Raw genomic sequence first — 230,686 nt, forward strand, 5'->3', positions numbered from 1 at the left:
GACTACTACAGACAGGACACGCGGCATCTTGGCGATAGCCCATCAGCCGTTGCTGCATCTGGCTACCATCCCATACTAATAGCTTATTTGTCAGTGGATTTTTGGTTAATCCCAAATACTGCAGGGCAGCATTCGCTTGCAAATTACCCATGATAGCAGTGGTACTCGCTAGCACACCTGAGTTGGCACACGTACGCTCATCAGCCGCTGCATCAAGTACTACCGAACCAAACACGCAATGATAACAACCAGTGTTTAGTTGCGGCTCATATAAGGCTAACTGACCTTGCATCGCAATCGCTGAGGCAGATAATAGCGGGATTTTATAGTGCACGCTAATACGATTGATGACATCACGCGTAGCAAAATTATCGGTGCAATCTAAAAGCAAATCAGGCTTGCCTGTCGCCATATCGAGCAATTCATAAGCATTATCTTCACTCAATCTTGCAACTGTACCGCGAGCGGTAATGAAAGGGTTAATACGCTCTAACATGTGCGCCGCTGTTAGCGCCTTAGTTTGACCGATATCCTCAGGTAAAAACAGCGTTTGGCGCTGCAAGTTGCTGGCTTCAATAATGTCATCATCTATCAGATGAATTTGCCCAAGTCCTGCACGCACCAGCGTCTCAGAAGCAGGACAACCAAGCCCGCCTGCCCCTATCATAACCACCCGAGCTGATTTTAAGCGTAGTTGAGCGTCAATATCCCAACCGTCTAATAATATCTGCCTTGCATAACGCAGCAGCTCTTCATCCAACAACTGCCCTTCATCTGATGTGTGCGCCATATTTATTACCAATAACCTATTATTAAAAAAGTTTACTAACAAAAATCTGATGACTTAATTTGACCCAGCGTAACACGATCATTACCACATAATCTTGTACTGTACGCACAGATTCGAAGCCACTGTCTACAAACAACTTGCGAACGGCATCACCTTGGTCAAAACCATGTTCGATAGCCAGTAGCCCACCGACACGCAAGTATTTCGGTGACTGTCCTACGATATGCTCTATATCGGCAAGCCCATGATTGGAAGCACTTAAGGCACTAATAGGTTCGGCTACAAGGCGTGCTAAATGCTCATCTTCCTCATCGATATAAGGAGGATTGGACACAATCACATCAAATAATAGCTCGCCATGACTGGGCAGCTCGTCATACCAACTGCTTTGTATAAACTCAATATCAGCAACATCATTGATAACTGCATTGTGCTGAGCAACCTTGAGCGCTTCTGGCGACATATCCACCGCAACGACTTGCCAACTTTCTGCCTCACTGTCTGAACGCTGCGTATTTAACTCATGTGCAAGACTAATCGCAATACAACCTGAACCCGTCCCTAAATCCAATAACCGTTTTGGGCTGCTGACACTGTTTGGCTGATATTTTATCCAAGTTAATACTTGCTCAATCAGTATCTCAGTATCAGGTCGCGGAATTAAAGTGTGCTCATTAACAGTAAATATCAGCGACCAGAACTCTTGCTGACCAGTCAAATACGCAAGTGGCATTCCTTGCTGCATCTTTTTTACACCTGCATTGAATTGCTCAAATTCACTATCAGTTAATTGGTAATCTTCATCCGTTATTAAAAATATCGCAGGCTTCTCGACGACATACAACAGCCAATCTGTTAGCCAAAATGACGGTAGCTTGCTATTTGCAGTCTCATTCGTCAATTGCTGAATGTGCTGCTTTATTTGACGAATACTTGATGCTGTCATATATAGTTCATCACCTATTAAAATTGATTACTCAAGTTTGGTAGAAAGTTCAACTGGATCGTCATTGCTACCAATAACCACATGCTTGTCTACCAAATAAATAAGTATCAAGACAGGTATCCCAATCAAGAATGTGATTAAGAAAAAGTTGGCAAATCCAATGTTGTCTGAAATGCCACCTGAATACCCACCCAGTACTTTTGGAAACAGAGTCATGAGTGATGAAAATATAGCGTACGGTACAGCGGTAAACTAAACTGAAGTAAGCGATGATAAAAATGCAATAAAAACAGCAGTCGCAAAACCTGCTGCCAAATTATCAACAACCACTGCTAGGTACATATAATTCATATCACCAGGATGATAGGTCAATAGAATAAATAGAAGATTGGTTGTACTCGATGCTATAGCACCAATCAACATGACATGCATCATCTTCATTTTTTGAGCAACAAGGCCACCTAAAAATCCACCTGCAATCGTCATAAACAATCCCAGAAATTTGACCGCGTCAGCAATCTGAATTTTAGTAAAACCCATCTTAGCGTAGAAAACGTTTGATAGATTGCCTGCGACAATATCTGACACACGATAAAAACCTATCAACAATAGCAACAGTATTGCCTGCTTACCATAGCGACGGAAAAAATCAGCAATAGGCTCTACCCACAATCTTTTTGCCACCTCTTTTTTTGCCAGCCCGACTGATATAAGCGCATATCCCACAACCATAGCCACAGCCACACTACCCAACAATCTCACTACTTCTATCAAAAACTTTAGAAAAACACTGTCATCAGGAGCTTGGAATATTTTACCTATAAATACAAAAGCGCCTATAAACGCAAAAACTGACAAGATAAATAAGAATAATATTCTAATATTGTCATCACGAGACTGTACAACTGAGTCAATTTTGTTCACTATTTTGGGTTGATTTAAAATAAAAAATATCAGTAAGAAAGGTGCGCATGCCATTACCATCAAGAAATACATATTAATCGCTGGCAAGTACTCAATAGGTATTAACGTTAAAGGCCTACTCAATACTCTGGTTGCAAAGGTGCTGACGAATACTGGCAATCCATAAATCACACCAGGGATAAGGAGAAAAGCCGCGTATATGGAAAATATTTTTAAATTTCTTTTTTGTTTATATATTTCTAATGACTGTGCTGCTGGCTCATAAATAGCAAACGTCGTTAATAAACCGACTGACATGACACCCATCATCGTATAGTAAGTATTGCGCCATGCTTCATAATTATAAAGCTCTTCAGAAGAGCCAAAATAACTTGCTAAATAAAGTGCGCCTGCGCCTGCGACAATCATGCCAATACGATAACCAGCGACATATACTGAAGACAACGTAGGTTGCAATTCAAACCCTGCCAACTCAATACGATAAGAATCAACAACGATATCCTGAGTAGCTGATGAAAAACCAAGCAAAACAGCACCAAGCGCCATAACCCAAAGGACGTTTTCAGCAACAGGGTTAACACTAGCCATCGTAAAAATAGCAACCAGTATCATCAGTTGTGACATAAACATCCATGCCCGACGCCTACCTAGCCATTTAGTTAAGAAAGGAAGTGGCATTGAGTCAATCAACGGCGCCCAAATAAACTTAAACGAATAACCAAGACCTGCCCAACCAAACATTGTTATCACACCGGTTTCTAAACCCGCTTCACTAAGCCATAGTGATAGACTTGAAAAAACCAACAGAATAGGTACACCTGCTGAAAATCCAAGAAATAACATAATCATCACACGAATATCTGAAAAAGATTTCAATGCATCAGACCATGATTTTTTGACAGCTGATTGATTGGGTGGCACAGATTTGACAGCAGACATAATCGCTCACTAGCACTTAAGAAAAAGAACACAACCGCGCACAATTTTTATCAATCATTAGTATCATCTATCGGTAACTGATACTGATAAATAGCACTGATAAACGGGATCGATAAAAATTGCTTAACGTTGCACAAATACAGCCATTACAACAAAATTGAATTATGGTACTTGAGAACGCTGACCTTGACTAGACATTCTAACGATATTTTTGCATTAACCTTTCTTTCTACTAGTGAATAAAACCTAACTTATAGACTAGGGTTTACTTTCATATTAAGAATGGGTATAAAAATAAGGAAAATATCGCATTTTGCATCACAACCCTTTTATATAAACCCCTTTCTCTTGTGATTAGCCAATCATTATCCTGATAAGTTATTAATAATTCATGCTTTAATAACCAGAAATTCTTGCTACATTCTTACTTTTATATATTCATAAATTAAAACATTATTTGATATACCATTTATTTTATAAAACAATATGTTTGTATAAATTAGTTCCCTGAATCAATCATTCTTCTATATGCTAGAGATGACAAATGATTTTTGCAAACAATAGTAAATAACACACTCGATTGCCTTTTATCTGATTACTGCCTAGGAGCCACATGATGACTAACTCAAACTCAACATCAGATGCTGCAAGTAACACCACTTATGATAAAGGAGATGGTCATGGACCAACCATTCATAGTGAAAATGTAGATACTTCGCACGAGCCACAACGTCCAAGCATGGGTGGCTGTCCTGTCATGCACCAAGCGCATACTACGAACGCCTCGGCAGCAACCGACTGGTGGCCGAATAGCTTAAATTTAGATATCTTGCATCAGCAGGATCACAAAACCAATCCAATGGATCCTGACTTTGATTATGCAGAAGCCTTTAAGCAATTAGATTTAGAAGCCGTCAAGCAAGATTTAAAAAATCTAATGACTGAGTCACAACCATGGTGGCCAGCAGATTGGGGTCATTATGGTGGGTTGATGATTCGTATGGCTTGGCATTCTGCTGGTACTTATCGACGCTCTGACGGCCGCGGTGGTTCTAACACTGGTAATCAACGCTTTGCGCCATTAAGCAGTTGGCCAGACAATGTCAACTTGGACAAAGCACGTCGTCTATTATGGCCAATCAAGAAAAAGTATGGTAACAAACTTTCTTGGGCAGATTTGATGATACTAGCGGGTAATATGGCTTATGAATCTATGGGCTTTAAGACGTTAGGTTTCGCTGGTGGACGTACCGATATTTGGCATCCAGAAAAGGATATCTATTGGGGTTCCGAGCGTGAATGGCTGGCGGCTACCAAAAATCGTTATGAAGATGATAATCAGCGTGAATCACTAGAAAACCCTTTAGCAGCGGTACAGATGGGCTTGATTTATGTCAACCCTGAAGGCGTCGACGGCAACCCCGATCCTATTAAAACGGCACAAGATATTCGTACAACTTTTGCTCGTATGTCAATGAATGATGAAGAAACGGTCGCCTTGACTGCTGGCGGTCACACGGTTGGTAAATGTCATGGTAATGGTGACGCTACCTTATTAGAAGATGAGCCAGAAGCTCATCTTCTAATAAGGTAGCGTCACCAGGTCTAGGTTGGCGCAACCCTAAAGGTACAGGCAATGCTGGCGACACCGTCTCAAGTGGTATCGAAGGTGCATGGACGACGCATCCAACCCAATGGGATTATGAGTATTTTGAGTTATTGCTAAATCATGAGTGGGCACTGACTAAGAGTCCTGCTGGTGCTTGGCAGTGGGAGCCTATCGATATCAAGGAAGAGGATCGGCCTTTAGATGCACATGATCCAAGTGTACGCCGCAACCCAATCATGACCGATGCTGATATGGCAATGTTTAAAGACCCTGCTTATCGTAAAATTTCAGAGAACTTTCATCAAAATCCAGAATATTTCGATGAAGTATTTGCAAAAGCTTGGTTTAAGCTTACCCATCGTGATTTGGGGCCAAAATCTCGCTATTTAGGGGCGGATGTGCCAAGCGAGGACTTCACTTGGCAGGATCCAATTCCACAAGGCAATGTTAATCTGAGCGCTGATGATATTGCAATCTTAAAAGCACAGATACTAGGCAGTGGTATCGACCATCGCGAATTTATTATTACCGCTTGGGATAGCGCTCGTACATTCCGCGCCTCAGACTATCGCGGCGGCGCCAATGGTGCACGCATTCGTTTAGCCCCGCAAAAAGACTGGCTAGGTAATGAGCCTGAGCAATTGGCTCGCGTACTTGAGGCGCTCACTGCCATTCAAACGAACTTTGATAAAGACGTCAGCATCGCAGATTTAGTGGTACTCGCTGGTAACACCGCCATTGAAAAAGCAGCAGCTAATGCAGATGTTCAAATTGAAGTGCCATTCGATGCGGGTCGTGGCGATGCGAGCGATGAGATGACTGAAACAGAGAGCTTCTCTGATTTAGAGCCACGACATGATGGCTACCGTAACTGGATCAAAGGCAGCTATGCCATATCACCTGAAGAGATGCTATTAGATCGTACTCAGCTGATGGGCTTGACTGCACCTGAAATGGTCGTTTTAATCGGTGGTATGCGTGTCTTGGATACCAACTACGCTCAGAGCCAACAAGGGGTCTTTACTGAGCGTGCTGGAACACTTAGCAATGACTTCTTTGTGAACTTGACAGACATGAGCTATTCTTGGCATCCCGTTAAGACAGACAATAATAACGCCTCTGCTCTCTATGAAGTACGTGAACGTGCTACTGGCAATCTGAAATGGCAAGCCAGCCGTGTAGACCTCGTGTTTGGGTCTAACTCTATCCTACGCGCTTATGCTGAGCTCTACGCACAAGATGACAACTTAGAGAAATTCGTTAAAGACTTTGTGAATGCTTGGAATAAAGTCATGAATGCGGATCGTTTTCGCTAAAACCCACTGAAATAGATACGCCTTTATCTTAAAAAAGCCCTCTTTAATCGAGGGTTTTTTTATTGTAATGGTTTACTTCTAGCAACGGACAAACGACTTATTCTATATTCCAAATAAACATAAATAGATAACCATTAAGTATATACAAGAATAAACACTTTGTTTTACACTACCTGCTTACTGCATATTTGTACATTTTCACTTTTGTATACAGACAGGGTTTGTATATTTATACAATAGGATTTAGTTATGGCAATCGACGTAGTGGTCAATCAGCGGCATTTACAGATTCAGCTCAAGCAGTTGGAGACAGTATGGCATACGGTGATTAATGGCTATAACTTAAGTCAGGCGGCGACCGTACTGCACACCAGCCAATCTAGCCTATCAAAACATATTGCGGCACTTGAAAATCAGCTCAAAACGGAAGTATTCGTCCGTCAAGGCAAACGCCTAACGGGTCTTACGACCATGGGTACAGCACTAATGCCGCATATCGAATCTATCTTCGCCGAGATCCGTACGATTGAAAACCTAAGTCTCGATTTTAATAATCCGAATATTGGCACGTTGACGATTGCCACCACTCACACGCAAGCGCGATATGTATTGCCGCAAGTCGTCAAAGAGTTTAAAGAGCGCTTCCCCAAAGTCAACCTAATACTACAACAAGCGGATCCAGAGACCATCGCGCAGATGGTCATTCGCGGGCAGGCAGATATTGGCATTGCAACCGAGTCTTTACTTCATAACAATTATTTACGCTGCTATCGCTATTATGACTGGACGCATCGCGTCATTGTGCCAAGCGATCACGAACTGGCCAATCACGAGTCTGTGGATTTGCCGACCCTCGCCAGCTATCCGATTGTGACCTATCACGGTGGCTTTACGGGGCGCGGTGCAATTGACAAAACTTTTGAAGAAGCAGGATTGGAACCAGATATCGTGCTAGCAGCACTCGATGCTGATGTAATCAGTACTTACGTAGGTCTGGGCTTGGGTATCGGCATTATCGCAGAGATGGCGTTTGAACCGAGTCACTATCAAAATTTAACTGCGATACCTGTCGATCACTTTGGGCGCTTTACCAGTTGGATGGCGGTACGTGATGATGCAGAAATTCGTCAGTATGGTCGAGCATTTATGGAACTGTGACAAAAACAATTTAGCCAGTAAAGAACCATTCATTCATATTTTCACTAAACGTCAATGGCATCGTTATCAACAGATAATGATGCCATTTTCTATTCTCATTTCTACTCAAAATCGACTGCCGCGCATGTGATTCTTATAACTCTACCCCATTATTAAGATTTGTTATCGTCTTAACTTATAACCTTTATATTCAATAGAACCGCCCCATTATATGAACTATTGAACGACTAGTTACAGCAATATTGAATTAGTACTAGATTCTTGAGGTGCTGGTTTATCATTGCTGTCGCTAGTCTCTTTTATAACTAGAATCAAATACCAATATAACCATATAACCATGTCGTTGAAAGGCGGCATCATAAAAATAGGTGATTTATGAGTAACGCTATTCCCTTATCCTTTTTAGACCTAGCACCCGTGCCTGAAGGTAAAACCATCGCTGAGGGCATTGCCCAAACGGTTGAGACAGCACAGCAAGCAGAAAAATTCGGCTTAAACCGTTATTGGATGGCAGAGCATCACAATATGCCGGGCATCGCCAGTGCAGCGACGTCAGTACTACTAGCGCATATCGGTAGCCAAACCAAGCATATACGTATTGGTGCTGGTGGTGTGATGCTTCCGAACCATGCACCGCTCGTCATCGCTGAGCAATTCGGCACTTTGCAGGCATTATATGGTGATCGCGTAGATTTAGGGCTGGGTCGTGCGCCGGGTACTGATGGCGCAACCTTTCAGGCACTACGCCGTCAGATGCAAGATGCTGATCGCTTTCCGCAAGACGTTCAAGAATTGATGTACTTTTTAGGGAACGGTACAGATAATAGCCCAGTACAGGCATTTCCTGGGGCAAAGTCAAACGTTCCTATCTGGATATTAGGCTCTTCTCTTTTTGGGGCTACGTTAGCGGCGCATCTAGGACTTCCTTATGTGTTTGCCTCACACTTTGCACCGCAAATGCTTGGGCAAGCGATTACAGCCTATCGTGAACAGTTCAGACCATCAGCCTATTTGGACAAGCCTTATGTCATGCTAGCAGCCAATTTACTACTCGCCGATGACGATGCTAATGCACAGTATCATTTTACCTCTGCGCAGCAAAGCTTCGTACGCTTGCGCCGTGGTGAGACAGGTCAAATGCCGAAACCTACTCACGATATGGACAGTATCTGGAGCCCTGCTGAAAAAATGATGGTGGATAGCGCATTGTCAGTGTCATTCATAGGTTCTGTAGAAACTGTGAAACCGAGACTGGCGGCATTCCTTGCTCAGTATGAGCCAGACGAGCTGATTGTGACGGCTAACGTTTACGATCAGGCAGCGCGCATGCGTTCACTGGAACTTACACCTGAGTTAAATTTATTTACTTTACAATGAAATCAGACACTTGCATAATTATTAATAAACCTTATCTGGATGTTTGACATGGATGCAACTCCTATTATCGGTGCCTCACTGCTTATTGGCTCATCAATATTTATGTACATTGTGGCCTTTCTTGCGGTGATGGCTGTCGGTGGTTATTTGACCTACCGCACCAGCCCAAAACGTAAGCAGCGGCGCGAAGACAAACGCAATAAAGACAATTCAAATTAATAAACGCTCTAAAAATATGCTGGGGGCGTATTAATTTAACGTTTAAAGCAATATAAAAAACCCTCTTTCTTATTTAGAAAGAGGGCTTTTTTTGGCTTGCTACATAATAAAAATACAGCAATCTTTACGTACTGTTATTCAGACGGCCTTACCATTCAATTGACGAGCCAAGATTTTTTTGTGCGGCTTGTTGTGCGACATATAGAGCGACTGCTGCATCAAAACTGGCTGCACCAACCGATTTAAATAACGTAACACCATGATTAGACTTAGCGGTTTTTTCTTGTAGCGCCCCTGTGACTAGCGCTTGTAAGTCACCACTGAGGTCGTCCCATGTCCATGCACAATCGACACTATCGTGAGCTTGGATTAAATCGCCCGCTTCATGACGACTGCCAACCAAATCATCGACAACGACCATGCGACTGTTTGCAATGACATCATTGCTTATCTCTTTCATTGAAGGCTGATAGGCGCCGACTGCGTTGATGTGTGCATCAGATTTAATATGGTTGAGATCAAACAAACCTTCTGTTGCACGGGTTGCGACATTGATAACATCTGCATCACGGATAGCATCATTGATATTTTCGCAAACCGTTATAGTAACGTCCCATTGCGGATACTCACGAGTAAATTTCACTTTGAAAATCTCAGCGCCTTCCCTGCTTCTATTCCATAAATATACTGTTTTAATCTCAGGACGTACCGTCAAAACCGCATGTAATTGCTCATAAGCCATGCCACCACAACCGACCACCGCCACACTTTGACAGTCAGCGCTTGCCATATATTTGGTCGCAATGCCTGACAATGCCGCCGTACGCACTTGAGTAATATAAATCCCATCCATAATTGCCAATATCTCACCAGTATCATTGTTTGACACGGTAATAATCGCCGTTGTGGTTGGTAAATTTCGGCTCGGATTATCAGGACAAATGGTGACCAATTTTACCGCGGTATACTCATTCTTACCATCATAAATCGTCGCGGGCATTGATAAATGCGAACCTGAGCGATGAGTGTCATCTTCACTAAAAGTTTCAATGACCAAACGTTCAGGCGCTTTGATCCAGTTGGGGTGCGCTGCCTGTTGATGTAACAATGCTTCTATCGCCCCAATGGCAGATTGCATATTGAGATGTTCGGTCACGATTGCTTTGTTTAGTAATTGCAATTTGAGTACTCCTATTTATAGATTTATTATTAGAACATGTTTTATCACGCCAAAACGGCTACTACATTAATCCCAACCCGCGTAATATTGCCGCACCAATCGCCATTCCAAACATACCTACGACGGTGGTAAAAGCCAAAATATTAGCAGCTAACACATCATTGCCACCCATGGCTTTTGCCATTACATAGCTGGCGGCGGCTGTTGGTGAGGCTGCCATCAAAAACAACACACCCATATGCACACCTGATAGACCAAATCCCAATCCAATAGCGATGGCAATCAATGGCGCAACAATAATACGTCCGATACTCGCCTGCATGGACAGCCCTGAAGGGTGCAACATCGACTTCAAATCAATACTGGCACCGGCGCAAATCAATGCTAAGGGCAATGCCACCGCGGCCAGTAAATCGCCAGTCGTATGAATCACACCTGTAATAGGCGGCAGCGGTGACGCCTTATAAGCAAATGCTGCTACCAATGCGATAATCAGTGGGTTGGTAAATAGTTTTTTGATAATCATGGTACTGCGACTGAGCCAAGTATCATCCACACTTTTGGAAACACGGCTGAGAGTGATAACCGCTAAGATATTAAACAGTATCGTCACCACACCCATATAGACAGCACCGATGCTTAAGCCACGTTCTCCGTAGGCATTAGCAACCGTTGCCAGTCCAATAATAGCCATGTTACTCCGAAATATCCCTTGTACAAACACCCCTTGATCAGCCGGTTTGCTCACAAAATATTTGGCGTAAATCTCTGCACCTATAAACAAGATGAATGTCACCAGAATACCAGCCACTATCAGCGTGATTTGTTTGCTGTAATCGACATCACTATCAACGACGCTAAAAAAAAGCAAACAGGGTAAACAGTAATTAAAGACAAAGCTCGATGCTTGGTCAATAAAAGTCTGGCTCGCCTCACCGCGTCTCTGCATAAAAAAACCCAACCACATTAAGGCAAGGTTGGGCAAGACAATGGTAATAGCAAAGACAATAGCATCAATCATAAATAGGCTCAGTTCGTTGACAAGCCCATCATGATATGGACATCAGCGAGATAAATTAACAAGTAATCATTAAGTTTTATAACCTAGTATAGAGACAAAATAGCAAGTAAGACAAGCGCCTGCTCTATTTTCTTTTAACAGCGGCTGTATTTTTAACAAACAAAAGCCCATAACGATATATCGCTATGGGCTTTTGTTATGCTAGTATACTACTATTACGAATCTAGCGCGGCCTTCGCTTTTTTATGTTTCTTCACTGTCATAGCTAATAATTGAACGGCTGCAGGCGTCACACCGCTCACGCGTCCTGCTTGAGCAAGCGTCGCAGGACGTATTTGCGTCAATTTCTGTACAATTTCATTCGATAATCCCGATACCACGCTATAATCAAAGTCCAGTGGTAGCGCTGTATTTTCTAGGCGTTTCATCTGATCAATGTCTTCTTGCTGACGATCAATATAGCCTGCGTATTTGACAGAAATCTCTATCTGCTCGCCTACTTGTGTATCGACCTGCGAATCAGTGATGGCAGCGATATCAGCAAAATGAATCTGCGGACGCTTGAGCAAATCAAAAGCAGTTGATTCTTTTGACAGCACCTCGCCCGTTTGCTCTGTGACTTTTTTGCCCAACGTATTAGCAGGGGTTGCCCACATATCTTTGAGACGTGAGGTCTCCGTTGTGATCGCCTCCATTTTTTCTTGATACGCTTGCCAGCGCACATCATCTACTAGACCAAGCTTGCGACCCGTCTCAGTTAGGCGTTGATCTGCATTGTCTTCACGTAATAGTAGACGATATTCTGCGCGGCTCGTAAACATACGATATGGCTCAGTCGTACCATGGGTAATCAAATCATCAACGAGCACGCCAAGATAGGCTTCATCACGGCGCGGTGTCCACGTTTCAAACTCACTATTATTAGTAGTAACCAATGCCGCATTGGTACCTGCTAGCAAACCCTGTACACCAGCTTCTTCGTAGCCAGTCGTACCATTGATTTGCCCAGCGAAGTAAAGACGATCGATAGATTTGGTCTCAAGCGTTGGTTTCAAATTTTGCGGATCAAAATAATCATACTCAATCGCGTAGCCTGGACGGGTGATATGCGCGTTTTCTAAGCCTTTCATACTATGAATAAACTCTAACTGCACATCAAACGGCAAACTTGTTGATATACCATTTGGATATAGCTCATGTGTCGTCAAACCTTCTGGCTCGATAAATATCTGATGGCTGTCTTTATCTGCAAAGCGATGAATCTTGTCTTCAATTGACGGACAATAACGTGGACCCACACCTTCGATTTTGCCAGAGAACATCGGCGAACGGTCTAAATTTTCACGGATGATGTCATGGGTGCGCGCATTGGTATGGGTGATGTAGCAATTGACCTGCTCTGGATGCATCGACACATCACCCATATAACTCATGACTGGCAGTGGCGTATCGCCCGGCTGTACGGTCATCACACTAAAATCAACGCTACGTGCATCAATACGTGCTGGCGTACCTGTCTTTAGACGACCGACTGGCAGCTTAAGCTCACGTAAACGATCAGCCAACTTGATAGAAGGTTGATCCCCTGCACGACCACCTTTTGAGCTTTCGAGACCAATATGAATCACCCCGCCCAAGAACGTTCCTGAAGTCAGTACCACCGTTTGCGTATTAAAGATAATACCCGTTGCAGTAACCACTGCCGTCGCACGACCATTTTCAACTAAGATATCATCAGCTGCTTGCTGGAATATATCAAGATTTGGCTGATTTTCAAGCGTATGGCGAATGGCGGCTTTATATAAAATACGATCTGCTTGCGCACGCGTAGCACGAACGGCAGCACCTTTACGACTGTTAAGCACACGAAACTGAATGCCTGACTTATCCGTTGCCAATGCCATTGCACCGCCAAGCGCATCAATCTCACGTACCAGATGGGATTTGCCGATACCACCAATTGCAGGGTTACAACTCATCTGCCCGAGCGTCTCAATATTATGTGTCAACAGCAAGGTCTGCGCGCCCATACGTGCGGCTGCCAAAGCAGCTTCTGTGCCAGCATGACCACCACCGATCACTACCACGTCGTAATTTTTTGGGTATTGCATATACGCCTCACTTGACTCATAACGCTGCTTTTAGCCAAAAACTATCATTACCAGAATTTTATGGCTAAATAGCATGGTCATCAGCAAATAAACGTCAGTCGGATTTAAAAAGTTAACGACTTGGAAAAGCCGCTAGATATTGGATTGCTAACCCATCATTATAACAATTTTTTGATGCTTAAAAAACGCCGCAGTAGAAACTATTTACATTAAGTGTTAAGCATCATTTTTAAACTTAGTAACTAGTAACTTAATAATTAGCGCCTAGTTACCAGGGCTCAGCGGTACGATTTGATCTGATTGACCACTGCTCAGCATATGCTGACTGCCATAACCTTCTGGATTGATCTGCAAATAAGCATTCATCAAGCCAATAGCATCGCCATCATTACTCGCCAAAATTTGCTCTTTAATCATGTCCACTGGCGGTAGCAGCAAGTTTTTTAGCAATGCCAAACGCTGCTGGTTATTACCTTTATTAACGACCATCTCGATAAGTTGACGCGCATCGATAGGTAAATCTGGCGTATTCTGTGCCAATAATGCCAAATGATAAGCGCCCGCAGAATCTTGATCCGCAACGATACGCTGCTCAATCGCAATATAAGTGGCTTCTGTTGCGCCGCCTGCCACGCTAAGCTGATGAATACATTTCAGGGCTGAATGTGGCTCATTGCCAGCAATTTCAATGATGCGCGTGGATTCATTTTTTAAATGCTCACGGCGTTTCTCTATGGTCGCTTGCTCAGCAGATACCGGTTCAGGTGTTTGTTGTTCTATTAGTTGATTGCTCATAATACTCTCTCATTATTTATGTTTTTATAATGCTTGCTGTTGAGCCATATATGGGGTCAATACTGACAAAAACAATAAAAGCCCGAGCGCCCATCTAAGGACTGGCTCGAGCTTTTATTGTTAAAACTTATCAGCTTGATAATAAAAAAGCTTAGATAAGTGTTTTCAGCATTATGCAGCAGGGCTGTTTGCTTCAACCAATGGCTTAAGCTCGCCTGATTGATACATTTGCAAAATAATGTCTGATCCGCCCATCAATTCGCCGTCAATCCACAACTGTGGAAAAGTCGGCCAATTAGCCACTTTAGGTAACGTCGCACGGATTTCTGGGTTTTCTAAAATATTTACAAACGCAAATGGACGACCGATTTGAGTAAGAACTTCAATCGATTTAGCAGAAAAACCGCACTGCGGAAATTGCGGCGTGCCTTTCATATAAATAATAACTTTATTGTCACGGATTTGATCACGGATCAATTGTTCAACGTCGTTTGCAGCAGTATTTGGGGTTTGTTCACTCATAAAAGCTCCTATTGATAAAGCGGTTCATTGAAAACAGTGATTGATATTACAAAATGATTGAGAAAAGAGATGGCTGATACATGGGGCAAGCGCCACGGTATTACAAGTACAACTCTATAGACTATATATATAAAATCTACATAGATATAATCTGCGCGCAACTGACCCAGTCAATATGACTCGGAGTGCTCAAACAGCGATGACACCCGATCCAAGCTATCTAGATTCGACAACATTAGGCACTAATAATACCACGGCATTGGCCATAATGCCCTCTTGCCGACCTGTAAAGCCTAACTTTTCAGTGGTGGTGGCTTTAACGCTGATATTATTGACCGCAGTCTGCAAATCACTGGCAATATTATCACGCATGGCTTGGCTGTGCGGTGCCAGCTTTGGACGCTCACACATCACAGTGATATCAGCGTTGCCTAGACTATAACCAGCCTCTTGCACTTTACTGTAGACATAACGTAGCAGCACCCGCGAGTCCAACCCTGCATGGGCAGCATCTGTATCAGGGAAATGCTGACCGATATCGCCAAGCGCCAATGCACCAAGCAGTGCATCAGCAAGCGCATGCAGCACCACATCTCCATCAGAGTGTGCAAGCAAGCTGTGCGTGTGTTCAATAGGCACACCTGCTAGCACCACATATTGCTGCTGCTGACCATTATTGTGAAAAGCGTGAACGTCGATACCTTGACCAATTTTTATCATTATTATTCCAAGATGAGTGAAACGTGATTAAAATAATTCAAAACCACTATCTAAATTTCTAAAGCGATTTTACCAATGCCTAGACACCATCGGTCGCCACCAGTTTCAATTAACTGGTATAATATGACGTTTATTTTATCATAATACCAGATCCAAAAGATAAGCTGACGTCGTTCTGCTGAGACTACCTATTGTAGCAATGGCATAATTTTTGGCGTCAATATCTATTTTGGAGAACGTACAAATAGTTGAGCCGCTTTATGTCAGCCATACAAGATACCTCAAGCATAGCCGTTTCCGAGTCTTTTACGACTCATCGTCCATTAACACTTGCCGATATCGAAAATCCTAGCGCCAAGCACGTGATTGTCGGTATGTCAGGTGGCGTTGATTCTTCTGTATCAGCCGTTTTACTTCAACAAGCAGGCTTTAAAGTCGAAGGTCTGTTTATGAAGAACTGGGAAGAAGATGACGGCACCGAATACTGTACGGCAATGGACGACCTAGCGGACGCACAAGCGGTATGTGACAAAATCGGTATGAAGCTACACACAGCCAATTTTGCCATGGAATATTGGGATCGGGTTTTTGAGCATTTTTTGGCCGAATACAAAGCGGGTCGTACGCCCAACCCAGATATTTTGTGCAACAAAGAAATCAAGTTCAAAGCATTTTTAGACTATGCTTTGACGTTGGGCGCAGATTATATCGCCACCGGTCACTACACGCGCCGTAGTATGAACTATACGAATGCTAATGGCACTGAGGTTGCGCAGCTATTACGCGGGCTTGATAACAATAAAGACCAAAGTTACTTTTTACATGCGGTTGGCGGCGATAAAATCGCTAAGACACTGTTCCCAGTCGGTGAGCTTGAAAAACCAGTGGTTCGTCAAATCGCTGAAGAACATGATCTTATTACTGCCAATAAAAAGGATTCAACGGGTATTTGCTTTATTGGTGAGCGCCGCTTTAAAGACTTTTTACAACAGTACTTGCCGGCACAAAAAGGCGATATCGTCACTGACGATGGTCACATTATCGGTCAACACGATGGTTTAATGTATTATACGTTAGGTCAGCGCGGTGGTATTGGCATTGGCGGTGTCAAAGATCGCCCAGAAGAGCCTTGGTTCGTATTGGCAAAAGACTTGGACAACAACCGTTTGATCGTTGGACAAGGTCATGAGCATCCCATGATGCTGAGTAATGAGCTGCAAGCTTATAAGCTCGATTGGGTCGATGGTTTACCGCCTGCAGATATATTTACCGATGAAGGTTTACGTTGTATGGCAAAATCGCGCTACCGTCAGCCAGACCAAGCGTGCCGAGTGTTTTCTGTTGATGATAAAGGTTTAGAAGTACGAGTGATATTTGATGCGCCGCAACGGGCAGTGACGCCAGGTCAATCAGCAGTATTTTATATCGATGAGGTTTGTTTGGGCGGCGGTGTCATTGCCTCTATTGACGCGCCTTGCGGGATTTGACATCTCATTTAACATTAATTAATACAATGATTTGTCTTTTTTTAGGATACTGAATGACCGCTCGCCTTTTCGCCTTGCTGAATATCTCATTTTCTTGTTCGATATGGGTGAAGAGAGGTCTTACGCTTACTTTCATTGCTGCGTCATTTAATTTGCAGGCTGCACCAACAAAGATGGGTAGTATCACGGTTACCAGCTCTGATGCTTCGGCTGGTACTGCTTCTGGCACATATGTAGCAGCAGGTTCTGGTGCTACCGGTAGTTTTACTTTAGTTCGCAATGAAAATATTGGTTATAACAGTAATGCTGAGATAACACCATCTAGTGGTACGCGTACCAACGGTATTGAGATCAGGAATGATTCTAATACTAGTATTGATAAAGATAAGTTTAAGTACACTTTTACTATTACGCCTAATGATAACGCCTCTATACATACCATAAAAATTGGTCAAGCCAGCTATTCAATGGGTGGTAACTCAGAAATTGCACGTCAAACATTAAGTTTTACTCAAAATAGTCAAATCAGTATACCTGCGCAAGCCACTATCAAAAACAACCCAGATGTCCCCTATTACTATAATGCAATGGGCGACTACTTTATGGGCAGCAAAGTCAATAGTACCCAGCTGAATTCACAAAATGCTGTGTTCAACCCGCAGCTGCGTACCGATAGCTCAAATGTGAATGGTAGTGGTTTATTTTATTATAATATTACTAATCTAGCGGGTGCTACTGGTAGCCAAAATCCATATAGTCCTACCTTGAATACGAATAAACAAGTAAGCCTCAGTTCAAATAACGGAGTTTTACCACCGACGCCAACTTTTGAAAATATTATTAAAAGTATCAATAATGGCAGCACGTATTCTGCACTCTCATCTAATACCGCTATTTCCAATGGCGGTACTTATGTCAGTTATGGCATCGAAAACAGTCAAAGCAATTATGTTGTCGCGGTAAGAAATTCGAAAGCCGTGACTTTGACCTATGAAGGGATTATGAATGGTAATATCGGCATTGCGCGTAACGTAATCGGTGAAACCTATAACGAATGGATCAGCTTTGGAGTAGAAAGTGAACCGTTCAATTATGTCTTTTCAGGCACTGTATTCAATGATAATGGCGGTATAAACGATAGCGACATCTATGTCAAAAAAGATAACGCTACGATAGACAGCGGTATATATAACAATACCAACTTCTTCAATGGTACTTTTGACTCTGCTGAAAGTGGTATTGCAGGTAGCACAGTCAAACTGGTTGACTGTACTACTAATACTCCTCTTGAAACTATCAATATTCCTACTAATATTGTCGGTAGATATGAGATTAAAATACCTATCGCTTCTCTATCTGGCAAAAGTACTGTCTGCCTGATTGAAGAAAATAGTGGTAGCACTTATCCCATTCGTACTACTAATGAAAAAACTGTTATTTCCTTGACTACTAACAAGTATAACTATGAAAATAATAACTTTGGCAGAGTGATTGATAAAAATTCAGCTTTAGTCCTTGAAAAAGAACAAGCACTTAACGATTGCAAAATCGCCTCATTGTTACCAAATCTAGAAAACAAGCTTGCCTATAGTAAAGCTGCCCTATCTGAAGTAACTCCAGGACAATGTATTGCCTACAAAATTACTGCGACCAATCGAGCCAACCTTAGTATCAATCACTTTGTTCTACAAGATGTCTTGCAAGAAAAAAATGTGAATGGCGCGATAGTGACGTCAAAACTTGCGAATCCAATCCATCAAGCAAGCGAATATGCCACAGACAGCGTCGCTATCGGCAATAACGGTACTGTCAAAACGGTAACCTCAATTTTAGATCCAAGGACAAAACGTAGTTTTTACTTTAATACTAAGTATGGCACGACATACTCTAATACACCCGATACCCCTTAATAATAGCGTTATATGCATATTTTGATTTTATCAACGGCTACGTTTGCTACACTACCCGTATTTTTTTGACCACAGTCTTATATGATGTGTTCATTTGTGTGATTTCACAGTTTTCATCACTTTTACTTTTTTAATTTAAAGGCATTATTATGAACTTACTTACCGCACTCTCCCCAATCGATGGTCGTTACGCCTCTAAAGCTGACAGCTTGCGTCCTTATTTATCAGAATTTGGTCTCATTAAAGCCCGCGTCACTGTCGAGATTCGCTGGTTACAGTCATTGGCAGATAACAATGCGATTGGTGAATTGGCAGCATTTGATACCGATACCAATGCCTTTTTAAACAGCATCGTTGATGACTTTAGTGAAGCAGATGCCCAAGCCATCAAAGACATCGAAGCAACGACCAATCATGATGTAAAAGCCGTTGAGTACTTCATCAAAGACAAGTTCCGTGGTCAGGCAGCACTTGAAGATTCATTAGAATTTATTCATTTTGCGTGTACCAGTGAGGATATCAACAACTTGTCTTATGCGTTAATGCTAAAAGACAGCCGCGAGATTGTGGTTGCGAAAATGCAGCAATTGACTGATAGCATCGTTGATTTGGCGATTGCTCATGCTGATCAACCCATGCTATCACGCACCCATGGCCAAACCGCTAGCCCAACGACGCTAGGTAAAGAGATGGCAAACGTCGCTTATCGCCTAGCCCGTCAAATTAAGCAAGTGAATCAAGTAGAGCTATTGGGTAAAATCAATGGCGCGGTTGGTAACTATAACGCTCATTACGCCTCATACCCTGACGTCGATTGGCAAGCACATGCAGAACGCTTCATTGATGAAAGCCTTGAGCTGACTTTTAACCCTTATACCACGCAAATTGAGCCACATGATTATATCGCTGAGCTATTTGATGCCGTCAAACGTTTTAATACCATCCTAATCGATTTTAACCGTGATATTTGGCAATACATTAGCTTAGGCTATTTCAAACAGCGCCTAAAAGATGGTGAAGTGGGCTCTTCTACCATGCCGCATAAAGTGAACCCGATTGATTTTGAAAACTCAGAAGGTAACTTGGGCGTTGCTAATGCCATGCTGGCTCATTTGGGTGAAAAACTGCCAATTTCACGTATGCAGCGCGATTTATCAGACTCTACCGTACTTCGTAATATCGGTGTTGGTCTGGCGCAAAGTATGATTGCTTATGATGCTTGTTTAAAAGGTGTCAGCAAACTTGAATTGAATGCCCAGCGCTTAAACGACGATTTGGATAATGCACAAGAAGTATTGGCTGAGCCGATTCAAACCGTCATGCGCCGCTACCGTGTTGAGAACCCATACGAGAAGCTTAAAGCTCTGACTCGTGGTAATGCCATGACTCGCGAAGCCATGCTGACATTCGTTGAAAGTGATGAGCTATCTGCGGTAAGCGATGCGGATAAAGCGCGCCTACGTGAGATGACGCCAGCCACTTATATCGGTAATGCGGCGGAGCAAGCGCGCACGATTAAAGAGTGGATTGCTAAGATTTAACTGGTAACAATCTTATCTTTATAAAATGTTAAAAAGATATAAACGAACATTCATTTATATCTTTTTAAAAAAACCTTACTCTAAACACTATGATTTTTTAAATACATAGTTAATGGGTGAGGTTTTATTCTTTATCGTCTTCATCTTTTTTATCACTGCTATCACCCGGTATAATCGCTTTGGTAACAGCAACAGTACCTTTGACGACGCCTTTAGTGGTTTTGTAGGCGACTTTTACAGGTACAGTGACGATTTTATGCACACAAGCTTGCAGCATAAACATACTGGCGATGATGACGATAAACTGTAATTTTTTCATAAATTTCCTACGGATAATGAGAGGCACTGATGGCTATATTTTGACCATCAGCTAGACGCTAATCATAAACCAATACACGTCAGCTATAAAGCACTGTTCTAGTTTTATATTCTGCTTACCTTGATATCCTTTCTACTTAAACACACGGATCTACCCATGACTTCTATACCGCTTTGTTTACCCGACTCTATCACGCCTGAGCAATTTTTAAGCGAATACTGGCAAAAAAAGCCACTCTTAATTAAACAAGGCTTACCACAGCTAATTGGCATGTTTGAACCTGACGACATGCTCGGTCTAGCCCTAGAAGAAGATGCCGCAGCGCGCCTGCTGACTCAAGCAGCAAGTAAAAAAGAAGGTCAGCCGCAGTGGCAACTCAAAAAAAGCCCATTGACTGAAACTGATTTCGATAACTTACCTGAGCAATGGACCGTACTGGTGCAGAATATGGAACAGTGGTCACCTGAGCTTGGTCAATTGTGGCAAGCCTTTGACTTTATTCCACAATGGCAACGTGATGACATCATGGTTTCTTATGCGCCAAAAGCTGGCTCAGTCGGCAAACACTATGACGATTATGATGTGTTTCTTGCGCAAGGCTACGGCACTAGACGTTGGCAACTGGGCAAATTCTGTGATAAAAATACCGAGTTTGTCGCTGATGAACCGATTCGATTGTTTGATGATATGGGCGAGATTATCTTTGATGAGATATTAGAAGCGGGTGACGTGCTTTACGTACCACCGAAGCTATCACATTTTGGTGTGGCACAAGACGATTGCTTAACCTTTTCATTTGGCTGCCGTCGTCCCAACTTGATGCAAATCATCGACAGCTTGGCTGATATTGCCACCAACGATAGCGATTTATTTATCCCAATGCTGCTGCCACAAGCGCTGCAAGCGTCAGGTGAATTGCAAGCGAGCAGCATCAATGCGATCAAAGATCAGCTATTACAAATGCTACAGTCTGAGCGTGGTAATGATATCATTCGTCAAGCAGTTTCTGAAGTCGTCAGCAAACGCCAGTATGATGCGCTGATGCCAGAGGATACATTGGATACGGATGAGCTCATGCAAGCTCTAGCAGAAGGTGCCACCTTGCAAGCGGATTATAGCAATCGTTTGCTCTATAGCCAGACTAATGATGGCATTATGCTATATGCCAATGGTCAGCGCATTGACGGGCTTGACGAGACCGCAGTAGCGGTATTGGTGCGTTTGGCTAATGGCGAACACCTAAATAGTCAAGATGTCACCGATGTTGATGCAGATGATTTGAGCGAATGGCTAGAGAACGGTTGGGTATGGATTGATATTGCTGAATAACATCTATTAATCAGACATGAATCAAATAACGCAAATAAAAAAACCGCTATCTGACAATTATTCAGATAGCGGTTTTTTCTTATAAATCGTATTCGGTATTTATAGCTATACCAAACACTGCTTCGCACTTATCAAAACGGATATAAGAGAGAAGCGGGTTTGTAATTAATACGGTTATTCTGTACCAAGTTCAAGCAAGCTAGCATTACCACCGATCGCTGTGGTATTGATTGTTTTGACACGCTCAGTGACAAAACGATGCAAATAATCAGGCGTTAGCATCTCTGACAAGCCTTCCATATCGGTGACGCTGATGACTTGCGTTAAGATACCATCGGTATTGGCAAGCTCTTGACTGATAGTCTGCACTTCGCTTCGATTGCCAGAGACTGCAACCTGTGCCAGACGATCGATATATAAAAGCGTGACGGTTTGCGAGTCATTCGCCACACTCAATACATCTTCGCTGATACCTGTATCGTATAGTATCTTGGCAGCTTCATTGCACATCTCATCTTGGCTTGGGCAATGCAGAATGACTTCATTACCTGTCAATAGTGCGGCTACCAACTGTCCTAATACCGCCATGGCTCTAGCAGATTCACCACCAATAACCATGGTTTTACCACGACCAGTGACATATAGATCATTGGATTCACCAGTTGCACCAGTCATGCGATGCACCTCATCCAAGCTAGGCGCGGCGCTCAATAGATGATTGAACAAACGCTTTGCTTTATTGGCATCACCAGTCAGCAATGCCAACTTTGGAATAGCCGCTTGCAGATATGTTGCGCGATTCACTGCGCCAAGTAATCGCCAAGATTCACAAACCTGGGCATGATTTTTTTTGAATTCAGTCGCCATGTTGCTACTCCTTATGCGAGTTCTGTTTGAGTGGTGGTTTGGGTAGTGGTATTAGTAGTATTAGCAGTTGTCTGATTACTGCTATTTGACTCTGAGCTAAGCTGCATCAAACGTGCGACATAATGCGGGCCACCAGCTTTAGGACCCGTGCCAGACAGACCACAACCCCCGAATGGTTGTACGTTTACGACGGCACCGATTTGGTTGCGGTTGATATAAGTATTACCTACAAATGCACGGCGCTCGATGTGCTCAACGGTATTTTCGATACGGCTATGAATACCCAAGGTCAAACCAAAGCCTGTCGCGTTGATGGCATCAATCAGCTTATTCAGATCACGTGCTTGATAGCGCAGTACGTGCAAAATTGGACCAAAATGCTCGCCACCTATCACGTCGATACTTTTCACTTCGATCGCTGTTGGCAATACAAAGGTAGACTGTTCTTGACTAACAACTGAGCTTGAGCTCATTGGTGTCTGTGCCAAGATAGTCGCCGTTGGCTCAGCGTCCATACGCTCGATATGCGCTTCAAGACTACGTTTGGCATCCGCATCAATCACTGGACCCACATCTGTAGCAGCATATAAAGGATTGCCGACCGATAGCTCAGCCATATTACCTTGTAATAGCTCAATTAAATTATCGGCCATTTCTTCTTGCACGCACAATATACGACAAGCTGAGCAACGCTGACCTGCTGAACCAAATGCAGATAAAACAGCGTCTCTAACCACTTGTTCTGGCAATGCCGTTGAATCGACAATCATAGCATTCTGACCACCAGTTTCGGCGATAAAGACAGGTAGCTCACCACTGGCTTGGGCATGATCATTTAGGCTTTGGTTAATACGTTGAGCCGTTTGGGTTGAACCCGTAAATATCACACCTGCTATATTGTCAGCCGCTGTCAATGCACCACCAACATCGCCAGCACCGATCACTAACTGTAAGGCTTGTGTTGGTACGCCTGCTTGGTACATTAGCTGAGCACCAAAATGGGCAATCAAGCTGGTTTGTTCGGCAGGTTTCGCCACCACCGTATTACCTGCTGCTAGCGCCGCTACGATTTGACCCGTATAGATAGCCAATGGGAAGTTCCATGGGCTAATACAGACAAAGGTGCCACGTGCTTTATAAACTTGACGAGATTGCTTGCCAGCCAAATCAGTAAATTCATGCACGACGTCGTCTAAACGCTCTGCTTCATCGGCATAAAAACGGCAGAAATCAACCGCTTCTTTGATTTCATCAATACCGTCTTGAAGGGTTTTGCCCGCTTCGATTTGGCATAGCGCCATTAGCTCAGCATAGTTTTCTTCATAGAGATCAGCTATCTTACGCAATATTTCAGCACGCTTAGCAGCTGATACTGCTTGCCAGACACTTTGCCCTGCCACTGGCGCATCGATCGCTTGACCAGCTATTTCAGCATTGGCATAAGTGACTTCACCAGCACTTACTTCGTGGTTCCAAGGTGCACGTACGGTTTGAGCCGCAAGCTTATGCGTTACGCCCTCTACTTCATATTCATCAACTGCTTTGCCATTGACGATGGACGTCGCTGACCAAGTTTTATGCAAATGGCTATCGATAGCAGATTTGAAGGGCAGCCATTGTGACTCTACGAATATATTAGGGCCAAAACTGGCACGGCGCGCACCATAAATCTCTAACGGCAACGGAATCTCTGGATTGTGTAACGTCGCATTGGTCAGTAGCTTGTCATAAGGATGTACTGTCAGCTTCTCAATAGGATAAGACTTGTCTAGCAGCTGATGGACAAACGAGCTGTTGGCACCGTTTTCGAGCAAGCGACGTACCAAGTACGGCAGCAAATCTTTATGCGCGCCAACTGGGGCATAGATACGTACCGGAGTTTGATACGCTTGTAAGATATGATCATAAAGCGCATCACCCATGCCGTGCAAACGCTGAAACTCAAAGTCTCTATGCTTACTCATGGTCATAATTGACGCTAGGGTGTGCGCATTGTGTGTCGCAAACTGTGGCCAAATCAAGCCTCGCAGATGATCTGATAACAAGAAACGCGCACAGGCAAGATAAGCAGTATCCGTGCCTTCTTTACGTGTCCAGACAGGATAGCCTGACAGACCTTTTTGCTGGGCAAGCTTGATCTCAGTATCCCAATAGGCACCCTTTACCAGACGTACTGGAATACGATCTCCCACCTCAGTCGATAGGCGAGCCAGCCACACCAAAATAGCAATGGGACGCTTAGAGTAACCTTGCACGACCAAGCCAAGACCATCCCAGTCAGCCGTCAAATTGTCACGGTACAAAGACTCAAACAGTTTTAAAGAAATTTCAAGGCGGTCGGCTTCTTCGGCATCGATACTAAGGTCAACGTTGACTTCACGTGCCGCTTCGATGAGCAGCAAGCAGCGTTGACGTAATAAACCCATGACTTGGGCTTCTTGCGTGGCTTCATAGCGAGGGTGCAATGCTGACAGCTTGATAGATACTGATGGCTTAGGCATGCCTTCTTTGACTTTGATACTGGCAGTGGCTCTGATCGCATGCAGGTAGTCATTGAAGTATTTTTCAGCGTCTTTATGCGCAATAGCCGCTTCACCGAGCATATCAAACGAATAGGTATAGCCTTTATTACGATAAGGCTGGCTATTTTTATTGGCGTCCTCGATGGTCTCGCCCAATACAAACTGATGACCCATGATCCGCATGGCTTTTTGCAAGGCACTACGAATAACAGGCTCACCCATCTTTTTAGTCATGCGATCCAAAAAGCCTGATGCTGTGGTGCTACTATCAATACTGACGACACGACCTGTCATCATCATGCCCCATGTCGAGGCATTGACCATAAAACCGTTGTCATTTTTGATGTGCTTTTTCCAATCAGCCACACTCATTTTGTCATGAATCAAGGCATCAGCAGTATAATTGTCTGGCACTCGAATCAAGGCTTCTGCTAAGCTCATCAGCAAGATACCTTCTTGGGTATCAAGACTATACTCAAGCAGTAATGAGTCGACCATCTTGACCGCTTTGCCATCATTACGTACATGCTCAACCAGCTGGCGCGTTTGCTCAGCAGCGGCGTCACGTTCTTCTGTGCTGGGTTCAGCCAGTGGCAATAATTTGGACAACCAGCGCTCTTCATCGACGCTATACAACGGCGAAATACGGGCGTGCAGAGTTTCTGCCGACTGGGTAATGTAGTCTGGCGATAGCAAATCGACAGGATTAAACAAAATCGGCTCTTGCGGGGTAAACTGGTCTACTGGGTTCATAACAACTCCATAACTATCGTTTAAAAACCATCATAAATAGTGCTTTAGGAAGTCTGATCGTCTGGTATAACTAGCCATCACCATCATTCATTTAGATGATAGCTATCGATAGATACTTATAACAATAATCAAAAGTCCAAACGGCGCCATCACAAAACGAGAAAATCCAGCGTAGGCTGGAAGCGGTTAAGTAGGTCGTTCGACTGTTAAACGGGCTACGTTAACAATACAAAGGCAACAACGAACAGCTAAGCGGCATTAGTGCCTTCTTCTTGTTTGTAGTGAAAGGAGTGTGATGATCAGATATCGCTATTAAAACGAAAAAATCGCTTTAGCAAAAAAATCTGCCACCTTGGATGCTGCTAATTCACTGTAAGAAAAACCTCTACGGCGTTGATTGAGGTGATGCGCTTAACTCGGCTATAATATCATGAAAAAAAATTTCAAACTAACGATATTGCTTATTTTCACAAATTAATATATTTCTAAAAAACAATCAGTTAACAGCACTTTATCCCTTATGACGCACTGGTTATACTTTTCTATTTACTATTGGCGATTAATTATTTTATTAAATCAAACACTTGAATAAATTTAGGGAAATTTGAGCCATTTTAAATCAAAAAAAACCCCTTTATCGTTTCCGAATAAAGAGGAATTTAACGTAACAAAACTCAAAAGCAGTAAAATAATATCGAAAGCAGTAAATTAGTATCAAACGCTCACCGCATCCTAGTAAAACTTATAAAACCACCAACTTGGTCAGCAAAATAACCGTCAATACCCAAACTGGGATCGTAATTTCAGAGAATTTACCGGTCATCAGTTTTACCGCGGTAAAAGTGATAAAACCAAGCGCAATACCATCAGCGATAGAGTACGTCAGCGGGGTCAATAACAGAACAACCGCTACAGGAGCCGCTTCTGTCAAATCTTCCCAGTTGATTTCTTTTAGGGTAAATAACATCAGTACCGACACATAGAAAATCGCGCCAGCTGTGGCGTAAGCAGGAATCATACCAGCCAATGGTGCAAAGAAAATACTCAGTACAAACAATACGCCAACCGTCACTGCCATCAGACCTGTACGACCACCTGATGCTACTCCAGAAGCACTCTCAATATAACTGGTAGTCGATGACGTACCCAACATTGCACCAGCGACCGTAGCAGTAGAATCCGCCAGTAGCGCTTTGTCCATATTAGGAATATTGCCGTCTTTATCAATTAAACCCGCTTTATTGGCAATACCAACCAAACTACCTGTCGTATCAAATAAATCAACGAATAAGAAGGCAAAGATAACGCTGATCATACCAACGTCAAACGCACCGGCAATATCAAGCTCCATCAATGTTGGTGTGATAGATGGCGGCGCAGACATGATGCCAGCAAACTGTGTATGGCCTGTCAACAAGCTAATCACGGTGATAACCAAGATACCAATCGTCACAGCACCTGGGACTTTTTTATAGACCAAACCAATAATAATAAAGAAACCCAAAGCAGCCATCATAGGCGCAAATGAGGTCATGTCACCAAGCATCACCAATGTCGCATCACGACCGACAATGATACCTGAGCTCTGTAGCGCAATAAATGCTAAGAAAGCACCAATACCTGCCACAATACCTTGCTTAAGGCTGTTTGGAATGGCATTGATAAGCCATTCGCGAATCTTAAACAAACCCAAAATGATAAACAAGCAACCCGATATGAAAACAGCACCTAGCGCAGTTTGCCAAGCGTAGCCCATACCCAATACAACGCCGTAAGTAAAAAAGGCGTTCAAACCCATACCTGGTGCGAGTGCCACCGGCAGTCTGGCATAGATACCCATAATAAAGCAGCCTATTGCCGCTGCTAAACAGGTGGCAACAAATACCGCCCCTTTATCCATACCAGCTTCCGCCAATACGTTGGGGTTGACAAAGATGATATAAGCCATGGTCAAAAAGGTGGTTATACCGGCAAGGATTTCCGTTTTGACTGTGGTGTTTTCACCATTAATCCCAAAATAGCGTTCAATTGCATTCATAAGTGTCGCGCCCAGCTTGCTAGTGAAAGAACAAATTTATTGATGCCTAAAATAAATATGACGTCAGCCAATGGATGGCGACGTCATTATCAAAAGACAGCGGTAACAAGGTGCAACATTTTAGAGAAGTTGCGGTACAAATTCAATCATTACCAGTGCCTTATGGGTACAAACCCACCTTTTCAGTCAATTGAGACATAACAGCCAGACAATATTTCAGACATCCGCATATAAATTAACCTTATACTATGAATTGTACAAACAGCTGTTAATTATTTGGTATTTAACACTTTAACAAATGACCTTTTCGACATTTAGCAGTACACTAGGCGGCTGATAGCAATATGCATCATGACTGTCCTGTTATATTTTCATTATTAAAGATCCTATCTGGTCTGCGTGTCGCGCCATGCCAGCTATTATTAATTACCCATGAGTCCCATACATGCCTGAATCATTAAATATTATCGACCTTATTACCCAAGCCAGTCTCTTGGTGCAGATTGTGATGGCATTATTGTTGTTGGCGTCTTTACTCAGCTGGGTAATTATCTTTCGTATGAGCGCGAGGCTTGGTACGGCCAAAAATTTCGATCAACAGTTTGAAACTTGGTTTTGGTCAGGTGAAGACTTAGCCAAGCTTTACCAAGGCGTACAAGGCTCACCTGAACGCCAAGGACTTGAGCAAATATTTTATGTGGGATTTTCTGAATATTTAAGAATGCATAAAAAGCGCCAACCCAAAGATGACATCATCGATGGTGTTGAGCGCAAGCTACGAGTCGGTTTAGGGCGTCAGCAGCAACTATTAGAATCAGGATTGACCACGCTAGCGAGTATTGGCTCAGTCGCGCCTTATGTTGGATTGTTCGGTACGGTTTGGGGCATCATGAACGCCTTTTTAGGATTGTCACAAACAGAGCAAGCGACCCTCGCCTCTGTCGCACCTGGTATTGCTGAAGCACTAATCGCAACCGCTATGGGCTTGTTTGCAGCGATTCCTGCCGTACTGGCGTATAACCACTTTACCGCCAAATCTAGTCGCTTGTACGATTCACGTGCTTTATTTTGCGATGAAATGACGGGCATGCTCCAGCGCGAGACCAGTGCAGAAAGCACTGTTGATAGAGACGTTGGTAGAGACAATGTCGCTACGAGAGAAACGACATCTACAGCCAATCAGGCACAAGGACTATGAAATCATGAAACAGAGTCCCTATCGCCGTGAAAAAAAAGCGCTCAATGCGGAGATGAATGTCGTTCCTTACATCGACGTGATGTTGGTGCTGCTCGTCATATTTATGGTCACAGCGCCCATGCTGATTACGGGCGTCGATGTTGACTTGCCAAAAGAGCAAACCAATACCATGAGCCAAAGCCAACTACCCGTCATTGTGTCCTTGACCGATAGTGGCGATATTTTTATCAGCTATGAGAATAATGTTGATCTGCCGATTAGTGAACCAGAGCTGATTGATACGCTCGCCAATCTGCAAAGCCAAAGCAGCAATGTAGGCGCTCAGCCCGTACAAGTGATGATTAATGCCGATCAAAACAATCAGTATGGCGCTATCATGACACTCATGGCCACCTTACAAAAAGCGGGCATTCAAAAGGTGGGATTATTAACAGGCGCACCCTTGCCCACACCATCATTGTAATAAATCCTATTCCTCACTCAGCTTGCTATAATAAAGTAGATAATTTGATGAACCTCGTCCTTGAGTATCTTTACTATGCATAATGCTCCTGTCGTTTATGTACCGACCCAACCTGAAGGCAATGGGCTAACATTGCCTACGCTACTTAGCGTGCTGGCACATGGTCTCGTGATTGGGATACTCGTTTATACTTATCAACATACTAAAACCGACACTGTGGAAAGTATTGAGACGGTCATGGTCTCCCCTGAGCAATTGGCTGAAATGCAAGGTCAAATCCTTGTCAATCGTGCAGCGGCAGCTAGCGCGATGCAAGCTGAAACTAATGCAAGTAGTGCATCGAGCACCTCATCATCAGAAAGTTTTAGCGATAGTGCCAGTCAGCCAATGCTGATGAGCGAGGAACAAAATCAGCGTCTGCTTGAGCAAAATCAAGAATACGAGCGCAATATGGCTGAGTTTGCAGCACAATTGGATGAGTCGGTGACAGAAGAGCATGGTCAGGTGGAGCAAAACAAAAAAGAACAGCTAATAGAAGAACAAAAACAGCTGGGCGATTTCCGTCATAAACAAAATAACCCGCCTAAGATTACACGCCCGACTGCGACTGATAAAAATTTAAAGATTAATACAGGTGATTCTGGTAGCGCAGATCAGAGATATGATCTAGAAGCAGACGGCAACTCAACAACATCTAATGGTGGTAGTAGCAGTACCTCTGGTTCTACTGGTGCTAGCGATAGTGATATAAAAGCACTAATCAAAAAGAATCTTATATCACCAGAAGGAGCTAAGGGGCAAACTATCTTAGCAACTCTGACTATTACTGTTGATAGCAGTGGTATTATAACTGGTTACAATGCATCAGGAAGTAACCCAAAATATAACAAAGCACTAGAAGATGCAGCTAGGGTTACCAGAAAATTACCCATTGGTCCTGACGATCCTAAATACCCTACTTTTAGCATAGAATATATTGGAACAACTAAATAAAACTCAGTATATAAAAATCTCATTTCTTAAATTTTAAAAGTATCAAGATTCTTTATTAATTTTAGGAGAATAAATTGTACAATTATATTTACAAAAAAAAGCTGACAACTCTGTGTATTAGCGCATCATGTTTACTTGCTTCTACTAGTTTATTTGCCAAAGAAATAGTCGTACTACAGGATAGTTTCGAAATTCCCGTTCAACAAAACCAAGTCGCGTTTGTGCCATTTGCTGGTGATTCTGTATTATCGCCGATTATTCTAAATGATTTAAGCAAAACAGAGCTAAAAGTGACTAGCAAGGATCTACCACAGCAGCCGCGCAGTAGCAGCGAGCTGGCAGGCACATTGCCAGTATGGCAAAGCATGGGGATTCCTTATCTAGTGGTCGGCAGCACCCGCAGCAATCGCGGTAAAATAGTAACCGATTACGAAGTGATTGACGTTAAATCTGGTAGAGTAATCGAAGGCAAACAAAGCTTAACGGCTGACAATAATAAAGAAAGCATGCGCTATGCTGGTCACGTCATCGCTGATAAAGTATATGAGCTAATTACTGGTACGCCAGGTGACTTTTCAGGGCGTATTGCTTATATTGAAGAGATTGGTGCTGGTAAAGAAAAAGTCTCACGTTTAAAAGTGATGGATGCCGATGGCGAAAATGCCAAAACCATTACTGAAGTAACCGGTTCTATCTTTTCACCAACATGGTCGCCAGATGGCAATCGCATTGCTTATTCCGTACAACGTGATAAATCTTATCCCGTTATTTATGTACAAAGTGTGAGCGGTGGCGGTGCAACCCCGTTAACGCCCTTCCCTGGCAGCAACCTCAGTCCATCATTTTCACCTGATGGCAGCAAGATATTATTTTCTAGCAGCTTTGAAGGCAGTGCCGATATTTATGAGATGAGTGCCAGTGGTGGTCAACCTAGAAGGCTTATCAATTGGCCAAGCAGCGAAGTGCAACCAAGTTATGCGCCTGATGGCAAATCCTTTGTTTTTGTATCAGACAAAACTGGATTTAACAAACCACAGATTTATCGTTATGAGTTTGGTTCAGGACGTACTACTAAGGTATCAAGTAGCGGTTATGCCACTAGCCCGCAATTTAGTAACGATGGCTCACAAATTGCATTTTTAAGTGGTCGCTCAGCGGCGATCATGAATAGCGGCGGCGCGGTCACTACTAACTTGGGCAATACCGGTATCGATGAAGCGCCAAGCTTTTCGCCTAATGGTAAGCGTGTTGTTTACGCCTCAAAGCAAGGTGGCAAAGGCGTATTAACCATCAAATCATTGAATGGTGGCGAGTCGTTTGGTAAGTCTGGTCAAGGCACGATTCGCTCACCAGTCTGGTCATCTAGTCCTAAATAAATCCTCTTTCTTAATCCATAAAGTCTTGCTCATAAAAAAGCGCCTAATAAATAATTAGGCGCTTTTTTATATTGCGAAGCACGGTTAAATCATTTTGCTACTAGGATATATTGGACAATTATTGACTAAAATAGTAAACACGATTAATCATCACTCGGATCACCCGCTGATGGATTTGGATGCCGCAGTTTTGCCACATCTTCAGCAGTCACGGTATCGGTAAAACCATTTAAGTCACTGACCACATATTGAGTAACCGCCGCCATCTGCGCATCGTTCATCATCCCATGGAATGAGGGCATACCACGAAAGCCATTAATCAAGATATCGATGATGTAATACTTTGATTGCATCTTACTGTTATTCGCCAGTGGCGGATAATAGCCTGCACCGTAAGCACCCTCGCCTTTGTGCATGTGACAAGCCGCACAAGAGTCGTGATACAGCTTTTTGCCATCTGTCGTTACAAAGCCATTTGTGCCTTCAAACTTTGCGTCCCATTCAGTAATACTTGGGTCGTCTTCCATATTGGGCAATGAGCTGTCGTCGACAATATTGATAGCAGGTGCAGTAAGCTCTTCACGGCTCATATAAACGCCGCCCCATGCACCCGTATTTCGGCTTGCTTGATAGTCATTGGTTGTCAAGGAATCCTGATCTTGTACACTGGAAACCGTCACTTCATCATCTGACCGTTGACTACAGCCCAACAGTGCTGCACTGCTGATCCCACTCAGCAGCATCACCGTCAGCAGTTTGAGTGTCATTTTTTTCATGACTTTTTTCTTCAAGATTGCTTTCTCCACGATTGCCTTCTTCACAATTGCATTGTCCATGATAGCCTCTGAATCTTATAGTTATTTATATAACCCAAGCGTTATTAAACAAGCATTTTTGCTTTTTTATGTAGGCGCTTTGCGGCATCCATACCAGATAAAATAGCGCCTTCTTGCCATGCCGGAATATGTGAGCAATGCTCGCCCGCCAGCACAATACGATTATCAATACTGCACAAGGTATCGTAATGCTGACGACGGGTCGACTCATTCCAAATACCGTAACAGCCGAGCGTCCATGGGATGCGGTGCCAGACAACTGATGTCCCTGCACGGAATTCTTTTGGATACTGAGGATGGATGTATTTACCATAAGCAAGCGCAACATTAATACGCTCTTGCGGCGTTAAGCTATTAAACTTATAAGACGTCGGACCACAACCATACGCACCGAGTAGCACGCCCGTACCATCTTTAAACATATTTTGTGACGGGTAAGCAATCTGAGCAATGGGCATGTCGGTATAAGTCAGACCACCAAATATCCATTCATCCTCTTCCCAAAAGCGGCGGTTGAACTCTAGACCAACTTTATAAGAGGTTTCATAAGGCACGGCGGCCATCGCCTGCTTCATTGGTTTTGAGACATTGATATCCATCTGCGTCAATACAGTTAATGGAATATTGCACACGCACCAGTCTGCACGAATGGTCTTGGTGGCACCATCTGGGCTGTTGCTGTCTACATAATCGACAGTGACGCCACTGTCATCTTGATGAATTTTAGTGACCTTTGCATTAAACTCAATCATATCGCGGCATTCACGGGTGAACGCATCCCCAATTTTCCCCATACCACCTACTGGCTGAAACATCGTCGGTTGATGACCATAAGTCATATGGTTGCCATAAATATCTGCCCACATACCTGAATCTAGTATCTCACTAATCGGCAAAGGTTTTGATGGCGTCGCATCAGGCATCAAGCCACCACCCGGAAACACACTAAAGCCGCGATGTTTACTGGTTTCATTACTGGCGCGATAACGATAATCTTTATCTAGCACCCCCCAGCCTTTTAAACCTTCTAATAGCTTTTCTTTGTCCTCAGTATTGACCGAGCGATCAAGACCACCGACGTTAACTGATTTCGATAGCAGCTCCGCGACATGACCTTGGATGTCGTTTTTCACATCACCCAAACGCTGCGGCACGCCGTCGAAATGAGTACTTCGATGCAGATAAGCACGATCATTGGTTTGAATAAAGGGCTGCATTTCAACGCCAAACTGTTTGCAATAATGGAAGACGGCATAATGATGGCTTGGCAGACGCCACGGTCCACCATTAAAATAATTGCCCTCTTCAAAATCACAGGTGACTTCTTCGCCGCCAAGCTCGGTATATTTATCACCGCTGTTCAGTGTCCAGCTACGACCGCCGCCACGATTTTGATATTCGAGCACTTTGACATCGTAACCCGCTTTACGTAACTCATAAGCTGCAGTCAGCCCGCCAAGACCCGCACCAAGAATGACGATACTAGCGCCCGGAGGTGCACCTTTAAGATCCATGGTCTCTTTAAAACTCGACTCTGACGCAAATCCTAATGTCGTCATCGCCTGATACATCGCGGTCGCGCCCGCTGTTTTACCAATCATCGAGAGCAGTTGGCGCCGCGTTGGTGATTGAAGCATGTCTTTCATAATAGTGTCCTTAAAGTAGACGTTCCTGCAAGACGGTAGGCATATGTATTATTAATCAGCTCGGCTTAGTTCTACGTCTGTTTTTCGAGCTGTTGTGCCTTACCATGTTGCCTGTAGATCTTACCCTATAATAAATATGTAAATCGTCTTTATAGAATCAATGAATCAACGACGGCGCCTAGACCGCAAGATGGCTCGTATAATAAACACAATGATAATAATAGCCACGATGATACCGATTACTGCCAGTAAGCCCGCATATTTGATTAAGAAGGGCTTGTCAGTACCTGTCGTTGCGATACGGTCAACATCACTAGCACACACCTCACTACTGTTGAGACCACCAAAATTCACACGCACATAATTGGTAATACCAGCGATTTGCTCGCTATTTAGCTCATCTGAGAACCCTGGCATGATAGGTGACGTGTTAGTCGCGCCTTCTACCCCATGAAGGATCATATTGACCAGCGCATCAGGTTTCTCACGGCGAATACTGCTGAGTCCAACGATAGGGGCGTAACGCGCATCAGGCTGACCATAACCATCAACGCCGTGACAGCTACCACAGGCTGCCAAATATAGCGATTCTGGTGAATTGCTGCCATTACTCACCTGCGCTTTGGCTTGGGCTAAATAATCTTTTTGCACCAGTAAATCATGAGTGATAGATTCGCTAATGGGTGTTGGCAAACGCGAGACATCAACGGCTGCGACCTTATCATCTGTTTGGATAGCAGGCACCGCTTTTAGATAAGAAGCAATGGCATTCAAATCTTCATTTTTTAAGTAGCGCGTACTATGTGCAACCGCCTCGCCCATAGGACCACCCGCATAGGCACGCTGGTCAAGCTCACCAGTACGCAGATAAGTGACAATATCTTGTTCACTCCAACTACCGATACCGCTCGACTCGTCAGGCGTGATATTTGGTGCATGCCAATGACCAAGCTGAGCACCTGATAGATACATTTTTTTATCGAAACCCATAGTGCTATTACGCGGGGTATGGCAAGTACCGCAGTGCTCTAAGTTATTGACAATATATTCACCACGTTGCTGCGTCTCAGTGAGACCATCACGGTTTTCAGTAGACGGGACATTGAGAAAATTCCAGCCAATCATTAAGCTGCGAATGTTAAAGGGAAATGGCAGGTCAGTTTTATATTTTGGTGCTTCATCGACAGTAGGTACGGTTTGCAGATAAGCAAACAACGCACTGATATCTTCTTCTTTCATGCCACTATAAGAAGGATATGGCATGGCAGGGTAAAGCATATGGCTTGGCGTACGACCTTTTTGCAACGCGTTCTTTAAATCCGTTTCGGTATAATCGCCAATACCATAACGTTTAGACGGAGTGATATTGGTTGAATAGATATCTCCCATCGGCGTTTCAATCGCTGTACCGCCAGTATAATCTTCGCCATGACATGCCATGCAATCGGCCGCACGGGCAATGTAAGCACCGCGATTGACAAGCTCGCTATTGGCTGGACTAATATTAGGTAAACTGGCATTAGGTAGGCTAGCATTGGCTAGGCTGGTATTGACGACGCTTGCGCCTTCAGCCATCGCAGCGCTGGAGGTCATACCAATGACGAGCATCGATAACATCACAGAAAGTGGCTTCATAATATCCTCATATAGCTGGCACCTAGGGTGTTGTAATTATTATTAGGATGAATGATTGAGATGAAACATTTAGTATTGAGCAAGCCTTAATGAGTGACGACTTGTTATACTCAATTGATAGTCCATTAAATGAAGTAGCAAACCATCCAGTAAATGCTGAGTAAAATAGGGTGGTAAAGTAATTTCATAAGCATAGTTACTAAATGATGTCTACTCACTCTACTAATGTAAGACTATTTCGCTACTATTACTTAACGAGTAACGTATTGGTCTCAAATTTTTACAAAACGTAAAGAACCACGTTATCATTATCAGGTTTTGATAACGTAATATATTTTTTTATATTATAATAACAAGCTATTTGAATAATATCTTTAAAATCAGTAACTAAAGCTCTATTTTTGGGCGTATATCTTTTATAAAAACCTATCATTGTGAACAATTGTCATATATGCACTTCATTTTTTGTCATTATCGATTTTAGTTGTACATAATAGATACATAGACTTAAGTTAGCACTCGCTTTTTTTACCAGTCAGTTTTTTATAATGCTATGAAACAAACTATTGCACCGCACCATATTTTGTTTATGATAGGCGCTATTTCCACGTTGCCGATCGCCGCCTGAGACACCACTATGAAGTTACCGATTCTTGCTTATATACTGACATCAGCCCTGTTACTGACAGGCTGTCAATCATTTCAATTTGTCGACAGCCCTATTCCTGTGAATACCACCCCTACCAATAGCATCTTGGTCAAAAATACGCCTGCCACCACTGTGCAGGTTCAAAATAATACCAGTACAAAAAATCAAAAATAGTGCCATCACACTCATAAAATAAGCAAAAAAAAGGCAGATATCGGTTTGATATCTGCCTTTAATGTTTAATAAATTATAAATTACCTTGAATGACTCAATAGCCATTTATTTCAAGGGCGTGCCGCTGGCTGATGCTTGATAATTGTCTTAGCCAAATGATCGCCAAACCAAATAGCCGTATCAATATCTCCCCGTCCTGGCGTTTCCTCAGGGGGACCATCAAGCGACTGGGTCATCAAGCCCAAAAAGCTAGATAAACGGTTTAAATCATGAGCCTCATGACCTGTCGGCATCAGCGGTAATCCAATCCAGTTCATACCATGCTGCATCGCATACAAAGAAATCTGCTGCAATACCGCCAGCTTATCACCGCTCAGCCCACCAGAGTTGGCAAAAGCGGCTGCCCACTTGCCTTCCCATTTACGATGATACCAGCGCTTTGAGGTTTCATCCATAAAAGTCTTAAATTCAGCAGTGACACTACCCATATATACGGCACTACCGAAAACCAGCAAATCGGCCTGATCCAAATAATCCCAGTCAACCTTGTGGACATCAACGGCTTTGGCCTGTGCTGCTGGCAATTGCTGATGCGCCCCTTTAACGATCGCTTCAGCGACGCGCTTGGTATGACCGTAGTTGCTATGATAAATAACAGCAATAGATACAGTCGGTATGCTATCAGTAATGGACGATTTGGCAGATGTATTCATACAAACTCTAATAATGGCTATAAATGGTTAAATAAAAACAATATAAGTTCAACAGTTAATTGCGCGCAACAGCAAATAGCGTAATCCTACGCAGCGCCACGTACAATGACCAGCGCCATTCGACCTGTAGCAGGCTGCTGCAAATGCGTTTGACGCCGATAAGAATAATAGTGGTCATCAGTATAACTACAGCTGCTAGATAAGGTGTCATCTACTATAACGCCCGCCGCACTAAGCTGATCCGCTGCCAACTTTGGTAAGTTTAGCTTGATTTTTCTCGCGTCAACTGTGTCACAGCTTGACAGCTTATCAACCGTATCCTGTACATGTTGAGTCTCGCTATCGCCTTTAATAGTAGCCACAGAATCTATGACATATAACGAATCAAAATGTTCAATACTGGCTGTGTTCAATAACTTATTTTCTGTGCAACCTTTCAATAATTGATTGCGAACTTGAGCGCCAACTTCATAGCTGTCTTGGCTGATACAAACACCAATCCAAGCTTTGATTTGTCCCGATTGCGTAAAACAGTGCACAGTCGCTTGAATAATCCCGCAAGCCAGACCTTGCCAACCCGCGTGAATCGCTGCTATTTGACCACTAGCTGGCTGATATAAGACTATCGGTACGCAGTCAGCCGTCATTATCGCAAGCCCAAGCCCTTGTTGCCGACTGACCATCGCGTCAGCAGACATTGGCGTCATACCTAGCGCCGTGCCATCAACATCATGAATTTGCTTACCGTGAACTTGGTTAACCCAGTGTAAGCGTTTGATGGGTACCTGTTGGCAAGCTGTCGATGATAAGGGTGCAAGCTGTTCATTGATGGCAGATAATAAACGCATGCGATTGCTCAGTACTTTTGCAGCATCGTCATTGACATGCAAACCTAAATTTAGCTCACCGTAATTCGCTTGACGTTGCTGTCGTACCAGCTGTTCTGTGGGCTGGTCTTGTGAGTCAACGTCATCGCTTGAAAAGGCAGCTGTTTGAAAAACAGCCACATCATCAATCTGTGCAAGCAATGTCATAGGAAACTGATGAGTCATGGCTGATTTACCGTTTTAATGAGTCATTTTTATGTCACGGATCGCTATTTACTACTAGGCTCTGTTTTCTACAAGCGACTTTACGCTCTCCCCTACAAGGAGCGGTCTACTCGTCATCATAGCCATCACTTAGCACAGCCATTAACTGCTGCATATCTTCAGGCAGTGGTGTGGTGACTTCGATATCTTCACCAGTCGTTGGATGCACGAAACCCAGTGTGTAGGCATGCAAGGCTTGACGTGGAAAATTATTAATCGCTTGACGTTGTGCTTCTGTCAGTCCTGCCCGCAATTGACGACGACCACCATAGACACGATCACCCACTATCGGATAAGTAACATGACTTAAATGCACACGAATTTGGTGAGTGCGTCCCGTTTCAAGACCCACATCCAACAGGCAATAATTGCCATTAAGCGCGGTCACATTCAGTAAATGAGTCACAGCTTCGCGTCCTGCTGTCATTACCGTCATTTTAGTACGCTGGTTGCGGTGACGACCGATTGGGGCGTCAATACGGCGATGACGCGATAGACTCGCTGCATCCCCTGCTACCACACATTGATAATGACGATAGACCGACTTGTCCTTTAGTTGCTCCATCAGCGCAAGCTGTGCTGGCTTGGTTTTACCAATCAACAATAGCCCTGAGGTATCTTTATCAATACGGTGCACCAGACCTGCACGCGGCAGATGGTGCTGCTGCGGATAGTGATATAGTAGTGCATTGACCAAGGTGCCGGTTTGATTGCCCGCACCAGGATGCACTACCATGCCAACAGGTTTATTAATGACCAATACGTCATCATCTTCATAGACCACATCGATGTCTATATTTTCTGGTTGATCTTCACTATGCTGCTCTAATGTGGTGGTTAACTGCAGCACATCACCCGCTCTGACACGAATTTTCGGTTTTTGCACGCCACCGTTATACAGCAGGCTGCCATCACTGATCCAACCTTGTAATTGAACACGTGAAAAATCGGTAAATATTTTTGAAGCCAATTTATCAATACGTAAACCAGCTTCGTCTTCTATAACCGTATGCGTCATATTAATAATTACTGGCACCACTTGACCGGCGGCTGACGCTTCATCATCGTCGCTATCAACAATGTCGTCAGCATCTTCATCGCTGCTATCTATCATATCGTCAAGCACATCACTATCTTTTAACATAGCTTCTTCTGACACAGCGTCTTCTAAAACATGATCGCTATGGCATTGCTCATCAAGCATCGACTGATTATCGTCAGGTAATTCACTATTATTTAAAACGTCATTTGGCATCGGTGACTCTTGTGCTGATGAATCAGTCTGTCGTGATTGATTCGGTGGTAAATGGGTAGTCATAGCATTATTATTCATAGCAGATTTATATATGGCAAAGCGCCTGACATGGTTTTGAAAGGTAGCTTTTGAGAAATTTCTAATAAAGTGTTAAGCGTAACGCTATAAAAAACGAAAGGCCATTCGCTATCAATCACTTATCATAAAAGCGATCGTCGTCGAAAAAAGCGGAGGCAATACCGTGCTAGTGTATCACGCCAAGCGCCTAAGCCCTATAGAAGCTGTGTGTTATCTGTCATTTTTTGATTATACCGCGGTGAGCGTCAGCGCCGTACTTAACTCTCTAAAATATGACATTGCTGTAATTTACTGTATATTTGTCAGTGTCAGCGACATTCGATATCGCTCGTGACAGCGGCTCATGTTAAAATGCCAAACTGACATGCGCTGGTGTACAGCTCATTGCGAGCAGCAGCATATCGCATCTGTGTTGCAGTAGACTAATAACTGTACAATACTGACTCAAATTCGATGAGCACGATTGGATTAAGTACAATATAGATGGCGAAAAAATAGACGAAGCAAACGTTATTCTATAAAGTATAGCCATATTTTGCTGTATGCTATGCCACTGTATGCTTATCGAATTTTTATTAAAAGCATTTGGTTTGATATAAACCCTATGCCATCAAGCGTTTTTTAATAACGATAACTGGTATGTCCGATGATTGACATAGTAGATGACAGACCACTATTGATGCCTACGCATCGTTTTTTATCATTAACCTAATATCTAGTATGATAGCGTCGCTGCTATTATACGTCTTGTGTCGGAGAAGAAGTATGCAAGCTGTTGGCAATACGTTTATCAAACTGTCCTCAATAACCCTACTTGCGCTAAGCGTAAACTTAGTGGGCTGTCAGACTTTCAAAAATCTGACTGGCGGTAAAGACGTCGATGCGGTAGAAACTGCCGAAAAATCAGAGCAGAACTATTATAACGACGCCATTACCCAGATTGATAAAGGCCGCTATACACAAGCCATCGAAGATTTGACCAATCTGCGCACTTTTTATCCTACTGGACAATACGCTGAGCAAGCATTACTCGACATGATGTACGCACAATATGCCAGTGGTAAATATGAAATGGCAGCTGCCAGCGCTGAGCAATTTATTAACCTATACCCTTCTAATCCGCAAGTCAGCTACGCTTACTATGTGCGCGGCGTCGCCAATATGCAGGGCTCATCAGAAGGTCTGAAACTGTTTAAGCTCAATCAAGCTGAGCGTGATACCGCCTATTTACGTATTGCCTTCGCTAACTTTCAAGAGCTTATTAACAAGTACCCTAATAGCCCTTACGCGCCAGATGCCGCTCAGCGCATGACTTTCATTTACAATCAGTTTGCTGAAAGTGAGATGAGTGCAGCCAACTGGTATATCGAGCGCGAAGCTTATGTCGCTGCTGTTAACCGTGCCAAATGGGTGTTTCAATACTATCCACTTAGTGAATCCATCCCTGACGCAATCGCGGTCTTAGCTTATAGCTATGACAAATTGGGTATGTCTGATTTGGCAGCAGAATACAAAACTCTATTGCAGATTAATTATCCCAACATGTTAAGTGCTAATGGACGCGTTAAACTCGACACCAAACGTGAGCGTTCTTTCATCAACAAATTGACTTTTGGGCAGTTAAGTCGTTTTAACAAAGATACTTCATCAGTTACGACAGGCGACTATAACGGCGCGACCAAAACTCAGGTTATTCGTAACGCCAGTCAATTGAGACTGCCAAGCGATAATGCAGCAGCCAGTGCAGCGCAAGGTACTTCACCTGTGCGCGCCAATAGTGGTATCAATGTCGGCTTGGGTCTGCCTGAAGCTTCCGCTGAGCGCATTACTAGCCAATCGAGCACTGGCTCTACGGCAAGAGAAGCCAATGTCGATCCGCAAAATACCAATCCTGTACGCCGTACGACATTGCCTGTTCAAGGGATTGATATCCTGCCAGCAGATGTCGATATGAATGATGAATAAATGCGCTAGATTTGAGGCAACCTCTATTCTTTAATTAAGAGAACGTTTCTTCTTTTTAGCACATCAACGCACATCATGAAAAAAATAAGGTCAACAACAGAGTTGGCCTCATTTTTTCTGTTTCTGTTTCATTATCTATGCCCAATATTGTTTGTGCCCAATATTGCCTATGCTTAAGATAATACACCTATGGTAAACTGTTTTTTGCATGAGTATTCCAAATCACATTCTCGAACAATTAAATAGCCAAGCTGACTTAATCAGTATCATTGGGCGTCATACGACGCTTAAACGTGCTGGTAGTGAGTTTAAAGGCTGCTGTCCATTTCATGGTGAAAAGTCGCCCTCTTTTTATGTCAATCCACAAAAAAACATCTATCACTGCTTTGGCTGTAGCGTCGGCGGTAATGCCATCAGTTTTTTACGCGATTATGAAAACTTAACTTTTATTGAAGCGGTTAATGAGCTATCAAAGCAAACGGGCATCGAAGTTCCAAAAGAAGAGCAACAAAACGTCAGCTACCAGCGCCGTGCACCAAAACCGATTGCACCACCGTCAATACCTAGTCCGACTATCAACGCTAAAAGTCCTGCTCAAACAATTAATGCGCCTTCTATTAACGCTACTTCAGCTATTCAGCAACAAAACCAGTACGGCAATACCGATCAACCCGTTTATCACGACAGTAGCAACGGCTACGATGAGTATCCACCGCTAGATGCTTACGACTCAGCACCTTATCCAGAAGATTCTTATGGCGCAGACTACCAAGATGATAATAGCTATCCGCCAGCATGGTTGATAGGTGGCGATACTGACGCTGCGGCATTGTACGATGATCATAGCGCTTCCGATAAAGACGGTAACCTGTATGAGCTGTTAGAGCAAATCCAGCAGTTTTATCAGCACAATCTCACCACTCATCCGCATGCCAAGCATTATTTTTTATCGCGTGGTATCACAGAAGACATCTTTGAGACCTTTGGCTTAGGCTATGCGCCCTTTGGGTGGCAGCATCTTGAGCATCAGTTTCCACAAGATATTGAAGGACTAAAGGCGCTTGGTTTGGTGCGCCAATCAGAGTCAGGGCGCGATTATGATCTACTCCGTGATCGGGTCATTTTCCCGATTCGAGACAATCAAGGACGCACCATTGGCTTCGGTGGACGGGCGCTCGATGATGAAGTAAAACCTAAATATATCAACTCCTCTGACTCGCCCGTTTTTCATAAACAGCATGTGCTGTATGGCTATTACGAATCACGCCAACAACGTGCCGACAGCTGGCTGGTGGTCGAAGGCTATATGGATGTGATCGCCCTTTACCAAGCGGGTATCTATGGCGCTATTGCTTCCATGGGTACGGCGATCAATGAAAGTCAAATATCACGATTACTGACGCTGAACCCAACCCTAACGTTGAGCTTTGATGGCGATAGCGCTGGGCAAAAAGCCGCTTGGCGCACCCTTGAAGTTGCGCTACCCGTGCTTGCCGATGACAAAGAGTTGCGGTTTTTGACCCTACCCAACAATCATGATCCTGATACGTTTATTAAAAGTCAGGGTGGCGATGCCATGCGTGAGCAAATCGCGAATGCCATGCCATTGTCACAGTATATTTTTGCCTATTTAAGCGAGCGTTACGATTTAACCTTAGCAGAAGGCAAAGCCAAGCTCATGTCGCAAGTACGTGCCTTGACCACTGCATTACCTAAAGGCAGTAGCTTTCGCTATTTGCTGAACAATGACGTCTATCAGAAGCTGGGTGGTAAACGTAGCCAAAATATCGAAGCCAAAGATGCGCTGCTAGATTTTGATGGTGACATGACCATCAGTCAGCAATTGCAACTTTGTTTTTTGTTTCAGCCACGTGCCTTAATTGAAGACCCTATCGAAGCCATTTGGCAGCAGGCAGGTATTAATGATTTACAGCTGCCAGCACACATCAAACAAAAAGCCGCGCCTGACATCTTGCGTCCGCTTGCTTGGGAAGATTTGCAAGATATCGCCTTGCTGGATATCGTTAGCACCATCAAACGCTGCCTGAATCATTTACCCAAAGATGCCAACGCCGCCGCACACTTTATATTGTCTAATGTCAAACCAATCACCCAAGAGACACTTAGCCGTAGCTGGGGCGGATTTTATAAGACATTGATTGGCAGAAATATTTTGAGCTTGGATGAGTTGATCGAAAACTTGGTGATGCAGTTGCTCAAGTTACATCTGCAAAAAAAGATGCAAGAGCTCATCAAAAATCCTGATCATATCAAGCTGGCGATTGTCCGTAAGCAGTCGCAATTATTAAATGATTGGTTACGCGCGCAGCAAGCTGAGCAGTCAGCGCAGATGGTTACCGTCAAATCTTAACGTTTGCCATTATTTTTGCTAAAAAATCTCCAACCCTTTAAAAGTATAGCGGCTGCCCCCACTACTAATGATTATGCCCAATAGCATGTATTGCCATTAGATCATTCAACTGACAGCAAATAATCAGTAAAAAACGGTCGGTAGATATCACTACCTCGTGCTTGATTACGCTGGTGTGTGTTAAACTGTGTCGCTAACTATTTATAGCCCGATTTAATAGATGGCGATAAATCCGCCTCATTAAGCACAAATTTTAGATATTATTTTGAAGTATCCGTTTTTAGGTACCGTTATTTTTATATATTATTTTTTAGATAATGTTATCTTGAAGAGTTTTTAGCGTTACTAATTTCTAGCAGTTTTTTAGCATTGTAATTGTAGTATTTTGAGCCTTTATTCATATCAACTCATTTTTGATATTATTGACAACCTCTACGCCATATTTTGATGAATCGATTGATTATATCAACGCACTGAGCGAGCGATAGCGCGTCACAATATAAAAATGTCCGATGCAAGTAAGCGAGTATTTATGAACGATAAGTCAGTTTCTAAGTCCACATCTCAACTGGCCACCTTAATCCAAATGGGTAAAGAGCAAGGGTATCTCACCTATGCTGAGGTGAATGACCAACTGCCCGACTCTATTACCGAAAGCGATCAGATCGAAGATATTGTGCAAATGCTGACCGACGTTGGTATCAAAATCTTTGAATCTGCGCCTGATGCCGATGACATCTTGATGAACGACGATTCAAGCGATGATGACATGGCAGCGGATGAGGCAGCGGCAGTATTGGCCTCTGTTGAGACTGAGCCGGGTCGCACCACTGACCCTGTGCGTATGTATATGCGTGAAATGGGTACGGTAGATCTCTTGACCCGTGAAGGTGAGATCGCCATTGCCAAGCGTATCGAAGAAGGTATTCGTGACGTACAGCATGCGATGTCTTACTGGCCGGGCACCGTACAGTTCGTCCTTGATGAGTATCAAAAAGTACAAGATGGCGAGAAAAAGCTTTCTGACGTCATTACTGGCTTTTTAGATCCTGAGACCGAAGCAGACAAAATCGCTGCCCAAGAAGCGAAAGAGGCAGCAAAAGAAGAACGTGAACGCATAAAAGAAGAAAAAGAAAATCCACCTGTGATCAAAGCAAAAGCCAAAGCAGCGGCGCTTGATGATGAGGACGAGGATGAAGACGACGTTGAAGAGGAAGCTGAAGAAGAAACCAGCGGTATCGATCCTGAAGAAGTACGTCTGCGTCTAGAAGAAATCGAACACTTATTTATCAAAGCCAAGCAAGCCTTGCTAGATTATGGCCGTGGTAGCACAGAAGCAGATACTGCTTATGCCCTACTTGCCGAACGCTTTATGATGCTAAAATTGAACAATCGCTTGTCAGACCAAGTGATGGCTATCATGCATGATGTATATGATGACGTGCGTAAGCAAGAGCGTCAAATCATGCGTTTGGTCATTCGCCGTGGTCGTATGCCGCGCGAAGAATTCCGTAAGACTTTCCCTAGCAACGAGACCAATGTTGATTGGTTGATTGAACGTATTAAAGGTAAGCCTGCGTTTGCTGGTACGCTAGAAAAAGTCACTGATGATGTTATTTTATTGCAACGTCGCATTCGTGACTACGAGCAACAGCTCGACATGAAAATCCACGATATGAAAGATGTCGCGCGCCGTATGGCAGTCGGTGAAGCAAAAGCTCGCCGCGCCAAAAAAGAAATGGTCGAAGCTAACCTGCGTCTGGTTATTTCTATCGCGAAAAAATATACCAACCGTGGTCTACAGTTCTTGGATCTAATCCAAGAAGGTAACATCGGTCTGATGAAAGCCGTCGATAAATTTGAATATCGCCGTGGTTATAAGTTCTCGACCTATGCGACATGGTGGATTCGTCAGGCAATTACCCGCTCTATCGCTGACCAAGCGCGTACCATCCGTACTCCTGTACACATGATCGAGACCATTAACAAAATAAACCGTGTTTCTCGTCAGTTGCTGCAAGAAATGGGACGCGAGCCAACGCCTGAGGAATTGGGCGAACGCTTAGAGATGGACGAAGTTAAAGTCCGTAAAGTACTGAAAATCGCCAAAGAACCTATCTCGATGGAAACCCCTATCGGTGATGATGAAGATTCACACCTAGGTGATTTCATCGAAGATGGTACGATCTCAAGCCCTGTTGATGATGCGACCGCAGCTGGTCTGCGTGAAGCGACTCGTGATGTATTGGGCAATCTGACTGAGCGTGAAGCACGCGTGCTAAAAATGCGCTTTGGTATCGACATGCCAACCGACCATACCTTGGAAGAAGTGGGTAAGCAGTTTGACGTAACACGTGAACGTATTCGCCAGATTGAGGCAAAAGCACTGCGTAAACTGCGTCATCCGTCACGTTCTGAGCATCTGCGTTCGTTCTTAGAGAATGATTAATCATAAAGCAAACTAAGCACCAATAAAAAAGCCGAGTTTATCTCGGCTTTTTTGTGTCATCGATTTGATGGCTCGAGTGCTATAACTACATATATTCATCAAGGAATACAAGAACAAACTTGCAATGGCACTATATAAAATATATGATTCGTATACATTTCATATGCTAGGTAAAACAATGGGTATTGTTAAAATTGATGACACACTACACGAAGAGCTTCGTAAAGCCAGTGCGGTAATGGTACGTTCGATTAACGCGCAGGCAGAGTATTGGATAAAGATAGGTATGTTGGCCGAGGCCAATCCTCACGCATCTTATACCGATATCATCAGCGAGCAGTTAAAACGAGCAGATGTTAATATAGGAAATCTTATCGATGGCTAAAATCGCGCTGAAAACACCTGAAGAATTGGCCATCATGCGTGAGTCTGGACGCTTATTGGCATCGGTTTTTGCTTACCTAGATACGCACATGGTTGCTGGCATCTCCACAATGACTGTCAATGATTTAGTCGAGCGCTATATTGTGGATGTTTTGCAGTCACGACCTGCCAGCAAAGGTCAATACGGCTACCAATACGTTCTCAATACTTCTGTCAATCAAGTAGTTTGTCATGGTGTACCCTCAAGCAATCAAGACCTAAAATCAGGCGACATCATCAATGTGGACATTACTTTAGAAAAAGGCGGCTTTATTGCCGACTCTAGCAAAATGTATATGATTGGCGATGTGATGCCCTTAACAAAACGCCTCGTCGATAACACTTATGAGGCCATGTGGGCAGGTATCCGTATGGTCAAACCGGGCGCAACGCTCGGTGATGTCGGGCATGCCATTCAAAGCCAAGCCGAACAGCACGGTTACTCTGTGGTTAGAGAATACTGCGGGCATGGTATCGGTCGCGAAATGCACGAACAGCCTGAAGTTTTACATTATGGTCGCGCAGGTGCAGGCTTGGTTCTAGAACAAGGCATGACCTTTACTATTGAGCCAATGATTAATCAAGGCAAAGCCAAAGTAAAAATGAAAAAAGACGGCTGGACGGTGGTGACTGCAGACAAAAAGCTTTCTGCCCAATGGGAGCATACCATCGCGGTGACTGCCGATGGTTATGAAGTGCTGACGCTGCGTGAAGAAGAGACCCTTTAAAGCGTGCTTACAGTTTCCCTTGCTGCTGCGCAATACAAAAGTGATTTAAGTATTCAAGTATTTAAGTATCATCTTATTATTGCCATATTGGTAACTACTGATATCATAGGTCGCGATGATTTGAGTATACGCTGATTGATACCCCTGCCATCGCTTTTTTATACATGCCATCGATAGGAAACTGACATGATTGTCCGGCAAACCCCAAACGCTCTCAAGATACTTTTTACCCTGCACGGCTCTGTCATTCCAAAAATTTATCCGCAAATTTTGCTGATCGCGCTTCTCAGCACACTTATAACAATTATTCAGCACTGGCTTCCTGACTCTTTTCCTTATTATGGTATGGCTCCTTTTACCTTGCTAGGAATCGCGCTGTCGCTATTTCTTGGTTTTCGTAACAATGCCAGTTATCAACGCTGGTGGGAAGCCCGAGGGCTTTGGGGTCAGCTGGTATATGATGCGCGTAGCTTAACCCGTCAAGTGCTTTCTTTTATAGATACTGATACCGAGAATGGGCACGAGACTGGGCGAGCGATGGTTTACCTGACCATTGCTTTTGCGCATGCTGTGCGCCATCGCCTGCGCGGCTCGTCACCTTGGCATGATGTCGAGCCTTTTGTCGCATCGAAACACCATGATAGTATGCGCCAAGCGCGCAACCTACCTGATTACATCATGCGCCTCATGGGTAAGCAGCTTGGCGACATTCGGCGTCAAGGACTGGTGTCAGAGCAAGTCATACAGAACATGGACGAGCGCCTGACGTCTATGACCATTGTATTGGCGGCCTGCGAACGCATTCATAATACACCGCTGCCGTTTGCTTATATGCTGCTGGTCCATCGCACGACCTATCTGTATTGCATCATGTTGCCTTTTGGCTTGGTGGCCTCGCTCGGTTGGGTGACTCCACTGATTTGTGCCGTGATCGCTTATACCTTTTTTGGTTTGGATGCCCTCAGTGAAGAGCTAGAAGAGCCTTTCGGCTTAGCCGCCAACAAACTACCCCTGACTGCATTATCGCGTACTATCGAGATTAATCTGCGAGAAGCACTAGAAGAGGCAGATATTCCGCCTGAGATCACTCCTATCAATGGCTATTTGCCATAGCCTCTTAGCTGAACGCCTATAAAGCTTAAAGTAATCAATGTTAAATGAGATAATACCCCATGAAAGCATTGCCTTAATTTATCAGATATTTTTTATATATCCTACCGTCGGGTAGCTAAATACTATAGGCAATAATAGAGCTTTTATGAATAAAAAATACATTTGAAAATAGTGATTTCTCTCGCCATTATCGTGGTACTTGACCAGCTTAATAAAAGGTAAAATCTCGCTTATTTACGCTTGCAAGACAACCTTTATTCATGGTTTTTTGCGCATCACTTGCTAATGATGGCTGAGTTCACCTATCATAGGGCTGATCTGCTTAAATAACAGCAGTTCGAACTCATTTAAACTTTATATTTATTTCTGAAAAATAAACCTTGTCGGGGTGCTTTGATTTTTGATGCTTTAACTACAATTCAAAATCATGGCTGAGAGTTACCCGCGAACCTGATGCAGTTAGCACTGACGTAGGAAACAAGCGTGACATTTTATAGCACACCTCTTAAGCATCTATTGCTAAGCAAGCCTTGCTGGTTTATTCACATAATCTGGTAAGGTTTTTTTGTGCCTGCTTGCTTATCACCTCCTACTCTTTGCTTACTCGCATTTTATAACAGTAAGTGAATACTATGAACTACCAAACATTACGCCACCATTGCCCAACATGGGATGACTACATTCAGCATGATTTTGTCAAACAGCTAACGGCAGGTACGCTCGCCCCTGACAGCTTTCGTCACTACCTTGTGCAAGACTATTTATATCTTATTCACTATACCCGTGTGATGGCGTTGAGCGTGTATAAGAGTGATACGCTGGCACAAATGCGTGTCGGTCAAGCAGGCATCAACGCCATGCTCGATATGGAAATTGGCATGTATCTCGATTTATGTCATGAGTGGGACATCCCACTTAAAGAAGTAGAAAGCACCCCTGAATCTGCCGTAACCATTGCCTATAGCCGCTACCTATTGGGCGCTGCGATATCAGGCTCACTGGCTGAGCTTTATGCGGCGATTGCCCCTTGTTTGATGGGCTATGGCGAAATTGGCAAACGTATTAAGAACAAGGTTTTGTCGCGGACAATCCTTACCAGCCATGGATTGATGTCTTTGCCAGTGAAGAATTTCAAGCGATTACCGCGCAGAATGAAGCGCAGATCAACACGCTACTAGCACAGGCTAACCCCGCTCAGGCAGACAAGTTCCAACAGTTATTTAATACTGCTTCACGTATGGAAGTGAATTTTTGGCAACAAGCGCTTGATCTGTCCTAGCCCCTATACAAGGTGCTAGCTTTATGGCAAATTTAACGTCACGTACTATTCAATATAGTTGATTCAATTTAAAAGGGTGATAAGGCAACCGAGTGCAGATGTATGAGTAATACTTTAAGCGAGGTTAACGCTGTCACTCTTTTATAGTGGATTAACGATACAACAAAAAATACTCAAGGAGAAACACCATGGCAGCATTCGATGAACACGCAAGCGCGTATGACAGCTGGTTTTTTGACAACCAAAACTTACTGACCAGCGAGCTAAAATTGGTCGCTCATTTCTTAGATAAGCACAGTGAGATATTGTCTATCGGCTGCGGTAGTGGACTGTTTGAGTCACTATTGGCAAAAGATTATGATATCCATATCAAATATGGTATCGAGCCTTCTAAAGACATGGCTGAAATCGCTAAAAAGCGCGGCTTACAAGTAGATATTAGTCCTGCCGAGACTTGCGATATTGAGCCAAATAAGTTTGATATCATCATGTTTAACGGCAGTGTCAGTTATATTAGCGATTTGGATATCTGTATTAAAAAGGCATTTGATGCCTTAAAAACGGGCGGCAAATTGATTGTTATCGATGTGCCAAAAGAAAGCAGTTTTGCAAGATTATATAATTTAGCTAGCTCACTAAATGCTTGGGAGCATCCGCTACTTGCGCATATCTCTCCTGCTGATCCCTATCCTATTGAGCTGGTTAAATCAGCAAATTGGCGCACCTCTGATGAAAAAATCGCGCTGATGCAAGCCAATGGTTTTGTCGATTTTGAATATGCACAAACCTTACTGACCCATCCTATGTATGCCAATGATAAGGCGCAAGAAGTCATCGAAGGCTATGACCGTGGGGATTACGTCGCTGTTTGTGCTTATAAAAAATGAGCTGATATGTGTATTAGCATTTGATTATCATGGCTGACTGAGCAAAATCTATGACAGATCATAGTGATCCATAGCATACTGTCATTGCCATTTTAGCACTTGAATTATAAGTTTAGTGCCACTATAAATGGTGAATAAAGCTCTTATGCTAATAGCTAACATTTAATAAAGCGAGGCACACATCATGACTGACGATCCAAAAGACAGCACCAATCAAAACAACAACCAAGCACCAGTAAATGAAAAATCAGTAAAAATGACCAACCTAACGCCCAATCAAGGTGTGATCACAGGCAAAAGAACGGATATTCAAAATCCTGAGCTTTGGGACTTTCCAATGAACTATCCACTTAGCATCATTGGGCATGAAGGCGAGCGTGAGAACTTACTCAACGAAGTGAAGCTTATCTTGGGCAGTCAGTTCCCTGATTTTGATTTGGCCTCGATAGAAGTGAAACCGTCTAAAACGGGTCGCTTCCATTCAGCACGAGTCAATCTATATCTTACAGCAGCCGATCAGGTCAATGTACTGTATGCCTCACTCGACGCTGCCAAAACAGTCCGTTTGGTCGTATAAACAGATAATTGTCGTTTAAAAAAAGCCAGCTGCTTTTCCGTCGAAATCGTCACTCATACGGGTGGCGATTTTTTGTGGTTTGCTGTACAATCTGCGCCCTCATTATTATTGTTCCATGTCCCCTTATTGGTGCGTCATTTACTCGCGAATGAAAAGCAAATGATCGTACGATTTTTACAAAAAACTTATTATTTGAGTCAATCGCGTCTAACCCTTACCCCATCGTCCTTTGCTAAAATTCGGACACAGCACAACCTCACAGCAACATAGTTTGATGCTAAAATCAATATAGTATTTTCAAAATTTTCCCGCTATATTGCGCCTACCTACTAACAAACACGCTATATGTAGTACTCAGTGAATTTAATTGTCACTATGAGTAGCGGTAGATTTTTGCCTAAAAAAACACCTATCGCGGCGCAAGCATCGTAGCATTATAAAGAATGCCTGCCGTTTACTGACTGTGCAGCATCACTATAAGCAACATTATAAATAATTACCAAGTTATCAACTTAAGAGGGCAACATGACACACATCGACAAAATCAAAGTGACCAAACGTGACGGACGATTAGAGCTTATTGATTTGGATAAAATTCATAAGGTAATCGAGTGGGCAGCTCACAATTTGGATAATGTGTCTGTGTCGCAAGTTGAGCTAAAGTCACACATTCAGTTTTATGAAGGTATCAAGACTCGCGATATTCACGAGACCATCATCAAGTCAGCAGCAGATCTGATCTCTGAAGATACGCCTGATTATCAGTATTTGGCTGCGCGTTTGGCGATTTTCCATCTGCGTAAAATTGCTTACAATAAATTTACCCCGCCGCACCTTTATGATCATGTCAAAAAACTGACCGACGCTGGTAAATACGATCAGCATATCCTAGCTGACTACAGCCGTGCCGAGTTTGATGAATTAGAAGCATATCTTGATCACTGGCGCGACATGAACCTTGCTTATGCCGCCGTTGAGCAAATGGCAGGTAAATACCTCGTCCAAGACCGTGTCAATAAGACCGTCTTTGAAAGCCCGCAGTTCTTGTACATGCTGGTTGGTATGTGTTTGTTTAGCCGTTATGACAAGTCAGACCGTTTGGATTACGTAAAGCGTTTTTACGATGCGACCTCGCAATTCAAAATCTCACTACCAACACCTATCATGGCAGGCGTACGTACCCCATCGCGTCAGTTTAGCTCATGCGTATTGATTGAATGCGGAGATAGCCTAGACTCGACCAACGCGACCACCAGCGCCATTGTACGCTATGTGTCACAACGCGCTGGTATCGGCATCAACGCGGGTCGCATCCGTGCCCTTGGTAGCCCTATCCGTGGCGGTGAAGCACAGCATACGGGTTGTATCCCATTCTATAAGTTGTTCCAAACTGCGGTGAAATGCTGCTCGCAAGGCGGCGTCCGTGGTGGTGCGGCGACGTTATTTTACCCATTATGGCATTTAGAAGTCGAGTCATTACTGGTACTCAAAAACAACCGCGGCGTGGAAGACAACCGTGTCCGTCATATGGATTATGGCGTACAGTTAAATAAAACGATGTACACTCGCTTGATCAAAGGTCAAGACATCTCGCTATTTTCTCCAGGTGATACGCCCGGCTTGTATGATGCCTTCTTTGAAGATCAAGACAAATTCGAAGAGTTATACACCAAGTACGAAAATGACCCAAGCATTCGTAGTCGTCAAATCCCAGCCGCAGACTTGTTCAGCCTAATGATGCAAGAGCGCGCCAGTACGGGTCGTATCTATATCCAAAATGTCGATCATTGCAATACCCATAGCCCATTTGACGCGACGGTTGCGCCGATTCGTCAGTCAAACCTATGTATGGAAATCGCCCTCCCGACCAAACCACTTGATAACATCAATGACGAAGCAGGCGAAATCGCGCTTTGTACGTTATCAGCGGTCAACTTGGGTAAAGTCGACAACGTCAGCGATATCGAAGAGCCAGCCGAGCTCATCGTCCGTGCGCTTGATGCCCTGCTCGACTATCAAGACTATCCAGTCAAAGCCGCTCAAAACGGCAGTATGCGTCGTCGTACACTCGGTGTGGGCGTGATTAACTATGCGTATTACCTTGCCAAAAATGGCGTGCGCTATTCAGACGACTCAGCATTGGGTCTCACCCATCAAACATTTGAAGCGTTGCAATTTTATCTCTTGAAAGCGTCAAACAAATTGGCAAAAGAGCAAGGCGCGTGCCCTGCGTTCAATGAGACGACGTACTCACAAGGTATCCTGCCGATTGATACGTACAAAAAAGACTTGGATAAAATCTGCCAAGAGCCGCTACATCTCGATTGGGAAACGCTACGTACTGAAATCACCACTCACGGTCTGCGCAACTCCACTCTAACTGCCTTGATGCCGTCTGAGACCTCTAGTCAGATCGCCAACGCGACCAACGGTATCGAGCCACCACGCGGTCTGGTCTCTATCAAAGCATCAAAAGATGGCATCTTAAAGCAAGTCGTGCCTGAGATTGACAAGCTAAAAGGTCAGTACGAGCTACTGTGGCAAATGCCAAACAATGACGGTTACCTAAGGCTGGTCGCTGTCATGCAGAAATTCGTCGATCAAAGCATCTCTGCCAATACCAACTACGATCCGGTTCGTTATGAAGGTGGCCGTGTACCGATGAAGATATTGCTTAAGGATTTATTAAACGCGTATAAACTAGGTGTGAAGACGCTTTATTATCACAACACCCGTGATGGTGCGAACGATGCGCAAGCGGATATGGAAGATGATTGTGCTGGCGGAGCTTGTAAGATCTAAGATTGATGGATGGCGGGTTTGGCTTTTGGGTTAAGCCCGTTTCTTAATATTACAATTTTCGAAATTTATAAGCTCAAATAACGAAACTATGTAAAAAGGAATTCACATTGTCAATCGCCGATGATTTTAAAAATTTTTTGTCTAGTATCAAAATTAGTGATGATAAATCAAGTCGAGTTAGCAATCGATATCAAGAAATAACTAAAGCTCTTAATATAAAATTTCGTGATACCGAAAGTAGAGTCAACAACTGCTTACAAGTCGGCTCTTACGGAAGATGGACAGCTATTAAGGGTATATCAGACTTAGATATGTTATATATTTTGCCCCCATCTAAATGGGATGAATATAACGTAGCAGAAGGACAATCTAAACTTCTAAAAGATACGAAAGATGCGATCTTAGATAGATACCCTAGAACTACTGTATTTGTAGATAGATTAGTTGTCTGTGTACAGTACACTGATTTTCATGTAGAAGTGCAGCCTGTATTTAAACAAGAAGACGGTTCGTACAAATATCCAGATACTTATAAAGGTGGAAAATGGAAAACTACCAAACCACAAGCAGAGTTAGATGAAATAAGAAGAATGAACGATTTAAAAAATCGTAACTTAAGACGCCTTTGTAAAATGGCTAGAGCATGGAAAAACAAACAAGGCATAGCCATTGGTGGATTATTAATTGATACTTTAGCGTATAATTTTTTGAAATCGACAGATTACTTTGATGATAAGAGCTATATTTATTATGACTTTATGTGTCGTGATTTCTTTAAATTTTTATCTGAAGAACCAACCAATAAAGACCACTATCAAGCTTTAGGTAGTAATCAGGACGTTAAAGTTAAAGACCAGTTCCATGATCAAGCCAAAGATGCTTATAACAAGTGTGTTAAGGCAATATCTAATGAAGGTACTGAAAAAGCAAATAATTACTGGCGTAAAATTTTTGGTAGTAACTTCCCATTAATTGAAAAAGTTAATCTCACTCTTGAAAGCCTAAGGTATAAACATACAGAAGAGTTTATTGATAATAAGTTTCCTATTGATATTGGATACAAACTAAAAATTGAATGTGAGGTTTCAAAGCAAGGTTCTTATGAAGCTGTTAGAAAATATTTCAGAAAACCTAAAAACAAGCTAAAACACGGTAGAAATTTAGATTTCTACATAGAAAGTATTAATATTCCATCACATCTACAATACAAGGTGCATTGGAAGGTACTAAACCGAGGAATTGAAGCGCAAAAATGCGATTGCATTAGGGGGCAAATTTATATACGCGGAGAAAAAATTAGCGAGCATTCGTCTTTTAATGGAGAGCATTTAGTTGAGTGTTATATCGTAGAAAATGGAGTTGTTGTTGCAAGAGATAAAATTTTTGTACCCATTGAGGAATTATAATGAACAAAAATGATTTGCTTAAAATGATAGCCCAAAAGGGATACGATGTTGGTTTCGGAGCTAAAAAGCATTTTGCTACTTATGACATAATTGAAAAAGCACCTGGTTGGATTGGCTTCGCTTCAACAACTGTAGGCGTACTTGGTTTAGTTTTTGATAGTCTGTCTACCAAGTTAATATCAGCCGTGTTTGTTATAGTTGGTGTATCAGGTCTATATATAAGCTTCTATAATCATGAAAAACAAACCTACGATGATACTGGAACTAAAATCATCAGGCTCTGCAATGAACTGAAGGCTTTGTATTTCACTGTTAAAGGTCTTCCCGATAACTCCAACTTTCAACCTTATATAGACCAATTAAATGAAATAGAAAATAGATACTATTCGTATAGTATTAGTAAGCAGATCTTGGCAAGCAATTGGTATGCACATTATAAATTTTTTTGGGAGCATCAGATTGACTGGATGGATGAACAACTCCACTTTAAATTATTCAAAGATAAGATTCCTTTGTCATTTATGCTTTTTTTCTTACTAGTTATCTTGATAATTTTGGTATATATCCTCAACTGTTATTTACCCTTTATATGTTAAAGGAAACTACCTAAGCTGTAGGGTGCGCCCAGCGCACCGATGATATGAAAATTGTGTTTAAAGGTGCGCGAGGCGCACCCTACAAAATATATAGATTAACAATTAAGACCTAATTTTCATGCTAAAATCAGCCCTATATTTAGAGCGTAATATTAGCGGAGAATGAGTCATGCAACCAATATTTGCCACACAGACAGCCAGTATCTCAGAATTAAAAGCCAACCCGTCGGCACTGATTAAACAGTCAGACGGCGAGTCCATTGCTATTTTAAACCACAATAAACCAGTGGCTTACTTAGTCTCAACAGACGTTTTTGAGCGCATGATGGAAGCGATGGACGACATGGCATTAAGCCAAACCGTTAGTGCACGATTGAATGATGGGCAGATACCGATAAAGGTAACTTTGGATGACTTATAATCTTGAGTTTCATCCTTTGGCATTAAAAGAGTGGAAAAAGATAGCGCCGAATATTCAGCAGCAGTTTAAGAAAAAGTTACAGCAGCGATTGTCAAATCCTCATGTGCCTGCGTCAAAACTATCGGGACGTACCGATACTTATAAAATCAAATTACGCACCGTAGGCTATCGTCTGGTATATACCGTAAAAGATGATGTGGTGGTGGTTTATGTATTAGCAGTCGGCAAAAGAGAAAACAACAAAGTATATGATGCGCTTGCGACACGCCAGCCATAATTAAAACACACAAACAATAAAAACGACGGAGGTCCTGTGCAATATACCGCAATCATCAAAGACGGTGGTTTGTTTATCCCAAACGTATTTTCAGACCTAAACGATGGTGGCTCGCATATCGTACAAGTGGAAGTCAACATCGCAGATGTCCGTGAGCAATTAGGCGAAGGCACAGCAGCAAAACCAGAAGTATTAAAGAAAGTCGCTACAAAAGTATCGAAAAAACCAGTAAAGAGAGCGACTAAAAAAGACGTACAGAAAGAAATGCAGCAACTATCAGATGATGATGGCTTGAGTGCGCTGCGTAAGAGTGCGATCGATGAATTGGAAGGTTTGGACGATAGCGAGCTGAGTGAGATATTTAAAGCGTATATGAATGATGGACAGACGTCAGAACAGATATCTTTAGAGAACTTGTAATATAATTCAGTCAAACCAAATCTAGTCTAAACCCTATAACTTAATAACCATATCAATGATAAAGGCAGTCTCATGACTTATTCGATTTTTTCCCAAACGCCAAACAATGCGCTAACAGAGCCGATGTTTTTTGGTAATCCGGTCAACGTGGCGCGTTACGACCAACAAAAGCACCCTATCTTTGAGCAATTGATTGAAAAGCAGTTGTCGTTCTTTTGGCGTCCAGAAGAAGTCGATGTGTCACGTGATCGTATGGATTATGGCAATTTGTCCTCACACGAACAGCATATCTTTATCAGTAACCTAAAGTATCAAACGCTACTCGATTCTATCCAAGGTCGCAGCCCAAACGTCGTGCTACTGCCATTGGTATCGATTCCTGAGCTTGAGACGTGGATTGAGACGTGGACGTTTTCTGAGACCATTCACTCGCGCAGCTATACCCATATCATTCGTAATATTATCAATGACCCTGCTATCGTCTTTGATGACATCATGCAAAACGAGCATATCCTAGAGCGCGCTGCCGACATCGCCAAGTACTACGATGACTTGTATTATAACTCATCGCTATACAACCTATACGGTGCAGGCACGCACACGATCAATGGCAAGCAAATTACCGTCGATTTAAAATCGCTGAAAAAGCAGCTTTACTTGTGCTTGATGGCAGTTAACGTCCTAGAAGCCATTCGCTTTTATGTGTCATTCGCTTGCTCGTTTGCCTTTGCTGAGCGTAAGCTGATGGAAGGTAATGCCAAGATTATTAAATTGATTGCTCGTGATGAGGCGCTACATTTAACGGGCACTCAGCATATCTTGAATCTCATGCGCATCGGTCGTGATGATCCAGAGATGGTCGACATTGCCAAAGAGTGCTATGAAGAAAGCATCGAGATATTCCGTAAAGCGGCAGAGCAAGAAAAAGAATGGGCAGGCTATCTGTTCAAAGACGGCTCAATGATTGGTCTCAATAAAGATATTCTGTGCCAATATATCGAATATATCACTAATTTACGTATGGAAGCAGTTGGCTTACCAGTGGCATTCCCGAACTCTAAATCAAACCCAATCCCGTGGATTAATACGTGGTTGTCATCTGACAACGTACAAGTTGCCCCGCAAGAGACGGAAATCAGCTCATACTTGGTAGGTCAGATTGACTCAGATTTATCAGACAGCGATTTTGATGATTTTGAGCTTTAGAGGCAGTATGAAAGACAGCGAAAAATGCTAGGGAAACAAACAGGATAAAACTATGACTTGGGTAATGACGAGTAAGAAACAATTTTACTTGCATGACGACGAAAGCTTGCTTGATGGATTGCTACGCACCGGACATGATATCAATTATCAATGTAAGGAAGGCTATTGTGGCAGCTGTCGCATCAAGCGTATCGCCAGCTCACACGTCATTGACTATCCGTTTGCGCCCCTTGCCATGATTGATGAAGACGAGATCCTGCCCTGCTGTTGTCGTGTACAGGGTGTGATTTATATCAATCACGAGCCTACTATAGAGTAATACTAACAAAAGTAGTGCTAACAAATTCGAAACAAAAAGCGCGTTATCTTGAAGATAACGCGCTTTTTTACTGTATATAAACCGTTCAAGCTATTTTGATTAAGCTTATTTTGCTTAAGTTTTAGGTGATGAAAAATGGCATTACAAAGGCGCACCATCTCTTTCAAACAGCTGCAACAGCTCTTCACGCATACGGTCACGCTCGGCTTCTGACATCATCGGCACGTCTTGTCTCTCACCTTGTAGATTTGGATCTTCTATACCACCAACATTTTCATCAAGAATCACAACCGGACGTTCCATCGGCTCTTGTGCTGGACGCTCTTCTAACAGTATTTTGACCTGGGCATTTTTGCCACGGCGTAATATTTGCGCATTCAGCGTGGTATTCGGTGCTTTACGAGCGACATACTGAATCAAGGTATTGGCATCCGTCATCTCAACGCCGTCAATCGTCAAAATAATATCGCCGATACGCAGACCACTCTTAGCGGCAGGACTCTTAGGAACGACATTAAGCACTTCTACCCCAGTCGAGGTTTCAAGCTGCGTTGGGTCACGTAACTGTGACTGTATCTCAATCCCCAACCAACCACGGCTCACCTTACCATCTTTGATAATGGCATTCATCACTTGCTCAACGATAGCCGTAGGAATAGCAAAACCGATACCCATAGAGCCGCCAGAGCGTGAGTAAATGGCCGTATTAATACCAATTAATTCACCATAAGCGTCAACGAGTGCGCCGCCCGAATTACCTGGGTTAATCGCTGCATCGGTCTGAATAAAGTCTTCAAACTTGTTGACCCCCAGCCCAGTACGTCCTGTCGCCGAGATAATCCCTTGCGTTACCGTTTGACCGACACCGAACGGATTACCAATCGCTAATGCGACATCGCCAACTCGGATAGGTTCTTTACGGAAACCAAGTAGTGCCAAACCGGTCATATCTACTTTAATCACTGCCAAATCACTGTCTGGATCTGTGCCAACGATTCTAGCGCGGCTCTTACGACCATCATTAAAGGCGACCGTAATTTCATCGGCTTTTTCAATCACATGGGCATTGGTCACGATATAGCCATCTTCTGAGACAATCACCCCAGAGCCTAAATTGGTATTGCCCTGCTCTTCTGACGGAGCACCATGGAACTCAAAAAAGCGGCGCAACACAGGATCATTCATATAAGGATGCTCTGCCATCGTTTGCGTGGTGTAGATATTCACGACTGATTGTGAGGCGCGAGCAACCGCATTATGATAAGAAGAAATCGCTGCGGGTGTATCAGAAACCGGTGCTGACGCTTGCTGCTCAGCAGGTGTGGTTCTGGGCGGCTCCCATGCCTGCTCTGATGCCGTCTTCATACTCGCAAACAACCAAATAAATGCGGCAATCACGACTAGCAATAAAACCCAAGGTAACCATTTTAATACAGACGCCTTGCTGCTGGTGTTCCGAGATGACGACATATAAAACCTCTATAAATTTGATACAAACAGACGAAGATGAATAAGGTGAGAAGCATGGTATATATTAGGACGCATTGAGTAGCATTTATCAAACGTTTACAGCCCACTAGATGGTTATTTTTTTGCACTATCTATACGGCAAGCTTACATGTATAATTTAAAACCGCCAATACTACCCAGTTGTAACGTATCGTGTACCATTTCAGTGAGTAGGATTGTCTATCCTACTGTAGCCACATGTTAAAATACTCATTATCAAAATCCGCATCTCAGCTATAGATACTTGCGCCACTGAATCAATTATAAGGGAATACCATGACTACACACAATATCTCAACCGAGCCCTCAAATACCGCCATTACCGTTCAAGCGCTGACCACATTTTGTGATGACTATTTATCAGCAGATGCTTTCAAAGATTATGCCCCTAATGGTTTACAAGTAGATGGGGGTCGACCTATCAAACGCATCATCACTGGTGTAACGGCTTGTGAGGCGTTGATTGATGCGGCGATTGCTGATAATGCAGACGCCATTATGGTGCATCATGGTTATTTTTGGAAAGGCGAACCTGCCCCCATCACTGGTATGAAAGGTCAGCGTATCCGTAAACTTATGCAGCATGGTATCTCTTTGATTGGTTATCATCTGCCGCTCGATGCCCATCCCATCATTGGTAATAATGCCAAGCTGGCTGAGGCATTAAACATGACCGTTATCGGCGCTTTATACCCTAGTGAGTCGCATCCCGTTGGTAATATCGCCACTTGTACCCCGCAAAATGCTCAAAGCCTCATTACTCACATTACTCAGACGCTAGGACGATTGCCATTGCATATCTCTGCCAATTATAGCGCACCGAATAGTACAAGCGCTCATATCGATAATAACAGAATTATCGAACACGTGGGCATTTGTACGGGCGGCGCACAAGATATGATCGAACAAGCTGCATTGATGGGCTGTGACGCCTTTATCTCTGGCGAAATATCAGAACGTACCACCCATATTGCCCGTGAGCTGGGCATTGATTATTTCGCTTGTGGGCATCACGCGACAGAACGCGGCGGTATTCAAGCACTCGGTCACATAGTTTCTCAAGCATTTGGTATACCCGTGACCTTTGTAGATATTGATAATCCTGCTTAAACTGTGCCCTCAACTCTACTCATAGCTATCTAAATTTAGAATAATTTTCAGAAAAAAAAGCTAATAATAAGCAGTATGGTTGCCCAGTATGCATGATTTTTACTGCTTCAATTTTCAATGGTGTACCAATAACAAGGGCATTTTTAACCGTCTATAGCCCAATTGTTAAGTTTTATCGCTAATTTCTTAACCACACTTGAATAATCCAAGGAATATCCGCATATTAATATCCGAAGAAAGAATGTCTTGTCATGAGGCTTCCCATTTATTACAGCTTCCGGTTATGATACTTAAATGAGTATAACCGCCTAAAATCTCACTATGTTGTATAGCTATTGAGTTCATATAGATAGCGAGGTTTTGGTCGGTTTACTAATAGACACACTATGCGTGATATATTTTCAGCAGCATAGTCTATCTTGATTTAAGTGTCGCGATACTGGGTTAGCAACCGCTGATTGATAGAATGTTTGAGTAAATTTTCTATCATTTTTTTATTATTAATGAAAATAGCGACTTGCTTACCCTTATTGCTGGACAAAAAATTAATCACTGTTGACTCTATTACAAATGATTTAAAGAGGACATGGTCATTAATATCAGCATAGAAAAGCTGAATGCATAAGCATCCCGCTCATTTTATGTTTTTGTCTCAATAACTTAGTTCATGACCTTACCTATGTTTAATATATAGTTGTTTTATTCTTAGCCCCATCTACGCATCGATGAAGGAATCATCCGATTTATATCCTTCTCGGTGTTGTGCGTTCATCATTTTGTATTGATACTTTATATCGATGTTTTATATTGATATTTTGAGAGATTTTTTTAGCCCTCTTACCTGATACGCCGAATACGCCAGTAGATAACCAACTAATTAAAAACTGCACCGCTACATCTGATAAAAATTCATTAGCGGCACTATTATTAAGCAAGACGACGACGCACTTATCTTATTAAGAAGTGCGTGGTTGTCTAAAATGCAACATCGATGTATGACCACTTTATAAGCATACACTCGTAAGCATTTTACGGTAAGTAGGATGGCTAAAATCAGGAGACATCCATGCAGCGTATTACTTATCGTGTGAAAGTATCTGCGCAAGGGGCTAGACGCCGTATTTCTTATTTACTGCGTCCATCTAAACGCCTACCGAACACTAAAAGTAACATCGTTTCATCCGTTACCCCAACGACATCGAGTCGTTTTTCTAGAACCAAAAAGCTTGCGCAAGTTTCTAGTATCGCCCTTCTCTCTTTACCTGCTGAGAGTCTGACGACGATGCGTGCGCCAGTGCCAGCCTATGATAACGTCATGCTAGAAAGCACGTTAACCATCGCTGCCGTCCCCGGTGACAGCACTTATTTTGCGACTGACGGTTTTCAACATGGCTTTGGTTTTGATTTGGTACGTACTTATGCTGACGAGCTTGGCGTTGATATCGACCTAAAAGCGTATGCCAATGAAGAAACTGCCTTAAAGGCGCTGAGATCGGGCGAGGTAGACATGGCATTGACAACGGCCAGTACACAGTTAAAGAGCAAGTTTAACTTATCCTCTATCAACATCAGTTGCGGCTATGACGCCAGCTTAACAAAGAATGGTTTACATCCAAAAGTCAGTTGGACGTTCAATTCATCCAATGACCCATTATCACAAAAAGCCAGTTACTTTTTATGTGACAGCATTAAGCTGAAAAACACACAAAAACTTGCTGCCTTTTACAATCAAAACTTGCTGAAAGACGCCTATAGCCAAGATCATTTCCAAAAAACGTTGACCGAAAAACTGCCTGATTATCAATCGTCTTTTGAAGAGCAAGCACGCAATTATAATCATGATTGGGAATTATTGGTGGCCATGGGTTATCAAGAATCACACCTTGATGCCAATGCCGTATCACCGACGGGCGTGCGTGGGCTTATGATGTTGACCAATAATACAGCCAAAGCAATGGGCGTCTCAGATCGCGTCGATCCCTACCAAAGTATCGGCGGCGGCGCGCGTTATTTAGAGCAAATGAAAGCTGACTTTGCTGATGTGCCAAAGACAGATCGTATTTGGTTTGCGCTTGCCGGCTACAACATGGGACCAAATGCAGTAAAGAGTATTCAGCGTAAACTGCGAGATCAGGGTATTGATGATAAAAGCTGGGCGAACGTTTATGCGTACTTAGCTGACAATAAAGCTGCCAATAGTCGTTATGGTCAAGCGATGCATTATGTTAGCAATATTAGAAGTTATCTTGAGACTATCAAAACTCAAACCGTCTAGTTAATAAGTGCTATTAGATATTTTGAGAATTGAATTTTATAGATAAAAAAAGCTGCTCTTATAAAGAGCAGCTTTTTTGTGCAGAATGATCTGTCTTAATCGTATTTACTTGGCTATTATTTCACTAAGCCACTTACTCTTAACGATTAGGTACGGTCAGGCGCTGACCGCGCTGTAGCATCGTATCCGCCGCGATATTATTCATCTCAGCCAACTCTTGCGTAGAGACGCCATATTTACGTGCTAAGCCAATCAAACTGTCTCCTGACCCAACGGTGTAACTCACTGTGAGCTTTGGTACTTTAAGCGTTTGCCCACGCTGTAATTGGGCATTGGTCGCGAGATCGTTGGTCGCAGCCAAGTCGTCTATCGAAACACCAAATTGACGTGCCAAAGCAATCAAACCATCACCAGATTTAACTTTATAGCTCTCGGTGTTGCCCAATTTTTTGCCACTGCTCGCTGTGCTAGTCGCGGCAGTGCTACTAGCCGAACTACTGCTTTGGTTATTGCTACTAGAGGTCGTTACAACGCTGCCACTGGCAGGAATCGTAATCGTACGACCGAGTATCAAATTAGAGTTGGTTTTCAGGTTGTTCGCTGTTGCCAAGTCACTAAGACCGATATTATAACGTTGCGCCACGCCTGTTAACGTATCGCCTGATTTTACTTTATAACTGACAGTTTTATCATTTAGCTGACGATCAACCAATCCTTTAGACACAGGTACTTTGATGGTTTGACCACGTTGTAAGCGTGCTTTTGCATCAAAGTTGCTATTCACCGCCGCAAGCTCAGCTGGACTGATACCCACGCTATTGGCAATGCCGATCAAAGTATCGCCAGATTTTACTTTGTAATTGGTGGTTGCCACCGAACTTGAGCTGCTGTTACGGCTACTAGAGCTTGAGGTGTTTGCTGCATCGAAATCGACACTTGCAGGTACTTTTAGCGTTTGACCAACATATAGTGAGCTTGTAGTGCTCATATTATTGAGGCTGGCAAGTGTATCAGTTGATACATCGAACTGACGTGCGAGAGCAATCAAGCCATCGCCCGCTTTTACTTTATAGTTCTTAGTAGCGGTGCTTGATTTACTTGGCTTGGTCGAGGGAGCGGCAGGTGTGGTCACTGGCGCAGTCACCTTACCTGGTATCAGCCATAGCTTTTGACCACGTAGTAGATCCGCTCTACTACTCAAATTATTGTAGGTTGCCAACTGAGTCACCGATAGACCAAAGCGGTTAGCAGTACCTATCAGCGTATCGCCGCTTTGTACTACATAGCTCTCTGGTTGGCTTGCCGCGGCATTGTTAGCTGTGCTCAACGGTTCGATGGTTTTTGCATTATATAAGTATAAGGTACTGCCTGATAGCAGCTTAGAGCTGGCATCTATTTGATTCCATTCAGCGATATCACGCCAACTGACACCCGCACGGCTGGCGATATTAGACAAGGTATCACCACGCTTGACGCTATAAGTGGTACGTGTACCTTGCGGTTTTGGCTTGCTTACTGATGTTTTTGCAAAGCTAAGCTTTTTCTCTTCGCCACTGGCTTCTAGAATAGACTGCTGTGTCTGTACTGCGGATAAATTAATATTACCATCAGCATTGATCACATTGGTTTCAGGCGTGTTACTGCGAATTTGATTGGCAATAAAATCACGCTCTTCTTTGCTCAGTGGTGGTTCTTGGACAATCGTATTGTTCTGTGTAATTTGAGCAGAGGTGGTCGGTAGACTGTTGCTGCTTTTTAGCTCAGCATTGATCTTATTGGTTTCTGCCGTACTCAATGGTGGCTCAGTACGCACTGAGGCATTATTACTGTAGACAGAGCTGCTAGTAGGCGTGACTGACGGAGATATATAACTGGTCGTTTGCTGCGGCACACTAGCGCTCGCAGCATAATCAGCCAAGGCGCTACCTGTCGATGGTAATGAGGAGCCAGTATAGGGCTTATTATTATAGCTTGGCGTCGTGGTCGTGCTACTTGGTGTGCTTGTATTACTCGATGCCAGTATATTGCCCGTACCATTGCCTCTCAATGAGCTCAATTTAACATCGGTATTAAGACTCACATCATTAGGAATAATAATACGCTGGGGACCAGAAGAATCTACACGCCCTGACGTTAAGGCCGTATTTAGCCTTTCTAATTCGTCGTAGCTCACGCCTGTCATTTGCGCAACTTCAGCCAAGCTCACGCCATAGTTCACTGGCACACTACGGAAATGCTGACGGTTGGCGATGGCTGGCAAGTAGACACCATATTGCTCAGGCTTGGCAACAATTTCTGCTACCGCCAAGAAACGCGGCACGTAATTCATCGTTTCAGTAGGCAATCTCAGAGACCAATAATCTGTCGGTAAACCCTGAGCTCTATTAGCATCAATGGCCTTTTGCACGCGACCAGGACCGGCATTATAAGCGGCTAATGCTAACTCCCAACTGCCAAACTGGTTATGTAGTGCGGTCAAGAAGTCATAAGCGGCGCGAGTTGATTCGATGACATCACGGCGACCATCATAGGTACTGCTTTGATTCAAACCATAAATACGACCCGTACTTGGAATGAACTGCCATAAGCCTGCTGCTGCCGCACTACTAGTACCACTTGGATCATAAGAGCCCTCAATAACAGGCAACAAAGCCAGCTCTGTCGGGATATTACGACGCTCAGCTTCTCGTACAGTGTGATAGATAAAGCGACTGGCACGTGCAGTTAAACGGTTTAAATAGTCTTGTCGACTGGAAAACCAGCTTTTTTGCCCTTCAATACGCTGATTATAAGTCGGCTGACCGCCATTCATACGATAGCCAGCACGTAAGCGACTCCATAAATCACCATACTGCTGAATAGCAAGTTTGTTGCCTTCCACCATAGTCATGTCAGTGGCTTCGAGTAAATCGGCTAACTCATCCAAACTATCTGCATCTAAATATGCCGTTGAATAGTCCGTACTGCTGCTTGCTGCAGGCGCTTTAGTAGCTGGACGTTTAGTAATAATAGATGAGCTATTGGTCGCACCCTTTTTTACCGCTGACGTATTGCTACAAGCACTGATAAGTAGAGTTGATACCGCAAGCGTCAATGGCAACGCAATAAATGAGCGAGATTTTGATAGCACAGTAGACATGATATTGGAAGTTTCCTAACGACAGAAAGTGATAAGATAAAGTTGCTTGCTAGTATAGTATGCAATGTGAAGCAAAGACCAGTCTAATATAAAAAGATAATCATCATAAGTTGAGTTAATTTTTAGACCTCTCACGAAATGCAATCAATCATTTAATTATTCAACATTGTGAATCTGTATGGCTATTTATGATGGAATACTTAGCTTTCGAAGAGCCTAATTAATGCACTATGTTTTTTGATTACCCACTGATCAAGACGTTTCTTAATCAATGCTCATCCATTAATACCTAATTGTTGATAATGCCTAATTGCTGACTAGCTAGTACTGAGTTATTAATCGAGTAACAATTAATTAATCGTTACTTGTGATACGGCTCGTAGCAGCACCGCATTACCAGTCGATAACGTCAGCGTCACTCTTGAAGTGGTGACAAATGAGACATTTTTACCATCTTTTACCCAGCTCTCATTGGTCGTTACATTGGCTTTGGCCTGATCGCCCGTAATAACGATATTATCCACAGAAATATCAAAACGGTAATTAGAGGTGTTATTCCAACTATTTTGCAACAACTTCAAATAAGCATCTTTATCTAAACTGGTCGACTTACCTTTTCTAGATAATGAAATCAGTGCATCGTCAGAGACAAGACGGGCGACCTGATTGACATTTTGGCTATTCGCTGATGACTTCATTGCTGCTATATAGTTCTGCACCAAAGCTTCGGTCATGGCTGCCGCTTGCGCACTGATACTCACAGTACTTACAACGGTCACTACCGCCGCCACGCTGGCACTTTTTAGCAATAATGCCAAAAGCCCTTTTCCCCATAATCGTTTCATCATAATCCTTAGCAATGCTGTTATCGTTGTTGCCATCTTTTGATGACTAACGTTTTTTATTGATTAAATATAGTAGTCGCTTATTACTCATTAACATCATAATAAATGAAGCGAGCACTGGTTAGCATGTGCCCTCTTCATTGTACTTGTAAAAAATATCTGTTTAATCATCACCTACTTATTAATGATGACAGCGTACTTTTACCATAGAGTGAGACTATCATTCAATTCTCACAGCTATGTGACACCCTGTGTAATTATTGCGAATACTAAAATACCAACCATATGGCACAATTATTTCTGAAAATATGAGTCACTGCCCATCGTTATCATAAATAAAAAATATACTAACTGAGCCACTTACGCAGTACACGACTCAGTTTTCGCCCTAATTTTAGGTCGCTTTCTGTCAATCCAATCTCAATTTAATAAGCCAAACGGAATCTTACTTAGCGTCCGTACTATTATCTTCGTATTGTTGTTCATCATCACTAAGCTTCATACCCAATCGCTCTACTCGTCTGTCCATCATTTGTCGAGCCAGTGCTTGCATGTCTTCGACGCGGTCTATTTCATCCACAATCTCAAGTCCCAATAAAGTCTCAAACACATCTTCTAAAGTAACCAAACCTTTGACCTCACCATACTCACCGACTGTAATCGCAATATGAATACGGTTTTTTAGCATCAGCTCTAACAAATCAAACAGTTTCATTTTTGAAAAAACAAAAGTAATGTCACGTTTAAACTGAGTCAATGGCTTGTGCATCGCATGATTTACTTTTGCTAATAACATGTCTGTTTTTAATACAAAACCTGTGATGTTATCCAAGTCACCATCATAAATTGGCAGTCGTGAAAACGTCAGTTTTGGGCGATCAACCAATAATTCAGCGACTGTTTTGTTTTCTTCAAACGCCAACATCACCGAACGCGGGGTCATGATATCTTCGACTTTAATCGCACCAAATGCCAGTAAATTGCGAATAATGCGCGATTCTAATGGGTCAATCTGTCCTGACTCTTCACCGATACTGGCAAGTGCCGCAAATTCACGACGACTGAATGCTTGGGGTTCTTTGCCACGTACTAGCAATTTGGTTAACTTTTCTGATATCCAAATAAGTGGATACAACAGCAGAATAATGCCTCGAACGAAATAAGCGACCATACCGCTTAGTTGACGCCAGTACAGTGTCCCAAGTGTTTTTGGAATAATTTCAGATAAAAACAAAATCGCCAATGTCATAATGGCAGAAAACAGTCCAAACCATGCACTACCAAACACAATCGTGGCTTGGGCACCAGCACCGATAGAACCTAATGTATGAGCCACTGTATTCAAAGTCAAAATAGCCGCTAATGACTGATCGATGTTATCAACCTTTAAGCGTCTTAGCATATTTGCTTTTTTCGGATTGCTTTCTTGAACATCAGCGATATAAGACGGCGTCATGCTCAGTAATGCAGACTCAGCCAATGAACAGACAAACGAGATACCGATGGCGACAACCACAAAAAGTATGAGTAATAACACACTGATCGCTGTCGGCTCTGCTAAAGCATCAGCGGCAAAAGCTGGATATGGCAATAGCAGCATCGCCATCAGCGCTGATAACCCAGCAATTGAATTGGTACGACTAAGACGCTTTGAATAGCATGATGTCGGAGGAGGTTTAGCAGACGCTTCTTTACAAGCGCGCGGACGACATAGACGAGGTACAAACATAAAAGTGGTAAACAAGTTAGGTAACCTAAACAGAAAAAAAGTAAAAGGGATGATAATATAATGAGCAAACGATACTAAATCGTTAAAGGCAAACAACAAAACAGACATGATTAATTAGCTATTAGTTATCTGCAAAAACGATGGTAACTCGCTGCTCAAAACTGATTTAGCAGTATATAATAGGATCTATTATATACTAATAAACCGTGTGCTAAATGCAGGGAATTATTGCCATTTGATAGTAGCATTGATAATGCCATTTCACAATAAGACGCTATTGTTAAGTCTTTGTTTTTTGATATCCTTAATCATACCTTTTGCTACGCTACTACTACCTAGCATCCATTCGCTGCTTGAATTTTGTTATACTCTCAGCGCTTCGGCGTCACTTATATGAGGTGGCAAAAATATCGCCGCAAAAAGTAATGACCGCTAGCATGCCATTACCTTAAGAAAAACATACTCAGCCTATTATTAACAGTTACCAAGTCTGGGATTTTTTGTTACTATGCGTTTAATTTTATTATTATCTATGACTTACTGAGAGAAATTATGTTGTTATTTATCCAAGCTGCCCATGCTGCACCAGAAGCTGCTGGTGCGATGTCACTATTTAGTCAAATACTATTGCCTGTTGCTTTTTTTGCGATTTTTTACTTCTTAGTCATTCGTCCACAGTCTAAGCGTACCAAAGAACATCGTGCCATGGTCAATGCATTGACTGTCGGTAGCGAAATCATTTTTGCTGGTGGTTTGATGGGTCGTATCAAAGCCATTGAAGGTGACTATGCAGTGGTCAGCCTAAACAATAATACTGATGTCAAAGTACAACGTGCTTCTGTTATTTCAGTGTTACCTGCTGGCACAATCGAAAGCGTTTAATGATTGATTGAAATATTAGTCGCGTTTTATTGATGATTACTAGGGCATGTCCTCATTTTAAAAATGGTGGTAAAAATGAAATAAATTGCTGTTAAACAAGGAAAGCAGCTTAAATAATATCGAGATATTAATAAGCTATTTGACGATGTTTGGCAAAATTTAGCCATTTTTAGCCCATTTAGAGGATAATCGATTGAATTGAGGACACGCCCTCATCTGTCATTAATAAATATAGTGATTAATACAGTGCCTAAGAATGACCGTACCTTATTTACGGTCATTTTTCGCTATAGAGCAATGATGTAAAAACAGTCCCATAGAGTATAGACAATTTATGTTTATGCTTTTGACCATGCTGTCTTTATTGATTTTATCAGTGATATTTTGCTGACTATATATTTTTGATGACTATATAAAGATACGTCTGTATTATTTGCTCTACTGTTTTACTATCATCGCGGATGATCGCAATGGTGCATGATAACGACTGCTAGATACAGCACTCAACCATTGCTATCGCTAACTTCCCATCTGCTAACTTGTGGCCTACGTCGCCAGTCGTTTATCAACCTAAAGAAGTGATTATGCAATATCCCGCTTGGAAATACTTACTTATTGCCGTCGTGCTAATCATTGCCGGTCTATATGCTGCTCCTAACCTCTATCCTGATGAACCTGCCGTGCAGATTACAAGCGCCGCTGCAGGTACACAGCTGTCTGAAGGTATCTTGACTGAGTCTCGAAGCTTGCTTGAAGAGGCTGGCATCAATAACCACGATGGAACCTTTGAGGGCAACAGTGCACTGGTACGTCTTGACAATCCAGTCGATCAGCTCAAAGCTCAGGAAGTACTGCGTCAAAACTTGGGCGAAGACTATGTCGTCGCGCTTAACTTGGCGCAAACGACGCCGCAGTGGCTACGTGATATCGGGGCAAAACCGATGAAGCTCGGCCTTGATTTACGTGGCGGTGTGCGTTTTGTACTAGAAGTCGATATGGACAAGGCGCTTGAACAGCGTTTGACCAGTGCCAGTCGTGACATGCGTCGCGAGCTACGTGCCGAGCGGATTGCGATCAAAGGCATTAAGACCGAAGATCGAAGTGTGGTATTACATTTCGCTGATACAGATGCTCGTAACCGTGCACAGAATGTTTTGCAAGGCTCAATGGGCAATACGTTTAGCTTGCAATCCTCTATTGATGAGCAAGGTCCTGCACTGATTTTAGCGTACAACGATGCAACGCTTGATGAAATCAACAGCTATGCGGTCAATCAGAACTTGACCACCCTTCGCAATCGTATTGCTGAGCTTGGTGTGACTGAAGCTTTAGTACAGTCTCAAGGTGCTAGCCGTATCGTCGTCGAGCTTCCTGGCGTACAAGATACTGCTGAGGCAAAACGTGTCTTAGGGCGCACTGCAAACCTTGAGTTCCGTATGGTTGCTGAAGACAGCGAAAACTATACGGGCGGCATCCCTCCAGCGGGTACCGAAGCTTTCCCGTTTGAGACGCTTGATGGTCCGCCGGTACTGCTTGAACGTCAAGCGATTGTCACTGGTGATAAAGTCACCAATGCTCAAACTGGTGTGGATGAAAGCGGCTCTCCTGAAGTGAGCATTACTTTAGATAGTGCTGGTGGTAAGCTCATGCAAAATGCCACTCGTACCGCCGTTGGCAAACAGATGGCCGTGTTGTTCATCGAAAACAAGCAAAGAATCACTTACGAAGAAGATCCAGAGACTGGCGAAACTGTCGAAGTTAGAACGCCTTATGCTGAGACTAAAGTCATTAACCGTGCCAATATTCAAGCGGTCCTTGGCTCCTCTTTCCGTATTACTGGGCTAGATAGTAGCGCGGAAGCTGCCGAGCTTGCACTATTGCTACGCTCAGGCGCACTTGCCGCACCGATGTACTTTGTAGAAGAACGCACTATTGGCCCATCATTAGGTCAAGACAATATTGATAAAGGTCTATTCTCTACGCAAGTCGGTTATCTATTAGTGTTTGCGTTTATGATTATCTTCTATCGTCTATTTGGCGTGATTGCCAACGTGGCGCTGGCCGTGAACGTTATTATCATCATTGCTATTATGTCAATCTTAGGCTCTTCACTTACCTTGCCTGGTATTGCTGGTATCGTTTTGACCATCGGTATGGCCGTCGATGCCAATGTACTGATCTTTGAGCGAATACGTGAAGAGCTAGCAAACGGGGTACGACCCAAATCCGCCATCGTGGCAGGTTTTGATCGAGCCTTTAGTAGTATTTTCGATGCCAACATCACCACCCTATTGATTGCTTTTATTCTATTTGCAATTGGCACGGGTCCGATTAAAGGCTTTGCGGTTACATTGGCTATTGGTATTGTCAGCTCACTATTTACCGCTATTATGGTGACACGGGCGCTGGTACAGATTGCTTATGGTAAGCGTAAATCTATCAAACGTTTGAGCATCGGTTAGGAGAACATTATGACGATTGATAAGAACAATCCTTTAGAACAGCAGAATAATCCAGATCGAGATGGTTCAAGTAGCTCAAATGTTGAGGCAAGCACACACCGCCGTAAAAAACCACGCCGTGATGGGAAAGGTAGTAATACTAAAGCCAATAACCCAACTACCGCTAAATCAAAAAAAGGCAAAGCTCTGAGCGGCAGTAAGGATGCGGGTAAAGACAGTCAAGCACTGACCACCCAAGCAGCCAATCCTGAGATAGAATCGGGTGATGCCGCTGATGATGCGGCTGCAATCGCTGAAGGCGGTATCAAAGCCGTTGGCAACCAGCGTATTATTCCGTTTATGAAGATAGAAAAGCCAATGGCACTTTTATCTCTATTGATGGTTATTGGTAGTATCATTGCAATTGCAGTAAACGGTCTAAACTTAGGACTTGATTTTACGGGTGGTGTGTCCGCAGATGTGCGTTACGAGCAGCCTGTTGAGCAAGTTGAAGTCGTACAAGCATTGGCCGATAATGGCTTTGATGATGCCGTGGTACAGTATCTTGGTACGCGAGAAGAACTCCTCGTACGCTTGCCACCACAGTCTGATAACGTAGACGGCCTAAATAGTAGCCTGACTAAAGCATTAACCCTGCCTAATAATAATGTTGAAATCAGTAACGTTAATATTATTGGCAGCCAAGTTGGTAATGAAATTTATCTAAACTCAGTCATGTCACTGGTATTAGCATTGGTCTGTATGTTGGGCTATGTTGCCTTACGTTTCCAATTTAAACTCGCTCTTGGTGCGGTATTATCGCTGTTTCATGATGCTATCGTGACCATTGGTGTTTTTGCGTTATTTGGTTTCCCATTTGACTTAACCGTCTTGGCGGCCGTCTTGGCACTGGTTGGTTATTCTATCAATGATACAATTGTTGTGTATGACCGTATTCGTGAGAATTTTCGTCGTGTCCGTGGTATCACACCTCGCCAGACCGTTGACCTGTCTTTGACCGAAACGTTGCGCCGTACCATTATGACCATTTCCACTGTTTTACTGGTCGTACTTGCCATGCTATTCTTAGGCGGCGATGGACTGTTCTGGTTCTCAGTAGCGCTCTTCATTGGTCTGCTTGCCGGTACTTACTCATCAACGTATATTGCAAGCTCGATTCCATTACGTATGGGTCTATCACGCGATGACTTTATTGTGAAAGTAAAACCTGAGTTTGAAGAAGAAATTGTCACTTTCAATGATCCAAAAATGTTTGAACAAGACAATGCTTAATAAATTTTATACTTTCTAAAGCTAATCGCTAGCTAAGATAGTATTTAAGCAAGCATCAAAAAAAGCACCTGACTCGTGAATAATGAGTCTAGGTGCTTTTGTCTTTGTAGCTATTTTTGCCTTGAATATCACACTTGCTAGAGCTAACTCCATTTAAAACAGAGTCAAGGCAACAAAGTACAAATATATAAGCCATACTTCAAGTAAAGTTAATGCCGTAACGCCTTTATAGTGAATTGACTATACGGTAATGTCATAGCGTTAATGACATTAACTCTGTCCTTCTTGTTTTTCATCGATAAACGAGCCAAAAATGTCAATGACCGCCTCGCCACCTAGTGCTATGCCACCGATTGATACTCGCTATACACGTATCATTGCTATTGCGTTGCCCGTGTTATTAGCCAACCTAGCAATGCCACTACAAAGCGTCATCGATACCGCGATTGTGGGTAATATGAATGACACGGCTAAACTTGCCGGGATGGGCTTGGCGATACAATTATTGTCTTTATTGCTCGTGAGTTTTAACTTTTTACAATATGCCTCGTCTGGGCTATCGGCTCAAGCGCTAGGACAATCGCTCAATCATGTTGATAATTCTACTCATATCACAAAATCGTCAACCCCAACCCCATCACCCCTACTATCAATCTTGCAACGTGCCCTATTATTAGCGTTTGCTATCGGCAGCATTCTGTTACTGGCAAAGCCTTGGTTGATAGATTTTGGCTTGCAAGCCCTATCAGCCAACCCCGACAGTGGGCAAGCGGCAAAGACTTATTTGGATGTACGCTTTTGGGGCGTCATCGCTGAGCTAATGAACTTTGCCTTCATTGGTTGGTTTGCTGGTCAAGGTAAGACTCGCTACATGCTTTACCAGCAAGGCTTTATCGCCATGCTGAATATCGTTCTGACCTTGTTTTTTGTCTATGGGATGCAGATGGGCTTGGTTGGGGTGGCGTTAGGAACCACTATTGCCTTTTGGCTGGGCGTGATACTAGCGTTGTGGCTCAGCCGTCAGCATTTGCAAATATCTTGGCAAGCCTTATTCACTGCCGACAAGCAACATTTTTCTAAAGAAAAAATGCTTAGGCTATTTTCATTAAATAAAGATATTTTTATCCGTACTCTGATCTTGACGTTGAGTTTCGCTTGGATTACCCGCTTGTCGGCTCAAAGTGGTGACGTCATCCTAGCCGCCAACGCTATTTTGCTTCAAGTATTAAGTATCTCAGCCTTTGCTCTTGATGGCGTGGCGGTATCGGCTGAGACGTTAAGCGGTCAAGCAGCAGGACGACGGGATTGGCCACGTTTTCGTATTATCGTCAAGCGCACCGGTATCGTCAGTTATGGCCTAGCGATAATGTTAAGTGCAATATGGTGGCTGGCAATGCCAACATATTTGCAATTTATGACCAATATCGAGTCCGTTTTTACGCTGGCATATGAGTACCACCTTTATGCGGTATTACTACCTCTCGTTGGCGTTGGTGCCTATTGGCTAGATGGTATATTTTTTGGCTTAACTGCCGGTAATGTGATTCGTAACGCAGCTTTGATACTCGCCGCTATCTTTTTTCCACTCAGCTGGTTGCTCTACCAACAGTGGGATATGACTGGTATTTGGCTAAGCGTGTGGTGTTTGTTATTACTTCGGCTGATTATTTTGGGTGGCTTCTTGTACCGAGCTCATCAAACAGCCAGCTATGAAAAGCTCCAGCCGACTGTGTAATGTTCTTTAGATCAAGTGTGTTTTTGCTAGGATACTTTTGCTACTACTCGGGCTTGACTTCATTTTAAAATCAGTTTTCCAACATTAATCTTTCCGAAAAATATTAATAATAACCAAAAAACAGCAAAAATTAGGATGTCATGTGACTACTCATTCAAAAGAATTACATCAACAGCATGAGACCAGCTACGACTGGGCGGCGGGGTTCAAAAAAAGCCTACCTGTGGCGATGGGCTATTTACCTGCGGGTATCGCCTTTGGTGTGCTGGCACAAGTTGCCGGTATCCCTGTGTGGGCAACGATTATGTTGAGTATTGTACTGTATGCGGGCGCCGCTCAATATGCTTGTTTGCCGATGCTGAGCGCTGGTTTACCGATTGGTAGCATCGCAACCAATATTGCCGCTATTAATTTACGTCATGTATTTTATGGTATGCCATTATTGCAATACCTACCAGAACATAAGCTTGCCAAAACCTATTGCCTATTTGCCCTGACTGATGAAACTTTCTCTGTTATGACCAGTTTACCTAATGAGTCAAGACAAGCGTTGATACTACCATTGAGCTTATTTAATCAAAGCTGGTGGGTACTAGCGAGCACGGTTGGTGTCATAATCGGCAGTACGTTGAGCGATTTAGTACCACATTTGGATTTTGCTTTAGTCTGTCTGTTTGCGATCTTAGCTTATGAGCAGTTCCAAAGTATCAAACGTTATTTCCCCATTGCTATTGCTATCATTTCTTTAGCGGTGGCCTCCTTATTTACTAGTAATTGGTTGTTATTGGTGGCAATCACCATCTGTATGCTATTGATTTTAGCTCGTGGGTTTTGGACGCAGCGTAATATGACAGGAGCCAACAATGACCAGTAGTTACCTTATTTTCGCAACCTTTGCGATGGCCGCCGTGACCTTTATTACCCGTGCGCTACCCGCCTTAATACCCAGAAAGCTGTTAGACACACCTTGGCTGCATCGGCTCAATGAGAGCTTGCCACTATCAGTCATGGTATTGCTTATTTTAACCAGCCTTTCTTATCAAAATTTATCGGCAACGACTGGGCTAGATAGTGCTGAACTGCATTTATTGATGGCACAAATTGGTGCCCTTATTTTGGTGTTGTTCGTTTATCATATCAGCCGTCAGCTGTTGGTCAGTATGGTCGTTGGCATCGCTGCCATTAATGGCTTACTATGGGTATTTACTAATTTTTTAAGTGGATACTAGGGCGTGTCGTAGAAAACTGATAAACACGTGAATGGATAACAGCTTCTATAGTCAAGGAATTTTAGAATCGCTACAAGGCGACCGACCGCAGGTAGTACACTGAGTACATCTAGGGCGGGTAACACCGTAGCGGTTTAAAAGTGCTCTGACTAAAGTTCATAAGAATAATTTTAAACCCTGTAATTGAACTATATTCAAAATAGAAAAAAGGCTGGATTCTTATGAGAATCCAGCCTTTTACTTTCTAACAATGCCGCAAAAAACTGATACTTTTAAGAAATTGATAACTTAAAGCTCTTCGACGCCCATCATATCAACTGGGGTATCAGCCACTATCTGTACGCCTTTTTTACCTGTTTTGGCAGTGTCATTGCGCTGCTCTTGTAAGTGCTCAAGATACGCTTCATTGATCTGCCCAGTGATGTAGCAACCATTAAATACGGCACAATCAAAACCTTCAACTTTGCTGTACTTGGTATCTTTTACCGCATCAATCAAGTCGTCCAAATCTTGGAAAATCAATCTATCAGCACCGATGATATCGCGTACTTCTTCTACCGTATGACCTGAGGCAATAAGCTCACTGCGTACTGGCATATCGATACCATAGACGTTTGGATATTTAACCGGTGGCGCGGCGCTAGCAAAAAATACTTTATTCGCGCCAGCATCGCGTGCCATTTGGATGATTTCATGGCAAGTGGTACCACGAACGATAGAATCATCAACCAACAGGACGTTTTTACCTTTGAACTCAAGTGGTACGGCGCTGAGTTTTTGACGAACTGATTTTTTACGTTGTTGTTGACCTGGCATGATAAAGGTACGACCGATATAGCGGTTTTTCATAAACCCTTCACGGTACTTAATATTCATTTTTAGTGCCAGCTCCATCGCTGACGTACGCGAGGTATCTGGAATAGGAATCACCACATCGATATCGTGATCTTCGCCCCATTCAGCAAGGATTTTATCAGCCAGCTTTTCACCCATACGTAAGCGTGCTTTGTAAACTGAGATGTTGTCCATGATAGAATCTGGACGGGCAAAATACACATATTCGAAGATACAAGGCGTGTATTCTTGCTGCTCAACACACTGATGGGTATGTAATTTATGATCTAAATCAATGAATATGGCTTCGCCAGGTTTGACAACACGGATAATACTGAAACCTGATCCTGTCAGTGCTACTGACTCTGAGGCAACCATATACTCGGTGCCGCCATTCGGTGCCATGCGCTTACCAAAAATAAGCGGACGAATACCGTTTGGATCACGAAAAGCAAGCAGACCATGACCCGTAATCAAAGCGACTACGCCATAAGCGCCTTCGACACGACCATATACAGCCGTGACTGCTTCAAAGATATCAGCAGGCGTTGCTTTGGTTTTACCCAAGTTTTGCATTTCATGGGCAAGTACGTTTAGCAATACTTCTGAATCTGAATCGGTATTAAGATGGCGGCGATCTTCGATGTATAAAGACTTGGCTAAGCTCTCAGCATTGGTCAAGTTACCATTGTGTGCAAGGGTAATACCATAAGGTGAGTTGACATAAAATGGTTGAGCTTCGGCACTGCTTGACGTGCCTGCTGTTGGATAACGAACGTGACCGATACCGAACTTACCAACCAGTTTCATCATATGACGATTCATAAATACGTCACGTACCATGCCATTTTCTTTACGTAGATAGAGTCGTCCATCTTGCAAAGTGACAATACCCGCTGCATCTTGCCCACGATGCTGTAGCATCGTCAAACCGTCATAAAGAATCTGATTGACTGGTTCGTGAGCTGCAACTCCAATGACTCCACACATAATAGCTATATCCTATTTTGACTCATTAATTAGTACTACAATAGTGGCAAGACTGCTAACAGTAGATTATCAAAAATGCGTACTGTTACTCACCGACGACCTGATGATTGTTGTTCAGAATTTAACGAATATTTATCTTTTGACTATTAACAAAATGCACTATTTATTGGCATTTGTGGTCTCTAAATGCGATTAAATAATTTTTTATCAAGGATAACTTACCAAGAGGATATGATAGAAGCGATAACCTCTAGCACCATAAACCCAAGCTATCAGCATCGAAGCATTGAGACATTAAAGGTTAACCGTAAAAATACTTACGACTGATTGACTTGATCCCAAGCCATACCTAACACATCTGAGACCAACGCTTTACCCATCGGGGCATAAGGCAATAGCTCAGGCGCGAGCACTGACGTTTGCCATTGTGGCATTTGCACCAGTAACGGCGCGCTGACGCTAAGCACAACTAAAACCATCAATACATTTTTAGCAGCACCAAGAACACCACCTGCCATTTTGTCAACGACACCCAAGCGTAAGGTTTTAAGCACGCCTGAGAATACAAACGCCACTAAGTGCATAATGGCCAATATGATTATCACCACCAATAAAAATGCCATTGCCATTTGTAAAACAGGGTTTTGTACCATGCCTGATAGTTGCGGCGAAACCACTCCTGCCAAACGTGTGGCAGCGATCAGGGCAATAAACCAACCGACTAGACCAACCGCTGTTTTAATCAATCCGACTTGAAAGCCGCGCCATAAGCCGATCAAAACAACAATAGCAATCACGATATCCAGACCACTCATGTTCTACGCCTCATACCTTATTGATTTTTATCGGATGTTTACTTTCGTTTTTGTGACACATTAATCTTTGATGACTCAGCTCAAAATACAGTCATCTTGTGCATCTGATAGGTAATGAGCTAGGGATATTGATCCGCTATAGCTCCATCGCGTCGTAATAGCCACCGATTGCTTGAATACAAGACTGTACCAGCCCAGGACCACGATAAATGAGCCCCGTATAGAGCTGCACCATATCTGCACCCGCTTCGATTTTTTTGACGGCTTTTGCACCACTGTCAATACCGCCGACGCCTATTAAAGCGACTTTACCATCTAGCTGGTCGGAGAACTGTTGTAAAATTTGGGTGCTAATGTGGCTGACTGGGCGACCGGATAGACCACCTGCTTGCTCACCATCAGGTAAATCTTCAACACCAACACGGCTCAACGTTGTATTGGTCGCAATCAACCCATCTATCTCAAAATCGAGCAATTGCTGCGAGATATAGTCCACTTGTAGCGGCTCTAGATCAGGCGCAACTTTCAATACCAGTGGCACATAAAAACCATATTCAGTGGCTAATTGGCTGTGACGATTTTTAATCGTATCCAAAAGCTGAGTCAATGCCTCGCCACTTTGTAAATCACGCAGATTCTTAGTATTTGGTGAGGAGATATTAACGGTGATATAGGAGGCATGCGGATAAGCACGCTCTAAACAATAGACATAATCATCGGCGGCTTGCTCTACTGGCGTATCGGCATTTTTGCCAATATTAATCCCAATATTGCCTTTATATTGACAGCGCTTGACGTTTTCGATCAAATAATCGATACCTTGGTTATTGAAACCCATTCGATTGATGATAGCATCCGCTTGCTTGATTCTAAACAACCTTGGCTTATCATTGCCTATTTGCGGTCTTGGCGTGACCGTGCCCACTTCTATAAAACCAAAGCCCAGCTCAGCCAACGCATCGATATAATCACCATTTTTATCCAATCCTGCCGCTAGGCCGACCGGATTGGTGAATTGCAAGCCCATGCAGTCTGTGGGCTGCATTGACTGACCGTATACCAAACCTAAAACACGTGCTTTGTGAGCTTTATCTAATAAAGATAAGGTCATCTCGTGGGCGTGCTCTGGATCCATCTTAAACAAAAAAGGGCGAAGTAAGGCATAAGACATAGTAATGGCAGACCCTGCTCGAAAGAAATAGTGAGTGAATAGTGCGAATAAAATCAAGCGCTGCGATTATATCAGCTTAACAGAAATAAGAGCAAAGTTTCATGCGCTAAATTTCTGTATTAGAGTACTACTAATAGCTATACCTACATATTAGCTAAGGAACTGACAGATGTATTCTACAGTCCCTAAGGTACAGGACGACCATCCGTCAGGGCTATCCAACCACGGACGATACGATAAAGATGCCATATGAAGGTAAAAATCATGATTAGCAGGCCAAATACCGCTAATAATACCGAACCAATGGCAATATTATTGCTATCATCCAGCATACTGATGCCAAAACCCCCTAATGCAAAGGTAATGATAATAATGCCTAAGAAGAAAAATACGATGCTATACCAAAAGGTCTTAATCTGCCAATCAAAATGCGTGGACAACCACGAACCCTCTGCGTCATGGCGCTCCGCATAGTTCATCACAATCGGTACAACCCACAGTAATCCAGCGGTAAAATAGCTGATTACGTATAAAAAATAAGTAATGTGATTATAAGTAATTAAAGAACGGCGCTTACCAGTGCTCATATTGTCACTCGCCCCATAGCTCTGCCTTTGCTGAGTCATTTCATGATCAAATGCAGCTTCAACTGACGCATTACTCTGGTGTTCAGCAGTTCTGGTCTGCTGATGGCTATGCGTGTCAGGTTTGCGATCAGAAGATTGATTCATCTTAAATATCCATCTCTGGCTGTGTGATAGTTAATTAATTGTGTCAAACGTGCAATTTTTCAATGATGCTAATGATAAATGGCTATTTTAGAAACTGATGATCAGTTAATTTGGGGCAATAGTAGATAAGGATTAAAATACTTCAAGTTTCCACAGCATATCGATTTATGAGGTGACAGTCGCTTGTACTTGAATGGCTTTGGTAACCAAGTCTTGCTGTATCGATAGCTGACTGAACTGCCAACCTTGTTGTTCGAGTTTGCCAAGTGCGGTGCTGACCACCGCTTGACTGGCATGATTGAAGCTCAGTTGCACGGCATCACCCGTCGCAACGACTTGGGCGTTGGCAATACCTGAGTTGTTTAACAATGCACTGATAGCATTGGCAGGTGGCATGGCGGCTTCACCATCCGCCGTGTTTGCCGCATTGATCGCATTACTATCGATATTGCCCGCTTGGGCACGCAACCAAAAGTAATCAGCCACTTGCTCTTGATAGTCGCGCTTACTGTCGTTTGCCGCTTGATGAATACTATAACCACCATAGCCACCAATGAACAATAATAAGAAAATAGACAATACGGCCAATGCCAACTGATCACGCGGCGAAAGTGCCTGCCAGCGTAACGATAGCATCTGTTGAAAATTATTTACACGCGTTGACAGCACATTGGTTCCAATACTATTATTGGTCTCTGGCGTGATGTTATTACGTTTGGTGCGGCGCTGTAATCGTTTCATTTTCCAACCTTTTTGACTTTTATTACCACTGCCTATTTATTACCGTTGCCTAGTTGGCAAATAAATTATGATGCCGCTACATTGGTTTGCGTCGTGTCATTATTTTCTACGACATTCACCGTAACCTGACCACTAAACTGCCCTTGCTGATTACTGTTTACCTGTGCAAGCTTGGCATTTAAACCCTGCGCAACAAGTGTGCTCGTAAACTTATCAAGACTATTACGATCAGGGGCAATCAAGGTAAAGCTGAGTGCTGATGGCTGCATCACTAACGCTTGCGCCCGCAGTGAAGACTGCTTGATTAACGGGGATATGCGAGTCAATGGTGCCATATGAGAGGCTGGTGCTTGGCTGTCACTGCGTAGCTTTGGTTGCAATTGCACTTGCAGTTTGGTGCGCGAGCTTAATGGCTCATTTGGAAACCAAGCTTGATACTGCGCCGCAATCTCAGCTTTGGTCGCTACCGCCGCCTTATTATACTGATACCACTGCAGGCCATCGGTCGCCATCTGTAATACCAGTGCCGATAACGCGACCATCGCTGCCACACGCAAATACGGTGAGAGCTTTGAGTCCGTTGATTTAATAAAGAAATTAAGCGCGTGACGCTCAGGGCTGTCAACAGGCTTGGGCGTCGTGGTCAAGGTGGTTAATAATAACTGGTGATCTGCAACAAGCGCGGCCGTTTCTGCCATAAAGCTTGTGGACATTGCCGAATTTTTTGGCTTTGAAAAATCATCTAAAACCGCTATGGGCGGCAATATATTCACTTCACTTAAATGCGGGAAACGTTCAAAAATTAAGGGCAAATAACTGACAGCCATACCTTGTCGCAATGACTGACGCAGTAGCATGGTTTGCTCATCTTGATACAGTGTTACTTGCTGACCTGCCCCTTCATCTGGCGTTGGCAGCAATAAAAAATCAGGCAGTAACGCCGTTATGCTCATGCCAGCGAGCTTAGCACTCTGCTGCCATGACTCGATATCGCTTTGCGCCAGTGCATACAGTTGGTGATTATCGGCTTCACTGATTTGCCGAATCGCCAATTGCTCAACAGGGGTCAAGGATGTCTCTTCAAATAAGTATTGCTTGCCGCTATTGCCCAGCTGTTTAAGCTGAGTCGCATTCAACTCAGTATCTACCTGCAATATATGGCTTGATGGAAAATATAGACACAAAGTCTTGTGCGCATTGGTTTTATAATTACCATAGATCGTTTGCAGCTGTTGCCAACCATCAACCGTCTGCCATTGCTGAATATCTTTATGCCAGACAGCTAGCGGGCTATGCTGCGCTCGTAACCAAACATGTAACACTAAGCGTGTCCTTAATTATTAAAGCTGTTTTAAAGGTAGGTTCAGACAATTTCATTCTTTAACCAGTTTAACACCACTAAGCATCAATAGACTAAGTGTCAACAGTATCACTGACGATTCGACCTAATCTCAATACGGCTGCTCGGGCACAAAACGATCAATCTCTTTTGCCATACCTGCCATTACAAAGTCCATCTCAAACACCCTTGCTTCTGCAAGAGAAAATGATTCAGGATAATCACCAGTTAATAGACCAGCGATATAAGCAACGATAGACATATGACACACCACTACCAGACACTCAGCGTCAATATCCGCAATATCTATTAAAGCTTGGCGCGCGTCATCAGAAGGCGTGATATTTTGCTGTACGATTACTGGAACCTTGGGCGCGCGCGTTTGAAATGCTGCTAGCGTCTGCTGCGCTCTATCATAGGGACTGACGACAAAATAATCAGGATGATAGTGAGTCATCACATACTCTGCCGTCTGCATTGCTTGCTGTTGACCAAAGTCAGTTAACTGGCGCGCGCTGTCTGGACGCGATTCATCTTCTGCTTGACCATGACGTACTAGTATAATTTTCATAACCTTCCTTTATGCATTGTCATGATGACGTTGTTTGCAGAATAATCATTCTTATAACAACGTCATCATTTAACATTGGGGTTTTTACTTACTGTCAGTATCGCCACTTTCATCATCAGTGCTATCACTTGACGTCTTCATCTGAGCAGTTAGCGCCGCATTACTATGATCATGTGCCATTACAAATTCAACGTCACTACGGAAGCCAGCTTCCATGAGATGTAACGCCACACCTAATGCTGCTTTATCTTCATAAATGACCGCATACAATGCATGGGTAATAGGCATGTAGATGCCTTCTTTGGTTGCTTTCTCATGCACTTGCTGAATAGTATTAACCCCTTCAGCAGTTTGACCGAGTTTTTTCACCGCGGCCTCAATACTCATACCGCGACCGAGCATGTTGCCGATACGATAGTTACGACTGAGCTCTGAGCTACAAGTGGCGTATAAATCACCCACACCAGACAATCCTAAGAAGGTAAGCGGATTCGCACCCGCCTCAACCCCAAAGCGGCTCATCTCTGCCAAAGCACGAGTCAATATCATTGCCTTGGTATTTTCACCGACATCATAGGCCGCCGCCATTCCCATGGCAATCGCATAGATATTCTTTAGCGCACCGCCAAGCTCCACACCTTTGACATCATCACTGGCAAACACTCGAAAAAATGCACTATGTAACGCGGCTTGTACGGCATGGCGCAATGGCTCAGACTCACTGGCGATAACGGTCGCCGATGGCATGTTTTTCATAATCTCTATCGCAAGGTTTGGCCCCGACATGACACCAAAATTCACTTCAGGTAGCTCATCTTTAATAATGTCGCTCATCATGGCAAAAGTATCTTTTTCCATACCTTTGGTCAATGACACAATAGACTGACCACTGATAAATGGTGCAATATTTTTTAGGGTCTCACGAAAAGCCAAACCAGGCACCGCAATAAAAACGATATCTTTATCTTTGACGGCTGCTGCCAAGTCATGGCTATATTTAAGGCTGTCATCAAGCTTATAACCTGGTAAATATTTTTTATTGGTCTGCGTTTTTACCATCGCCTTTACCGTACGCTTATTACGTACCCACAGAGTGGTATCACAGCCATTGCGTGCAGCCAAGTTTGCCATTGCTGTACCAAAACTACCACCGCCTAAAAACGCCAAACGTAGCTTGGTAGGATTACTGTGAATATCCGCCATGTTTTTTGCCACTGCTGATTCTACCGCGCTAGGATTGAGTTTTTTACGACCAATACCCGATTTGGTAGCACGTTCGATGATACCTGCCAGCAGACTGTTTTGCTTTTCAGGGGCATTCGTATTCACCTCAGTATTATCGCTACTGATGTCTTTATTGCTATCATTAGGGCTGGTCATTTGCTGTTATCCGTATTGGCTGATTTATTATTAATAGAATTTATCATGGTTTATTTATCATGACTTATGACGCTTTAGAGCTTAGAGTATTGAGGCTATCTATCTTTTTGCTACACGACCGACTGTCTTTTTAGAGAGTGGTATTCGTCAAGAGAAAAGCGCCACTAAACAGCGCTTAGATATATTATGACTCAAATCGCACTAAAGACTCGATATCAATCGGTTTACGGGCGGGTTCATTTTTGGGGCTGGTGCCAGTATAAACAAACGCCGTCACATAATCATCTGGACCAACGTTAAAATATGATTTAACAGCGGGTTCGTTACACAGCAATCCCGTACGCCACACTGTACTAAAGCCTTGGGCTTTTAGCGCCAAAATCAGGTTTTGTACAGCCGCACCCGCACTTAGCATTTGTTCAAAAGGGGGGACTTTTTTATGCGCTTGTATTTTTGTGACAACCGTGATGATGACGGGCGCTCTTAATGGCATGGCCTGAGTTTTTGAGATGTCCTTTTCGGACAGCGTTTCGCCCTCTTGCATCGCTTTGGCTTGGGCCGCTGTGACCAAGGCATCACCCAATTCATGACGGGCATCACCCTGCGTCACTATAAAACGCCATGGGCGCAGTTTTTTATGATCTGGCGCGGTCGCCGCACACTCAATCGCTGTTTCAATTTGGGCATGTGTGGGTGCTGGCGTGTCTAAATTACCCATACTACGTCTTGAGTTGATCCAGCCAATCATTTCTTCCTTGTTTATCTACAATTTTTCTCATTTTAAGCCTCACAATCTAATTGATGACACACCCTAGTAATGTATCATTTTCATCGGCTGTAGTCATTACCGCTCCTATTTATTATTATCTTTTTATGCAAAAAACTAATGCTTTTATACTTTGTTTTGCTCTCAATACTGTCAAAAAACACGCCTTGCCGAACGCATGCTAGGGCGTGTGCTCAATTCAATCAATGAACATTTACCCTAGTATTGAGTGTGAGTGACTTGAATGAAAAACCATGAGTGCTTTAATCGACAACTTGTAGATTACCATCGGCTATGAAGAGGCTTTGATTATGCCGCATCATCGACCCGATGCTCCATGCGCAGATAATCCTCTGACTGCATCTCAACCAAGCGCGAGCGTGTCCGTTCAATCTCAAACGCCAATTTCTCTCTTGATATAGATCCAAAATCGACTGCTGCGCTCTAACCAGCAACTTAACACGGCGATCATAAAACTCATCAACCAGATAAATAAACCGACGGGTCGGATCACGTAAGTCATCGTCTAAGGCAGGCACGGCATTGACCAATACTGTGCTGAACTGCTTAGCGATTTCGATGAAATCAGACGCTGATCGTGGCTCCATACATAAATGACGGAAATCACAGAATAAAATATCCTCAGTGCGAGCATTTATTCTGATTTCGCGGCCATTAATCGTAATTGGCTCATTACTGATTTTTTGGTTATTGGATAAACTGGCAAAACGGTTGGCTAACCAATGATGATTCGCTCTTGTCATAGGCGATTCATATAGCTCTGCCTGCTGCAATACGCGCAAACGATAGTCGATACCAGAATCAATATTCATCACCGTAGTATGACGCTCCACTTCAGCGATAGCAGGCATAAAACGGTCACGATGTAAGCCGTCTTTATACAATCCTGATGGCTCAATATTTGAGGTGGCGACCAATGTAATACCACGATTGAATAGCATGGTAAATAAATCACCCAAAATCATGGCATCAGAAACGTTAGAAACAAAGAACTCATCGAAACAGATAATAACCGCTTCTGCATAAATGATGTCGGCGACTTTTTCTAATGGGTCACTCTCACCTTGCAGCTTGTTTAGCTCTTGATGAACGCGCTGCATGAAATGATGAAAATGCAGACGCATCTTGCGATCAATGGTCAATGAATCATAAAACATGTCCATCATCCATGTTTTACCACGACCTACCCCGCCCCACATATACAAACCCGTTGGTGCTGTCGGCTTGGACTTTAAAAAGCTAAAGAAGCCTTTCTTCTGTGGCGCACTATTGATGAGCTGATGATGTATCTCATCAAGATAGCTCATGGCCTTAAATTGCTGCTCATCTCGAGTAAACTCATCTGTACTGACGGCTTGCTCGTAACGTTGCAATGGAGATAAACTCATAATACGACTCATCATTAGACAAAATAAATAGTAAGGTAATGGTTGATTCTGCATGAACTCGTCAAAGTGAAGCGATCAAAGCTCATGACTTGATAGCGGTTCTCTATCCTAATATTACTAGGGTGTGTCATCAATTAGATTGTGAGGCTTAAAATGAGAAAAATTGTAGATAAACAAGGAAGAAATTGCCGTTAATATGAACATATTGACAAAATTTCTGACGATGTTTAGCAAAATTTAGCCATTTTAAGACCACTAAATGTATTCATGTGCTAATTAATGACACGCCCTAGGTAACAACTAAGCGTCGTTACCAAAGGTATGCTTTTCTAATAAGCCTTTCAATTCTGACAGACGTCCATGAAAAAAGTGCCCTGCGCCATCTACAACGCTGACAGCAATCCCTAATCGCTCCGCAAATGCTTGCATATTATCAGGGTCAATCACTTCATCAGCATTGCCATAAATCTCAAAAGTTTTATCGGCTGGCAAGCTTATATCACTGCTGTCATTTTTTTCAACGGATGGAGCAATAAGAGCGATTTTAGTGATCTCAAAATCGCCTAGCCCCCAAATATGGGGGGCTTCAAGTACCTGCTCAGCCACCCGTGCTGTCACATAACCGCCAAAAGAGAAACCACCCAACCATAACTTGCGCGCATTGGTTTGCTCTGCAATCCATTGTAGCACGGTCATTGCATCTACGACTTCACCATCCGCATAATCGTGCTCGCCAGTCGACTGCCCGACACCGCGAAAGTTAAAGCGTACCACGTGCATACCATTATCACGAGCAAAGCGATACATCGTCGTTACCACTTTATTATTCATCGTGCCGTCGAATAACGGATTGGGATGACACAGTAACGCCACTGTATCGGTATTTGGATTGTTAGGATTGTCTTGTTGCCAAAGCGCGTCGACTTCGAGCACGCCAGCAGGAGCAGGAATTAATGGCATAAAATTACTTATTGATTAAAAATGAATAGGTCAATTATCCTAGATATGGTTTATATTTCAAGTGATTTGCTGTGTCCTAGTACCGCTTATTTTCATTTTCGCTCATCATAAGTAAACGTCGCCCATGAATATATGATGAATATGTGCGGTCTCTGCAATACCGCACACAATAACCGACTAGACACCCCAGAGCCGAATAGGGTAGATTCATCATAGTTGTTGAGCCACCTATGGACGGATACGTGCATGGCGTAACCTCAACTTTGCTGTGATATTCAACTTTATGTATGACTGACAGACATTAGGAATCGTTTATGAATACTATTAATAAAACCGCTGCACTGACTGCTACTTTGGCGGCAGCACTCGCCCTAAGTGCTTGCCAAACTACGCCTTCATCACCAGTTATCCAGCGTGCCAACTCTATTTATGAGACGACTGGCATCGCTGATAGCAAAGTAAAAGCACAGCAAAATGCGATAGACAGCGCACAAAAGACTTGCAGAGGTAAGCAAGTTATTATCGTCGATGACAAAGTCACTTATAACGGTATTTTAGATGAAAATACTGGTCGGATGATTGGACAAGCCAGTGCCGTCCTCGGTACGATCCTTGGAACGGGCTCGCCGAACTTATCACGTGACGACGATTACGAGTATAAAATCAACTTTCGTTGCCAATAAAATAATTATTATTTCATAAAGCACTTATTTGGCAGCTTGCTATTTAATAAAGTATCTTGTTATTTAATAAAGTATTTAGCCAACCAATCAGCGATAAGAATATATTAGTCGCTGACGGGTTGGCTTCTCTTTTTGTGTGCTCGCTTTTGGGGTAAACTACCCTTTCTGATTTTTTATGACTCTTACTCTATAAACAGCCCGTTTTTAAGCTCCCTCACTTTTGGTCTATTATTATGCGCAAACCCAACCTGTCAAATATGAAACCAGCTAAGGTATTAGCGCCTGCTAAAAACTTAGCGACCTTGGAGGCCGAGTTAGCTGAGCAAGAAAACAATATTGAAGTCAATTTAGAAGATACCGTTCTGCGGTTAAGTGACTATTTGTCAGCCGTTGATATGGTTATCAAACAGACCTTTAACCACCGTGTATGGGTGAAAGCAGAGATTCGTAATCTATCTAGCAAAGGCGGGCATTATTACTTTGAATTAGCAGAAAAAGATGATGACGGTAAGGTCATTGCTAGCTGCCGCGGCAATCTTTGGCGCTTTAAAGCAGCACGCGTCTTAGCAAAATTTGAGCGCGCAACTGGCATGCCCCTTGATCGTGATTTGACGGTATTGCTCAAAGTATCCGCAGGCTTCCATGCGCAATATGGCTTCTCTCTCACTATTGAAGATATTGACCCTAGCTACACGTTAGGCGACTTGGCACGGCAGTATGCGGAGATGGTCGATCGCTTGACGGGAGAAGGCTTATTAAACCTGAATCAACAGCTGCCTGTTCCGTTTGATATTGAGCATGTGCTGGTCATTGCCCCTGAAAAAGCCGCTGGATTAGGTGATTTTCAAGCCGACGCTGATCGCTTAGCGCGCACAGGTGCCTGTCATTTCCATTATCATAACGCGACCTTTCAGGGTAATCATGCGCCAAGCGAAATCCGCCAAGCAATCGTTAACGCCCAACAGCAGTTTTTTGATATTTATGAGCACCTGCCAGACTTATTAGTCATTATTCGTGGCGGCGGTGCGGTCGGTGATTTAGCCTATCTAAATGATTATGAATTGGCAGCATTGGTTGCCGAGCAGCCCATTCCTGTCTGGGTTGGCATTGGTCACGAGCGTGATAAAGTTATCTTAGATGAAGTGGCGCATACTAGCTTTGATACCCCATCGAAGGTGATTGCCGCTATCATGACGCATTTAGCCCAGCTCGTCACTCAAACGCTGCAATATCAAGCGCAAATCAAACAAGCGGCTCAGCGTCAATTAAACACCGCTGAACAACAAACGACACGCCAGTTGAGCCAAATACAATCACAGACGATTAGTCAATTAACCGCTCTGCAAAAAGACAGTGATTATGCGTGGCGTAGTATTCAGCAAAGCGCCCAGCGACAGGTCAAGCAAGCCGCCAGACTCACCAGCGAGCTACGCACACAGACTCAAGCGGCTGCCTATCAGCAGTTAACAGTGGCTGCTAGCGCCAGTCAAAATAACCAAAAAACGATTATGCATTCGGCACAGCAGCAGTTAATACAAGCACAGCGTGATAGCGAACATCTGCGTGATATTGTGCTCCTGCACCGTCCTTCTCGGGTGCTCAAGCAAGGCTATACCATGCTTACTGATGCAAAAGATAAGCAAATACTGACCAGCGGTACGCAGCTCCATCCAGAACAAACGGTGCACATCCTCTTAAAGGACGGTAAAGCAAAAGCACAGATTATTGACGTAAATATTAATAAATAAGAAGTACAACCTACCGTCGATTCAACTTAGTCAAAGACTTTATTTTAAAATTAGGAAACCTTATGACAACCCCTACTCGTAAACGCAAAAAAGCCGCCCCAAAAACCTTTAAGGCGGCTTATGATATTCTAAAAACCAATGCCGCTGAATTACAGCAACAAGATGAGCCAGATATTGATAATCTGATGACCTCAGTGGAAGAGTCAATTGCTGCTTATCGCGTTTGCGAAACCCGTATCAATGCGGTACAGCAAGCACTAGATGCCGCCTTCGCTGAAGAAGATAAAACAGAGAGTAGCGACAGTTAAGTCAATTCTATTCAGGCTCATCAACCTCAAATACTTGGCGCAAATAGGCAAGATACGTGTCATTATTGATCATGGTCTTGCCTGGACTGTCTGACAGTTTAGCGACCGGCTGCCCATTGCATTCAACCAACTTTAAGACAATATTTATCGGGGTGATACCCATATCATTGGTGAGGTTGGTACCAATACCAAAGCTGGTCTTTATTTGACCTTTAAAATACTGATGTAAATCCCAAGCTTTATCCAAATCTAAGCCATCACTAAAGGTTAGAATCTTCGTTCTTGGGTCTATTTTAAGATTTTTATAATGAGCAATCGCCTTATCACCCCAGATATACGGGTCACCGCTATCGTGACGTAAACCATCGAAAAGCTTGGCAAAATACAAGTCAAAATCGCGTAAAAACGCATCCATGCCAACGACATCTGTCAGCGCAATACCCAAATCGCCGCGATACTCATGTACCCATGCTTCAAGCGCCGCTTTTTGTGAATCACGTAAACGCACATCCAAAGCCTGAAATGCCTGCATAAACTCATGTGCCATCGTACCTATCGGTGTCATTCCCAGCTTTTTTGCTAAATACACGTTGGAAGTACCGCTCACTATTTTTGGTTCAGCTTTATGCAAGGTCTCAACCACATGGGCTTGCCAAGCTTTGCTAAAACGTCTGCGAGTACCAAAATCAGCGATGATTAATGGCGGCGTATTAGCATCACATTTTGCCTGCTCTGTCGCATATTGATGCAACAATGTGACTTTTTCATCCAATCTGCGCTGACCTTCTTCAATCACACTGGCATTCGATAGCGCATCAAAATACAGCTCATTAACGATGGCGAGTACAAACACTTCAAAGAACATCGCTTGAATCATCGGCCCTTCGATGTCGATAAATAAGCGACCTTTATCATCCGTACTGACGGTAATAAAACGACGTTTCAACTTAAACAATTCTAGATAGTCAACGAAGTCTGAGCGCATAAAGCGCAAACCACGTAAGTACTCTAGTTCATCCTCTAAAAATCGTAATTCACATAAATTGTCTAACTGCTGCTCTAGATCATCTTTAATATTAGCCAATGAATACAGCGTGTCTTTGTTATTACGGCAGCGAAAGCGATAAACACCATGTGTCTGTGGAAACTGATGCAGCATGGCTTGCAGCATCGTAAATTTATATAAATCATTATCGAGTAAAGAGGTAATAATAGGTTCGAAAGGTTTAGAGGTATGAGTAACGGTCATGTTACAGCCTTAAATACAAAAATGAAAAGCCGCCAAACAAATCCAGCGACGAAATAGGTATACATAACTTTGACTTCCTCCCCGCCCTCAAAGGAGGGGGATTCCTACTAAAGACGGCCAAGCCCGACCGCGAGAATGTTTTTTGCTCCATTAACGTCTCTGTTATGGGTCGTTTTACAAGAACGACAAAACCATACTCTTATACCAAGCGCTGATCTACCTTTCGGACTATCTTGGCGAGAGCCGCAACACGAGCAGGTTTGGGTGGTGTACGCTTCATTCACTTCGATATAGTGGCAACCTGCGTTCGCGCATTTATAATCCAGTTGCCGCTTAATTTCAAACCAACCTGCGTCATAGACTGATTTGGCAAGTTTGCCCTTAGTGAATGATGTTGATTTTATTTTACCAACAACAATTAGGCTGTTGGCTTTGACAAGCTTTGATGTGAATTTATGAATGAGGTCTTGACGAGTATTTTTAATCTTGGCATGAATGGCCTTGACCCGCTTTTTATTCTTAGCTCTTTGAGCAATGGCCAGTTTTTCAGCGTATTGATGAGTGATTTTGGTTTGTAGTTTGTCGCCATCACTATTGACTGCTGAATCTTTGCAGCCTAAATCAATACCGACCTGACCAGTGCCACACGCTGTTTTTGGAAATTCTTTAACCGTCACACAGACGTACCAGTGACCGCGATTGTCCTGTACCAATTCGCAAGTATTGATGGTGTAGAGCGCTAAGTTATAGCTGTCCCATAGGTCAATAGTGAGTTTTTTACCTTTAGCTAAGCTGAATTGCAGGGTGCTTTTTAGACACTTTTTACCACTTTGGCGGGTGCTGATATGCTTAATAGCGGTCTTTTTAAACGGAATCCAACCAAGAGAACTACGTTTGGCTTTAGGATTATTGGTGCGCCAGTTGAGTTTGGTTTTTTTAAACTGTTTACGAGCCTTGGCATGGGTTTCGGTCACTGCTTGTAAGGTTTGGCTGTGTAGGTTTAGATATTCACCCGCACCTTTGGTGTAAGTAGCCAAATCATAAGCCGAAAAGAATTGACCAGTACGCTTGAGGTGTTTAAAACTTAGCTCATTGACGTAATTCCAGACAAAGTTAACCGACCCCGCTAAGATATTTAGCTGAGTGGCATGTTTGTCTTTGATGCGTAGTTTGAGCGTTTTCATGGGGTAATTATGATCTCAATGCATTTGGTTATCAAGGTATGTTCAATCTTAGATGACAACGGTTGACGCCTGATATCCACGCCCTAGAAGGACGTGGTTTTACGGCGCTAGATGATAAAAGTATTAATAATAGAAAACGCTCAGCTTTTGAGTATAACGAAGTTTGGTTGGTTTTTCATAACTCAACGGCTATAACAGCAAAAATACAACGATAATAAAACGAACCATCATGCTGTGATAGTAATTATACTCAAGGCATCAATCATAAAAAAGACGCTAAGAATTATCTTAACATCTCTATATAAAGTCGATTATCAGTATTAATAGTTAAGGTTTTGCAGGCTTAACCAACTTCACTAATGGCGCATAGCCTGACTGCGGCATCACATCGACTGGAATAAACTGTAGCGCCCCGCCATTGATACAATAGCGCAGCCCGCCACGATCTTTTGGCCCATCAGGGAATACATGACCCAGATGTGAGTTTGCTACTCGCGAGCGAACTTCAGTACGTACCATATTAAAAGCGGTGTCTTCATGCTGAGTAATGACTTGCATATCAATCGGTTTAGTAAAGCTTGGCCAACCACAGCCAGACTGGTACTTATCGGTTGATAAAAATAAAGGCTCACCGCTTACAACATCAACATAGATACCCGGCGCAAACAAGTCATCATATTCATGACTAAAGGCGCGCTCAGTACCGGCATCTTGCGTGATATTGTATTGTGTTTTAGTCAACGTATTTTTCAATGCATTTTTATCAAATCCTGCGTAACGCTTAGGATTTAAGGTCTCAGCAACGGTACTTACAGGTGCAAGCTTGGTACGCACAGTCCCTTCTGGCTTATCATCGGCAAGGCTTAAATCAACATGACAATAGCCATTTGGATTTTTTGCCAGATAATCTTGATGATACATTTCAGCTAAGTAGAAATTGTCTAGCGGCTCATTTTCTACCACAATTTTTTGTTTATACTGGCTTTGCACAGGTTTGAGGGCAGCATCAATCACTGCTTTATCTTCTTTATCGGTGTAATAAACGCCTGAGCGGTACTGCACACCGCGATCATTGCCTTGTTTGTTGAGGCTGGTTGGATCAATCACGCGGAAGTAGTATTTTAAGATAGTATCAAGGTCTGTTTTATCCGCATCGTAGGTTACTTTGACGGCTTCGGCATGACCTGAGCCACGAATCACTTGCTCGTAGCTTGGATTGGCGGTATCACCGTTGGCATAGCCTGATACAGCGTCGACCACACCCTCGACCCGCTCCATATAAGCTTCTACGCCCCAAAAGCAGCCGCCCGCCAAGTAGATTGAGCGCGTATTAATCGTTTTGCCTTTATCGTTATAATAAACGCTATCTTTTTGTTTGATGGTTTCAATCTTGCTGTTGTTGTCTAAGGTTTGCGCGTTTGCTGGTTTAGCACTCCCTGCTTTAAGCTCAGCAAAATCATTATTGGCATTTTCAGCAAGGGCATACGCTTGCTCTGCCGATATATTGCCTTTCACCAAATGCACCAAGTTGCCGCTTTTATCGAGTATCGCCCAGCTTGGATAAACTTGCACGCCAAGCTTATTAATCAGCTCGCCTGAAGCGTCAGACAATACTGGTAGCTTTGGATAGTCTGCTTGGACGCCTGCATACCAAGTGCTAAAGTCGCCATCGGCTTTTTCATTTAGATGACCGGGACTGACAACTGTCACAACATTTAAATCAGCGAACTTGGGATCGGTACGCCATTCTTCGGTTTCTGCCAACGTGCCCAAGCATAATGGGCACCAGCTTGCCCAAAATTTAATCAATGTCGGTTTATTAGGATCAATGACTGCTGTCCCCGTGTCACCTAAGCCTTTTGTCAATTGCGGCAGCGCTCGCATTTGCCCAAGCATATCGGAAGGCAGCATGTCACGTGAGCTAGTCACTCCACTGTTTTGCTTGGCTGATTTAGTCGTGCTACTTGCATTGCTCTCCGCACTACTCATTTGTCCACAAGCGACCAGTATGCCAGCACTCAGTACTGTCGTGACACCAACGGCACTGACATTCTTTAGCCAACGTGATGAATCACGTGGTGAGTCTGTCGCTAACTTATTAGTATGACTACGATCATTATGGCGAATTTTCTTATGCGGCATGCGAGGTCCTTTTTACGAAGTCTTACGATCATAAACTGAGTTTTTATGCTCGCTCATGGTCTTCTTACGTGGTCAATGAGAGTGGATAAATCGAGATTTTAGCAAAGCTAATACACTATTAGAGTATCTCAATAGTATACATCGATGATGGAGTTTACTTTAATAGTAACTTATGGGTTGCTACACTTTTTTAACAACAGTGTAAGAATAATGATATAGACAGAAATCTATCATTTTGCAGGTGTAACTTATAAAACAACATCTAAAAAAACGTCGTATTCTTTTTAAATTAAATTTTAGCACCCATAAATTGAGCCACATAATCATCAGCTGGGTTGTGACGCAATTCACTGGGTGTATCCGTTTGTACCAAACGCCCACCACTTAAAATACTAATCCGCTGACCGACCTTAATCGCTTCATCGATATCATGAGTGATAAAGACGATGGTTTTGTTTAGCCGTGCTTGTAGCTCAAGTAGTTGGTCTTGTAATTGGGCACGAATGAGCGGATCAAGGGCAGAGAAAGCCTCGTCCATCAGCAATATCGGATTATCGGTTGCCAAGGCACGCGCCAGCCCTACACGCTGCTGCATCCCTCCTGACAGCTCATCAGGGTAACTTTTCTCCAAATTTGCTAGCCCAACTTCATTAAGCCAATGCCGAGCAACCTCGTGGCGTTCTTTGATACTCATTTTTCGTACTCGCAAGCCGTAAGCGACGTTTTGCAGCACCGTCATATGTGGCACCAAACCAAAATGCTGAAAAACCATACTGATTGTCTGCTGGCGATAAAGCTGTAGCGCTTTATCATTTAGCTCTAAAATATTAATAGCAGGCGATGACTTTCCATTTTCTAATAAATCAGGAGAGAGTTTGGCATTAGTGGAGGGCCTAGCTCTTCTAGTAGACGGCTTGGCATTAATCGAAGCATAAACCCATATTTTACCGCTGGTTGGGTCAATCAAACGATTGATATGGCGTATCAAGGTTGATTTTCCCGAACCTGACAAGCCCATAATACAATGCAGCTCACCTGCTTTAACGCTTAAATTGATGTCATAAAGCCCGACCGAATAGCCTGTTTGCTCCTTTACCTGAATACTATCCATACCTTCTGCTAATAATGCCAATGCAGCCTTTGCTTGCGAGCTATTGGCATTATAAATCTTGCTGATATTTTCCAATTGAATATGGTTCATGATGGCTCTCATTTTTATTTTTCTAGTTATCATTATGATTAGGGCGTGTTGAACATTCGACCATGGCACTGATAATCAACCAATAGGATGCCTGCCAGCATCAATGGTTTTTTGCCGAGCACGCTTACCTTGACCGAACGCTTGGGTGATACGGTCAATGATAATGGCAACGATGACAATCGCCGTGCCTGCTTGCAAGCCCTGACCGATATTAAGCGTTTGAATCGATTGCAACACATCTTCGCCAAGACCCGGTGCGCCAATCATAGACGCGAGCACCACCATAGAGAGCGACATCATCACCGCTTGATTCACGCCCGCCATAATACTGGGTAATGCTTGCGGCAATTTAATCCAAATGAGCAGCTGCAAGTGTGTGCTACCGAACGAGCGCCCTGCTTCGACCATCTCGTGATTGACTTGGGTAATCCCTAATGTCGTCAGCCGAATCAGTGGCGGCAAGGCATAAATAATGGTGGCAAATAGCGCAGGCACTTTGCCAATCCCAAATAACATCAATACGGGTATCAAATAGACAAAACTTGGCATGGTCTGCATCACATCCAGTATCGGCGTCACAACCTTGCGAAGAATTTTACTGCCCGACATAGCAATGCCAATAGGAATACCAATCACGACGGTCACCAACACTGATACGATGAGCAGTGCCAAAGTATCAATTAATGCGCCCCATAATCCAAATGCGCCAATGAGAAACAATCCGGCGGCGCATGCCAGTGCAAACCAGATTTCACGGACGCCAAACCATGCCAATACGCTCACAAGCGCAATGATAAGCCAAGGCGGCATAGTGGTTAATAGACGCTCAATCGGCAGCAATAGATATGTTAACGCCATGGTACTGACGGTACGAAACACATCGCCATAATTTTGGACAACGCTTGCTAATGTATTATTAAGCGGCGTCTCAAGTGACCAAGAAGGAAAGCTCGATAATGAGGTCGATCGATTAGTGCTAGAGGCGGTTGCATCCGCAGTAATAGCCTCGCCCGTTAAGCTGATGCCTAGCTTAGCAGCAAGGTTGCTGGCTGCTTCATCAGACAACCATGCTTGCCAGACGCTCGGATATTTACGCAAAAATGCTAGTGCTTGCTCATCGCCACTACGTTTATTTTCACTCATCTCCAAGATAGCGCCATTGAGCTCATCGGAGCTAAACTGAACTTTTTTAAAGACATCAGCAAGCTCTGGATTGGATTCAATAAAGGGGGTAGATACTGCGATACCTAAAGGTGAGACAGGGAAACCAGACACACAATCGGCGGTGCCATCCGCTCGTAACAAGTCTTGCCAACAAGCGTCATCATGGGCAGGGAACTCTAGTGGCGCAAAGTCATATTTTGCCATCAAGCCCGTAGGCTGCCAGTAATAAAATAGTAGTGGCTTATGTTGCTCAAAAGCAGAGGCAATCTCAGCGTCGAGCGCCGCTCCAGTGCCGGGATGGGCATTATTAAAGATACTGTCCAAACCTGTATTTTTCAGCAAGCGAGTATTGAAAATCTCACACGTCCAACCAGATGGACAATTCATGAAGCGTGATTTGCTAGGGTCTTCGGGATCTTTAAACAGCTCAGCATATTTAGGCAAATCTTGATAGCGGCGTAGACCTGGGTTTTCTTCTAATACATATTCGGGTACATACCAACCTTGAGTTGCGCCGCCCTTCAGCGTATCTCCAATAACTGCCTCTTTATTCTGCTCGATGGCTTGTTCCATAATTGGCGAGCGTCCAACCCACTGCTCCCCAATCACTTGAATGTCGTTTTGTGACAATGCCGTTTCGAGTGCAGGACCAGCACCCGGCACCTCTTCAATTGTACAATCATAGCCATCTTCAGCGATGTACTTAAGCACCCCAGAGATAAATTGACCGCTCTCCCATGTCAGAGCGCCAAATTTGATTGGTGATTCGCAGGCTGCTGATGCCGATACTGGCAGTAACAACACGCTCATGCATAGTAAACTTAACGCAATCCATTGGCGCATAAGATGTCCTATTTATAATTTTTATTATGGAAATGAACGCCCAAATCAATAATAGTAGTACTTTACGCCAAGCATGTACTGCTTATGACTCATTTAGTCGCTGATGGCTCATTCAGTCGTTGAAGACTAGGCAACGTCTTCATCTAAAACTAATATTGCAATCGTTTAGGCTTACTATAAAGTGTAGCGATTTATAGACAAGATGACAAATGCTCATTAATTTTTTATCGCTTACTTTTATACAAAAAAATAGCACCTATTGAGATAGATGCTGTTTTTTAAAGTTGCTTATATGATTGCTCACAATGATTAGGTATTTTTGTTTACTTGAACGAAAGTTATGTCAACTTTGCTCGCTTTAGCATTTGTTATTTTAAAAACATTGCCATGGCTTTTTTAAACAACCCGCCATAAGGTGGCAACAACAAATTCAACCCATTTAACTTGGATTGTACAAATACTGGTTTCATATGGCTAAGACGCTCGAATCCCGCTTTACCATGGTAAGCACCGGTTCCTGAATCGCCAACCCCGCCAAACGGTAAGTCATGCTGGGCAACATGTATCAGCACTTCATTAATACATAGGCCACCAGAGACCGTATTGTTACGTACTTTCTCTAGGGCGTTGTAGTTATCACCAAAAACGTATAACGCCAGTGGGCGTGGTCGCTCGTTGACAAAATGAATGGCATCATCAAGCGTATCGTAATGCATCAATGGCAAAATCGGCGCAAAAATCTCGTCCTGCATCACATCACTATCAGGGGCAGGCTCACTCACGATGACAGGCGGCATTAGACGCGTTTCGATATTAGACTCAGCATCAGTGAGCTTATGAATCCCGTCGCTCGATAATGCATCTAGATAGCCTTTGACACGCTTAAATTGCTCGCCATTGATAATACGTGAGTAATCTGTATTGCTCTCAATATTTGGATAGTGCTTTTCCATCCACTCTTTTGCTAAACGGATAAACTCTTCATGATATTGGCGTTGAATCAGTACATAATCAGGGGCAATACAGGTCTGACCCGCATTTAGTGTTTTGCCCATCATCACACGATTGACAGCGTTTTCTAAGTTTGCGCCCTCTAACACGACGACCGGTGATTTACCACCCAGCTCGAGCGTGACGGGTGTTAAGTTAGGAGCCGCCGCCGCCATGACTTTTTTGCCCACAGCTGTAGAGCCCGTATAAAGCAGATGATCAAAAGGCAGCTCACTAAAAGCAACCGCAATGTCTACCTCACCCAGTACGACACAAATCATGTCTGGTGAAAAATAACGAGCAATCGCACTGGCAAATGCTTGGGCGAACTGCGGTGCCGCTTCACTCATCTTGATCATAACTCTGTTGCCAGCAGTGAGTGCATCAATCATCGGTCCTACTGCTAAAAATAGTGGATAGTTCCAAGGCACCATGATACCAACCACGCCCAATGGCTGAGGCTGGATTTCATTATGAGCTGGCATATACAGCGCTGAAATAGAAGCCCGCTGAACTTTCATCCATTTTTTACCGTGCTTTTTGGCATGACTGATGCCAGTAAAGCTAGGAAACAACTCGGCAAACTGGGTCTCTGATTCGCTACGATAACCAAAGTCGGCACTGATCGCTTTGGCGAAACTGGCTTGGTTATCGCTAAGCATAATTTCCAGACTGTCTAGTTGGGTTTCACGAGTGGCCCAGTCATTGATTGGCTGCGTGCGACTGAGTGTTTGTAAGCGTAAAAATTGCGCTCGCATCTCATCAACCGTATTAGCAATACTAGGCGATTTTGGCGCAGGTTGCTGCAACATATCCATGTCGATTGAGGTCTGCTCATTCATGTTTTGATTATTATCTGTCATTTATCTTCCTTGTCATCTGCGTTGGAGTCAATATACTCTATTGGGTTAGAGACTCTGTATTTCTAGGGCTTGTCCTCATTTTAAAAATGGTGATAAACATGAGATAAATTGCCGTCAAACAAGGAAAGTAGCGCAAATAATATCGAGATATTAATAAGCTATTTGACGATGTTTGGCAAAATTTAGCCATTTTCAGCCCATTTAGAAAGTAATCGATTGAATTGAGGACACGCCCTAATCAGCGGGTCACATTGATGGCAACCCCTGAACATAAGTAATGCGATTCCATTCATTGCACTTTAATGTAGCGCATCAACGAATCAATGAACAGCACATTAAGTTGACTCCTGCGTCTGTATGAAATAAGTGTCTAGAAACACGCATCACAATGCTAGCAATTTCATATTAAGCACTGAGAAATTTTGCTTATTATGGCTACTCCGTTAGGGCATTTATCAGTGTTTTGATTGTTGAGTTTTACAGCGTGACCAGAGATAATCTTGGGTACCAATCGCAAAAACTGCTACACTCACTATCGATATCACGACTGGATATCAGTGATACACCTCTTCGAACCAGACCACAATAAGACTGCGACTCTCATGCAAAACACCACGCAACAGCTTAATGACACACTGATCAGCAAATCTCTAACAACAGCCGATTACGTTCCCACTCTCGATGCGATGCTAGCACGTACACTTGCGCGTATTGACTTAAAAAAACAGCAAGGACTGCGCACACCTGACGAGTTATGGATTGTCGATCACAATGATGTCTATACTTTAGGGCAAGCAGGTAAAGAAGAGCACATCTTGCAACGTACCAATACGCCTATTATAAAAACGGATCGCGGCGGTCAAGTGACATGGCATGGTCACGGCCAGCTGGTTATTTATTGGTTGTTCGATTTGAATAGCTTGGGCTGGAGTGTGCGCAACTTGGTCTCGCATGCCGAGCAAGCAATCGAAGACGTTATCAATGACTGTTTGCAAAATCCTGCTTCATCAGACACAACAGCCATCAGCGCCCATGCGCGTCGTGACGCACCCGGTGTTTATCTATATGCTGATACATCTGTAGCGGATGACAGTGACAATACCGATACCGATGCACCAGCCAACAGTACCTCCGTCGATGATAAAATTATGCTTGGAAAAATGGCATCGTTAGGCTTCAAAATTAAACATGGGTTTAGCTATCACGGTATTGCGCTTAATTTAAATTGTGACTTGTCCGCATTTAATGCGATTAATCCGTGCGGCTATGCAGGGATGCAAATGTTACGGTTATCCGACTTTGTGGCTATGCAAAAAGAGTCAGATGAACAAACTGGTGAAGCCTTAAGCTATGAGCAAGTGACCCAAAAACTTATTGATAACATTGCTAAGCGTCATGCTGGACTCATTGAGCTACGCGCACTCGCACCCAAGTGAGTTCTTTGAGTCCATTTTTGCATAATCTTTTTTTGCATAATATCGTGCACGCTTAGACTTAAGCATTGTGAGAAAATTTGAGTCAAACTTGTTATAATCGCAGGCGGCACATATTGGGCACAGTGATAATATCGCAGTGCCGCGACGTTATTCTTTTATCATCACTTATTATTCAAGCACTTAAAACAAAAGCAAATTGGAGTACTTTATGGCAGATTTTAATAAAATTTTGGACGCAGGCGATGTAGACGGCGGCATTATCAACGTAGTAGTAGAAATCCCAGCTGGTAGCAGCCATAAAATTGAGTGGAATCGCGAACTGGCGGTATTTGAGCTTGATCGTATTGATCCACAGATTTTTGCTAAGCCTTGTAACTATGGTTTTATCCCGCAAACGCTTGACGAAGATGGTGATGAGCTTGATGTGTTATTGCTGACTGAGCAGCCACTACCAACTGGTATTTTCTTAAAAGCCAAAGTCATTGGTGTGATGAAATTCGTTGATGATGGCGAAGTCGATGATAAGATCGTCGTCGTACCTGCTGACGACCGTGATACAGGCAATGCTTATAACAGCTTGGCTGATCTACCAAAACAGCTAATCAACCAGTTAGAGTTCCATTTCAGCCACTATAAAGATCTGAAAAAACCAGGCACTACGGTCGTTGAATCTTGGGGCAATGTTGCAGAAGCAAAAGAAGTCATCAAAGAGTCTATCCAACGCTGGAAAGACCTATAGTCTATCAAAAATTGGCAGAAATGCTAATAAAGGATAGCTATTAAAATGCCGCAGTCATTATCGTGATTGCGGTATTTTTTTGATTGAATATTACTACTGTAAAATGGTTATAATAATCAACACTATCGATGCCTATTTTTCATATCGCCATAAGGACAGTCATGTTTAACCCCGACCCTAGCTCAAAATCAGTCAATCCAAAGCTGCCAAGAGACGTCATCATGATGATCGAAAAAAACAATTTAGTGATGGCGATCAAGACTTTGGCGGCAGATGAAGGCATTAGTATGGATGACGCCAAGAATAGGATTGATGCCTATGAGACACAATTAAAGGTAAAGCAGCAGCAAAAACTCAACACTATCGCCAGCAAGCAAGGCATTCCTAACCATGCTATTAGCTTTGATAGAGAGCAAGGTGCTGAGGATGAAACTGGACAGCTGATAAAAAATCGCGTCAAAACAACTAAGCAAAGTCGAGGATTCAAGAGCCTACAAAATGGTGTGGACAGCCAGCTTAATGATTTAGGCTATAAAAAACCGCTGATACCCTATTGGCTGAAACGGCTATTGGTAATTGCCATCATTATGGCTGGATTATTTTGGATATTATGGCGGGTATTTGGTTAACTAGGATAGGATGTTGTCGTGTTAAATTTTTTATAGTCTGTTTTAAGTGGTTCCATTATAGCAGTCTGTTTTAAGTAGTCTGTTAATGGGTTTTTGGGGTGAAACGTCTGGTTCCCTTGGGGTATACCTTAAACTAAATCACACATGCTTTTGAAATTTACTGAGTTCTTTATTTTTAAAGACATCCTCGATAAATCCCATGATTTGAGTTCTTTTCATTAAATAAGGGTTAAAATCAGCACCTGCAGAGAAGTTTTTAAGTGTGTATTGCTCATCTTGAGCACTTGACGTTAAATATTTTATTAAAAAACCATCCCATCTACGCACCTCTCTTTCCTCAATATCGATGATATTAGGTAGGAGATGCGAATATTCATTAATCAGTTTTGCTAAAAGCTTATTAATAACAGGTCTCGTACCCTCAATATTTTGAATTAAATAATCATCATTAATGACAAGTGCCGTTGTCACATTAAGTTTTTCATTATTTCTTCGCCATTGCTCAAGAATGCGAGCTAATAATATCCCATTATTTTTACTTGTGTTTTTACCAATATAAGTTAGGCTCATAAGAATATGTGCACCATCTATATCCATATCTATGCTATTCCGTTCTTCTAATGCACAATCTAGAGTTCTCTGCATAAAATGCTCAATTAATAAAGGTTGATTTAAGTCAAGATAATACTTGTTGAGGTATTACTGAATCAAGATTCTTTCTGTATTGCAGCTTCTCTTCATTTACATAGATATATAAACTATATACCAACGATTTCGTAGTCATTAAGTCCATATCTAACACTAGCAGTTCGAAGCCTGTATAGCTCACCGATCATAGGTAGAATATGTATGGTAAGTACACCGTGAAGTACACTATGGTTATTTCAGTGAGTTAAAACCTTAATACCATTAGCTTACAGCCTAGTATTCGAGTCCTCACTAGGGTACCATAGCCTTAATTTTTTCTGAAAGTATTCTTTTAGACACATGTTTTTTCAGACTGAGATATGCATAAAAAACAGGTAAGATTATATCTAATTTACTTTATTTACTCTGTTCAAGATCTTTTAGTATGGCACAATCTGCGTTTGCATCACCTGAGCAATGATCAGCAGAAATCTGTAATAAGCTCACCATATCTTGTAATTGAGCTATTTTTTGGTTCAAAGTTACGATATGTTGCAGTGTTAATTGTTTAACATCAGCACTCTGCCGATCTGTATTTTTTCGCAAATCAAGCAACTCTTTCATCTGTTTGGAGGAAAAACCTAAATCACGAGCCTGTCTCAAAAAGCATAAGTCTTTTATATCTTGTTTAGAATACATTCGATACCCTGAATTTGAGCGTTTTACGGCATCAAGCAACCCGATTTGTTCATAATAGCGGATCATTTTGGGAGAGATTCCCGATAGCTCTGACGCTTGACCGATATTCATAACTTTCCTCCTGATATAAAAAGGGTTAAAGCCAAACAGCTACTTTAACCCTATCTTAGTACAATCTATTCTTTAATCGTTGGCACCTGAAAGTACTTTAAGCGTAAGGCATTACCTAGCACAAAAACAGAAGATAGGGCCATTGCGCCTGCTGCAAAAATGGGGGACAACAAAATTCCAAATGCTGGATATAAAACCCCTGCGGCAATTGGAATTAAAGCAATGTTATAGAAAAATGCCCAAAATAGATTTTGTCGAATATTTTTGATGGTGGCCTTACTTAAAGCAATCGCATTAGGAACCCCTTGTAAACTACCCGACATCAACACTACATCTGCGGCTTCAATTGCCACATCTGTCCCTGTCCCAATCGCCAGACCGACATCAGCTTGAGCAAGAGCGGGTGCATCATTAATACCATCACCAACAAAAGCCACTCGTCCATATTGTTGCTGCAGTTGACGTATCGCATCTACTTTTCCATCAGGCAACACTTCTGCGATCACTTGATCAATATGTAATTTTGCGGCAATCGCTTGCGCAGTATGGCGATTGTCGCCTGTAATCATTGCTACTTTTAATCCCAGTTGATGTAAACCTGCAATCGCGGCATAAGTGCTGTCTTTAATAGGATCTGCAACGGCAATAATAGCAGCCAATTTCTGATCAATCGCAATATATATGGGGGTTTTAGCTTCTTGTCCTAAGTGCGCGGCTTCGTCTTTAAAGGGCGTAACATCAAGTCCTAATTGCTGCATATAACGATCAGCACCAATATGAACGGCTTGACCTTCAACTTCTGCTTTGATTCCAAATCCCGTCACAGAGTCAAAAGTGGTAATCGGTAATAAGCTGATATCTTGTTGCTCTGCAGCATGAACAATGGCTAGGGCAATGGGATGTTCAGATTTTGCTTCAACCGATGCCACAATACGCAAGACTTGCTCACGTTCGAACCCTGGTTGGACATAAAAGTCTGTTAAGGTTGGTTTGCCTTCAGTCAATGTGCCAGTTTTATCGACAGCAATGACTTTTACTTCCTGTAAAGCTTGTAACGCTTCACCTTTGCGGAATAAGACGCCCATTTCTGCGCCGCGACCTGTACCAACCATTATGGATGTAGGGGTTGCCAATCCCATTGCACAGGGACAAGCAATGATTAGGACGGCAACGGCGTTGACGAGACTAAACGTCAACGCAGGGTCAGGACCAAAGATAAACCAGACTATAAAAGTGAGCATTGCTAAGAGCATGACCATGGGGACAAACCACATAGTGACTTTATCAACCAATGCCTGAATCGGTAATTTAGACCCTTGAGCCTGTTCAACCATGCGAATGATTTGTGCCAATACCGACGATTCTCCGATAGCAGTCGCCCGAAAATTCAAGGTCCCATTCTGATTGACCGTTCCTCCGACCACTTGATCACCGACTTGTTTTTTGACAGGCACGGGTTCACCTGTAATCATGGATTCATCAATATAACTTTGACCTTCAACGACTTCACCATCGACTGGAACACGCTCACCGGGACGAGTCTCAACAATCGTTTCTGTGGTCACTTCTGCAATCGGCACTTCAATCATTTGCCCATTGTGGTGAACACGTGCTGTTTTTGCTTGCATACCCACTAGATGTTGAATGGCTTGAGAGGTACGCCCTTTGGCTTTTGCCTCAAAATAACGCCCTAATAAAATTAAGCTTACAATCACAGCGGCCGCTTCGTAATAAACATTCACAGTGCCTTCAGGTAGGACTTGTGGAGTAAATGTAGCGACTAGTGAAAAACTATAGGCCGCCAGTGTGCCCACAGCCACCAATGAATTCATATCTGGAGCAAAGCGCCATAATGCTGGAATACCTTTTTGATAAAAACGTCGCCCTGGAAAGATGAGTACCAGCGTGGTCAAAACAAATTGAATCAGCCAGCTTTGTTGCGTGCCGATATTGTCCATGACCCACATATGAAAAGCTGGAATCATATGTGACCCCATTTCTAGAATAAAAACAGGCACAGCTAGAATTAAAGAGATCGTCAAATCTCGTTTCAGCTGCTGCTGTTCCGTGGCTTTTTTATCCTGTTGAACACTCACACTCTGCTCAATCTGCTTAGCCGTGTATCCTGCTTTTTTAACGGCTTGAATCAAATCGCTGCTCTGTACTTGAGCGTTACCTTGTATCCATGCTCGTTCGGTAGCAAGGTTGACGTTTGCTTGTTGTACGCCCTCGACTTTTTTTAAGGCTTTTTCTACCCGTCCAACACAGGAAGCACAAGTCATACCTTCTATCGACAGCTCAATCGGCTGAGAGGCCAAGATCTTATAACCGGCTCGTTCTACGGCTTTGGTTACTGCGATAAGGTCTAAAGGTTGAGACGAGGAAATCATGGCGTTTTCAGTCGCTAGATTCACCTCAGCATTTTCAACACCTTCAACTTTTTTTAATACTTTTTCCACCCGTCCCACACAGGAAGCACAGGTCATACCCTCAATTGGCAATGTTTCATTGTAAAGATAAGACTTACTATTTTCTGAGTTCATAACACCCTCTATCATGTTCAATCTGTTATCAACAGCATAGAGGTTGACATGATGGTAAGGTCAAGCCTGTTTTTTAAAATATGTTTGACCTTACCATCATGACAAGGCTTAAGCTTAGTGATGAAATAAAAACTTATTTGGAGAAAGGCTATGAAACTATGGATTGGAAACATGAAATGTGGCGGCTGTGCTCGTGGTGTGACAGCCATCATTCACGATATCGACTCAAACTCCAAGATTGACATTGATTTAGTAGCCAAAGTGGTCAGTATCGAAACCATCGCAAGTGTTGAGCAGATGACGGCTGCTTTAGCAAAGGCTGGCTTCCCTGCACAAGTGCAATGAGTCAGTCTGATAGACGCGCAGTCTATACGATTAACAGAAAGGATTATGGGCTGAATCATTTTGAATTTATTGACCACACGCGTTTGGTGATAGGTCTACTTTTACGTATGGAAAGTGGATAATGTTACCAAAATGAATACTTTATTTATGACAGGAGTTATCGGCAAGCGCATGCAATATTCCGCAGGATTCAGCCAGCGCTTCACTTGCGCATTTTTGCCGCAACGCTAGTAGATGTTGCTTTAACTGAACCAATTCTTCCATACGTGTTTCTACCGCATCGATATGCTCATCCAATAGCACATTGACCTCACCGCAGTTTTCCTCAGGTTTATCTCTATACTGAAGCAGGGTTCGTACTTCATCCAAAGTCATATCGAGCGTACGGCAGTGCAGGATAAATTGTAGACGCTCAAAATGCACCTCATTGTACAAACGATAATTGCCTTGGCTACGCGCAGGCTCTGGTAATAACCTCTCTTTCTCATAATAGCGAATGGTTTCGACCGTCGCCCCTGTGCGCGTGGCAAGCTCACCAATTTTGATTAGCATGTGTATCTCCTTAAATAGTATTTTCTATTATCTAAAACAATAAAGTAACTATAAGGTTTGCTGATAAAAAATCAAACCCCTTTGTCGTTAAAAGCCTTGACCCTGAAGCTACTATAGGGTCCATAATGTCTTTAATAAGAGGATAAATAACTATGCAATATCATATTGAAGGTATGGACTGTGCCAGTTGTGTTGGCAAAATTGAGCGGGCACTAACACGTATGCCTGGTGTCTCTGCGGTTCAGCTAAACTTTTCGACTCAAAAGCTAGAGTTAACTCTAGAACCTGATACAAGTACTGACGTTAAAGATATCGAAAAGACTATTAAGCGCTTAGGGTTTGGTATATTGGCGTTAACGAGTCAACAAAATGAGATGGGTATTGATGGTGGTCAAGCAGCGGTAAACGATCAGCGCTGGTGGCAAACCATAAAAGGCAAACAGGTCGTTGGTAATGGGCTTTTGATGAGTGCCGCATATATGTTGTCTTTAATTTTCCCTGAATATGGCGCATGGGTTTTTATTGCCGCTGTGGCTATCGGTGTCCTACCATTTGCCCGTAAAGCTTTTGCACTGGCGTTAGTAGGTTCGCCTTTTTCAATTGAAATGCTCATGTCTGTTGCGGCTATCGGCGCCCTTATCATTGGAGAGGCAGAAGAAGCTGCTGCCGTGGTGTTCCTATTTTCGGTTGGTGAGCTATTAGAAAGCGTCGCAGCTGATCGTGCGCGCGCTGGCATCAGAGCGTTATCATCACTAGTGCCAAAGACGGCTATTTTATTGGACGCGCAAGGACAACAATGTCAGGTGGCAGCGACTGCATTACAGATTAACGATAAGGTGCTTGTGCGTCCCGGTGATAGAGTTTCTGCTGATGGGGTGATTATTCAAGGGATATCTAGCCTTGATGAGTCACCTGTGACAGGAGAATCTGTTCCTGTTGCCAAAACCATAGGCGCTGAGGTCTTTGCTGGATCTATCAACGTTGATGGGGTACTACAAATACGCGTAGAAAAAACAGCGGCAGATAATACGATTGCGCGTATTATTGAACTTGTGGAGCAGGCGCAAGCGTCCAAAGCACCGACCGCACGCTTTATTGAAACCTTTAGCCGATACTATACGCCTATCGTTATGGCGATTGCAGCGCTGGTCATTATTATCCCACCTCTACTGATGGGAGCAGAATGGGGAATATGGTTATATCGCGGTTTGGCGCTATTACTGATAGCTTGTCCTTGTGCTCTTGTACTGTCAACACCTGCCGCTATTGCCTCAGGTTTGGCTGTCGGCACGCGCCATGGACTGCTTATCAAAGGCGGTAATGTCATGGAGTTGGTGGGTCAGGTCAGTACTGTGGCTTTTGATAAAACGGGTACTTTGACTGAAGGAAAACCACGGGTAACCGATGTTATTGGTTTTAAAACAGCGCATACCGCTGCTGAGGGTCAAGATAAACTACTGTCACTGTTTGCAAGTGTCGATGCTACCTCCAGTCATCCACTTGCTATCGCTATTGTGGATCATGCCAAAGCCGCTAAGGTAGTGATACCGGATGCCTCTAATGCTTTTGCTACGGCAGGCAAAGCCGTTCATGCCACTGTCGCTGGACGCTCTTTGGCCATCGGCTCACCAGTCTACGTCGCTGAGAAAGTGATGTTGCCAGCTGAGCAGCAGATTCAAATTGAGATGCTACAAAATGATGGTAAAACGGTTTCTATTTTGTTTGATGAGCAAACGAGGGAGGCGCTCGGATTGGTCGCTCTACGTGATGAGTTACGAGAAGATGCACAGCAAGCTATTGCACAGCTGAATAAAATGAACGTGCGCTCTGTCATGCTCACAGGTGACAATAGCCGTACAGCAAAAGCACTTGCTAGTCAGTTAGATATAGAGTGGCAGGCCGAGCTGTTACCTGAAGACAAGCTACGTCTACTCAGCGAGATGCAAAGCAATAGTAAAATAGCGATGATTGGTGATGGTATCAATGATGCACCCGCTTTGGCAGCGGCAGATATTGGCATTGCGATGGGCAGTGGCACGGATGTGGCGATCGAAACGGCTGATATTGCCCTATTAAAAAGCCGCGTGATGGACGTTGCTAACCTTATTGCCTTATCCCGCGCCACCATGAGAAATATCCATCAAAATGTCATATTTGCACTTGGGTTAAAAGGCATATTTCTGATAACCACTGTGCTCGGCGTGACAGGACTTTGGATTGCTGTGCTAGCAGATACTGGTGCTACAGTACTGGTGACGCTGAATGCATTGCGTTTACTACGTTTTAAAGGAGTGTCTTCCCGTTAATGATAGTTAAAGAATAAAACGGTTATGGCTACATCAGTGGCCGTTTTATTACATCTAACTCTTACCTATAAGCAGTCAATGTGCCTACCTTTAAAAAAATCATTACCTAAACCTATCACGCCTTATTCGTATTAAATCTGCGCCGATACTCACTTGGTGTCAAACCAACAATGCGCTTAAATATTTTACGAAATGCACTGGCATCACTATAACCCACCTTCCACGCTATTTGCTCAACAGGAGATGATGAGAACTGTAAAAAGTCTTTTGCTTCTCCGATGCGTAACCGCTGACAATATTCTGTGGATGTCATACCCGTCGCCTTATGAAAACGACGCAGAAAAGTACGCTCTTCTAACTGCGCACAATTGGCTAGTGTGGACAAATCAATATCTTGCGCCTCTGTTTTTTGCAGCCAATGCTGTACCTTTAATATGGCTGCGTCACCATGGGTGAGTATTGGAGAAAATGCACTGTAATAACATTGTTCACGCCTTGAGGGGTCGATTAACAACGCACGAGCGGTCTCATTCATCACCTGAGAACCAAGAAAGCGATCAATCATCCTAAGCCCCAAATCTGTCCAAGCCATCGCGCCACCAGCGGTCACAATATCACCGTCTTCGATAATAATACGATCCACATCAAGCTCCACATCAGGGAAACGCTGCTTAAAATCCTCTGCATAACCCCAATGCGTGGTTGCCTTGCGTTTGGAGAGTAGTCCTGTTTCGCCCAATAAAAAAGCACCAGCGCAGACGGACGACAGTATCATCCCTGTCGAATGCTGCTCTTTTAGCCATTCTAGCCAAGGTTCTGCCGCTTGCTTTGCAATCGGTGCTTCTAACGTGGGTGGAATGATGACAGCTGTTAATCTTCCTACGCTATCAAGATCGCTCAAAAAAGTGCGCTTAGGCTGCTGCTTAACGCCGCTAATCTCCCAGTGACTTACTTGTAGAGGCAGATCGGTTGTATCTTGACGTTTGGCGGCAATTTTACTGGCAACCGTCAGTAAATCAGTCAGTCCAAGGATAGCGGCCATTTGTGCTTTCTCATAGACGACCAACCCAATTTCAATCGGATTTTTATGACTCATATGTCGTTATTAACCTCTTATGTGTCGATGTAGCCACTCGTTAGTGTAGCACAGTGCTTGTAAAATATACGCCTATACAGTCACTTCCATAAACAAAGAGGCATTATTATGAACACGCAAGCATTGATCGTTGTCGACATTCAAAATGAGTATTTCCCACAAGGTAACTTATCACTCGTAGGTATTAATGAAGCCGCTGATAATGCCGCTTTGGTGATTGCGTCTGCTAAAGAAAAAGGTCATACCGTCATTCATATCCGTCATGAAATGCCTGCTGACGCACCAATCTTTACGCCTGGTACCGATGGTGTAGAGATTAATGAAAAGGTAAAACCAATAGAGAATGAAGCCGTCATCACTAAGCATTACCCCAATTCGTTCCGCGAGACCAATCTGAAAGAGCTATTAGATAAAGAAGGTATCAAAGAAGTGACTGTGATTGGCGCCATGAGCCACATGTGTGTGGATGCCACAGTTCGTGCTGCAGTGGACTTTGGTTATACAACCACTACGGTTCATGATGCCTGTGCCACGCTTGATCTTGAGTTTAATGGTACGAAAGTACCTGCTGCTCAGGCTCATGCCACCATCATGGCCGCGATTGAGTTTCTATATGGCGAAGTGATTGATACCCAAACGTGGATTGCGCGTTAATCCAGAGTTGTTAATCAAATCATGATTTATTCATGAAATAGACTTTTAAACCCTATTCCCATTAAGAAGAATTTCCTCAATAAGGTAACTATTATGAATATCGCAAAATCGCTGACCGGCACCACACTGTTAAGTGGCATGATGTTGTTAACGGCATGTACCACCTTTGCCAGTCCAGCAGCAAATTCTAACGCTGTAAAACAGACAGCGACCAATACCGTTGAATTTCAGCAAATCCGTAATGCCACGATCAAGCTTGATTATGCTGGCACCACATTTTTAGTGGATCCGATGCTAGCAGCTAAAAACGCTTATCCAGGGTTTGATGGCACAGTAAATAGCCAAATACGCTATCCAATGGTGGATTTGCCGATGACTGTTGCCGAAGTGCTTAAGGCGGATGCCATTATCTTGACGCATCTTCATGCTGACCATTGGGATGATGCCGCACGCAACCTCGTGCCTCGTGACATGCCAATTTTTACCCAAGATGCAGCCGATGCTGCAATCGTACGTAAAGATGGTTTTACCGATGTCAGAGTATTAACCGAGCAAGGCGTTGTATTTAAAGGCACTAAAATCAATAAAACCATCGGACAGCATGGCACTGATGAGATGTATAAAGTGGCGCCATTAGCTGAACTGCTGGGCAAAACGATGGGGATTGTGTTTCAAAAACCAAACTACAAGACCGTCTATGTCGCAGGGGATACCATTTGGGATAAGGAAGTAGAAGATGCGCTGACTCGTTACAAACCTGATGCAGTCATCCTGAGTACAGGCTATGCCAAGTTAACTACCTTTGTTGATGACTCTATCATCATGGGTAAAGAGGATGTATACCGCGCGTATCAATTCTCTCCTAATGCGCAGATTGTTAGCGTGCACATGGATACCGTTAATCATGCCACGCTAACGAAAGCAGAGCTTCGCCGCTTTATCGAGGAAAAACGCTTAGACAAGCAGCGTGCGCTTGTTCCTAATGATGGTCAGATCTATAAATTCTAGTGCTTGATGGCTGAGTCTTTAAATCTTTCTTATATGGCAATACCCAAAGTGTGTTGTCATGCATCGTTAATAAGGTAAAAATGAGATCGTTTATGAATATTCCAAATCATTCAGGCAACGCCCCTTTCGCTCTTTCGGTGCTCGACAATGCCTTCACCGGCGTTGGTCACACGGCAGAGAACACCTTTCAAGAGATGATTGCACTTGCAAAGCTGGCAGACAAAAGGGGTTTTCAGCGGTTTTGGATGTCTGAACATCATGCCATGCCGGGGGCTGCGGTTCCTTCGCCGCAGATGATGGTGGCTCGGCTGACTGGAGAAACTGAGCGCATTAGACTTGGTGCAGGCGGTATCATGCTACCCAATCATGTGCCTTTGGTCATCGCTGAACAATTTGGTATGCTCGATGCGATGGCGCCAGGACGAATTGATCTTGGTTTGGGACGGGCGGCGGGTACGGATGGCGCAACGGCGTCAGCTTTGCGTCGGCATCAGGCAGCAAACGATGAATTTCCTCAGCAAGTTGCAGAATTGTTGGGCTTTTTAGAAAACAGCTTTCCAAAAGACCATCCTTATAGTGAGGTTCATGCGGTGCCAGGTCCGTGGCAAGCTGAGCAAAACCGAGTGCCACCATCAAAGACCGCCACTGATGTTTGGATCCTGGGGTCATCGACTTATTCAGCCCACATGGCAGCACAGCTTGGCAGACCATATGCGTTCGCTCTACAGTTTGGTAGTGCTGATGTTTTAAATGCGATGCGCATTTACCGAGAAAACTTCCGTCCTTCAAAAATTCTAGCCAAGCCATATAGTTTGGTCAGTATTGGTGCGATTGCAGATGAAGATCCTGTAGAGGCACGTCGCCAATCAACATCGTCTGCCATGGCAATGTTAAGAATGTTCCAGCGCAAACCTTTTGCTTTGCTGCCTCCTGATGAAGTGGCGGCTTTTCAAGGCAATATGCAAGAGCGCCAGATTATTGAGCAGTATACCGATCAAACCCTTCATGGTACTGCTGATGAGGTCGCAAAAGGTTTAGAGGATCTTCAGGAGCAGACAGGGGTGGATGAGGTCATGATGGTGGTTCAGGGCTATTCGCGCCGCGCCCAATCGCGCACTGTTGAGCTAATCGCAGATCATTATGGTATGCCAAGTCACTAGATCCTGTTGGGAATAACGATATTAAAAAGTTAGCAAAGCGCTTAATGCCTAACCATTAGGCTTGATTGGGCTCGTAAGCTACCCTTGATTCTTAGCTCAGATCAAGGTGCGATTGATCTGCTCATGCACATCTACCCAAATGCATTGCACCGATGTAATGACAGCGACACTCAAAAGACACCGATTCTCATCCAAATAGTAGCCCCTGTGTAGATAATGAATTTTGAGAGAGTAGCGCATACAAGTGAAGTTAGCAACCAAGATAAGCCGTGATATAATGCCCCGATAATTGATATTTTATGAAAGGTTTACATTATGGCTCGGACAGCTAGCGCATTACACATTTTAGTAAAACACAAAGAACAGGCTGAAGATATTATTGCCAAGCTTCAAAAAGGCGCTAAGTTCGATGTGCTGGCGAAACGACATTCAACCTGCCCATCAGGTAAAAAAGGCGGCAGCTTAGGTGAGTTTCAACAAGGCGACATGGTACCAGCATTTGATAAAATCTGCTTCAGCGGCAAACTCTTCACCCCACATTTGGTAAAAACCAAATTTGGCTGGCATGTGGTTAAAGTACTTTACAGGACATAAGCGTTGGGGGCGGAGCTTTCATTATAAGCCGACTGACATATGCCTTAAACATTATCCTGACTCATACAGGATCTAACATCATGGCAATCACGATTTGAGCTGCCATGATTGACTCATTTATGACCCGAAACGACTTATGATCTAATGTCCGTGCCATATCTAAATCTAAATTTGAGTTGACTCAAATTTAGTTCTCATAAGAGTGATGATGGTAGACAGTTATAAATAGGTTTTGATCATAATAAAGCGTTAAGAAAAAAAAGGCTGCTACTGCCCTCTCTCCTCTTTTGTATCAACATTAATAATTTTTAAGGCGTTAAAAAAGGACACCGCAGCGTCCTTTTTTATTCTAAATCAAGGCTCATATACAGCCTATTCTAATGATGCTCACCAGGAAGTATTCTGGCAAAGGCACGCTGAGCAAGGCTTGGCTTCTTATCAGTAGTCAGTCCAGCGCGGGTGCTTGGAAAAATACGATAACCCATCGACTGAATACCAACGTTGATTGCTGGTGCCAGTGAATAAGTAGCTGACGCAAATTTACCCATGTTGCTGGCAATACTGTTTGGTTTATGGACAATCGCTTTGGCAACCATCATCGCTGCTTCATCAGGCATAAGCGCAGGCATGTAGCGGTACAACTTAGTAGGCTCAATCATAGGCGTGCGTACCAATGGCATAAAAATATTGGTAATCGTCACATTATCGCCTTTCACTTCAGCAGCTAAGCAGCGGCTAAAAGCATCCAATGCCGATTTTGAGGCAACATAAGCGGCAAAACGCGGACTGTTTGCCAATACGCCAATAGAGGAGATATTCACAATTTGACCAGTCTGACGTTCAATCATCGTCGGCAAAAACCCAAGAACTATTTTAACCGCGCCAAAGTAATTGATATCCATAGTACGCTCAAAATCATGGAAACGATTAATAGACTCGTGAACCGAGCGCCGAATTGAACGACCAGCGTTATTGACTAAAACATCAACATGTCCGAAATCTGCCAAAATTTGCGTGCTAACTTTTTCGATATCATCCATATTGGTCAAATCACAAGGGTAATAACTGGCATTGCCACCAAGCTCCTCGATACTTTCTTTAACGGCTTTTAGTTTGTCTTCGGTGCGTGCTAATAAGATAACATGCGCACCGCATTCACTAAGTAAATACGCTGTACGCTCACCAATACCGCTTGATGCCCCTGTGATAATGATATGCTTATCTTTGACCGCTTTGTTGATTGCTTTTTTTGAGGGATTGGCCATAAAAAATCCTTTTTGTTGTTTCTATGCCTATGAATGTTCGATTACAGCATAGCAAAAAATTATGGCTTAAAGTGAACAAAACCGCCGTCTCAGCCAGATAATTTGACGATTATAAGGATTGATAAACGTATAATCGCAGTATTGCTTAGACTTACGCTTTTCACCGAATATCGATAAGGAGTATCTGTTTTGATTGCAACTCTAGCTCATTACATTGATTTAATTGCTAAGATAGTCGAGATCATAGGCGTACTTATCATGTTTTTTGGACTGTTTTTTGCTTTTTATCGAGGGATTCGCCTAACCAGTGGTTTTAATCACGAGACCTATATCGAAATCAGACAAACCGTCGGTAAATCTATTTTGTTAGGATTAGAAGTCCTCATCGCCGCTGATATTATGGCGACTGTCGTCACAGAACCGACGTTACGCAGCGTCCTAGTACTAGGTTTTATCGTACTCATTCGGACTTTTTTGAGCTTGTCACTACAAGTAGAATTAGAAGGCAAATTTCCTTGGCAAAAAGAAAATACAGTACTCAAAAAAGAACCACATACCGCTAAAGTGGACGAGCTTTAAAGATTTTTTATCATTTAACAGACGCTTAGCATGAACCCTCTGCTCACTTACTATTCGTGCGCCTGCAAAAAATCTTCAACCACGCGAAACTGTCCAGCGGTGCTTTCTTCGCCATACATTGCTTGGCGAAAAGCATTAGAATTAGGAATGCCTGTGGTATACCAAGCAATGTGCTTGCGAGCGATACGGCAGCCAGAGTACTCACCATAAAAGTCATATAGCTCTTGCAAATGCGCCAGTACAATCTCTTTTATCTGGCTGACGCTCGGTGCATCAAGACTCTCACCAGTGCGTAAGAAGTGCTCGATATCGCGGAATATCCACGGTTGTCCTTGGGCAGCACGCCCAATCATCACAGCATCACAGCCTGTCAGCTCATAAACACGCTGGGCTTTTTGCGCGCTATCGATATCACCATTGGAAATGACGGGAATGTTGATGCTTTCTTTAACTTCGCGTATCAGCTCATAACGCGCCTCACCTGTATACATATCCTCACGCGTGCGTCCGTGAATGGCAATCGCCGCAATACCTGCTTGCTCAGCACGCTTCGCCACACGCAAGATATTCTCACGACCATTCTCATAGCCCAATCGCGTTTTTAAGGTCACGGGGGCATTTACGCTATTTACCGCCGCATCTAGTAAACGGGCGACCAGATCTTCGTCTTGTAACAGTGCAGAACCTGCCAGCCTACGGCAGACTTTTTTGGCAGGACAGCCCATATTGATATCAATAATTTGCGCGCCATTATCAATCTGATAGCGTGCCGCTTCTGCCAATTTATCAGGTTCAGCCCCTGCAATTTGCGCTGAAATAGGCGCAATTTCATTGTCAAAATTGGCACGATACAAGGACTTTTTGCGCGCGTAAAGCGCCGTGTCAGCGATAATCATTTCACTCACCGCATGACCGGCACCAAACGATTTACACAATCGCCGAAAAGGATTGTCCGTCACGCCCGCCATAGGAGCAACCATGAGACGGTTTTCAATCGTCAAGCCGCCGATATTCAATGGCTGCAATAATGGATGGTCAGATACTGGCAAAGACGACGGTAAATCAGGGGAATCAGTAGACATAAAAAACGGCTTGCCATTAATTAAAATAAGATAATAAAAACAAGCCGTTATTCTAAGGAATCGTACGCATATTGCAAGCTATTAACATGAATAACTTGCATTAAGAAACACGACTTTTTCAACAGTGCACCCTTACTTATCAAACACACTGCCCTGCTCTAGGGTGATGTCCTCATCATGCTCCTGCATACGCCACGGCAAACTATCTGGCGACACATTTAAGAAGTGTAGGTATTTTTCGAACTGATCAATAATATCGTTAATCACCGACTCTGATTGATAGCCATATAAATCATAGGTTTGACCACCACGACGCAAATATACCTCAGCACGATGATGGTGCTCTTGTGGTAATTCATTGGCCATATCTTCCGTATAATAATCAGGAATTTCATGCTCTGACAAACGAACTTCATACCAGAATTCAACGTTATCACCGCGTCTTAATTCCAATACAGCACGGTTATTGACCTCATCATAATTTACATCAGGCAACCAGCCTGTTTCGGCAAACTTCTCTGCCACCTCATGCATCGATGATAAAACCGTACCTTTGATATAACCCAGCACTTTTTCGCGCGTTGGTTGATTGGTGATATAGTCAATACGATCACGCCATGCGTCAAGCTTAAGTAGATGCGGCGGCAAATGATTGTCATTGGCTAGGCTTTGATTGCGATGTCCTTCAATACGTAGTGCGCGCCACATACCAAATGTCGAAATCAATATAATGATTGCAAACGGTAAAGCACTAACGATAGCTGCTGTTTGTAGTGCACTTAGACCGCCTGCGATAAGTAGAACCGCCGCGACCGCCCCCTCGGTTACCACCCAAAACGAGCGCTGCCACCAAGGCGTATCACTACGTCCACCTGCGGCGAGCGAATCAATCACTAATGACCCTGAATCCGATGACGTCACAAAAAAAGTAATAATTAACAGTACTGTCAATGATGAGACAATCTGCGTAAATGGTAAATTCTCTAGCAATTTAAATAACGCAATCGCTTGGTTGTTTTGCACTTCGCTAATCAGCGCGTCGTAACCATCAACCATAATCATATGCAGTGCCGTATCGCCAAACACCGAAAACCAAAAGAAGGTAAATAGCGTTGGCACTAACATGACGCCCAATACAAACTCACGAATGGTGCGACCGCGACTGATTTTGGCAATAAACAGACCCACAAAAGGCGCCCAAGCAATCGTCCATGCAAAAATAAATAGTGTCCAACTACCGATCCAATCACTTGATTGATAGGCTTGCAAGCTAAAAGTACGCTCAACAATATTGCCCAGATAGCTGCCCGTGTTTTCCATAAAAGCATTTAGAATAAAGATCGACGGACCAACGATAAAGACAAATAACATGAGTGCCGTTGCCAATACCATGTTTAAGATAGACAAGCGCTTGACGCCTTTGTCCATACCTGCCAGCACGGATACCAAGGCAGCTGCTGTTACTAAAGCAATGATGATAACCTGCACCGTCGTATTAACTGGCACCATCTCTGGTAGCAAATAATTTAGACCCGCGTTAATTTGCGCCACCGACAGACCCAAGCTGGTGGCGATACCGAACATCGTACCCACGATCGCAAACACATCAACAGTATGTCCGATAGGGCCATAGATTTTGTCACCGATTAATGGATATAACGTTGAGCGTACCGACAATGGCAAGCCATGACGAAAAGAGAAATACGCCAGCGACAAACCTACTACGCCATAAATCGCCCAAATATGGAAACCCCAATGGAAATAGGCAATTTGCATGGCTTCTTTAGCAGCTTCAATCGTCTGCGGCGTGGAAAGTGGCGGACTGGCAAAATGTAATACGGGCTCTGCTACGCCATAAAACAGCAAGGCTATGCCGTAGCCTGCGGAGAATAGCATGGCGAACCATTCCAGAAACTTATACTCAGCCTCCGCATGGTCAGGGCCCAATTTAATACTGCCATAAGGCGAAAATGCCAAGGCGATGATAAACATCAAAAATATGGCGACTGCCAACATATAAAACCAGCCGAAAGTGTCGGTGGTAAATGCCAAAACTTTGCTGAACAGCTCGCCAGCAGCGTCAGGGTTGATGGCTGTGCCGATCACCAATAACAGCATAATCGCTGCTGCCGGTACAAAAACCGGTAACAAAATAGTGGAGCGAGGTAGTTTACTCATAGAAAGTGATATCCCCAAAAAGTAGCAATGAAAAATAATCTTCGATATCAAGATTAATAATCAGAAGGAGCAGTGCTTTTTTTAAAAAGTTACTCACAAAGGCGAAAATGCATCAGTTATTATTAAACAAATACAATTTTTATCACACTATGTTGGAAAACCCCAGACAAGCGCCCAACTTGTAACATGACTTTAACGATTTTTACATGACTATTACCAAGTAATAAAAAAGGCCGCTTGTTAGCGACCTTTTTATTTTGTTCTGGAACAATTTACGTTTTGCTTGTTAATTCGACAGCCATCTCGTTTTTTTATTATTAAACAGTAATGGCAGCAGCAAGTTGCTTTGCCGTTTCAGCCAGTTCTGTGTGATCAGCTTGGGTCACTGCATGTCGACCGAGCTCATGAATACTCGATGGAATGAGATGCACGTGATAATGAAAAACGGTTTGACCCGCCTCGCTACCATTTAATTGCATCTGAATAATCCCTTCACGCGCAAATACTTGACGCTGTGCTTGCATGACTTTTTTAGCGGTCATTAACACCGCGGCGGCATACTCTGGTTCAAGATCCGCCAAATCAACGGCTTTTTGCTTAGGAATCACCAGCACATGCCCCTCTGCTTGTGGCATGATATCCATAAAGGCAAGGGTTTTATCATCTTCATAAACTTTGTGATATGGGATGTCACCGTTTAGCATTTTGGCAAAGATATTGTTATCGTCATACGCGGCTTGCTCATTGGCTTGGGTCATTATTTTTTCCTTTACTTGTTTGATTATTGGTTGCTCGACAGCTTTTAGAAGGGATGGAATAGCCTGTAATATAGTGGACGAAATGTCGTTTAAGCACAAGTTGCTATAGCACTCGTTATTAAAAATTAGCAATACATAAGCTAATCGCGGTAGCTCACTAATTTGGTTGGCGAGTCAGGCGCTTTAAATGTTATATTAACCCTCTACTTTAACAACGCTACGTTTATGGATTCGTCTATTTTGCCGACTCAATCAAATATGAGTAACATTTATACAGAACCTGCTCAAGCAGCGCAAACGTCTGTCACAGCTGGCTCTGTATTCAATAATGAAAAACAACCAAGCAGCGCTGAAACTGAAAATGAGACTCAAGCCTCCACTCAAAGCATTGAGCCTAACGCGCTCATTCTGGCCGAAGCACTAAGCGACAAGACGATTGGTTGGAAGATACACAATTGCAAAATCACTAAAAAGACGGTCACACAGGATTTACCACTACCGTTCTTATATCATTACGACAGTTTAAATGATGCGATTAAGCAAGCAAATCCGCTCACACCTGCCCTCCTGTCACAGTTCAATACGCCCATGAGCGCTCATGAAGCAGCCAAGCTGATTGGTATTAACGAAGCACTAATCACAAGCCCTTGGCATGTCAAAATCGTGGGGTCATTGGTAGTTTTTAGCGAAGCGTTGCAGTTAGCCGTACGCTTGCATTGGACCAATACGGGCAAAGACACCCAACAACTTTATACCCAGAATGAAGCAGACGCCATTACAGCCGCTTTTAAAGATTGGCAGTTTTTTGGTCGTATCGATGTACTCTACAAAAATAATAAGCAAACCTTAATCAGTATAGATGAACAAGCTGAAGGTAATGAGCAACTACTTCGTATTGAAGCAAACGCTGATTATCACTGCTTGCCAGCGACTCATGCGTTAGTGGTTATCGCTAAATTGGAAGCGGACAAAACAGAGCTACCTTGGTTTGAGGCGGCGATAGTAGAGCGCGTCGAATAACACCTTATCTTCCAAATACTTACGATGTTATGACTACTATTGACTTGGCATTATCAATGAATAGTTTTCAGTGACTCATATCTAATGGTATGGTAACGACCTAGTATTATTCACTAGTCCTCGCATTTTATAAAAAGCACACTATCAATATTAAAATTGAGGGTGCACATTTTCACAAACCTCGCCTATTTGTAAGGAACATCACATGGATTATCGCTCAAAAACCTCTACTGGCGGCCGTAATATGGCAGGCGCGCGCGCATTATGGCGTGCGACTGGCATGACTGATGGCGACTTTGGTAAACCAATCATTGCGATTGCCAACTCGTTTACCCAGTTCGTTCCCGGCCATGTGCATCTAAAAGACTTGGGGCAACTGGTCGCACGTGAAATTGAACAAGCAGGCGGCGTGGCTAAAGAGTTCAATACCATTGCGGTCGATGATGGTATTGCCATGGGTCATAGCGGTATGTTGTACTCACTGCCAAGTCGCGATTTGATTGCCGACTCGGTCGAGTATATGGTCAATGCCCATTGCGCAGATGCCTTAGTTTGTATCTCCAACTGCGATAAAATCACGCCGGGTATGTTAATGGCTGCTATGCGCCTGAATATCCCTGTAGTGTTTATTTCAGGTGGCCCAATGGAAGCGGGCAAGATTTTAGCCAGCACAGTTGGTAAGAGCCATAATACCGATGGTAGTGACAGTAGTGCGATTCGCAAACTTGACCTCGTTGATGCGATGATGGATGCCGCTGATGACAGCATTAGTGATGAAGATGTCGCCGCTATTGAAGCCTCTGCCTGCCCAACTTGTGGTTCGTGCTCTGGTATGTTTACGGCCAACTCAATGAACTGCTTAACCGAAGCTTTGGGCTTGGCATTACCAGGTAATGGCTCGCTACTGGCAACTCATTCGCTACGCCGCGAGTTGTTTTTAGAAGCAGGACGCACCATTGTCTCACTTGCCAAACGTCGCTATGAGCAAGATGATGATTCAGTATTGCCACGCTCCATCGCTAGCAAAGCAGCTTTTGAAAACGCGATGACCTTAGATATCGCGATGGGTGGCTCAACCAATACTATTTTGCATCTGTTAGCGGCTGCTAACGAAGCAGAAGTCGATTTCAAAATGTCAGATATCGATCGTCTAAGTCGCGGTGTACCTTGCCTTGCAAAAGTCGCCCCTGCCTCGCAGAAATACCACATGGAAGATGTGCATCGTGCTGGCGGTGTCTTTGCGTTATTGGCCGAGCTTGATCGTGCAGGCTTACTCAAAACTGATGTGCCAACCATCCATAGTCCAACGATGAAAGCCGCGATTGATAAGTGGGATATCATGAATCCTGATAATCAAGAGGCTCGCGCACGCTTCCTTGCAGCACCGGGTGGCATACGTACCACTGAGGCATTTTCACAATCAAAAGAATGGTCAAACCTCGACGTCAATCGCGAGTCAGGTTGTATCCGTAGTGCCCAACATGCTTATTCTACAGATGGTGGTTTGGCCGTATTGTATGGCAATATCGCTGAGCGTGGCTGCGTGGTTAAAACCGCAGGTGTGGATGACAGCATCCTAGTATTTACTGGTCGTGCTCGTCTATTTGAGTCACAAGATGATGCTGTCGCTGCGGTATTGGCTGACGAGATCGTGGCAGGTGATGTGGTTATCATCCGCTACGAAGGCCCTAAAGGCGGCCCTGGTATGCAAGAGATGCTCTATCCAACGACTTACCTCAAGTCTAAAGGCTTGGGTAAAGAATGTGCGCTACTCACCGATGGTCGTTTCTCTGGTGGTACCTCAGGCCTATCAATCGGTCATGCCAGCCCAGAAGCAGCAGAAGGCGGCGCCATTGGTCTAGTAGAAGAAGGCGATACCATCCATATTGATATTCCTAATCGTACGATTAACATGCAAGTCAGTGATGCCGATTTGGCCACTCGCCGCGAAGCGATGGAAGCTCGTGGCCGCGATGCGTGGAAGCCTGTAAGCCGTGACCGTTATGTGACCCCTGCGCTACGTGCCTATGCTGCCATGACTACCAGTGCCGATACCGGTGCGGTACGTGACGTGAGTCAAGTTGAGCGCTAAGCCTTAAACTATTAATCGTTAAAGTATATTGGTAAAAATCTATTAAGCCTGCGCTATGCAGGCTTTTTTTTCACCAAAAAACAACGCATATGTCGTTTTGATAACGATTTTTTGCGGTAATCATTATTTTTTAGCGTCATTATAATGGACTAGTAAATATGGCCTCACTCTAACTTTTTAAGATAAACATAACAGCGTGCACCTACCTTATGATTGAAAACTACAATTTATTTTTATTGGTCTGCGGTATCGCTTTTTTACTGGGGGCGTTGTTCCCCATTATATTTAAGCGCACGCCTATCTCTTTGCCTATGTTGCAGGTTAGCTTTGGGCTGCTGATGGGGTACTGGTGGACGACCTTATCATTTTTAGACCCTATGAATAACGGCTTAATTATCGAAAAATTAACCGAAATTGTGGTACTTGTATCCTTGGTTGGTGCTGGTATTAAAATTGATACGAAGCTGTCTTGGCAATTGTGGCGACCGACCGTACGTCTGTTGCTTATTACCATGCCGATTGGCATCTTTGCGATGGCGGTACTCGGCTACTATGCATTTGGTCTCAGTCTGGGAGCTGCTATATTGCTGGGCGCAGTACTGGCTCCAACCGATCCCGTCTTAGCTTCTAGTATTCAAGTAGGGCCACCCAATACAGGTCGCGAAGACACACCTCGCTTTACCTTGACCTCAGAAGCAGGATTGAATGACGGACTGGCTTTCCCATTTGTTTATTTGGCCATAAAAATAGCAGAAGCTTTTAGCCAAGGCAATACCTTTACCCTCGAGATGCTCTGGTCATGGTTCACTCATGATGTCTTATGGAAAATTGGTGCTGGGCTGGTGGTGGGGATTGTCGTTGGTAAAATTATGGCCAAGCTGGTATTTTCAAAATACAGCCAAAATACCACTATTTCTCAAGGCTATGTGGTCATTGCGCTAACGTTAGTAGCTTATGGACTTGCCGAATTTGTACATAGTTATGGGTTTATCGCCGTATTTATCGCGGCATTTGCCTTTCGCCGCTCAGAGCATGAGCACAGCTATCACCACAAGCTCCATGATTTTGCAGAACAATCAGAAGGCTTACTCATGTCTTTAGTGCTGGTCACTTTCGGCATGTTTCTTGGTCAAGGATTGCAATCGGGCGTTGAGCTGACATGGCGTGTTTACATCGTCAGCTTCACCTTCCTCTCGTTGATACGTCCCATTGGTGGGTTTATTGCTTTATCAGGACTAAACATGGCACACACTGAAAAGTATGCCATCTCTGCTTTGGGCATCCGTGGTATTGGTACGCTATATTATTTATCTTATGCGCTCAACCAAGGTTTTTTCGGTGATGAAGATGCGCTTAAGCTATGGGTCGTCTGTTCGATTGTCATTTTGGCGTCAATTTTTATCCATGGTCTTAGCGCCACAAAATTGCTGAAAATGACGCCGAATAAATCACATTAACCTTATCGATAGAGCTATTTAGCGCTTTGAAAGCTCTGAATCGACTAAGTTAAGTACCGCTTCCGTTAGTGCAAACTGACGGACATCATTCAGCATCGTGGTGTCAAAATTATGGATAAAGGCAAATGACAACTGACGCTCTGGGTCACACCAAGCCACTGAACCGTTATAGCCCATATGCCCAAATCCTTGCTTGTTTACATCAACTTCTTCACTGTCTGTATGCTGACAAAGACTAAATAACCGATGATAACCCAAGCGCCAATCCATGTTTGCTGGCATAACAGCATCTAGCCCTGTGACTTGCGGTTTGGATAGTTGCTCAAAAGTGGCGCTATTAATAAACGTGTGTCCTTGCCATGTTCCGCCGTTGGCTAACATGGTATAGATGGTGGCCAATGCCTGAGCTGAAGCGACACCATTTGCTGCTGGAATAATGGCCTGTAGTGTCTCACGACTGTGATAATCGATTGCTTGTTTGCCAGCAGGTATGAGTGCCGCCTTATAATTTTTTAGATTAAGCTGACTGGTATTGAAGTACAAACGATTAATATGAGCCGTGTCTAGTATCGGTAAAGCGTTTTGCTCATCATCTGAACTTAGGTCTGCCGCTTTGCCATCCATTAAAGCTTGCTGCTGCCAACAAGTGTAGCTAGGCAGACTAGCATAAGTACGTAAAGTACTTTGTGTATCGGCTTTTAGCGTTGGTTTATGACGTTTATGACGCAGTTGTGAGCCAGCCTCATTTGATGCTTCGAAGTCTTTGGCGAGTCTTGCTACTTGGTTGACTTTATTCTCTGGTACACCAAAATAGCAACTATCGGCAATACCTAAAGGCTCAGTGAGATAATAGCGCAATGCCTCAGCTAAAGACATTTCAGTAACGGCTTCTATCAGACCGCCCAATACCCAACCATAGACCAGAGCACTATAAACGCTGTCATATAGCTCGCCATGGTCTGGTGCTGTGATTGGCATCGCGGCAACTTTATTGAGCATTTGATCCCAATCAAGCAAAGCTTCGCTATCCACATCGATACTCTGAATTGAGAACAAGTTGGCTTGATGTGACATCACGCTACGTAATGTAATATTCCCTTTATTCTGTGCAGAAAATGCGGGCCAATAATGGGCAATAGGTTGGTCATAATCAAGCATCTGCTGCGAAACCAATATATGTACAAGCGTCGCCAATATACCTTTACCCGTCGAAAAGTTAATCGCCAAAGTATCAGGCTGCCACGACATCTCTGGAAGTGCCATCCCCACACTCGCCTGTGCAATGCATTCTCCTGCCTGATAGACAACCACGGCACCCCCTGCTGGTGCATCATCAAGCTGTAAATCGATGAGTATTTGCTGCAAACGTTGTTGCAACGTTATATTTATCTGATGATCAAAAATCTGCGTGGTTTTATTATTATTGTCGATCATGGCTACCCTGCTCCATTTCTATAAAACAGCTAAACGGTAAAAAACTATTTAGCCCTTAATATTAAGTGTTCATATGATAAAAAATACATTATTTGCTAAGGCGTAACTGTTCAATACCTCAATATTAGCAAGTTATTTTTTCGTTTGCTTAGGGCGTGTCCTCATTTTTAAAATAACAACGCGCCTTAATAAAAAAGGCAACCTAGTGGTCGCCTCTCTGTCATGCAATGCTGCTTAATAATACGTTGTCATCTTTATGTCTTAGCGCGGTACCAACAGACGATTATGAACTTCTTGCTCAAGCTTCCTTAAGCCATGACTGCGCCCACGTTCCATAGCGGTGTCCATTTTACGTCCACGTAACCATCCTGCGCGTAGCGCCATTGCGGCACCCACTCTATTGCCTGAGCCACAATGCACTGCCGTTTTTTTGCCATGATGTTGGCGCAATATATTATCAAATGCCAATATATTGAGCTGCTTTAAGTCTGCAGCACCGTTAATAGGCAGATGCTCATAGTGCATGCCAGCTCGCTCGACCGCTGCGGCTTCATCAAAGCTCAATTCATCATCTGGCTGTAAGTTAATCACTGACTCAACCCCAGCTTTCGCTAAGGCAACCACTTTTTCGTCATCGAGTGCACCGCATACAATGGTAGTGTAATCAGGACGAAAATAAGGCTCAAGAATAGTACTAAGATCAATGCCATTGTCTAAAACGTTATTGCCAGCATTCGATACTGTGTCAATAGCTACTGAATGATTTAGTTGATCTGAGTTTGGTACGGCGGTATGTGAAGTCATAATTATAAATTTTTTCGTTATATTTACTATAGTCAATTCCAGTTAAAATAAGTACAAAGCAACCGCGTGTCGATGTATAAGCAATACTTCAAGCGAGGTTAACGCTATCACTTTTCTATCATGAATCGACCATATTGAGATATTTTTTAGTTAAATGACAGTCGTTCTACTGGCTTTTACTCATTGCCACTCTGTAATTTAACCGTACCTGCCAAATGCGGCTTGTCATTTTTAGAGCTAAATAAGCCAAACTCACAGGTATCGTCTGTGTCTTCAAGTGCAGCCACTGGATCAGCGATAAGCTCTACTTCGGCTGGCAAAAAGATAGGCAGTTTAAATGACACATTAACCGTACAAGCATCCGGCAACTCGTCCATCATAGCAAGGCATTTGGCCTTTGACCACATGCCGTGAGCAATCGCTTTAGGAAAGCCAAACGCACGCGCAGATAATGGATGGAGATGAATGAGGTTAAAGTCACCTGAAACAAAAGCATAACGACGACCGATATCTTCTGGCACTTCAAAGATACTATGCACGCCTTCTGGGTTGACTGATGGCTTGACCGTTATTGGACGTGGAGTGCTTTTTTTGTCTTTACTGCTGATTGGTTTTTTGCTGCGTGACAGATACGTCGAAGTACCTTCCCAAATTACCTTATCTTCTGACTTGACCGTCGTCACAAAATCAAACTGCTGACCCTGAGCATGGTCACGCAAATTATCAAAGGTGACTGACATAGCAACCGTTTCACGCTCACCGATAGGACGATACTGAGTCACACTATTATCGACGTGCACTAGACCCAACATAGCAAATGGAAATGGCTCTTTAACCATCATATTCATCTGCAGCGTTTGAGACAGCACTGAGAAGTAAGTAATGGGTACTTTGCCATTATCTGCAAAACCACAAATTTTACGATAATCGTTTAAGTTACTTTGGTCAATGTGCAAATCGTCCACATAGTAAGTCGCTTGCGGCAATTGGTCTTTACTGATTTTGCCGTTATTACCAATAGGCAATAAACTTTTAACGATATTGGCATAGGTCGTATGCGCTTTCGGCAACGCATCATAATGTTTGTCTGACATAATAAATCCTAAGTGGGGCTTGAGCAAGTTTTCTTGGTGTATCTAAAGATGCTATGACATTATTGGTTACAGCTTATCATTGAGCAATGCCACCAGTATTATGCCTAAATTAGGCACAATTCATAGGCGTGGTTTTAGACAATGTAAGCAACTCTCACAGCAAAAAACAATTTGGCTACTGGTTCTCTGTGTTTTTAACATAAAAAAGCCACCCTTGGGCAGCTTTATTACGATTTATGAGCAATTTTTTCGTAAGCATATGTGAGGAGAATTGAAAATACTGATTAATATCAGCTATTTATCAATAGCTAAATCATCATTTATACTTACTTATAATTGACACTTACTTATAAAGTGATATTAAGCACCCAATAAGCTTTGACCACAAACGCGAACGATGTTGCCATTTAAGCCACCAGAAGCAGGTGATGCAAACCATGCGATGGTCTCAGCCACGTCTACTGGCAAGCCGCCTTGGCTCATAGAGTTCATACGGCGACCCGCTTCACGAATAGCAAATGGAATGGCTTCGGTCATTTGCGTTTCAATAAACCCTGGAGCAACAGCGTTGATCGTCATGCCTTTGGCGTTGTCTTCTAACTGCTTAGCAGTGGCATTCACCAAACCAATCACCCCTGCTTTAGAGGTGGCATAGTTGGTTTGACCCAAGTTGCCAGCGATACCTGAAATCGATGACACACAAACGATACGTGCATTGTCTTTTAATACGTCGTTGTCTAGCAAATAGCGGTTCAGCCTAGCAATACTACCTAGGTTAATATTAATAACCATGTCCCACTTTTTCTCGTCCATGTTTGCCAATGTCTTATCACGAGTGACGCCAGCATTATGGATGATTGAATCTAATCCGCCACGCTTTTGTGCAGCTTCGGCGATTTGTTTGCCAGCGTCATCACTGGTGATGTCGACGGTCAATACTGAGCCACTAATTTCGCTAGCGACTTTTTGTAGGTCTGCTTGCTGCTGCGGTACATCAAGGCAGATAACGTGAGCGCCTTCGCGAGCCAATACACGAGCAATTGCTTCACCAATACCGCGGCTTGCTCCAGTCACCAGCATGGTTTTACCGCCAAGAGGCTGTGTCCAATCGACATCAACATTGCTACCTTTACTAACGCGTACGACTTGTCCTGAGACATAAGCTGAACGAGCAGAGGTGAAAAAGCGTAAAGTCGAATCTAGGTTTTGCTCTGCGCCGTCTTCTACATAAATAAGCTGTGCCGTAATACCGCGTTTGAACTCTTTACCGACAGACTTCACAAAGCCTTCAAGCGCACGCTGAGCCAAAGCTGTATCAATATCAGTGATATTTTCTGGTGGGCGACCAATAATAATGACGCGACCAGATTTTTCTACACGACGAGCGACAGTATGGAAGAACTCATACACTTCTTTTAATTGATCGGCATTGCTAATATTGCTGGCATCAAACAACAAAACTTTAAATTTATCATCGCCGCCCGTATTGGCTTTTGCTTCGACGCCTGCATCAGCAAGGGCATCTTTGATATCATCACTGCTGTTTACATAAACATCAGCATGTACGTCTGACAAAATTCGCGCAACAGACTCACTGACGCTTTTATCGTCGCCATTAGCACGACCAACCAATACGCTACCACGTACTAAAGGCTCACCGCTTTCGAAGCGATCAAGAGTAACAGGTAACGGTAAACCCAAATTTTTGGCCACTTTTTTGCCAATAGAAGACTGAACAAAATCACCATAACGGTCTGACATAATATAATCCCTATAACGAACGGTTAGAATAATAGTAATAAATGTAATGTGCCTATTATATAGACTCAATAACCTCATAATTATTGATATTTAGTAAATGAGTCTAAAGCTGGCCTAACTATACACTGCCATCTTAAACAAGTCCAAAAACCGATAATGTCTACAACAATCTGTAAACAACTCAGTATACAAGACGGTCACTTTTTCTGGATTTAAAAATCACCACATTGTGCTAAAATCAGACCTATAAGTTATAGCAAATGCAATTATCGATAACAATATATTATCAAATCTATCGTTATGCAATGCCAATAATCGATACTAGCCAGTCTACGAAAGTCATATTGATGTCTTTCAAAGCTGATACCGACCTTAGATAAGCGTCACATAGTTTGCCAAAGATATACAGTAAGGTCGTAAAAACGTCTTATCATAAACAGTTATGCTGCGTAATAAGTGATAATATTTGCTTCTTGTTTATTTTCGATTATTGAATTTTTTAATGTAATCACTTTTATTATTATTAGTTTTACTATTGTTACCCTCTTTTCTTCTGCCCATATTTTTTAAGGATAATATTATGAGTAATAAAAACAATCACCCTGATAGCCCTGTTGTTGAAAGCACAGTGGTAAAAGCCAGTGCGTCAAAATCTACTGATAATAAATCAGAAAACGGCAAAACAGAAACGGCTGTTAAAAAAGCTAAAAGCACGACAGCAACAGACACGTCTAATAAAGAGTCTTCTAGTAATAGAGAGTCTTCTAGCACCACAGAAGCGAATGATAAATCACCAGCTTCTACTACGAAAAAGCCAGCGTCTGCTGCCAAAAAAACCAGCAAAACCAAAGCCGTTGCTGGTCAAAATCGAGTGGCTATCTTAGGTGGCAACCGTATTCCATTTGCACGCTCGAACGGTTCATACGCTGACGTTAGCAACACCGACATGTTGACAGCTGCATTAGATGGCTTGATTGAACGCTATAATCTACAAGACGAAGTGTTGGGTGAAGTGGTGTCTGGTGCCGTCATGAAACTAAGCCGTGACATCAACCTAACTCGCGAAGCCACGCTTAACACAGCGCTCAACCCACATACGCCAACTTACGATATCTCACAAGCTTGCGGTACTGGCTTGCAAGCGACTTTTGCTTCTGCCAATAAAATCGCACTGGGTCTTATAGATTCAGCAATTACTGGCGGCGTAGACACGACCTCTGATGCACCGATAGCGATTGGTGATGGTCTACGTAAAGTACTGATCAAACTGGGTGCGGCTAAAGACAACAAACAACGCCTAAAAGCACTAATGGGTCTAAATCCAAAAGACTTAATCGATTCGCCACAAAACGGTGAACCACGCACCGGTCTATCAATGGGCGACCATCAAGCCATTACCACTCTTGAGTGGAATATCAGCCGCGAAGCACAAGATGAGCTTGCTTTTAACAGTCATCAAAACCTAGCGCGCGCTTATGATGAAGGATTCTTTGACGACCTAATCACTCCATACAAAGGTCTGACGCGCGATAACAACTTGCGCCCTGATACTACTTTGGAAAAACTGGCTAAATTAAAGCCTGTGTTTGGTAAAAAGAACGCCAACCCAACGATGACAGCAGCCAACTCTACACCGTTAACGGATGGTGCCTCTTGTGTCCTATTAGGAACCGATGAGTGGGCAAAAGAGCGTGGTCTTAAGCCATTGGCATATATCGTTCATCAAGAAACGGCCGCCGTTGATTTCATTGGTAAATCTGGCACCACAGAAGGCCTATTAATGGCACCTGCTTATGCCGTACCGCGTATGCTTGAGCGTGCAGGTCTAACACTACAAGATTTCGATTTTTATGAAATCCATGAAGCCTTTGCATCACAAGTGTTATCAACACTAGCTGCTTGGGAAGATGAAAAATTCTGTGAAGAGCGTCTAGGACTAGATGCACCACTAGGCTCTATCGATCGTAGCAAGCTAAACGTGAATGGCTCGTCGTTAGCTGCGGGTCATCCATTTGCCGCAACGGGTGGTCGTATCCTAGCCACTGCAGCGAAGCTATTGGATCAAAAAGGCTCAGGTCGTGCACTAATCTCTATCTGTGCAGCTGGTGGTCAGGGCGTGACTTGTATTTTAGAGAAATAACTCTTTGACTGCTATTATTTGATTGGTATTATCAGTCAATAGTTAGCACGAATACTTTAAAGCACTCTTTAATCGATGGATTAGAGGGTGCTTTTTTATGCCCATTCACTACTCAAAACTGGATATTAGTCAAAGTCTTACTAACAACACAATAATGAAACGTAGCCAACGCATAGCTCTATCGGTAGTTATGCTAAAGTAAGAGCATAACCAATAAAAATCATAACAACACTGATTAGGAGTTTTTTATGGGTAAGATACCTTCGTCCATCAATCCCAAATCCCTCACGCCACAAGAGCGTCAGGAACTTAGCTCACCTGAGCAACACAGTTTTATCGAGCGTATGGATAAGGAGGTTTTTAATGATCAGTTGCGTCGTAAGATGCACGAAGACCTCATCGATACTTATGATGAAGAGCTAGAAAATGAGATAGATGATTATGTGCGTGACTTTCGTTTTGATGGGCGCGAAATGAGTGAGCAAGAAAGACTTGATCGGCGTATGTACTTTCAAGAGTTGGTAAGGCTACAGCGCGAGCTTATTAAGTTGCAAGACTGGGTCGTTGATCGCGGTGAGCGTATCGTCGTCATATTTGAGGGTCGTGACTCGGCGGGTAAAGGTGGCGCTATCAAGCTTATCACGCAGCGCTTAAACCCTCGTGTGTGTCGAGTGGCTGCTCTACCTGCACCGACAGAACGTGAGCAATCACAATGGTATTTTCAGCGTTATGTCGCCCATTTGCCTGCTGCTGGTGAGATTGTGCTGTTTGACCGCAGTTGGTATAACCGTGTGGGGGTTGAGCGTGTGATGGGTTTTTGTACCGATGCACAGTATGAAGAATTTTTTCAGTCGGTGCCTGAGTTTGAACGCATGCTAGTCCGCTCAGGTATTCGCTTGGTGAAGTACTGGTTTTCGATCACTGATGATGAGCAGCATTCACGCTTTATGAGCCGTATTCATGACCCGCTCAAGCAATGGAAGCTCTCAGCCATGGACTTACAGTCACGCCGCCGTTGGGAAGACTATACCAAGGCTAAAGAGACCATGTTTGAGCGAACGCATATCCCTGAAGCACCTTGGTGGGTGGTTGAAGGTAACAATAAAAAACGCGCAAGGCTAAACTGTATTGCTCATCTACTCGAACAAATTCCTTATAAGGAAGTGCCACGTGATGAGGTAGAATTACCCGATCGTAAACGTGATGACGAATACTACCGTGAGCCTATTCCAGATGATATGTATGTGCCACCGCGCTATTAAAAGATATGGTGGCTTTACTTAGGCCGTGCCCTCAATTCAATCGATTGTCCTCCAAATTATTTAATAATGGCTAAATTTTGCCAAGGATAGTCAAACAGCTTATTGATATCTCGATATTATTTGCATTACCTTCATTGTTTGACGGCAATTTTTATCACTATTTTTAAAATGAAAACACGCCCTAGTCTTATGCTCATAAAAAAAGCCACCTTATCGATATATAAGGTGGCTTTTTTTATACTGTTTGTTCAATAATAGTCGTCTAACACTCATCAAAACCATTACAAGTACAATAAATAATTACATGGTATACGTGGACTGCAAACCATCTATTTTACCCGCCAATAATCGCTCAACTTCGTTTTTAATTCTTTGACCTGCAATATCAGTTCCAATCTGTACCGCAAAACCTGCCGGTCGACCACCTTGCGTTTTGGCGTTAATCCAAACTACTTTGCCATTCATAGGCAAACGCTCGCTAGAATTGGGTAAAGTGATGGCGATAAATACCTCGTTACCTAGCTTCTGAGCGTCATTGGATGGCACAAATAATGCGCCATTACTGACAAAGGACAAGTAGCTGGCATATAACATTTCGATATTTTCAATGTGGCAGGTTAATATCCCGCCGCGTCCTGGCATGGCCATAGTCAGCTTCCTTCATTAAGTTTGGTATTTTTATTTGCTATCGAGGCAGATTTTCTTATAAACAAGCCAATTCTTGCATTAGCTTATCATAGGCAAATTTTTCTTGCACATTTTGTTGCAGAGCGATTTTTGTCTGCTGTAAGCTACTAGAAAAAAGTGCTAGGCCATTATTATCAGGTGGATACTTTTCTAAGGCAGCGGATAGATTGACGTCTTTTTGAAGCTCATTAAGCCCTAAGCAAACACGGCGCATATCAAGTAGCATCAGCTCAGAAAGCTGAATAAATTCTGTGATACTCAGTTGGTTTTGCCAATAGTCACTGGCTGCCACACTACTACGTTTACCACTACGCAATGCTTGCCACGTCGTCAACCATAGCGCACGTTTGCTATACCATGGCGCTTGTGCCATGGCTATTGCTGCCAAAGGTGCGCCATTTGCCAATTGGATAAGCTGCTCAATCGCAGCCGTACCGACCGCTTCACGATTGACCGTAGAGCCAAGTGCCTGTGTCACATAGTCAACGGCGATCACAGGCTGAATGGTCTGTAATGGCAACTGCTGCACCCGACTTTTAATGGTGGGCAGTAATTGTGCTGGAGTATCGCTGATCAAAAATAAATGGACTTGAGCTTGTGGTTCTTCCAAAGTTTTGAGTAGCGCATTGGCCGCGGCAATCGTCATTTGCTCTGCATGGTTTAACACACAGATACGCATTCCTTGACCACCTTGATAGATAAAAGGCTGCAAGTTACGGATATCATCCACTTTAATCTTAAGAGCACTGTTATTGGCTGTTTTGGGTGATTTTTTATCCTTTGCAGCGTTACTTAATTTCTCTTTATTATCAGCATTGTCTGCACTGATTGGCATACTGATCAGTGGCAATACCTGTAAGCTTGGATGCGTGCCAGATCTTAGCCATTGGCAACTTTCACACGCGCCGCAAGCCCCTGTGGGATGGCTATCACGCTCACGGCATAATAGCCAAGCGACCAAACGCCATACAAAAGCTCGCTTGCCCATACCCTGCATACCAGCAGCTAATAGTGCATGTGGCAAAGATTGCTGTGATGTCAAAACTCGCTTGGTCAATTGCGACCATAGATTTTGCTGCCATGGCAATAACGCGGCGAAATAAATGTGGTCTGTAGTATCCATTGTGCCTGTATTTTGCGTCTTATCACTCATAGCTAACGTCCTATAACTTCGCTTGATTATTCAGGATATAGCGTGTTCATGACGCTTTAGATGAAATATTTTTGCTTAGGCTATTTATCCAATGGGGCTCTGAAATTCAGTCAAACTCATGGCATTTAAGCGGTCTAAATCTTCTTGGGTATCGACCCCTGCAGGTAGATGACAAACGGCAACTGCAATAGTAATCTGCGCTCCATTTTCTAAAACGCGTAACTGCTCTAGGCTCTCAAGTCTCTCAAGTGGCGTTTGCGGCCAATGCACAAACTGCTGTAATAAACGGACGCGATAAGCATATAACCCTAAATGACGATAAGCATTTTTTGGTGGGTTTCTATGATCATCATTGGACAATACGACATCACGATCACAAGGAATGGGCGCTCGGCTAAAATAAAGCGCACGTTGCAAGTCATTAGCGTGTTGACTGACAACCTTGACCACTGATGGACGCATAAAGGTCTCATAGTCGTCGATAGGCTCACATAAAGTCGCCATCACGCTATCACTGTCTGCGACCAAAAGCGCCTTTACCTGCTCCAATAATAACGGTGGCACTAACGGTTCATCGCCTTGCATGTTGACCACGATATCATAGTCAGCCCATCCTTTGATGGCGGCAACTTCTGCCAAACGGTCAGTGCCTGAAGCATGCTCGCTACTGGTCATCACCACATCAAACCCTGCATCTATGCATATCTTGGCAATATCGTCATCATCTGTGGCAATACACATATCATCCGTGAAGTGCGCTGTTTGCGCCTTTTCAGCAACCCAAAGAATCATCGGCTTACCATGTATCTCTAGTAATGGCTTGCCAGGCAGCCGCGTGCTCTTAAAACGAGCAGGGATAACAATATGAGTTTTGGCGGGCATAATCACTGACGACATGGGGTTTCCTATAGCAATTTTTATACGGTTTAAAGCATCATCTATTATTTGCTTTGGTATTGTTATTGTTATTGTTATTGTTATTGTTTTCGATATCAATACCTAGCTTTTTTAGCTGTTGCTGCAGATTATCATAACAGCTGTCAGAGAGTTTGGCGGTTACTGGCAGTACCCATAGTCTGTTTATCAGCGTTTGATATTCATTATTCAGCGCTTTATCAGTAGTGGCTTTCGATAGCAACGCTCTTATTTTTACCGCATCTTTACTGGTGACTACGATTGGATATTCGGTATACTGCAATAATTCCGCCAACTCAAAATCATAATGATCAGGATAAGGATGTCCAACGACATCGAAGCCTAGCGAACTTAAAGTATCAAAAAACCGCTGCGGATAACCAATACCGCTCACCGCATGCACTCTACAACCCTTTTTAGGCATATCAATTTGAGAATAAGATAAAGTAGGTTGCCATAAGAGTTGCAGAGCATTCGCCTCTAAGTGCATTGTCAAACGATGGGCTCGGTACAGATTGCTATTATCTTTTTTATTGTCCACTGAATCTGTTGTTAGTGGCTCATGGTAGATGACAGTTGCACCCTGCAATCGCGACATCGGTTCACGTAAAAACCCTGTTGGCAAGAGCTGTTGATTACCAAAGCCCCGTGCTGAATCGACCACAATCCATTCAATGTCACGTTGCAGTGCATAATGCTGCAAGCCATCGTCGGCAATAATGAATTGCAAGTCAGGATGGGCAGCTAACAAGGTCATAGTTGCTTGCTTACGATCGGGACATACTGCCATGGGCGCATTTGTCATATTAACAATCAAACAAGGCTCATCCCCTACCACATTGGGCAAACTGGCGGCATCGACTAAAGCTGGCATTTGACTGGTATCGCCACCGTAACCACGGCTGATGACCCCTACCTTTATGCCCCGTTCTTGTAGATAATCAACCAAGGCAATAATCAATGGTGTTTTGCCACTACCGCCCACGCTAATATTGCCGATCACCATAACGGGAACAGGCGCGTGATAACTTGCTAACAGCCCAGCTTTATAAGCTTGACGACGCAGCGTGGTGATAAGTCCGTACAACCAACTAATAGGTAGCAATAGCCATAGCCAAGCGGCTTGACGTTGCCAGGCACGCGTCACTGTCGTTTCAATACTCATGATAATTGACCACTTACCTATTCAGCTAAACTTTAACTTAGCACGATTTGAACGTCAAAGCTGCTCAAAGAATAGTCCAATAATTTTATTCAAAGTCACGTTCATACATTTGCGCATAATGACCTTGCAATTGCATAAGCTCATCGTGCCTGCCTAACTCGACGATTTGACCGCTGTCTAACACGGCGATACGATCGGCTGATTCAATGGTGGTCAGTCGATGTGCAATGACTAATGTGGTACGATCTTTCATCACATTATCAAGCGCTTGCTGAATGTAATACTCTGATTCATTGTCTAACGCACTGGTTGCTTCATCTAAAATTAAAATCGGCGCATCTTTTAATAGCGCACGAGCAATCGATAAGCGCTGACGCTGCCCGCCAGACAGCTGCAAACCTTCAGCACCGATTTCACTTTGATAGCCGTTTGGCATTTTCATAATAAAATCATGAGCAAAGGCATCTTTTGCGGCGCGCTCAACCTCAGCTTGGGTTTTATTGGCTAAGCCACCATAAGCAATATTGTTAAATACCGTGGTATTGAACAGGACGACTTGTTGATTGACCATCGCAATCTGCGCCCGTAAGCTCTCAAGCTTAATGTCTTCAATCGGTATACCATCCAAGGTAATTTGCCCAGAAGAGGTCGATAAGGTGCGCGTCAGTAAATTTACTAAAGATGACTTACCAGCACCACTTCGCCCTACCAATGCAACCGTCTCACCCGCTCTTACATCTAACGTAAAGTCACGCAAAGCGACCGTTGAGTCAGGATAAATCAGACTGACATTATCCAGCTTGATTTCGCCCGTCAAAGCAGGGCTAAGCACACCAGTGTCTTTTTCTTCTGGCTCATCTAACAAGGCAAAAATAGACTCACCTGCCGCGATACCTTTTTGCAGTTTTTGATTGATATCAGTCAATGAGCGTACCGGCTTGCTCAGCAAACCTGCAGCGGCGATATATGAGATAAACTCACCCGCTGAGATATTGTCTATCACCGATGGGCGTAGTGCGAGCCACACCACAACTGACATGGCTATAGCCATTAGCAGCTGTACTGCTGGCGTATTGATACTGTTGGTCACCACGACCTTCATGCCTTGGCGTAAGTTCTTTTTGATGTTTTATCGAAGCGTGCGGCTTCGTATGCTTGACCGCCATAGTTTTTGACAACCTGATAGCCACCAATCACTTCATTGGTAATATGGCTGACATCACCCATCGTCTCTTGTATACCCTTAGACAACTTTAGATAACGCTTTGAGGCGATGCGAATAAGCCACAATATTGGCGGTAGCACAACGAATAAAATCAACGTCAAACGCCAATTGCTATAAAGCAAGAAACCTATCAAGGCGACGACTGTCAGACCATCACGCAGTAGCGTCTTCATAGAGTCTGTACTAGCAGCAGTGACTTGCTCAACATCAAATATCAGCTTGGATGAAATGGTACCAGCAGGATTGGCTAAGTAAAAAGAGCTTGGCAGACGAAGCAATTTATTAAAGACTTCCACTCGCAGCTCATATACCAAATTACGTGAGACCAGAGCAGAATAATAATTACCCAAAAAGCTACCAACACCGCGGACAAAAAACAGACCAATGATCAATAATGGAAATAAATCCTGTTTGCTTTGATCGTTCTGATTAATGGCATCGGTGATGTATTGAAGTAATTTGGCAATCCAAATCTCTGTCGCCGCATTAATCGCAAAGCCCAACACAGTAAGCATTAATGCCCACCAGTATGGTTTTAGATAACTCAGCAAACGCAGCAAGGTCTTATGCTTAGGTATGTTTGACGGCTCTGCTGATTTTTTAGCAGCAGTTTTTGCAGAGTCAGGTTGATATGCTTGGCTCATAAAAGCCTCAATTTGGGGGTCATAATATGAATGGACTGCGTTAAAATCACAGTTTTATAAGAGCATCTATCAATGTTACTTAAGTAGCTATAGGCTACTGCGGTAACGGCTGACCAAGTGGCACGACCGTACTGATATTAAGATTCAAAAATCCCAGTTTACCCGCAATGTCCATCACTCGCACAACCGATTGGTGGGTGGCATTGGCATCCGCAGCAATAACAAATAGCATGTCACGATTACTACCAGCTTCTTGTTGTAGCATACTGGTCAACTCTGCCTCATTACTACTGGCAAGCGTAATACCGTTCACCAGATAACTGCCATCTTCTTGTACTGCCACTTCGATACTGTTTTTCTCTTCTGTCAGCGCGACACCTTCAGCTTCAGGAAGAATAATATTTAAACGACTAAAATGATTAAACGATGTTGCCAGCAGCAAAAACACAATCAAAAACAACAAGCAGTCAATCATCGGGGTCAAGTTAATTTCGAGCGGCTCAACAGTCGGTTTTCTAAAGCGCATATCACTCTCTTTAATTTACTGAATACTCATGTGCTTGATGGATTATTATAGCGTGTTGAACAGTCACAAATACTAAGAAATAAATGCTAAAAAATAAATACTAAGAAGTGACCGCAACACCATTATTTGAGCTTAACCCATCCACTGCATATTCATTATCTACAACGTCAGCCGATGGCGCACGATGTGCAGGCACATTCAAACCAGCAGTAGACGTATTTTCCAGCAAATGATAATCATACAACTCTTGAATCATGAGCCCCGCTTGCGTCTCAAACTGGGCATTAATATCGATAATACGGCGCTGAAAATAACGATAGGCAACCAGTGCTGGAATAGCCACGATCATACCAGCAGCAGTCGTAATCAACGCTTGTGACACACCAGCAGCAAGCATCGTTGGGTCTTGCATCGCGCCATCGGTAATCGCCAAAAACGACGAAATAATGCCTAACACCGTGCCTAACAAACCGAGTAGTGGCGCAATCGCTCCTATGGTCCCAAGCATATTGATGTTTTTTTCTAACTGATGCACTTGTACGCTAGCGCGGTTTTGCATATGCATCGTCATCGAATCTAAGCCATATTGACGATACAGCAGCCCTGTCGCTAAAATATCTCCCAAAGGTGTTTTTTCTTTGACATTCATCAACTGTGTACGACCAATATCCCCATTCTCACGTAAGCGTGTGATTAGCTGTTCGCGCAATCTACTCGGGGCAACTTTATTAAACTGTAAGGTATGACTACGCTCGATGATGATAACCAATGCCAATATTGAGCACACCACGATAGGCGTCATCAACCAACCACCCGCTTTTACCAACTCCCACATACTGACTCTCTTTTATATTTTTATAAGAATAGCGGTTATCAAAATATCTCAAATTTACAGCATCATGACAAACTCGTTAGCGATATCAAGCCTGTGCTTCTATGTGCTTAATTAAAGCTGCTAACTGATCTTGGTTATGGAAAAATATCTCAACACTACCCTGACCATCTTTTTGTGTTTGAGTTTGACTTCAGCCCCTAACATATCTGTCAGTCTTTGCGTTAAGCGCTCAACCTCACGAGATTGCGTTTGCTCAGCACGATTGGCTTTAGGCGCAGGCTGCAAGATCGATTTAACCAACTTTTCAGCGTCGCGTACCGTCATACCGCCGTCGATAATTTTTTGCGCGATAATCGGCTGCTGCTCAGAGGATAATGCCAAAAGCGTGCGCGCATGACCCATATCTAGGGCGCTATTTGCCAAATGATCTTTGACTGTATCATGCAGTTGATTGAGACGCAGCAGGTTTGATACGGTGGTGCGTGCCTTGCCAACGACTTCGGCAATCATCGCATGACTCATACCAAATTCAGTATGAAAACGTTGTAATGCAGCGGCCTGCTCAATCACAGATAAGTCTTCACGCTGGATATTTTCAATCAAGGCCAGTGCGATGGCAAGCTCATCAGATAAAGCACGTTCAATCGCTGGAATGACAGATTTTCCTGCCATTTTTGCCGCTCGCCAGCGGCGCTCGCCAGCAATGATCTCATGGGTAACGAATGCTTCACTCTTGTCTTCATTGGCCAATAACGGACGGATAACGATCGGTTGCATAACGCCATGCTGCTCAATCGAAGACGCCAGCTCTGCAAGCGCCGTTTCACTCATATCACGGCGTGGCTGATACTTACCCGCTTGCAAACGCGTGACATCTATTTGCACCAAGCTGATCTGGTCTTCAGAGGCACTGGCATCCGTTCCATTAACACGACTCTTATTAACCGTACCTTTATTTATCGTGCGCGGCGACCGTGTGGTTCGACTGCTGGCAGTGGTGTCAGAGGCAATAGGTTTGGCCGTTGGTTTTTCACTGGTCTCATTACTATCAGATTGAGCAGGCGTGCTAATATTTAATCTATCAGCGTTTAGCGTTTCAGCTGGCAAAGTACTCTCACGCGCCGCCATGTCGTCTTGCAAGGCAGAGGCGGTGATTTGCTTTTCTTTTTTGATTGACCCCAATAAGGCATCTAAGCCTCGATTGGCAGCCAACCCTCTTTTCTTCGCCATGATTACCTATCCTCTAACGCTAAAATAAAAGCCAAATAATTATTAATACAGCTTACTCATTACTTATAAATACGATATTCAATGTTCGATATCTGTTTGGTCGCTTGTGCTTACAGTCTATCGTTGGCACTAAAAAAATATTAGTCACTTTGTTTCATGACTTCAGCCGCCAATTTTTGATAAGCGCGCGCACCTTTTGACCATCTTTCATAAGCGATGACTGGCAAACCATGTGCTGGCGCTTCTGCCAAGCGAATATTTCTTGGAATATGGGTTTTATACATAATATCGCCAAAGTGCGCTTCAAGCTCGGCAGACACATCCCGAGCCAGTGTATTGCGTGCATCAAATAACGTTCTCACCACACCGCGGATATATAGCTTTGGATTCAATTCCGTTAAACGCTCTATTGTCTGCGACAAATCAGCCAATCCTTCTAATGCATAGTATTCACACTGCATGGGAATAATAACGCTGTCTGTAGCAACTAACGCATTAATCGTCAGCAAATTCAAGCTGGGTGCGCAGTCTATAATCACATAGTCATAAGCAGGTTTTTTAGCAGCTAGCTGATCATTGACCAATGCCACCATTGCTGTCTTAAACAGCTCATGGCTATCGGTCTTATTCATCAAGGTAATATCCAAGCCAGCCAAATCACGATTGGCGCCGATCACATCAAACCCCGCCGGACTGGTAACAATAGCATCAGACAGCGAAACCCCATCCAATAATACGTCCGCTATTGTCAGTGCTAATTCATTCTTATCGACACCTGTACCACTGGTCGCATTACCCTGTGGGTCTAAGTCAATCAGCAGTACATGCTTGCGCTTCGCAGCCAAGCTGGCGGTCAAATTTACTGCCGTCGTGGTTTTGCCCACGCCGCCTTTTTGATTCGCAATTGCTATGATTTCCATACACTCACTCAATTTAATTAGGGTCTATTACTGTTATTTTACTTTTGGCTTACACAATCGATTTTTCGCTAAACTTTGCATAGCATCATACTCATAAGCGTAAACAATACGAGTATCTCTATATAATTAGCACCATCTGTATCACTATATTTTGAATATTATGCCATTCAGATATCCACAAAACTATGTGGCACCGACACGTATCACTTAAAAGGTGTTCATAGCTTAGACATTTTTATAGGACAATTCAATTAAATGACGACTATCATGTAAACGAGGCACTTTAAGCTTAATCGTCTTAATATGCCAGTCATTGTCCAGCGCTTGTAGTTCTTCATCGCTTGGCGCTTTGCCTTTCATCGCGCATAGGTAACCGTTATCTGCTAAGCGCGGCTGAGCCACTTCGACAAAATCGATCAAACTGGCAAAAGCTCTAGAAGTTACAACGTCATAGCTGGCTTCATGCGCCTCGATACGAGAAGCAATTGGCTGCATATTATTCAAGCCAAGCTCACTGCTGATTTGCTTAATAAAACGAATTTTTTTCTGATTACTATCAAGTGCGGTGCATTGACGCTCTGGCTGACAAATCGCAATAATAACCGCTGGCATCCCTGCTCCTGTGCCAATATCTAACAGTGACCCTGACGGTAAATGCGTTATAATAGCCAAACAATCAATTATATGTTTGATCAAAGCCTCTTCTGGATCAGTGATGGCGGTCAGATTATACGCTTTATTCCACAACAAAAGCTGGTCTAAGTACAATAATAATGTGCGCTGCTGCGTCTCACTCAAGAATAACTTAAGCTCATTGATCGCTTGTGCCAAGGTATTCGCCAGCGCTGGCAACTGTGCGCCAAGCTTTACAAAGCCAGTCGGATCAATACGGATATTGCCCGTGTTGGCAGAGGATGAAGATGTTTTAGTAAGGTCTGACATACAACGAGTTATCCAGTTTTGACATGTGAACCGTCTATTTTATCATGCAGTCTGCCCATTGAATAGTTGCAGATTGCGCCAATGTGAGACATCTTATACTATCTGAGCCTATATTGAGGCGTTATTGTTCTTTAATCGCCTTAAATGGATGATGAATGATTGCTTATATAGGCGTTTTTAACAGAGCCTGCTAATGATACAAAACTGCTTTTAATGATTTATTTAAAATATAGTCAATCCCACTTAAAAATGTTATAAACTAATTATCAAATTCAATTGTTATTATAAAGACCATTACTTACTCGCTAGATTTTCGCAAACAAGTACTAAAAAGCTTAGACGAGGGTATGACCTTTGCCGAGGCAGCTGAGTTTTATAATCTGAGCCCAACCACCATACAAAACTGGAGGCGGCGTGTTCATAGTAAAACAACCAGGCAAACCAAACCCTATAAAATGCCAAATGATGTGCTACTTAATGATGTCAAAGAACATCCCGACGAGTACCAGTATGAGCGAGCACGTCGTCTAAACTGTAGTAAAACAGGCATTCATCATGCCCTAAAGCGCCTAGGCATCAGTCAAAAAAGACCTTAAAGCATCCAAAAGCGTGTCCGATCAAAAGAGCGATATATCACAGTAAGCTTAATAGCTTTACGCAGCAAGGCTATCCCATCGTTTATATGGATGAAAGTGGCTTTGAGGCTGAAACTATTCGTCCTTATGGCTATGCACCGATTGGTAAGCCTTGTATCGATAGCTACAACTGGCAAGGTAAAAAGCGAACCAACGTTATCGGTGCTCTATATGAAAAGATGCTGTTTGCACTAGATTACTTTGAGACAAACATCAACAGCATCGTTTTCTATCACTGGTGCAAACACAAGCTAATCCCAAGTCTTAAAACCAAATGCGTGATTGTCATGGATAATGCCAGATTTCATAAGAGCAAACGCATTCAAAAGCTACTGAACAGGCACGGTCATCGTATTCTATGGCTGCCGCCGTACAGCCCTGATTTGAACCCTATTGAGAAGAAATGGGCTCAGGTGAAGTTTCTACGCCAAGGCTGGATGGAAAACGACTTATCCAAATTGTTTTATGATGTTTGTCCTAAACATAACAATTTTATTTTGAGCTGACTATACCGTTTTATCTTGTAAGATGTTTTTATTGACGATGCACATTAACTAGAAAAAACCAAGTATTAGCACTCATTAGTAAACTAAATAACACTTAATAACACTTAATACCCACGCCACTTTCTACAAACGATATAATTTATACCTATGACCAAACAGCCACACATCCCTATCTCTCAATTATCAAGAGACGCTAATAAAAAAGACGCTAATAATATGGCAACACCCATCATTGAATTAAAAAGCACCAAATCAGCAACACCGAATGCACCGCATCCATGCTTTATTGATATCAAGCAGCGCTGCCTTGTCACGGCTGAGCAACTAAAACGCTATAGCGACCCTGATGAGTTGCCCTCGGATACTCGCACGGCACCAGATCTAGACGTTGGCTTTGGTCAGCAGCGTGCACTAAAAGCCTTACAAACAGCTTTGGATATCAAAGCCAGTGGCTATCATGTGTTTGCTGCTGGTGAAAATGGCTTGGGCAAACGCACCGTCATCAGCCGCTTGCTAACGCGCATTGCCGCCGATGCACCCACACCTGACGACTGGGTATATGTGCATAATTTCACCGATCCACGCACTCCTCTAGCGCTGCGACTACCTGCGGGGCAAGCCTCCTTATTGCAGCAGCAAGTCAATCAATTATGGCAACAAGCCAAAAAACGATTGAGCCAACGCTTTCGTAGTGACCAATATCAAAGCAAAATCGAAGCCATCAAAAATGACACACATCAAAAAGAAAGTCAGGCTTATGATGTGCTCAATGCAGAAGGCAAACAATATGATTTGGCGTTGACGTTTCGCTCCTTTGATAATAAAGCAGTGTTTGTCCACCCAAGCCAGCTGGCGACAGAAACTAGTGGTGGTGATGATAAATTATCTGCTAGCCATAAAAATAAATCCGTGAGCGATAATAGTAGCAAAGCGAGCATTTCTAGCACCGAGTATAACGATCCTATTAATGCAGAGCGGAATGAAAACAATACTAAATACGGTAATAGTGAATACGAAGCGGAGTTAAATAACTTTGTCCAAAAAAACCATATGCAAAAACGCTTAAGTCAGTTGACCATCGCGTTAGAGCAGTTAGAGGACGAAGCCAATGATGCAATAGAAGCCCTGCATCGCAATATTGCACGTCGTGCACTGCAACCTTTATTTGCCCCTATGTATGAGCAGTTTGCCAGTCATCCACTGGTCGTTGATTATCTCAAATACGTATTTGCCGACATGGTGACGCATGTCGAGCGCATCGTCAATGGCGATGACGAAGAGTTTGTGACAGCAGTTTTGGCCACAACCCCAAGTCGCTATGCGGTCAACGTCATTGTCAGCCACACGCCGGACGACGGTGCACCCGTCATCTTTGAGGACTTGCCAACGCATTTGAACTTGTTGGGTCATGTCGAGCAAATCACCCAATTGGGCACGGTCACCACTGATGTCAGTATGATTCGAGCGGGTGCTCTACACCGTGCTAATGGTGGTTATTTACTATTAGAAGCGAGTCACTTACTTGAGCATCCGTATGCTTGGCAGGGTCTCAAGCGGGCGTTACAATCACGCAAAATCAAACTCTCAAGCCTTGAACAAATGCTGACCTTAACAGGCAGCTTATCGTTAGCACCTGCCCCTATTGACCTTGATGTTAAAGTGATTTTGCTTGGTGAAGCAGACTTATATTATGAGCTGTTAGAGCTTGAGCCTGAGTTTGATGCGGTATTTAAAGTACGCGCCGACTTTCACGATGACGTGCCTCGCAGCAGTGAGCACGAATTGGCACTGGTCGCAAAAATGGCTGACATCATTGACTACGCCAATCTCTATCCGTTTGATCGTAGTGCGCAAGCTGCCCTACTTGAGCATTTAAGCTTACAAGCAGAAGACCAAGACCGCTTAAGCTTGCACAGTGATTTATTATTCAAGCTATTGCATGAGTCTAACCGCCACGCGCATTTAAGCGGAAAAAACATTGTTAATGCCTATCATGTCACACAAGCCATCGATGATATGGGCGAGCGTTCAGGATACCTGCGTGACCTCTATTGGGATGAGCTAAAAAACGGTCAGCAGCTTATTCAAACCCAAGGCAGCGCTGTCGGACAAGTCAATGCGCTAACAGTGGTCAGCTATGCCGATAGCGAGTTTGGCATGCCCGCCCGCTTGACTGCCGTCATCCAACCAAATATCGGTACGGGTGAGATTCTCGATATCGAGCGTGACGTGGATTTGGGCGGTAGTTTACACGCCAAAGGCATGCTGATTATGACCAGCTATTTGCGCGCATTATTCAGCCAACATCATGCGCTCAACTTTAGCGCCTCGCTCGCTTTTGAACAAAGCTACGCCCATATCGATGGCGATAGTGCTACCGTCAGCGAAGGCTGTGCGCTGCTATCTGCCTTAGCAAACGTCCCGATTGATCAATCATTTGCTATCACTGGCTCTATGAACCAATTGGGCGAAGTGCAAGCGGTTGGTGGCATCAACTCTAAAATCGCCGGATTCTTTGATGCATGCCGCGAGCAAGAATTGACTGGGCAGCAAGGCGTGGTCATTCCAATGGCCAATGTCAAACAGCTCATGCTGCGTGACGACATCATTGCTGCCGTCAAAGCGAACGAATTTCATATTTATGGTGTCTATACACTGAGCGAAGCATTGACGCTGATGACTGGTTTGCCTATCGATACCATGAACAAGAAAGGTCGCTATCGTAAAGACACGTTGTTTGGCAAAGTTTTAAGTCGTCTGATGTTATGGGATGAAAATCAAGATAACAATGACGATGGTATGGATGATAAAAAGTCCAAAAAGAAAGATAAAAAGAAGCAGAAAGCAAAACGTCAAAAAAAACGGGACAAGATAAAAAAGGAAAAACACAAAGACAAGGCGGAGCACAACGAAGTCAGTATAAATGATGATCAAGGTATCAACCAAAGCATCAATCAAGGTATCGATAAGAATGCCACTAAAACGCCCATTGACGCCATATAAGCTGATTTATAGTAAAATGTAGCTATATCAAAACCAATCAATAAGTCAGGGTGCTAATTGAAGACATGCCCTAGACGCTACGATGCTTTTCTGCGATGATGAATTGTTAATGCTCCGCTAAGCTATACAAAAGCCAACTCGTAATTTCATAAAGGTTATCGCTCAATGACTGTACATTCTACTGACGCCGACCACTCCCATGCTCAAACGAACTCTGTTGAGCAAGCTAATACTGTAGCGGCAGCGGACAGTCATGTCTCAGGAGATAGTAACGATAATCGCCATGGCGCGGCGACGACAGCGCGCCAGTGGCAAGTGCTATCGCAACTACAGCGCAACCGCTGGGTGGGCACAACCCATATCTACGAGCAGCTGATGATGGCAGGCTTTGACATCAGCCTGCGCACTGTCCAGCGCGACTTAAATGCGCTGGCAAAACGCTTTCCCATAGAAAAAAACAACGCCAACCCGCAAGGCTGGCGCTGGCGTGATGACGCGCCACTCCAAAGCTTACCGCACATGAATCTATCGCAAGCAGTCGCCTTTAATATGGTTGAAGCCAATCTAACTCAGCTACTACCACCTGTTATTTTAGATGAATTATTTCCATGGTTTGACTTGGCAAGGCGGCAGCTAAAAAACAGTAAAGTCACCCATTCATGGATCGACAGAGTGCGTATCGAGCCTGCCACTCAGCCACTAATCGCGCCGCATATTGACTTGGATAGCAAAGACAATATTTACCATGCGCTATTTTATCAATTACAAATCAAAGCCAGCTATACCCGCAGCAATAAATCACAGGCCAGTGAATATCTTTTGAATCCCATCGCTATTATCCAGCGCGGTGTGATTATTTATCTGCTGGCAACTCGTACTGATGATCCAAACTTTACCATTCGTACCTTTGCCCTACATCGATTTGCTAGCGTTGACATTCTTGAAAGCGCCGCACAAACACCTGAGAGTTTCCAACTCGATACTTATTTGGATGCGGGTGGTATGGGCTTTAGCCACCCCTTATTCGGTGAGCTGCCTAATCATGGCAAAAACACCGCTATTGAGCTACAATTCACCAAACAAGCGGGCAAAAGCCTGACTGAGAGCAAGCTCAGTGACGATCAAACTGTTACGTTGGATGATGACACGCTCACCATTCAAGCCACCGTTAACCTAACTTCACAACTGGTTTGGTGGTTACGTGGTTTTGGCAATGGTTTATTGAATGCCAAACCAGCATTGTTACATCAAGCCGTATTGGATAAGTTTTTTGATTATAAATAACAACTGCGAGTAATGACGCTCAAATTTAACCGTATTCAGACGATTACCACTATTTAAAAATGAAGAACGAAAATAGATAAGGAATGTTATGCCGACCACTGCCTCATTGCCGTTACTGTCAGACAGTTTAAGAGGACTGGGCTTAGATGCTGGAACCTTATTTTTTGCGCTAAACTATGAATTTACCAAGATTGAGCCAAAAGGCATGTTTAAGCGCTTTAAAAAAAACCAGAGTGCTATTGATATTGATTTGGCTTGCGTACTATATGACGACAATTGCACCATCAGTGATATCGTTTGGTTCAAACAATTGCGCGATAAAGCGGAATCAGTGAAACATCAAGGCGACAGTCTCAATGGCAAAGATCGCGGCGAACAAGCGATGTATTTGGCACCTCTTGACCAAGAGCAAATCAGGCTTTACTTAGATAAAATCCCAGCACATATCACCCACATTGCTATGATAGCCAACTCTTACCACGGTCATCCGTTTTCAAGAGTCAAAAAAGGCGAGATTCATCTAAGTGATGATGAGGGCAATCGTTGTTTTGAAGTCAATCTAAAGCAACTGCCACGTGATTGCACGACGCTGTGGGTGGCACATTTACGCCGAGAAGTGGATGATTGGCATCTCACGCTGCAAAACTTACCCCTTCCTGCCGAAGATTTAGCAACGGCGGCGCAGCAAGTCGCCCATGAATTGGCCCGTGCGCTACCCATTCCACAAGCTATCTAAATACCATAAAATATCCGTTTATTGCTAATAAAAAGGGTGCAACGTTCTGATAACGTTGCACCCTTTTCTTACATATACATTTTTTAAAACCTAAAATAATTACTATAAAAGACTTACAGTGGCTCACCGCAATGTGGGCAAAAGTTCTTTTGTCGTTCTTCCACTTCTCTTTCGCGGCGCTCAAGCTCTTGTTCGCGTAATACCTGCAATACGATATTTTGCGCCTGCTCTTTATCCAGTCCCAGCTCACGGCGAATTTTATCGATCATCATCTGATTTTTCACCAAATCAAAATCACTATCAATCAACTGTGCTCGAAAGTCCTGTTCAAGCTCTTCACGGCGCTGAGCAAGCTCATTTGCCAAACCAGTCGCTAAAATACCTGCAGGCAATGCCGCCAGACCCACACCTAATATGGTAATAACCGCACCCAATATTTTACCCGCATTGGTAATCGGCGTGACATCGCCATAGCCCACCGTCGTTAGCGTCACCACCGCCCACCACATCGCTTTAGGTATCGACTCAAACTCTTCTGGCTGGGCGTGGTTTTCAACCAAGTAAATGCCACTAGAGGCCGTCACAATCATAATTATTAAGATAAAAATAACCGCTTGGAACGAGCCTTTTTCTTTGCTGATGACCACCAATAAGATGCGTAACGAAGCAAAATAGCGGGTCAGTTTGAGAATTCGGAATAAACGTAATATACGTAAGAAGCGTAAATCAATCGTAACAAAGAAATTCAGGAAAGCTGGCGCAATGGCGACTAAATCAATTAACGCAGAAGGACTTTTCAACCACTCCCAACGCTGACGCCAAGTGGTGTCATCTGGTTTTTCCTCGGCCACACTCCACAAACGCAGCAAATACTCAATAGAAAACACCACGATAGAGAAATTTTCAAACCAAGTAAAATACTCCTGATAAGGGTAATACCAACTGTCAACCGACTCAGCAATGACCGCTGCTACATTGGTCATGATTAGAAATATTAAAAAGTAGTCAACGCAACGGCTAAACAGCGTATCGTGCTCATCATTTTGCAGAATATCGTAAACGAAAAGACGCAAGCGCCGTATAGATTGGAATAGCATGCCGTCCCTATGCGGTGAAACACCGGTCTTATATTAATATAATAAAGCAGTCATCACAGAATATGACATTAATGCTCGGTCACCATCAGTATTTCATACCCATCATTACTTAGCGATATAGTGCTCTTAAAGCATTACTAGTGATAGGACTGGCTTATTTAGTATGAATCATGATCGGTGATTATACTAAATTTAAATAGTACATGTAGGCAAACAAAATTAGCACCAGCACAATGGCGATGATAGCGAAGCGTAAGAATCGTTCGTCAGCACGTAATTGCTGACTGATATCTTGAGCAGGCAGCAAAAATAAGTTGCATTCAGGACAGCAAGAGTCCATCCGATCTAATATCGTCACAGAACGTGCGTTTGTGCAGCGTAGAGGAGAATTACTACAATAGCCAAGCATAATATATTACCCCTCTTTTCCCACTCTCATTATTCATTCGAAAAGTAATAAGACTATCATTACCGGCTCTAAGTTTTTGACATTTTAACATTCTAAAAATATCAAGGAGAGTTTAGCATCATTGACTATCGACCAAATTCTAGCACCGCACCTCTGTATAACATCGGTATGACAGAATCTAAGTCCTGCCTCACAAATGCTAACTGTTCTAAGTAATTTTTAATTACCTCGACAAATATACCTTTTACGGTAAATTTATGCCATAAAAGCCATTAATATGCGTTTAAAACCTTACAGTAAATATGGTTTTGTATTATAATGGCGTTGTAATGTTACAGGTTAGTCAATAATCATAACATTGTGTATCGGTACCTAATGTCATCCCTCGTTAGATAGCCACCGATAATCTTCTATCACGTTAAGGAATCAAATGATGAAACTACAATCCCTAGTTTTAGCCACTGCTGCTGCACTTACTATGACCACAGCATTTGCTGTACCAGCTGGTACTTGGTCTGTCGCTGCTGGTGCTCACATGGTTGACCCAAAGAGCGATAACGGTACACTTGCAGATGGCACTATTGGTGTCGACGTAGACAGTGATGTCCAACCAACCATTAGCGGCGAATATTTCGTTGCCAATAACATTGGTATTGAATTACTAGCGGCTACACCATTCCATCATGACATTACCTTAACTGCTGGCGATGCTACTATCGATGCTAAAACTCAGCATTTGCCACCGACTCTATCGGTACAGTATCACTTCGATGGCTACAACATGCCTATGAATGTGAAGCCATTTGTTGGTGTTGGTGTGAACTATACGACTTTCTTTAAAGAAAAAATCTATAGCGATGCTTTCGAAAAATTAGAACTTGATGATAGCGTCGGCGTTGCTGGTCACATCGGTCTTGACATACCTTTTGCCCCAACTGAATACTTCCGTATTGATGCTCGCTATATGGACATCAAAACAGACGCCAGCGTAAAAGCTAATGGTGAGACCATTGAACTTGGTGAAGTTGACATCAGCCCTTGGGTATATGGCGTTGCTTTTGTTAAGACTTTCTAATATAACATAAAGTAATGTGAATAAAAAAAGCTGGCTTAATCGCCGGCTTTTTTGTATCTAAAGTTTAAGCGGCAATGATTATAGATAAAAAGATTATAGATAAAAACGATTGTGCTAAAGTCATTAACCGCTAAAAATCTGGCGACCATTAGCAACAAATTTTAAGCATAAAAAAAGACCATCCTAAGACAGTCTTCTTTTTTCAGATCCTTTTAGTACAAACGATTCTTACAGCAAAATACGGCGCGGATCAGCCAGCAATGTTGCGATATAGCGGGTAAATACGGCAGCATCTGCGCCATTAATCACACGGTGATCGTAAGACAATGATAATGGCAACATGAGACGCGGCTCAAAGCTTTGCTTCTTAGCATCCCAACGTGGCTGCATGCTTGCCTCAGACACACCTAAAATACCCACTTGAGGCCAATTTACTAATGGCGTAAAGGCAGTACCACCCAAGTTACCTTGGCTTGATATAGTAAAGCTTGCACCTTGCAAATCTTTAGTAGTGAGTTTTTTGTCGCGTGCTTTTACGGCAAGCTCACCAATTTCAATGGCGATTTGCTTCAAGCCTTTATCCTGCACATTCTTGATAACAGGTACGATGAGACCATCATCCGTTGCCACCGCGATGCCCATATTGACGCTTTTACGTAAGATAACTTGCGTATTGTCGTCGCTTAAATGACTGTTAAAACGTGGATGCTGTGTTAAGGCATAGGCCGTCGCTTTGACCACGAACGCTAAAATCGTGAAACCGATACCTTCTGCTTTCATGCCACCTTTTAGCTCGCCACGCAGTTTTTCTGTCTCAGTGATAACAGACAAATCAAACTGGGTCACTTGTGGCAACAAGGTATTATAGTTGAGCTGCGGTATCGAGACTTTTTGTAGACGGCTAAGGTCTTGGGTTGCTGTTTCACCCCAAATCTCAACGTTGCTCATGTCAGGTAAGCTTGGCAGGCTAGCGCTGGCTACATTGCCACTGGCAGGTGCCGCTTTTTGAGTGCTTAAGCTTTCTTTAACATGCGCAAACAAGTCTTCTTTTAGAATACGATCATTTAGCGCCGAACCATTCACTTGGGTGATATCGACACCTAACTGACGCGCCAGCTTACGTACGGCTGGACCTGCATATACGTCAACCAACTTTTCATTGACCTGTGCTTCAGTCAACTTATCAGCTTGCTTACTAGCGACCGCATTAGGCGTTGTAGATTTTTCTGCCTGTTTTGGCTCACCCGTTGTTTTAGCAGCAGCTTTTTCTTCTGCTTTGGCTGGTGCTGAAGGCTTTGGCTCAGCGCTATCTGATGTAGACTCACTTTCATCAGCAGCATCTGTACCACTACTCATGATAACGATAAAGTCTTGACCATTAGCAACCATGTCACCTGTTTCAACCAGTATTTTTTCAATCTTACCAGCGACTGGTGCGGGTACTTCTACCGATGCTTTATCAGATTCAATCAATAGGATTGATTGATCCGCAGTCACGATGTCACCAACATTGACCATGATTTCAGAAACTTGCGCTTCATCAACACCTAGATCAGGTAATGCATAAGTCGTGGCTTTGCCAGCGTTAGACGCAGGCTCGTCACTAGGCTCTGATGGCTTTGATTCAGTTGCTGCTGGCTCAGCCTTTGTTTCTGGCTTAGCAGCAGCGGCTTCTGTATCACTCGCTTGTTGGTTGTCATCAGCAGCGCTACCGTCATCACTTTCCGCACTATCTTCTGCACTCTCAAGCTCAATTAGTACCATACCTTCACTGACCTGATCACCAACAGTAACGCTGATTTTGGTGACTTTGCCAGCAGCAGAACTTGGTACTTCAACCGAGGCTTTGTCAGATTCTAATAGAATAATGTTGTCATCTTTTGCGATGACATCACCCACTTCTACCATAATTTCGCTGACTTCGGCGCTATCAACACCCAAATCGGGGGCTTTAATATCCATGATTTATCTCCTAGTCTTATGATTATTATTCTTTGACATCACCGTTATTAAGTAAAGTCGCATCCGCTTGATCTTCAGCCCGACCCTCATTGCTGATTTCATCATCATCTTCAGCGACAAATTCAGGGACAGGATTTGGATTGACATTACCAGGTGCTGGTGCATCAGGAGAATGATCATAATAAGGCTGTTGTTGCCATGCAGGTGGCTGATCCACATCGATGCCTAAACTTGAGATGGCATCTTTCACCAAACGCATCTCGACTTCACCCTCATCCGCTAGGCGTTTGAGCGTCGCAACCACGATATGTGCGGCATCAACGTTAAAGAAACTACGCAAATTTTCACGAGTATCAGAACGGCCGTAGCCATCTGTTCCTAAAGTCGTATAAGGACGATTATCTGGCAACCAAGCACGGATTTGCTCCGAATAATTGCGCATATAATCCGTCGCAGCGACGACGATACCTTCATGCGGCGCTAACTGCTCAGTGACCCATGGCACCCGCTCTTCATCCATTGGATGCAAGCGATTGTAGTCATCACAGACCATGCCGTCACGAGTCAACTCGTTAAAGCTGGTCACACTCCAAACGTTGGAGGTGATATTGAACTCATCTTTTAGAATCTGCGCCGCTTTTTGTACTTCACGTAAAATAACGCCAGAGCCTAATAGCTGCACTTGGGTTGAACCATTGTCTTCGAGCAAATACATACCACGCTTGATGCCTTCCTCGGCACCTTCTGGCATCGCAGGTTGCTCGTAGTTTTCATTCATTAGCGTTAGATAGTAATAAACGCGTTCGCCTTCACCGTACATACGACGTAAACCATCATGCATCACAACCGCTAGCTCGTAACCGAAGCAAGGATCATAAGTCACACAGTTAGGCACAACGTTAAATAGAATCTGTGAATGGCCATCTTGATGCTGCAAGCCTTCGCCGTTCAATGTGGTACGACCAGCTGTTGCACCCAGTAAGAAGCCTTGTGCTTGACAGTCACCTGCCGCCCAAGCCAAATCACCCACACGCTGGAAACCAAACATCGAGTAGTAGATATACATTGGAATCATCGGTAGCGCGTTCACAGAATAACTGGTTGCTAGTGCAATCCATGTACTCATTGCACCCGCTTCGTTGATACCTTCTTCTAGCATGTGACCGTCGATGGCTTCTTTATAGCCCATCAAAGCTTCACTATCTTCTGGCGTATATTTTTGACCAACCGCAGAGTAGATACCCAACTGACGGAACATACCTTCTAAACCAAAAGTACGCGCTTCATCAGGTACAATCGGCACGACGCGATCTTGGATGTCTTTGTTTTTTAGCATGGCTGACAATAAGCGCACAAACACCATCGTCGTTGATTGCTCTTTACCATTGCTGCCTTTTAATACCCGATCAAACATCGACAGTTCAGGAATATTCAATGGGATATGACCACTGCGGCGATTTGGCAAATGACCACCTAGCGCTTCGCGGCGACCTTTAAGGTACTTCATCTCCGCTGAACCTTCTTCAGGGCGATAGAATGGTAGCGTCTCTAGCTGCTCGTCAGTAAATGGCAAATCAAAGCGATCACGGAAATACATCAACGCTTCTTGATCGAGTTTCTTAATCTGATGTGATTTATTGACCGCTTGTGTTTGAGCCGATAAGCCATAGCCTTTAACGGTTTTGACTAAAATAACGGTTGGCTGACCTTTGGTTTTCATCGCTTCACTGAATGCAGCATACACTTTCATTGGATCATGACCACCACGATTCAAGCGCGAGATATCCTCATCAGATAGCGCATCAGCCATCTCTTCTAACTCAGGATATTTACCAAAGAACTCTTTGCGAGTGAACTCAGCTGTACGGGCTTCGTATAGCTGATACTCACCATCGACCACTTCTTCCATACGATGTCTGAGCACGCCAGTTTTGTCATTAGCAAGTAAGCTGTCCCATTTACCACCCCAGATAACTTTAATCACACGCCAGCCAGCACCGCGGAACACAGACTCTAGCTCTTGGATAATTTTACCATTACCACGGACTGGACCATCAAGACGCTGTAAATTACAGTTGACGACCCAGATTAGGTTATCTAGCTTTTCACGACCAGCGAGAGAAATAGCCCCTAAGCTTTCTGGCTCATCCGTTTCACCATCACCCAAGAACGTCCAAATCTTACGACCTTCTTTCTCTAGCAGACCGCGGTTTTCCATATAGCGATGTACATGGGCATGGTAAATCGACATGATCGGACCAAGTCCCATCGATACGGTTGGGAACTGCCAATAATCTGGCATGAGGTACGGATGCGGTTAGCTTGATAAACCTTTACCGCCGACTTCACGACGGAAATTATCAAGTTGATCTTCGGTCAATCGACCTTCTAAATAAGAACGTGCATAAATACCGGGTGCTGAGTGACCTTGATAATAAATCATGTCACCACCGAAATGATCGCTGGCAGCACGGAAAAAATGGTTGAAACCTGTCTCATACAGCGTGGCACTAGAAGCGAAAGTCGCTAAGTGACCACCCAAATCGTCGTCATTTTTGTTTGCACGCATGACCATGGCCAATGCGTTATAGCGAATCAAAGCACGAATTTTGCGCTCAATGGTTAGGTCACCAGGGTACATCGGTTCATCTTCAACGGCGATAGTATTGATATAAGCGGTATCGAGACGATTGAACGGCAGATCTTCTTGAACTGCCATATTGTATAAAGCTTTTAGCAGAAACTGAGCACGATCTTTGTCTGCATGTTTGATAACAGATTCAAACGCTTCCAGCCACTCTTGGGTTTCGGTGCTATCAGCATCCTTATAATAATTCATCACTATTGTCCTTTTTTATCAGTCAGTCCTGCCCGAAGACAGGATATTATTAAATCAAAGTGTTACTTCAATATTGTCGTGCGGGAATAATTTTCTCAATGACTTCCTTGTTAATTTTAAGAAGTGAGATTTATAGTAGGGTGCGGTTATGTAGCAGTATTTGACCAACTCATCATCTGGAGCAGCCTCACATAGCCAAAATAAAAACAGCGCTACTATCTATCGCATATGAACTGAGTATTTAAAAGTGGTTAGATAATAAGATGCTAACCCAACTTTTATAGTCAATTATCAAATGATAATAACTCTTTATTATAGGCTCTTATGCTGCAGTTGTTTATAGCTGTAAAGAAATGGTGATATGACAAGTATTTTTGAAATAAATAATCATTAGTTTTTTTAGAAATGTTTCAATGAAATATAAGAATTGTTTGCTAACAAGCTAACATCTATAACCAGATACTGTAGCTGGTCATGAAATATCTGCCATTCATCCACTTCGTAGGACTTTTACGAAATTATTGCTTAATATGTTAAGTTACGTAATATATACATTAGTTTAGTTAGTGAAATAATTGAGAACTAGTTAAACGCTTATAGCAAGTTTTAGCTTCTTATAGGGATAACCATATGCATAAAATGCCATACGTTCTAAATTCAATAATTTCACAACTATTCAGTGAACATATATATCGGGTACTGGCATTGATAGCCGCTATGAGCTTAATGTTGGTTAGTAATATATCCTCTGCAAGAGTTGATAATCCAGGCGCAGTTTGTCCTGCTGGTTTTTCAAAAGACAAACTGACAGATAGCGACTATACCAATTTATTTTTAAGTAGCAGCAATAATAATTACTTTAATGTCGCAGGTAATGCTTCAGATAGTATTCCACTACAAATGAAAATGGATCTTAGCGAATCTAGCACTAGCAATACTAATAATAACTTTAGCATTATAGATGCTAGCCAGTATAGAGTTATAAATATTGGTAGAAACTTTTCTACTCCAACTGCATATACAGATATTACACTAAGCTTTCGTAATAAAACGACCCAACAGCCTCTCTATTTGACCAACGTAGCTGTGAGTGCATTTGATATTGACTATTCAAATTCTGGTAATAATTTATTCGATGACTATGTACGCATTACAGGTACTACTGAATCTGGCTCTATTATTGATGGCACAGTACAAACAATATCAGGTTCAAATGTCATATACTCTGCAGGATTAAACAACAACACTTCCTTCAATTGCCCATCAAGAGATTTAGATACACGCTGTCAAGGCTCTATACAATTTTCTCAAGCTGTCAGTGAAGTGACATTGCGTTACACCAATAATCCTATATATGTTAAAAATGACCCGACTAATCAAGAAATACAAATTCGCGTAGACAATTACTGCTATGTTCCTCAGTATATATTCTCTGGTACAGTATTTGATGATAACGGTGGTATTACTGATACCCAAGCTGATGCTAATAACGCCAATATTACTAGTGGTACCTATTTTAATAAACCAAACTACTTTAACGGTGTATTTAATACCCCTCAGGAATTAGGTATTAGTGGGAGTAATGTAAGATTAGCCAATTGTGCAAACAACTCTATTACTTATCCAACCCAATCGGTAATTAGAAACGGGGCTTCTGTCGGTGAGTATCAAATCAGTATTCCTAAAACAACACTGGCTAATAATACTAATCTTTGTTTGGTAGAGAGTCGAACAGGGGCTACTTATCCTATTCGCACTAGTAGTGAGAGCAGAAATGTTGGTTTCTCAGCAACCACTTATAATTATCCTAATAACAACTTTGGTAGAGTCATCGCTGCGAATGCAGCTTTGGTTCTGCAGAAGTACCAGTTTGTAAATGATTGCAATGCCGGTACTTTAATTTACGCCTCAGTTCCGATGACTGGCGATCCAAGAACTGGGTTCAGTATGGATCCTATCCAAGATAATATCACTCCGCAGCAGTGTATTGCTTATAAGATAACCGCGACCAATCGCGCCAATCTTGCTATTAATGACTTTATCATGAGTGATGTGCTTCAAAAGAAAGGGGTAAATAATGCACAGGTAACGTCTATACGTGTGGCGCCTACCGATAATAATGGCAGTTATGCTACTGATAGTGTCGCTCTTGGTTTGAATGGTACGGTCAAAACTACTGCATTGATATTGCAAAAAAATACTAAGAGTGATTTTTATTTCAATACCAAATACGGCACTACTGTGAATCCTTAGTAACTATTTCCCCTTGCTATATTATCAACTCTAAAGAATATTTTTTACTGACAAAGGCCCTATCTCTGTAGATAGGGCCTTTACCGTTTGTGTACTCCAAAATACCATTTGTCGTTTTTGTGGTGAATATTTGTATTGTTTGCGTGACAATCACATTAAGGAACAATTCTAACTTTGTCAGCATCTCTTATTCATAGTTGATTGCAGTTTTTACATTGCATGGGACGAAGTCAAGATTGACTTGATAATAATGGTTTAAGCAAGGAATACGATATGAAAGGTTTTAATTTTTTACGCAGTGCCATATTAGCAAGCTTAGCGTCGGTAATAGCACTAAGTACTGCTCATGCCAATGATGCTTTAAAAATGGATTTAACAGCCAATCAAGTCACCAAAAACGCTGAAGGTAAGATCTCTTATCTACCAGTTCGTAATGCTCCAGCGGGTACGGTCATTCAGTATAAGGCAACATACAGCAATATTATTAACAAAGATATCCAAGATCTGGCGGTCGTATTGCCTATCCCTGCCAATATGGCTTTCACTGGTGAAGCTAATCCTACCAGTGCTCAAGCCAGTATCGATGGCAAGAACTATGCTGATATGCCACTGATGCGTAAAGTCGATGGCAAAATGGTCAAAATTCCGTTTTCTGAATACCGTACCCTTCGCTGGAATATCAAGTTACTACCAGCACAGAAGTCTGCCGCCGTGGCACTTAACACGATCGTCAACTAGACCTCTCCTTCAACTCACAAAATCTTGCTCTTCTAATTTTAGGATATCTATATGAAATCAAATAATTTTAATTATAGCCTGTTAGCCGTTGGTGTTGCTGCGGTAATGGGTATCTCTACTGGGGCTATGGCGGCTACGGCTACTGATACAACCAAGGCTGCAGGGGCTATTAATAACGTAGCAACCGCAAGCTACAGCGTTGGTACTGTTGTTCAACCTACGGTTACTTCTAATACTGTCACAGTTAATGTTAATGAAACGGCTAACTTCTCACTAATAGCTACTATTGTCGACAATGATAATAATAATAATACAAACTCAAATCAGGCAGCTACTCTTGGTGGTACAAATACTTTCACTCATTCTTTGAGCAACACTGGTAACGTGACTGATACTTATACGGTTAGAGCTCTAGCTAGTGATGACGCTACCCTTGTTACAGCAAGTCAAAATTATCTTTTTAAAGCTAACAACGATAGTATCGCCTTTGTGATCAAACGCACTTCAGATGGTACCGCTCTAACCTTAGCTGAAGGACAAGCATTGGGACTTACAGTGGTGGCTGGAAACATAACCAGTGGTGGCACTATTAAATTGGCACCAGGTTTAACTGCAGATTTGTCTTATCAGGTACCTGTACCTAGTGCAAATCAAATTGGTGGTCAGATAGGTGTAGGTACTTTGACAGCTTCAAGTGCTTTCATTGGTACTGGAACCATACTTACAAATGAGAACCAGAGTATTGTTAGACTTCCTGTTTTCAGTATTGTGAAGAGAGTAACTAAAACATTAGATCTTAGCAATCCGACTGATGAGGCAACCTATACTATTACAGTCAAAAACAATAAGGATTCTGCTTACGCTACTGATGCCACTAATGTAAAAATTATTGATAGCTTACCAGCAGGTCTAAAATTGGTATCAGGTTCAATAGTTACTACTGTTGATAACTCAGGATTGCTTGTTCCAAGTGGTACGAAGGGAACAATAGGTAATACTGCTACTACAAGTAGTAATAGTACAAGTAATGCTATTGATAGCTTTGAGATTGGCAATGTAAATCTGCCAGTTGGTGCAATCGTTACCGTTACTTTCAGAGTTTTACAAGATGACCTGGAGACACTTGCTTCGCCTCTCATCAACCACGCTCATGTAGAGGCTCCTGTAGGTAATGTCACTATCAAAGATAGTACTGAGAATGGAGGCGCAAATGAAAATACTGCTACCTATTACCCAGCAGGTGATGATGTAGAAAACATCAATGGTTCTAATCCAACTGGTACAGGTGGTGATTCTACGCAGCCACTATTAACGGTTAAGCGTGCATTGGCATTAAGTAATCCAACAGTAAGAGAGATTTCACCTGCCTCAGGTAGTACTAGTCAAGCTACGCACACGACTATTATCACTAATACCGGTCGAGACACTGAAGGTACTGATGCTAACCCTTTAAACTTCACTATTGCAGATGATAGTTTGAATACTGCGGTCAGACCTGTCATTGGTCCTGTCAGTATCACTTATCCGCCTGCCAGTTCAACAACATCAATTACAAGAAGTATTTCACCTACCACTACTAGTGGTAATACATACTCTCTTAACGGTACTACTTTACCTGATGGTGGTATTCCTAATGGTGGTACATTTACGATTAGTTATAACGTTTCATCAGGCAATGTAACTAATCCTAAAGATGCTACTACAGCTGCAGCTTTAGGTAGCAGCGAAAATACTATCGTAACTTTAACCCCTACTGGTACTGGTGCTCCTACTGCTACTACAGTTACAGATAAAACTAATGTCAAAGGGTTAACTTTAGAGAAGTTTCAAGCACTAGATGCAACATGTACAGGCGCCTTTTCTGCAGCTGTATTTAGTAAAGATGCGATAACTGGTGCGAAACCTGATCAATGTATTATTTATCGTATTAATGCGACTAATACTTCCTCGGCTATTCAAACTGCAGATTCAAAAGCGGCTTCTGGCTTTAATATCACAGGCTTAACCATAACAGATTTACTTTCTAACTTCTCAGCTGGTGCTGATTATGTAAGTGGTACGGCTGCTTCTTCTGCTACTACCAGCTCTTCTATTGGTGACGCCACTGCAAATGCTACTGCTATTACTGCCGCTATGTCTGGTACAGATGTTTTAGCTCCTCAAGGTACTGCTAGCTTAAGCTTTAAAGTTAAGATTAAAAATGCTCGTACTACTACACCATAAATAATTTTCGGTTCTAAATCTATAAGCCTCAATAGACGTTTATAGATCCCCTCTAGCTTGAATTAATCACTTTTCATTATTCAAGCTAGAGAATCTCTACCCTTACCCTCACTGATATTTTATTGGATAAGCGACATATGACTCTATCTACCATGACACCGTCTAATCGTACTGCATTGTGTTCAGCGAAGATCTCTGCGCTGTCATTAGCAATGTTGCTTATGCAATCAAATATTGCGATTGCAGCTGATGCAGCAAACCCTAATCTGCAAATCATCAACAATATTGCAAACGCTAGCTATAACCTTGGCAATCAAAATGAGGTCGCAATATCTAGCACCTCAAACCAAGTACAAGTCAAAGCCTCAGACCTTCCTGAATACGGTATTGAACTTACTCAACAGCCGTTACTTACCGTTATGCCTAACGCCTTGGTCAACTGGGTAAACGTCCTAAGCAATACCAGCTATAGCAACCAGACTGTTGAGCTAACATTAGCTGTATCTCCAACGCTCTCAAACTTGAAAGTCTATCAAGATTTAAATAAAAACGGCGTCGTTGATAGTGGTGATACTGAAGTTATTTTCGATAATTTAAGCGCACAAATCAAACTTGGACACAGTGAAAGTATCCAGTTTATCGTGCAAGCTTTATCAGATGCTAACGGCAAAAGTGGCGATACTGCAGATATTAAAATTGGCGCTGTCGTTCTAGAAGACCCATCCGTATCGAGTGTCAACGCGATTGATAGACTGATCATCGTTGAGCCTGAAATCAAATTTACAACGCCTAAGTTTGACGAAAACAAAACCACCTCGCAAATCGAGGAAAACGTCTATATCGATGCCAGCTATGCGCAGTGTAACGTTCAGCTAGATAAGCCAGATCAAGTATGGGTCACGATTACTTCTTTGTTGACGGGTGACAAATACGCATTGAAAGCGATTGAGACGGGCAATAGTACTGGTAAATATCAGCTATCAGCACCAACACAAAACAATGCCAACGCTGTCAATGACAAATTTATTCAGACTCTAGCAAATGATACGTTGACTGCAAGTCTAGACGCCTGTATCGCGCCTTCTGTCGGCACTGGCGCTGAGCAGCTACCAAGCGAAGGTGACTTCACCGTACGTATCGATGACTTAGATACACAAATCAATATCGTCGATGATAGCCCAAGCTTAGTCGTCACCAAAGAAAGCGACGTTAAAAGCGCTGAATTTGGTGATTATGTTAGCTACACCATCAATATCACCAATAGTGGCAACTCTACCGCTTACGATGTACAACTAAAAGATGCCCTACCACGTGGTTTTGCTTATGTAGATGGTAGTGTACGTGTCAACCAAACTACTGATATCAATATCGACCAAGCGCAAACCACTGAGTTTAAAGCTGATGGTAAATATCAGGTGCTAAATTTAGGTAATATGGCAAATGGCGAAAGTAAAAAAATCACGTATCGTGTCTTAATCGGTGCCTCATCATTAGGCGGTGATGGCATCAACCGCGCGACTGCCGTTGCTAGCAATGAACAAGGTAAAAGCTTAGTTTCAAGAGAAGCACAGTGGAAGATTGAAGTAGAGCGCGGTGTCATGAATACTGATGGCATCATCATCGGTAAGGTCTACCACGATATCAACCGTGACGGCATTCAACAAAAAGAAGATGGCGAACTTGGCGTTGCAGGCGTGCGTATCTACATGGAAAACGGTAACTTTGTCGTGACTGATCCTGAAGGTAAATATAACTTCTATGGTGTCAGTGCCAAAACTCACGTCTTAAAAGTTGACCGCACCACCATCCCTCACTCAACCGAGATGGTCACCCAAGGTAATCGCAATGCTGGCGATGCTGGCAGCCGTTTCGTTGACTTGAAATATGGCGAATTACATCGTGCCGATTTCGGTATCGTTGTCGATATGGGCGATAGCACTGAGCGTTTGAATACAGAGCTTGTCGCTCGTAGCAAATCAGTGAGCGCTAAGAATGATAGCCTTGAGCAAGCAGTAAAAACCGAGCTAACCCTAGATCCTGACTACAATCGTGACTACGATGATAATGTAGACGCCAGTGGCTGCAACATCAATGGCGACTTAGATCTGGGCAGCAACTGTGACTCTGCTATCGTCAATGAGATGATCAATCCAGCCGCCAATCGTGTTGATATGACCGTCACTACGGTAGCACCGCCAGTAGAAAAAGAGCTGGAAGAATATCTCAAAGAAGTGGCTAACAATGACGTGGCTTTTATCAATTTAAACGAAGGTCAACAGCTCAGCACTTATAAACAAATGGTACAGGTGCAAGCGCCACTGGGTTCAATATTTACACTATATGCCAATGGAGAAGCAGTATCAGAACAACAAATCGGCAAAACTGCTGAGCAAGAAAAACAGAATGTGACTGCCTTTGATTACTATGCCGTCGACTTAAATCGTGGCAACAACATCTTGCGCGGTGTCGCTACTGACGTGAATGGCAAAATTATCTCTGAGCAATCCATTAAAGTATCAACGCCAGACAATTTACAAGCCATTGACTATCGCACTCAAGCGCAGCTAGTACCGGCAGATGGCGTTAGCGATTATCAAGTCGTTATTAGCCTAAAAGACCGTGATGGCCGTCCTTATATCGCCTCGACACCTATTACTATCGATACCAATATCGGCCGTATCAATCTTAATGACAGCAGTAAAGATCAAGCTGGTACGCAAGTTATTGTCTCAGGTGGCGAGCTACTCATACCCGTGACTGCACCGAGTGTACCGGGTAAAGGTGAGTTGGTCATCGACACTGGTAGCAGTAAACAGATTATCCCGTTACAATTTACCGCGCAATTACGTCCTCTCATTGCCGTCGGCATCGTCGAAGGCGCGATCTCACTTAAAGACTTTGATGGCAGCAGCATTACTGACGCCCAAGGCGCTTTTGAGCAAGAGCTCAATGATTTCGCTGGTAACGATGACTATACCGCTTCTGGTCGCGCCGCGATGTTTCTTAAAGGCAAAGTACGTGGCGATTATCTGCTCACTTTGGCTTATGACAGCGACAAAAAAGGCGAGCGTCTGTTCCGTGATATCGAGCCTGGTGAATACTATCCTGTCTATGGTGATTCATCAGCCAAAGGCTTTGATGCGCAATCTACCAGCAAACTCTATGTGCGCTTGGACAAGGGCCGCTCATTTGCTATGTATGGCGATTTAAAAACTCAAATCGATAACGATGAAGGTATTAAATTAGGTCAATATAACCGTACGTTGACTGGCCTAAAAGCCCAGTATGAAGATAGCAATACTCGCATTACCGCCTTTGTCGCGGAGACGAGTACCAGCCAGCGCGTCAATGAGACTCGTGGTCTTGGTATCTCAGGCCCTTATCCATTGGCTGAAAACTTTGATGCCGTATTAGAAAACTCAGAAACTGTCGAAGTGATCACTCGTGACGCCAACAATCCAGGCTTGATCATTAGCCGTGAGACCCTTACCCGCTTTGCCGATTATGAAATTGACCCTATCAGCCGCAGCTTATTTTTAAAAGCCCCTATCGCTAGCCAAGATATCGATGGCAACCCTATTTATCTACGAGTCACTGTAGAAGTAGATGAAGGTGGCGAAAAATATTTGGTCGGTGGCATTGCTGCCAAGCAGCAGTTGACTGATAAAGTCGCCATCGGTGGTAGCTATGTCAACAGTGATGACCCTCTTAACAAAGAAGAGCTGGCCAGTGTCAACAGCGTTATCAAGTTTAACGATAAGCTAAAACTGGTCGCTGAATACGCGATGAATAAAGCTGAGAATCCAAATTTTCAGCCAAGCAATCAAATCAATGCGACAGAATTAGACGGTCAGGACGCAGAAGGTAATGCCTTGCGTATCGAGCTTGACTTTGATAACAAGAAAAACACTCGTGCCAAAGCTTATTATAACGATACTGACGAAGGTTTCGTGACTGGTGCCTCGCCGCAGACTGCTGGGCGCGCTGAATCGGGCGTCGAAGTCACTCATTTAATTAATGATAAAAAGACCGCGCTAAAACTAGAAGGCGTACGCACTAAAGATCATACCACTGATGCTAGCCGCCAAGGTGTCTTAGCCAGTATTGAACAGCGTTTGAGCACCAACATTGTTGGCGAGATTGGCTTACGTTATTATAAGCAAGATGCGACAGCGGCTTCACGCAATATCCAAGCGGTAACAGACGTCGTAGATGTGACTGACAACACCATCTTTAATGACGATATCATCAATCAATCGGCGCTAAATAATGTCAGTGATTCTGAAAAAGATATTGAAGGCACTACCGCCCGCGCTCGTATCACGGCACGGTTACCCAAGCTCAATGACTCTTTAGTATTTGCAGAATATGAGCAAGATATTGATAACAGTAATCGTAATGCCACCTCCATCGGAGGCGAGACGCCGCTAGGTGGTTTAGGCCGCCTATACGCCCGTCATGACTTGATCAACAGTCTATCTGGTAGCTATGGTCTTGATGATACTGAAGAACGTCAGCGTACCGTATTTGGTTTTGATGCCGCTTATATGAAAGATGGCAAAGTCTATAGCGAATACCGCATGCGCGATGCTATCAGTGCTCGCGAAGCGGAAGCGGCCATTGGTCTTAAGAACAAATGGTATGTCCAGCAAGGTTTAACCATCAATACTTTATTTGAGCGTGTTGAATCATTAGAGGGCGATACCGAAAACACCGCAACGGCAGCTGGCATTGGTGTAGAGTATCTTGCGAAAGAAGATTACAAAGCCTCAGCGCGTTTTGAGAAGCGTTGGGGTGAGACTAGTGACACATTGCTAGGTAGCGCTGGTATTGCTTATCGCTATACCGACGATGTAACTCTGTTGGCCAAGGACATCTACTCACGCGTCGATTATGACGATGGCAATCGCACGATTAATCGTTTCCAGCTAGGAGCTGCCTATCGTGATTATGATAGCAATCAGTTAGACATGTTAGCCAAGCTTGAGTATCGCTTAGATGATAACAGTACTGGCGATGACGCCTATCAAAAAGACGCCGTTATCTGGTCATTGAGTGGTAACTATCATCCAACGCGTCCGTTGACGTTATCAGGCCGTTATGCGGGTAAATATACTCAGTTTGATGCTGATAATATCAGTAGCGACAATACAGCCCATGCGCTTTATGCTCGTGGTCTATATGACATCAGTGAGCGCTGGGATGTGGGCTTGCAAGCAGGCACTTATTGGAACAAACAAGCAGATGATATGTCTTATATGCTCGGTGCGGAAGTAGGCTATAGCCCAATGACCAATCTTTGGTTGTCACTAGGTTATAACTTCATGGGCTTTGAGGATGAAGACATCGCTTATGACGATAGCACTATGGAAGGCGCTTACTTTAGATTACGTTTCAAGTTTGACGAAGACCTGTTCAAACGTGATGATCCACGTAAGAACCAGCGTTTGACGACTCATTCTACATTGTAATTTATCCCCATTGTCGTGTTATCATCTGACGACAATGCGGGCGTTATCGCGCTGTTCATCATATTATATGACAGATATATTTTAATAAGCGATGAGATCAGCGCCGAAAACCGCAAGTACCAATACCAATATTGATACTGACCCGCTTAATATGAGGTTTTGCATCATGCCTAATCCTGCCGACAAAGCAGCCCATTATAAACAGCCTATAAGGGCTTTATTATCAACCGTTTTCTTCCTGACAATGACCTCGGTTGCATCGGCGAGTCATCATACTCCTGAAGTGGCAGTAACCCATGACGCTACTCACTGTGCCAATGATGTTCAAACTCAATCTCACCACCCAAAATACCAAAGTACGCGCCAACGTGCTATGAACTGTATGTTGACAGAGTTACAAGCGTATCAACAAAAAAACATGAGCGCACGTCAACAATACTTTGCCTATAAAGCTCAGGCTTGGCTTAACTACGCCATCCATCAAAACAGCATGAATAGTCGTTCACCTGCTGGGCAGCAAGCCGCACAGGCGGCAGAGACGATTTTGACTACCTTAAGAAATGGCAAGGAACAAGATCTCAACCTTATTCAAGACATACCATCAAACTCTGCTCTCATGCGCCCCGATCTATGGGCAACCTTAAGCGCGCTAAAAGATAGTGGTGGTATCGAGTCAGCACCACGAGAGATAGCCTTCAGCGAGGTCGCTTTAATTTGGGCCGCTACGAACCAATGCGAGCGCGGCTGGCGGGAATCAGGCATCCATTTCCGCATGGCAGATCGTTGGCTTGAACAAGCCCGCGAAGCATACGTCAATACCCATGATTCACAGACCAACGTCGCTTTAGAAGAGCTGATCGTCAGCTATTATAAGCAATATGAGACATTAGATACGAGTGCTGATAGTTGCCGTGGGCAAGTATTAACGCCTATCCGTTAATTCCATTATTACCACTGCTCATCAAGGCAGCAAATACAAAAAAGCCGACATATAATGTCGGCTTTTTTGTATTTACTTAGCAGATATTAGAGCATGTTAATCACACTCTAATGTCTATGCATCATCTAAATAGCGAAAAAACTAGCGATTCTTACGCGGTAGCTTTTCTGGTAGATAGCAACGCAAATAAGCGATAAACGCAGTGTTTGCTTCTTGGATATATTCATTGGTAATGCTTTGGTGACGACGATAAGACAATGTGAATATCGCATTAATAATGCTATAAGCAATCAATAGCGTGTCTTGAATATCGTGGAAACTCGGCATCTCATAGCGCTCTGATAAACGCTTATAAACCAAATCGACGATTTGATGATCGATATCTTCACCAAAACTATCACCTTCAAAATCAGGCGTGTTCGTGTCATAAATGAGCTTGGCTTTGGTTTCGTCGTTATGGAATATCGTCACACAATTATCAATAAGTGCCGTCAAATAGCCCTGCCATCTGTCATAATTACCAATATCGACTGTTTCTACTATTTCTAATATTTCGATAGCATTCAAAAAACGCAATGCTAAAAATATCGCTTCGATGTTAGGAAAAAAGTGATAAGCAGAAGCTCTTGGAATGCCTGCTTCTTCACATACAGCCGCCAAAGTAATGTCATTGATAGGTTGTGTTTCACTTAACTTCTTGGCACCAGCCAAAAGTTTTTGACGGCGCGCACGGCCTTGTTGGCTGGTAAACTTGAACTTATTCGGTACCAGTTTTTTTGCCAGTTCCGAATCTACCAACACATCTTCAATCTTTTCGTCTTTATTTTCGCTCATCATAAGTCTCTTAATGTTACACCCTATTTTATAAATATAATCTTCAATAGATAGTATTCGCCCTAAATTGAAGAATTACATCCTATTAGCTAATAATGTAGCACTGATATTAGCGCTACTATGTCTAATGGAGAGGCATCATAAACGCTTGTACACTATCAAGCAAGGGAGATAAATGGGTTAAAAAATAATGTATAGGTCAACCATTTAATAGCGTTAACCACGTAATGTAAAAAATTTAATCATTGAGTTTAATTTTCGCTCTTATAATACCATGATCGATGACCCTATCTGTATAGTCCCACTTTAAATGGTCATTGAAATAGTCTACTCTTTCAACCTGACCCAGTGAAAACTTGCTATCAGGAAGAAACTCTTCTGAAACAAATAACTGATCAATCACTTCTGGCATACCTTGATATATATGGGTATATGCCACATCTTTCATCCAACCATAGCGTGCTTGGATACGCGCAGCATCGAATAATGCAACATCGCGCATACCTTTGTCATAATTAACTTCACCAGTCTCAGCCATCAATTGGGTGGTGACGCTACCAGTGACATCGTTCATATCACCTAACAAAATCAATGGCTCACGAGTATGATGTAAGCGCTCTATAATAGACATGCGAATAGAGGCTGCTTCTGCGGCGCGCATACATAAACTACGGAGCTTGGCACGGACTCGAATATTTGGATCGTCCATGTCTTCTAACAAATTGCCACTTTCGTCACGCAAGAAAAATGCCCGTTTGCTTTTTAGATGCGCCGTAATAATCGTTATCGGTTGACCAAAGGCATTAACCCGCACTAGCAATGGTGGACGATTAAAGCGCTGGTAAGGACCAATATCAGGGATATCAATCACCGCCTTTGGTGCAATATCTTCAAGCAAGCGGCTTTCTAATTGCTCAAAACGGCTAATAATACCAACAGCAGGAGTGTTTTGTGCCCCTTTGCCATGGGTATAAGGGCTTGAACGGTCGTTACTTGCCAGCGGAACAACAACATGCTCGGGCTTAAATCCCAACGACACCGCCAACGCTTCAAGCGCATTACTATCCCAGACTTCTTGCACCGCAATAATATCAGCATGTGCTTTTGCTAATAAATCGGTGATGCCGCTTAGCTTGTGCTCGTATTCATCGTTACTGTAAGCTGGCGCATTGTCATAATAAATTCGGTTAGGGTTGGCAAAATTGAGCAAGTTGGCAGTGGCGATATAGAATTGTCTGGCGCTTTTAGCTTCCGCATTATTGTTCATAGATTACCTATCATTTTTATTCTAGAATATTGCTTCCAAAGATGATTGGCTGTTTAATATATTCATACTTAGTAATATACAGCAAAAAAGCCTCCAAAGAAATCTTTGAAGACTTTAAAATAGCATAAATTGAAAGTATTTAGTCTATCAGCAGACCCAAGTCTACAATCAGACTAAGCCCAGTGATAAGGTAGTAAGCTTATATACTGTCTACTTACTTAAATCAAATGTGCTGTTAGTTTCGCTTATTAAGATACACGATTCCATGCGTCATACGATGCTTTGCGTGCCTCTTCCCACTCCATGCGTGATTCACCTTTTACTTCATGCCATGAGCGCTCTAATTCAGCTTCATGGTCTTCAAAACGTGCATCCGCAGGATAACGAGCACGGTTGGCGTACCCTACTGCATAAGCTGGATGTAGATCACGGTCGAAGTCATAACCTTCTTTGTAATAATCAACATTTGCATATTCTGCACGCCAGTAAGCTTCTTCACGTGTTGGATCAATTGCTTCTGCTGCTGCATGTCCTGCACCGCCACCAACGATAGCACCAATCGCACCACCAATAAGTGTGCCAAGTGGTCCTGCCATTGTACCGATTGCTGCACCCGCTGCTGCGCCGCCAAGACCACCAATAGCTGTGCCTACTGGATGCGAACCTGGCTCACCTGTAATGATATCAGCATTCAGATCCTGCTTAGCTTCTTTTGACATATGCTTTACTTCACTGCGATCAATACCGTCATAGTTACTCATAATTTTATCCTTAAATTAATTTGTTATATTTTAGATTTATTAAGTGCTAAAAATTAGCAGTCTTACTCGAATCATGTGTTACTTGAGTCGCCTAAAGTATAGAAATTTATGGATAACAACAGATAGATAGGTTGTGTAAATTGTGTCCAGATTGCGATTGCCTTGCGTTACAGCCTGTATCTTTATAATGATTTTGTAGGACAGTGAAGCTGTTTTAAGTAATTTTTCATTGAGTTGTTACAATATTTTAACGTGTTTATTCAATACTTATAAGGATGTCAGTGCTCTATCGATGGCTCGTTGCCACTTATTCAGATGTCGTTCACGGATATCACTGGACATTTGGGGTTCAAAAATACGATCGACTTGCCATGATGCTTGCATCGTCCCTTCATCATATAGCCCCGTTTTTAAACCTGCTAGTAATGCTGCACCTTTGGCAGTGATTTCTGTATCTCTCGGACGCAGGACAGGCACATCGAGTAAATCAGCTTGAAACTGCATCAATAAGTCATTGTTGGCCGCGCCACCATCTACTCTTAGCTCAGTTAATGGATGAGGGCTGTCTTTTTGCATGGCAATGAGCACATCATAAGTTTGATAAGCAACCGCCTCTAACGCAGCACGAGCAATATGGGCTTTAGTTGTGCCGCGGCTCATACCAGTAATACTCGCGCTGATATCGGAGCGCCAATAGGGTGCTCCTAGTCCTGTGAATGCAGGCAGTAACACCACCTCTTCACTACTATCAACTTGGCGGGCTAAATCTTCGACTTCACTGCTGTGTTGAATCATACCCAAATTGTCTCGTAACCATTGGACAATAGCACCTGCCATAAACACACTACCCTCCAAAGCATAAGTGACTTTCTTTCTGGGTGGCTGCAACATGCGTTTGCCTGACTGTACAATTTGATCGAACGATAAATTGTCTGGACGAGTCGGTGTGGATTTTCGTTGCCAAGCGATTGTCGTTAGTAGTTTATGCTCGCTCAGTTTGGGTTTTTGACCAATATTCATCAGCATAAAACACCCAGTGCCATAAGTGTTTTTGGCCATGCCCGCATCGAGGCAGCCTTGTCCAAAAAGTGCCGCTTGCTGATCGCCCAATACCGCTTGAATAGGAATTTGTTTGGCAAACAGTCCTTTTTTGGTTTTACCAAAGTCACCATCAGATGCTAGGACTTTAGGCAAAATATTCATGGGTATCGCAAAACGGGCGCACAGCTCTTCTGACCACTCAAGCTTGTGGATATCATATAATAAAGTACGGGAAGCGTTGGTCACATCAATGACATGCTCGCCACCAGTTAGCTTATATATGAGCCAACTGTCTATAGTACCAACCGCTATTTCTCCTCTGCTGGCTCGTACGCTCAATTTCGGATTGTGCTCTAGTAACCAAGCGATCTTACTGGCACTGAAATATGGATCTAAACGTAGCCCTGTAATGCGTTGCACTTCGCTTGCCACATCATCATGGCTGTCATTCATCATGCCGCTGGCACCCTCAGCTGCGAGTGTTTTACAGTAGCTCGCCGTACGGCGATCTTGCCAAATGATGGCAGGGGCTAAAGGTTTACCCGTTTGTTTATCCCACATGACAATAGATTCACGCTGATTGGTGATCGCGATACTGGTGACGTCGGTAGCAAGTAGCCCTGCTTGATTAATCACATCATGGGCACAGCTAATCTGCGTATGCCAAATTTGTTGCGCGTCTTGCTCGACAAAGCCCGCTTTTGGGGTTTGTAAAGTGGTGGGCTGCTGTGCCATTTTTATCGGGCGGGCACGATCATCGTACAATATCGCTCGACTCGATGTCGTCCCTTGATCCAAAGCCAAAATATATCCTGCCATTACTCACATCCTATTTTGTCGCATTCATTTTTTACATTTATATTTTATAGTCGAGTCTTTATTGATGGCACATACTTTTTGCGAGCAACGCTTATCACAATAGCCAGTTTTATTTACATTAGCACTGCGCCAATGAGCAATTGCTGACGGTTAAAATAAATGCCGTTCATTTTAATCTTGCTCAACGCTATAAGGTGCTGAAATATAGCACACACCACTATTATGTATAGTTTATAAACTGCTTTGTAGTACAACAATCATCACTAACCATCATTATCGCTGAAAACTTTTAAAAGTGATCTAAAATCGATTTAAGTGCTAATGACTTGATAAACCTTTTATTATTAATTAACAAATGATGTTATTATTTGTCTTAACACCCGACCTCTAACATAAAATCATGGCTTATTCAACGCACAGTAAGCAAATACTGAGCATTGACCCGTCACCATTGTGCCACTACAGTGTAGCGCTTGTTATCCATAACAAAATATTGGCTTCTGTTAATGGTTGACCATATTGAACTGTTTGAACAGGGTTTGACCACAACAGTTGATACTTTTTTGCCTGACTCTAAAATACTTTGCATTCTAATTAATGGCTTATGTGACTTATGAAATTTGCTTTATCGACTCTGTCTACTGCGGTGATGACGATTACGTTCATGGGTTTAACGGCGCCTGCTTTGGCAAGCGCTACTGATCATAATATCGAGTCACCGAATGAGGTCACGGCCGTTGCAGTGACGCAAATTATCGACTCTGACACTCAATACAGTACTCAAAGCAGCATTCAAGACAGCGCTCAAAACAACGCTCATAAAAACGAGATTCAAAATAAAAGGTCAACGACAGATACAGACATGGGTCAAGCCGAGCAAAAAACTGGCTTAACAACGCTTATCGATCCCATTACCCATAAAAGTATTGATAATAGCTATCCATTAGCAGTATCTAGCCTGTTAAGCCTTGAGCAAGCTCAAAATATTTTATTGCAAGTGTCACCGAAACTGGCCGCCAATCAAGCGGCGATTGCGGCTAGTGAATACCAAACGGATGCGCTTAAAACCTTGGACAACCCATTAGTGTTTGCCCAATTATCAGCCAACGCTTACAACTTAGACGCGGATCTTGACTTATCATCATTGAAAAACGGTATTGTTAATGACGTTAACAATGGTGTCGAGAATGTGATTCCGCCTATTCCACCATTACCAGATTTGCCGAATTTTGGTGAATTGGTCGGCGAGCGTATCCCAGACTCTTATGAGTTAAAGCGCTCAGGCTCAACGGCTGGTGCAGGTCTGGGTGTGGTTTGGCCCATCTATACTGCTGGACGTACTAACGCTTTGACAGGTGCTTCCAATGCCCGTACCCAAGAAGCCGTCGCAGACAGTCTATTGGATAAAAACGAGCTTTATAACACCCTGATTGAGCGTTACTTTAAAGCACAGCTGGCCATCATTGCCGCTTATTTACGTGAAGATGCTTATGATACCTTGCAGCAGACTGACCATATGGCGCAGCGGCTTTTTGAAGAAGGTTTTATCTCACGTGTTGATCGCTTAGAAGCACAATCTGCGCTTGCCGATGCAAAAAGTGAGTCCGTCAATGCCAATAACGATGCTCGTCTTGCGATGATGGCTTTACAGCGGCTATTGCGTACCGACTATCGTATCAAACCCACGACACCGTTATTCGTCTCTAGCCGTCCTTTACCCGATGTAAACTATTTTCAAAATTTATCACTCACCAATCACCCAGGTCTACAAAAAGTCGCCGCCAAACGCGCACAAGCTGAGCAGCTACATGCGCTATCAGATACTGGTCACAAGCCTACCGTCATGCTCTATGGCTACGGACAAATTGAAAAAGACCCCAGTTGGGTAGCCGGTATATCAGCCAGCTGGAAGCTGTGGGGTGGTCTTGATAAAAATGCATCACTCGCATCGAGTAATGCCAAAATACGCCAAGCAGATCTGTCTGAAATCGAAGTCAGTGACAATTTATTATTACTGGTCGAAAAAAACTGGCACGATGTTAATAATGCCCAATCTCGTTATCAGGCATTACAAAGCAATGTAGATCTGGCCGCAGAAGTATTGCGTTTGCGCCAGTTGGGGCTACAAGAAGGTGTAAATACACCGATTGAGGTAGTCCAAGCACAAACGCAGTCGCTTAAAGCACGTACTGAACAAGCGCAAGCGGCGAACAGCTATGTACAATCGCTGGCCGCACTCATGCAAAGCTGTGGTACACCTCTTGCCTTTAATGCCTATCTTAATGCTGCTGATATTCGATTACCGACTTTGTATACTGAGTAATGATTTAATTTGAAAAATATAGATAGTGTGGATAAGCGTTTATATAGTTGATTCGATTTGAAAGTATGACAAGGCAGCTGAGCGAAGAGGTATATTTGATACCTCAAGCGAGGTTAACGCCGCAATACTATTATAGTAGCCTTACCATACTAATTATCATAAAGCTGTCAATAACCATACTATTGCTAACTCTATTGTGAATACTGTTTTATGAAAAACCCGACTTCTAAATTAATAAATAACTGGCTGCAGCCTTCATTAAAGACGTGGCGTATTGCGAACAACTCTAATGTTTGGTCACACTGCGCGAGCGTGGGATTTTTTGGTTTCTTATCAATTTTTCCAGTAATGGCGGTGTTTGTGCTGCTTTATGGTCTCGCGTTTTCACCAGCTGAGATGCAAGAGCAAATCTCGGTTTTGCGTCCGTTTATACCTGATACGGTGTATGAAGTCCTCAATTCACGCCTAAGCGCATTGGTCTCTAATACCACATCCACGCTCACGTTCAGTCTTGTCTTATCGACCTTACTCGCCCTTTATGCTGGCTCTAAAGGTGTTAAATCTTTAATTATTCTTATCAATCTTGCCTTTCATATTACTCAAGAGCGTAACTTCATACAAGGTAACATTTTAGCAGTCAGCTTAACCTTTGGCGCGGTAGTAATCTTGATTATAGCGGTCTCTTCTATTGCTATTATTCCTGTAGGGGCAGCCTATTTCCCCTTCCCGCAAATAGCTAAAACGATTGCGCTTTGGAGCAGGTGGCCTATATTGGCTGGCATCATATTTTTAAGCTTTTTAAGTCTCTATCGCCTAGCCCCAAACCGTGACGCCGTCGCGCTAAAAAAACTGGTGCCAGGAGCAATTTTGGCGACCATTCTTTGGATTGTATTGTCTGTGCTATTTTCGATTTATGTGCAAAACTTTAATAACTATAGCGCTGAGTTTGGCGCGCTTTCAGCTGCCGTGGTCATTATGCTTTGGCTTTATTATTCAGCATTTATCGTCGCTTTTGGTGCGATTTTTAATTCTGAAGCCTTAGAAAGCGCCAAACCTTATGCTGTACGAATGTACTAATAACATACCCTTTATCCTCAATTTTGCTGCTTTAGGAATCTCACTGTCATGACTGAATCTACAAACGAATCAGACGACTCGCGCAAGTTAAACGACTCAGAGCAATCTACCAACTCAGTCAATAACCATAACGATCAAGCAACTGATGCTGAAAATGAGCAAGCAGTGCCTACTTATAAGCGCCATGCAGAAAAAGCGGATAAATCTGCCATGATAAAAAAGGCACTTCTGGCGCTATTGGTTCTGATTGTATTAGGTGTTATTGCCTATGGTCTATATAAAAGTAATCAGCATAGCGAGCCTGAAGTCGTGACTTTGCAAGGGCAGATGCAGATGCAGCAAACCTCCATCGCTGCAAAAGTACCGGGACGTATTGCCAAAATTCTGGTCACAGAAGGTGATGCGGTGACGGTCGGGCAACAGCTGATTGAAATGGACTCGCCTGAGATTAACGCAAAGATCAATCAGGCGCTTGCTGGCAAGCAAATGGCACAAAGTCAGTTAGATAAAGCAGAAAATGGCGCCCGTCCACAAGAGATCGCTCAAGCAAAAGCGGCGTGGCAAGCCAACAAAGCTGCTTCTGATTTGGCGGAGAACACTTACCAGCGTGTCAACCGCCTGTATGAAGAAGGTCTTATGGCACGGCAAAAACGCGATGAGGCATATGCGCAATATCTGGCCACTCAAGATCAAACTGAAGCGGCGCGCTTACAATACGATTTGGCAAAAGAAGGCGCACGCAGTGAAGATAAATCAGCGGCGACAGCACAAGTAGCACAAGTCGATGCCCAACTAGAAGAAGCACTGGTGGCAAAAGAAGAAGCCAATTTAAAAAGCCCTATTGCAGGCATTGTGGACAATGTCATTGTTAGCGCGGGTGAAGTCATCGGACAAGGCGTGCCTATCTTGACGTTGGTCAATACCGATGAGCAGTGGGTCGTACTTAATGTCACCGAATCCTACTTAAACCAGTTTGCGATTGGTCAGCAATTTACTGGTACGATTCCTGCGCTGTCATCAGCAAATAAGCCTTATACCAAACAGTTCACCGTTTATGCTACGTCAACATTGTCTGACTTTGCCACTTGGCGGCCGACCAATAATGATGATGGATTCGATGTACGTACCTTTGAAGTAAAGGCACGTCCGACGACTCCTGATGCACGTATTCGCTCAGGTATGAGCGTTATTGTACGCGTCAATCCAGCACTTACTAATGCAAGCCAAGAGTAAGCCATGCACCTGATGAAGTTAAGTAAGGCTTTTTTACGTAGTGCTGTCTATGAGCGACGGTTTTTGACCAAAAACCCGTGGGACTTTAGTATGGTGGTATGGATACCACTGGCAACCGTCCTACTGATTTGGTGGATATTTTCACAAACGCAGATTACGGATTTGCCCATTGGGGTGATAGACCAAGACAATAGCCCGATTGCCAATACCGCGGTACGCTATTTGGAAGCCAGCCCTACTCTAACGGTTAAACAGCTTTATTACTCAGAGGCTGAGGCAAAAGCGGCTATTTTGCAGCGTGATATTTACGCTATTGTCATTATCCCTGAAGATTTTTCTCGGCATATTTTATCTGCTGAGCCTGCTCCATTAATTTTACAAGTAAATGCTCAGTACGGTACACATTCGGGCATTATCCAGACTAGCGTTCAAGCGGTCGCTGGGACGTTATCGGCAGGCGTTGAGATACAGCGTTTGGTCAAACAAGGCATGGCACCGTCGCAAGCTGCGATTGCTTACTCGCCGATTGGTATACAGCGCATCAGCCTATTTAACGCAGCCACCGATTATCAGCAGTTTTTGGCTTCAACCGTCATACCCGCGCTGCTGCATATTCTAGCGATGGTGATCGGTGCAACGACGATTGGTCGTGAGCTGCGGGATAAACGACTCGGCCACTGGTATCGCTTTATCAGTACAGGTCATCCTGATTTGACGCGAACCACGCAAAACGAGTCAACATCAGAGCAAATATTAACTGCCGTAGAAAATAACCAATACTTGAGCAAAAACGATCAAATCTCAGTCTCTAGCCATGCGAATGAAAATATGATGGAGAGTGCAAACGTTTTAGTATTATTGTTTGGTCTGTTGGGCAAATACTTTTGGCCGACATTGGCCTTTAGCATTTGGGCGATGTTGGCTCTATGGCTTGCCACGCCGCAAGAATCCGTTGCCATGAGCTCAGTGCTTGCAACTTATGCTGGTTTGATATTATTAATAATGCTATCGTTTTGGCTGGGTGCTATCTTTACCTTAGGCTCATTTTCATTACGCATGGGCTTGTCTGCTACTGGTTTTATTTCAGCACCTTCTTATGCCTTTGCTGGTGTGACCTTTCCTTATATTGCTATCAGTGACAGTGCTCGGCATTGGTCAGATGCACTGCCACTCACTCACTATCTAAAACTACACATTGCACAATTACAGATGCAAGCGCCTGTTGCTGTGTCATTACCTATCGTTTATGGTCTGGCTATTGCCACGACGATTGCGATGAGCTTGACTACTTTATTAACCAAACGCGCTCTGGCGCATCCTGAACGTTGGGGGGCGCGCTAATGTCATTACCACCAAAAGACCATTTATCTCCGACAACGTCAGATTCAACCAAGCAGTCTTCAACACCTAGTTTCTTAGGTAGTTTTTTACAGACCATTAAGGACATCTTTTCTGATAAAGGTGTGCTATTACTCTTACTGATTGCCCCTATTATTTATGGTTTTTTTTATCCTTGGCCGTATTCGACAGAAGTGGTCAACCATGTACCTGTTGGTATCATTGATAACGACAATAGTAATCTATCACGAACCATCGTTCGCTGTGCGAGTGCCAGTCCACAGTTAGACACACAGCTTTTTCTCAACGAGCAGCAGGCTAAAGAGGCCATGTGGTCAGATGAAATCGCTGGGTACATGGTCATTCCAAGTGGGCTTGAGCAGCAAGTACTATCGGGAAAAGCGGCGAGCGTCAGCGTATTGGGTAATGGCGGCTACTTTCTGTTAAATAAAAACGTACAGATGGGGTTTTTAAAAGCAGTCAGTACGGTATCAGCAGGGATTGAAGTCAAAAAAAACGTGGCACAAGGTGCTTATTCAGCAACAGCGGCTGCTAATACTCAAGCGGTACCATTAGTAATTATCCCTTTATACAATCAAACAGAAGGTTATGGCGCTTATGTGGTGCCAGCGGTCTCTATTCTAATTTTGCAACAAACCTTATTAATCGCCACAGCGATGCTGATTGGTACGTGGTATGAGCAGCGGCGACATGCGACAACTATCCGTGGTTGGCTTGGGCGAATTGCTGCGCTCAGTATGTTTAGCTTCATTATTGGCTGCTTTTATTATGGCTGGACATTTGAGCTACACCACTATCCGCGCGGGCAAAACATGCTTGGCAGTTTACTGTTCCTTTTGTTATTTTGTCCGACCGTGGCGACACTTGGCTGTGTGCTTGGACTCTGGTTTCGCCAGCGCGAACGTAGTATGCAAATCCTAATTTTTAGCTCACTACCGATGTTTTTTGTCAGTGGTTATCCGTGGCCAGCAGATCAGCTGCCCACAGTTTTACAAATCATACGTTGGTTCGTACCCACGACACCGGGTATCAATACCTCCGTCCAGCTTAATCAAATGGGGGCTAGCATACCCCAAGTTTCTACTGGATTTTATGCACTAGCCGCCTTATGGGTGTTTTACTTTGCGCTACTTATGTGGGTGCGCTGGCATGACGCGAATAAAGTACTTAAAACAGTGTCCTAAAGCAAAAGACGATTGCATGTCATTAACGCCTGCCATCAATAAAAGCCAAATCGATGATCCTGAATCAAAAAAAGCGCCTGCTAACATAGCAGACGCTTTTTTATTTATAACGTTTCAATATTCTATCACTTAAAAAACACGATTAAGACCATTTAGTGCCGCCACGCGATAGGCTTCTGCCATCGTTGGATAATTAAAAGTAGTATTCACAAAGTACTCAAGTGTATTATTACTCTTACACTTCATCACGGCTTGACCAATATGGATAATCTCTGATGCATGGTTACCGTAGCAATGGATTCCTAAAATCTCCAACGTATCACGATGGAACAAAATCTTTAGGACACCTGAGCGTTCACCAATGATTTGTGCTCGTGCCAAATGCTTAAAGAATGCTTGACCCACTTCGTATGGGACTTTTTCGTCGGTTAGCTCTTGCTCAGTTTTACCGATACAAGAAATTTCAGGAATCGTATAGATACCAGTTGGCACGCTTGACACTGGTTCCGCATCGCTATCACCAACCATAAAGGCCGCCGCACAGCGTCCTTGGTCATAAGCGGCAGAAGCCAAAGATGGCCAGCCAATCACATCACCTGCGGCATAGATATTTTCGATTTCGGTACAATAGGTATCATCAACTTTTAATTGACCACGGCTGTTTGCTTTTAGACCAATCGCTTCTAAGTTTAAACCTTCCGTATTACCTGAGCGCCCATTTGACCAAAGAATGGCATCAGATTTGATGCGCTTACCACTTTTTAGATGTAAGACGACATAATCGTCATGCGTTTCAAGATGATCAATCTCTTCATTACTACGAATCAATACGCCAAATTGTCTAAAGTCATGCGCGATAGCATCGCTAATCTCGCTATCGAGATAACTGAGCAATTGATTTTGGTTATTAATCAAATCAACCTTATAACCAAGACCCGTAAAGATAGAGGCATATTCACAACCAATCACGCCCGCACCATAGATGATAATTTTTTTGACCACATAATCCATTTGCAAAATTTTATCAGAATCAAAAACGCGCGGATGGTTAAAGTCTAAAATTTCAGGGCGATAAGGACGACTACCAACCGTTACGATGGCTTTATTAAAGGTAATGGTTTCAAAGACATTATCATCGGTTTCAACACGTAAAGTATGAGCATCAATAAAACTTGCCCAACCCTGAATCACTTCAATGCGATTGCGTTCATAGAATCGGGTGTGCGTACTAACCTGATTGCGAATGACTTTTCGGGCATTGGCAAGCACTCTATTTAGAGGAACTTGCTTGTACTCCATCGCCTTGGTAAACATAGGATCACGGCGAAAGTTAATGAGGTTAAATACCGATTGGCGCAGTGCTTTACTTGGAATCGTACCCACATGGGTAGAGTTGCCACCTACCTGATCACGTGGATCAATGACCACCACTTTTTTGCCAGATTTAGTCAATTTCATAGCCGCCGCTTCGCCAGCAGGACCTGCTCCTAAAACGACCGCATCATATTCATACTCGTGGTTATCGCCTTTTAAGCGACGTGAATCTTTCGTATAACCAGACTTGATATCGATTCGCGTGTCATCGAGCGGATTAATAAGATCAGGATGGTGCATGACATCATCAGTGACCTGCTCATGGGTTTGTTCAATATTTTGTTTTTTATTTTTGCCTTCAGTATGTTCAGGATTCGGCACGCGACCGCTTTCTTTATTTGATACTTCGGTATGAATGTCTTTACCAATATCATTGGTCGCGTCGCTTGGTTTTTTAGTTCCCATCGTGTCCTCTTTACATTTACTTATTTATTTGATTTTTAGACTGTGTATGAATCAATAATTGCTCGAGTCAAAATCACACGACTAAGGCGTGCCCACCATACGTTGTGACACAATATTTTGCAGTGTCCAATGCCCAGTCGCGCTTTTCTGTCCCTCATCAATCTGCGGACGCGCACTAATCACATATTCTGTGCCAAGGCTTGGTTTAAAGTCATCAATCCAATCATAAGGTACCTGAAACACGCTGCCATTTTTGCTTGATTTGGCCAGTAAACACTGCATCGGTAATGCTGAGGCGCAGGCCACACGATTGGGCATAATTGTTAGCGTTTGCGCTTCACCCAATACGATGGTTGGGATATAACGTGGCTCAGGCACTGGCTCACGTGAAAAAGGTGACGTTTGGCAAGCACTCAGTAAACTGACCGCACTCAGCAAGCTGGCCAATAATAAAGGGGTCTTGCTAGACTTATAAGATGAACTCATAATATTCTCTATGTGATAATGAGATGGTATTAAATGATGGTTATTAATAGTGATGCTTTAAATAATGGTTCTTTTTTGAGCAATCGTTATTGCTAAATAATTAATTGATTGATTGATTCAAGCAATTAATTGATAGCTTATATTTTATTAGCCGATACGGCGTTTGAGACCCGTCATCTGCAAGATGCGCGTAGCGATTTCTTCAACGGACATCTCAGAGACATCAAGGCTTGGAATACCATGCGTGATGTAAATCCCCTGTATCGCCCGCTGCTCTTGCTGACATTGCTGATAGCTCGAATAACGACTGCCCGCACGGCGCTCTTGACGGATTTTCACCAAGCGATCAGTATCGATCAATAGACCGAACAGCTTGTCTTTGTGCTCGCGCAATGCTTTTGGTAATTGATTATCGTACAAGTCATCTTCGGTCAAAGGATAATTTGCTGCTCGAATACCGAACTGTAAGGCTAAGTATAAAGAAGTCGGTGTTTTTCCTGAACGCGATACGCCCACCAAAATAATATCCGCCGCATCGTAATGACGCGTACGCGCACCATCATCATTGTCTAAAGCGAAATGCACCGCGTCGATACGTTCTTTATAAGTCTCAGAATCCACATCGTCGTGTGCATGACCCGAATGTCCGTCTGGCTCCACACCCGTTTCTTCAGCGACGCGACCTATCAAACCCTCATACATATCCAAGTTACAGCTTTGGGCAGAATTAATCTTTTCACGAATATCAGGGTTAACAATCGTATCAAAGACTAATGGCAACAAACCATCTCGTTGATACGCCATGTTGATTTGCTCAACAGCGTCTTCTGCACGCTCTAAGCTATCGACATATGGCAACACTCGTGTTTCAAAAGGTACTGAAGCAAACTGACTCAAGATAGCGCGGCCAAGCGTCTCCGCCGTAATCGCTGTGCCATCTGAGATAAAAAACGCGGTTCGAACGGCTTGAGAGCTGTCTAAGTTTAATGCGTTGCGATTTTGAATAGTGGGATTCAGTTGTTCAGCTGGATTACTTGAGTACATAACGTTGGCACCTCGATTGAAAACACAATGGTAATTTTCATTTGGCTTTTATTTTTGATCGGCTTTAGACTTGATTTTCAGACGTAATTTTCGTTTTGTATAAGCGCTAATATTGCACATTTATATCAGGATAAACCGCTACTATTTATGCTCTACATTATACGCATAATAGCGGCCTAATAGAAATCAATGTTACAGGCGTACACTTAGAAAGCCACAGTGCCCTTAATCTTATCATACCGATTAATGACCATTATTGTGCTGACTGGTTACTCATACTAGCGCAGCATTACCTGATATATATAAAGGCAAATATTAGGGCGTGTTGAACATTGAGAGTAAATTATGGCAAAAAAAATAGCGAACGGTTAATCTTTAAGTTCTCACACCAAAAGATCTCGTTCGCTATGCCTCGCACAATGCTCAAAGATGAACACTGGACCAAACTAAGACCTATCTTACTAAAACTGAATATCTATGACAAAGGAAATCTTCGATGTACCGTTGAAGGTATTCTTTATCGGATGCGCGTTGGTTGCCCTTGGCGTGACTTACCCGATTATTTTGGTAAGCCCAACACCGTCTACAAAGCTTATCGACGCTGGTTTCGCAGTAATAAGTTGATTGCGCTATTTTCTTTGTTAATCAAAGATTCAGACCTTGAATGGGTCTTTATTGATGGTACTCATATTAAAGCGCATCAGCATAGCAGTGGCGGTCATGAGAATCTGCAAGGTATTAGTAAAAGTGTGGCAGGACGTGCGACTAAGATTCACTTAGCAGTTGATGCACATGGCAATCCCATCAATTTTCTCTTGTCAGATGGTACTACTCATGATGTGAAAGTGGCTCCAGACTTAATTGATAACATAGATTTGAGCGCAACAGTGACTGTATGTGCTGATAAGGGCTATGATTCTGATGCGCTACGTGCTCATATTAAACAAGTGGGCTGCTTCAATAACATCCCTCGGAAAAGAAATACAAGGTCCTCTAACGATCATATGGACTGGCACTTGTACAAAGCTCGCCACTTAGTAGAAAACGCTTTCGCTAAGCTAAAAAATTACAGAGCAGTTGCAACCAGATTTGATAAGCTCAAACAAAGTTATGAAAACACTGTGGCTTTGGCTTGTGCTTATCTTTGGTTGAAATTATGAATGTTCAACACGCCCTATAAGAATATCCTAAAGCTCTTCTGTTATTTATTTTAAACCCTCTATTTATCAATCAATTTATAAACATATCTTGATAATTAGAGTGGTCTTTACTCGCATTTTTACGTCATCTCAAAAATAGAAAAATGAATAACCTTCTACTAATTATGTAGCAAAGCCCACAATTTGTATCTTTTTGACAAAAATATTGGTTCAACCCCTCGAAATTCTCCAAATATAGCGGTATAATTCACCGTTATAATCTTTACTAAATAACCTTATTTTCTGGAGTTATCATGGCAGCGCAATCTACAGCACTTGTAATCAATCTTGATCAGCTAGGAAAAGACGACATTGAAATGGTCGGCGGCAAGAACGCCTCATTAGGTGAAATGATCAGCCATTTGTCTGATTTGGGTGTTAGTGTACCAGGCGGCTTTGCCACCACGTCAAATGCATTTAACCGTTTTTTGAATGAAACTGGCCTGCTTGACAAAATCAACAGCGAACTAAAAACATTAGATGTTGATGACGTCAAAAAACTTGCAGAAACGGGTAAAAAGATTCGTACTTGGATTATTGAGCAAGAGCTGCCAAGTGATCTTGAGCAAGAAGTGCGTCAATCGTTTGAAACGATGAGCGGCGGCGAAGACATCGCTGTTGCTGTGCGTTCTTCTGCGACTGCCGAAGATTTGCCAGATGCCTCGTTTGCTGGTCAGCAAGAGACTTTCTTGAACATTCGCGGCATTGATAACGTCCTAATTGTAATTAAAGAAGTATTTGCATCTCTTTATAACGACCGTGCCATCTCTTATCGTGTCCATAAAGGCTTTGAGCATGAAGGCGTTGCCTTATCTGCTGCTGTACAGCGTATGGTTCGCTCAGAAACTGGCGCGGCGGGTGTGATGTTCACGCTAGATACCGAAAGCGGTTTTGATCAAGTGGTATTTATCACTTCAAGCTACGGCCTAGGTGAAATGGTTGTACAGGGCGCGGTTAACCCAGACGAATTCTATATCTCAAAGCAATTGCTAGCCAATGGTAAGCCTTCAGTTATCCGCCGTAACCTAGGCAGCAAGCATAAGAAAATGGTTTATGGTGATGAAGGTAGCACCACTAAATCAGTAAAAACTGTCGATGTTGAAAAACAAGATCGTATGCAGTTCTCGTTATCGACTGAAGAGCTAACCTCTCTTGCTAAACAAGCCGTAACAATCGAAAAGCATTACGGTCAAGCAATGGACATCGAATGGGCAAAAGACGGCGATACCAATGAAATCTTTATCGTTCAGGCGCGTCCTGAAACGGTTAAGAGCCGCCAAGACAGCAATGTTATGGAACGTTATATCATCGACACGACTAACGCTAAAGTATTGTGTGAAGGTCGTTCAATCGGTCAGCGTATCGGTTCAGGCAAAGTCCGTATCGTTAGCAACTTAAATGAGATGGATAAAGTACAAGAAGGTGATGTACTGGTATCAGACATGACCGATCCGGATTGGGAACCAGTCATGAAGCGTGCTTCTGCTATCATCACTAACCGTGGTGGTCGTACGTGTCACGCAGCGATTATTGCTCGTGAGCTAGGTGTTCCAGCCATCGTTGGTTGTGGTAATGCGACTGAGCTATTGGTTGATGGTCAAGACGTCACTGCTTCTTGTGCCGAAGGTGATACTGGCTTCATTTATGAAAGCCAAATTGATTTTGAAGTGCAGACCAACTCTGTTGAGTCTATGCCAGAGCTTGCCTTCAAAGTAATGATGAACGTTGGTAATCCAGATCGTGCCTTCTCATTCACGCAAATGCCAAACGAAGGTATTGGTCTTGCGCGTCTAGAGTTCATCATCAACCGTATGATTGGTGTGCACCCAAAAGCACTACTGAACATGAACAGCTTACCACGCGAAATTGCCCAAGCCATCCAAGAGCGTATCGCTGGTTATGCCTCACCGGTTGATTTCTACGTGGATAAGTTGGTCGAAGGTATCTCAACGCTAGCCGTTGCCTTTATGGATCAGCCAGTTATCGTTCGTATGTCAGATTTTAAATCAAACGAATATGCTAACTTGCTTGGTGGTAAATTATACGAGCCATCAGAAGAAAACCCAATGCTTGATTTCCACGGTGCCAGTCGTTATGTGTCTGATAATTTCCGTGACTGCTTTGAGCTAGAGTGTAAAGCACTAAAACGCGTACGTGATGAGATGGGCTTGACCAATGTCGAGATTATGATTCCATTCGTTCGTACCGTTGGTGAAGCCAAAGAAGTCATCGAATTACTTGAGAAAAACGGTCTAAAACGTGGTGAAAACGGTTTACGCGTTATCATGATGTGTGAGCTACCAACCAACGCCCTATTGGCAGATGAATTCCTAGAGCATTTCGATGGTTTCTCAATCGGCTCTAACGACTTGACTCAGTTGACACTTGGTCTTGACCGTGACTCAGGTATCGTCTCACATCTATTTGATGAGCGTGATCCTGCGGTTAAGAAACTATTGACCATGGCGATTGATGCGTGCCGTAAAGCAAACAAATATGTCGGCATCTGTGGTCAGGGTCCATCAGACCATCCAGATCTCGCGTTCTGGCTCATGGAACAAGGTATCAGCTCAGTGTCGTTGAACCCTGATTCTGTACTAGATACTTGGTTCTTCTTAGCTGGTGAAGAAGCGAAGTAAGCCGTAACGTTCAGTCACAGCAGTAATTCACACAGTCATTAAAGAGACAATTATTAGGGTCTATTTGAAAAATATTAAATAGACCCTAATATTATGTATCATATATAGTGACTTAAGATATGACTAACTATGCAGGCAATTATGCAGATTTTCCTTGCTCGAAATAACGTACAAGCTGGTCCTTACAATTTGGAGCAGCTGAATATCATGTTGGCATCTGGCGAAGTACTGCTGGATGATTTGATGTGGCATGAAGGCTTAGACCAATGGCAGCGTGTCAGTAACTTGACCAATAATCAAACGGTTTATCGACCTACCAACCTTGGCAAGCCTCAGGTTAATGACTCTATTATCAATAATGTAACTGTTTTTCCTGAAGATAACGCTAGCAATAGCTCGGATAGCAAATCAGTTTCATTAGATAGATTGTATGGCAAGCCTGAACGTCCGAAAGACACGGATAAAAATGTGAAGGCTGACATGACCACCAATCGTCAGCACACACCGCACAATAATGTGTCACTAAACAAGGCTAATAGCAATAAGACTGCGTCTAGCAAAGACAAAGTCGTCGGTAATGTGGTACTTGCACCGATTATGTCGCGAGTATTAGCAACAGCCATCAATGGACTACTCTATCTACTGGCTATTTTTCCGCTAGTGATGGCATTGACAAAAATGGATGTGGATTATACCAAATTCCAAAATATCCAAGACATGGATGCGGCTTATCAGTATTCAATGACACTGATGGAGAGTCTTCCTAATAGCACATTGATGATGTCGCAAGTGATGGTATTTGGCTTATTTGCGCTACAATTGGTATTTATCACACTGCGTGGTCTGTCACTCGGTAAGCTGATTACGGGTATTCGCGTGGTGGATCAAACCACTCATCGGTTGCCCTCTTTTACCAAGCTTATTGGTGTGCGTACTTTGTTATTGTTTATTATTTATAACTTATTGTTTTCGTTTACTAGCTTCTTAGGGTTCGTGATTATTGCTATTCACTATTACATGGCATCGAAAAGCCCTGAAAATATCGGCTGGCATGACAAATTGGCCAAAACCTTAGTGGTAAAAGCAGATAGCAGTCAGTTAGTGAAAGAACCAAAAATAAAATAGCTTGTTTATTAACAATCCATCTTATTATTTTGATAAAAAAGCAGCGTGATATCGCTGCTTTTTTATGAATCGAGCATTTCTAATTATTGTTATAATCTATTAACGGTGGCTCAGTGATTAACCTTTGTGTTAGTTGCTAAGTACTGTTATAATACGGCGCTTTATAAACTAAGCTTATTTCTTATTATTTTTCATAATAATAGCTAGAAATCGGGCTTACCTTATAAATCTCCTTGCTATTAACATAGGGTTAATAGCTACTAATCCGTAAGGAGTCATAATGCGACATTACGAACTGGTGTTACTTGTACACCCAGACCAAAGCGACCAAGTGGTCGGCATGGTTGAGCGCTACATCAAGTTAGTTCAAGACAACAACGGTGTTATCCATCGTTTAGAAGATTGGGGCCGCCGTCAATTGGCATATCCAATCAACAAGATTCACAAAGCTCACTACGTTCTTTTCAACATTGAAACTGACGGTGAAACTTTAGCTGAACTTGAAGAATTATTCCGTTATAACGACGCGATCATTCGTAGTCTAGTTATGCGCCGTGACGACGCTGTCACTGAAGAGTCGCAGTTAGCCAAGAATGCCGATGAAAAACGCGCACGCAAAGCAACTACTCGTCGTCCAGACAGTCGTGAAAACGATAATGACGACAACGACAACAGTGAAGACTAATTAAAGGAGAATACTCATGGCACGTTTCTATCGCCGTCGCAAATTCTGCCGTTTCACTGCTGAAGGCATCACTCACATCGATTATAAAGATGTTGAATTGCTAAAACAGTACATCAGTGATAATGGTAAAATCGTACCAAGCCGCATTACCGGTACATCTACTAAATATCAGCGTCAACTAGCTACTGCTATCAAGCAAGCTCGTTATTTATCGCTACTTCCATACACTGATAACCATCAGGGTTAACCGTTAATTTTAACTAGGAATGACTCATGCAAATTATTTTGTTACAGCGTATCGTCAACCTTGGTAAACTCGGTGAAACTGTCGATGTGAAACCAGGTTACGGACGTAACTTTCTTATCCCTTTGGGTAAAGCACTACCTGCTACTGCAGCTAACATTGAAAAGTTCGAAGCACGTCGTGCCGAGCTTGAAGCTGAAGAAGCCAAAGAAGTAGCTGTTGCTCAAGAACGTGCTGATGCGCTAACTGACGTTAATGTCATCATGCGTGCTAAATCAGGCGACGAAGGCAAGCTATTCGGCTCTATCGGTACTCGTGATATTGCTGAAGCATTGACTAACTCAGGTCTAGAAGTAGACCGTGCTGAAATCAAGCTTCCTGAAGGCACTTTACGTCAAGTTGGCGAATACAATGTTGATATTCAGCTACATCATGACGTTACCGCTACTATTCTAGTTACCATTCTTTCTGAAGATGGCGACAACGAAGAGTCAGCAACAGAAGTTGAAGACGAAAACGAAGATTATTCAGAAGAGTAATTTTTTGAATATCTAGATCTAGTCTAAAAAAGCCAGTAACGTCATGTTGCTGGCTTTTTTGCGTTTTGCTATCGCGCTTAATTGATGATTTTATCAGGTATCTTGAACAGTGATATATTCTAGCAACTATTTGTAATAAATAGCTTGGAAAGCCTATACTTAACAATAAGATACTACCTATAAAGTCATCTTTATTATTGTCACCTGAGTTGATAAGCTCGTTGTATTTGATTGATAGATTTTATTTAGATAACGATAGGCTGCAATGACATGATAAATACTGACGACAAATTACGCTGCACCCAAGGCAATCACTTTTATAGCGAAGGTGAAATTTATAAGGTGGGTAGAATCGTTAATAATAAATACTTTCAAATCCTAACCGATAATGATGCAGACCATTGGTACGCAACACTGGATGATAGAGGCATTTATGTGAGCTTTGATTCGAACCTAGGATTAGCAGGAAACGAGAGAGCCTATTTTGAAAAAATCGATGAGCTACAAGCTGAAAGCTAACAGCCTCCTAAATTATTCAAAAGCACTCAAAAGCATTCAAAATTTAAAAACGGTCAATATAATGGCCGTTTTTTTAATTAAATATCAATACGATTACAGGACAGATATGCGACAGAGCGCGGCCACTCAGCGGCTGTTTTCGGCACTTCTTGGTCAGCAGCTATTATCTTGGCTGCATTTATCCAGCCTGCATGACCGATGACTAATACTGGGCTATCTTTTTGTTCAGTTGAAACCTTAACCAACCAACCTTCAACACGCTCAAATAGCTGCTGCAAGCTCTCTCCATGACTGGGCGCAAAATATGCAAAATTATTACACCACTCATCAATCTCTTGCTTAGTGATTTTCGCCCACTGACATCCATCCCATTCGCCAAAATGAATCTCAGCCAATTCAGGTGCGACTCGACACTCAAAACCACGTTGCGCTAATATTTGCCCGACTTTTAGTGAACGTTGTAAGGGGCTGACCCAAATTGTTTTTGGCAATTGATGCAAACGCACAAAGCGCTCGATTTTATTGGCAAGACGTTTCAACTTACGTTTATCGACGCCGACATCAGTTTGTCCAATACAAATTCCTTCAGTATTCATCGGTTTGGGATGACGCCAAATATAGAGAATCATGAATGAGTATTGTCCTTGTTGACGATTTGATTTAAATAAAGGGTATAGAAGCAGCCAGTCCGATATAAATAGCAATTTCACTAAGCTGCTGCGTCGCGCCGAGCCCATCGCCCGTGTAACCATCCAAGCGCCTTCGCAATAAACGTCGCATGTAATCAGTGGCTATCAGCGCCAGTATCATGGCTAACAACCATTGAGCAAGCCCAATCTGCTGCATCGTATTGGGCAATATAAGTGCGACTAAAATAATAGCCAATATTAGCCAGCCACTGCTATATAGCCCTTGTATTGGCGTCAACTGCTGCGCCATCGGTTTGGCTTTTGCGTGTTCTATCTCTCCACCATAAGGCAGTAAAGACAGCAGGCTAATGCAAAGTAAACGCGACGCGGTATGTCCTAGGATAAGCGCGATGACAGCCATCGTTAAGGGCATTGAGGCAAGTAAGCTAATTTTGAGTAATAGCGCCGACACCAAACCTAATACACCATAAGTACCTAGGCGCGAGTCTTTCATAATAGTCAGTGTGCGCTCGCGAGTCAGACCACCGCCGAGACCGTCACAGCTATCCGCAAGACCATCTTCATGAAAAGCGCCCGTCAGTTTAATTCCAAAAGCTGTGCTCAGCACTGCAGCAACTAGCGGCGTAAATAACAGACTGCCCAGCCAAAACACGCCAGCACAGGGTAAGCCAACCAGCAAACCGACTGCGGGAAAATGGCGACTGCTCTGATGCAACCATTGCGGATCATAATGCTTAAATGACGGTACAGGTATTCGGGTTAAAAATTGAACGGCGACCAGTAACAATATCCATTCATGCTTTATAAATTGAGTAAGATTTCGTCTAGGCGAAGATGGCTGATTTGATGGTTTGTTTAATGATTGTGACATCACTTACTTTGCTCACTGATACCGGCGTCACTAAAACTTGCCATCTCATTGATAATGGCGCAAGCGGATTGCAACAATGGATACGCGAGCGCAGCCCCGCTACCCTCGCCTAAGCGCATGCCCATATTAAGTAAAGGCTCAGCATTTAGTGATTTCAATAAATGCGCGTGCCCCGGCTCAACAGAGTGATGAGCAAAGACCGCGTATTGAGCAACACCGGGTGCTAGGCGTTCAGCCACCAATAATGCGCTACTGGCAATAAAACCATCAATCAGGAGAATACGCCGTTCACTAGCAGCCTGAATCAGCGCACCCGCCATCATGGCAATCTCAAGCCCGCCCAATGCAGCGAGTACATCAAACGGTGCTTGTGCCTGTTGATGACGCTCTAATACTTGCGTCAAAATATCCGTCTTATGCTCTAATCCCGCATCATCAAGACCAGTACCACGTCCAATACAATCAGCAAGTGGTACATCACCCAATCTCGCCAGCAAGAGACTCGCCGCCGAAGTATTACCAATACCCATTTCACCGACAATCAACAGATTACCCGCTAGATTCTTGACGACTTTCATGCCGTTTTCTAGCGCTACTAAACACTCTGTTTCTGTCATTGCAGGCTCTGTTAGCGCGTCTCGGCTACCATGGCGAACTTTATAATCTAGCAATTTCGGATGAGGAGCAAAGTCGGTATCCACCCCAGCGTCAACAACCTTTAACTCAATATTATGCTGGCGTGCCAGTACGTTGATGGCAGCGCCGCCTTGCAAAAAGTTATGAACCATTTGCGCAGTGACAGCACTAGGAAACGCTGATGTACCATGCTTAGTTAAACCATGGTCTGCCGCAAACACTCATATTTGCGCTTGCTCAATATGCGGTGTGATCGTTCCTTGAATCATGCCCAACTGCACAGCGAGTGCCTCTATTCGCCCAAGCGCGCCCAGCGGCTTGGTTTTTAGGTCTATAATCTGCTGTAGCTGCAGACGTAATTCATCATTTTCTATATTGGCTATAGTAGGCGCAGTAAATATGGTCAAGGTAGGCATCCTGATAATAGTACGTGTGAAGCAAAAAGCACATACTAGCAGAGTATCTAAGCTTTACCATGAATAAAATAAAATATGAGCCGAATAGATTCCCTAGCAGCTTGGATTTACTATAGAATATGCCCCTTTAAAAATCCATATACCTATTGATGCTGCTATTAATGAAATAATAGCTCAGTAGCAGCATCCACAATTATCGCTATCAACCCTACATGTAGAGACAGTAATGATCGTATTTTGGCTTGTGCTGACCATTCTTTTTATTATTTTTGCCACAGCAAAGTTAAAGTGGCATCCTTTTTTAGTATTGATATTATCAGCCTTTTTAGTAGCGCTATTTTACCAAGTGCCGCTTAATACTGTTGCTAAAACCATCTCTGATGGCTTTGGCGGTATTTTAGGTTACATCGGTCTGGTTATTGTCTTCGGTACTATCATCGGGCTAATCCTTGAAAAAACAGGTGCCGCCATTGTAATGGCAGAAACGGTCATCAAAGTTTTGGGACCACGCTTCCCTACTTTGACCATGTCTATCGTTGGTGCTGTGGTTTCAGTGCCAGTATTCTGTGACTCTGGCTACATTATTTTAAACTCATTGAAAGAAACATTGGCCGAGCGTTTACACGTGTCCAGTGTGGCGATGAGCATTGCATTAGCCACTGGCTTGTACGCAACGCATACCTTTGTCCCACCGACACCAGGCCCAATTGCCGCAGCAGGTAACCTAGGATTAGAGTCCAATCTAGGTTTGGTTATCATGGTTGGTGTGGTCGTGACAACCGTTGCTGTATTGGCGGGCTGGTGGTGGTCTAATCGTTTCCTCAATGTGACGCCTGATAATATAGATGCGTTGGACGCACCAGCCGCGACATTGCCTGAAAACATGAAAACGCGTGACGACTATAGCAATATGCCGTCAGCAACGATGGCGTTCTTACCTATTATCGTGCCGATCGTATTGATTTGCTTATCCTCTGTTGCTAACTTTCCAAGCGCGCCATTTGGCAGCGGCATGGTAACCGATATTTTGATATTTATTGGTAATCCATTAACAGCCTTGCTCATTGGTCTGTTTCTATCATTTCTACTCATCAATACCGAGCAAAAAACGCAGCAGATCAGCGACAGCATCTCTCAAGGTTTAGTCGTAGCCGCGCCTATCTTATTGATTACTGGCGCTGGTGGTGCATTTGGTGCCATGCTAAAAGTGACACCTATTGGTGACTATTTGGGTACGACACTGTCTGCGTTAGGACTTGGTATTTTTATGCCATTTATCGTCTCAGCCGCACTAAAAACTGCGCAAGGCTCGACCACTGTGGCTCTGGTCACCACCTCTGCGATGGTTGCACCGTTATTGGATCAAATTGGTCTAGACAGTGAGCTAGGTCGCGTATTTTGTGTGATGGCCATTGGTGCAGGTGCAATGACAATCTCTCATGCCAATGACAGTTTCTTTTGGATCGTGAGTCAGTTTAGTCGTATGAGTGTGGCGCAGGCTTACAAAGCCCATTCTATGGCAACGGGTATTCAAGGCGTGACCAGCATCGTCTTTATCTGGTTATTAACCTTGGTATTTATTTAAAGAGATTCAAAGAGACATTCATGAAAATTTTAATTGCTCCCGACTCATTTAAAGAAAGCTTAGACGCATTGGATGTTTGCCGCGCCATTCAATCTGGCTTCAGCCAAGTGTTTCCAGAGGCTGATTATAAGCTATTGCCGATGGCTGATGGCGGCGAAGGCACCTCTGCGGTACTGTCTTATGTATTGGGTGGACGCTGGAAAGAAGTAGTGGTCAATGATCCACTGATGAGATCGATAACAGCAAAGTATTTGTTATTGCCTGACGCTACGGCTGTCATCGAAGTTGCTCAAGCGTGCGGATTACATCTATTGACAAGCGGTGAACGCAATCCTGTGATTGCTAGCAGTTACGGTGTCGGCGAGCTGATTGCTGATGCGTTAGAAGAAGGGGCTAAACGTATCGTGATTGGTCTAGGTGGTAGCGCAACCAATGATGCAGGTCTTGGCATGCTAATGGCATTAGGCATCACATTTCACGATATCAATGACACTCTACTCACTCATGGTGGTGGTGCACTTGCCAGCCTACATAGGCTTGATAATATAAATCTTCATGCAAAGGTATTAGACACAGCATTTGAAGTCGCTTGTGATGTGACCAATCCTTTATGTGGTCTTTTGGGTGCGAGCGCAGTATTTGGTCCACAAAAAGGCGCTTGTGCAGAGCAAGTCAAAGCCTTAGACAAAGCACTCAGTCACTTTGCCACCATGTGTGGTCATCACGGTTATGAGGACTGCCAACATGTCGAAGGCGCTGGAGCAGCTGGTGGTCTTGGCTACGCGATGATGACGTTCTTTCAAGCTCAGCTAAAATCAGGTTTTGACACAGTTGCTGAGGTGGCTCATTTGTCGCAGCATATCGCAGAGGCTGATCTCGTCATCACTGGTGAAGGCAAGCTCGATGCGCAAACAGCCATGGGTAAAGTGGCAGGAGGTATCAGTCAGCTTGCCAAAGCCAGCCATACGCCGGTCATTGCTATCTGCGGTAGTGTTGACGGACTCAAACCTGCGCAAACCAGCCAATTCAATGTTGTTATGCCGAGTATCCAAAAAGTAGATACCATCGAAAACGTACTGAGTCAGGCTTATGACAATATTGAAACCACGGCTGTCAATATCGCTGCTGCTATGCACTTAGGTATTAAGATGAGATAGATATTTTTATCATTTCAAAGCAGAACAGAGCCAAACCATTCAATCTGTTTTTTGGCTCCATTCTGTATACATATCACAATATTTCTGAATGCCAGTGTCACAGATACGCTTTAACCCTGCTAACCCACCTACTCTATCGCCATAGACACCATCACTTAGAATATAAATTTTTGCTAATTCGTTTTGCACGTCTTGATATCCTAGCTGACTATAGCTTTCAAACCAATGCGCTGCTTTGCTATAGTCTAATTTTATACCCTCGCCTTTGTAATACATAAAACCAAGGTTAAACTGAGCTTCTGCCATGCCTTGCTTAGCTGCTTTTTCAAACCATTCAGCCGCTTTTGCGTTATTTTTAGAAACCCCTTGACCCTGCTGATACAGAACACCTAAATTAAATTGAGCACCAGCAACGCCTTGTTCAGCAGATTTTTTGTACCATTTAAACGCTGTTATATTATCTTTAGGGACACCTTTCGCATCGGCATAAGCAATGCCTAAATTAAACTGTGCTAACTTGTTATTTTGCGCCGCTGCCTGTTGCCAATGTTCAAGGGCGCTGATATCGTTTTGAACGACACCTTCACCTTTAGAGTAAAGATTACCAAGATTATATTGCGCTCTGCTATAGCCTTGTTTAGCAGAATGGCTATAGTAGGTGAAGGCTTTTTCATGACTTTGTGGTACAGCTATACCTTGATCGTACATAACACCGATATTATATTGCGCTTCAGCTAATCCTTGACTGGCAGATTTATTCAACCACTCAAAAGCTTTGACATTATCTTGCTCGACATCTGAACCTGCTGCATACATAACACCCAAATTATACTGAGCAATAGCATTTCCTTGCCGTGCTAGCGACTCAATAGTAGCCAAATCACTTATCAACACTGAATCTTCGGCAATAGCAGGTATTGGTAGTCCAGCTATCATATAAGTCATTACAATATTGAAGTATGTCTTTTTTAATAGCTGTATATTCATTATTAGTCCATAGATGTAGCATAAATCGAAAATATATCTAAATAAATTATGGCGTGTTTCACGTTCATATATAGATACTGTTGCTAGCCAAACTGTATTACAAACAAAATGTAAGGCTAATTATTAATGTATTAATGCTATAGCCATTTCGTTACTTCATCAATGACAGTATGCATTCTATTAGAGAGTGCATGCTGTCGTCTTACCGCAAGATATAGCGTCTCGCTAACGGCAACAGGCAGATGATGGCTTTTAATAAGCTCAGGCTTTTGATAAGCAGCCACTGCATGTGCAGGTAGCACGGTAAAGCCTATGCCCCTACTCACTGGCTCTAAGATTAAACCAATCTGATTAGAAAAGCCTTTTTTCTCAAAATCATTGATGTGTTGAAATTGCTCATAATTGGCAGTCAGTAGCATACCTGCATGATGTGCACCATCTGGATGATCAATAAAACCAAGCTCGATGAGATGCTCCCAGCTCGGCTCTACCGTAGTTGCAGGTGTCACTAATATTAGCGCTTCTTGCGCCATAGGTTTGCAACTAACTGTTTCATCATCTGAGATATCCGTCATAAAGCCAATATCAATCTCGTGACTTGCCAGTGCCCGCTCAATATCAGAATTGGGTGCAAAACGGTAATCAATCACTAGTTTTGGATACTGCTGCTGTAATGTCAAAAGCTGCGGATATAGCTTGAGTCCCACACTACCAGGCGACATCAAACGCACCAATCCTTCGTAAGGCGGATCTTCACCGATGCGCTGCTCCAGATTTGATAAGCGCTGCAATATCTCGCCTGCTTCTTTATAGAGCTGCTCACCTGCATTGGTCAGTGAGAACTGCTTTCCTTGACGAATCAGTAAGTCTGTATCCAATTGATCTTCTAGCTTACGTATATGCTGACTCACGCCAGATTGGGTCATGTGTAAGCGTTCAGCCGTACGAGTAAAGTGCCCGAACTCGGCAAGCGTACAAAAAGTGCGTAACCATGTGATATTTATCATTACAATACATACTTATATTCATAATAAATGATAATTTTACGTAATTATCTTCTGTTTGTATACTGACTCCACGTTAAACAAAGCGCACATCAAACAGGAGCAAAAGCTATGAACAACGTTTATCCAAGGAGTTTTTCGCACATCGGCCTTTCAGTTCCCGACCTAGAAGCCGCCGTAAAATTTTATACTGAAGTAATGGGTTGGTACACCATCATGGAGCCAACAGAGATTGTTGAAGATAATAGCCCGATTGGTGAAATGTTTACTGAAGTATTCGGTTCAGGTTGGGGCAGCTTCCGTATTGCTCACTTGTCTACTGGTGACCGTATCGGTGTTGAGATTTTTGAATTTAAAAATCAAGAAAACCCTGAAAATAACTTTGAATATTGGAAAACAGGTATCTTTCACTTCTGCGTTCAAGATCCAAATGTTGAAGAGTTGGCTGAGCGCATCGTTGCAGCAGGTGGTAAAAAGCGTATGGAAAAACCACGCTATTATTACCCTGGTGAAAAACCTTACCGCATGATTTATATGGAAGACCCGTTTGGCAATATCGTCGAGATATACAGCCACAGCTACGAGCTTATTTATAGCGAAGGCGCATACTAAATTCAGTGTAAAGACCGCTTAATACAGCCTTGGCGTGTATCTGACTGATAAACAAATAGCGACCTCAGAATATGAGATCGCTATTTTTATTTGTCTGCTTTCTACACGAGCAACCTATTATATAAGAGGTAAGCCATGCTACTATTTAGGTAGCTATACATAGCATCTACCAAACGAAACAACCCATTATCAAGGATGATAAATGACAAACTCTGACGTTGCCTTAGCCATGGACGACTTTCTCGTTATTAGAAAAGATGATAGAAAAAGTGGCGTGGTCACTCTCACCTTAAACCGACCAAAGCAATTCAATGCCTTATCCGTTGAGCTACTCTCTGCGCTACAAGCGGAACTGGACAGTATCGCTCAAGATGACAATATCCGTGTAGTCGTCATTGCAGCAAATGGTAAAGCGTTTTGTGCCGGTCACAATCTAAAAGAGATGCGCGCACATTCAGATGAAGCCTTTCAGCGCGCCCTATTCCAACAATGCAGTCACATGATGCTCACTATTAATCGTATGCCGCAAGTCGTGATTGCAAAAGTGCAAGGCATCGCGACAGCAGCAGGATGTCAGCTAGTCGCCGCTTGTGATTTGGCCGTTGCCGCTGATGAAGCCAAATTTGCCACCTCTGGAATCAACGTTGGGCTTTTTTGCTCCACGCCTGCTGTAGCCGTCAGTCGTAATCTACCTCGTAAGCAAGCGTTTGAGATGCTGATTACCGGTGAGTTTATCGATGCACATACTGCTTTGCAATATGGATTGATTAATCGAGTAGCGCCAGCGGGACAATTAGAACAAGTCTTGCAATCGTTGATAACGGCGATTACTACCAAATCTCTAGTAGCGGTAAGAACTGGCAAAGATATGTTTTATAAGCAATTGAATATGAGCGTCGAAGATGCTTATGACTATGCCAGTGAAGTAATGACTTGTAATATGATGGCAGACGATGTGAGTGAAGGTATTGACGCCTTTGTTGAAAAGCGCCAAGCGGTATGGAAAGGATGTTAACTACAGCTGTGGCTGCCACCTACTTAGCTACTGTTATTTTTTTATTAACCGTCCATAATAGCATTCGAGCCAGATTATGTACCAAGCACGAAAAAGGCCATGATAGCGATATCATGGCCTTTTTTAAACAACTACTACAATTAATCTGTTACTTACTCAGCGGCGATGGCAATCATCTCAACCAACAGCTCAGGACGTGCCAATGCAGACTCGCCACAAGCACGAGCTGGCGGCTGAATGCCTTCAAACCACTGGTCATAGACTTCATTCATAGCAGCAAAGTCTGCCATATCTTTTATCCAAACCGTTACTGATAGTAGTTTTGATTTATCGCTACCCACTTCTTCTAACAACGTTTGAATCTTTTCTAGACAAGTTAATGTTTGAGCTTTGATATCGTCTTCTGCATTACCTACCTGACCACACAAATAGATAGTCTGGTTATGGATTACGGTTTTACTCATACGTTGATTGCTATGCAGCTTCTTAATCATGTTATATACCTTCAATTTATTAATTTAAGTCTGTGCTAAATCTGTCAAATGCGCTGTCAATTAGAAAAACGCTGGGCACTGAATGGCGCAACATCTACTAATAATGGCTTGTCATGAATCATCTCTTCAACGAGGCGTCCTGTCATAGGCCCTAAAGTGAAACCCTGATGACTGTGACCAAAGGCAAACCATAATTTTTCATGCTTGTCTGCAGGACCAATAACTGGCTTCATATCAGGCATACAAGGACGTGATCCTGCCCATGCTTCGCTCTCAACCGCATCTTCTAATGGTAAGATTTTTCTTGCCAGCTTCAGGACCGTTTTTAATTGGCCAAAGTTCTTTGGTGCATCCATCGTGGTCATCTCAGCACCGGTCGTGATACGAATACCCTGCTGCATTGGGCCCATCACAAAGCCTTTGTCCATATCAAACATACTGTGATTGATGGTGTTCTTTTCTGTCACTTTGAAATGCTGATGATAGCCACGCATTGGGAACAACGGCAGGTTATAACCAAGTGGTCTGATCAAATCATTAGACCACGGACCTGCTGCAATGACCAACTTATCACTATAATAAGTGTCATTATCAGTGATAACTTTCCAACCTTCACCGTCTTGTACGATTTCTTTTACATCGCTCTCTTTAATTGTACCGCCCATCTCTTGGAAGTTTTTCGCATAGGCTTTTACGAGCGAGCTTGGGTTCGATACTTGCCAAGAGTTTTTCCAATGAATCGCACCAACAAAACCTTCAAAATTAGCGCTAGGCTCCATGGCTTTTAGCGCTTCAAGGTTTAGTACGTTATGCTCAACGCCTTGATTGCGCGCATCAATGGCTGATGCTTGTGCTTCTTTAAACGTTTCTTCCGAGCGATGCAATTGCAACCAGCCGTCACGAGTGATTAGTTCGTCAGCACCAGATGCTGAAATCATTGTCTGATGCTCACTGGTACAATGCGCAATCAATGTCTGCCATTCTGATTCTATTTTTTTGACCGAAGCGGGCGTAGAGTATTTCCAATACTGCAACAACGCTTGGTGATAACGCAAAATTGCTGGAATACGATAGCGAATATCAGTACCTTGGTTCGGCAATACTCGGATCATCTCAGTCAGTTGACGAGGAAAAGGATGGGTATGAATGGCTTCGCGCTGAATCAATCCTGCATTGCCATACGAGGTCTCTGAACCTGGCAACTTCTTGTCTAACATCAGTACTTTTGAATTATTTTTTTGTAAATGCCACGCGACTGACGTGCCAACCATACCTGCACCGATAACGATCACTTCATAGCGCATAACCTATCCTTTTCTTATGGTGTTAATACAGAGTATCAAATATGAGGGTCTAACGGAATAAGGTGGTAATAGTAACGCATTGAGCTGAAGATTAAACCCCAATCTCATAAATATTTTTGCTATTAAATACTTTTGGTTATAGGGTTTTTGAAAAGGTATTTTGGATGGGAATAATTTAATAAGTTAACGAAGGTTTTGTCTTTAAATTATTCTTTCTAAAATGAATATAGGTAATTCTAGTCGGTTATTTAGAAACGCTATTGAAGTAATAAACATATTTTACAAAAAGGTGGTGCGTTGCGTAGCTTCCAAAATTTTATTTGTAGTCAACTTCTCTTTCAAATAATAGCTGCAACCAGTCACTGAGACCATCAGTATCAAAAGCCTTTGCACCATAGCCAAGATTTAATAAATCCTCAGGCAAATATTCATCAAATTTCTCAACCATCTTGTTGGGTACGTTTTCGGCAAGCTCAGTCGCAGACGGCATATTACTGGAGGCTAAATCTCTCAAAAACCTAATAACCTGAACCGAATTGACTTTATGAACACAGATAACTCCTGCATATACCTCAGTAGAGAAATCATGCTGCATAAGCAAAGCTGCTAGGGTATGAACGACTTTGTCTCCGCGCCATGTAAAAATATAAGTATTACCGTCTTGATCTATTATTGGCCGATGACGCAATTGACACCTATCAAAAGTCTCAATGCTTTCTGTAAACAATTCACGCGCCGTTTTATCAGCAAAATCGACTTTTTTATCGCCGACTGAAATACGATAGTCACCTTTAGTTAATATGTCATACATCTCTTGACGGACTCGGTCGTGTATCGACATATCTCCGCCGCCATCAAATTTTGGAGGCTGACCGCCGCCTTGGACAGCAACCACATAAATGACCTTTTTATCCATATCGATATCTTTGACTTGCCAGCGTATACCCGCAAAGATGATGTATTGTTCGGGTAGCAGCAAAGTAGTGACGGGTAATGAGCCTAGTGTTTTACTACCAGCCACAAGACGATATTCCTCTGGCGTTTTAAACACCGCATAAAAAGTATAATGACCAACGATACGCTCGCCTACTATCCCTAATACCAATTGCTGATTGCCAAGCTGAGTAATCAGTTGCATCGCGCCCATTTGTGATAATAAGGATTTAAAGTGAGTAGGCGTTATCTTTTGAAAAGGTCCTTGTCTACATAGCAAAGTATAAATTTGGTCGGCACGGATACCACCCCATTGACCGATAGTCGCGAGCACTTGATGAAGGAGCGTTGAGAAGTGATAGAGCGACGTATCGGCAGGCTCAAACCATCTGCTAGCGATAAGCAGTCTTATCATTGCTAATGACTGTATAAGCTGTAGTCGCAGTCTATCCACCAAACTGGTATCGACATCGATTTGCTTTTCGGTGATAAGCATACGCAGCACTGACGAACCACCGCGCCTACCCGAGCGCCCAAGCCGTTGCCGTAAGCTTGAAACTGAATGCGGAGCTGTCACTTGTACGACAGAATCAACTTTACCAATATCTATACCTAGCTCTAAAGTCATGGTACAGACGGCGGTAGTCGGCAAATCCTCTTTTTGCAAACGCTGCTCTAAACCTTCTCTTAATTCTTTTGCTAACGAGCCGTGGTGGGGGAAAAACTCATTGGGAACGATATTATGCTCACACTTGTCACTTAGCAATGCAGCTATGAGTTCAGTACGCTTACGGCTATTGGCGAATATAAGATGATTACCGCCACGGCAGAAGCGATATAAATCCGTGCATATTTGTGATTGAGCATCATGAGCAAGCTGATAACTATGAATTAGAGAATTATCATCCTTAAACTCACTAATCTGAGCACTTTCGCTTTTCGAATCAATAGCTATATAGCTCTCATCAATGTCATTATTATCATAATAGCTCTTAGACCCATTGCTTTGAAGCTTGTGCATTACTTGGTTAGGGTCTACATAACCTTTTAGCTGAACTTTGACGTTGGAAGTCGATTCAGTATCCTCAATAATGACACAAGGTAAAGAATGATTAGGGCGTAGCGATAACGGCACAGTTTCTATATCGCCCAAAGTGGCGCTAAGCGCGACTCTAGGAATAGGCGCATCTAACCGCCCCGCCACATGCTCAAGACGATTCAGTAAGGATAATAAGTGCTGTCCACGCTCACTACCCAAGAACGCATGGAACTCATCAATGACAATATATTTTAGCTCACCAAAGGCTTGCTTTACCCACCCTGCATCTCTTATCAATAAGGATTCAAGCGATTCAGGAGTAATCAAAATAATCCCTGATGGCGATTTTTTCTGTTGCTTCTTTTTACTCTGTAGACTATCACCATGCCATGGAGTGACCTGCATGCCTAGCAGCTCCGCTAGACTTTGCAGACGTCGATACTGGTCATTAATCAAAGCTTTTAACGGACTGATATAAAGAATACCAACGCCCTTGTCTTGATGAGCAATAGCGCTACAGGCAGGCAAAAAGAAAGCTTCTGTTTTACCCGCAGCGGTTGCCGCACTAATAAGCACATCCGTTTGCCCTGATAAAATGGGCGCAATGGCTTTGGCTTGTACTTCCCGTAGTCCATGCCAGCCTTGGTCAAATATCCAGCGTTGTATACGCTTATCAAGCTCAGTATGGGCGTCTCTCAAATTAAATCTCTCAAAGTAGGCATTCGTCTTATAAGCTAAAGTCTGCTAGTCCATCATCTTCATCCATGTCACTAAGGTCGCTCATATCGATGTCCATATCTGAAGGTGTTTCAGGGTCGATAGCTACGGATTGAATCAGATGATTCCATGAGATAGTAGGATTTTGGTCAATGACCGCTAACATATCCAAAAACGCTTTGATAGTATTACGCGGCGTTCTGAAGTAAGCATCGCCAATCGTTTGGCTACAGTGTTGCAAGAAAGCTTGTAGTGATTCATCAGGCACTAGATATGCAGACTCATCGCCGCCTGCATAAACATGACGTAGGTTTTTTAGCAAAATATACAGCTCCTCTGGCGTTAGGCTAGCCAAATGTAACGCTGGAGAAGAATAATCAATTACCCCTGCCTGCTTGGCAAAGCTGTTGTCCGCCAAGCGAGTTTGCAAAGCATCGTAGCTGTATAAGCCTTTGCGCGGATCGAGTAAAAACTCAGGCGTACCCCCTAATAAAAACCCTAAATGCTCAGCTGTACCTTGCAAACAATCATTTAAAATACGCAATATTTGCTCATAGTTACCTTGGCGCGCTTGAGTGCTGTTAAGCTTGTATAGATTGACCATCTCGTCCAAATTAACGAGCAATCCTTGATAACCAGCTTGGCGGACGAATAAACTCATGATTTTTAGGGAATCATAAAAGGATGAGTCGGAAATAATAGTGCGCACACCTAAGTCGCGTCTGGCATCAGTCTTAGTAGCGTATTCTGCACGTAACCAGCGAATAGCGTTGGCTTTTAACTCGTCATTACCTTCTTCGTGCCCTTGCCAATAAGCTTCAATGACTTTTGCAAAATCATAACCGCCTACCAACTCAGTCAATTCAGCTAAATTTTGCTGGATAACGTCACTGATAGCCTCTCCGCTACTGTCCGCTTGTTTGCGTGCCTCGGTAATAAAACGCTCAACCACACTAGCAAGCCCATTGCCATCAGGCTTATTGCGTGTCGATAAGTTACGCATCAGCTCAGAATATAAATTCCTCGCTTGGCCTGACGATGCTTGAATGCGTCTGTCAGGCGATAAATCCGCATTCACCGTGACCAATTTACGCTCAAGTGCAATGGCGCGAACCACGCTCAAAAAGAAAGTCTTGCCCGACCCATATTCCCCAATAATCAGCCGAAACGCAGAACCGCCATCAGCCACACGTTCAATATCATCTATCAAAGCTTTGAGCTCATTAATACGTCCCACTTGGATATGCTGAATACCAACTTTGGGGGTAACACCAGCCTTGAGCGACTGGATAATCGCGTCGCGTTCTTTGGCTCTAATTTTTTTACTACTCATCTTTATTCCTTTTTAATCCACTATTTTTAGTGTGCTATGAATTCAACGCTTTTAACTCGTCGACAATCTCAAAATCAACGACCACTTCATCATCATCTTCTAATACGGGTGCATCAACTTTATCGTATGCCCAGTCGTTAATGGTTTCGATAGCGCCATTTATCATTAGATTTAACGATTCACATAATTCGTTGACGGCTTCACGTTGCCATACTTCGGCACTAATAAGCTCTTGATACAGTTGGCTGTGACTACGATCTAGTCCGTTTATGACCGCCTCATTACCTGAACTATGATTGTTAACAAGCGCGTTACTGTGATGCTCAGTCGCCGTCTTACTGCTTCTCTTTAATAGTACACTCTCTTTTATATCATCTTCGCTTTCTTCATCTTCTACAGCAAAGATTTTACTTAGCATCGCTTTAGCCACTGCGGTCTCACGTTCATGTAGCGCCAACAGTTCAGCATCAAAACTAAATGAACGGCTACTTTTGCTGCTATTGTCTTTGGTTTCGAGCTCATTTTTTATGCCTATGTTTACTTTTTTATTCGTCGTTAGCTGATGAATATCACTAGTCACCATCGTTCTATCCAGACCTAAAGCTTGATATAATTTTTCGATTTGTTTGATTTGACTGGGTTCAATATTGCCATTCGCTAAAGCAACAGTAATGATAAAACGGCTGATAAAGCCAATATATTGCGCGTCAAGACCAGCCAATGTCGCTTTTAGACCTGCCATATTTGCTGGGGTATTTAACTGCCATAGCAAATAAGCAGTCAGCGATTCTTTTTCAATAGTGGTCAGTTGACTGTCTTGATTGAGCAGCGTCAATAGTGTATCCACTTCCCTTTTATCAACATAACCATTAATAGTCGCTACCATTGCCCCTAATCTCATGGCTAGGCTGACTTGATAGAACGACGAGCTCGGTTCGAAACCTTCACAATGCGCATCATGATCGCAAACAAATAGCACGGCATAACCGTCCGATTGCAAGCGCGTCTGATGATAACGTTGGTCTGGAGCAATACCAAAACCAGCAAGCTCTACCAAATTAATAATCAGCTCATTTTGTTTTTTACTCAGCGCTTTGCTAGATGTTGGCGACAAAGTTTCATCCAAATATGCCCCTAACTCTTTAGTCGTTGTCAGCCCTTCATCGTTTTCTATAATGGACTGTGCCCATGTTTTAAATTTTTCAATTGCAGGATGGTGATAGTTATGAAGCAAGGGTTTCGGCAGTAGCATAACAGCGGCAATATCATCAGCCGAGCGGCCTTCTTTTCCCAGATAACGACTGTAAGCATCTAAAGCATCATTGCATTGTTCAGCGATAGTTATAAGTTTTTTGACAGGTGCTCGCAGGATGCTTGGGTCTGGCAAGTCATCAAGTGTAAGATCTACGCTAATGATAGAACGACTAGCAGCGTTATAGATGAGCTTGAGCCTAGTTTTATTGGCAGAAACTACAAAACCGTTTGGATAAGCGTCATGGTAAAGAATTTTAAATAAATCTTTGAACGTATCTTCACAGCGCTTGGCGGGAGTTTTAAAATTGTATTCATTAGAATATACCAACCACTCCCATGCTAATGACGCAGGAATAGGCAATTGCAACGCTACCGTCTTTGCCAAATGCATCTTAAAGTTTAGGTTTTGGCTAGTGACAGGCGGTGGTAGTAAATGCCCTGTTTGCGCTTTGTCTTCAAATAACAAGGACCGAATAAGAGTCATAAATGCTAAAAAATGTGCTGAATAACTGTCGAACGAAGCAGACTGGCTGCCATAAATACGATTGAGTCGTGTCACTTCTTCATAGATAGCCATAAACTCAGTATCGGAGACAACATCATCGTTAATATGTTCAATGATACGGCGCTCAAAACCGCCAAAATAAATGAATACATAGCCAATAGGCGTACTTGGATGCGCGCGATTTGAAGCTAGCCAATCAAGATAAGCGCCTCGGCATTTAATGGACAAACGCTCATAACTTGGCCAATAACCAAGCGACTCATCATAATAAATTTGCGAAATACTGTGGATGATGTTTGGAGAGCTGGCAGGTAAACTGTCATCGACTAGCGAAGGTTCAATACCAAACCCCGTTAGCATTGTAAGCTGACCACCAACATAATAAAAACCGCGGTCAATAAAGCGTCCTTTAATATCAAAGGATTCATTTTCTTTGAACCAGCGTCCTAACTGCTTATTGGCTGAAACACCAGAAACATTGTTAGATTTACCAGATGAGATGATAAATGAGGCGAAATCATCTGTATCATCATTTTGACTAGACTGACTTACTCTATGCCAGTTATCGGGCTTGATATCAGGTGGTAAGTCTATAAAGGCGGGCTTATTTGCTTTATTACCTTGAGCGTCGGCATCATATTTTTGTCTAAAAAGTGCCTTCACGTCGGCAATAAAATTCTTCATTAATGATAAAGTCCATGCTGAGTAGTACGAAGGTTGGTGTAAAGAATCGGTCGCCGATACCATTCTAACAACAAACGTGCATTATTTATGCCTGTATTTTTACATTATTTATCGATAAACAAAAAAATCACCACCACACTGGATCATCACTCTCTTCTCTCACTTGTTTAGAATTTTCTACCGTCACTTCATCAGCAGACAGCTCCGCGATAAACCGCGACGGCTTGTCAAAATACCCTGAATAACTGGCAAAGTAATCAGGTGCCGTTAGATACAGTCTGCTCTTGGCGCGACTACAAGCAACGTAGAATAATTTTCGTTCTTCTTCTAGCGCCTCAAAGTCATCCAAAGAGCGATAGTGCGGCGTGATACCATCGACCAATGAGTTAACAAACACCACTGGCCACTCTAAACCTTTGGCACTGTGGATAGTCGAGATAGTGACTTTATCACTGTCATTATCATCAGGTTGACTGGTTGTGGCTACCGAATCATTAGGTGGATCGAGTGCCAAGTTTTCTAAGAAGTTATCAAGGCTACTGTGTTCCGTTGCCAAGTTTTTGAGCACACGAAAGTCCTCATTGCGCTCACGCCAATTCTCTTCAATCGTTTTTAAGACAGGAATATAAAACTCTAAAATATGCTCAATGACCGCCTCGACTGATTCAGCCTGATTTGCCTTGGTAAGCGTATTATATAAAGGCTCAAGCTGTGCACTTTTTTTAGCAAACTTTGGCGTGAGTAGTGGCTCAAAGGAGTTGTTATCGGCATTGATCGCTTGGGTCAAACGCGTCGCTGTGACTGTCCCCACACCTTGGAACAAGGTCAAAATGCGATGCCAAGCAATCGTATCATTGGGGTTATAAAGAATTTTAATAAAGGCCAAAACGTCTTTGACATGTCGCCTTTCAACGAACTTAATACCACCTACTACGATGAATGGAATATGACGCTCCATAAACTCTAATTGGACATAGTTAGACTGAAACGAGGTGCGGCACAGTACCGCAAAATCACTGTAATCATGATCTGACTTTAGCTCGATGATTTTATCGGCGATATATTTTGCTTCTTTTGTCTCATTGCTTAGGCGGCTAAACACTGGCTTATCCCCACTTATCGATACGCCAGAGTACAATTGTTTTTGATAGCCTAGCGTGATTTGCGCGGATAAGGCATTGATATAATCCAAAACAGCAGGCGTACTACGATAGTTTTGTTCGAGCTTAATGAGCTTGGCATCGGGATAGGTCTCACCGAATAACAGAATGTTTTCGTAATTGGCACCGCGGAAAGCATAAATACTTTGATTGTCATCACCGACTACCATCAGCGATACCGACTCAGGTGCACCAATCAAATCTATCAGCTGCTTTTGCGGAATATTGGTGTCTTGATATTCATCAACCATGATATAGCGATATTGGTTTTGCAGCATTTGGCGAAAGGTATCATTCGTCTTTAAATGGCGCACGACCTGACTGATAATATCGTCAAAGTCGTAGAGGTGATTGGCACGCTTATACTCATGAAAATCGACTGCCAACTGCTCGATAATAGGAATATGTACGGCGATATCAGGATAACTGCTTTCGATTAAATCGCGGATGTGAATACGTCTATTCCGTGAGCTAGAGATGATATTTTGCAGTGTCTTTTTGCGCGGGAATGCTTGGCTTTTGTTTTGCGCAGGATACTTTTTTTCTTTGTGAATTAAGTCGATGGCATCTTCGCTATCGCCCGTGTCTAAAATCGTAAATCGCGGATTAATGCCCAATAAAACTGAATATTGACGCAGCAGCATATTGCAGAATGAGTGAAAAGTACCACTGGTGATATCGTTGAACCGTTTATCCGTTGGCAGCTTATCCTTTACCAAGTCTTCATCAGACTGTTTATCAAATAAGGTATTCGCAAGTAAGGTTTTGGCGCGACCTTTGATTTCATTGGCGGCTTTACGCGTAAAAGTCAGTAGCAAGATGCTTTTGGGCGTGACCCCGTTCTCTAATAAATAACTGGTACGGTACGTGAGCGTTTTAGTCTTGCCAGAGCCTGCACCAGCAATGACTAGTACCTTGCCTTCGATAGTTGTGGCTGCTAATAACTGGTCAGGATTTAGTTCACGGGCGTAGTCTACTTTTAATCCTAATTCACTATTCAGCCTTTCAGTTAACCGCTCAATATTTGCATCATCATTAGCATCGATTAAATTTGCCTCTAGCTTTTTAATCGCCTGCTCAAGTTGTGCCAGCTTGGGCTTAATCTCGATGAAGTTCTGCGGATAATTGTAGTGGCGCGTGTCAAAGATCGTGGTAGTCATTATAAGGTTTTGCCTTTCATTTTATTTTAGCGGCCTTTATCGAGACGGCGCATTTATACATAGTGTTTTGCAGATTTGACTGAGAGCGCTTGGTGTTCATAATGAAGATTACTTGTACAGTGTGACGAGTCGTAGGCGCTTACCTGTCATACGCCTACAAGCCAAACTATCCTTTTATAGCACACCTTACCATAATCGATAAAACATCAAAATTACCAGTCATGACCAAACGCAAAATCTCAGTATACAACACAGCAACCTCACCCCTATTCAGGTAAATTTGTTACAATGTGCCCAATTTTGATTTATCATTTAACCAATCTTTATACCAACTGATTTTATTATTATATTGAGAGAATGTTATGGGATTTAATTGCGGCATCGTCGGCCTACCAAACGTGGGTAAATCCACCTTGTTTAATGCGTTGACCAAAGCGGGTATCGCCGCTGAAAACTTTCCATTTTGTACCAAAGATCCCAACACAGGTATCGTACCAGTACCTGACCCACGCCTTAAAAAACTGGCTGATATCGTTAAGCCTGAGCGCGTATTGCCAACGACGATGGAGTTTGTGGATATCGCAGGTCTAGTCGCTGGTGCTTCAAAAGGCGAAGGTATGGGCAACCAGTTCCTAGCCAACATTCGTGAGACTGATGCGATTGCGCACGTTGTACGCTGTTTTGATGATGACAACGTCGTCCACGTTGATGGTCGCGTCAGCCCTATTGATGATATCGAAACCATTAATACTGAATTGGCATTGGCAGATTTAGAGGCCGTTGAGCGTGCCATTCACAACCAAACCAAGAAGGCTAAAGGTGGCGACAAAGACGCGCAAGCATTGCTTGATATCTTCAAAAAAGTTGAGCCTTTATTAGCCGAAGGTAAAGCGGCACGCGCAGCGAACCTAGATGCTGATGAGAAAAAACTCATCAGAAGTTATGGTTTAATCACCCTAAAACCAACCATGTATATCGCTAACGTCAGTGAAGATGGCTTTGAAAACAACCCTTACCTTGATGCGGTACGCAACTATGCGACTGGCGAAGATTCTATCGTTATCGCTCTATGCAACCAAATCGAATCTGAAATCGCTCAGCTTGATGAAGACGACAAAAAAGACTTCTTAGCTGAGATGGATATGGAAGAAGCCGGACTTGATCAAGTCATTCGCGGTGGTTATGATTTGCTAGATATGCAGACTTACTTTACCGCTGGGGTTAAAGAAGTGCGTGCTTGGACGGTTGCAGTTGGCGCAACGGCTCCGCAAGCAGCTGGCGTGATTCACACTGACTTTGAGCGCGGTTTCATTCGTGCCGAAGTCATTGCTTATGATGACTTTATCGAATACAACGGTGAAAAAGGCGCAGCTGCCGCTGGCAAATCACGCTTAGAAGGCAAAACCTATATCGTACAAGATGGCGATATCATGCACTTTAGATTTAACGTGTAACGTTAAGCGGTACATCCTGACTGATAGTTAATAAGCCGATGTTGGAAATTCTCCATCATCGGCTTTATTTTATCTTAACATTGTTATATTATAACATATCTTTATTTTATTATTTGAGGACTTATACTGTGACTGACTATTTCTCTTTTTCTAGATTTGCCAGTGTTGCGCTTGTAGGAAGTATCATGACAGGCTCTCTATTGGGCTGTCAGCCTAATACAGAAAGTGATACGGTAGTATCTGAAGAAATAACACCCGTAGACGATCACGCTGAACATGCTCATGAAGAGCACGAAGGGCACGATGCTATGGAACAAGGTCATGAAGGACACAATCATGAAAGTCATAGCCACGAAGAAAGCGCGCATGAAGGACACGATCATGCAGAACATGTCAGCAACAGCACACCATTCTCTTGTGAGCCTACTGCTACTATCGGTGTGTCCTACCATGATGATGCTCCATTGCAGACAGTGCACCTACTCATCGATGGTATCGAATACGATTTGACCGCTACCTCTAATAGCGACGCCAGTACTGAAAAAACCATCTATACCAGTGATATCGGATTAGATAACACCCATGGCATCATATGGCAAGTAAATGGTGACAAAGCAACGTTGCGAAATAAAACATTGGGCAGTAATGTGGCTACCGAAGAGGAAGAAGTGCTTTTCAACTGCCAGAAATCTTAATGTAGTTCTCTGACTATATATCTGTACCAAGGGCGCTATTTTGCTATGCTAGAGGCTCCCTTGGTTTCGGATGTTTCAATATGCTAACTACTCCAACCTCTTTGCCGTCTCCTACTACGCAATGGTCTCATCTCCTCAACTCGCAGCGTCTTGGTGCTGCCAAAAAGTTTAACGCCAATACGAGTACTCGCTCTCAGTTTCACAAAGACTACGACAGATTGGTATTTTCGCACTCCTTTCGGCAATTGAATCAAAAAACCCAAGTCCATCCATTAACCAATCAGCTCGGTATCCATACACGTCTGACTCATTCGCTTGAGGTCTCCTCTATTGGACGCTCTTTAGCAATGATGGCAGCAGAAAAGCTCCATGATAAATTGGCCAGCGGTCTACCAGCAGGCGTATCGCCAGCCGATGTCGGTGTCATTGTACAAGCCGCCTGCCTAGCTCACGATATTGGCAATCCGCCTTTTGGTCATGCGGGAGAGTATGCCATTCGAGATTGGTTTAGGCAGCCTGACCCTCAAGCGATATTACAAAAGTTAAGTAGCAACGAGCGCTTGGACTTGCTGGCCTACGAAGGTAATGCACAAGGGTTTCGACTGTTGGCGCGTAATGAGCACCATCCCGATAAAGGTGGTATGCGTCTCACTTGTGCAACGCTAGGCGCTTTTATGAAGTATCCGTGGCTTGCCTCTCACAGCAACGATGTCAATGATAAACACCACCATCAAAATGTACAAAAATTTGGCTGCTTTTATAGTGAGTCAGCACAATTAGAAGAGCTGGCAGCTTGCTTAAATTTGCCGCGCTCAGAGCAACACGACGGTTTTGCGCGTCATCCGCTGGCTTATTTACTAGAAGCGGCAGACGATATTTGCTATGCCTTGATCGATTTAGAAGATGGTATCAATCTCAATATGCTGACCTATAGTGAGGTTGCAGCCATATTTTATGAGCTGATTGGTGAGCGCCCTAGCAGTATCAATCTGCCCGTACACATGTCTGTGAGGCAGAGCTTAGCGTCATTGCGAGCCCGCGCGATGATGCGCTTGGTCAATACCGTGACTGATGCTTTTGTCGCCAACAGTGATGCATTGCTGGCTGGTACACTAAAAGGCAGTCTATTTACCCATTGTGATGCAAATGTGCAAAATGGCATCTTGCAGGCCAAGCAATTGGCACGGGAGAAAATATTCAATCACCCAAGTAAAGTACGTATGGAATTGATGGCCAATCAATGCCTGCATCGATTATTAGACGCCTTTATACCACTGGCTTGGACAAATGCAAAAACTACCCCCATCTCCTTTGAGCAGCAGCGCCTACTAATGTTATTACAGCCACATCTTGATGAGCATCGGCGGATATTATCAGATAGTGTCTATCACAATATTTTAAATATATTGGACTTTATCACTGGGATGAATGATCATGAGGCGTATCGATTGGCGCAGGAATTGCAGGGTCATTGGGGCACAATGGTTTAAAAGACCCGTGCAGGTCTAGTAAATTAATACAAGTTGCGTATTTCAGTCGTATTTTTACGCTGAAATGAGTATGATAAACCCTTATTGGACAATTTTGAAATATTATGAGCAGTCGCGAACAAAAGAAACTTCAAACTCGGCACGCCTTTTTTAACGCCGTCCTTGATTTATGTATGACAGGGCAATCTTTTAGCTCAATCAGCCTCAGGCAAGTAACGCGTGAGGTTGGTGTGGTGCCGACCGCATTTTATCGGCATTTTGATGACATGGAATCGCTTGGTCGAGCATTGGTGGTAGAAGAGCTAGGCGGTACGCTGGCGATCCTAAGCGATAGCTTACAGATTGGGCGCAAGCGTAGCTTTGATCGCCAAATTGCTAAGAGCATTCAGCTGTTCTTGTATATGGTTAGTGATCAGCCTTATTACTGGCAATTTTTAGTCAGTGAGCGCTACGGTGGCTCAGAAGCTGTACGCAAAGCCATTAATGAACTTGTCAAAAAACATGCTCAAAGTTTGGCTGATGATTTAGCGCTACAGCCTGCTTTTACTCATATCAATGCCTATGACCGTCGCTTACTGGCTGAAGCTGGGGTAAATATGTTCTTTTCTTGGATTATCGATTGGTTGGAGCTGACTTATACTGAAGACCATGATGATGAAATCGATCTGAATGAGATTGAAGAAAATAAACAGCTGATGCTCCATAATTGTACTCGCCAAGCACAGATGCTGTTTTATGGTGCTTATAACTGGAAATCTACGGAAGAGACGCACTTAGGAGATTAGGTGACGTCAGCTATTCTACCTCGACACTGATTGAGACTCTTTTTAGGTGGCTCAACGTTAGAAACTGGGTCTAAATGCCCATAAACGTTGTGTCACCACTTTAATTTCTTTGGCTTTTTTATTATTGCCACTCTCATTATTGCTATTATTATTGTTAGGCGTGCCGTTATTCGCATTACTCCCTGCTGCCGCGCTAGCATCAGTCGCAATTTTACTAATCAATACGGTTGCAAACCGTTGTCTTTGTTGACCAAGACTTGCACTATCCGTTGCGGTAATAAGCGCCATAAAGGCTTGGCTATCGACTGCGAGCAGTGGTTTTAACGCCTTTCGCTGATCATCATTTAAGCTGCTCAACATCGGCAATTGCCACACATCATCGATAGAGGCTAACGCCTGCTTTGCCCGCATATCGACCAATCCCTGCATCTGTTGGCTGGTTGCGCCATCTATCAGTGCAGCCAGCAAAACTGGACTGGCAGTATTGACATTAATAGGCACATAATAAGGAACCGCCGTAATATAAGGACGTAGTGCCGCTAGTACTTCAGCATTTACCCCTCGAATCTCTTGCAACTGATCGACACTGACCAATGCTTGATTGGGCAAAGTCTTACTCGCTGAGCCACTTGATTGCTGAGAATAAACCACACTCTCATCACCACCATCTTGATAAACGTCGCTATCCGTATCTTGATAATCAAGAACAGCAATGGCAATATCAGGTTCCAGATTTAATTGTGTCAACAGTCTTTGAAATATGGCTAAGGCAGCGCTATCAACTGCGCCATTCTGATATAAATTATTAATATTAAAACGACTGGCTTCATCGCGCAATTCGATACTGATGCTATGATTGGCTAAAAGATAAGGCGGTAATGGCTGCGCCCAAATGTCTTGCTCGCTATCTGTGTCATTCAGCTTATCGTCAGCACGAATCATCGTGATGGCTAATTGCTGACCAGCATTGATATCTTGTGACAGCTGATTTTGATCAAACAATAAGCCGCTACGCCTAATAGCAATCTTTTGACTGGCAAGCATCGCTCCCGCCACCACGGTAATACTGACCACCAATAGTAAGATAGTGAGCAGCGCTACTCCGCGCTGAGAGTTTGCTGTCATTGACTTAAGCCGCCTTTATTATTGACCCAATGGTACATTTTAAATATTACTTCCTGCATTGTTATTTAAATTGTTATTTACATTGCTATTCGGGTTGTCATTATTAGTATTATCACTACTATCGTTATTGCTACCATTGCCATTATTAGCAGCATTGTTATTGCTTTTGTTGGTATTGTTAATTGGTATTGGTTGGGGAGCAAGCGCCCACTGCCAAGTGATAGGCATATTCTGATAAGTAAAATTGACAGCAATGCCTTTGGGCAATAAAACCACTGCCGGCTTGACGTTTATGGCATTGGCCGTCTGCCCAGAGGTTGTATTTGTACTGCTATCGCCGTTATTACTGCTGTCTTTATTGGGAAATTTGGTGCTCAGTTCAGGTAAATATGCTTGCCAACGCCCTGCGGTGACGCCTTCTAGCAATACACTGTCTAGGCTGATGCTATCGCGCCCACCATCGATGCTGGTATATTGGCGGCGAATTAAACGCTCATCTGCAAAAATGTATTCGATATGCTGGACACTCATGCTACTTTGATAACGTGGATCGGGGTCGGCAAAACGAACAAAGCTGACATGCTCACCATCCAAGCTCGTAAAAGGCTCAGGCACTGTTTCATTGGCTTGGGCGCTATTGTTTGTGCTATCACTGGCATTTGTACTGTTATTTGTCACACTGATATTTTGAGTATTTGGTATTTGATAAGGGATAATTTGACCCATGTCTTGCTGTAGCTGCAAATAAGCATATTGCAAAACAGCTAAGTTATCAGCATGAAATTGTGCACGTTCTCGGGCGCGGTTGACGCTATCAAACACTTGCCAGCCAGCCACTGCCAACATCGCAAATATTGCCATGGCAACCATTAATTCAAGTAGCGTAAATCCACGCTGCGACTTCACGGATTGCCTCCAGACTGCCCTGCAATATCAGCGCCCAAACTGCTTAAGTCCAAACTACCAATGTCTTGCTCCGCATTGCTCAATATTACGTTGATATCAGTCACAGCGGTACGCGTCTGTCCATCTATAATGGGTGCGACAGCGATATTCACCTCTTTTAAAGCAGGCGTAATGGCATCACTGACCGTCATCACTACTTGCCAATCACGCCCTTGAGCATTGATTGTTTGTGTGCGATTGGCCGTCAGCCAAGTCTCTTGAATACGCAAATCAGCGGCCGCATTCTGTGCGACAAAATGTGCCAATGTACGTGTGCGTAAGACATCCACTGAGCTGAGATAGGCACTACTGGCACGGCTAGCAGCCACAGCAACAACCGCTAAAATCGCTAACGCTACCATTACCTCAATCAGAGTAAAGCCACTTTCATGCTTTGATAGCATTGGCTTTTTGTTTATGTCAGCAGATATAATGTCATCCTTATCTATCATCAGCTACAGTCCTTGTCCGATCGTCATACTACCATCAGGCATAATGGTAATGACCTCGCCCACCAGACGCGAATTGTGCAGCACCTCAATGGTGACAGGCGTTGCTTGCCCTGTACCAAACCATAATATCTGTGGGACTGCTTGATCGGCAAACCAAGGCTGTAATGTTTGCGCCTGTTCAAGCATTGATAGATTGCCAGCCTCCAAGCTTTGCACCCTTAAACTAACCCCAGCAGGTAACTCTGGCAAACTGACTTCTGGCTCAATCTCCCAGCTAGGCACTGGTTGTTGCTTTCCCATCGCCCCCGACCTACTTGTCAGGTCAGCAGATAATTCCATCGAATTTTTAGGCGTGCTGTCTATGCTATTTGACGGGGCATCATTGGTTTGATAGGCAATATGAGGATTTGATAAAGTAACAATCACAGGAGCTACTTGACCTTGTTTATCTGCTTGCAAGCTCAAACCCATCGGCTGCATACGCTCAGCAGACAACAACCTTACATAGCTCAGTGAATCCGTTAAATGCTCATAAAACGCACGGTTTTTACGCGATTCACTACTACCCACCGACAAGCTCATCATGCCAGCAAAGATAGACAGAATAACGACCACCACTACAATTTCGACAAGGGTAAAGCCCTGCTGTGCCTGAGCAAGGCTTGAGGATTTATAAGGGGAAACGTGAGTGTTTTGTACTGGAAAGGATTTATACTGATAAACCAGAGGTAAGCGATATCTATCTGTGTTTTTATACTGCAAATATTGATGACTTAAGTGTGAATAGCAAGTGACCGCTGAGCTGGACGGAGTCTTGGCAGTGACCGGCATATTGCACCTATAAACCTATAAGTAGGTTGTGGTATGAAGAATAAAACTATGATTGAGCGCTAAAGCTGATAACCATGTATCCATTTTTAGCATGGATACACCGTGCTGCGATAACGAATATAGCAACACGAATTTAAAAAATTTGGGTTAAAAGACCATAAGTTAAACAAAGATATTAATAACTGGTATTACGGTGCTCTTCTGACTCAGTATCGATTTGCTCGACCAACTCCTGCATATCTTCATCCATCACCTCATCGTCAGCCGCAGGATAATGGCTCGGCAACTCAAGCATTTGCTGAACGAAGGCATAACGTAGGGTATCACGGCGACCCAAATACCGCTGGTAAAAGCTTGAATTTAATAGTCCAGCACCGCCCTGACCCATCGCCCAAATCGAGGACAAATAGTCGCGCGTGCTCAAACTACTGTGCTGCTCTTGTAAATACGCACTGATAATGTCAATCAAGCGTTTCATACGCTGACGGCGAATATCATATAGCTCACCAAACAATCGATTAAGACCCGTCACTGATGCAGCCAAACGCTCTTCGATTTGATTGAGCAACATAGCTTTTTGTGGGTTAAATAACTGCTGAAAGATCATACGAGCAACGCCTGCTGATGGACAATCATCAATACGATTAATCTCAAACAGTTGTTCTTCATAGCGGATAATAATACGCAAATAGAGTTCATCTTTACTGGAGAAATGCTTATACAGTGTACCTTTAGCCATATCCAGCTGGTCTGCCAAACTGTCTAAAGTAATATCACCATCGCCCGACTCAAGTAGCAATTGCTCTGCCATCGCTAAGATATTCTCTTCTCGTGCCTTGAACCGATGCTGACGACTCATAATCTCTCCTAAAACCTGACAAGATTAAGCATATGACCATCCTATGGATGAATGCATCGGCGACAAGCGTATAACGTCATACAAAGTCTGCTCGAAAACCACCAAAGGAGATATGCTTATGTTTGCTAAATAGTCATTGATAATCATAGGCTTACGCTCCACATCATAAGTGCAAATAACGTAGAGCAACAGGACTGTATCATAAATGACTGAGTGGTCATAGCATAACCATTTTAGTGATACTGTGCCAGTAAATTCTCAAAGTTTTTTGCAGTTAATGCCCCAACGTCATCGCTACTACAGCCATACATCTCTGCCAGACAACTGGCGACATACGGTACGTAGGCAGGCTCATTCGGTCTACCACGCTTAGGCACCGGTGCTAGATAAGGGCTGTCGGTTTCGATAAGCAGTCTATCTCTAGGCATGTTTTTTGCTGCATTTTTAATCATTTGAGCACTCTTAAAGCTAACAATGCCCGAAAATGAGATATAAAACCCTAAGTCAAGTGCACGCTTGGCCGTCTCCCAATCTTCGGTAAAGCAATGAATAATGCCATGTTCAGCGCCTTCTGATTTTAGGATATCAATCGTATCTTCTTTGGCATCACGCATATGAATGACGAGTGGCTTTTTCAGGCTTTGACTGGCATGAATATGGCGAGCAAGACTGGCTTGCTGCTCTTTTTTATTTTCCGTTGACCAGTAATAATCTAATCCTGTCTCCCCAATCGCCCATACATAGTCAGCATCAGCCGTTTCGATCAAACGCTCAACTGTCGCTGATTGCAAGACACTAATATCTTCACAAGGATGAATACCGACACTCATGCCAAGATTTAGCGCCTCATCACCATAAGTGCTGACAATATGAGCAATCTCATCATATTCGGCAAAATCACACATAATCGCCATTGCGCGAGTGACATTAGCAGTTTTCATCGCGTCAATCGCGCCAGACAATTTACCATCATACTTGGTTAAATCTAAGCGATTAAGATGGCAATGGCTATCAGTAAACATAAGTAATCTCGTTATTAAAAAATAAATAAAATTTGTTAGAACAATAACTTACAACATAAAATTAGTAGTCGTAAGAGCATTAATTGCTCTGATAAGTGCGCTTTTCAAGTCATGATTAGCAAACTTATTTTTAGTACAAAGGCAGCTTTTAATGAAGCGGCACCACTCGCATTACTTCTTCTATGGTCGTCAGCCCTTCACTAATACGCTTTGCACCCGATAAGCGCAATGGCTGCACACCTTCGCGGTACGCTTGCTGCTTAAGCACATCTAAATTGGCATCGGCGGCGACCAGTTTTTTTAGCTCATTTGACAACGGCATGATCTCGTACAAACCAACGCGACCTTGATAGCCCGTATGGCGACAATGCTCGCAGCCTTGCGCCGTATAAATTTGCGCTGGAGCGGGCGCACGCCAGGGCTGAACCAATTCCTGCCACTGCACAGCAATTTCACTGTCTGGGGTCACGTCTAGAGCTTTTTTGCAATGCGGACATAAGGTGCGTAGCAAACGCTGCGCCATGACGCCTAATATCGTCGCTGAGGTCAAAAACGGCTGAATGCCCAAATCATGCAAGCGAGTAAGTGAGCTTGGTGCATCATTGGTATGCAACGTCGAGAGTACCAAATGTCCAGTGAGTGATGCTTGCACGGCCATATTGGCGGTTTCAGCATCGCGAATCTCACCGACCATAATGATATCTGGGTCTTGGCGCATCAAAGAGCGAATACCATCTGCAAAATGCAAATCAACGCCTGGATTGACCTGCATTTGGTTGAAAGCTGGTTCAATCATCTCGATGGGATCTTCAATCGTACAAACATTAACTTGTTCTGTGGCGAGCTGCTTAAGCGTACTGTACAACGTCGTGGTTTTACCAGAACCCGTTGGCCCTGTGACCAAAATAATACCGTTGGGATGCGCGGTCAGCTCATGCCAAGTATCGAGCTGCTTACCTGACAAACCAAGCTGAGCTAACGAGCGCACCAGCACTTCAGGATCAAATACCCGCATCACCAGCTTTTCTCCAAAGGCTGTCGGCATCGTCGATAAGCGCAGCTCAGTTTCCAGACCCTTTGGCGTACGGGTTTTCAACCTACCATCTTGTGGTTTGCGTTTTTCTGCCACATTCAGTCGTCCTAATATTTTAATCCGCGCCGTCACCGCGACGATAATTGCCAATGGCATCTCATAAACGGTATGTAGGACGCCATCAATACGAAAACGGACTTTACCCGTCTCACGGCGAGGCTCTAAATGGATATCACTGGCTCGCTGCTCAAAAGCATATTGCAACAACCAATCGACAACTCTGACAATATGTTGATCGTTGGCATCAGGGTTGGTATTGTCGCCCAGTTGCAATAATGCCTCAACATTGGTGACATCAGCCGCCGCCCGCTTATGGACACTATTTGCTCCTGCAATCGCTTGGGTGACTTGGTAAAACTCTTGACGGTAGCGATTGATTTGCTCAGGATTGATATAAACCGTACGATAGCTCTTAGACTTGATTAATTTTTCGATACTTGTCTGCCACTCCGTACAAAACGGCTGGTCTGTACCGATGACGACTTCATCATTCGTCACTTCAATGGGCAAAATATGCTGTGAGCGGGCATATTCAAAGGACATCAACTGAGTTACAGCTGGGACATCAACTTTTAACGGATCAATACGGACAAGTGCCATGCCTGCTTTGGCCGCCAACCATTGATTTAACCATACCAAAGTCAATTTATGCTCAACATTTTTATCCAGTGCATGACCGTTTGGCAGACCAAATTCACTGATGGTCAGGAGTGGATGCTGCGCTTTATCACGGCGGCTCGTCATCACTAAATTGTAGCCACGCTGGTCAATCACCTTATCTGCCAATAGTTCATCTAAGCACCAACGTAAATCAATCACGATTGAATATTTCTGAGCAGACATATTGTTCTTCTTTTATTATTGATGCGTTATTTATTGAGGAATGATTTATGGATAATTCATGCGGCAGTAATGGCATTGCTGAGCACTATAAGCTCACTTTGACAACAGCTGTTATCTGTAACTGCCCTGATTCTATCAACTGGAAGCTCACATCGACAGACTTATAGCGCATGACAAACGGCGTATCTATCTCCGCGCGACGATAAGCTGGACGCGGGTCTTGCGCAATTAACGCTTTAATAATCTCGATATCGGCAATAAGCAATTGCTCTTGCATTTGTTGAATAAGCGTCGATACACTATTATTTTTTGCATGAATAGCTTTCTTATTATTTTTATTTTCAGTCTCATTGTCATTTTTATCGCATCGTCTAGCGTCAACCAACGTCATAAATTGCTCGTAAGCAGACTCCGTGATAATTATCTCTAATAAATCTGGCGCAGTTGGCGCAAACCCGCTTTTTGCATTACTGAGCGCATCGCTATAAGCGACATAGGGCTTAATATCGATAATCGGCGTACCATCTATCATATCTGCACCGCTAATAATAAGTAACACGCGCCCATCACAAACCTCGATACTTTCAAGCTTAACGACAGATAACCCAAGCGCTGAGGGTCGATACATACTGCGACTGGCAAACACCCCTATTTTTTGATTGCCACCGAGCCTTGGTGGTCGAACTTGCGCACGAAAGCCAGTGCCGCCTTTGCCAATATGGGTGTCTTTATTGGTATAGTTATGATGAAACTGCCAACTGATCCAGATATGGCTGAACGCGTCTAAACCGGCAAATGCTGCTGGCGAGTCATAAGGCGCTATCACCTCAATGATACTGGTGAGCGCAACCAAATTCGGCTGGCGTGGCGCACCAAATTTCTGTGATAGCGGCGCACGATGGTAGCCAATCATTGGCGCACGGTGGTAACCCGCCAAAGAGATATTATCATCGGACATCATGTTTCTCCAAAAAACCGTTCAATAGTAAGCATCTACTTTTATGAGAGCGTTTAGCGCATATTATCCAGTGATACAAAATTACTCACTAACGATATTCCATTTTATCATGCCGCATCGTCGCTGCCAGACGGATTTTTATTTTAAATTTTGGTATTATGAGCCATAAATTCGATGAGAGCCTTTATTTTTCAATCCTTATAAGCCATCTACAGCAACAGCCATTGCCGTGGTTTTACAGGAGACAGATTAAATCATATCTATCCTTAGACTTTATCAGTCCCTCTCCTGATTTTAAATGCTTAATAAGGTGTTAGAATATCGCCCCACAACATTGATTAAAACATCGGCTATGCTACTTACTTTGCATGACAGAGGTTTTAAACGATTGGCTGTTCCAATAGTGATTGAAAATTTACTACCCTTCTATACCCTTTTTCATTGAAAATTTTAATTTAACACTCATTTAAACTTAATAAAACCGATAGCAACTTATTAACGAGGACTTTATGTCAAAACTTCGCACCGAAACGGTCACAGAGGTTCATCACTGGAATGACGCTCTATTTAGCATCAAGACAACTCGCGACGATGGCCTGCGCTTTCGTAATGGCGAATTTGCGATGATCGGAATCGTTGTCGATGGCAGACCGCTATTGCGCGCTTATTCGATTGCTAGCCCGAACTACGAAGATCACTTAGAATTCTTTTCTATCAAGGTTCAAGATGGTCCATTAACCTCGCGCTTGCAGCATATCAAAGTTGGTGACGAGCTGTTGGTCAGCAAAAAACCAACGGGCACTTTGGTACTAGATGATTTACTGCCTGGCAAAAACCTTTATATGCTCTCTACAGGCACTGGACTGGCGCCATTTTTATCGTTGGCACGTGATCCTGAAGTCTATGAACGCTTTGAAAAAATCATCTTGGTACATGGTGTGCGCCATGTCGATGATTTGGCGTATCGTGATATGTTTGAAAACGAATTACCTAACGACGAGATCTTTGGTGAATGGTATCGTGAAAAATTCATCTACTACCCAACAGTGACTCGTGAAGATTTCAAAAATCAAGGTCGCGTGACTGACTTAATGACCTCAGGAAAGCTCTTTGAAGACATTGGCTTACCGCCGATGAATAAAGAAGACGACCGTGTCATGATCTGCGGTAGCATGCCATTTAATGCTGAAATTTCAGCGATTTTGGATGATTTTGGTTTGACTGTTTCACCACGCATGGGTGTCCAAGCAGATTATGCCGTTGAACGTGCTTTTGTAGGCTAAACCATTTTTTTTGATTTAATTGAAAATTATATCAAATAATTCTTGACGGATAAAAATAGGCTGCTATAATACGCAGCCTATACAGAGTTAACTCTGTAGCCCAATTCGATAATCTCTATCTAATAGACCTTATCTTCTAACATGCCAGTGTGATGGAATTGGTAGACATGACGGATTCAAAATCCGTTGCCTAATAAGCGTGTCGGTTCGAGTCCGACCACTGGTACCAATATTAGTAACAAATCAGCCTCCTCATTAGGAGGTTTTTTTGTGCCGGTAATATTATTGCTATACTTACATTTCTATTTCTATTTCAGATTGCAGCACCGCAATTATCTTAATGGGCACGGCAAACTCCCACGGCATGCCAGCATTACAATAAAAATGTCCGTCACGAAATGATACGATATAAGCCGTAAAATCATTACCACAATGATCCATCATTGCTTGCTCATCACTATCATCACAAACCGCACACCATACTTTTTTATCGCCGCGTGCTAGCATCGCCCTTGTTAAATCGCTCCCTTTTAGTTCATTATTCATCATCAGCTCCTTAGTCATTCTAAACTCTCTAACATCAAGCTCTTAAAGAGTTAATTTTACCAAAACTCCATTTTCGATCTTGGCATGAGCGATAAGCAATGTCTTTTTTACATGGTCGTAGAGGCGCACAAGGCATTACTTATTGTTTTACAGTCATCCATTAGCACGGATACTATATTGTAAAACACCAGAATCAAAACTGTAACATCTAAATGTGAGATTTATGACAAACGGTGAGGTGGATACGACAGGTGGTGCAAGAGTACAAATGAGTTTGATTTACAGTAGACCTAGATCATTCAAGAGCAAAAATATGTTTGCTAAATACGTTTTTTTTGAATTAATACCACTGTTTATCATTAACTAACTCTATGATATATAAGATTTATGACATATAAAATTATTCATATCCTGTTGCTAGCGTCCTGCTAACCTAGCAAAGGAGTCTATCGATAAATCCAAATTTTGACACTCAATCAAAGCGCTTGAATCAGGTAAAATAGTGAGTATGACAACTTCTATAAATGCTAGCCCTCGTAAAATCATTCATATAGACATGGATGCTTTTTATGCCAGTGTGGAGCAGCGTGACTTTCCTGAACTGCGCGGTAAGCCACTGGTGGTTGGTGGCGATCCAAGTGGTCGCGGCGTGGTCGCAGCAGCCAGCTATGAGGTGCGTAAATTTGGTGTACGCTCTGCCATGTCTTGTTATGAGGCGCGTAAACGTTGCCCAGAAGTCATTTTTGTAAGGCCACGTTTTGAGGTTTATCGCGCAGTTAGTAGCGATATTCGCCAGATTATGTACCGCTTAACGCCACATGTTGAACCATTGTCTCTAGATGAGGCGTATCTCGATGTTACAGGGTTACAAGTCCATAAAGGCTCAGCGACCTTGATGGCGAACTGGCTAAGGGCACAAATACTAGCGCATACTGGATTAACGGCCTCAGCAGGTGTGTCGTTTAACAAGATGCTGGCTAAAATTGCCTCTGATATCAATAAGCCCAATGGTACGGCTATCATCACGCCAGCGGACGCTAATGCCTTTATCAGTACGCTACCTATCGAGCGCTTTCATGGTATTGGTAAAGCCACTGCCAAGCGCTTACATGCGATGGGTGTAAGTACTGGCGCGGATCTCAAGCGAATGCAAGCGGCTGTCTTGGTGCAGGAGTTCGGCAAGCGTGGGCAGTTTTATCACGATATTGCCCATGGGCGTGATGAGCGTGCTGTCAAATCTGAGCGCGCGCATAAATCTGTGGGTTCTGAGACCACATTCAAAGACAATCTAAGTGATAACCATGAATTACGTATACAAATTTATGAACAGAATGCCGATGCCTTTCATCAACTGCAACAAAAACAGCTGGTCGCCTATACTATTACTCTAAAAGTTAAATACGCAGACTTCACTCAAATCACCCGCTCACACACGCTATCGACTGCCTTTAACAGTGCTGATTCTGCCCATTATTGGTTAGACAAACTGTTTTTAGACATTCCTCGTGAGCTACCTATCCGCTTAGTCGGTGTTACTTTCTCTTCATTAGCACCTGCCGCCCAATTGTTGCCGCAGTTAAATTTGTTTGAATAACATACTGACGCTTATCGCTTTTATTAATTACTCATTCTAACAATTAATGTTTAGGCTATTTAATATACAAACCGTTTTGTGCGCATGAGTCGTTACTAAACTGTCCTTTCATGACATCGTTTCTGCTACAATTACGCCAAAATTTACATTCATTTAAAGATTAATTATGACCGATTTTCACACTATAGACTCTACTACTGCCGCCTCAATTGATGCCGAAAAAAACAACAATGGTTTGAATTATTTGAGCGTTGATGACTATGATTATGAGCTGCCAGATAGCCTGATTGCACGCTATCCTCTCTCACAGCGTTCTGCCTCAAAACTTTTGTATTTGCCCGCCAATAATCAAAAAGACTCTACGCTTGTAGAAAATCGCTTATTCACTGAGTTACCTGAGTTATTAAATGAAGGTGATTTGATTGTATTTAATGATACAAAGGTGATGAAAGCGCGTCTTTTTGGACAAAAAGATACTGGCGGTAAGCTTGAAGTATTGATTGAACGCTTGGTTGATATCTCAGATTTAGAGACAGCGACTTTATATGTAGAAGCTGAAAAATCTGTAGAAGCTGTAAATGACAAACCCGTGAATCAAGAACATATTGCACTTTGCCATGTTAAAGCCAGTAAAGCGCTCAAACTTGGACAACACTTGCAGCTTGCTGACGGTCATATGAAGGCGGTGATGATTGGTCGTCAAGACAACTTATTTATTTTAGCGTTTGATGCGCCGATCTTGCCGCATTTAGAGCTTTATGGCGAACTGCCTATTCCCCCCTACTTTGAACGCCATGCGGATGAGACAGACAATACTCGTTATCAAACGGTTTTTCATGATCCAACCAAGCTTGCGAGCGTGGCTGCACCGACTGCAAGCTTACACTTTGATGAATCGGTACTGAGCAAACTTGCGGCAAAAGGTATTCGTACTGCTTTTGTGACTTTGCACGTTGGCGCTGGTACATTTGCGCCAGTAAAAACGGACAACTTGCTCAATCACACCATGCATAGTGAGTATGCACATTTACCACAAGCAACCGCTGAGCTCATCAATCAAACCCATGCGAATGGTAAACAAGTCATCGCTATTGGCACCACGGTCACACGCGTGCTCGAAACGGCTTATCAAAAAACAGCCGTTAATGGGCAGCCTCTCTCCAGCTGGTCAGGTGATACCGATATATTCATTTACCCAGGGTTTAAGTTTGGTGTGATAGATCGACTGTTGACCAATTTCCATTTACCCAAATCAACGTTGTTAATGCTGGTGTCGGCATTTTCGGGTAAAGATGCCATTGAGCATGCTTATCAACATGCGATTAAAGAACACTATCGCTTCTTTAGTTATGGCGATGCAATGCTGCTGGATAGAAAGCCATATTAAACAATACTCAAACATTTTTTGTATTGTCCACAACAGTTGTGAAATAAACTGGTAAACTAAATGGTATTTTGTTATAACAGCACAGATAACTTATATCTTAAAGGTCTGCACATGTCTTGTCATTTATCTCATCGGTTGTCTACGGTACACCGCGCGGTCTCGATGGCACTACTTTGTTCCGTAGGCTATGCGGCTCTCGTATCGAGTGCACAAGCTGCAACGATTGGTAAGACTGTAGTCACCTCTGCCCAACATGAGCCGCTAGCTGCGAGCATTGTGGTCAGTGATATTCGAGCCGCTGACTTTTCAGCAAGTTTGGCAAACTCTACTATTTATCAGCAAATGGGCTTGGCCCAAACTGATTCGATGACCGTACGTTTCAAGCCTACCTCAGCGACCTGCGGTCAAGTATTTATTACTACCTCAAAACCTGTATCTACACCTTTTGCTGATGTGGTTTTAAACATAAATGATAAGGGTCAACGCAACGTCATTCCCAAGACATTGTTGATGCCGCTCAATAGCCGTTTGCCCATTGACGCGCCTAAAGACATCGTTACTGGCGCAAAAAAACCGAATCTACCCAGCGTGTCCTCTAATACGGCTAAACCGTTGACTGTTAGAGAAGGTGCACCGCCGCCATTAACATTATCGCCCATACTAGCGACTACTCACTCGTCAACGAGCGAGTTGGTGGCGTCTAAATTGCCAGCACCTAATATCCAAGCACCTACAACGACTCCTACCTCGCAAGGCAACAATCTTGCTTATGCGCCTAGCCGGCTAGATAACGGTCGTTTAAACA

At 43.2% G+C, this 230,686-nt stretch carries 179 protein-coding genes, 1 tRNA gene and 8 pseudogenes (2 of these 188 cut by a window edge); 93 read left to right on the top strand and 95 right to left on the bottom strand.

Annotated features, from left to right (window positions below):
- From JMV76_RS01580 to JMV76_RS01590, 4 genes and pseudogenes are all read right to left on the bottom strand, one after another.
- On the bottom strand, nucleotides 1-790 hold the 5' portion of the coding sequence (locus tag JMV76_RS01580; RefSeq protein WP_087815234.1) for a HesA/MoeB/ThiF family protein. The gene continues 5 nt to the left of window position 1, outside the view; only the first 790 of its 795 coding nucleotides appear in the window; it begins with the start codon at nucleotides 788-790; its stop codon lies beyond the left edge, outside the window.
- Between the two features lie 35 nt (nucleotides 791-825).
- Nucleotides 826-1,736 (bottom strand): annotated as a pseudogene (gene prmC, locus JMV76_RS01585) (peptide chain release factor N(5)-glutamine methyltransferase).
- A gap of 27 nt (nucleotides 1,737-1,763) precedes the next feature.
- On the bottom strand, nucleotides 1,764-1,952 hold the full coding sequence (locus tag JMV76_RS14715) for a hypothetical protein (RefSeq protein WP_227690012.1): 189 nt from the start codon (nucleotides 1,950-1,952) through the stop codon (nucleotides 1,764-1,766).
- 36 nt (nucleotides 1,953-1,988) lie between these two features.
- Entirely contained in the window at nucleotides 1,989-3,599 is a 1,611-nt protein-coding gene (locus tag JMV76_RS01590) for an AmpG family muropeptide MFS transporter (RefSeq protein WP_227690014.1), read from the bottom strand.
- A gap of 739 nt (nucleotides 3,600-4,338) precedes the next feature.
- Between JMV76_RS01590 and katG the strand changes: the two are divergent.
- The 4 genes and pseudogenes from katG to JMV76_RS01610 all read left to right on the top strand — a co-directional run bounded on the left by katG (nucleotide 4,339) and on the right by JMV76_RS01610 (nucleotide 9,278).
- A pseudogene (gene katG, locus JMV76_RS01595) lies at nucleotides 4,339-6,524 on the top strand (catalase/peroxidase HPI).
- Between the two features lie 249 nt (nucleotides 6,525-6,773).
- Complete coding sequence (locus JMV76_RS01600; protein ID WP_201501375.1) at nucleotides 6,774-7,682, top strand: LysR substrate-binding domain-containing protein; 909 nt, start codon at nucleotides 6,774-6,776, stop codon at nucleotides 7,680-7,682.
- Between the two features lie 375 nt (nucleotides 7,683-8,057).
- Complete coding sequence (locus JMV76_RS01605) at nucleotides 8,058-9,059, top strand: LLM class flavin-dependent oxidoreductase (RefSeq protein WP_087815229.1); 1,002 nt, start codon at nucleotides 8,058-8,060, stop codon at nucleotides 9,057-9,059.
- A 48-nt stretch (nucleotides 9,060-9,107) separates the two neighbouring features.
- Nucleotides 9,108-9,278 carry a hypothetical protein gene (locus JMV76_RS01610; RefSeq protein WP_176393081.1) on the top strand — a complete coding sequence of 57 codons (171 nt, stop codon included), beginning with the start codon at nucleotides 9,108-9,110 and terminating at the stop codon, nucleotides 9,276-9,278.
- Nucleotides 9,279-9,426: 148 nt separating this feature from the next.
- On the opposite strand, the gene JMV76_RS01615 is transcribed toward JMV76_RS01610, so the two are convergent.
- The 6 genes from JMV76_RS01615 to ispF form a co-directional block, all read right to left on the bottom strand.
- Nucleotides 9,427-10,458: an ornithine cyclodeaminase family protein gene (locus JMV76_RS01615; protein ID WP_087815227.1), complete on the bottom strand. Its 1,032-nt coding sequence runs from the start codon at nucleotides 10,456-10,458 to the stop codon at nucleotides 9,427-9,429.
- Between the two features lie 61 nt (nucleotides 10,459-10,519).
- Nucleotides 10,520-11,479 (bottom strand): AEC family transporter, encoded by a 960-nt coding sequence (locus JMV76_RS01620; RefSeq protein ID WP_087815225.1) that lies wholly within the window; start codon nucleotides 11,477-11,479, stop codon nucleotides 10,520-10,522.
- 215 nt (nucleotides 11,480-11,694) lie between these two features.
- Nucleotides 11,695-13,590 (bottom strand): tRNA uridine-5-carboxymethylaminomethyl(34) synthesis enzyme MnmG, encoded by a 1,896-nt coding sequence (mnmG, locus tag JMV76_RS01625; RefSeq protein ID WP_087815223.1) that lies wholly within the window; start codon nucleotides 13,588-13,590, stop codon nucleotides 11,695-11,697.
- Between the two features lie 264 nt (nucleotides 13,591-13,854).
- Entirely contained in the window at nucleotides 13,855-14,385 is a 531-nt protein-coding gene (locus tag JMV76_RS01630) for a hypothetical protein (protein ID WP_087815221.1), read from the bottom strand.
- A 171-nt stretch (nucleotides 14,386-14,556) separates the two neighbouring features.
- On the bottom strand, nucleotides 14,557-14,907 hold the full coding sequence (gene grxD / locus JMV76_RS01635; RefSeq protein ID WP_045446215.1) for a Grx4 family monothiol glutaredoxin: 351 nt from the start codon (nucleotides 14,905-14,907) through the stop codon (nucleotides 14,557-14,559).
- 216 nt (nucleotides 14,908-15,123) lie between these two features.
- A complete protein-coding gene (ispF, locus tag JMV76_RS01640; protein ID WP_045446213.1) occupies nucleotides 15,124-15,627 on the bottom strand; it encodes a 2-C-methyl-D-erythritol 2,4-cyclodiphosphate synthase in 504 nt (167 codons plus the stop codon).
- 260 nt (nucleotides 15,628-15,887) lie between these two features.
- Here ispF and mnmA point away from each other — a divergent pair, with 260 nt between their 5' ends.
- The 3 genes from mnmA to purB all read left to right on the top strand — a co-directional run bounded on the left by mnmA (nucleotide 15,888) and on the right by purB (nucleotide 20,565).
- On the top strand, nucleotides 15,888-17,114 hold the full coding sequence (gene mnmA / locus JMV76_RS01645; RefSeq protein ID WP_087815219.1) for a tRNA 2-thiouridine(34) synthase MnmA: 1,227 nt from the start codon (nucleotides 15,888-15,890) through the stop codon (nucleotides 17,112-17,114).
- Nucleotides 17,115-17,167: 53 nt separating this feature from the next.
- A complete protein-coding gene (locus tag JMV76_RS01650) occupies nucleotides 17,168-19,024 on the top strand; it encodes a hypothetical protein (RefSeq protein WP_201501376.1) in 1,857 nt (618 codons plus the stop codon).
- Nucleotides 19,025-19,173: 149 nt separating this feature from the next.
- Nucleotides 19,174-20,565, top strand: a complete 1,392-nt coding sequence (purB, locus tag JMV76_RS01655) for an adenylosuccinate lyase (protein WP_201501377.1) — start codon at nucleotides 19,174-19,176, stop codon at nucleotides 20,563-20,565.
- Nucleotides 20,566-20,689: 124 nt separating this feature from the next.
- Here purB and JMV76_RS01660 read toward each other — a convergent pair whose 3' ends face one another.
- Entirely contained in the window at nucleotides 20,690-20,884 is a 195-nt protein-coding gene (locus JMV76_RS01660) for an NF038104 family lipoprotein (protein ID WP_109591335.1), read from the bottom strand.
- Between the two features lie 156 nt (nucleotides 20,885-21,040).
- Here JMV76_RS01660 and JMV76_RS01665 point away from each other — a divergent pair, with 156 nt between their 5' ends.
- Entirely contained in the window at nucleotides 21,041-22,213 is a 1,173-nt protein-coding gene (locus JMV76_RS01665; protein ID WP_201501378.1) for a cupin domain-containing protein, read from the top strand.
- A 174-nt stretch (nucleotides 22,214-22,387) separates the two neighbouring features.
- Here the strand turns inward: JMV76_RS01665 and JMV76_RS01670 are convergent, their stop codons facing one another.
- The 3 genes from JMV76_RS01670 to JMV76_RS01680 form a co-directional block, all read right to left on the bottom strand.
- Nucleotides 22,388-23,080, bottom strand: coding sequence for a 1-pyrroline-5-carboxylate dehydrogenase (locus JMV76_RS01670; protein ID WP_045446201.1), 693 nt, complete (start codon nucleotides 23,078-23,080; stop codon nucleotides 22,388-22,390).
- A gap of 11 nt (nucleotides 23,081-23,091) precedes the next feature.
- Complete coding sequence (gene putA, locus JMV76_RS01675; RefSeq protein ID WP_201501379.1) at nucleotides 23,092-26,355, bottom strand: bifunctional proline dehydrogenase/L-glutamate gamma-semialdehyde dehydrogenase PutA; 3,264 nt, start codon at nucleotides 26,353-26,355, stop codon at nucleotides 23,092-23,094.
- Between the two features lie 742 nt (nucleotides 26,356-27,097).
- A complete protein-coding gene (locus tag JMV76_RS01680) occupies nucleotides 27,098-28,393 on the bottom strand; it encodes an NCS2 family permease (protein WP_201501380.1) in 1,296 nt (431 codons plus the stop codon).
- Between the two features lie 445 nt (nucleotides 28,394-28,838).
- Here JMV76_RS01680 and tolQ point away from each other — a divergent pair, with 445 nt between their 5' ends.
- From tolQ to JMV76_RS01700, 4 genes are all read left to right on the top strand, one after another.
- Entirely contained in the window at nucleotides 28,839-29,591 is a 753-nt protein-coding gene (gene tolQ, locus JMV76_RS01685; RefSeq protein ID WP_227690017.1) for a protein TolQ, read from the top strand.
- A gap of 4 nt (nucleotides 29,592-29,595) precedes the next feature.
- Nucleotides 29,596-30,054 carry a protein TolR gene (tolR, locus tag JMV76_RS01690; protein WP_201501381.1) on the top strand — a complete coding sequence of 153 codons (459 nt, stop codon included), beginning with the start codon at nucleotides 29,596-29,598 and terminating at the stop codon, nucleotides 30,052-30,054.
- 75 nt (nucleotides 30,055-30,129) lie between these two features.
- Nucleotides 30,130-31,047, top strand: coding sequence for a cell envelope integrity protein TolA (locus tag JMV76_RS01695; RefSeq protein ID WP_201501382.1), 918 nt, complete (start codon nucleotides 30,130-30,132; stop codon nucleotides 31,045-31,047).
- Between the two features lie 74 nt (nucleotides 31,048-31,121).
- A complete protein-coding gene (locus JMV76_RS01700) occupies nucleotides 31,122-32,423 on the top strand; it encodes a translocation protein TolB (RefSeq protein ID WP_227675919.1) in 1,302 nt (433 codons plus the stop codon).
- Between the two features lie 143 nt (nucleotides 32,424-32,566).
- Here JMV76_RS01700 and JMV76_RS01705 read toward each other — a convergent pair whose 3' ends face one another.
- From JMV76_RS01705 to JMV76_RS01715, 3 genes are all read right to left on the bottom strand, one after another.
- Nucleotides 32,567-33,199: a c-type cytochrome gene (locus JMV76_RS01705; protein WP_201501635.1), complete on the bottom strand. Its 633-nt coding sequence runs from the start codon at nucleotides 33,197-33,199 to the stop codon at nucleotides 32,567-32,569.
- Nucleotides 33,200-33,303: 104 nt separating this feature from the next.
- Nucleotides 33,304-34,905, bottom strand: a complete 1,602-nt coding sequence (locus tag JMV76_RS01710) for a flavin monoamine oxidase family protein (protein ID WP_201501383.1) — start codon at nucleotides 34,903-34,905, stop codon at nucleotides 33,304-33,306.
- A 165-nt stretch (nucleotides 34,906-35,070) separates the two neighbouring features.
- Nucleotides 35,071-36,540, bottom strand: a complete 1,470-nt coding sequence (locus JMV76_RS01715) for a cytochrome c (protein ID WP_201501384.1) — start codon at nucleotides 36,538-36,540, stop codon at nucleotides 35,071-35,073.
- Nucleotides 36,541-37,177: 637 nt separating this feature from the next.
- Here JMV76_RS01715 and JMV76_RS01720 point away from each other — a divergent pair.
- Nucleotides 37,178-37,363: a hypothetical protein gene (locus tag JMV76_RS01720; protein WP_109591355.1), complete on the top strand. Its 186-nt coding sequence runs from the start codon at nucleotides 37,178-37,180 to the stop codon at nucleotides 37,361-37,363.
- 110 nt (nucleotides 37,364-37,473) lie between these two features.
- Here the strand turns inward: JMV76_RS01720 and JMV76_RS01725 are convergent, their stop codons facing one another.
- From JMV76_RS01725 to JMV76_RS01735, 3 genes are all read right to left on the bottom strand, one after another.
- Entirely contained in the window at nucleotides 37,474-38,076 is a 603-nt protein-coding gene (locus JMV76_RS01725; protein ID WP_201501385.1) for a flavodoxin family protein, read from the bottom strand.
- 86 nt (nucleotides 38,077-38,162) lie between these two features.
- Complete coding sequence (locus tag JMV76_RS01730) at nucleotides 38,163-39,128, bottom strand: polyphenol oxidase family protein (protein ID WP_201501386.1); 966 nt, start codon at nucleotides 39,126-39,128, stop codon at nucleotides 38,163-38,165.
- A 106-nt stretch (nucleotides 39,129-39,234) separates the two neighbouring features.
- The gene (locus JMV76_RS01735; protein ID WP_087815550.1) at nucleotides 39,235-40,485 is read right to left on the bottom strand and encodes an RluA family pseudouridine synthase; all 1,251 of its coding nucleotides are present in this window, start codon (nucleotides 40,483-40,485) and stop codon (nucleotides 39,235-39,237) included.
- 780 nt (nucleotides 40,486-41,265) lie between these two features.
- Here JMV76_RS01735 and JMV76_RS01740 point away from each other — a divergent pair.
- From JMV76_RS01740 to yfaE, 18 genes are all read left to right on the top strand, one after another.
- Complete coding sequence (locus JMV76_RS01740) at nucleotides 41,266-42,465, top strand: outer membrane protein assembly factor BamD (protein ID WP_201501387.1); 1,200 nt, start codon at nucleotides 41,266-41,268, stop codon at nucleotides 42,463-42,465.
- 208 nt (nucleotides 42,466-42,673) lie between these two features.
- The gene (locus JMV76_RS01745) at nucleotides 42,674-44,836 is read left to right on the top strand and encodes a DNA primase (RefSeq protein WP_201501388.1); all 2,163 of its coding nucleotides are present in this window, start codon (nucleotides 42,674-42,676) and stop codon (nucleotides 44,834-44,836) included.
- A 532-nt stretch (nucleotides 44,837-45,368) separates the two neighbouring features.
- Nucleotides 45,369-47,285: an RNA polymerase sigma factor RpoD gene (gene rpoD, locus JMV76_RS01750; RefSeq protein ID WP_201501389.1), complete on the top strand. Its 1,917-nt coding sequence runs from the start codon at nucleotides 45,369-45,371 to the stop codon at nucleotides 47,283-47,285.
- A gap of 178 nt (nucleotides 47,286-47,463) precedes the next feature.
- A complete protein-coding gene (locus JMV76_RS01755; RefSeq protein WP_060490914.1) occupies nucleotides 47,464-47,670 on the top strand; it encodes a ParD-like family protein in 207 nt (68 codons plus the stop codon).
- Complete coding sequence (gene map, locus JMV76_RS01760; RefSeq protein WP_201501390.1) at nucleotides 47,663-48,436, top strand: type I methionyl aminopeptidase; 774 nt, start codon at nucleotides 47,663-47,665, stop codon at nucleotides 48,434-48,436. The genes JMV76_RS01755 and map overlap by 8 nt, the downstream gene beginning before the upstream one ends.
- A 186-nt stretch (nucleotides 48,437-48,622) precedes the next feature.
- Entirely contained in the window at nucleotides 48,623-49,549 is a 927-nt protein-coding gene (locus JMV76_RS01765; RefSeq protein WP_201501391.1) for a bestrophin family protein, read from the top strand.
- 632 nt (nucleotides 49,550-50,181) lie between these two features.
- The gene (locus JMV76_RS01770; RefSeq protein ID WP_265090258.1) at nucleotides 50,182-50,727 is read left to right on the top strand and encodes a TenA family protein; all 546 of its coding nucleotides are present in this window, start codon (nucleotides 50,182-50,184) and stop codon (nucleotides 50,725-50,727) included.
- Nucleotides 50,688-50,828: a hypothetical protein gene (locus tag JMV76_RS15030; protein WP_265090266.1), complete on the top strand. Its 141-nt coding sequence runs from the start codon at nucleotides 50,688-50,690 to the stop codon at nucleotides 50,826-50,828. Before JMV76_RS01770 ends, JMV76_RS15030 begins: the two co-directional genes overlap by 40 nt.
- Nucleotides 50,829-51,016: 188 nt before the next feature.
- Entirely contained in the window at nucleotides 51,017-51,715 is a 699-nt protein-coding gene (locus JMV76_RS01775) for a class I SAM-dependent DNA methyltransferase (RefSeq protein WP_201501392.1), read from the top strand.
- Nucleotides 51,716-51,971: 256 nt separating this feature from the next.
- On the top strand, nucleotides 51,972-52,292 hold the full coding sequence (locus tag JMV76_RS01780; RefSeq protein ID WP_045446256.1) for a YbeD family protein: 321 nt from the start codon (nucleotides 51,972-51,974) through the stop codon (nucleotides 52,290-52,292).
- 525 nt (nucleotides 52,293-52,817) lie between these two features.
- Nucleotides 52,818-55,094 carry a class 1a ribonucleoside-diphosphate reductase subunit alpha gene (gene nrdA, locus JMV76_RS01785; protein ID WP_201501393.1) on the top strand — a complete coding sequence of 759 codons (2,277 nt, stop codon included), beginning with the start codon at nucleotides 52,818-52,820 and terminating at the stop codon, nucleotides 55,092-55,094.
- Between the two features lie 107 nt (nucleotides 55,095-55,201).
- Nucleotides 55,202-56,500 carry an SMODS domain-containing nucleotidyltransferase gene (locus JMV76_RS01790; protein WP_201501394.1) on the top strand — a complete coding sequence of 433 codons (1,299 nt, stop codon included), beginning with the start codon at nucleotides 55,202-55,204 and terminating at the stop codon, nucleotides 56,498-56,500.
- Nucleotides 56,500-57,096 (top strand): SLATT domain-containing protein, encoded by a 597-nt coding sequence (locus tag JMV76_RS01795; protein WP_201501395.1) that lies wholly within the window; start codon nucleotides 56,500-56,502, stop codon nucleotides 57,094-57,096. Before JMV76_RS01790 ends, JMV76_RS01795 begins: the two co-directional genes overlap by 1 nt.
- Nucleotides 57,097-57,265: 169 nt before the next feature.
- On the top strand, nucleotides 57,266-57,517 hold the full coding sequence (locus tag JMV76_RS01800) for a type II toxin-antitoxin system Phd/YefM family antitoxin (RefSeq protein ID WP_020443322.1): 252 nt from the start codon (nucleotides 57,266-57,268) through the stop codon (nucleotides 57,515-57,517).
- Nucleotides 57,507-57,794 carry a type II toxin-antitoxin system RelE family toxin gene (locus tag JMV76_RS01805; protein WP_109591379.1) on the top strand — a complete coding sequence of 96 codons (288 nt, stop codon included), beginning with the start codon at nucleotides 57,507-57,509 and terminating at the stop codon, nucleotides 57,792-57,794. Before JMV76_RS01800 ends, JMV76_RS01805 begins: the two co-directional genes overlap by 11 nt.
- Nucleotides 57,795-57,830: 36 nt before the next feature.
- A complete protein-coding gene (locus JMV76_RS01810) occupies nucleotides 57,831-58,214 on the top strand; it encodes a hypothetical protein (protein ID WP_201501396.1) in 384 nt (127 codons plus the stop codon).
- Nucleotides 58,215-58,286: 72 nt separating this feature from the next.
- Nucleotides 58,287-59,420: a class Ia ribonucleoside-diphosphate reductase subunit beta gene (nrdB, locus tag JMV76_RS01815; protein WP_201501397.1), complete on the top strand. Its 1,134-nt coding sequence runs from the start codon at nucleotides 58,287-58,289 to the stop codon at nucleotides 59,418-59,420.
- 52 nt (nucleotides 59,421-59,472) lie between these two features.
- Nucleotides 59,473-59,739, top strand: a complete 267-nt coding sequence (gene yfaE, locus JMV76_RS01820) for a class I ribonucleotide reductase maintenance protein YfaE (RefSeq protein WP_045446158.1) — start codon at nucleotides 59,473-59,475, stop codon at nucleotides 59,737-59,739.
- Between the two features lie 141 nt (nucleotides 59,740-59,880).
- Here yfaE and JMV76_RS01825 read toward each other — a convergent pair whose 3' ends face one another.
- A complete protein-coding gene (locus tag JMV76_RS01825; protein WP_201501398.1) occupies nucleotides 59,881-61,209 on the bottom strand; it encodes a S1C family serine protease in 1,329 nt (442 codons plus the stop codon).
- A gap of 315 nt (nucleotides 61,210-61,524) precedes the next feature.
- On the opposite strand from JMV76_RS01825, the gene JMV76_RS01830 reads away from it, so the two are divergent.
- Together JMV76_RS01830 and JMV76_RS01835 are read left to right on the top strand one after the other, a co-directional pair.
- Entirely contained in the window at nucleotides 61,525-62,358 is an 834-nt protein-coding gene (locus tag JMV76_RS01830; protein WP_201501399.1) for a Nif3-like dinuclear metal center hexameric protein, read from the top strand.
- Between the two features lie 1,066 nt (nucleotides 62,359-63,424).
- The gene (locus tag JMV76_RS01835; RefSeq protein WP_201501400.1) at nucleotides 63,425-64,633 is read left to right on the top strand and encodes a transglycosylase SLT domain-containing protein; all 1,209 of its coding nucleotides are present in this window, start codon (nucleotides 63,425-63,427) and stop codon (nucleotides 64,631-64,633) included.
- 139 nt (nucleotides 64,634-64,772) lie between these two features.
- Here JMV76_RS01835 and JMV76_RS01840 read toward each other — a convergent pair whose 3' ends face one another.
- The 3 genes from JMV76_RS01840 to JMV76_RS01850 form a co-directional block, all read right to left on the bottom strand.
- Nucleotides 64,773-67,772 (bottom strand): LysM peptidoglycan-binding domain-containing protein, encoded by a 3,000-nt coding sequence (locus JMV76_RS01840; protein WP_201501401.1) that lies wholly within the window; start codon nucleotides 67,770-67,772, stop codon nucleotides 64,773-64,775.
- A gap of 350 nt (nucleotides 67,773-68,122) precedes the next feature.
- Nucleotides 68,123-68,620 (bottom strand): nuclear transport factor 2 family protein, encoded by a 498-nt coding sequence (locus JMV76_RS01845; protein WP_227690019.1) that lies wholly within the window; start codon nucleotides 68,618-68,620, stop codon nucleotides 68,123-68,125.
- A gap of 442 nt (nucleotides 68,621-69,062) precedes the next feature.
- Nucleotides 69,063-70,346 (bottom strand): hemolysin family protein, encoded by a 1,284-nt coding sequence (locus tag JMV76_RS01850; RefSeq protein ID WP_201501637.1) that lies wholly within the window; start codon nucleotides 70,344-70,346, stop codon nucleotides 69,063-69,065.
- 552 nt (nucleotides 70,347-70,898) lie between these two features.
- On the opposite strand from JMV76_RS01850, the gene yajC reads away from it, so the two are divergent.
- From yajC to JMV76_RS01880, 6 genes are all read left to right on the top strand, one after another.
- Complete coding sequence (gene yajC, locus JMV76_RS01855; RefSeq protein ID WP_045446152.1) at nucleotides 70,899-71,228, top strand: preprotein translocase subunit YajC; 330 nt, start codon at nucleotides 70,899-70,901, stop codon at nucleotides 71,226-71,228.
- Between the two features lie 584 nt (nucleotides 71,229-71,812).
- Nucleotides 71,813-73,690, top strand: coding sequence for a protein translocase subunit SecD (gene secD, locus JMV76_RS01860; protein ID WP_201501402.1), 1,878 nt, complete (start codon nucleotides 71,813-71,815; stop codon nucleotides 73,688-73,690).
- 9 nt (nucleotides 73,691-73,699) lie between these two features.
- On the top strand, nucleotides 73,700-74,962 hold the full coding sequence (gene secF, locus JMV76_RS01865) for a protein translocase subunit SecF (protein ID WP_201501403.1): 1,263 nt from the start codon (nucleotides 73,700-73,702) through the stop codon (nucleotides 74,960-74,962).
- A 313-nt stretch (nucleotides 74,963-75,275) separates the two neighbouring features.
- Nucleotides 75,276-76,697, top strand: a complete 1,422-nt coding sequence (locus JMV76_RS01870; protein ID WP_201501404.1) for an MATE family efflux transporter — start codon at nucleotides 75,276-75,278, stop codon at nucleotides 76,695-76,697.
- A 142-nt stretch (nucleotides 76,698-76,839) separates the two neighbouring features.
- The gene (locus JMV76_RS01875) at nucleotides 76,840-77,571 is read left to right on the top strand and encodes an AzlC family ABC transporter permease (RefSeq protein ID WP_227690021.1); all 732 of its coding nucleotides are present in this window, start codon (nucleotides 76,840-76,842) and stop codon (nucleotides 77,569-77,571) included.
- Nucleotides 77,561-77,926, top strand: a complete 366-nt coding sequence (locus tag JMV76_RS01880) for an AzlD domain-containing protein (protein WP_087815638.1) — start codon at nucleotides 77,561-77,563, stop codon at nucleotides 77,924-77,926. Before JMV76_RS01875 ends, JMV76_RS01880 begins: the two co-directional genes overlap by 11 nt.
- A 288-nt stretch (nucleotides 77,927-78,214) precedes the next feature.
- Here the strand turns inward: JMV76_RS01880 and purF are convergent, their stop codons facing one another.
- From purF to JMV76_RS01935, 11 genes and pseudogenes are all read right to left on the bottom strand, one after another.
- Complete coding sequence (purF, locus tag JMV76_RS01885; protein ID WP_201501405.1) at nucleotides 78,215-79,750, bottom strand: amidophosphoribosyltransferase; 1,536 nt, start codon at nucleotides 79,748-79,750, stop codon at nucleotides 78,215-78,217.
- A 317-nt stretch (nucleotides 79,751-80,067) separates the two neighbouring features.
- Entirely contained in the window at nucleotides 80,068-80,565 is a 498-nt protein-coding gene (locus JMV76_RS01890) for a CvpA family protein (RefSeq protein ID WP_045446136.1), read from the bottom strand.
- 136 nt (nucleotides 80,566-80,701) lie between these two features.
- A complete protein-coding gene (locus JMV76_RS01895) occupies nucleotides 80,702-81,736 on the bottom strand; it encodes a quinone-dependent dihydroorotate dehydrogenase (protein ID WP_060490895.1) in 1,035 nt (344 codons plus the stop codon).
- Nucleotides 81,737-81,921: 185 nt separating this feature from the next.
- Nucleotides 81,922-82,467: a DUF4870 family protein gene (locus JMV76_RS01900; RefSeq protein WP_227690023.1), complete on the bottom strand. Its 546-nt coding sequence runs from the start codon at nucleotides 82,465-82,467 to the stop codon at nucleotides 81,922-81,924.
- 165 nt (nucleotides 82,468-82,632) lie between these two features.
- Nucleotides 82,633-83,208, bottom strand: a complete 576-nt coding sequence (gene gspM / locus JMV76_RS01905; RefSeq protein WP_201501406.1) for a type II secretion system protein GspM — start codon at nucleotides 83,206-83,208, stop codon at nucleotides 82,633-82,635.
- 65 nt (nucleotides 83,209-83,273) lie between these two features.
- Nucleotides 83,274-84,530 carry a type II secretion system protein GspL gene (gene gspL / locus JMV76_RS01910; protein WP_201501407.1) on the bottom strand — a complete coding sequence of 419 codons (1,257 nt, stop codon included), beginning with the start codon at nucleotides 84,528-84,530 and terminating at the stop codon, nucleotides 83,274-83,276.
- 129 nt (nucleotides 84,531-84,659) lie between these two features.
- Nucleotides 84,660-85,118 (bottom strand): SixA phosphatase family protein, encoded by a 459-nt coding sequence (locus tag JMV76_RS01915; RefSeq protein WP_201501408.1) that lies wholly within the window; start codon nucleotides 85,116-85,118, stop codon nucleotides 84,660-84,662.
- Between the two features lie 84 nt (nucleotides 85,119-85,202).
- On the bottom strand, nucleotides 85,203-86,498 hold the full coding sequence (locus JMV76_RS01920; RefSeq protein ID WP_055124195.1) for an NAD(P)H-dependent glycerol-3-phosphate dehydrogenase: 1,296 nt from the start codon (nucleotides 86,496-86,498) through the stop codon (nucleotides 85,203-85,205).
- Nucleotides 86,499-86,682: 184 nt separating this feature from the next.
- The gene (locus JMV76_RS01925) at nucleotides 86,683-87,246 is read right to left on the bottom strand and encodes a nitroreductase family protein (RefSeq protein WP_201501409.1); all 564 of its coding nucleotides are present in this window, start codon (nucleotides 87,244-87,246) and stop codon (nucleotides 86,683-86,685) included.
- Nucleotides 87,247-87,573: 327 nt separating this feature from the next.
- Nucleotides 87,574-88,673 (bottom strand): annotated as a pseudogene (zapE, locus tag JMV76_RS01930) (cell division protein ZapE).
- Nucleotides 88,674-88,973: 300 nt separating this feature from the next.
- Nucleotides 88,974-89,633 (bottom strand): alpha/beta hydrolase, encoded by a 660-nt coding sequence (locus tag JMV76_RS01935; protein ID WP_201501410.1) that lies wholly within the window; start codon nucleotides 89,631-89,633, stop codon nucleotides 88,974-88,976.
- A 314-nt stretch (nucleotides 89,634-89,947) separates the two neighbouring features.
- Here JMV76_RS01935 and JMV76_RS01940 point away from each other — a divergent pair, with 314 nt between their 5' ends.
- The 3 genes from JMV76_RS01940 (at nucleotide 89,948) to xseB (ending at nucleotide 92,372) form a co-directional block, all read left to right on the top strand.
- A complete protein-coding gene (locus JMV76_RS01940) occupies nucleotides 89,948-90,316 on the top strand; it encodes a hypothetical protein (RefSeq protein WP_045446124.1) in 369 nt (122 codons plus the stop codon).
- 233 nt (nucleotides 90,317-90,549) lie between these two features.
- The gene (gene xseA / locus JMV76_RS01945) at nucleotides 90,550-92,064 is read left to right on the top strand and encodes an exodeoxyribonuclease VII large subunit (RefSeq protein WP_201501411.1); all 1,515 of its coding nucleotides are present in this window, start codon (nucleotides 90,550-90,552) and stop codon (nucleotides 92,062-92,064) included.
- A 62-nt stretch (nucleotides 92,065-92,126) separates the two neighbouring features.
- The gene (xseB, locus tag JMV76_RS01950; RefSeq protein WP_201501412.1) at nucleotides 92,127-92,372 is read left to right on the top strand and encodes an exodeoxyribonuclease VII small subunit; all 246 of its coding nucleotides are present in this window, start codon (nucleotides 92,127-92,129) and stop codon (nucleotides 92,370-92,372) included.
- A 7-nt stretch (nucleotides 92,373-92,379) separates the two neighbouring features.
- Here the strand turns inward: xseB and pncB are convergent, their stop codons facing one another.
- The 6 genes and pseudogenes from pncB to JMV76_RS01980 form a co-directional block, all read right to left on the bottom strand.
- Nucleotides 92,380-93,621, bottom strand: coding sequence for a nicotinate phosphoribosyltransferase (gene pncB / locus JMV76_RS01955; protein ID WP_201501413.1), 1,242 nt, complete (start codon nucleotides 93,619-93,621; stop codon nucleotides 92,380-92,382).
- An 87-nt stretch (nucleotides 93,622-93,708) separates the two neighbouring features.
- Nucleotides 93,709-94,805 (bottom strand): annotated as a pseudogene (locus JMV76_RS01960) (RNA-guided endonuclease InsQ/TnpB family protein).
- Between the two features lie 327 nt (nucleotides 94,806-95,132).
- Complete coding sequence (msrAB, locus tag JMV76_RS01965; protein ID WP_201501415.1) at nucleotides 95,133-96,947, bottom strand: bifunctional peptide-methionine (S)-S-oxide reductase MsrA/peptide-methionine (R)-S-oxide reductase MsrB; 1,815 nt, start codon at nucleotides 96,945-96,947, stop codon at nucleotides 95,133-95,135.
- A gap of 289 nt (nucleotides 96,948-97,236) precedes the next feature.
- Nucleotides 97,237-98,148: an ATP-binding cassette domain-containing protein gene (locus tag JMV76_RS01970; RefSeq protein WP_201501416.1), complete on the bottom strand. Its 912-nt coding sequence runs from the start codon at nucleotides 98,146-98,148 to the stop codon at nucleotides 97,237-97,239.
- A gap of 75 nt (nucleotides 98,149-98,223) precedes the next feature.
- A complete protein-coding gene (locus JMV76_RS01975) occupies nucleotides 98,224-100,155 on the bottom strand; it encodes a glycine betaine ABC transporter substrate-binding protein (RefSeq protein WP_201501417.1) in 1,932 nt (643 codons plus the stop codon).
- A 368-nt stretch (nucleotides 100,156-100,523) separates the two neighbouring features.
- Nucleotides 100,524-102,008 (bottom strand): coniferyl aldehyde dehydrogenase, encoded by a 1,485-nt coding sequence (locus tag JMV76_RS01980; RefSeq protein WP_201501418.1) that lies wholly within the window; start codon nucleotides 102,006-102,008, stop codon nucleotides 100,524-100,526.
- Between the two features lie 602 nt (nucleotides 102,009-102,610).
- On the opposite strand from JMV76_RS01980, the gene lipB reads away from it, so the two are divergent.
- From lipB to JMV76_RS01995, 3 genes are all read left to right on the top strand, one after another.
- Complete coding sequence (gene lipB, locus JMV76_RS01985; RefSeq protein ID WP_201501419.1) at nucleotides 102,611-103,444, top strand: lipoyl(octanoyl) transferase LipB; 834 nt, start codon at nucleotides 102,611-102,613, stop codon at nucleotides 103,442-103,444.
- 208 nt (nucleotides 103,445-103,652) lie between these two features.
- Complete coding sequence (locus JMV76_RS01990; protein ID WP_201501420.1) at nucleotides 103,653-104,183, top strand: inorganic diphosphatase; 531 nt, start codon at nucleotides 103,653-103,655, stop codon at nucleotides 104,181-104,183.
- 161 nt (nucleotides 104,184-104,344) lie between these two features.
- Nucleotides 104,345-104,812 carry a hypothetical protein gene (locus JMV76_RS01995; protein ID WP_201501421.1) on the top strand — a complete coding sequence of 156 codons (468 nt, stop codon included), beginning with the start codon at nucleotides 104,345-104,347 and terminating at the stop codon, nucleotides 104,810-104,812.
- A 138-nt stretch (nucleotides 104,813-104,950) separates the two neighbouring features.
- On the opposite strand, the gene JMV76_RS02000 is transcribed toward JMV76_RS01995, so the two are convergent.
- From JMV76_RS02000 to JMV76_RS02010, 3 genes are all read right to left on the bottom strand, one after another.
- Nucleotides 104,951-105,457: a BLUF domain-containing protein gene (locus JMV76_RS02000; RefSeq protein ID WP_201501422.1), complete on the bottom strand. Its 507-nt coding sequence runs from the start codon at nucleotides 105,455-105,457 to the stop codon at nucleotides 104,951-104,953.
- Nucleotides 105,458-105,856: 399 nt separating this feature from the next.
- The gene (locus JMV76_RS02005) at nucleotides 105,857-106,249 is read right to left on the bottom strand and encodes a MerR family transcriptional regulator (RefSeq protein ID WP_201501423.1); all 393 of its coding nucleotides are present in this window, start codon (nucleotides 106,247-106,249) and stop codon (nucleotides 105,857-105,859) included.
- 65 nt (nucleotides 106,250-106,314) lie between these two features.
- Entirely contained in the window at nucleotides 106,315-108,792 is a 2,478-nt protein-coding gene (locus JMV76_RS02010) for a heavy metal translocating P-type ATPase (RefSeq protein ID WP_201501424.1), read from the bottom strand.
- A gap of 150 nt (nucleotides 108,793-108,942) precedes the next feature.
- Here JMV76_RS02010 and JMV76_RS02015 point away from each other — a divergent pair, with 150 nt between their 5' ends.
- Entirely contained in the window at nucleotides 108,943-109,137 is a 195-nt protein-coding gene (locus tag JMV76_RS02015) for a heavy-metal-associated domain-containing protein (RefSeq protein WP_201501425.1), read from the top strand.
- Nucleotides 109,138-109,278: 141 nt separating this feature from the next.
- Here the strand turns inward: JMV76_RS02015 and cadR are convergent, their stop codons facing one another.
- The gene (gene cadR, locus JMV76_RS02020; RefSeq protein ID WP_374190032.1) at nucleotides 109,279-109,689 is read right to left on the bottom strand and encodes a Cd(II)/Pb(II)-responsive transcriptional regulator; all 411 of its coding nucleotides are present in this window, start codon (nucleotides 109,687-109,689) and stop codon (nucleotides 109,279-109,281) included.
- 152 nt (nucleotides 109,690-109,841) lie between these two features.
- Between cadR and JMV76_RS02025 the strand changes: the two genes are divergently transcribed.
- On the top strand, nucleotides 109,842-111,995 hold the full coding sequence (locus JMV76_RS02025) for a heavy metal translocating P-type ATPase (RefSeq protein ID WP_201501426.1): 2,154 nt from the start codon (nucleotides 109,842-109,844) through the stop codon (nucleotides 111,993-111,995).
- 115 nt (nucleotides 111,996-112,110) lie between these two features.
- Here JMV76_RS02025 and JMV76_RS02030 read toward each other — a convergent pair whose 3' ends face one another.
- Nucleotides 112,111-113,091: a GlxA family transcriptional regulator gene (locus JMV76_RS02030; protein ID WP_201501427.1), complete on the bottom strand. Its 981-nt coding sequence runs from the start codon at nucleotides 113,089-113,091 to the stop codon at nucleotides 112,111-112,113.
- A gap of 108 nt (nucleotides 113,092-113,199) precedes the next feature.
- Here JMV76_RS02030 and JMV76_RS02035 point away from each other — a divergent pair, with 108 nt between their 5' ends.
- From JMV76_RS02035 to JMV76_RS02050, 4 genes are all read left to right on the top strand, one after another.
- A complete protein-coding gene (locus JMV76_RS02035) occupies nucleotides 113,200-113,745 on the top strand; it encodes a cysteine hydrolase family protein (protein WP_201501428.1) in 546 nt (181 codons plus the stop codon).
- A 93-nt stretch (nucleotides 113,746-113,838) separates the two neighbouring features.
- A complete protein-coding gene (locus JMV76_RS02040; RefSeq protein WP_201501429.1) occupies nucleotides 113,839-114,753 on the top strand; it encodes an MBL fold metallo-hydrolase in 915 nt (304 codons plus the stop codon).
- 92 nt (nucleotides 114,754-114,845) lie between these two features.
- Nucleotides 114,846-115,913, top strand: coding sequence for an LLM class flavin-dependent oxidoreductase (locus tag JMV76_RS02045; protein WP_201501430.1), 1,068 nt, complete (start codon nucleotides 114,846-114,848; stop codon nucleotides 115,911-115,913).
- A 315-nt stretch (nucleotides 115,914-116,228) separates the two neighbouring features.
- Nucleotides 116,229-116,507: a peptidylprolyl isomerase gene (locus JMV76_RS02050; RefSeq protein ID WP_060490868.1), complete on the top strand. Its 279-nt coding sequence runs from the start codon at nucleotides 116,229-116,231 to the stop codon at nucleotides 116,505-116,507.
- Between the two features lie 377 nt (nucleotides 116,508-116,884).
- Here JMV76_RS02050 and JMV76_RS02055 read toward each other — a convergent pair whose 3' ends face one another.
- Entirely contained in the window at nucleotides 116,885-117,772 is an 888-nt protein-coding gene (locus JMV76_RS02055) for an SDR family NAD(P)-dependent oxidoreductase (protein ID WP_201501431.1), read from the bottom strand.
- A 189-nt stretch (nucleotides 117,773-117,961) separates the two neighbouring features.
- On the opposite strand from JMV76_RS02055, the gene JMV76_RS02060 reads away from it, so the two are divergent.
- On the top strand, nucleotides 117,962-118,351 hold the full coding sequence (locus JMV76_RS02060) for a DUF1622 domain-containing protein (RefSeq protein WP_201501432.1): 390 nt from the start codon (nucleotides 117,962-117,964) through the stop codon (nucleotides 118,349-118,351).
- Between the two features lie 50 nt (nucleotides 118,352-118,401).
- Here JMV76_RS02060 and dusB read toward each other — a convergent pair whose 3' ends face one another.
- The 3 genes from dusB to JMV76_RS02075 all read right to left on the bottom strand — a co-directional run bounded on the left by dusB (nucleotide 118,402) and on the right by JMV76_RS02075 (nucleotide 122,369).
- Entirely contained in the window at nucleotides 118,402-119,433 is a 1,032-nt protein-coding gene (gene dusB / locus JMV76_RS02065; RefSeq protein WP_201501433.1) for a tRNA dihydrouridine synthase DusB, read from the bottom strand.
- 132 nt (nucleotides 119,434-119,565) lie between these two features.
- On the bottom strand, nucleotides 119,566-121,611 hold the full coding sequence (locus JMV76_RS02070; RefSeq protein ID WP_087814377.1) for a BCCT family transporter: 2,046 nt from the start codon (nucleotides 121,609-121,611) through the stop codon (nucleotides 119,566-119,568).
- Nucleotides 121,612-121,928: 317 nt separating this feature from the next.
- Nucleotides 121,929-122,369, bottom strand: coding sequence for an HIT family protein (locus JMV76_RS02075; protein WP_201501434.1), 441 nt, complete (start codon nucleotides 122,367-122,369; stop codon nucleotides 121,929-121,931).
- A gap of 225 nt (nucleotides 122,370-122,594) precedes the next feature.
- On the opposite strand from JMV76_RS02075, the gene JMV76_RS02080 reads away from it, so the two are divergent.
- The 3 genes from JMV76_RS02080 to JMV76_RS02090 all read left to right on the top strand — a co-directional run bounded on the left by JMV76_RS02080 (nucleotide 122,595) and on the right by JMV76_RS02090 (nucleotide 126,938).
- Entirely contained in the window at nucleotides 122,595-123,389 is a 795-nt protein-coding gene (locus JMV76_RS02080) for a hypothetical protein (protein ID WP_201501435.1), read from the top strand.
- Nucleotides 123,390-123,594: 205 nt separating this feature from the next.
- Nucleotides 123,595-125,481, top strand: a complete 1,887-nt coding sequence (gene ilvD / locus JMV76_RS02085; protein WP_201501436.1) for a dihydroxy-acid dehydratase — start codon at nucleotides 123,595-123,597, stop codon at nucleotides 125,479-125,481.
- Between the two features lie 209 nt (nucleotides 125,482-125,690).
- Entirely contained in the window at nucleotides 125,691-126,938 is a 1,248-nt protein-coding gene (locus tag JMV76_RS02090) for a cation:proton antiporter (protein ID WP_201501437.1), read from the top strand.
- An 18-nt stretch (nucleotides 126,939-126,956) separates the two neighbouring features.
- On the opposite strand, the gene JMV76_RS02095 is transcribed toward JMV76_RS02090, so the two are convergent.
- The 4 genes from JMV76_RS02095 to JMV76_RS02110 form a co-directional block, all read right to left on the bottom strand.
- On the bottom strand, nucleotides 126,957-128,372 hold the full coding sequence (locus JMV76_RS02095; protein ID WP_201501438.1) for a serine hydrolase domain-containing protein: 1,416 nt from the start codon (nucleotides 128,370-128,372) through the stop codon (nucleotides 126,957-126,959).
- Nucleotides 128,373-128,633: 261 nt separating this feature from the next.
- Nucleotides 128,634-129,176 (bottom strand): beta-lactamase hydrolase domain-containing protein, encoded by a 543-nt coding sequence (locus JMV76_RS02100; protein WP_201501439.1) that lies wholly within the window; start codon nucleotides 129,174-129,176, stop codon nucleotides 128,634-128,636.
- Nucleotides 129,177-129,352: 176 nt separating this feature from the next.
- Complete coding sequence (locus JMV76_RS02105) at nucleotides 129,353-130,270, bottom strand: MaoC family dehydratase (protein WP_201501440.1); 918 nt, start codon at nucleotides 130,268-130,270, stop codon at nucleotides 129,353-129,355.
- Nucleotides 130,271-130,630: 360 nt separating this feature from the next.
- A complete protein-coding gene (locus JMV76_RS02110) occupies nucleotides 130,631-132,031 on the bottom strand; it encodes a 3-oxoacyl-ACP reductase (protein WP_201501441.1) in 1,401 nt (466 codons plus the stop codon).
- 580 nt (nucleotides 132,032-132,611) lie between these two features.
- Between JMV76_RS02110 and JMV76_RS02115 the strand changes: the two genes are divergently transcribed.
- Complete coding sequence (locus tag JMV76_RS02115) at nucleotides 132,612-134,171, top strand: acetyl-CoA C-acetyltransferase (RefSeq protein WP_201501442.1); 1,560 nt, start codon at nucleotides 132,612-132,614, stop codon at nucleotides 134,169-134,171.
- Between the two features lie 248 nt (nucleotides 134,172-134,419).
- On the top strand, nucleotides 134,420-135,433 hold the full coding sequence (ppk2, locus tag JMV76_RS02120; RefSeq protein WP_265090259.1) for a polyphosphate kinase 2: 1,014 nt from the start codon (nucleotides 134,420-134,422) through the stop codon (nucleotides 135,431-135,433).
- 300 nt (nucleotides 135,434-135,733) lie between these two features.
- Here the strand turns inward: ppk2 and JMV76_RS02125 are convergent, their stop codons facing one another.
- The 10 genes and pseudogenes from JMV76_RS02125 to rsmG all read right to left on the bottom strand — a co-directional run bounded on the left by JMV76_RS02125 (nucleotide 135,734) and on the right by rsmG (nucleotide 145,675).
- Nucleotides 135,734-136,081 (bottom strand): PilZ domain-containing protein, encoded by a 348-nt coding sequence (locus JMV76_RS02125; RefSeq protein WP_201501443.1) that lies wholly within the window; start codon nucleotides 136,079-136,081, stop codon nucleotides 135,734-135,736.
- A 55-nt stretch (nucleotides 136,082-136,136) separates the two neighbouring features.
- On the bottom strand, nucleotides 136,137-137,273 hold the full coding sequence (locus JMV76_RS02130) for a DNA polymerase III subunit delta' (protein WP_201501444.1): 1,137 nt from the start codon (nucleotides 137,271-137,273) through the stop codon (nucleotides 136,137-136,139).
- A gap of 84 nt (nucleotides 137,274-137,357) precedes the next feature.
- Nucleotides 137,358-138,170 carry a 3-deoxy-manno-octulosonate cytidylyltransferase gene (gene kdsB, locus JMV76_RS02135; RefSeq protein ID WP_201501445.1) on the bottom strand — a complete coding sequence of 271 codons (813 nt, stop codon included), beginning with the start codon at nucleotides 138,168-138,170 and terminating at the stop codon, nucleotides 137,358-137,360.
- 37 nt (nucleotides 138,171-138,207) lie between these two features.
- Entirely contained in the window at nucleotides 138,208-139,353 is a 1,146-nt protein-coding gene (gene lpxK, locus JMV76_RS02140; RefSeq protein ID WP_201501446.1) for a tetraacyldisaccharide 4'-kinase, read from the bottom strand.
- Between the two features lie 85 nt (nucleotides 139,354-139,438).
- Nucleotides 139,439-141,222, bottom strand: a pseudogene (gene msbA, locus JMV76_RS02145) (lipid A export permease/ATP-binding protein MsbA).
- 94 nt (nucleotides 141,223-141,316) lie between these two features.
- Nucleotides 141,317-141,748, bottom strand: coding sequence for an ExbD/TolR family protein (locus JMV76_RS02150; RefSeq protein WP_025651795.1), 432 nt, complete (start codon nucleotides 141,746-141,748; stop codon nucleotides 141,317-141,319).
- A 100-nt stretch (nucleotides 141,749-141,848) separates the two neighbouring features.
- On the bottom strand, nucleotides 141,849-142,583 hold the full coding sequence (locus JMV76_RS02155; RefSeq protein ID WP_193009334.1) for a MotA/TolQ/ExbB proton channel family protein: 735 nt from the start codon (nucleotides 142,581-142,583) through the stop codon (nucleotides 141,849-141,851).
- Nucleotides 142,584-142,668: 85 nt separating this feature from the next.
- Nucleotides 142,669-143,813, bottom strand: a pseudogene (locus JMV76_RS02160) (ParB/RepB/Spo0J family partition protein).
- A gap of 140 nt (nucleotides 143,814-143,953) precedes the next feature.
- Nucleotides 143,954-144,733, bottom strand: a complete 780-nt coding sequence (locus JMV76_RS02165; protein WP_201501447.1) for a ParA family protein — start codon at nucleotides 144,731-144,733, stop codon at nucleotides 143,954-143,956.
- A gap of 225 nt (nucleotides 144,734-144,958) precedes the next feature.
- Nucleotides 144,959-145,675, bottom strand: coding sequence for a 16S rRNA (guanine(527)-N(7))-methyltransferase RsmG (gene rsmG / locus JMV76_RS02170; RefSeq protein ID WP_201501448.1), 717 nt, complete (start codon nucleotides 145,673-145,675; stop codon nucleotides 144,959-144,961).
- A gap of 347 nt (nucleotides 145,676-146,022) precedes the next feature.
- On the opposite strand from rsmG, the gene JMV76_RS02175 reads away from it, so the two are divergent.
- From JMV76_RS02175 to JMV76_RS02195, 5 genes are all read left to right on the top strand, one after another.
- Nucleotides 146,023-146,271 (top strand): transposase, encoded by a 249-nt coding sequence (locus tag JMV76_RS02175; protein ID WP_265090260.1) that lies wholly within the window; start codon nucleotides 146,023-146,025, stop codon nucleotides 146,269-146,271.
- Between the two features lie 32 nt (nucleotides 146,272-146,303).
- Complete coding sequence (locus JMV76_RS02180; protein ID WP_265090268.1) at nucleotides 146,304-146,816, top strand: IS630 family transposase; 513 nt, start codon at nucleotides 146,304-146,306, stop codon at nucleotides 146,814-146,816.
- A gap of 147 nt (nucleotides 146,817-146,963) precedes the next feature.
- Nucleotides 146,964-149,819, top strand: coding sequence for an ATP-binding protein (locus tag JMV76_RS02185; protein WP_201501449.1), 2,856 nt, complete (start codon nucleotides 146,964-146,966; stop codon nucleotides 149,817-149,819).
- Nucleotides 149,820-149,984: 165 nt separating this feature from the next.
- Complete coding sequence (locus JMV76_RS02190) at nucleotides 149,985-151,103, top strand: helix-turn-helix transcriptional regulator (RefSeq protein ID WP_201501450.1); 1,119 nt, start codon at nucleotides 149,985-149,987, stop codon at nucleotides 151,101-151,103.
- An 88-nt stretch (nucleotides 151,104-151,191) separates the two neighbouring features.
- Nucleotides 151,192-151,839, top strand: coding sequence for a TerD family protein (locus tag JMV76_RS02195; RefSeq protein WP_045452128.1), 648 nt, complete (start codon nucleotides 151,192-151,194; stop codon nucleotides 151,837-151,839).
- Nucleotides 151,840-151,952: 113 nt separating this feature from the next.
- Here JMV76_RS02195 and JMV76_RS02200 read toward each other — a convergent pair whose 3' ends face one another.
- Entirely contained in the window at nucleotides 151,953-152,936 is a 984-nt protein-coding gene (locus JMV76_RS02200; protein ID WP_087814355.1) for an ion transporter, read from the bottom strand.
- A 181-nt stretch (nucleotides 152,937-153,117) separates the two neighbouring features.
- Complete coding sequence (locus JMV76_RS02205) at nucleotides 153,118-153,294, bottom strand: hypothetical protein (RefSeq protein WP_201501451.1); 177 nt, start codon at nucleotides 153,292-153,294, stop codon at nucleotides 153,118-153,120.
- 484 nt (nucleotides 153,295-153,778) lie between these two features.
- On the opposite strand from JMV76_RS02205, the gene JMV76_RS02210 reads away from it, so the two are divergent.
- Complete coding sequence (locus tag JMV76_RS02210) at nucleotides 153,779-154,420, top strand: OmpW/AlkL family protein (RefSeq protein WP_109590148.1); 642 nt, start codon at nucleotides 153,779-153,781, stop codon at nucleotides 154,418-154,420.
- A 228-nt stretch (nucleotides 154,421-154,648) separates the two neighbouring features.
- Here JMV76_RS02210 and JMV76_RS02215 read toward each other — a convergent pair whose 3' ends face one another.
- Entirely contained in the window at nucleotides 154,649-156,382 is a 1,734-nt protein-coding gene (locus JMV76_RS02215; RefSeq protein ID WP_201501452.1) for a 2-oxo acid dehydrogenase subunit E2, read from the bottom strand.
- 25 nt (nucleotides 156,383-156,407) lie between these two features.
- A pseudogene (aceE, locus tag JMV76_RS02220) lies at nucleotides 156,408-159,221 on the bottom strand (pyruvate dehydrogenase (acetyl-transferring), homodimeric type).
- Nucleotides 159,222-159,851: 630 nt separating this feature from the next.
- On the opposite strand from aceE, the gene JMV76_RS02225 reads away from it, so the two are divergent.
- From JMV76_RS02225 to JMV76_RS02245, 5 genes are all read left to right on the top strand, one after another.
- Nucleotides 159,852-161,474 (top strand): hypothetical protein, encoded by a 1,623-nt coding sequence (locus tag JMV76_RS02225; RefSeq protein WP_201501453.1) that lies wholly within the window; start codon nucleotides 159,852-159,854, stop codon nucleotides 161,472-161,474.
- Nucleotides 161,475-161,747: 273 nt separating this feature from the next.
- A complete protein-coding gene (locus tag JMV76_RS02230) occupies nucleotides 161,748-162,212 on the top strand; it encodes a hypothetical protein (protein WP_201501454.1) in 465 nt (154 codons plus the stop codon).
- Between the two features lie 51 nt (nucleotides 162,213-162,263).
- On the top strand, nucleotides 162,264-164,435 hold the full coding sequence (locus JMV76_RS02235) for a DUF11 domain-containing protein (RefSeq protein WP_201501455.1): 2,172 nt from the start codon (nucleotides 162,264-162,266) through the stop codon (nucleotides 164,433-164,435).
- Between the two features lie 137 nt (nucleotides 164,436-164,572).
- Nucleotides 164,573-169,906 carry an SdrD B-like domain-containing protein gene (locus JMV76_RS02240; RefSeq protein ID WP_201501456.1) on the top strand — a complete coding sequence of 1,778 codons (5,334 nt, stop codon included), beginning with the start codon at nucleotides 164,573-164,575 and terminating at the stop codon, nucleotides 169,904-169,906.
- Nucleotides 169,907-170,072: 166 nt separating this feature from the next.
- Nucleotides 170,073-170,846: a hypothetical protein gene (locus JMV76_RS02245; protein WP_201501457.1), complete on the top strand. Its 774-nt coding sequence runs from the start codon at nucleotides 170,073-170,075 to the stop codon at nucleotides 170,844-170,846.
- 141 nt (nucleotides 170,847-170,987) lie between these two features.
- Here JMV76_RS02245 and JMV76_RS02250 read toward each other — a convergent pair whose 3' ends face one another.
- The 4 genes from JMV76_RS02250 to glpK form a co-directional block, all read right to left on the bottom strand.
- Entirely contained in the window at nucleotides 170,988-171,680 is a 693-nt protein-coding gene (locus JMV76_RS02250; protein ID WP_055124242.1) for a TetR/AcrR family transcriptional regulator, read from the bottom strand.
- Between the two features lie 238 nt (nucleotides 171,681-171,918).
- Nucleotides 171,919-172,947, bottom strand: coding sequence for an endonuclease/exonuclease/phosphatase family protein (locus JMV76_RS02255; RefSeq protein WP_201501458.1), 1,029 nt, complete (start codon nucleotides 172,945-172,947; stop codon nucleotides 171,919-171,921).
- A gap of 248 nt (nucleotides 172,948-173,195) precedes the next feature.
- Nucleotides 173,196-173,708, bottom strand: a complete 513-nt coding sequence (locus JMV76_RS02260) for a hypothetical protein (protein WP_045446919.1) — start codon at nucleotides 173,706-173,708, stop codon at nucleotides 173,196-173,198.
- Between the two features lie 267 nt (nucleotides 173,709-173,975).
- Nucleotides 173,976-175,568 (bottom strand): glycerol kinase GlpK, encoded by a 1,593-nt coding sequence (gene glpK, locus JMV76_RS02265; RefSeq protein ID WP_201501459.1) that lies wholly within the window; start codon nucleotides 175,566-175,568, stop codon nucleotides 173,976-173,978.
- 613 nt (nucleotides 175,569-176,181) lie between these two features.
- On the opposite strand from glpK, the gene JMV76_RS02270 reads away from it, so the two are divergent.
- From JMV76_RS02270 to JMV76_RS02290, 5 genes are all read left to right on the top strand, one after another.
- The gene (locus JMV76_RS02270) at nucleotides 176,182-177,891 is read left to right on the top strand and encodes a TolC family protein (protein ID WP_201501460.1); all 1,710 of its coding nucleotides are present in this window, start codon (nucleotides 176,182-176,184) and stop codon (nucleotides 177,889-177,891) included.
- Nucleotides 177,892-178,101: 210 nt separating this feature from the next.
- On the top strand, nucleotides 178,102-178,968 hold the full coding sequence (locus tag JMV76_RS02275; protein WP_201501461.1) for a YihY/virulence factor BrkB family protein: 867 nt from the start codon (nucleotides 178,102-178,104) through the stop codon (nucleotides 178,966-178,968).
- A 48-nt stretch (nucleotides 178,969-179,016) separates the two neighbouring features.
- The gene (locus JMV76_RS02280) at nucleotides 179,017-180,201 is read left to right on the top strand and encodes an HlyD family secretion protein (protein ID WP_201501462.1); all 1,185 of its coding nucleotides are present in this window, start codon (nucleotides 179,017-179,019) and stop codon (nucleotides 180,199-180,201) included.
- Between the two features lie 3 nt (nucleotides 180,202-180,204).
- On the top strand, nucleotides 180,205-181,542 hold the full coding sequence (locus JMV76_RS02285) for an ABC transporter permease (protein WP_201501463.1): 1,338 nt from the start codon (nucleotides 180,205-180,207) through the stop codon (nucleotides 181,540-181,542).
- The gene (locus tag JMV76_RS02290) at nucleotides 181,542-182,744 is read left to right on the top strand and encodes an ABC transporter permease (RefSeq protein WP_201501464.1); all 1,203 of its coding nucleotides are present in this window, start codon (nucleotides 181,542-181,544) and stop codon (nucleotides 182,742-182,744) included. Before JMV76_RS02285 ends, JMV76_RS02290 begins: the two co-directional genes overlap by 1 nt.
- 129 nt (nucleotides 182,745-182,873) lie before the next feature.
- On the opposite strand, the gene sthA is transcribed toward JMV76_RS02290, so the two are convergent.
- From sthA to ppsR, 3 genes are all read right to left on the bottom strand, one after another.
- Nucleotides 182,874-184,523 carry a Si-specific NAD(P)(+) transhydrogenase gene (sthA, locus tag JMV76_RS02295; RefSeq protein WP_045452107.1) on the bottom strand — a complete coding sequence of 550 codons (1,650 nt, stop codon included), beginning with the start codon at nucleotides 184,521-184,523 and terminating at the stop codon, nucleotides 182,874-182,876.
- An 81-nt stretch (nucleotides 184,524-184,604) separates the two neighbouring features.
- On the bottom strand, nucleotides 184,605-185,009 hold the full coding sequence (locus tag JMV76_RS02300; RefSeq protein ID WP_201501465.1) for a DUF4377 domain-containing protein: 405 nt from the start codon (nucleotides 185,007-185,009) through the stop codon (nucleotides 184,605-184,607).
- Between the two features lie 147 nt (nucleotides 185,010-185,156).
- A complete protein-coding gene (gene ppsR, locus JMV76_RS02305) occupies nucleotides 185,157-186,053 on the bottom strand; it encodes a posphoenolpyruvate synthetase regulatory kinase/phosphorylase PpsR (RefSeq protein ID WP_045446910.1) in 897 nt (298 codons plus the stop codon).
- A gap of 407 nt (nucleotides 186,054-186,460) precedes the next feature.
- On the opposite strand from ppsR, the gene JMV76_RS02310 reads away from it, so the two are divergent.
- From JMV76_RS02310 to JMV76_RS02340, 7 genes are all read left to right on the top strand, one after another.
- On the top strand, nucleotides 186,461-187,213 hold the full coding sequence (locus tag JMV76_RS02310; RefSeq protein WP_045456533.1) for an IS5 family transposase: 753 nt from the start codon (nucleotides 186,461-186,463) through the stop codon (nucleotides 187,211-187,213).
- A gap of 293 nt (nucleotides 187,214-187,506) precedes the next feature.
- Entirely contained in the window at nucleotides 187,507-189,891 is a 2,385-nt protein-coding gene (gene ppsA / locus JMV76_RS02315; RefSeq protein WP_201501466.1) for a phosphoenolpyruvate synthase, read from the top strand.
- 129 nt (nucleotides 189,892-190,020) lie between these two features.
- Nucleotides 190,021-191,016 carry an RDD family protein gene (locus JMV76_RS02320; RefSeq protein WP_201501467.1) on the top strand — a complete coding sequence of 332 codons (996 nt, stop codon included), beginning with the start codon at nucleotides 190,021-190,023 and terminating at the stop codon, nucleotides 191,014-191,016.
- Nucleotides 191,017-191,296: 280 nt separating this feature from the next.
- A complete protein-coding gene (gene rpsF, locus JMV76_RS02325; RefSeq protein WP_045446907.1) occupies nucleotides 191,297-191,701 on the top strand; it encodes a 30S ribosomal protein S6 in 405 nt (134 codons plus the stop codon).
- A 16-nt stretch (nucleotides 191,702-191,717) separates the two neighbouring features.
- Nucleotides 191,718-191,948: a 30S ribosomal protein S18 gene (rpsR, locus tag JMV76_RS02330; protein ID WP_010198808.1), complete on the top strand. Its 231-nt coding sequence runs from the start codon at nucleotides 191,718-191,720 to the stop codon at nucleotides 191,946-191,948.
- A 26-nt stretch (nucleotides 191,949-191,974) separates the two neighbouring features.
- Nucleotides 191,975-192,484, top strand: a complete 510-nt coding sequence (rplI, locus tag JMV76_RS02335; RefSeq protein WP_045446903.1) for a 50S ribosomal protein L9 — start codon at nucleotides 191,975-191,977, stop codon at nucleotides 192,482-192,484.
- A 270-nt stretch (nucleotides 192,485-192,754) separates the two neighbouring features.
- Nucleotides 192,755-193,003, top strand: coding sequence for a hypothetical protein (locus JMV76_RS02340; protein ID WP_201501468.1), 249 nt, complete (start codon nucleotides 192,755-192,757; stop codon nucleotides 193,001-193,003).
- Between the two features lie 77 nt (nucleotides 193,004-193,080).
- On the opposite strand, the gene JMV76_RS02345 is transcribed toward JMV76_RS02340, so the two are convergent.
- The 3 genes and pseudogenes from JMV76_RS02345 to cobT all read right to left on the bottom strand — a co-directional run bounded on the left by JMV76_RS02345 (nucleotide 193,081) and on the right by cobT (nucleotide 195,576).
- Nucleotides 193,081-193,632 (bottom strand): histidine phosphatase family protein, encoded by a 552-nt coding sequence (locus tag JMV76_RS02345; RefSeq protein WP_201501469.1) that lies wholly within the window; start codon nucleotides 193,630-193,632, stop codon nucleotides 193,081-193,083.
- Between the two features lie 31 nt (nucleotides 193,633-193,663).
- Nucleotides 193,664-194,524 (bottom strand): adenosylcobinamide-GDP ribazoletransferase, encoded by an 861-nt coding sequence (gene cobS / locus JMV76_RS02350; protein WP_201501470.1) that lies wholly within the window; start codon nucleotides 194,522-194,524, stop codon nucleotides 193,664-193,666.
- Nucleotides 194,524-195,576, bottom strand: a pseudogene (cobT, locus tag JMV76_RS02355) (nicotinate-nucleotide--dimethylbenzimidazole phosphoribosyltransferase). The gene cobS and the pseudogene cobT overlap by 1 nt, the downstream one beginning before the upstream one ends.
- 226 nt (nucleotides 195,577-195,802) lie before the next feature.
- On the opposite strand from cobT, the gene JMV76_RS02360 reads away from it, so the two are divergent.
- Together JMV76_RS02360 and JMV76_RS02365 are read left to right on the top strand one after the other, a co-directional pair.
- A complete protein-coding gene (locus JMV76_RS02360; RefSeq protein ID WP_201501471.1) occupies nucleotides 195,803-197,161 on the top strand; it encodes a GntP family permease in 1,359 nt (452 codons plus the stop codon).
- Nucleotides 197,162-197,181: 20 nt separating this feature from the next.
- Entirely contained in the window at nucleotides 197,182-198,318 is a 1,137-nt protein-coding gene (locus JMV76_RS02365) for a glycerate kinase (protein WP_201501472.1), read from the top strand.
- 39 nt (nucleotides 198,319-198,357) lie between these two features.
- Here the strand turns inward: JMV76_RS02365 and JMV76_RS02370 are convergent, their stop codons facing one another.
- A complete protein-coding gene (locus JMV76_RS02370) occupies nucleotides 198,358-199,254 on the bottom strand; it encodes a tetratricopeptide repeat protein (protein WP_201501473.1) in 897 nt (298 codons plus the stop codon).
- A gap of 188 nt (nucleotides 199,255-199,442) precedes the next feature.
- A complete protein-coding gene (locus JMV76_RS02375; protein WP_201501474.1) occupies nucleotides 199,443-200,312 on the bottom strand; it encodes a LysR family transcriptional regulator in 870 nt (289 codons plus the stop codon).
- A 108-nt stretch (nucleotides 200,313-200,420) separates the two neighbouring features.
- Between JMV76_RS02375 and JMV76_RS02380 the strand changes: the two genes are divergently transcribed.
- Together JMV76_RS02380 and JMV76_RS02385 are read left to right on the top strand one after the other, a co-directional pair.
- Nucleotides 200,421-200,921: a lactoylglutathione lyase family protein gene (locus JMV76_RS02380; protein ID WP_201501475.1), complete on the top strand. Its 501-nt coding sequence runs from the start codon at nucleotides 200,421-200,423 to the stop codon at nucleotides 200,919-200,921.
- Nucleotides 200,922-201,123: 202 nt separating this feature from the next.
- Nucleotides 201,124-201,936, top strand: a complete 813-nt coding sequence (locus JMV76_RS02385) for an enoyl-CoA hydratase (RefSeq protein ID WP_201501476.1) — start codon at nucleotides 201,124-201,126, stop codon at nucleotides 201,934-201,936.
- Between the two features lie 152 nt (nucleotides 201,937-202,088).
- On the opposite strand, the gene JMV76_RS02390 is transcribed toward JMV76_RS02385, so the two are convergent.
- From JMV76_RS02390 to JMV76_RS02415, 6 genes are all read right to left on the bottom strand, one after another.
- Entirely contained in the window at nucleotides 202,089-202,427 is a 339-nt protein-coding gene (locus JMV76_RS02390; RefSeq protein WP_055124581.1) for a RidA family protein, read from the bottom strand.
- Between the two features lie 59 nt (nucleotides 202,428-202,486).
- Complete coding sequence (locus JMV76_RS02395; protein WP_201501477.1) at nucleotides 202,487-203,734, bottom strand: NAD(P)/FAD-dependent oxidoreductase; 1,248 nt, start codon at nucleotides 203,732-203,734, stop codon at nucleotides 202,487-202,489.
- 316 nt (nucleotides 203,735-204,050) lie between these two features.
- Complete coding sequence (locus JMV76_RS02400) at nucleotides 204,051-206,405, bottom strand: DEAD/DEAH box helicase (protein ID WP_201501478.1); 2,355 nt, start codon at nucleotides 206,403-206,405, stop codon at nucleotides 204,051-204,053.
- A 28-nt stretch (nucleotides 206,406-206,433) separates the two neighbouring features.
- On the bottom strand, nucleotides 206,434-207,756 hold the full coding sequence (locus JMV76_RS02405; RefSeq protein WP_201501479.1) for an ATP-binding protein: 1,323 nt from the start codon (nucleotides 207,754-207,756) through the stop codon (nucleotides 206,434-206,436).
- 34 nt (nucleotides 207,757-207,790) lie between these two features.
- Entirely contained in the window at nucleotides 207,791-210,199 is a 2,409-nt protein-coding gene (locus JMV76_RS02410) for a tellurite resistance TerB family protein (protein WP_201501480.1), read from the bottom strand.
- Between the two features lie 127 nt (nucleotides 210,200-210,326).
- Nucleotides 210,327-212,519: an ATP-dependent helicase gene (locus tag JMV76_RS02415; protein WP_201501481.1), complete on the bottom strand. Its 2,193-nt coding sequence runs from the start codon at nucleotides 212,517-212,519 to the stop codon at nucleotides 210,327-210,329.
- A gap of 362 nt (nucleotides 212,520-212,881) precedes the next feature.
- On the opposite strand from JMV76_RS02415, the gene ychF reads away from it, so the two are divergent.
- From ychF to JMV76_RS02435, 4 genes are all read left to right on the top strand, one after another.
- Nucleotides 212,882-213,973, top strand: coding sequence for a redox-regulated ATPase YchF (ychF, locus tag JMV76_RS02420; RefSeq protein ID WP_201501482.1), 1,092 nt, complete (start codon nucleotides 212,882-212,884; stop codon nucleotides 213,971-213,973).
- Between the two features lie 185 nt (nucleotides 213,974-214,158).
- A complete protein-coding gene (locus JMV76_RS15035; RefSeq protein WP_201501483.1) occupies nucleotides 214,159-214,668 on the top strand; it encodes a hypothetical protein in 510 nt (169 codons plus the stop codon).
- 80 nt (nucleotides 214,669-214,748) lie between these two features.
- On the top strand, nucleotides 214,749-216,158 hold the full coding sequence (locus JMV76_RS02430) for a deoxyguanosinetriphosphate triphosphohydrolase (RefSeq protein WP_201501484.1): 1,410 nt from the start codon (nucleotides 214,749-214,751) through the stop codon (nucleotides 216,156-216,158).
- 104 nt (nucleotides 216,159-216,262) lie between these two features.
- Nucleotides 216,263-216,943 carry a TetR family transcriptional regulator gene (locus JMV76_RS02435; protein ID WP_045446867.1) on the top strand — a complete coding sequence of 227 codons (681 nt, stop codon included), beginning with the start codon at nucleotides 216,263-216,265 and terminating at the stop codon, nucleotides 216,941-216,943.
- Between the two features lie 57 nt (nucleotides 216,944-217,000).
- Here the strand turns inward: JMV76_RS02435 and gspK are convergent, their stop codons facing one another.
- From gspK to tsaA, 8 genes are all read right to left on the bottom strand, one after another.
- Nucleotides 217,001-218,068 (bottom strand): type II secretion system minor pseudopilin GspK, encoded by a 1,068-nt coding sequence (gene gspK, locus JMV76_RS02440; RefSeq protein ID WP_201501485.1) that lies wholly within the window; start codon nucleotides 218,066-218,068, stop codon nucleotides 217,001-217,003.
- A 39-nt stretch (nucleotides 218,069-218,107) separates the two neighbouring features.
- Entirely contained in the window at nucleotides 218,108-218,974 is an 867-nt protein-coding gene (gspJ, locus tag JMV76_RS02445) for a type II secretion system minor pseudopilin GspJ (protein WP_201501486.1), read from the bottom strand.
- Nucleotides 218,971-219,465: a type II secretion system minor pseudopilin GspI gene (gene gspI, locus JMV76_RS02450; RefSeq protein WP_201501487.1), complete on the bottom strand. Its 495-nt coding sequence runs from the start codon at nucleotides 219,463-219,465 to the stop codon at nucleotides 218,971-218,973. Before gspI ends, gspJ begins: the two co-directional genes overlap by 4 nt.
- 3 nt (nucleotides 219,466-219,468) lie before the next feature.
- The gene (locus tag JMV76_RS02455) at nucleotides 219,469-220,296 is read right to left on the bottom strand and encodes a prepilin-type N-terminal cleavage/methylation domain-containing protein (protein ID WP_227690026.1); all 828 of its coding nucleotides are present in this window, start codon (nucleotides 220,294-220,296) and stop codon (nucleotides 219,469-219,471) included.
- A 175-nt stretch (nucleotides 220,297-220,471) separates the two neighbouring features.
- Nucleotides 220,472-221,155: a TetR/AcrR family transcriptional regulator gene (locus JMV76_RS02460; protein WP_201501488.1), complete on the bottom strand. Its 684-nt coding sequence runs from the start codon at nucleotides 221,153-221,155 to the stop codon at nucleotides 220,472-220,474.
- Nucleotides 221,156-221,388: 233 nt separating this feature from the next.
- Entirely contained in the window at nucleotides 221,389-222,177 is a 789-nt protein-coding gene (locus tag JMV76_RS02465) for a TatD family hydrolase (protein WP_201501489.1), read from the bottom strand.
- Between the two features lie 148 nt (nucleotides 222,178-222,325).
- Nucleotides 222,326-224,113, bottom strand: a complete 1,788-nt coding sequence (locus tag JMV76_RS02470; protein WP_201501490.1) for a GspE/PulE family protein — start codon at nucleotides 224,111-224,113, stop codon at nucleotides 222,326-222,328.
- Between the two features lie 85 nt (nucleotides 224,114-224,198).
- On the bottom strand, nucleotides 224,199-225,071 hold the full coding sequence (gene tsaA / locus JMV76_RS02475) for a tRNA (N6-threonylcarbamoyladenosine(37)-N6)-methyltransferase TrmO (RefSeq protein ID WP_201501645.1): 873 nt from the start codon (nucleotides 225,069-225,071) through the stop codon (nucleotides 224,199-224,201).
- A 509-nt stretch (nucleotides 225,072-225,580) separates the two neighbouring features.
- Here tsaA and JMV76_RS02480 point away from each other — a divergent pair.
- Complete coding sequence (locus tag JMV76_RS02480; protein WP_201501491.1) at nucleotides 225,581-226,354, top strand: ferredoxin--NADP reductase; 774 nt, start codon at nucleotides 225,581-225,583, stop codon at nucleotides 226,352-226,354.
- 143 nt (nucleotides 226,355-226,497) lie between these two features.
- A tRNA-Leu gene (locus JMV76_RS02485) sits at nucleotides 226,498-226,583 on the top strand.
- A gap of 65 nt (nucleotides 226,584-226,648) precedes the next feature.
- Here JMV76_RS02485 and JMV76_RS02490 read toward each other — a convergent pair.
- A complete protein-coding gene (locus JMV76_RS02490) occupies nucleotides 226,649-226,900 on the bottom strand; it encodes a hypothetical protein (RefSeq protein ID WP_201501492.1) in 252 nt (83 codons plus the stop codon).
- A 508-nt stretch (nucleotides 226,901-227,408) separates the two neighbouring features.
- Here JMV76_RS02490 and dinB point away from each other — a divergent pair.
- The 3 genes from dinB to JMV76_RS02505 all read left to right on the top strand — a co-directional run.
- Nucleotides 227,409-228,494, top strand: a complete 1,086-nt coding sequence (gene dinB, locus JMV76_RS02495; protein WP_201501493.1) for a DNA polymerase IV — start codon at nucleotides 227,409-227,411, stop codon at nucleotides 228,492-228,494.
- Between the two features lie 166 nt (nucleotides 228,495-228,660).
- A complete protein-coding gene (gene queA, locus JMV76_RS02500) occupies nucleotides 228,661-229,881 on the top strand; it encodes a tRNA preQ1(34) S-adenosylmethionine ribosyltransferase-isomerase QueA (RefSeq protein WP_201501494.1) in 1,221 nt (406 codons plus the stop codon).
- Nucleotides 229,882-229,992: 111 nt separating this feature from the next.
- Nucleotides 229,993-230,686, top strand: partial view of a FimV/HubP-related protein gene (locus JMV76_RS02505; RefSeq protein ID WP_201501495.1) — the 5' portion only. It continues 1,061 nt past the right edge of the window; the window shows 694 of its 1,755 coding nt (coding positions 1-694); its start codon is at nucleotides 229,993-229,995; its stop codon lies beyond the right edge, outside the window.

The organism is Psychrobacter cibarius, from assembly GCF_904845955.1.
GTDB lineage: Bacteria > Pseudomonadota > Gammaproteobacteria > Pseudomonadales > Moraxellaceae > Psychrobacter > Psychrobacter cibarius_B.

Excerpts from the sequence above, each read along its gene's own strand:
- JMV76_RS02250 (WP_055124242.1), bottom strand. The coding sequence starts at position 171,680 with ATGAGCGAAAATAAAGACGAAAAGATTGAAGATGTGTTGGTAGATTCG.
- JMV76_RS01920 (WP_055124195.1), bottom strand. The coding sequence starts at position 86,498 with ATGACCAGCCCTAATGATAGCAATAAAGACATCAGTAGCGATAATACT.
- msrAB (WP_201501415.1), bottom strand. The coding sequence starts at position 96,947 with ATGCCGCATAAGAAAATTCGCCATAATGATCGTAGTCATACTAATAAG.
- putA (WP_201501379.1), bottom strand. The coding sequence starts at position 26,355 with ATGAACCCAGTAGACCAGTTTACCCCGCAAGAGCCGATTTTGTTTAAT.
- JMV76_RS02435 (WP_045446867.1), top strand. The coding sequence starts at position 216,263 with ATGAGCAGTCGCGAACAAAAGAAACTTCAAACTCGGCACGCCTTTTTT.
- JMV76_RS02405 (WP_201501479.1), bottom strand. The coding sequence starts at position 207,756 with ATGAGTAGTAAAAAAATTAGAGCCAAAGAACGCGACGCGATTATCCAG.
- JMV76_RS02225 (WP_201501453.1), top strand. The coding sequence starts at position 159,852 with ATGCATAAAATGCCATACGTTCTAAATTCAATAATTTCACAACTATTC.
- JMV76_RS02025 (WP_201501426.1), top strand. The coding sequence starts at position 109,842 with ATGCAATATCATATTGAAGGTATGGACTGTGCCAGTTGTGTTGGCAAA.
- JMV76_RS02080 (WP_201501435.1), top strand. The coding sequence starts at position 122,595 with ATGGATTCGTCTATTTTGCCGACTCAATCAAATATGAGTAACATTTAT.
- JMV76_RS02300 (WP_201501465.1), bottom strand. The coding sequence starts at position 185,009 with ATGAGTTCATCTTATAAGTCTAGCAAGACCCCTTTATTATTGGCCAGC.
- mnmA (WP_087815219.1), top strand. The coding sequence starts at position 15,888 with ATGTCAGCCATACAAGATACCTCAAGCATAGCCGTTTCCGAGTCTTTT.
- dinB (WP_201501493.1), top strand. The coding sequence starts at position 227,409 with ATGACAACTTCTATAAATGCTAGCCCTCGTAAAATCATTCATATAGAC.
- map (WP_201501390.1), top strand. The coding sequence starts at position 47,663 with ATGGCTAAAATCGCGCTGAAAACACCTGAAGAATTGGCCATCATGCGT.
- gspK (WP_201501485.1), bottom strand. The coding sequence starts at position 218,068 with ATGACAGCAAACTCTCAGCGCGGAGTAGCGCTGCTCACTATCTTACTA.
- JMV76_RS01940 (WP_045446124.1), top strand. The coding sequence starts at position 89,948 with ATGAATACTATTAATAAAACCGCTGCACTGACTGCTACTTTGGCGGCA.
- JMV76_RS01935 (WP_201501410.1), bottom strand. The coding sequence starts at position 89,633 with ATGCCATTAATTCCTGCTCCTGCTGGCGTGCTCGAAGTCGACGCGCTT.
- JMV76_RS01925 (WP_201501409.1), bottom strand. The coding sequence starts at position 87,246 with ATGATTGGCTGGATCAACTCAAGACGTAGTATGGGTAATTTAGACACG.
- JMV76_RS02115 (WP_201501442.1), top strand. The coding sequence starts at position 132,612 with ATGAGTAATAAAAACAATCACCCTGATAGCCCTGTTGTTGAAAGCACA.
- purF (WP_201501405.1), bottom strand. The coding sequence starts at position 79,750 with ATGTGTGGAGTCATTGGAGTTGCAGCTCACGAACCAGTCAATCAGATT.
- JMV76_RS02345 (WP_201501469.1), bottom strand. The coding sequence starts at position 193,632 with ATGATTCTCTATATTTGGCGTCATCCCAAACCGATGAATACTGAAGGA.
- JMV76_RS02075 (WP_201501434.1), bottom strand. The coding sequence starts at position 122,369 with ATGACCCAAGCCAATGAGCAAGCCGCGTATGACGATAACAATATCTTT.
- JMV76_RS01605 (WP_087815229.1), top strand. The coding sequence starts at position 8,058 with ATGAGTAACGCTATTCCCTTATCCTTTTTAGACCTAGCACCCGTGCCT.
- JMV76_RS02125 (WP_201501443.1), bottom strand. The coding sequence starts at position 136,081 with ATGGCCATGCCAGGACGCGGCGGGATATTAACCTGCCACATTGAAAAT.
- JMV76_RS01795 (WP_201501395.1), top strand. The coding sequence starts at position 56,500 with ATGAACAAAAATGATTTGCTTAAAATGATAGCCCAAAAGGGATACGAT.
- JMV76_RS02045 (WP_201501430.1), top strand. The coding sequence starts at position 114,846 with ATGAATATTCCAAATCATTCAGGCAACGCCCCTTTCGCTCTTTCGGTG.
- glpK (WP_201501459.1), bottom strand. The coding sequence starts at position 175,568 with ATGGCAGGATATATTTTGGCTTTGGATCAAGGGACGACATCGAGTCGA.
- JMV76_RS01660 (WP_109591335.1), bottom strand. The coding sequence starts at position 20,884 with ATGAAAAAATTACAGTTTATCGTCATCATCGCCAGTATGTTTATGCTG.
- JMV76_RS01630 (WP_087815221.1), bottom strand. The coding sequence starts at position 14,385 with ATGAGCAATCAACTAATAGAACAACAAACACCTGAACCGGTATCTGCT.
- JMV76_RS01890 (WP_045446136.1), bottom strand. The coding sequence starts at position 80,565 with ATGAGTGGTCTGGATATCGTGATTGCTATTGTTGTTTTGATCGGCTTA.
- JMV76_RS02200 (WP_087814355.1), bottom strand. The coding sequence starts at position 152,936 with ATGCTATTCCAATCTATACGGCGCTTGCGTCTTTTCGTTTACGATATT.
- JMV76_RS02050 (WP_060490868.1), top strand. The coding sequence starts at position 116,229 with ATGGCTCGGACAGCTAGCGCATTACACATTTTAGTAAAACACAAAGAA.
- JMV76_RS02460 (WP_201501488.1), bottom strand. The coding sequence starts at position 221,155 with ATGAGTCGTCAGCATCGGTTCAAGGCACGAGAAGAGAATATCTTAGCG.
- JMV76_RS02035 (WP_201501428.1), top strand. The coding sequence starts at position 113,200 with ATGAACACGCAAGCATTGATCGTTGTCGACATTCAAAATGAGTATTTC.
- cobS (WP_201501470.1), bottom strand. The coding sequence starts at position 194,524 with ATGTCACAATCATTAAACAAACCATCAAATCAGCCATCTTCGCCTAGA.
- JMV76_RS02340 (WP_201501468.1), top strand. The coding sequence starts at position 192,755 with ATGATAAATACTGACGACAAATTACGCTGCACCCAAGGCAATCACTTT.
- JMV76_RS01720 (WP_109591355.1), top strand. The coding sequence starts at position 37,178 with ATGAAGTTACCGATTCTTGCTTATATACTGACATCAGCCCTGTTACTG.
- JMV76_RS01740 (WP_201501387.1), top strand. The coding sequence starts at position 41,266 with ATGCAAGCTGTTGGCAATACGTTTATCAAACTGTCCTCAATAACCCTA.
- JMV76_RS01895 (WP_060490895.1), bottom strand. The coding sequence starts at position 81,736 with ATGTCTTATGCCTTACTTCGCCCTTTTTTGTTTAAGATGGATCCAGAG.
- JMV76_RS02240 (WP_201501456.1), top strand. The coding sequence starts at position 164,573 with ATGACTCTATCTACCATGACACCGTCTAATCGTACTGCATTGTGTTCA.
- JMV76_RS01970 (WP_201501416.1), bottom strand. The coding sequence starts at position 98,148 with ATGAACCATATTCAATTGGAAAATATCAGCAAGATTTATAATGCCAAT.
- JMV76_RS02255 (WP_201501458.1), bottom strand. The coding sequence starts at position 172,947 with ATGAACAATAATGCGGAAGCTAAAAGCGCCAGACAATTCTATATCGCC.
- JMV76_RS02490 (WP_201501492.1), bottom strand. The coding sequence starts at position 226,900 with ATGAATAATGAACTAAAAGGGAGCGATTTAACAAGGGCGATGCTAGCA.
- rplI (WP_045446903.1), top strand. The coding sequence starts at position 191,975 with ATGCAAATTATTTTGTTACAGCGTATCGTCAACCTTGGTAAACTCGGT.
- JMV76_RS01610 (WP_176393081.1), top strand. The coding sequence starts at position 9,108 with ATGGATGCAACTCCTATTATCGGTGCCTCACTGCTTATTGGCTCATCA.
- xseA (WP_201501411.1), top strand. The coding sequence starts at position 90,550 with ATGCGCAAACCCAACCTGTCAAATATGAAACCAGCTAAGGTATTAGCG.
- JMV76_RS02385 (WP_201501476.1), top strand. The coding sequence starts at position 201,124 with ATGACAAACTCTGACGTTGCCTTAGCCATGGACGACTTTCTCGTTATT.
- purB (WP_201501377.1), top strand. The coding sequence starts at position 19,174 with ATGAACTTACTTACCGCACTCTCCCCAATCGATGGTCGTTACGCCTCT.
- tsaA (WP_201501645.1), bottom strand. The coding sequence starts at position 225,071 with ATGTCCGATGATAATATCTCTTTGGCGGGTTACCACCGTGCGCCAATG.
- nrdA (WP_201501393.1), top strand. The coding sequence starts at position 52,818 with ATGACACACATCGACAAAATCAAAGTGACCAAACGTGACGGACGATTA.
- JMV76_RS02365 (WP_201501472.1), top strand. The coding sequence starts at position 197,182 with ATGAAAATTTTAATTGCTCCCGACTCATTTAAAGAAAGCTTAGACGCA.
- tolR (WP_201501381.1), top strand. The coding sequence starts at position 29,596 with ATGAAACAGAGTCCCTATCGCCGTGAAAAAAAAGCGCTCAATGCGGAG.
- JMV76_RS02260 (WP_045446919.1), bottom strand. The coding sequence starts at position 173,708 with ATGAGTAACTATGACGGTATTGATCGCAGTGAAGTAAAGCATATGTCA.
- JMV76_RS02010 (WP_201501424.1), bottom strand. The coding sequence starts at position 108,792 with ATGAACTCAGAAAATAGTAAGTCTTATCTTTACAATGAAACATTGCCA.
- JMV76_RS02465 (WP_201501489.1), bottom strand. The coding sequence starts at position 222,177 with ATGTTTACTGATAGCCATTGCCATCTTAATCGCTTAGATTTAACCAAG.
- JMV76_RS01725 (WP_201501385.1), bottom strand. The coding sequence starts at position 38,076 with ATGAATACATCTGCCAAATCGTCCATTACTGATAGCATACCGACTGTA.
- JMV76_RS01590 (WP_227690014.1), bottom strand. The coding sequence starts at position 3,599 with ATGTCTGCTGTCAAATCTGTGCCACCCAATCAATCAGCTGTCAAAAAA.
- JMV76_RS02235 (WP_201501455.1), top strand. The coding sequence starts at position 162,264 with ATGAAATCAAATAATTTTAATTATAGCCTGTTAGCCGTTGGTGTTGCT.
- JMV76_RS01840 (WP_201501401.1), bottom strand. The coding sequence starts at position 67,772 with ATGTCTACTGTGCTATCAAAATCTCGCTCATTTATTGCGTTGCCATTG.
- JMV76_RS01670 (WP_045446201.1), bottom strand. The coding sequence starts at position 23,080 with ATGGCGACTGAATTCAAAAAAAATCATGCCCAGGTTTGTGAATCTTGG.
- JMV76_RS02455 (WP_227690026.1), bottom strand. The coding sequence starts at position 220,296 with ATGCCGGTCACTGCCAAGACTCCGTCCAGCTCAGCGGTCACTTGCTAT.
- ilvD (WP_201501436.1), top strand. The coding sequence starts at position 123,595 with ATGGATTATCGCTCAAAAACCTCTACTGGCGGCCGTAATATGGCAGGC.
- JMV76_RS02410 (WP_201501480.1), bottom strand. The coding sequence starts at position 210,199 with ATGAAGAATTTTATTGCCGACGTGAAGGCACTTTTTAGACAAAAATAT.
- JMV76_RS01870 (WP_201501404.1), top strand. The coding sequence starts at position 75,276 with ATGTCAATGACCGCCTCGCCACCTAGTGCTATGCCACCGATTGATACT.
- JMV76_RS01830 (WP_201501399.1), top strand. The coding sequence starts at position 61,525 with ATGACTACACACAATATCTCAACCGAGCCCTCAAATACCGCCATTACC.
- JMV76_RS02195 (WP_045452128.1), top strand. The coding sequence starts at position 151,192 with ATGCCGACCACTGCCTCATTGCCGTTACTGTCAGACAGTTTAAGAGGA.
- mnmG (WP_087815223.1), bottom strand. The coding sequence starts at position 13,590 with ATGCAATACCCAAAAAATTACGACGTGGTAGTGATCGGTGGTGGTCAT.
- JMV76_RS01805 (WP_109591379.1), top strand. The coding sequence starts at position 57,507 with ATGACTTATAATCTTGAGTTTCATCCTTTGGCATTAAAAGAGTGGAAA.
- JMV76_RS02210 (WP_109590148.1), top strand. The coding sequence starts at position 153,779 with ATGAAACTACAATCCCTAGTTTTAGCCACTGCTGCTGCACTTACTATG.
- secD (WP_201501402.1), top strand. The coding sequence starts at position 71,813 with ATGCAATATCCCGCTTGGAAATACTTACTTATTGCCGTCGTGCTAATC.
- JMV76_RS02215 (WP_201501452.1), bottom strand. The coding sequence starts at position 156,382 with ATGGATATTAAAGCCCCCGATTTGGGTGTTGATAGCGCCGAAGTCAGC.
- JMV76_RS02155 (WP_193009334.1), bottom strand. The coding sequence starts at position 142,583 with ATGTGGGAGTTGGTAAAAGCGGGTGGTTGGTTGATGACGCCTATCGTG.
- JMV76_RS01745 (WP_201501388.1), top strand. The coding sequence starts at position 42,674 with ATGAGTATTCCAAATCACATTCTCGAACAATTAAATAGCCAAGCTGAC.
- JMV76_RS02030 (WP_201501427.1), bottom strand. The coding sequence starts at position 113,091 with ATGAGTCATAAAAATCCGATTGAAATTGGGTTGGTCGTCTATGAGAAA.
- JMV76_RS02270 (WP_201501460.1), top strand. The coding sequence starts at position 176,182 with ATGAAATTTGCTTTATCGACTCTGTCTACTGCGGTGATGACGATTACG.
- kdsB (WP_201501445.1), bottom strand. The coding sequence starts at position 138,170 with ATGTCGTCAGTGATTATGCCCGCCAAAACTCATATTGTTATCCCTGCT.
- JMV76_RS02175 (WP_265090260.1), top strand. The coding sequence starts at position 146,023 with ATGACCTTTGCCGAGGCAGCTGAGTTTTATAATCTGAGCCCAACCACC.
- JMV76_RS02000 (WP_201501422.1), bottom strand. The coding sequence starts at position 105,457 with ATGCAGAGAACTCTAGATTGTGCATTAGAAGAACGGAATAGCATAGAT.
- JMV76_RS02480 (WP_201501491.1), top strand. The coding sequence starts at position 225,581 with ATGTCAAAACTTCGCACCGAAACGGTCACAGAGGTTCATCACTGGAAT.
- JMV76_RS02395 (WP_201501477.1), bottom strand. The coding sequence starts at position 203,734 with ATGCGCTATGAAGTGATCGTTATCGGTGCAGGTATGGTTGGCACGTCA.
- JMV76_RS02005 (WP_201501423.1), bottom strand. The coding sequence starts at position 106,249 with ATGAATATCGGTCAAGCGTCAGAGCTATCGGGAATCTCTCCCAAAATG.
- lipB (WP_201501419.1), top strand. The coding sequence starts at position 102,611 with ATGCAAAACACCACGCAACAGCTTAATGACACACTGATCAGCAAATCT.
- JMV76_RS02110 (WP_201501441.1), bottom strand. The coding sequence starts at position 132,031 with ATGTCAGACCGTTATGGTGATTTTGTTCAGTCTTCTATTGGCAAAAAA.
- JMV76_RS01980 (WP_201501418.1), bottom strand. The coding sequence starts at position 102,008 with ATGACAGATAATAATCAAAACATGAATGAGCAGACCTCAATCGACATG.
- JMV76_RS01680 (WP_201501380.1), bottom strand. The coding sequence starts at position 28,393 with ATGAATGCAATTGAACGCTATTTTGGGATTAATGGTGAAAACACCACA.
- JMV76_RS15035 (WP_201501483.1), top strand. The coding sequence starts at position 214,159 with ATGACAGGCTCTCTATTGGGCTGTCAGCCTAATACAGAAAGTGATACG.
- cadR (WP_374190032.1), bottom strand. The coding sequence starts at position 109,689 with ATGCTAATCAAAATTGGTGAGCTTGCCACGCGCACAGGGGCGACGGTC.
- JMV76_RS01900 (WP_227690023.1), bottom strand. The coding sequence starts at position 82,467 with ATGAATCAATCTTCTGATCGCAAACCTGACACGCATAGCCATCAGCAG.
- yajC (WP_045446152.1), top strand. The coding sequence starts at position 70,899 with ATGTTGTTATTTATCCAAGCTGCCCATGCTGCACCAGAAGCTGCTGGT.
- rsmG (WP_201501448.1), bottom strand. The coding sequence starts at position 145,675 with ATGTCAGACCTTACTAAAACATCTTCATCCTCTGCCAACACGGGCAAT.
- grxD (WP_045446215.1), bottom strand. The coding sequence starts at position 14,907 with ATGAGTGAACAAACCCCAAATACTGCTGCAAACGACGTTGAACAATTG.
- ppsR (WP_045446910.1), bottom strand. The coding sequence starts at position 186,053 with ATGTACTCAAGTAATCCAGCTGAACAACTGAATCCCACTATTCAAAAT.
- ispF (WP_045446213.1), bottom strand. The coding sequence starts at position 15,627 with ATGATAAAAATTGGTCAAGGTATCGACGTTCACGCTTTTCACAATAAT.
- JMV76_RS02190 (WP_201501450.1), top strand. The coding sequence starts at position 149,985 with ATGACTGTACATTCTACTGACGCCGACCACTCCCATGCTCAAACGAAC.
- JMV76_RS02095 (WP_201501438.1), bottom strand. The coding sequence starts at position 128,372 with ATGATCGACAATAATAATAAAACCACGCAGATTTTTGATCATCAGATA.
- JMV76_RS01825 (WP_201501398.1), bottom strand. The coding sequence starts at position 61,209 with ATGTCGTCATCTCGGAACACCAGCAGCAAGGCGTCTGTATTAAAATGG.
- JMV76_RS01770 (WP_265090258.1), top strand. The coding sequence starts at position 50,182 with ATGAACTACCAAACATTACGCCACCATTGCCCAACATGGGATGACTAC.
- rpsF (WP_045446907.1), top strand. The coding sequence starts at position 191,297 with ATGCGACATTACGAACTGGTGTTACTTGTACACCCAGACCAAAGCGAC.
- dusB (WP_201501433.1), bottom strand. The coding sequence starts at position 119,433 with ATGTCTACTGATTCCCCTGATTTACCGTCGTCTTTGCCAGTATCTGAC.
- JMV76_RS01705 (WP_201501635.1), bottom strand. The coding sequence starts at position 33,199 with ATGAAAAAAATGACACTCAAACTGCTGACGGTGATGCTGCTGAGTGGG.
- JMV76_RS01620 (WP_087815225.1), bottom strand. The coding sequence starts at position 11,479 with ATGATTGATGCTATTGTCTTTGCTATTACCATTGTCTTGCCCAACCTT.
- JMV76_RS02430 (WP_201501484.1), top strand. The coding sequence starts at position 214,749 with ATGCTAACTACTCCAACCTCTTTGCCGTCTCCTACTACGCAATGGTCT.
- JMV76_RS02370 (WP_201501473.1), bottom strand. The coding sequence starts at position 199,254 with ATGATAGCTGGACTACCAATACCTGCTATTGCCGAAGATTCAGTGTTG.
- JMV76_RS02015 (WP_201501425.1), top strand. The coding sequence starts at position 108,943 with ATGAAACTATGGATTGGAAACATGAAATGTGGCGGCTGTGCTCGTGGT.
- tolQ (WP_227690017.1), top strand. The coding sequence starts at position 28,839 with ATGCCTGAATCATTAAATATTATCGACCTTATTACCCAAGCCAGTCTC.
- JMV76_RS01650 (WP_201501376.1), top strand. The coding sequence starts at position 17,168 with ATGACCGCTCGCCTTTTCGCCTTGCTGAATATCTCATTTTCTTGTTCG.
- ppk2 (WP_265090259.1), top strand. The coding sequence starts at position 134,420 with ATGGGTAAGATACCTTCGTCCATCAATCCCAAATCCCTCACGCCACAA.
- JMV76_RS02320 (WP_201501467.1), top strand. The coding sequence starts at position 190,021 with ATGCAGGCAATTATGCAGATTTTCCTTGCTCGAAATAACGTACAAGCT.
- gspM (WP_201501406.1), bottom strand. The coding sequence starts at position 83,208 with ATGAAACGATTACAGCGCCGCACCAAACGTAATAACATCACGCCAGAG.
- JMV76_RS02185 (WP_201501449.1), top strand. The coding sequence starts at position 146,964 with ATGACCAAACAGCCACACATCCCTATCTCTCAATTATCAAGAGACGCT.
- JMV76_RS02290 (WP_201501464.1), top strand. The coding sequence starts at position 181,542 with ATGTCATTACCACCAAAAGACCATTTATCTCCGACAACGTCAGATTCA.
- JMV76_RS02470 (WP_201501490.1), bottom strand. The coding sequence starts at position 224,113 with ATGTCTGCTCAGAAATATTCAATCGTGATTGATTTACGTTGGTGCTTA.
- JMV76_RS02310 (WP_045456533.1), top strand. The coding sequence starts at position 186,461 with ATGCCTCGCACAATGCTCAAAGATGAACACTGGACCAAACTAAGACCT.
- pncB (WP_201501413.1), bottom strand. The coding sequence starts at position 93,621 with ATGACCGTTACTCATACCTCTAAACCTTTCGAACCTATTATTACCTCT.
- rpoD (WP_201501389.1), top strand. The coding sequence starts at position 45,369 with ATGAACGATAAGTCAGTTTCTAAGTCCACATCTCAACTGGCCACCTTA.
- JMV76_RS02055 (WP_201501431.1), bottom strand. The coding sequence starts at position 117,772 with ATGGCCAATCCCTCAAAAAAAGCAATCAACAAAGCGGTCAAAGATAAG.
- JMV76_RS01765 (WP_201501391.1), top strand. The coding sequence starts at position 48,623 with ATGATTGTCCGGCAAACCCCAAACGCTCTCAAGATACTTTTTACCCTG.
- JMV76_RS01880 (WP_087815638.1), top strand. The coding sequence starts at position 77,561 with ATGACCAGTAGTTACCTTATTTTCGCAACCTTTGCGATGGCCGCCGTG.
- JMV76_RS01850 (WP_201501637.1), bottom strand. The coding sequence starts at position 70,346 with ATGTTTGTACCTCGTCTATGTCGTCCGCGCGCTTGTAAAGAAGCGTCT.
- JMV76_RS02360 (WP_201501471.1), top strand. The coding sequence starts at position 195,803 with ATGATCGTATTTTGGCTTGTGCTGACCATTCTTTTTATTATTTTTGCC.
- queA (WP_201501494.1), top strand. The coding sequence starts at position 228,661 with ATGACCGATTTTCACACTATAGACTCTACTACTGCCGCCTCAATTGAT.
- sthA (WP_045452107.1), bottom strand. The coding sequence starts at position 184,523 with ATGGGAACTAAAAAACCAAGCGACGCGACCAATGATATTGGTAAAGAC.
- JMV76_RS01995 (WP_201501421.1), top strand. The coding sequence starts at position 104,345 with ATGTTTAACCCCGACCCTAGCTCAAAATCAGTCAATCCAAAGCTGCCA.
- JMV76_RS01845 (WP_227690019.1), bottom strand. The coding sequence starts at position 68,620 with ATGATGAAACGATTATGGGGAAAAGGGCTTTTGGCATTATTGCTAAAA.
- JMV76_RS02150 (WP_025651795.1), bottom strand. The coding sequence starts at position 141,748 with ATGCGCTTTAGAAAACCGACTGTTGAGCCGCTCGAAATTAACTTGACC.
- JMV76_RS01600 (WP_201501375.1), top strand. The coding sequence starts at position 6,774 with ATGGCAATCGACGTAGTGGTCAATCAGCGGCATTTACAGATTCAGCTC.
- ppsA (WP_201501466.1), top strand. The coding sequence starts at position 187,507 with ATGGCAGCGCAATCTACAGCACTTGTAATCAATCTTGATCAGCTAGGA.
- xseB (WP_201501412.1), top strand. The coding sequence starts at position 92,127 with ATGACAACCCCTACTCGTAAACGCAAAAAAGCCGCCCCAAAAACCTTT.
- JMV76_RS02375 (WP_201501474.1), bottom strand. The coding sequence starts at position 200,312 with ATGATAAATATCACATGGTTACGCACTTTTTGTACGCTTGCCGAGTTC.
- JMV76_RS02275 (WP_201501461.1), top strand. The coding sequence starts at position 178,102 with ATGAAAAACCCGACTTCTAAATTAATAAATAACTGGCTGCAGCCTTCA.
- JMV76_RS02165 (WP_201501447.1), bottom strand. The coding sequence starts at position 144,733 with ATGGAAATCATAGCAATTGCGAATCAAAAAGGCGGCGTGGGCAAAACC.
- JMV76_RS01710 (WP_201501383.1), bottom strand. The coding sequence starts at position 34,905 with ATGAAAGACATGCTTCAATCACCAACGCGGCGCCAACTGCTCTCGATG.
- JMV76_RS01715 (WP_201501384.1), bottom strand. The coding sequence starts at position 36,540 with ATGAAGCCACTTTCTGTGATGTTATCGATGCTCGTCATTGGTATGACC.
- JMV76_RS02415 (WP_201501481.1), bottom strand. The coding sequence starts at position 212,519 with ATGACTACCACGATCTTTGACACGCGCCACTACAATTATCCGCAGAAC.
- yfaE (WP_045446158.1), top strand. The coding sequence starts at position 59,473 with ATGACTTGGGTAATGACGAGTAAGAAACAATTTTACTTGCATGACGAC.
- gspI (WP_201501487.1), bottom strand. The coding sequence starts at position 219,465 with ATGATAGATAAGGATGACATTATATCTGCTGACATAAACAAAAAGCCA.
- JMV76_RS01975 (WP_201501417.1), bottom strand. The coding sequence starts at position 100,155 with ATGCGCCAATGGATTGCGTTAAGTTTACTATGCATGAGCGTGTTGTTA.
- JMV76_RS01915 (WP_201501408.1), bottom strand. The coding sequence starts at position 85,118 with ATGAAAATTATACTAGTACGTCATGGTCAAGCAGAAGATGAATCGCGT.
- JMV76_RS02280 (WP_201501462.1), top strand. The coding sequence starts at position 179,017 with ATGACTGAATCTACAAACGAATCAGACGACTCGCGCAAGTTAAACGAC.
- JMV76_RS01665 (WP_201501378.1), top strand. The coding sequence starts at position 21,041 with ATGACTTCTATACCGCTTTGTTTACCCGACTCTATCACGCCTGAGCAA.
- JMV76_RS14715 (WP_227690012.1), bottom strand. The coding sequence starts at position 1,952 with ATGACTCTGTTTCCAAAAGTACTGGGTGGGTATTCAGGTGGCATTTCA.
- JMV76_RS01695 (WP_201501382.1), top strand. The coding sequence starts at position 30,130 with ATGCATAATGCTCCTGTCGTTTATGTACCGACCCAACCTGAAGGCAAT.
- JMV76_RS01755 (WP_060490914.1), top strand. The coding sequence starts at position 47,464 with ATGGGTATTGTTAAAATTGATGACACACTACACGAAGAGCTTCGTAAA.
- JMV76_RS02090 (WP_201501437.1), top strand. The coding sequence starts at position 125,691 with ATGATTGAAAACTACAATTTATTTTTATTGGTCTGCGGTATCGCTTTT.
- rpsR (WP_010198808.1), top strand. The coding sequence starts at position 191,718 with ATGGCACGTTTCTATCGCCGTCGCAAATTCTGCCGTTTCACTGCTGAA.
- JMV76_RS02040 (WP_201501429.1), top strand. The coding sequence starts at position 113,839 with ATGAATATCGCAAAATCGCTGACCGGCACCACACTGTTAAGTGGCATG.
- JMV76_RS01730 (WP_201501386.1), bottom strand. The coding sequence starts at position 39,128 with ATGACTCATCAGTTTCCTATGACATTGCTTGCACAGATTGATGATGTG.
- JMV76_RS01800 (WP_020443322.1), top strand. The coding sequence starts at position 57,266 with ATGCAACCAATATTTGCCACACAGACAGCCAGTATCTCAGAATTAAAA.
- JMV76_RS02285 (WP_201501463.1), top strand. The coding sequence starts at position 180,205 with ATGCACCTGATGAAGTTAAGTAAGGCTTTTTTACGTAGTGCTGTCTAT.
- JMV76_RS02380 (WP_201501475.1), top strand. The coding sequence starts at position 200,421 with ATGAACAACGTTTATCCAAGGAGTTTTTCGCACATCGGCCTTTCAGTT.
- JMV76_RS01735 (WP_087815550.1), bottom strand. The coding sequence starts at position 40,485 with ATGACTACCCATTTACCACCGAATCAATCACGACAGACTGATTCATCA.
- secF (WP_201501403.1), top strand. The coding sequence starts at position 73,700 with ATGACGATTGATAAGAACAATCCTTTAGAACAGCAGAATAATCCAGAT.
- JMV76_RS02070 (WP_087814377.1), bottom strand. The coding sequence starts at position 121,611 with ATGAGTAAACTACCTCGCTCCACTATTTTGTTACCGGTTTTTGTACCG.
- ychF (WP_201501482.1), top strand. The coding sequence starts at position 212,882 with ATGGGATTTAATTGCGGCATCGTCGGCCTACCAAACGTGGGTAAATCC.
- JMV76_RS02130 (WP_201501444.1), bottom strand. The coding sequence starts at position 137,273 with ATGAGTGATAAGACGCAAAATACAGGCACAATGGATACTACAGACCAC.
- JMV76_RS02245 (WP_201501457.1), top strand. The coding sequence starts at position 170,073 with ATGCCTAATCCTGCCGACAAAGCAGCCCATTATAAACAGCCTATAAGG.
- JMV76_RS02230 (WP_201501454.1), top strand. The coding sequence starts at position 161,748 with ATGAAAGGTTTTAATTTTTTACGCAGTGCCATATTAGCAAGCTTAGCG.
- JMV76_RS02105 (WP_201501440.1), bottom strand. The coding sequence starts at position 130,270 with ATGTCAGACAAACATTATGATGCGTTGCCGAAAGCGCATACGACCTAT.
- JMV76_RS01780 (WP_045446256.1), top strand. The coding sequence starts at position 51,972 with ATGACCAACCTAACGCCCAATCAAGGTGTGATCACAGGCAAAAGAACG.
- JMV76_RS02100 (WP_201501439.1), bottom strand. The coding sequence starts at position 129,176 with ATGACTTCACATACCGCCGTACCAAACTCAGATCAACTAAATCATTCA.
- JMV76_RS01835 (WP_201501400.1), top strand. The coding sequence starts at position 63,425 with ATGCAGCGTATTACTTATCGTGTGAAAGTATCTGCGCAAGGGGCTAGA.
- lpxK (WP_201501446.1), bottom strand. The coding sequence starts at position 139,353 with ATGAGTATTGAAACGACAGTGACGCGTGCCTGGCAACGTCAAGCCGCT.
- JMV76_RS01990 (WP_201501420.1), top strand. The coding sequence starts at position 103,653 with ATGGCAGATTTTAATAAAATTTTGGACGCAGGCGATGTAGACGGCGGC.
- nrdB (WP_201501397.1), top strand. The coding sequence starts at position 58,287 with ATGACTTATTCGATTTTTTCCCAAACGCCAAACAATGCGCTAACAGAG.
- JMV76_RS01775 (WP_201501392.1), top strand. The coding sequence starts at position 51,017 with ATGGCAGCATTCGATGAACACGCAAGCGCGTATGACAGCTGGTTTTTT.